Source organism: Phyllobacterium sp. NPDC097923, assembly GCF_044760925.1.
Taxonomy (GTDB): Bacteria; Pseudomonadota; Alphaproteobacteria; order Rhizobiales; family Rhizobiaceae; genus Phyllobacterium; species Phyllobacterium calauticae.
The window spans coordinates 958,150-1,177,654 of sequence record NZ_JBIWBL010000001.1; the positions used below are offsets into that span (position 1 = coordinate 958,150).

Annotated in this window: 229 protein-coding genes and 1 tRNA gene (1 of these 230 cut by a window edge); 119 read left to right on the plus strand and 111 right to left on the minus strand. The window is 60.3% G+C overall.

Annotation, left to right across the window (positions count from 1 at the left end; genetic code table 11):
* Nucleotides 1-1,614: autotransporter domain-containing protein (locus ACIQWS_RS04800; protein WP_403170913.1), on the plus strand; the 1,614-nt coding region annotated here is incomplete at its 5' end.
* A gap of 69 nt (nucleotides 1,615-1,683) precedes the next feature.
* Here ACIQWS_RS04800 and ACIQWS_RS04805 read toward each other — a convergent pair.
* Nucleotides 1,684-2,736, minus strand: a complete 1,053-nt coding sequence (locus tag ACIQWS_RS04805; RefSeq protein ID WP_403170917.1) for an ElyC/SanA/YdcF family protein — start codon at nucleotides 2,734-2,736, stop codon at nucleotides 1,684-1,686.
* A gap of 159 nt (nucleotides 2,737-2,895) precedes the next feature.
* Between ACIQWS_RS04805 and ACIQWS_RS04810 the strand changes: the two genes are divergently transcribed.
* Nucleotides 2,896-3,183, plus strand: a complete 288-nt coding sequence (locus tag ACIQWS_RS04810; RefSeq protein ID WP_346305132.1) for a YciI family protein — start codon at nucleotides 2,896-2,898, stop codon at nucleotides 3,181-3,183.
* 182 nt (nucleotides 3,184-3,365) lie between these two features.
* A complete protein-coding gene (locus tag ACIQWS_RS04815; protein ID WP_346305131.1) occupies nucleotides 3,366-4,295 on the plus strand; it encodes a TauD/TfdA family dioxygenase in 930 nt (309 codons plus the stop codon).
* Nucleotides 4,296-4,333: 38 nt separating this feature from the next.
* Here ACIQWS_RS04815 and ACIQWS_RS04820 read toward each other — a convergent pair whose 3' ends face one another.
* The 8 genes from ACIQWS_RS04820 to ACIQWS_RS04855 all read right to left on the minus strand — a co-directional run bounded on the left by ACIQWS_RS04820 (nucleotide 4,334) and on the right by ACIQWS_RS04855 (nucleotide 13,865).
* On the minus strand, nucleotides 4,334-4,879 hold the full coding sequence (locus ACIQWS_RS04820; RefSeq protein ID WP_346305130.1) for a DUF1254 domain-containing protein: 546 nt from the start codon (nucleotides 4,877-4,879) through the stop codon (nucleotides 4,334-4,336).
* Complete coding sequence (locus tag ACIQWS_RS04825; protein WP_403170926.1) at nucleotides 4,872-5,456, minus strand: DUF1214 domain-containing protein; 585 nt, start codon at nucleotides 5,454-5,456, stop codon at nucleotides 4,872-4,874. The genes ACIQWS_RS04820 and ACIQWS_RS04825 overlap by 8 nt, the downstream gene beginning before the upstream one ends.
* Nucleotides 5,457-5,527: 71 nt before the next feature.
* Nucleotides 5,528-6,577 (minus strand): spore coat U domain-containing protein, encoded by a 1,050-nt coding sequence (locus tag ACIQWS_RS04830; RefSeq protein ID WP_403170931.1) that lies wholly within the window; start codon nucleotides 6,575-6,577, stop codon nucleotides 5,528-5,530.
* A gap of 14 nt (nucleotides 6,578-6,591) precedes the next feature.
* On the minus strand, nucleotides 6,592-9,009 hold the full coding sequence (locus ACIQWS_RS04835; protein WP_403170934.1) for a fimbria/pilus outer membrane usher protein: 2,418 nt from the start codon (nucleotides 9,007-9,009) through the stop codon (nucleotides 6,592-6,594).
* Nucleotides 8,975-9,712: a molecular chaperone gene (locus ACIQWS_RS04840; RefSeq protein WP_403170936.1), complete on the minus strand. Its 738-nt coding sequence runs from the start codon at nucleotides 9,710-9,712 to the stop codon at nucleotides 8,975-8,977. The genes ACIQWS_RS04835 and ACIQWS_RS04840 overlap by 35 nt, the downstream gene beginning before the upstream one ends.
* Before the next feature lie 162 nt (nucleotides 9,713-9,874).
* Nucleotides 9,875-10,498, minus strand: a complete 624-nt coding sequence (locus ACIQWS_RS04845; protein WP_403170941.1) for a spore coat protein U domain-containing protein — start codon at nucleotides 10,496-10,498, stop codon at nucleotides 9,875-9,877.
* 93 nt (nucleotides 10,499-10,591) lie between these two features.
* On the minus strand, nucleotides 10,592-11,119 hold the full coding sequence (locus ACIQWS_RS04850) for a spore coat U domain-containing protein (RefSeq protein WP_403170943.1): 528 nt from the start codon (nucleotides 11,117-11,119) through the stop codon (nucleotides 10,592-10,594).
* 583 nt (nucleotides 11,120-11,702) lie between these two features.
* Entirely contained in the window at nucleotides 11,703-13,865 is a 2,163-nt protein-coding gene (locus ACIQWS_RS04855; RefSeq protein WP_403177486.1) for a transglycosylase domain-containing protein, read from the minus strand.
* Nucleotides 13,866-14,145: 280 nt separating this feature from the next.
* On the opposite strand from ACIQWS_RS04855, the gene ACIQWS_RS04860 reads away from it, so the two are divergent.
* The 28 genes from ACIQWS_RS04860 (at nucleotide 14,146) to ACIQWS_RS04995 (ending at nucleotide 37,167) form a co-directional block, all read left to right on the plus strand.
* Nucleotides 14,146-14,781, plus strand: coding sequence for a LysE family translocator (locus ACIQWS_RS04860; protein ID WP_403170946.1), 636 nt, complete (start codon nucleotides 14,146-14,148; stop codon nucleotides 14,779-14,781).
* 142 nt (nucleotides 14,782-14,923) lie between these two features.
* Entirely contained in the window at nucleotides 14,924-15,418 is a 495-nt protein-coding gene (locus ACIQWS_RS04865) for a hypothetical protein (protein ID WP_403170949.1), read from the plus strand.
* Entirely contained in the window at nucleotides 15,399-16,637 is a 1,239-nt protein-coding gene (locus ACIQWS_RS04870; protein WP_403177491.1) for a DNA-packaging protein, read from the plus strand. The genes ACIQWS_RS04865 and ACIQWS_RS04870 overlap by 20 nt, the downstream gene beginning before the upstream one ends.
* Before the next feature lie 806 nt (nucleotides 16,638-17,443).
* Nucleotides 17,444-18,622, plus strand: coding sequence for a phage portal protein (locus ACIQWS_RS04875; RefSeq protein WP_403170953.1), 1,179 nt, complete (start codon nucleotides 17,444-17,446; stop codon nucleotides 18,620-18,622).
* Between the two features lie 2 nt (nucleotides 18,623-18,624).
* On the plus strand, nucleotides 18,625-18,996 hold the full coding sequence (locus ACIQWS_RS04880) for a DUF6107 family protein (RefSeq protein ID WP_403170955.1): 372 nt from the start codon (nucleotides 18,625-18,627) through the stop codon (nucleotides 18,994-18,996).
* The gene (locus tag ACIQWS_RS04885; RefSeq protein WP_403170959.1) at nucleotides 18,983-19,522 is read left to right on the plus strand and encodes an HK97 family phage prohead protease; all 540 of its coding nucleotides are present in this window, start codon (nucleotides 18,983-18,985) and stop codon (nucleotides 19,520-19,522) included. The genes ACIQWS_RS04880 and ACIQWS_RS04885 overlap by 14 nt, the downstream gene beginning before the upstream one ends.
* A gap of 35 nt (nucleotides 19,523-19,557) precedes the next feature.
* Nucleotides 19,558-20,808, plus strand: coding sequence for a phage major capsid protein (locus ACIQWS_RS04890; RefSeq protein WP_403170963.1), 1,251 nt, complete (start codon nucleotides 19,558-19,560; stop codon nucleotides 20,806-20,808).
* Nucleotides 20,809-20,874: 66 nt separating this feature from the next.
* Entirely contained in the window at nucleotides 20,875-21,435 is a 561-nt protein-coding gene (locus ACIQWS_RS04895) for a hypothetical protein (RefSeq protein ID WP_403170966.1), read from the plus strand.
* Nucleotides 21,435-21,770 (plus strand): phage head closure protein, encoded by a 336-nt coding sequence (locus tag ACIQWS_RS04900; RefSeq protein WP_403170969.1) that lies wholly within the window; start codon nucleotides 21,435-21,437, stop codon nucleotides 21,768-21,770. Before ACIQWS_RS04895 ends, ACIQWS_RS04900 begins: the two co-directional genes overlap by 1 nt.
* Nucleotides 21,767-21,913: a hypothetical protein gene (locus ACIQWS_RS04905; protein ID WP_403170972.1), complete on the plus strand. Its 147-nt coding sequence runs from the start codon at nucleotides 21,767-21,769 to the stop codon at nucleotides 21,911-21,913. The genes ACIQWS_RS04900 and ACIQWS_RS04905 overlap by 4 nt, the downstream gene beginning before the upstream one ends.
* On the plus strand, nucleotides 21,910-22,320 hold the full coding sequence (locus ACIQWS_RS04910; protein ID WP_403170975.1) for a DUF3168 domain-containing protein: 411 nt from the start codon (nucleotides 21,910-21,912) through the stop codon (nucleotides 22,318-22,320). Before ACIQWS_RS04905 ends, ACIQWS_RS04910 begins: the two co-directional genes overlap by 4 nt.
* A 57-nt stretch (nucleotides 22,321-22,377) precedes the next feature.
* Nucleotides 22,378-22,791, plus strand: a complete 414-nt coding sequence (locus tag ACIQWS_RS04915; protein ID WP_403170978.1) for a phage major tail protein, TP901-1 family — start codon at nucleotides 22,378-22,380, stop codon at nucleotides 22,789-22,791.
* Nucleotides 22,791-23,129, plus strand: coding sequence for a gene transfer agent family protein (locus ACIQWS_RS04920; protein WP_288195043.1), 339 nt, complete (start codon nucleotides 22,791-22,793; stop codon nucleotides 23,127-23,129). Before ACIQWS_RS04915 ends, ACIQWS_RS04920 begins: the two co-directional genes overlap by 1 nt.
* Nucleotides 23,126-23,347 carry a rcc01693 family protein gene (locus tag ACIQWS_RS04925; RefSeq protein ID WP_403170982.1) on the plus strand — a complete coding sequence of 74 codons (222 nt, stop codon included), beginning with the start codon at nucleotides 23,126-23,128 and terminating at the stop codon, nucleotides 23,345-23,347. The genes ACIQWS_RS04920 and ACIQWS_RS04925 overlap by 4 nt, the downstream gene beginning before the upstream one ends.
* 2 nt (nucleotides 23,348-23,349) lie before the next feature.
* Nucleotides 23,350-23,880 carry a phage tail tape measure protein gene (locus tag ACIQWS_RS04930; protein ID WP_346307411.1) on the plus strand — a complete coding sequence of 177 codons (531 nt, stop codon included), beginning with the start codon at nucleotides 23,350-23,352 and terminating at the stop codon, nucleotides 23,878-23,880.
* A gap of 11 nt (nucleotides 23,881-23,891) precedes the next feature.
* Complete coding sequence (locus tag ACIQWS_RS04935) at nucleotides 23,892-24,521, plus strand: DUF2460 domain-containing protein (protein ID WP_346307412.1); 630 nt, start codon at nucleotides 23,892-23,894, stop codon at nucleotides 24,519-24,521.
* Complete coding sequence (locus ACIQWS_RS04940; RefSeq protein WP_346307413.1) at nucleotides 24,518-25,396, plus strand: DUF2163 domain-containing protein; 879 nt, start codon at nucleotides 24,518-24,520, stop codon at nucleotides 25,394-25,396. The genes ACIQWS_RS04935 and ACIQWS_RS04940 overlap by 4 nt, the downstream gene beginning before the upstream one ends.
* The gene (locus ACIQWS_RS04945; protein ID WP_403170991.1) at nucleotides 25,393-25,824 is read left to right on the plus strand and encodes an NlpC/P60 family protein; all 432 of its coding nucleotides are present in this window, start codon (nucleotides 25,393-25,395) and stop codon (nucleotides 25,822-25,824) included. The genes ACIQWS_RS04940 and ACIQWS_RS04945 overlap by 4 nt, the downstream gene beginning before the upstream one ends.
* A 12-nt stretch (nucleotides 25,825-25,836) precedes the next feature.
* Nucleotides 25,837-29,658, plus strand: a complete 3,822-nt coding sequence (locus tag ACIQWS_RS04950; protein WP_403170995.1) for a glycoside hydrolase/phage tail family protein — start codon at nucleotides 25,837-25,839, stop codon at nucleotides 29,656-29,658.
* Between the two features lie 28 nt (nucleotides 29,659-29,686).
* Nucleotides 29,687-29,905 carry a hypothetical protein gene (locus ACIQWS_RS04955; RefSeq protein ID WP_223611376.1) on the plus strand — a complete coding sequence of 73 codons (219 nt, stop codon included), beginning with the start codon at nucleotides 29,687-29,689 and terminating at the stop codon, nucleotides 29,903-29,905.
* A 99-nt stretch (nucleotides 29,906-30,004) separates the two neighbouring features.
* Entirely contained in the window at nucleotides 30,005-30,304 is a 300-nt protein-coding gene (locus ACIQWS_RS04960) for a hypothetical protein (RefSeq protein ID WP_374042749.1), read from the plus strand.
* 52 nt (nucleotides 30,305-30,356) lie between these two features.
* Nucleotides 30,357-31,028 (plus strand): response regulator transcription factor, encoded by a 672-nt coding sequence (locus ACIQWS_RS04965; RefSeq protein WP_403171002.1) that lies wholly within the window; start codon nucleotides 30,357-30,359, stop codon nucleotides 31,026-31,028.
* Nucleotides 31,029-31,107: 79 nt separating this feature from the next.
* Nucleotides 31,108-32,451 (plus strand): ATP-binding protein, encoded by a 1,344-nt coding sequence (locus tag ACIQWS_RS04970; protein ID WP_223612369.1) that lies wholly within the window; start codon nucleotides 31,108-31,110, stop codon nucleotides 32,449-32,451.
* A gap of 88 nt (nucleotides 32,452-32,539) precedes the next feature.
* Nucleotides 32,540-32,977 carry a hypothetical protein gene (locus ACIQWS_RS04975; RefSeq protein ID WP_288194122.1) on the plus strand — a complete coding sequence of 146 codons (438 nt, stop codon included), beginning with the start codon at nucleotides 32,540-32,542 and terminating at the stop codon, nucleotides 32,975-32,977.
* 98 nt (nucleotides 32,978-33,075) lie between these two features.
* Nucleotides 33,076-34,254 (plus strand): c-type cytochrome biogenesis protein CcmI, encoded by a 1,179-nt coding sequence (gene ccmI / locus ACIQWS_RS04980; RefSeq protein WP_403177498.1) that lies wholly within the window; start codon nucleotides 33,076-33,078, stop codon nucleotides 34,252-34,254.
* Nucleotides 34,254-34,700 carry a cytochrome c maturation protein CcmE gene (gene ccmE, locus ACIQWS_RS04985; protein ID WP_346307418.1) on the plus strand — a complete coding sequence of 149 codons (447 nt, stop codon included), beginning with the start codon at nucleotides 34,254-34,256 and terminating at the stop codon, nucleotides 34,698-34,700. The genes ccmI and ccmE overlap by 1 nt, the downstream gene beginning before the upstream one ends.
* The gene (locus ACIQWS_RS04990; RefSeq protein WP_403171010.1) at nucleotides 34,697-36,691 is read left to right on the plus strand and encodes a heme lyase CcmF/NrfE family subunit; all 1,995 of its coding nucleotides are present in this window, start codon (nucleotides 34,697-34,699) and stop codon (nucleotides 36,689-36,691) included. The genes ccmE and ACIQWS_RS04990 overlap by 4 nt, the downstream gene beginning before the upstream one ends.
* The gene (locus ACIQWS_RS04995; RefSeq protein WP_403171014.1) at nucleotides 36,688-37,167 is read left to right on the plus strand and encodes a cytochrome c-type biogenesis protein; all 480 of its coding nucleotides are present in this window, start codon (nucleotides 36,688-36,690) and stop codon (nucleotides 37,165-37,167) included. The genes ACIQWS_RS04990 and ACIQWS_RS04995 overlap by 4 nt, the downstream gene beginning before the upstream one ends.
* 10 nt (nucleotides 37,168-37,177) lie before the next feature.
* Here the strand turns inward: ACIQWS_RS04995 and ACIQWS_RS05000 are convergent, their stop codons facing one another.
* The gene (locus ACIQWS_RS05000; protein ID WP_403171019.1) at nucleotides 37,178-38,044 is read right to left on the minus strand and encodes an MBL fold metallo-hydrolase; all 867 of its coding nucleotides are present in this window, start codon (nucleotides 38,042-38,044) and stop codon (nucleotides 37,178-37,180) included.
* Nucleotides 38,045-38,229: 185 nt separating this feature from the next.
* On the opposite strand from ACIQWS_RS05000, the gene ACIQWS_RS05005 reads away from it, so the two are divergent.
* The 6 genes from ACIQWS_RS05005 to ACIQWS_RS05030 all read left to right on the plus strand — a co-directional run bounded on the left by ACIQWS_RS05005 (nucleotide 38,230) and on the right by ACIQWS_RS05030 (nucleotide 45,749).
* Nucleotides 38,230-39,765: a Do family serine endopeptidase gene (locus tag ACIQWS_RS05005; protein WP_403171021.1), complete on the plus strand. Its 1,536-nt coding sequence runs from the start codon at nucleotides 38,230-38,232 to the stop codon at nucleotides 39,763-39,765.
* A 158-nt stretch (nucleotides 39,766-39,923) separates the two neighbouring features.
* Complete coding sequence (locus ACIQWS_RS05010; protein ID WP_346307423.1) at nucleotides 39,924-40,610, plus strand: response regulator transcription factor; 687 nt, start codon at nucleotides 39,924-39,926, stop codon at nucleotides 40,608-40,610.
* Nucleotides 40,607-42,010, plus strand: coding sequence for a HAMP domain-containing sensor histidine kinase (locus tag ACIQWS_RS05015; protein WP_346307424.1), 1,404 nt, complete (start codon nucleotides 40,607-40,609; stop codon nucleotides 42,008-42,010). Before ACIQWS_RS05010 ends, ACIQWS_RS05015 begins: the two co-directional genes overlap by 4 nt.
* Nucleotides 42,007-44,979, plus strand: a complete 2,973-nt coding sequence (locus ACIQWS_RS05020) for a bifunctional [glutamine synthetase] adenylyltransferase/[glutamine synthetase]-adenylyl-L-tyrosine phosphorylase (RefSeq protein ID WP_403171030.1) — start codon at nucleotides 42,007-42,009, stop codon at nucleotides 44,977-44,979. The genes ACIQWS_RS05015 and ACIQWS_RS05020 overlap by 4 nt, the downstream gene beginning before the upstream one ends.
* Before the next feature lie 49 nt (nucleotides 44,980-45,028).
* Nucleotides 45,029-45,376: a type II toxin-antitoxin system RelE/ParE family toxin gene (locus tag ACIQWS_RS05025; protein ID WP_403171033.1), complete on the plus strand. Its 348-nt coding sequence runs from the start codon at nucleotides 45,029-45,031 to the stop codon at nucleotides 45,374-45,376.
* A gap of 4 nt (nucleotides 45,377-45,380) precedes the next feature.
* Nucleotides 45,381-45,749, plus strand: a complete 369-nt coding sequence (locus tag ACIQWS_RS05030) for a helix-turn-helix domain-containing protein (RefSeq protein ID WP_403171036.1) — start codon at nucleotides 45,381-45,383, stop codon at nucleotides 45,747-45,749.
* A 14-nt stretch (nucleotides 45,750-45,763) separates the two neighbouring features.
* Here ACIQWS_RS05030 and ACIQWS_RS05035 read toward each other — a convergent pair whose 3' ends face one another.
* Nucleotides 45,764-48,109 (minus strand): PAS domain-containing sensor histidine kinase, encoded by a 2,346-nt coding sequence (locus tag ACIQWS_RS05035; RefSeq protein ID WP_403171040.1) that lies wholly within the window; start codon nucleotides 48,107-48,109, stop codon nucleotides 45,764-45,766.
* 302 nt (nucleotides 48,110-48,411) lie between these two features.
* Nucleotides 48,412-51,057, minus strand: coding sequence for an aminopeptidase N (gene pepN / locus ACIQWS_RS05040; RefSeq protein ID WP_403171043.1), 2,646 nt, complete (start codon nucleotides 51,055-51,057; stop codon nucleotides 48,412-48,414).
* A 292-nt stretch (nucleotides 51,058-51,349) separates the two neighbouring features.
* On the opposite strand from pepN, the gene ACIQWS_RS05045 reads away from it, so the two are divergent.
* Nucleotides 51,350-52,264 (plus strand): DMT family transporter, encoded by a 915-nt coding sequence (locus tag ACIQWS_RS05045; RefSeq protein ID WP_403177502.1) that lies wholly within the window; start codon nucleotides 51,350-51,352, stop codon nucleotides 52,262-52,264.
* Nucleotides 52,265-52,279: 15 nt separating this feature from the next.
* Here the strand turns inward: ACIQWS_RS05045 and ACIQWS_RS05050 are convergent, their stop codons facing one another.
* The 3 genes from ACIQWS_RS05050 to ACIQWS_RS05060 form a co-directional block, all read right to left on the minus strand.
* Nucleotides 52,280-53,527 (minus strand): MFS transporter, encoded by a 1,248-nt coding sequence (locus tag ACIQWS_RS05050; protein ID WP_346305346.1) that lies wholly within the window; start codon nucleotides 53,525-53,527, stop codon nucleotides 52,280-52,282.
* 102 nt (nucleotides 53,528-53,629) lie between these two features.
* The gene (locus tag ACIQWS_RS05055) at nucleotides 53,630-54,460 is read right to left on the minus strand and encodes a uracil-DNA glycosylase family protein (protein WP_403171051.1); all 831 of its coding nucleotides are present in this window, start codon (nucleotides 54,458-54,460) and stop codon (nucleotides 53,630-53,632) included.
* A gap of 71 nt (nucleotides 54,461-54,531) precedes the next feature.
* The gene (locus ACIQWS_RS05060; RefSeq protein WP_403171054.1) at nucleotides 54,532-55,131 is read right to left on the minus strand and encodes a hypothetical protein; all 600 of its coding nucleotides are present in this window, start codon (nucleotides 55,129-55,131) and stop codon (nucleotides 54,532-54,534) included.
* Between the two features lie 533 nt (nucleotides 55,132-55,664).
* On the opposite strand from ACIQWS_RS05060, the gene ACIQWS_RS05065 reads away from it, so the two are divergent.
* Complete coding sequence (locus ACIQWS_RS05065) at nucleotides 55,665-57,332, plus strand: electron transfer flavoprotein-ubiquinone oxidoreductase (RefSeq protein ID WP_403171059.1); 1,668 nt, start codon at nucleotides 55,665-55,667, stop codon at nucleotides 57,330-57,332.
* Nucleotides 57,333-57,427: 95 nt separating this feature from the next.
* Nucleotides 57,428-57,733: an NIPSNAP family protein gene (locus tag ACIQWS_RS05070; RefSeq protein ID WP_403171063.1), complete on the plus strand. Its 306-nt coding sequence runs from the start codon at nucleotides 57,428-57,430 to the stop codon at nucleotides 57,731-57,733.
* On the opposite strand, the gene ACIQWS_RS05075 is transcribed toward ACIQWS_RS05070, so the two are convergent.
* Both ACIQWS_RS05075 and ACIQWS_RS05080 read right to left on the minus strand, forming a co-directional pair.
* Nucleotides 57,734-58,747 (minus strand): endonuclease/exonuclease/phosphatase family protein, encoded by a 1,014-nt coding sequence (locus ACIQWS_RS05075; protein WP_403171068.1) that lies wholly within the window; start codon nucleotides 58,745-58,747, stop codon nucleotides 57,734-57,736. It abuts the gene before it with no gap.
* An 879-nt stretch (nucleotides 58,748-59,626) separates the two neighbouring features.
* Nucleotides 59,627-61,135 (minus strand): AMP nucleosidase, encoded by a 1,509-nt coding sequence (locus ACIQWS_RS05080; protein WP_346305340.1) that lies wholly within the window; start codon nucleotides 61,133-61,135, stop codon nucleotides 59,627-59,629.
* A 170-nt stretch (nucleotides 61,136-61,305) separates the two neighbouring features.
* Between ACIQWS_RS05080 and ACIQWS_RS05085 the strand changes: the two genes are divergently transcribed.
* Complete coding sequence (locus ACIQWS_RS05085; protein WP_403171073.1) at nucleotides 61,306-62,007, plus strand: glutathione S-transferase N-terminal domain-containing protein; 702 nt, start codon at nucleotides 61,306-61,308, stop codon at nucleotides 62,005-62,007.
* A gap of 34 nt (nucleotides 62,008-62,041) precedes the next feature.
* Here the strand turns inward: ACIQWS_RS05085 and ACIQWS_RS05090 are convergent, their stop codons facing one another.
* The 4 genes from ACIQWS_RS05090 to ACIQWS_RS05105 all read right to left on the minus strand — a co-directional run bounded on the left by ACIQWS_RS05090 (nucleotide 62,042) and on the right by ACIQWS_RS05105 (nucleotide 64,657).
* Nucleotides 62,042-62,446 carry a GFA family protein gene (locus ACIQWS_RS05090; protein ID WP_403171078.1) on the minus strand — a complete coding sequence of 135 codons (405 nt, stop codon included), beginning with the start codon at nucleotides 62,444-62,446 and terminating at the stop codon, nucleotides 62,042-62,044.
* A gap of 28 nt (nucleotides 62,447-62,474) precedes the next feature.
* On the minus strand, nucleotides 62,475-63,263 hold the full coding sequence (locus ACIQWS_RS05095) for a DUF899 domain-containing protein (RefSeq protein ID WP_403171082.1): 789 nt from the start codon (nucleotides 63,261-63,263) through the stop codon (nucleotides 62,475-62,477).
* Nucleotides 63,264-63,323: 60 nt separating this feature from the next.
* The gene (locus tag ACIQWS_RS05100) at nucleotides 63,324-63,800 is read right to left on the minus strand and encodes an SRPBCC domain-containing protein (protein WP_346305336.1); all 477 of its coding nucleotides are present in this window, start codon (nucleotides 63,798-63,800) and stop codon (nucleotides 63,324-63,326) included.
* Nucleotides 63,801-64,309: 509 nt separating this feature from the next.
* Nucleotides 64,310-64,657, minus strand: a complete 348-nt coding sequence (locus tag ACIQWS_RS05105) for a DUF2147 domain-containing protein (RefSeq protein WP_223611351.1) — start codon at nucleotides 64,655-64,657, stop codon at nucleotides 64,310-64,312.
* Between the two features lie 471 nt (nucleotides 64,658-65,128).
* On the opposite strand from ACIQWS_RS05105, the gene ACIQWS_RS05110 reads away from it, so the two are divergent.
* The gene (locus ACIQWS_RS05110; protein WP_223611350.1) at nucleotides 65,129-65,395 is read left to right on the plus strand and encodes a sel1 repeat family protein; all 267 of its coding nucleotides are present in this window, start codon (nucleotides 65,129-65,131) and stop codon (nucleotides 65,393-65,395) included.
* 175 nt (nucleotides 65,396-65,570) lie between these two features.
* Here ACIQWS_RS05110 and ACIQWS_RS05115 read toward each other — a convergent pair whose 3' ends face one another.
* Nucleotides 65,571-66,431, minus strand: a complete 861-nt coding sequence (locus ACIQWS_RS05115) for a LysR family transcriptional regulator (protein ID WP_403171091.1) — start codon at nucleotides 66,429-66,431, stop codon at nucleotides 65,571-65,573.
* Between the two features lie 8 nt (nucleotides 66,432-66,439).
* On the opposite strand from ACIQWS_RS05115, the gene ACIQWS_RS05120 reads away from it, so the two are divergent.
* Entirely contained in the window at nucleotides 66,440-66,754 is a 315-nt protein-coding gene (locus ACIQWS_RS05120; protein ID WP_403171096.1) for a hypothetical protein, read from the plus strand.
* Between the two features lie 494 nt (nucleotides 66,755-67,248).
* Entirely contained in the window at nucleotides 67,249-67,494 is a 246-nt protein-coding gene (locus ACIQWS_RS05125) for a hypothetical protein (RefSeq protein WP_223611347.1), read from the plus strand.
* A gap of 80 nt (nucleotides 67,495-67,574) precedes the next feature.
* Here the strand turns inward: ACIQWS_RS05125 and ACIQWS_RS05130 are convergent, their stop codons facing one another.
* From ACIQWS_RS05130 to ACIQWS_RS05160, 7 genes are all read right to left on the minus strand, one after another.
* Entirely contained in the window at nucleotides 67,575-68,102 is a 528-nt protein-coding gene (locus ACIQWS_RS05130; RefSeq protein ID WP_346304939.1) for a DNA starvation/stationary phase protection protein, read from the minus strand.
* Between the two features lie 103 nt (nucleotides 68,103-68,205).
* A complete protein-coding gene (locus tag ACIQWS_RS05135; protein WP_403177507.1) occupies nucleotides 68,206-70,215 on the minus strand; it encodes an acetyl/propionyl/methylcrotonyl-CoA carboxylase subunit alpha in 2,010 nt (669 codons plus the stop codon).
* A gap of 20 nt (nucleotides 70,216-70,235) precedes the next feature.
* Nucleotides 70,236-71,843, minus strand: a complete 1,608-nt coding sequence (locus ACIQWS_RS05140) for a carboxyl transferase domain-containing protein (protein WP_403171100.1) — start codon at nucleotides 71,841-71,843, stop codon at nucleotides 70,236-70,238.
* Nucleotides 71,844-71,851: 8 nt separating this feature from the next.
* Nucleotides 71,852-72,235 (minus strand): type II toxin-antitoxin system VapC family toxin, encoded by a 384-nt coding sequence (locus tag ACIQWS_RS05145; protein ID WP_346304937.1) that lies wholly within the window; start codon nucleotides 72,233-72,235, stop codon nucleotides 71,852-71,854.
* Nucleotides 72,232-72,621, minus strand: coding sequence for an AbrB/MazE/SpoVT family DNA-binding domain-containing protein (locus ACIQWS_RS05150; RefSeq protein ID WP_403171105.1), 390 nt, complete (start codon nucleotides 72,619-72,621; stop codon nucleotides 72,232-72,234). Before ACIQWS_RS05150 ends, ACIQWS_RS05145 begins: the two co-directional genes overlap by 4 nt.
* Before the next feature lie 98 nt (nucleotides 72,622-72,719).
* Nucleotides 72,720-73,883, minus strand: a complete 1,164-nt coding sequence (locus tag ACIQWS_RS05155) for an isovaleryl-CoA dehydrogenase (protein WP_403171109.1) — start codon at nucleotides 73,881-73,883, stop codon at nucleotides 72,720-72,722.
* Between the two features lies 1 nt (nucleotide 73,884).
* Nucleotides 73,885-74,505 (minus strand): TetR/AcrR family transcriptional regulator, encoded by a 621-nt coding sequence (locus tag ACIQWS_RS05160; RefSeq protein ID WP_403171113.1) that lies wholly within the window; start codon nucleotides 74,503-74,505, stop codon nucleotides 73,885-73,887.
* Between the two features lie 212 nt (nucleotides 74,506-74,717).
* Here ACIQWS_RS05160 and ACIQWS_RS05165 point away from each other — a divergent pair, with 212 nt between their 5' ends.
* Nucleotides 74,718-75,173, plus strand: a complete 456-nt coding sequence (locus ACIQWS_RS05165; RefSeq protein ID WP_403171116.1) for a hypothetical protein — start codon at nucleotides 74,718-74,720, stop codon at nucleotides 75,171-75,173.
* A 51-nt stretch (nucleotides 75,174-75,224) separates the two neighbouring features.
* On the opposite strand, the gene ACIQWS_RS05170 is transcribed toward ACIQWS_RS05165, so the two are convergent.
* The 8 genes from ACIQWS_RS05170 to ACIQWS_RS05205 all read right to left on the minus strand — a co-directional run bounded on the left by ACIQWS_RS05170 (nucleotide 75,225) and on the right by ACIQWS_RS05205 (nucleotide 84,434).
* The gene (locus ACIQWS_RS05170) at nucleotides 75,225-75,641 is read right to left on the minus strand and encodes a DUF423 domain-containing protein (protein WP_403171119.1); all 417 of its coding nucleotides are present in this window, start codon (nucleotides 75,639-75,641) and stop codon (nucleotides 75,225-75,227) included.
* Nucleotides 75,642-75,701: 60 nt separating this feature from the next.
* Nucleotides 75,702-76,802, minus strand: a complete 1,101-nt coding sequence (locus ACIQWS_RS05175) for a pyridoxal phosphate-dependent aminotransferase (RefSeq protein WP_403171123.1) — start codon at nucleotides 76,800-76,802, stop codon at nucleotides 75,702-75,704.
* A 49-nt stretch (nucleotides 76,803-76,851) separates the two neighbouring features.
* Nucleotides 76,852-77,709 carry a sulfite oxidase heme-binding subunit YedZ gene (locus ACIQWS_RS05180; protein WP_403171126.1) on the minus strand — a complete coding sequence of 286 codons (858 nt, stop codon included), beginning with the start codon at nucleotides 77,707-77,709 and terminating at the stop codon, nucleotides 76,852-76,854.
* A 110-nt stretch (nucleotides 77,710-77,819) separates the two neighbouring features.
* Nucleotides 77,820-78,467, minus strand: a complete 648-nt coding sequence (locus ACIQWS_RS05185) for a VOC family protein (RefSeq protein ID WP_403171130.1) — start codon at nucleotides 78,465-78,467, stop codon at nucleotides 77,820-77,822.
* A gap of 181 nt (nucleotides 78,468-78,648) precedes the next feature.
* Nucleotides 78,649-78,948, minus strand: coding sequence for a hypothetical protein (locus tag ACIQWS_RS05190; RefSeq protein WP_346304928.1), 300 nt, complete (start codon nucleotides 78,946-78,948; stop codon nucleotides 78,649-78,651).
* A 112-nt stretch (nucleotides 78,949-79,060) separates the two neighbouring features.
* Nucleotides 79,061-79,318 (minus strand): hypothetical protein, encoded by a 258-nt coding sequence (locus ACIQWS_RS05195; RefSeq protein ID WP_223611335.1) that lies wholly within the window; start codon nucleotides 79,316-79,318, stop codon nucleotides 79,061-79,063.
* Nucleotides 79,319-79,953: 635 nt separating this feature from the next.
* Complete coding sequence (locus tag ACIQWS_RS05200; protein ID WP_403171136.1) at nucleotides 79,954-83,175, minus strand: efflux RND transporter permease subunit; 3,222 nt, start codon at nucleotides 83,173-83,175, stop codon at nucleotides 79,954-79,956.
* Nucleotides 83,176-83,213: 38 nt separating this feature from the next.
* Nucleotides 83,214-84,434, minus strand: coding sequence for an efflux RND transporter periplasmic adaptor subunit (locus tag ACIQWS_RS05205; RefSeq protein WP_403171140.1), 1,221 nt, complete (start codon nucleotides 84,432-84,434; stop codon nucleotides 83,214-83,216).
* Between the two features lie 168 nt (nucleotides 84,435-84,602).
* Here ACIQWS_RS05205 and ACIQWS_RS05210 point away from each other — a divergent pair, with 168 nt between their 5' ends.
* Nucleotides 84,603-85,184 carry a TetR/AcrR family transcriptional regulator gene (locus ACIQWS_RS05210; protein ID WP_403171143.1) on the plus strand — a complete coding sequence of 194 codons (582 nt, stop codon included), beginning with the start codon at nucleotides 84,603-84,605 and terminating at the stop codon, nucleotides 85,182-85,184.
* Between the two features lie 174 nt (nucleotides 85,185-85,358).
* On the opposite strand, the gene ACIQWS_RS05215 is transcribed toward ACIQWS_RS05210, so the two are convergent.
* Genes ACIQWS_RS05215 through ACIQWS_RS05230 form a run of 4 tightly spaced genes read right to left on the minus strand, consistent with a single transcriptional unit; the run spans nucleotide 85,359 to nucleotide 90,427 of the window.
* Entirely contained in the window at nucleotides 85,359-86,480 is a 1,122-nt protein-coding gene (locus ACIQWS_RS05215) for an ABC transporter permease (RefSeq protein ID WP_403171147.1), read from the minus strand.
* Nucleotides 86,481-86,487: 7 nt separating this feature from the next.
* Nucleotides 86,488-87,633 carry an ABC transporter permease gene (locus ACIQWS_RS05220; RefSeq protein ID WP_346306543.1) on the minus strand — a complete coding sequence of 382 codons (1,146 nt, stop codon included), beginning with the start codon at nucleotides 87,631-87,633 and terminating at the stop codon, nucleotides 86,488-86,490.
* Nucleotides 87,630-89,402, minus strand: coding sequence for an ATP-binding cassette domain-containing protein (locus tag ACIQWS_RS05225; protein ID WP_403171152.1), 1,773 nt, complete (start codon nucleotides 89,400-89,402; stop codon nucleotides 87,630-87,632). Before ACIQWS_RS05225 ends, ACIQWS_RS05220 begins: the two co-directional genes overlap by 4 nt.
* Nucleotides 89,399-90,427, minus strand: a complete 1,029-nt coding sequence (locus tag ACIQWS_RS05230) for an HlyD family efflux transporter periplasmic adaptor subunit (protein WP_403171156.1) — start codon at nucleotides 90,425-90,427, stop codon at nucleotides 89,399-89,401. The genes ACIQWS_RS05225 and ACIQWS_RS05230 overlap by 4 nt, the downstream gene beginning before the upstream one ends.
* 90 nt (nucleotides 90,428-90,517) lie before the next feature.
* Between ACIQWS_RS05230 and ACIQWS_RS05235 the strand changes: the two genes are divergently transcribed.
* Entirely contained in the window at nucleotides 90,518-91,225 is a 708-nt protein-coding gene (locus tag ACIQWS_RS05235) for a CerR family C-terminal domain-containing protein (RefSeq protein ID WP_403171160.1), read from the plus strand.
* A gap of 34 nt (nucleotides 91,226-91,259) precedes the next feature.
* Here the strand turns inward: ACIQWS_RS05235 and ACIQWS_RS05240 are convergent, their stop codons facing one another.
* Both ACIQWS_RS05240 and ACIQWS_RS05245 read right to left on the minus strand, forming a co-directional pair.
* Nucleotides 91,260-92,843, minus strand: a complete 1,584-nt coding sequence (locus tag ACIQWS_RS05240) for a DUF262 domain-containing protein (RefSeq protein WP_403171162.1) — start codon at nucleotides 92,841-92,843, stop codon at nucleotides 91,260-91,262.
* A gap of 191 nt (nucleotides 92,844-93,034) precedes the next feature.
* Nucleotides 93,035-93,268, minus strand: a complete 234-nt coding sequence (locus tag ACIQWS_RS05245; protein WP_403171165.1) for a multiprotein-bridging factor 1 family protein — start codon at nucleotides 93,266-93,268, stop codon at nucleotides 93,035-93,037.
* Between the two features lie 187 nt (nucleotides 93,269-93,455).
* Between ACIQWS_RS05245 and ACIQWS_RS05250 the strand changes: the two genes are divergently transcribed.
* Entirely contained in the window at nucleotides 93,456-93,656 is a 201-nt protein-coding gene (locus ACIQWS_RS05250; RefSeq protein ID WP_403171170.1) for a hypothetical protein, read from the plus strand.
* Between the two features lie 18 nt (nucleotides 93,657-93,674).
* Here the strand turns inward: ACIQWS_RS05250 and ACIQWS_RS05255 are convergent, their stop codons facing one another.
* Both ACIQWS_RS05255 and ACIQWS_RS05260 read right to left on the minus strand, forming a co-directional pair.
* Entirely contained in the window at nucleotides 93,675-94,085 is a 411-nt protein-coding gene (locus tag ACIQWS_RS05255) for a YbaY family lipoprotein (protein WP_403171172.1), read from the minus strand.
* 149 nt (nucleotides 94,086-94,234) lie between these two features.
* A complete protein-coding gene (locus ACIQWS_RS05260; protein ID WP_403171177.1) occupies nucleotides 94,235-94,570 on the minus strand; it encodes a zf-TFIIB domain-containing protein in 336 nt (111 codons plus the stop codon).
* Between the two features lie 208 nt (nucleotides 94,571-94,778).
* On the opposite strand from ACIQWS_RS05260, the gene ACIQWS_RS05265 reads away from it, so the two are divergent.
* Nucleotides 94,779-95,162, plus strand: coding sequence for a VOC family protein (locus ACIQWS_RS05265; protein ID WP_403171181.1), 384 nt, complete (start codon nucleotides 94,779-94,781; stop codon nucleotides 95,160-95,162).
* Between the two features lie 94 nt (nucleotides 95,163-95,256).
* Nucleotides 95,257-95,604 carry a hypothetical protein gene (locus tag ACIQWS_RS05270; RefSeq protein ID WP_346306536.1) on the plus strand — a complete coding sequence of 116 codons (348 nt, stop codon included), beginning with the start codon at nucleotides 95,257-95,259 and terminating at the stop codon, nucleotides 95,602-95,604.
* Nucleotides 95,605-95,658: 54 nt separating this feature from the next.
* Here ACIQWS_RS05270 and ACIQWS_RS05275 read toward each other — a convergent pair whose 3' ends face one another.
* Nucleotides 95,659-96,102, minus strand: a complete 444-nt coding sequence (locus ACIQWS_RS05275) for a MarR family winged helix-turn-helix transcriptional regulator (RefSeq protein WP_403171185.1) — start codon at nucleotides 96,100-96,102, stop codon at nucleotides 95,659-95,661.
* Between the two features lie 86 nt (nucleotides 96,103-96,188).
* Between ACIQWS_RS05275 and ACIQWS_RS05280 the strand changes: the two genes are divergently transcribed.
* Nucleotides 96,189-96,584 (plus strand): ester cyclase, encoded by a 396-nt coding sequence (locus ACIQWS_RS05280; RefSeq protein ID WP_403171189.1) that lies wholly within the window; start codon nucleotides 96,189-96,191, stop codon nucleotides 96,582-96,584.
* Between the two features lie 101 nt (nucleotides 96,585-96,685).
* On the opposite strand, the gene ACIQWS_RS05285 is transcribed toward ACIQWS_RS05280, so the two are convergent.
* A tRNA-Ser gene (locus ACIQWS_RS05285) sits at nucleotides 96,686-96,777 on the minus strand.
* Between the two features lie 107 nt (nucleotides 96,778-96,884).
* Here ACIQWS_RS05285 and ACIQWS_RS05290 point away from each other — a divergent pair.
* Nucleotides 96,885-97,466 (plus strand): hypothetical protein, encoded by a 582-nt coding sequence (locus ACIQWS_RS05290; RefSeq protein ID WP_403171192.1) that lies wholly within the window; start codon nucleotides 96,885-96,887, stop codon nucleotides 97,464-97,466.
* Nucleotides 97,467-97,670: 204 nt separating this feature from the next.
* Here the strand turns inward: ACIQWS_RS05290 and ACIQWS_RS05295 are convergent, their stop codons facing one another.
* Complete coding sequence (locus ACIQWS_RS05295; protein ID WP_403171198.1) at nucleotides 97,671-97,940, minus strand: hypothetical protein; 270 nt, start codon at nucleotides 97,938-97,940, stop codon at nucleotides 97,671-97,673.
* 75 nt (nucleotides 97,941-98,015) lie between these two features.
* Nucleotides 98,016-98,687: a class I SAM-dependent methyltransferase gene (locus tag ACIQWS_RS05300; protein WP_403171203.1), complete on the minus strand. Its 672-nt coding sequence runs from the start codon at nucleotides 98,685-98,687 to the stop codon at nucleotides 98,016-98,018.
* A gap of 803 nt (nucleotides 98,688-99,490) precedes the next feature.
* On the opposite strand from ACIQWS_RS05300, the gene ACIQWS_RS05305 reads away from it, so the two are divergent.
* Nucleotides 99,491-100,159, plus strand: coding sequence for a hypothetical protein (locus tag ACIQWS_RS05305; protein ID WP_346306530.1), 669 nt, complete (start codon nucleotides 99,491-99,493; stop codon nucleotides 100,157-100,159).
* Nucleotides 100,160-100,254: 95 nt separating this feature from the next.
* Here the strand turns inward: ACIQWS_RS05305 and ACIQWS_RS05310 are convergent, their stop codons facing one another.
* From ACIQWS_RS05310 to ACIQWS_RS05320, 3 genes are all read right to left on the minus strand, one after another.
* Nucleotides 100,255-101,181: a tyrosine-type recombinase/integrase gene (locus ACIQWS_RS05310; RefSeq protein WP_403171207.1), complete on the minus strand. Its 927-nt coding sequence runs from the start codon at nucleotides 101,179-101,181 to the stop codon at nucleotides 100,255-100,257.
* A gap of 338 nt (nucleotides 101,182-101,519) precedes the next feature.
* Entirely contained in the window at nucleotides 101,520-102,548 is a 1,029-nt protein-coding gene (locus ACIQWS_RS05315) for a porin (protein ID WP_403171210.1), read from the minus strand.
* Nucleotides 102,549-102,617: 69 nt separating this feature from the next.
* The gene (locus ACIQWS_RS05320; protein WP_346306528.1) at nucleotides 102,618-102,947 is read right to left on the minus strand and encodes a multidrug efflux SMR transporter; all 330 of its coding nucleotides are present in this window, start codon (nucleotides 102,945-102,947) and stop codon (nucleotides 102,618-102,620) included.
* 405 nt (nucleotides 102,948-103,352) lie between these two features.
* Between ACIQWS_RS05320 and ACIQWS_RS05325 the strand changes: the two genes are divergently transcribed.
* From ACIQWS_RS05325 to ACIQWS_RS05335, 3 genes are all read left to right on the plus strand, one after another.
* Nucleotides 103,353-104,471, plus strand: a complete 1,119-nt coding sequence (locus ACIQWS_RS05325) for a porin (RefSeq protein WP_403171216.1) — start codon at nucleotides 103,353-103,355, stop codon at nucleotides 104,469-104,471.
* Nucleotides 104,472-104,647: 176 nt separating this feature from the next.
* Nucleotides 104,648-105,313, plus strand: a complete 666-nt coding sequence (locus ACIQWS_RS05330; RefSeq protein ID WP_403171222.1) for a BON domain-containing protein — start codon at nucleotides 104,648-104,650, stop codon at nucleotides 105,311-105,313.
* A 174-nt stretch (nucleotides 105,314-105,487) separates the two neighbouring features.
* Nucleotides 105,488-106,153, plus strand: coding sequence for a hypothetical protein (locus ACIQWS_RS05335; RefSeq protein WP_346306460.1), 666 nt, complete (start codon nucleotides 105,488-105,490; stop codon nucleotides 106,151-106,153).
* On the opposite strand, the gene ACIQWS_RS05340 is transcribed toward ACIQWS_RS05335, so the two are convergent.
* On the minus strand, nucleotides 106,150-106,983 hold the full coding sequence (locus ACIQWS_RS05340; protein WP_346306479.1) for an alpha/beta hydrolase: 834 nt from the start codon (nucleotides 106,981-106,983) through the stop codon (nucleotides 106,150-106,152). The two genes, ACIQWS_RS05335 and ACIQWS_RS05340, sit on opposite strands and share 4 nt — an antisense overlap.
* A gap of 89 nt (nucleotides 106,984-107,072) precedes the next feature.
* A complete protein-coding gene (locus tag ACIQWS_RS05345) occupies nucleotides 107,073-109,169 on the minus strand; it encodes a lytic transglycosylase domain-containing protein (RefSeq protein ID WP_346306461.1) in 2,097 nt (698 codons plus the stop codon).
* 265 nt (nucleotides 109,170-109,434) lie between these two features.
* Here ACIQWS_RS05345 and dapA point away from each other — a divergent pair, with 265 nt between their 5' ends.
* On the plus strand, nucleotides 109,435-110,316 hold the full coding sequence (gene dapA, locus ACIQWS_RS05350) for a 4-hydroxy-tetrahydrodipicolinate synthase (protein ID WP_223611308.1): 882 nt from the start codon (nucleotides 109,435-109,437) through the stop codon (nucleotides 110,314-110,316).
* A gap of 207 nt (nucleotides 110,317-110,523) precedes the next feature.
* On the plus strand, nucleotides 110,524-111,012 hold the full coding sequence (gene smpB / locus ACIQWS_RS05355; protein WP_105735936.1) for an SsrA-binding protein SmpB: 489 nt from the start codon (nucleotides 110,524-110,526) through the stop codon (nucleotides 111,010-111,012).
* Nucleotides 111,013-111,033: 21 nt separating this feature from the next.
* Here the strand turns inward: smpB and ACIQWS_RS05360 are convergent, their stop codons facing one another.
* Both ACIQWS_RS05360 and ACIQWS_RS05365 read right to left on the minus strand, forming a co-directional pair.
* A complete protein-coding gene (locus tag ACIQWS_RS05360; protein WP_403171347.1) occupies nucleotides 111,034-111,684 on the minus strand; it encodes a uracil-DNA glycosylase in 651 nt (216 codons plus the stop codon).
* A gap of 79 nt (nucleotides 111,685-111,763) precedes the next feature.
* A complete protein-coding gene (locus ACIQWS_RS05365) occupies nucleotides 111,764-112,336 on the minus strand; it encodes an NYN domain-containing protein (protein WP_223611306.1) in 573 nt (190 codons plus the stop codon).
* A gap of 297 nt (nucleotides 112,337-112,633) precedes the next feature.
* On the opposite strand from ACIQWS_RS05365, the gene rpoZ reads away from it, so the two are divergent.
* From rpoZ to ACIQWS_RS05415, 10 genes are all read left to right on the plus strand, one after another.
* The gene (gene rpoZ, locus ACIQWS_RS05370) at nucleotides 112,634-113,038 is read left to right on the plus strand and encodes a DNA-directed RNA polymerase subunit omega (RefSeq protein WP_223611305.1); all 405 of its coding nucleotides are present in this window, start codon (nucleotides 112,634-112,636) and stop codon (nucleotides 113,036-113,038) included.
* Nucleotides 113,039-113,190: 152 nt separating this feature from the next.
* Complete coding sequence (locus tag ACIQWS_RS05375; protein ID WP_346306464.1) at nucleotides 113,191-115,413, plus strand: bifunctional (p)ppGpp synthetase/guanosine-3',5'-bis(diphosphate) 3'-pyrophosphohydrolase; 2,223 nt, start codon at nucleotides 113,191-113,193, stop codon at nucleotides 115,411-115,413.
* 10 nt (nucleotides 115,414-115,423) lie between these two features.
* On the plus strand, nucleotides 115,424-116,002 hold the full coding sequence (gene pyrE / locus ACIQWS_RS05380) for an orotate phosphoribosyltransferase (RefSeq protein ID WP_223611303.1): 579 nt from the start codon (nucleotides 115,424-115,426) through the stop codon (nucleotides 116,000-116,002).
* A 72-nt stretch (nucleotides 116,003-116,074) separates the two neighbouring features.
* Nucleotides 116,075-116,635, plus strand: coding sequence for a DUF2062 domain-containing protein (locus tag ACIQWS_RS05385; protein ID WP_346306465.1), 561 nt, complete (start codon nucleotides 116,075-116,077; stop codon nucleotides 116,633-116,635).
* The gene (acpS, locus tag ACIQWS_RS05390; protein ID WP_223611301.1) at nucleotides 116,632-117,036 is read left to right on the plus strand and encodes a holo-ACP synthase; all 405 of its coding nucleotides are present in this window, start codon (nucleotides 116,632-116,634) and stop codon (nucleotides 117,034-117,036) included. The genes ACIQWS_RS05385 and acpS overlap by 4 nt, the downstream gene beginning before the upstream one ends.
* An 89-nt stretch (nucleotides 117,037-117,125) precedes the next feature.
* The gene (gene lepB, locus ACIQWS_RS05395; protein WP_288194245.1) at nucleotides 117,126-117,908 is read left to right on the plus strand and encodes a signal peptidase I; all 783 of its coding nucleotides are present in this window, start codon (nucleotides 117,126-117,128) and stop codon (nucleotides 117,906-117,908) included.
* Nucleotides 117,909-117,915: 7 nt separating this feature from the next.
* Nucleotides 117,916-118,629, plus strand: coding sequence for a ribonuclease III (gene rnc, locus ACIQWS_RS05400; protein ID WP_346306466.1), 714 nt, complete (start codon nucleotides 117,916-117,918; stop codon nucleotides 118,627-118,629).
* A complete protein-coding gene (gene era / locus ACIQWS_RS05405) occupies nucleotides 118,626-119,564 on the plus strand; it encodes a GTPase Era (RefSeq protein ID WP_346306467.1) in 939 nt (312 codons plus the stop codon). Before rnc ends, era begins: the two co-directional genes overlap by 4 nt.
* A gap of 15 nt (nucleotides 119,565-119,579) precedes the next feature.
* Nucleotides 119,580-120,356, plus strand: a complete 777-nt coding sequence (gene recO / locus ACIQWS_RS05410) for a DNA repair protein RecO (RefSeq protein ID WP_403171449.1) — start codon at nucleotides 119,580-119,582, stop codon at nucleotides 120,354-120,356.
* The gene (locus ACIQWS_RS05415; protein ID WP_403171458.1) at nucleotides 120,353-120,871 is read left to right on the plus strand and encodes a PaaI family thioesterase; all 519 of its coding nucleotides are present in this window, start codon (nucleotides 120,353-120,355) and stop codon (nucleotides 120,869-120,871) included. Before recO ends, ACIQWS_RS05415 begins: the two co-directional genes overlap by 4 nt.
* Nucleotides 120,872-120,897: 26 nt before the next feature.
* Here the strand turns inward: ACIQWS_RS05415 and ACIQWS_RS05420 are convergent, their stop codons facing one another.
* Nucleotides 120,898-121,491, minus strand: a complete 594-nt coding sequence (locus tag ACIQWS_RS05420) for a TetR/AcrR family transcriptional regulator (RefSeq protein ID WP_403171465.1) — start codon at nucleotides 121,489-121,491, stop codon at nucleotides 120,898-120,900.
* Between the two features lie 76 nt (nucleotides 121,492-121,567).
* On the opposite strand from ACIQWS_RS05420, the gene ACIQWS_RS05425 reads away from it, so the two are divergent.
* The 5 genes from ACIQWS_RS05425 to ACIQWS_RS05445 all read left to right on the plus strand — a co-directional run bounded on the left by ACIQWS_RS05425 (nucleotide 121,568) and on the right by ACIQWS_RS05445 (nucleotide 125,837).
* On the plus strand, nucleotides 121,568-122,074 hold the full coding sequence (locus tag ACIQWS_RS05425; RefSeq protein ID WP_346306472.1) for a DUF6622 family protein: 507 nt from the start codon (nucleotides 121,568-121,570) through the stop codon (nucleotides 122,072-122,074).
* Between the two features lie 227 nt (nucleotides 122,075-122,301).
* Complete coding sequence (locus ACIQWS_RS05430; RefSeq protein ID WP_223611293.1) at nucleotides 122,302-123,705, plus strand: PTS galactitol transporter subunit IIC; 1,404 nt, start codon at nucleotides 122,302-122,304, stop codon at nucleotides 123,703-123,705.
* A gap of 24 nt (nucleotides 123,706-123,729) precedes the next feature.
* The gene (locus ACIQWS_RS05435; protein WP_403171486.1) at nucleotides 123,730-124,191 is read left to right on the plus strand and encodes a PTS sugar transporter subunit IIA; all 462 of its coding nucleotides are present in this window, start codon (nucleotides 123,730-123,732) and stop codon (nucleotides 124,189-124,191) included.
* Nucleotides 124,192-124,218: 27 nt separating this feature from the next.
* Nucleotides 124,219-124,506: a PTS sugar transporter subunit IIB gene (locus ACIQWS_RS05440; RefSeq protein ID WP_346306474.1), complete on the plus strand. Its 288-nt coding sequence runs from the start codon at nucleotides 124,219-124,221 to the stop codon at nucleotides 124,504-124,506.
* Nucleotides 124,507-124,658: 152 nt separating this feature from the next.
* Complete coding sequence (locus ACIQWS_RS05445) at nucleotides 124,659-125,837, plus strand: glycoside hydrolase family 5 protein (RefSeq protein WP_403171511.1); 1,179 nt, start codon at nucleotides 124,659-124,661, stop codon at nucleotides 125,835-125,837.
* A gap of 6 nt (nucleotides 125,838-125,843) precedes the next feature.
* Here ACIQWS_RS05445 and ACIQWS_RS05450 read toward each other — a convergent pair whose 3' ends face one another.
* On the minus strand, nucleotides 125,844-127,076 hold the full coding sequence (locus ACIQWS_RS05450) for an MFS transporter (RefSeq protein ID WP_346306476.1): 1,233 nt from the start codon (nucleotides 127,074-127,076) through the stop codon (nucleotides 125,844-125,846).
* Between the two features lie 139 nt (nucleotides 127,077-127,215).
* Between ACIQWS_RS05450 and ACIQWS_RS05455 the strand changes: the two genes are divergently transcribed.
* The 6 genes from ACIQWS_RS05455 (at nucleotide 127,216) to panB (ending at nucleotide 133,008) form a co-directional block, all read left to right on the plus strand.
* The gene (locus tag ACIQWS_RS05455; protein WP_163600290.1) at nucleotides 127,216-127,431 is read left to right on the plus strand and encodes a hypothetical protein; all 216 of its coding nucleotides are present in this window, start codon (nucleotides 127,216-127,218) and stop codon (nucleotides 127,429-127,431) included.
* Between the two features lie 285 nt (nucleotides 127,432-127,716).
* On the plus strand, nucleotides 127,717-128,790 hold the full coding sequence (gene nadA, locus ACIQWS_RS05460; protein WP_403171538.1) for a quinolinate synthase NadA: 1,074 nt from the start codon (nucleotides 127,717-127,719) through the stop codon (nucleotides 128,788-128,790).
* 43 nt (nucleotides 128,791-128,833) lie between these two features.
* Nucleotides 128,834-130,414, plus strand: a complete 1,581-nt coding sequence (locus ACIQWS_RS05465; RefSeq protein ID WP_403171545.1) for an L-aspartate oxidase — start codon at nucleotides 128,834-128,836, stop codon at nucleotides 130,412-130,414.
* Nucleotides 130,415-130,439: 25 nt separating this feature from the next.
* Nucleotides 130,440-131,324 carry a carboxylating nicotinate-nucleotide diphosphorylase gene (nadC, locus tag ACIQWS_RS05470; RefSeq protein WP_346306879.1) on the plus strand — a complete coding sequence of 295 codons (885 nt, stop codon included), beginning with the start codon at nucleotides 130,440-130,442 and terminating at the stop codon, nucleotides 131,322-131,324.
* On the plus strand, nucleotides 131,321-132,166 hold the full coding sequence (gene panC / locus ACIQWS_RS05475) for a pantoate--beta-alanine ligase (RefSeq protein WP_346306878.1): 846 nt from the start codon (nucleotides 131,321-131,323) through the stop codon (nucleotides 132,164-132,166). The genes nadC and panC overlap by 4 nt, the downstream gene beginning before the upstream one ends.
* 26 nt (nucleotides 132,167-132,192) lie before the next feature.
* Complete coding sequence (gene panB, locus ACIQWS_RS05480; RefSeq protein ID WP_403171591.1) at nucleotides 132,193-133,008, plus strand: 3-methyl-2-oxobutanoate hydroxymethyltransferase; 816 nt, start codon at nucleotides 132,193-132,195, stop codon at nucleotides 133,006-133,008.
* Nucleotides 133,009-133,011: 3 nt separating this feature from the next.
* On the opposite strand, the gene ACIQWS_RS05485 is transcribed toward panB, so the two are convergent.
* The 6 genes from ACIQWS_RS05485 to ACIQWS_RS05510 all read right to left on the minus strand — a co-directional run bounded on the left by ACIQWS_RS05485 (nucleotide 133,012) and on the right by ACIQWS_RS05510 (nucleotide 136,907).
* On the minus strand, nucleotides 133,012-133,302 hold the full coding sequence (locus ACIQWS_RS05485; protein WP_403171611.1) for a HigA family addiction module antitoxin: 291 nt from the start codon (nucleotides 133,300-133,302) through the stop codon (nucleotides 133,012-133,014).
* A 99-nt stretch (nucleotides 133,303-133,401) separates the two neighbouring features.
* Nucleotides 133,402-133,908 (minus strand): cupin domain-containing protein, encoded by a 507-nt coding sequence (locus ACIQWS_RS05490; protein ID WP_403171623.1) that lies wholly within the window; start codon nucleotides 133,906-133,908, stop codon nucleotides 133,402-133,404.
* 9 nt (nucleotides 133,909-133,917) lie between these two features.
* A complete protein-coding gene (locus ACIQWS_RS05495; RefSeq protein WP_223611280.1) occupies nucleotides 133,918-134,883 on the minus strand; it encodes an NrtR DNA-binding winged helix domain-containing protein in 966 nt (321 codons plus the stop codon).
* Nucleotides 134,880-135,401, minus strand: a complete 522-nt coding sequence (locus tag ACIQWS_RS05500; protein ID WP_403171649.1) for a tyrosine phosphatase family protein — start codon at nucleotides 135,399-135,401, stop codon at nucleotides 134,880-134,882. The genes ACIQWS_RS05495 and ACIQWS_RS05500 overlap by 4 nt, the downstream gene beginning before the upstream one ends.
* A gap of 9 nt (nucleotides 135,402-135,410) precedes the next feature.
* Entirely contained in the window at nucleotides 135,411-136,043 is a 633-nt protein-coding gene (locus tag ACIQWS_RS05505; protein WP_346306874.1) for an HD family hydrolase, read from the minus strand.
* Between the two features lie 12 nt (nucleotides 136,044-136,055).
* On the minus strand, nucleotides 136,056-136,907 hold the full coding sequence (locus ACIQWS_RS05510) for a YgfZ/GcvT domain-containing protein (protein WP_403177512.1): 852 nt from the start codon (nucleotides 136,905-136,907) through the stop codon (nucleotides 136,056-136,058).
* A gap of 76 nt (nucleotides 136,908-136,983) precedes the next feature.
* Between ACIQWS_RS05510 and ACIQWS_RS05515 the strand changes: the two genes are divergently transcribed.
* Entirely contained in the window at nucleotides 136,984-138,321 is a 1,338-nt protein-coding gene (locus ACIQWS_RS05515; RefSeq protein WP_403171659.1) for a dihydroorotase, read from the plus strand.
* Here ACIQWS_RS05515 and ACIQWS_RS05520 read toward each other — a convergent pair.
* Nucleotides 138,309-139,097, minus strand: coding sequence for a PhzF family phenazine biosynthesis protein (locus ACIQWS_RS05520; RefSeq protein ID WP_403171670.1), 789 nt, complete (start codon nucleotides 139,095-139,097; stop codon nucleotides 138,309-138,311). The genes ACIQWS_RS05515 and ACIQWS_RS05520 overlap by 13 nt on opposite strands.
* 186 nt (nucleotides 139,098-139,283) lie before the next feature.
* On the opposite strand from ACIQWS_RS05520, the gene ACIQWS_RS05525 reads away from it, so the two are divergent.
* Complete coding sequence (locus ACIQWS_RS05525) at nucleotides 139,284-139,625, plus strand: hypothetical protein (protein WP_346306871.1); 342 nt, start codon at nucleotides 139,284-139,286, stop codon at nucleotides 139,623-139,625.
* Between the two features lie 183 nt (nucleotides 139,626-139,808).
* Complete coding sequence (locus tag ACIQWS_RS05530; protein ID WP_403171694.1) at nucleotides 139,809-140,468, plus strand: DsbA family protein; 660 nt, start codon at nucleotides 139,809-139,811, stop codon at nucleotides 140,466-140,468.
* A gap of 33 nt (nucleotides 140,469-140,501) precedes the next feature.
* Here ACIQWS_RS05530 and ACIQWS_RS05535 read toward each other — a convergent pair whose 3' ends face one another.
* The 4 genes from ACIQWS_RS05535 to ACIQWS_RS05550 all read right to left on the minus strand — a co-directional run bounded on the left by ACIQWS_RS05535 (nucleotide 140,502) and on the right by ACIQWS_RS05550 (nucleotide 142,558).
* Nucleotides 140,502-141,299, minus strand: coding sequence for a sigma-70 family RNA polymerase sigma factor (locus tag ACIQWS_RS05535; protein ID WP_403177514.1), 798 nt, complete (start codon nucleotides 141,297-141,299; stop codon nucleotides 140,502-140,504).
* A gap of 55 nt (nucleotides 141,300-141,354) precedes the next feature.
* Entirely contained in the window at nucleotides 141,355-141,807 is a 453-nt protein-coding gene (locus ACIQWS_RS05540; RefSeq protein ID WP_403171708.1) for a carboxymuconolactone decarboxylase family protein, read from the minus strand.
* 94 nt (nucleotides 141,808-141,901) lie between these two features.
* The gene (locus ACIQWS_RS05545) at nucleotides 141,902-142,294 is read right to left on the minus strand and encodes a hypothetical protein (protein WP_346308178.1); all 393 of its coding nucleotides are present in this window, start codon (nucleotides 142,292-142,294) and stop codon (nucleotides 141,902-141,904) included.
* A 9-nt stretch (nucleotides 142,295-142,303) separates the two neighbouring features.
* Nucleotides 142,304-142,558, minus strand: coding sequence for a hypothetical protein (locus ACIQWS_RS05550; RefSeq protein ID WP_346308177.1), 255 nt, complete (start codon nucleotides 142,556-142,558; stop codon nucleotides 142,304-142,306).
* 96 nt (nucleotides 142,559-142,654) lie between these two features.
* On the opposite strand from ACIQWS_RS05550, the gene ACIQWS_RS05555 reads away from it, so the two are divergent.
* Nucleotides 142,655-143,434 carry an AraC family transcriptional regulator gene (locus ACIQWS_RS05555; RefSeq protein ID WP_403171736.1) on the plus strand — a complete coding sequence of 260 codons (780 nt, stop codon included), beginning with the start codon at nucleotides 142,655-142,657 and terminating at the stop codon, nucleotides 143,432-143,434.
* On the opposite strand, the gene ACIQWS_RS05560 is transcribed toward ACIQWS_RS05555, so the two are convergent.
* From ACIQWS_RS05560 to ACIQWS_RS05575, 4 genes are all read right to left on the minus strand, one after another.
* A complete protein-coding gene (locus tag ACIQWS_RS05560) occupies nucleotides 143,431-144,285 on the minus strand; it encodes a hypothetical protein (RefSeq protein ID WP_346308175.1) in 855 nt (284 codons plus the stop codon). The genes ACIQWS_RS05555 and ACIQWS_RS05560 overlap by 4 nt on opposite strands.
* Before the next feature lie 22 nt (nucleotides 144,286-144,307).
* On the minus strand, nucleotides 144,308-144,565 hold the full coding sequence (locus ACIQWS_RS05565) for a hypothetical protein (RefSeq protein WP_105736147.1): 258 nt from the start codon (nucleotides 144,563-144,565) through the stop codon (nucleotides 144,308-144,310).
* Between the two features lie 103 nt (nucleotides 144,566-144,668).
* A complete protein-coding gene (locus tag ACIQWS_RS05570) occupies nucleotides 144,669-145,037 on the minus strand; it encodes a TIGR02301 family protein (RefSeq protein ID WP_403171754.1) in 369 nt (122 codons plus the stop codon).
* Nucleotides 145,038-145,122: 85 nt separating this feature from the next.
* Nucleotides 145,123-145,554 carry an NUDIX hydrolase gene (locus ACIQWS_RS05575; protein WP_403171762.1) on the minus strand — a complete coding sequence of 144 codons (432 nt, stop codon included), beginning with the start codon at nucleotides 145,552-145,554 and terminating at the stop codon, nucleotides 145,123-145,125.
* A 125-nt stretch (nucleotides 145,555-145,679) separates the two neighbouring features.
* Here ACIQWS_RS05575 and ACIQWS_RS05580 point away from each other — a divergent pair, with 125 nt between their 5' ends.
* Entirely contained in the window at nucleotides 145,680-146,444 is a 765-nt protein-coding gene (locus ACIQWS_RS05580) for an SOS response-associated peptidase (RefSeq protein WP_403171776.1), read from the plus strand.
* 41 nt (nucleotides 146,445-146,485) lie between these two features.
* Nucleotides 146,486-147,100 carry a LysE/ArgO family amino acid transporter gene (locus ACIQWS_RS05585; RefSeq protein ID WP_403171791.1) on the plus strand — a complete coding sequence of 205 codons (615 nt, stop codon included), beginning with the start codon at nucleotides 146,486-146,488 and terminating at the stop codon, nucleotides 147,098-147,100.
* Here the strand turns inward: ACIQWS_RS05585 and ACIQWS_RS05590 are convergent.
* Nucleotides 147,077-147,241, minus strand: a complete 165-nt coding sequence (locus ACIQWS_RS05590) for a hypothetical protein (protein WP_158531317.1) — start codon at nucleotides 147,239-147,241, stop codon at nucleotides 147,077-147,079. The two genes, ACIQWS_RS05585 and ACIQWS_RS05590, sit on opposite strands and share 24 nt — an antisense overlap.
* Nucleotides 147,242-147,626: 385 nt before the next feature.
* Here ACIQWS_RS05590 and cysS point away from each other — a divergent pair, with 385 nt between their 5' ends.
* From cysS to rarD, 4 genes are all read left to right on the plus strand, one after another.
* Nucleotides 147,627-149,084: a cysteine--tRNA ligase gene (cysS, locus tag ACIQWS_RS05595; RefSeq protein WP_403171804.1), complete on the plus strand. Its 1,458-nt coding sequence runs from the start codon at nucleotides 147,627-147,629 to the stop codon at nucleotides 149,082-149,084.
* The gene (locus ACIQWS_RS05600) at nucleotides 149,081-149,575 is read left to right on the plus strand and encodes a GFA family protein (RefSeq protein ID WP_403171816.1); all 495 of its coding nucleotides are present in this window, start codon (nucleotides 149,081-149,083) and stop codon (nucleotides 149,573-149,575) included. Before cysS ends, ACIQWS_RS05600 begins: the two co-directional genes overlap by 4 nt.
* The gene (gene cimA / locus ACIQWS_RS05605) at nucleotides 149,548-151,185 is read left to right on the plus strand and encodes a citramalate synthase (protein ID WP_346307971.1); all 1,638 of its coding nucleotides are present in this window, start codon (nucleotides 149,548-149,550) and stop codon (nucleotides 151,183-151,185) included. Before ACIQWS_RS05600 ends, cimA begins: the two co-directional genes overlap by 28 nt.
* A 113-nt stretch (nucleotides 151,186-151,298) precedes the next feature.
* Nucleotides 151,299-152,252, plus strand: a complete 954-nt coding sequence (rarD, locus tag ACIQWS_RS05610) for an EamA family transporter RarD (RefSeq protein WP_403171853.1) — start codon at nucleotides 151,299-151,301, stop codon at nucleotides 152,250-152,252.
* On the opposite strand, the gene ACIQWS_RS05615 is transcribed toward rarD, so the two are convergent.
* Entirely contained in the window at nucleotides 152,249-153,259 is a 1,011-nt protein-coding gene (locus ACIQWS_RS05615) for a CorA family divalent cation transporter (protein WP_346307972.1), read from the minus strand. The genes rarD and ACIQWS_RS05615 overlap by 4 nt on opposite strands.
* Nucleotides 153,260-153,278: 19 nt before the next feature.
* Nucleotides 153,279-153,884: a TIGR00730 family Rossman fold protein gene (locus tag ACIQWS_RS05620; RefSeq protein ID WP_223611260.1), complete on the minus strand. Its 606-nt coding sequence runs from the start codon at nucleotides 153,882-153,884 to the stop codon at nucleotides 153,279-153,281.
* Nucleotides 153,885-154,058: 174 nt separating this feature from the next.
* On the opposite strand from ACIQWS_RS05620, the gene ACIQWS_RS05625 reads away from it, so the two are divergent.
* The 6 genes from ACIQWS_RS05625 (at nucleotide 154,059) to pssA (ending at nucleotide 159,853) form a co-directional block, all read left to right on the plus strand.
* The gene (locus tag ACIQWS_RS05625) at nucleotides 154,059-155,342 is read left to right on the plus strand and encodes a LysM peptidoglycan-binding domain-containing protein (protein WP_403171945.1); all 1,284 of its coding nucleotides are present in this window, start codon (nucleotides 154,059-154,061) and stop codon (nucleotides 155,340-155,342) included.
* Nucleotides 155,343-155,357: 15 nt separating this feature from the next.
* A complete protein-coding gene (locus ACIQWS_RS05630; protein WP_403171959.1) occupies nucleotides 155,358-155,768 on the plus strand; it encodes a hypothetical protein in 411 nt (136 codons plus the stop codon).
* A gap of 131 nt (nucleotides 155,769-155,899) precedes the next feature.
* Nucleotides 155,900-156,235: a helix-turn-helix transcriptional regulator gene (locus ACIQWS_RS05635; RefSeq protein WP_223611257.1), complete on the plus strand. Its 336-nt coding sequence runs from the start codon at nucleotides 155,900-155,902 to the stop codon at nucleotides 156,233-156,235.
* Nucleotides 156,236-156,237: 2 nt separating this feature from the next.
* On the plus strand, nucleotides 156,238-158,136 hold the full coding sequence (locus tag ACIQWS_RS05640; RefSeq protein WP_403171982.1) for an ABCB family ABC transporter ATP-binding protein/permease: 1,899 nt from the start codon (nucleotides 156,238-156,240) through the stop codon (nucleotides 158,134-158,136).
* Nucleotides 158,137-158,301: 165 nt separating this feature from the next.
* Nucleotides 158,302-159,000: a phosphatidylserine decarboxylase gene (locus tag ACIQWS_RS05645; RefSeq protein WP_403171991.1), complete on the plus strand. Its 699-nt coding sequence runs from the start codon at nucleotides 158,302-158,304 to the stop codon at nucleotides 158,998-159,000.
* 85 nt (nucleotides 159,001-159,085) lie between these two features.
* A complete protein-coding gene (pssA, locus tag ACIQWS_RS05650; RefSeq protein WP_403177519.1) occupies nucleotides 159,086-159,853 on the plus strand; it encodes a CDP-diacylglycerol--serine O-phosphatidyltransferase in 768 nt (255 codons plus the stop codon).
* Between the two features lie 162 nt (nucleotides 159,854-160,015).
* On the opposite strand, the gene ACIQWS_RS05655 is transcribed toward pssA, so the two are convergent.
* From ACIQWS_RS05655 to ACIQWS_RS05665, 3 genes are all read right to left on the minus strand, one after another.
* Complete coding sequence (locus ACIQWS_RS05655; protein ID WP_403171999.1) at nucleotides 160,016-161,062, minus strand: alpha/beta hydrolase family protein; 1,047 nt, start codon at nucleotides 161,060-161,062, stop codon at nucleotides 160,016-160,018.
* Nucleotides 161,063-161,127: 65 nt separating this feature from the next.
* A complete protein-coding gene (locus ACIQWS_RS05660) occupies nucleotides 161,128-162,114 on the minus strand; it encodes an alpha/beta hydrolase family protein (protein WP_403172006.1) in 987 nt (328 codons plus the stop codon).
* A 30-nt stretch (nucleotides 162,115-162,144) separates the two neighbouring features.
* Entirely contained in the window at nucleotides 162,145-162,849 is a 705-nt protein-coding gene (locus tag ACIQWS_RS05665; protein WP_403172012.1) for a hypothetical protein, read from the minus strand.
* A 139-nt stretch (nucleotides 162,850-162,988) separates the two neighbouring features.
* On the opposite strand from ACIQWS_RS05665, the gene ACIQWS_RS05670 reads away from it, so the two are divergent.
* Nucleotides 162,989-164,053 (plus strand): helix-turn-helix domain-containing protein, encoded by a 1,065-nt coding sequence (locus ACIQWS_RS05670; protein WP_403172026.1) that lies wholly within the window; start codon nucleotides 162,989-162,991, stop codon nucleotides 164,051-164,053.
* 7 nt (nucleotides 164,054-164,060) lie between these two features.
* Here ACIQWS_RS05670 and ACIQWS_RS05675 read toward each other — a convergent pair whose 3' ends face one another.
* The 11 genes from ACIQWS_RS05675 to rpsF all read right to left on the minus strand — a co-directional run bounded on the left by ACIQWS_RS05675 (nucleotide 164,061) and on the right by rpsF (nucleotide 175,345).
* On the minus strand, nucleotides 164,061-164,813 hold the full coding sequence (locus tag ACIQWS_RS05675; protein ID WP_223611252.1) for an SDR family NAD(P)-dependent oxidoreductase: 753 nt from the start codon (nucleotides 164,811-164,813) through the stop codon (nucleotides 164,061-164,063).
* Nucleotides 164,814-164,830: 17 nt separating this feature from the next.
* Nucleotides 164,831-166,324 (minus strand): amidophosphoribosyltransferase, encoded by a 1,494-nt coding sequence (gene purF, locus ACIQWS_RS05680; RefSeq protein ID WP_403172051.1) that lies wholly within the window; start codon nucleotides 166,322-166,324, stop codon nucleotides 164,831-164,833.
* 117 nt (nucleotides 166,325-166,441) lie between these two features.
* Nucleotides 166,442-167,032 carry a CvpA family protein gene (locus ACIQWS_RS05685; RefSeq protein WP_105735815.1) on the minus strand — a complete coding sequence of 197 codons (591 nt, stop codon included), beginning with the start codon at nucleotides 167,030-167,032 and terminating at the stop codon, nucleotides 166,442-166,444.
* A 59-nt stretch (nucleotides 167,033-167,091) separates the two neighbouring features.
* Nucleotides 167,092-168,492 (minus strand): DNA repair protein RadA, encoded by a 1,401-nt coding sequence (gene radA / locus ACIQWS_RS05690; RefSeq protein WP_403172060.1) that lies wholly within the window; start codon nucleotides 168,490-168,492, stop codon nucleotides 167,092-167,094.
* Nucleotides 168,492-169,658: an alanine racemase gene (gene alr / locus ACIQWS_RS05695; RefSeq protein ID WP_403172077.1), complete on the minus strand. Its 1,167-nt coding sequence runs from the start codon at nucleotides 169,656-169,658 to the stop codon at nucleotides 168,492-168,494. Before alr ends, radA begins: the two co-directional genes overlap by 1 nt.
* A gap of 4 nt (nucleotides 169,659-169,662) precedes the next feature.
* Nucleotides 169,663-171,162 carry a replicative DNA helicase gene (locus ACIQWS_RS05700; RefSeq protein WP_346304872.1) on the minus strand — a complete coding sequence of 500 codons (1,500 nt, stop codon included), beginning with the start codon at nucleotides 171,160-171,162 and terminating at the stop codon, nucleotides 169,663-169,665.
* A 314-nt stretch (nucleotides 171,163-171,476) separates the two neighbouring features.
* Nucleotides 171,477-172,757, minus strand: a complete 1,281-nt coding sequence (locus tag ACIQWS_RS05705; RefSeq protein ID WP_403172094.1) for a class I SAM-dependent methyltransferase — start codon at nucleotides 172,755-172,757, stop codon at nucleotides 171,477-171,479.
* A 191-nt stretch (nucleotides 172,758-172,948) separates the two neighbouring features.
* The gene (gene rplI, locus ACIQWS_RS05710; RefSeq protein ID WP_288194111.1) at nucleotides 172,949-173,518 is read right to left on the minus strand and encodes a 50S ribosomal protein L9; all 570 of its coding nucleotides are present in this window, start codon (nucleotides 173,516-173,518) and stop codon (nucleotides 172,949-172,951) included.
* 19 nt (nucleotides 173,519-173,537) lie between these two features.
* Nucleotides 173,538-174,512, minus strand: a complete 975-nt coding sequence (locus ACIQWS_RS05715; RefSeq protein ID WP_346307611.1) for a DUF2232 domain-containing protein — start codon at nucleotides 174,510-174,512, stop codon at nucleotides 173,538-173,540.
* 159 nt (nucleotides 174,513-174,671) lie between these two features.
* Complete coding sequence (rpsR, locus tag ACIQWS_RS05720; protein WP_027229803.1) at nucleotides 174,672-174,920, minus strand: 30S ribosomal protein S18; 249 nt, start codon at nucleotides 174,918-174,920, stop codon at nucleotides 174,672-174,674.
* A complete protein-coding gene (gene rpsF / locus ACIQWS_RS05725) occupies nucleotides 174,920-175,345 on the minus strand; it encodes a 30S ribosomal protein S6 (protein ID WP_105735802.1) in 426 nt (141 codons plus the stop codon). The genes rpsR and rpsF overlap by 1 nt, the downstream gene beginning before the upstream one ends.
* A 906-nt stretch (nucleotides 175,346-176,251) precedes the next feature.
* Between rpsF and fabD the strand changes: the two genes are divergently transcribed.
* The 8 genes from fabD to gmk all read left to right on the plus strand — a co-directional run bounded on the left by fabD (nucleotide 176,252) and on the right by gmk (nucleotide 185,395).
* On the plus strand, nucleotides 176,252-177,196 hold the full coding sequence (gene fabD / locus ACIQWS_RS05730; RefSeq protein WP_403172140.1) for an ACP S-malonyltransferase: 945 nt from the start codon (nucleotides 176,252-176,254) through the stop codon (nucleotides 177,194-177,196).
* Nucleotides 177,197-177,213: 17 nt separating this feature from the next.
* The gene (gene fabG, locus ACIQWS_RS05735) at nucleotides 177,214-177,951 is read left to right on the plus strand and encodes a 3-oxoacyl-[acyl-carrier-protein] reductase (protein ID WP_403172153.1); all 738 of its coding nucleotides are present in this window, start codon (nucleotides 177,214-177,216) and stop codon (nucleotides 177,949-177,951) included.
* A gap of 106 nt (nucleotides 177,952-178,057) precedes the next feature.
* Nucleotides 178,058-180,538: a beta-glucosidase gene (locus tag ACIQWS_RS05740; protein WP_403172160.1), complete on the plus strand. Its 2,481-nt coding sequence runs from the start codon at nucleotides 178,058-178,060 to the stop codon at nucleotides 180,536-180,538.
* A gap of 320 nt (nucleotides 180,539-180,858) precedes the next feature.
* Complete coding sequence (locus tag ACIQWS_RS05745) at nucleotides 180,859-181,095, plus strand: acyl carrier protein (protein WP_008128530.1); 237 nt, start codon at nucleotides 180,859-180,861, stop codon at nucleotides 181,093-181,095.
* 114 nt (nucleotides 181,096-181,209) lie between these two features.
* The gene (fabF, locus tag ACIQWS_RS05750) at nucleotides 181,210-182,472 is read left to right on the plus strand and encodes a beta-ketoacyl-ACP synthase II (protein ID WP_223611243.1); all 1,263 of its coding nucleotides are present in this window, start codon (nucleotides 181,210-181,212) and stop codon (nucleotides 182,470-182,472) included.
* 94 nt (nucleotides 182,473-182,566) lie between these two features.
* Entirely contained in the window at nucleotides 182,567-183,793 is a 1,227-nt protein-coding gene (gene mltG, locus ACIQWS_RS05755; protein ID WP_403172198.1) for an endolytic transglycosylase MltG, read from the plus strand.
* A gap of 55 nt (nucleotides 183,794-183,848) precedes the next feature.
* Nucleotides 183,849-184,736: a YicC/YloC family endoribonuclease gene (locus ACIQWS_RS05760; RefSeq protein ID WP_403172215.1), complete on the plus strand. Its 888-nt coding sequence runs from the start codon at nucleotides 183,849-183,851 to the stop codon at nucleotides 184,734-184,736.
* 2 nt (nucleotides 184,737-184,738) lie between these two features.
* A complete protein-coding gene (gmk, locus tag ACIQWS_RS05765) occupies nucleotides 184,739-185,395 on the plus strand; it encodes a guanylate kinase (protein WP_105735787.1) in 657 nt (218 codons plus the stop codon).
* Between the two features lie 200 nt (nucleotides 185,396-185,595).
* On the opposite strand, the gene rsmA is transcribed toward gmk, so the two are convergent.
* The 6 genes from rsmA to ACIQWS_RS05795 all read right to left on the minus strand — a co-directional run bounded on the left by rsmA (nucleotide 185,596) and on the right by ACIQWS_RS05795 (nucleotide 193,201).
* Nucleotides 185,596-186,417, minus strand: a complete 822-nt coding sequence (gene rsmA, locus ACIQWS_RS05770) for a 16S rRNA (adenine(1518)-N(6)/adenine(1519)-N(6))-dimethyltransferase RsmA (protein WP_403172238.1) — start codon at nucleotides 186,415-186,417, stop codon at nucleotides 185,596-185,598.
* Complete coding sequence (gene pdxA, locus ACIQWS_RS05775; protein ID WP_403172249.1) at nucleotides 186,414-187,439, minus strand: 4-hydroxythreonine-4-phosphate dehydrogenase PdxA; 1,026 nt, start codon at nucleotides 187,437-187,439, stop codon at nucleotides 186,414-186,416. Before pdxA ends, rsmA begins: the two co-directional genes overlap by 4 nt.
* 15 nt (nucleotides 187,440-187,454) lie before the next feature.
* A complete protein-coding gene (locus tag ACIQWS_RS05780) occupies nucleotides 187,455-188,402 on the minus strand; it encodes a peptidylprolyl isomerase (RefSeq protein ID WP_346305579.1) in 948 nt (315 codons plus the stop codon).
* 155 nt (nucleotides 188,403-188,557) lie between these two features.
* Nucleotides 188,558-190,903, minus strand: coding sequence for an LPS-assembly protein LptD (locus ACIQWS_RS05785; protein ID WP_403172262.1), 2,346 nt, complete (start codon nucleotides 190,901-190,903; stop codon nucleotides 188,558-188,560).
* A 1-nt stretch (nucleotide 190,904) separates the two neighbouring features.
* Nucleotides 190,905-191,993 (minus strand): LPS export ABC transporter permease LptG, encoded by a 1,089-nt coding sequence (lptG, locus tag ACIQWS_RS05790; RefSeq protein ID WP_346305547.1) that lies wholly within the window; start codon nucleotides 191,991-191,993, stop codon nucleotides 190,905-190,907.
* On the minus strand, nucleotides 191,990-193,201 hold the full coding sequence (locus ACIQWS_RS05795) for an LptF/LptG family permease (RefSeq protein WP_346305548.1): 1,212 nt from the start codon (nucleotides 193,199-193,201) through the stop codon (nucleotides 191,990-191,992). The genes lptG and ACIQWS_RS05795 overlap by 4 nt, the downstream gene beginning before the upstream one ends.
* Nucleotides 193,202-193,470: 269 nt before the next feature.
* On the opposite strand from ACIQWS_RS05795, the gene ACIQWS_RS05800 reads away from it, so the two are divergent.
* The 4 genes from ACIQWS_RS05800 (at nucleotide 193,471) to ACIQWS_RS05815 (ending at nucleotide 196,770) form a co-directional block, all read left to right on the plus strand.
* Nucleotides 193,471-194,967, plus strand: coding sequence for a leucyl aminopeptidase (locus ACIQWS_RS05800; RefSeq protein WP_403172293.1), 1,497 nt, complete (start codon nucleotides 193,471-193,473; stop codon nucleotides 194,965-194,967).
* 211 nt (nucleotides 194,968-195,178) lie between these two features.
* Nucleotides 195,179-195,628: a DNA polymerase III subunit chi gene (locus ACIQWS_RS05805; protein ID WP_403172299.1), complete on the plus strand. Its 450-nt coding sequence runs from the start codon at nucleotides 195,179-195,181 to the stop codon at nucleotides 195,626-195,628.
* Between the two features lie 3 nt (nucleotides 195,629-195,631).
* Nucleotides 195,632-196,222 carry a hypothetical protein gene (locus ACIQWS_RS05810; protein ID WP_403172304.1) on the plus strand — a complete coding sequence of 197 codons (591 nt, stop codon included), beginning with the start codon at nucleotides 195,632-195,634 and terminating at the stop codon, nucleotides 196,220-196,222.
* Nucleotides 196,223-196,224: 2 nt separating this feature from the next.
* On the plus strand, nucleotides 196,225-196,770 hold the full coding sequence (locus tag ACIQWS_RS05815; RefSeq protein ID WP_403172324.1) for a GNAT family N-acetyltransferase: 546 nt from the start codon (nucleotides 196,225-196,227) through the stop codon (nucleotides 196,768-196,770).
* Here the strand turns inward: ACIQWS_RS05815 and ACIQWS_RS05820 are convergent.
* A complete protein-coding gene (locus ACIQWS_RS05820) occupies nucleotides 196,749-197,384 on the minus strand; it encodes a helix-turn-helix transcriptional regulator (protein WP_403172371.1) in 636 nt (211 codons plus the stop codon). The two genes, ACIQWS_RS05815 and ACIQWS_RS05820, sit on opposite strands and share 22 nt — an antisense overlap.
* A gap of 118 nt (nucleotides 197,385-197,502) precedes the next feature.
* Between ACIQWS_RS05820 and ACIQWS_RS05825 the strand changes: the two genes are divergently transcribed.
* Complete coding sequence (locus ACIQWS_RS05825; protein ID WP_403172396.1) at nucleotides 197,503-198,930, plus strand: MFS transporter; 1,428 nt, start codon at nucleotides 197,503-197,505, stop codon at nucleotides 198,928-198,930.
* 266 nt (nucleotides 198,931-199,196) lie between these two features.
* Nucleotides 199,197-199,487 carry a GIY-YIG nuclease family protein gene (locus ACIQWS_RS05830; protein WP_346307792.1) on the plus strand — a complete coding sequence of 97 codons (291 nt, stop codon included), beginning with the start codon at nucleotides 199,197-199,199 and terminating at the stop codon, nucleotides 199,485-199,487.
* A 169-nt stretch (nucleotides 199,488-199,656) separates the two neighbouring features.
* Here ACIQWS_RS05830 and ACIQWS_RS05835 read toward each other — a convergent pair whose 3' ends face one another.
* Nucleotides 199,657-201,555, minus strand: coding sequence for an ABC-F family ATP-binding cassette domain-containing protein (locus ACIQWS_RS05835; protein ID WP_346307791.1), 1,899 nt, complete (start codon nucleotides 201,553-201,555; stop codon nucleotides 199,657-199,659).
* A gap of 216 nt (nucleotides 201,556-201,771) precedes the next feature.
* On the opposite strand from ACIQWS_RS05835, the gene ACIQWS_RS05840 reads away from it, so the two are divergent.
* Both ACIQWS_RS05840 and ndk read left to right on the plus strand, forming a co-directional pair.
* Nucleotides 201,772-202,464: a glutathione S-transferase family protein gene (locus tag ACIQWS_RS05840; protein ID WP_403172421.1), complete on the plus strand. Its 693-nt coding sequence runs from the start codon at nucleotides 201,772-201,774 to the stop codon at nucleotides 202,462-202,464.
* Between the two features lie 246 nt (nucleotides 202,465-202,710).
* The gene (ndk, locus tag ACIQWS_RS05845) at nucleotides 202,711-203,133 is read left to right on the plus strand and encodes a nucleoside-diphosphate kinase (RefSeq protein WP_077114036.1); all 423 of its coding nucleotides are present in this window, start codon (nucleotides 202,711-202,713) and stop codon (nucleotides 203,131-203,133) included.
* 66 nt (nucleotides 203,134-203,199) lie between these two features.
* Here ndk and ACIQWS_RS05850 read toward each other — a convergent pair whose 3' ends face one another.
* The 6 genes from ACIQWS_RS05850 to ACIQWS_RS05875 form a co-directional block, all read right to left on the minus strand.
* Nucleotides 203,200-203,631, minus strand: coding sequence for an META domain-containing protein (locus tag ACIQWS_RS05850; RefSeq protein ID WP_403172436.1), 432 nt, complete (start codon nucleotides 203,629-203,631; stop codon nucleotides 203,200-203,202).
* The gene (locus ACIQWS_RS05855; RefSeq protein WP_403172443.1) at nucleotides 203,628-204,107 is read right to left on the minus strand and encodes a molybdenum cofactor biosynthesis protein MoaE; all 480 of its coding nucleotides are present in this window, start codon (nucleotides 204,105-204,107) and stop codon (nucleotides 203,628-203,630) included. Before ACIQWS_RS05855 ends, ACIQWS_RS05850 begins: the two co-directional genes overlap by 4 nt.
* 4 nt (nucleotides 204,108-204,111) lie before the next feature.
* Nucleotides 204,112-204,369, minus strand: coding sequence for a molybdopterin converting factor subunit 1 (gene moaD, locus ACIQWS_RS05860; RefSeq protein ID WP_346306802.1), 258 nt, complete (start codon nucleotides 204,367-204,369; stop codon nucleotides 204,112-204,114).
* A gap of 4 nt (nucleotides 204,370-204,373) precedes the next feature.
* A complete protein-coding gene (gene pgsA / locus ACIQWS_RS05865; RefSeq protein WP_105735750.1) occupies nucleotides 204,374-204,958 on the minus strand; it encodes a CDP-diacylglycerol--glycerol-3-phosphate 3-phosphatidyltransferase in 585 nt (194 codons plus the stop codon).
* 111 nt (nucleotides 204,959-205,069) lie between these two features.
* Nucleotides 205,070-207,178 (minus strand): excinuclease ABC subunit UvrC, encoded by a 2,109-nt coding sequence (uvrC, locus tag ACIQWS_RS05870; protein WP_403172477.1) that lies wholly within the window; start codon nucleotides 207,176-207,178, stop codon nucleotides 205,070-205,072.
* Complete coding sequence (locus ACIQWS_RS05875; RefSeq protein WP_403177523.1) at nucleotides 207,175-207,939, minus strand: SDR family oxidoreductase; 765 nt, start codon at nucleotides 207,937-207,939, stop codon at nucleotides 207,175-207,177. Before ACIQWS_RS05875 ends, uvrC begins: the two co-directional genes overlap by 4 nt.
* 501 nt (nucleotides 207,940-208,440) lie before the next feature.
* On the opposite strand from ACIQWS_RS05875, the gene ACIQWS_RS05880 reads away from it, so the two are divergent.
* Complete coding sequence (locus ACIQWS_RS05880) at nucleotides 208,441-209,082, plus strand: outer membrane protein (RefSeq protein WP_223611223.1); 642 nt, start codon at nucleotides 208,441-208,443, stop codon at nucleotides 209,080-209,082.
* Between the two features lie 63 nt (nucleotides 209,083-209,145).
* Here ACIQWS_RS05880 and ACIQWS_RS05885 read toward each other — a convergent pair whose 3' ends face one another.
* The 4 genes from ACIQWS_RS05885 to ACIQWS_RS05900 all read right to left on the minus strand — a co-directional run bounded on the left by ACIQWS_RS05885 (nucleotide 209,146) and on the right by ACIQWS_RS05900 (nucleotide 212,105).
* On the minus strand, nucleotides 209,146-209,742 hold the full coding sequence (locus tag ACIQWS_RS05885; RefSeq protein ID WP_403172498.1) for a glutathione S-transferase N-terminal domain-containing protein: 597 nt from the start codon (nucleotides 209,740-209,742) through the stop codon (nucleotides 209,146-209,148).
* 229 nt (nucleotides 209,743-209,971) lie between these two features.
* Complete coding sequence (locus ACIQWS_RS05890) at nucleotides 209,972-210,721, minus strand: ribonuclease (RefSeq protein ID WP_403172502.1); 750 nt, start codon at nucleotides 210,719-210,721, stop codon at nucleotides 209,972-209,974.
* Between the two features lie 13 nt (nucleotides 210,722-210,734).
* Complete coding sequence (locus tag ACIQWS_RS05895) at nucleotides 210,735-211,184, minus strand: hypothetical protein (protein WP_346305702.1); 450 nt, start codon at nucleotides 211,182-211,184, stop codon at nucleotides 210,735-210,737.
* 60 nt (nucleotides 211,185-211,244) lie between these two features.
* Nucleotides 211,245-212,105 carry a 23S rRNA (adenine(2030)-N(6))-methyltransferase RlmJ gene (locus ACIQWS_RS05900; RefSeq protein WP_346305703.1) on the minus strand — a complete coding sequence of 287 codons (861 nt, stop codon included), beginning with the start codon at nucleotides 212,103-212,105 and terminating at the stop codon, nucleotides 211,245-211,247.
* Between the two features lie 82 nt (nucleotides 212,106-212,187).
* On the opposite strand from ACIQWS_RS05900, the gene ACIQWS_RS05905 reads away from it, so the two are divergent.
* Together ACIQWS_RS05905 and ACIQWS_RS05910 are read left to right on the plus strand one after the other, a co-directional pair.
* Nucleotides 212,188-212,718 (plus strand): NADPH-dependent FMN reductase, encoded by a 531-nt coding sequence (locus tag ACIQWS_RS05905; protein ID WP_403172528.1) that lies wholly within the window; start codon nucleotides 212,188-212,190, stop codon nucleotides 212,716-212,718.
* Nucleotides 212,719-212,820: 102 nt separating this feature from the next.
* Nucleotides 212,821-213,663, plus strand: a complete 843-nt coding sequence (locus ACIQWS_RS05910) for an EamA family transporter (RefSeq protein WP_403172538.1) — start codon at nucleotides 212,821-212,823, stop codon at nucleotides 213,661-213,663.
* Between the two features lie 3 nt (nucleotides 213,664-213,666).
* Here ACIQWS_RS05910 and ACIQWS_RS05915 read toward each other — a convergent pair whose 3' ends face one another.
* Nucleotides 213,667-214,314 (minus strand): glutathione S-transferase family protein, encoded by a 648-nt coding sequence (locus tag ACIQWS_RS05915; RefSeq protein WP_403172545.1) that lies wholly within the window; start codon nucleotides 214,312-214,314, stop codon nucleotides 213,667-213,669.
* Between the two features lie 158 nt (nucleotides 214,315-214,472).
* Here ACIQWS_RS05915 and ACIQWS_RS05920 point away from each other — a divergent pair, with 158 nt between their 5' ends.
* The 3 genes from ACIQWS_RS05920 to ACIQWS_RS05930 all read left to right on the plus strand — a co-directional run bounded on the left by ACIQWS_RS05920 (nucleotide 214,473) and on the right by ACIQWS_RS05930 (nucleotide 217,273).
* Entirely contained in the window at nucleotides 214,473-216,584 is a 2,112-nt protein-coding gene (locus ACIQWS_RS05920) for a molybdopterin oxidoreductase family protein (RefSeq protein WP_403172552.1), read from the plus strand.
* Between the two features lie 78 nt (nucleotides 216,585-216,662).
* Nucleotides 216,663-216,971 (plus strand): type II toxin-antitoxin system RelE/ParE family toxin, encoded by a 309-nt coding sequence (locus ACIQWS_RS05925; RefSeq protein WP_403172560.1) that lies wholly within the window; start codon nucleotides 216,663-216,665, stop codon nucleotides 216,969-216,971.
* The gene (locus ACIQWS_RS05930) at nucleotides 216,968-217,273 is read left to right on the plus strand and encodes an addiction module antidote protein (RefSeq protein WP_403172573.1); all 306 of its coding nucleotides are present in this window, start codon (nucleotides 216,968-216,970) and stop codon (nucleotides 217,271-217,273) included. The genes ACIQWS_RS05925 and ACIQWS_RS05930 overlap by 4 nt, the downstream gene beginning before the upstream one ends.
* A gap of 17 nt (nucleotides 217,274-217,290) precedes the next feature.
* Here the strand turns inward: ACIQWS_RS05930 and purN are convergent, their stop codons facing one another.
* Together purN and purM are read right to left on the minus strand one after the other, a co-directional pair.
* Complete coding sequence (gene purN, locus ACIQWS_RS05935) at nucleotides 217,291-217,914, minus strand: phosphoribosylglycinamide formyltransferase (RefSeq protein WP_403172582.1); 624 nt, start codon at nucleotides 217,912-217,914, stop codon at nucleotides 217,291-217,293.
* Nucleotides 217,911-218,972, minus strand: a complete 1,062-nt coding sequence (purM, locus tag ACIQWS_RS05940) for a phosphoribosylformylglycinamidine cyclo-ligase (RefSeq protein ID WP_403172589.1) — start codon at nucleotides 218,970-218,972, stop codon at nucleotides 217,911-217,913. Before purM ends, purN begins: the two co-directional genes overlap by 4 nt.
* 181 nt (nucleotides 218,973-219,153) lie before the next feature.
* Between purM and ACIQWS_RS05945 the strand changes: the two genes are divergently transcribed.
* Nucleotides 219,154-219,505: the 5' portion of a CDP-alcohol phosphatidyltransferase family protein gene (locus tag ACIQWS_RS05945; protein ID WP_288195117.1), read on the plus strand. It continues 227 nt past the right edge of the window; the window shows 352 of its 579 coding nt (coding positions 1-352); it begins with the start codon at nucleotides 219,154-219,156; its stop codon lies beyond the right edge, outside the window.

The following is a 219,505-nucleotide window of genomic DNA, read 5'->3' on the forward strand; positions in this document are numbered from 1 at the left end:
AGCGAGAAACAAGCAGAGGACAAGAAAGCCCTGGATGAAAAGAATGCACAGGCTCTAGCGAACGCGGCAGCCATGGAGCGGGACGAGGCCAGGGTGAGGGCTGAGTTTACTAGAAAGCAACAGGAGGAAAAAGACGCCGCACAAAAAGATGTCACGGAGCAAGCGGCACAGCACGAGGCCAAGCTAGCCGAAGATCGTTTGAAAGAGGCAAAGAAGCAGGCCGACGAGAAGGAGAAGCAGGACAAGGTCGCAAGAGACGCAATGGATCAGGCAAATGCCGAGCGGCTGAAGGCTGAACAGTTGAACCTTGAAGCTAAAGCCGCCGAAGAGAACCGGGTAGCTGAGGCCAAAGCCGCAGCGGAAAAGCTTGCAGCCGAACAGGCAGCGGCACTGGCTGAAGCGGAGCGCCTGAAAATCGTGGCTCTGGAAGAGCGGGTCAAGAACCTTGTTCTGGTCGATGCGGTCACACCCAACCAGAAGAGCACCGGCCATGCGGTGATGCAGCTTGGTCTCGGCAACCGGCTGCTGCAGACCGTGCTGTTCTCGCAAAAGGGCGAAGTGCTCGCCTATGACAGCCTGTCGGGCGAGGCGCATGCCTCACTGCGCGGCGCGCTGTTGCAGGATGCGGGACTGGTCAGCGGCGCAGCGTCTGAGCGGGTACGCGCCGCCTTTGACGGTATCGGTGCCAAGTCTGCACCGGTTGCAACGCCGCTCGCCTATGGCCCGGAGGCCAAGGACAAGCGGAGTGTCGGTGAGGCCTTTGCCGCCGCAACCCCCGCACCAGCCGTTTCAACAACGGCGCTGTGGGGACAGGCCTATGGCGGCTGGAGCCATGGTGCCAGCGATGGCAATGCCGCCGCCTATAGCAGAAGCACCGGCGGCATCGTCACCGGCATGGATGCACTGATTGCCGGGACATGGCGGCTGGGCCTGCTGGCGGGTTATGGCTCGACCTCGCTGCATGGGGCGGGTTCATCCGTCTCCGCCGACAGCTATCAGCTCGGCATCTATGGCGGCACCAGGATCGATGCGCTGACGTTGAGCCTCGGCACGGTGCTGGCGCATCACGTGATCGATAGCCGCCGCACGGTCTCGTTCGGCTCGCTGGAGGAGACGGACACCGCCGGCTACAGCGCCAACACGGTGCAGCTCTTCGGCGAGGCCGCCTACCGCATCGAGACGCCCTATGCGGCACTCGAACCCTTCGCCGCGGCAGCCCATACCCACCTGAAGACATCGGGCTTTACCGAAACCGGCGGCATTGCCGCCCTGTCGGCGCCGTCATCCAGCACGGACCTGACAACGACGACACTGGGGCTGAGAGCCTCGCGCGCCTTCACCCTCGGCAACGCCACGACGCTGACGGCACGCGGCATGGCCGGCTGGCGGCACGCCTATGGCGATGTCACGCCGCAGGCACAGTTCGCCTTTGCCAGCGGCGGCGAAAGTTTCGATGTCAGCGGCCTGCCCGTTGCCGCCGATGCAGCGCTGGTCGAAGCCGGTCTCGCCTTCGATATCGGCAGGGCCACCACGCTCGGCCTCACCTATACCGGACAGTTCTCCTCCGGCGTCAACGACAATGCCGTCAAAGCCGATCTGACGGTACGGTTCTGAGCCGCGGTTTGAAAAATGGCGGCAGGCTGCGCAAGTGGCCTGCCGCTGCCTGTTGGCCGGACGAGGCTGTTACTGCTGCAGGCCGGGATAGGCCCACAGGCCCGACACACGCATCAGGTCGCGATAGATCACCAGCCGCTCATCGGCTGAAACCTTGGCCGCTTCGTCGAGCGATGGCGCATCGAGCGCCACGACTGGCACGACATTAGCGCCGATGCCATACTGCTTCAGCGCATCTTCCAGCAGGGTCCGGGCGCGGCGCATATGGCTGGAACTGGTCACCAGAATGACGCTGTCGGCCGTGTGCCGCTTCAGGAGGTTGGCGACATTCAGCACATTGCCGACCGTGTCCTTGGATTTGTCCTCGATCAGGATCCGGTCGCGGTCGACGCCCTTTTCCACCAGCCACTTGGTCATCAGGTCGCCCTCGGTGACACCCGCCTGCGGCTGGCCGCCGGTGACCATGACGCGCGCCGCCGGGTTGGCCTGCGCCGCCTTCAGCGTCACATCCAGCCGGTCGATGAGCGGCTTTTCCATCGTGCCATCCTTGGCCAGCGCATAGCCGAGCGCCACGATCATCACCTTGCCAGTCAATACGGGCACATCGGCATTGGGCTTGTCCGCGATGATCTGTTCGGCGCGCACAAAACGCTGGCGGTAGGCTTCCGCCCTGTCGCGGTCGAGCCCGGCGAGCGCCTGATGCGCCAGCGCGGCGCCTGTTTCATCGTTGCCGACATGGGCCAGCGCCTCGATCCACGCCTGTGCCTCGAACGAGGTCTGGTCCTTGGCCAGGATGTCCTGATAGGTGGCGCGCGCCTCGCTCACCTTCTTCTGCAGGATCTGCGAGGAGGCGACGGCAAAGCGGAAATTCAGCTGCTCGGGTGCCAGCTTCGACGCCTCGGCGAAGGATTGCTCCACCACGTCGTAGCGGCCATGCAGGGTGATGCCCTTGAAAATCTCGGCTTCCGCCTTTTTGACGTCGCCGCCCGACCAGTAATACTGCATGCCGGTGTCGACGAGGGTTTTTATGCGCTCGGCATTCTGCGGATCGAAGGCGCGGGCGGGCAGTGCAACGGTGAGGGCGAGAAGGGCGGCGGTTGCGGCAAGGACGAGACGTTTCATGGGCGCTTTCTCCAGCGGGCTGTTGGGACGCGCAGGTTAACCGCGGCGCGCGGTTTTGCAATCGCCCGTGATCACCGCTTTTTGACGGCGCACCGGTTTTGTCCGAGGGCTCGCACGTCTATATGACAGGGGTACGATCATCCCCGCCGGAGTTCTCCCATGTACATCGTTTCGCTGAATTATGTCGCGCCGCTGGACGCGCTCGATGCAGCCGTTCCCGCGCACATCGCCTTTCTCGACCGCCATTATGCGGACGGCACCTTTCTCGCATCGGGCCGCAAGGTGCCGCGCACCGGCGGGGTGATTCTGGCGCGGAGCGAGAGCGAGGAGGCGCTACGCGCCATTCTGGCTGAAGACCCGTTCTGGCAGAAGAAACTTGCGACCTATGACATCCAGCAGTTCACAGCGACAAAGACGCAGAAGGGACTGGAAGGTCTGCTGGATTGACATCGCCGCGGTTTGAAACGGTTCCGCCTATCTCATGGGATTTGCGCGACGGTGTTTTTCATCGGGAGCGCCAGTTTTAAACGTTTGTGCCTGTGAATCGCGTTTCCGCCGGATTTGAATGATGGGGCGGGCAGTGGACGGCTCCCGCCGCGATCTTTCAACCGATTTATACGGGTGGTACGATGACCCATGCAAATTTTATCGATACCGGTGCTTTCAAATTCAATGTAGTGGAACTCAACGGCCGCATTGGTGCCGAAATCCAGAATATTCGGCTGGATGGCGACCTGCCTGATGCCGATATAGCAGCGATCAATGGTCTGCTGCTGCGCCACAAAGTGGTTTTCTTTCGCGATCAGGGGCATCTCGATGATGTGCAGCAGGAGCTTTTCGCCCGGCGTCTTGGCGACCTTGTTCCCCATCCCACGCAGGGCGCCGTGCAAGGTACAGCTTCCATTCTCAACCTGGACACTAGCCGGGGCGGTGGACGCGCGGACCAATGGCACACGGATGTGACGTTCGTTGATGCCTATCCAAAATTCTCGGTCCTGCGGGCGGTGGTTATCCCGGCAACGGGCGGGGACACGATCTGGGCCAACACGCACGCTGCCTATGAGAACCTTCCTGCACCGCTCAAGCTTCTGGCTGAACAATTATGGGCCGTTCACAGCAATCTTTATGATTATGCTGCGGCCCGGCCGCATGCGACCGAGGCGGAACGCCAGCACTATGAGGACGTCTTTACCTCAACAATCTATGAGACCGAGCATCCGGTGGTCAGGGTGCATCCGGAAACCGGCGAGCGCACCTTGCTGCTCGGCAATTTTGTCCAGCGTCTGTCCGGTCTTTCCAAAAGCGATTCTGCCAAACTCTATGCGCTTTTCCAATCCCACATTACCAGCCCGGAAAACACCATTCGCTGGCATTGGCGGGCGGGGGATGTGGCAATTTGGGACAATCGCGCAACCCAGCACTATGCGGTCAATGATTATGGCGACCAGCACCGTGTCGTACGCCGGGCCACGGTCGACGGGGATGTGCCGGTCAGTGTCGACGGAAGGCGCAGCTTTACCCGCCGCAAGACAGCCAAGGCTTCAGCGCAGGCGGCCTGATCATCCACGTGAGGATGCCGGCGCACCGCTGAACGCAATCACAGCAGCGGCGCGCAGTTGGCGCTTTTCAGAAAGGCATCGACCTGGGCTTTCCAGGACTGGTCGGGCACAAAGCCACGCACGACGACAAAGCCCTCGTTCATGTCCGCCTCGATCAGCACGGAATTGGCGGCCGATACCGGCTTGGTCTTGTTGAGTTCGATCATCTGCAGGGGCCGGGCGATGACGAGATCGAGCTGGTCGGCAATGGCGGTGCGGTCATTGATCGAATAGATGTTCTCGCCCTGCCGGTCATAGACGGAAATCGACCAGTAGGGCGCCGTGCCGACGCCGGTGATGCGGGCGGGTAGGTCGGTGATGTCGAAGCGGCAGGCCACGGCTTCGAACAGCGGATCGAGCGCCAGCGGCACGGTCTGCGCCGTCGCCTGCCGCACGACGGGGTGGAAGGCCCAGTCTTCGCCATAGTCTGATATGCGCGACCAGGCATTGCGGTCGGAATAGAGCGGCACAAGCAGCACCACGGCCACATGCACGATGCCGGCGCCGACCAGGCCGAAGAGCAGGGCGCGGATCAGTCTACCCATCGCAGCTCACCTTTTTCACCGCCGGGAAGGTCATGTCGACGAGGCCGGAATTGCCGCCGACCGGCGTATCGTAGAGCGTCATCACCAGCACCATGCGGCCGGACCCGGCCGTTGCCAGCCAGTTGCCGGCCTGGGCTTTGGGCGAGACGGCAACGATGAATGCGCCGTTGTCGCCGCGGAAAATCTGGCGCGAGTGCAGGGCCGGCGGCCGGTCCGCGCCGGGATCGAGCGGAATCAGCGCCAGATCCGCCGCATAAAGCGTCCAGAAGCGCGAATTGGGACTGTTGCCGGCCATGCGGTAGGTGCACTGGCGATTGAGCGTCTGCCCCTGGTCGTCGCGGTAGGCGTAGAAGGCCAGGCCCTCGGCGCTGCCGAGCGGAAACGCGCCCTCGCGCGCGGCGCGCGCCTTGGCATAGGGGTCGGACTGCGGCGTGCCCGCATCGGGATAACCGGTCCATTGCCCGATGGTCAGCGTGCCGAAACCGTCGAAGCGGTTCACGGCATACCATGCACTCAGCGTGCCGCCGCCGATGGCAATGACAAGAGCGATGAGGGCAAGAAGCACATTTCGAAGCATGAACGATGACTACACGCGAAATGTGCGGTGAGGCAAGGTGGTGCGGGACAATTACGATTGTACCCGATGTCCTAGAATGTCAGCGTCACGACAATCCTGTCTTCGTATGTGCCCTTAGCGGGAGCAACGGCGATGGGTGTGGTCAATCGGCCTTCGACCGTGTGTTTGTTGACCGTATTGACCGTGTTGCCAATCCCCGAAAGCTTGCTCCAGGGCGAGGATTCGCCCGACGCGGTCTTGTTGAACAGCTGATAGGCCAGGAAATTGTCACCGTTTTTCATGCGCCGCGTGCCATCTTTAAAATTTTCACCATCGCCGAGATCAAGCGTGTAGGGCGTTTCATAGGTGCAGCGCACATCGATATTGGTCGTTGCGCGGATCGCCCCGGCGCCGGCATCTGCTGCGGAAAGGGCGCCTCTTGTGCCGAAATCAATCGGATCGAACGTATCCTTTTCGCCCTTGTTCTCGAGCTGGCAGGTTGTCAGGACTTCGGCTTGCAACTGGAATGGTGTCGTAACGCGCCTCGAGTGGGCCTTAATCTTTGACAGGTCATAACAGTCTGGCTCCCCCGTATTGTCATTGTAGGTAACGCTGACGAGGCTATACGTCGACGTATATGTGCCTGCCCGTACTCTACTTTGGTTTGCACGGGGCAAGTAGGTGGCCGTCAAATGCATGCTGCCCTCGAGGATGCGTGATCCTTTCTTTAATTTCACTGCTCCTACGTTATCTTGATCGGAGTCGGGTGACTTGAATTTCCCCTCCCATGCGAGGCTGGAATCCTTCTCGGGTTGTCTTTGGTAAAACACATTGCGGTTGTTGTTGTTGCCTTCGATATAGGCGCAAATCACGCCCCCCATATCAACGACGTCCTGAGGGCATTCATAGATGATTTTGGCCGTGGTGGAGGCGGAAGTCGAGGCATTTGATACCAAATCTGCTATTTTTACGGTTCCAAGCGATTCCATACTTTTCACACTGCAGACCTGCGCCGATGCAGGTGATATCGACAGCAGGACAGTCAGGACCGACAGGGCGAGAAACCATCGGCGCAGGATTATGATCTTCAAGGCTCTCGCCAGAATCGCAGGCTTGCGGCGGGCAGGGCTTGGACCAGGCATTGCACTTCCTCTTTCTAGCGGCATGGGATCGGCCCGATTTCCGGCTGTGCGCCGGGTTTGGCCGCATAATCGAACGTGGCGCGGCAGGTGCCGGCGTTTTCGGGCAGGGTGACGGTGACGCTGTTGCGGCCGGAAAGTCCGGTGAGGTATGTGCGGCCGTCATAACCGGCAACGGTGGGCTGGCTGGAGCCGTCAAGCTGCACCGCGGCGCCGAGCGGCAAAGGCTTGCCGTCCGGCCCGGTCAGGTTGACGATGGCGGCATCGACTTTCTGCACACCGAAATCCACCACCGCACCGGAACGGTCGGCGGGTACGACAATGGCCTGCGTCTGTTCCGGCTGCAGATCGAAGGACAGATTGGCCGGATCGATGGAAATGCGGTTGTTGCGGTAGGACTCCAGCGAGGGAACGAGGGCGCGTCCGCGGGAATTCGTCTTGGCGACGCGGCGGCTGTTGACCGAGACATCGACATTCGGACCGCCCGCCTTGACCACGGCAAAGGCATCATCGACGCGATTGGCCAGGAACACGCCGCCGCCAGCGGCAACGACGGAGCCCTCGATGGTGCCGGTCACACGGCCCTGATCGCCGGATTGCTCGACGGAGCCCGAAAGCTGCGCCAGCCGCGTACGGTAATTGGCACTGACCGAGCGGGCGCTGTTGCCGCCGCCGCCCTCGCGATCCCGTATGGTCCAGCCGACAGCACCTTCCTCAAGCCCGGAGGATCGCGACAGGCTGGTATCGACGCCGATGTGATCGCCATTGCGCGACAGGCTGGCCGAGGCGGTCATGTCCTTGCCGATGGGCATGGACAGGCCGGCATAGACACCGAAATCCCCGCCGCGGCTGAGATCGCCATAACCGGTGACATAGAGCGAGACCTTGTCGAACACCGTGCGCGACCAGGATGCGCTGACCAGGCTGGAATCGCTGTCGCGCCCGGCGCCATGAATGCGGGAGAAGCCGAGGCTGAGCGAGGAGGGATCGAACCCGAGCGGGAAGGAGAGGCCGACGCGATCGACCTGACGGCTGCGGGCGGAAACCGGTGTCTCGTAATTGTTGCGCCGGTCCGCCACCAGGCCGACATCATTGTAATCGCCGACCATGCGGTCGCCGCCGATATAGAAGGAATAGCCGTTGCGGGAGACCTGATAGAAGGCCGAAACCTTGCCGCCGACATCGCCCTCATAACGGCTTGCCGCCACCGAGGCATTGACGGACCCGTAGGAGCCGAGGCTTGCGACAAAACCTGCGCCAGTATTGACCAGACTGCGGATGCCTTCCGCATGTCCTTCGAGGGTCAGCCAGTTGGCAAGCCCATAGCGGATGCTGGCGGATGCGGCGATATCGCTGACATAGTCGAACGAGGTATAGCCGTAGCCAAGGCGCGGAAAGCCGATTTCGGCGGAATAATCCACATAACCCTTGCGCAGCATGCCGGGGGCAAAGAAATAGGAGCGCTGGATCACGGATTCGCGGCCGAGCGCGTCCTTCATGACAATGCGCGCATCGCCGCCGCCGCCGAGGAAAGGCAGGCCGCTGAAGTCGAACGGCCCGGACGGCACATCGCCGGAATAGACCTTCATGTTGTTGAGATAGAGATCGAGCGTCGAGGGCACCGAGGCGCTGCCGCTGAGACTGGGGACCGGCGTGGTGACCAGATCCGGGCGGATACCGAAATTGCGCCTGATCTGCAGGCCGCCCAGCCGATACGACGAACTCCATGACAGCGCGCCGGAAACGGTATCGCCGATCTGGTAGGTCAGCATGCGCTTCGGATCGACATAGCGCCAGTTGCTGTCCAGCCGGGCGATGTCATAGCGTCCCGCATCGAAGGGGTTCATCCGGCCGAGGCCGCTTGTCGACAGCGTGCCGAAAGGCGTGAGCAGCCGTGACTCGGCACTGCCGCTCAGGCTGCCGTCAAGATTGTCGCCATGCCAGTTGGAGCCTGACGTGGCATAGAGGGTGTAATTCGTCACCAGCCCGAAATCCGAACGGACCGCGGAATAATCGATGGGCTCGCTCTCGCCGCCGAGATCGACAGTCGTCGGCTCGCGCGCCTGATCCGGCGCGGTGAAGGCGATCATCTGGTCCACATCATTATATTCCCAGGCCACACCGGGCAGGCTGTCGAGCGGGATGAAACCATCCTTGCCGGCGACACCGCGCTCCGGCCTGAAACCGGCCTTGCGCAGTTCATCCGGTGTCGCCGCCAGTTTGCCATCGGGCAGATGGCGGAAGCGGGCGAGCACGCGCGACCCATTGTCATTGACCTTGACGCCAAGCAGAAGCTCCTGCCCGGACACGGGCAGTTCCGGCGTGATCGGCGGTGCCTCCTGCGCCGGAACGGGGGATAGGGTTCCGGCCAGACACAGTCCGATGCAGGCAAGGCGCAGATCAAGGCGTGACGACAACTGTCTGATTGACCGCATAGTCATCCCCCTTGGCCGTAACATTGACGCTGGCGCCGGGCTGGATGCGCTGCGCACCCGCACTGACGATCCAGCGCCGGGTCGAGCCGGGCAGGACATAGCCGTTGAGCCCCTCACCGAAGGAAACCGTGCCGGCCTTGGAGGCGACCGCGAGACCGGCGATCTTGGCATGGCGGTTGCCCACATTGGTGGCCTCGGCAATCAGGGTCTTGCCGGAGCGGCTGATATTCCATTTGAGCTCGGCACCGGCGGCCCTTTCGGCGAAAAAGACCGGGATGGAATAGCGCAGCACCATATCCACCGAAGCGGCCGGGCGGCGAAGATTGACCTCGGGAAGCTGGTCGACGAGCAGCCGGTAGGTTTCCTCCCCCGATTTCAGCGGCGGGGCGATGCGGGCAATGCGGATCGTATAGGTGGTGCCCGGTTGCAGCGTCGCGGCGGGCGGGCTGGCAACCACATCCCGGCTTGGCGTGAGCTGATCTTCGCCGTTCACCTGGCTCCAGGAAAACACCCGGACCTGGACATTGACGGGACGGTCACCATCATTGCGCAGATTGACGGTGGACGTCTGGCCCGGGGCGGTGAGATCGACGGAAACAGGCGAGACCTGCAGCGGCGCTGCGAGGGCGGGCAGATTGAACATCAGAATTGAGGCAAAGGAGGCTATTGCGAAGAGCAGCTTCGCGGAGCGGGGAAAAATCATAAAAAATCCAGTCCAATTGTCAAAAAAGCGAATCAATGCAAAAAAATCATTTAAAATAGCAGACCGATCCAAATTCAGCCCGAGTGCCGATCTGCCATCACAGCTGCCAAACCGACTATGAACTGGTTTCGCCGACGCATTGAGGACGGCATAGACACCAAATCAGAAACTAACTGTCACCGACAGCGTGTCACTGTATGTACCGGTAGGAAGATCACGGAATCCGCCTTTCGGCTTAAGGATGCGGCCAAAAACCTTACACTCCTCAATGTCACCGTATGAAAATCCGCCGTAGATGCCAGGTAAATCGGCCAATACCATTGCTGGGCCCTCCCTTCTTAGTATTTTCTCCATCGCTTCATAGGCCGCGTTCTTAAATCTTGGCATACCTTTAGTTCCCACAATGGTTTTACGGTATACATCCGAATATACTTGATAGTTAATGAAAGCACCTTTGTCGTTGCTCATCTTACGGGCAGACGACAGGCTTAAAGATTCTGCGGAAGGATACTTACCGTTATTAATGTAAATGACATAATCGACACCGCTTGAGCACTGGACTTTGATAGTAGCCTCGGCATCAATTTGTTCTATTTCAGCCAAATTAGCCAAAGTTAAATGCCTTCCGAAATCGAGAAGAAGGCCCTCGGCACCGGGATCGACCTTGCATTCTCTTTTAAATTCGATCTTGATCCCCAGACTATCCGTCACGGGCTCGACAGACCATCCAACGCCAGTGCTTGCAATCAGGGCAGACATGGCCAAAATGGGGATGACAATTTTCATTGCTGCTCCTAAATGAATATTCCAAAATTGCTGATTGAGAGCGTGCATGGGGTGCACGCTGCTCGGGGTACTGATCCTAAAGATCAGGAAATGTCAGAACGTTACCGTCACCGCCACCGTATCTTCGTATGTGCCTGTCTTAGGATTTTTTGGCTGCTTGGGAATAAGGCCGAAAACCTGAAAGGAATCCAGCCCTCCAGTTGCTTCCGATGCTAACGGACTTCCTGACTTGGAACCGCTCCCCCAAAGCGTTTTATTGGTGGAGTCCGAATATAGTTCATAGGGGATCGTTTCGCCCGTGCCATTCTTCATGTTGCGGACGATAGTGCCATTCGGATCGGGATTTTTACCGTCGCCAAGGGCAATACTAAACTTGGTGCCCTTGCTGCACTGAACCTGGATGGAGCCTTTACCATCTTTCGTAGTGTTAGCAGTAGTGGCAGCACCAGTTACATCGCCACGCGATCCGAAGTGCAATTCGGCACTCCCACCGGGATTAACCTTACATGCTTCGCCTATTACGATCCTGACCTGCAGGTCACCACTAACAACCTCAGACCAGCCGGAAACGGTGGAGGCAAGGAGGGCGGATACGGCGATAATGGGGACGAAAACTTTCATCATTTCTCCTAAAGGGATGGTTCAAAATCAATGTCTAAAAATGAATATTCGATACAACGCTACTCGCGTAACAGTATATTTATCTGTTTAACGATAACCAGAAGGCGCAGGATTTCAACCCGTAAATTTCAATTTATTAGTGATACTTTCGTATAGTATATCGTGTATTTAACCTACTATAGATTGTATTAAATGCTTGAATTCAACCTTAGATTCAACCTTGAATATGTTACCGTGCGGCGGCAGGCGATCGCTGCAAGCACAACCTGGCCCGCATTTCCGCTGCGCGCGGGGCATGGCGAATCAGTGTTATGCGCGGTTGTTCGTGCGTGGTTCACCCTTTGAAAAGCTCGGGAAGCTCACACCGTGGTGCGTGGTTCGACAAGCTCACCATGAGGGAAGTGGTTTGGTGCGAGGTTAATCACAACCGTTGCAAAAACTAACTCCCTGCAATCCCCCACGTTCCTCATGGTGAGCGAGTTTCAAGCCAGCCGTCGACCTTGCAGATTTTATATCCCTGCAATCAACCGTCCTCCCTCATGGTGAGCTTGTCGAACCACGCACGGCATCGCGGCAAACGGCGTCAGCGGGCGGAGATTTTCGTCGGCACATCGGGCAGTTTCAGTGCCGGTGCCTCCTTCAGCGCCTGACCGATTTCACGTAGCGAGGTGACGGTGGCATTGGAGAGCACGCGCGGGCGCTCGGCTGCCTTCAGCGCTTCCTCGTCCGCCGTGGCCGGTTTGGCGGCCGCCACCTTGTCCTGCTTCGGCATCGCCGGATCGATGCCGGGAATGGGCTTCAGATCGATGTTCTGGTGGGCGTAGTTCATGAAACGCTGCCAGGTCATCGCCGGCAGGATGCCGCCGGTCAGTTCCTTGGTCGGGGTAAAGTTGTCGTTGCCGAACCAGACGGCCGCGGTGTAATTGCCGGTGAAGCCGACAAACCAGGCATCGCGGTAACTCTGGGTCGTGCCTGTCTTGCCCGCCACGCGCGTCATCGGCAGGGCGGCGCGCCGTCCCGTGCCCCATTCCGGCACCTGGCTGAGCATGATGTTCATGTTGAACGCCGCCTTTTCGGTGAGCGCCCGGTGCGGCTTGCTCCCGTCGGTCTTCCAGTCCCACAGCAGCTTGCCGTTCTGGTCGCTCACCTGGGTGAAGGCATGGCGCACGCCGGCAAGGCCGCCGGTGGCGAAGGTGTTGTAGCCCGTCGCCTGATCCATGACCGTCATGCCCGAGGTGCCGAGCACCATGGTCTTGTGCGAACTGATCACCGATTCCACGCCCATGGCTTTCGCCAGCGCCACAATGGGCGCCGTCGTCAGATAATCCTTGGCGAGGCGCACCGGCACCGTGTTGATGGATTTGACGAGGGCCGTCGTCAGGTCGATCTGGCCGAGATATTGCCGCGAATAGTTCTGCGGCGACCAGTTGCCCCAGGACACGGCGCCGCCCGAAATCATGGTTTTTGGCGTCATGCCCTTTTCCATGGCGGCGGCATAGACATAGGGCTTGAACGAGGAACCGGCCTGGCGCAGCGCCGCCGTGGCGCGGTTGAACTGGCTTTCGCCATAGTCGCGCCCGCCGACGATGGCGCGCACCGCGCCGTTGGTTTCCAGGACGACGATGGCCGCCTGCGTCACATGGTATTCCTTGCCGAACTGGCGCAGGTGATATTCCGCCGATTCCTCCGCCGCCTTCTGGATGCCGGTATCGAGCGTGGTGCGCACAACGAGGGTGTGCGAGGGCAGTTTCTGGCCGACGCGGCGGATCTCGTCAAAGGCCCAGTCCAGGAAGTAATCCGGGCTTTCCGAGCGGGCACGATCGACGACCGTCGCCGGATTGCGCCGGGCACCCACCACCTGGCCTTCGGTCATCAGCCCGCCCTGCACGAGATTGCTCAAAACCACATTGGCGCGGGCGCGAGCGGCAGGCAGGTTGACATGCGGCGCATATTTGGCCGGGGCCTTGAACAGGCCGGCGAGCATGGCCGCTTCGGCGAGGTTCACATCCTTGACGCTCTTGCCGAAATAGAATTCCGAGGCCGCGGCGATGCCGAACGTGCCCCCGCCCATATAGGCGCGGTCGAGATAGGTCTGCAGGATTTCCTTTTTCGACAGGTTGGATTCCAGCCACAGTGCCAGGAACGCTTCCTTGATCTTGCGGTCGAGGCTGCGCTCATTGGTCAGGAACAGGTTTTTTGCCAGCTGCTGGGTGATGGTGGAGCCGCCCTGGACCACGGAATTGGCGCGCAGGTTTTCTGTCATGGCGCGGGAAAGGCCAAGGAAATCAATGCCGAAATGGTCGAAGAAGCGGCGGTCTTCCGTGGCCAGAACCGCCTTGATCACATGATCGGGCAATTCGTCGATGGGCACGGCGCTGCGGTGCAGGATGCCGCGTTGGCCGATCTCGTTGCCGTAGCGGTCGAGGAAGGTGACGGCGAAATCGTCGCGCGTGCGCCAGTTCTTTTCCGTGTCGTGGAAGGCTGGGATGGCGAGCGTCAGCATGACCACGGAACCGGCGGTGCCCCAGGTGAAGCCTTCGCTGAGGAGTTCGACGACGCCGCGCCGCCAGCCCGATACATGGAAGCGGCGGAAGAAGATAGTGGTGTCTTCCCAGAATTCGGCGAGGCGGAAACGCAGCTCGTACAGCGACGAATCGATCCAGGCATCAAGTCCAAGCAGAGGCGAGACCTTGAATCGCTTGCGTTTCTTCTTGGCCAGAGTGTTTTTGGCCCGAGGCTCGTTCATCATGCCAATCTCTTGTCTGCCTGTCGTCAGCCACATCGCGCGCGAAGATATGATGTAGCCGATTACGCTTAACAGCTTCTTATGATGGCCGTTATAAGACCGCGGCAGTCCGTTTCGTCCCTTTCTATCTCAAGGAAAAATTTAACTCTTTTTCTGATCGGGCGACAAGGGGCGCAGCCGCCAACACCGAGATTTGATGGAGCCCGGGGCGGTTAAAATTCCACTTGCAATTGTGTTCCGGTGATGGATTGCTGTGGTTTTTTGGCGGGAGAGAAAGAGCATGTCCATCGAACACTGGCTGGCATTTGTTGCGGCATCGGCAATCCTTCTGGCCATTCCCGGTCCGACCATCCTGCTGGTCATTTCCTATGCGCTTGGCCATGGCCGCCGCTTTGCCGCTGCAACCGTTGCGGGTGTGGCGCTGGGCGATTTCACTGCCATGACGGCATCGATGCTGGGGCTCGGCGCCTTGCTTGCCGCCTCCGCCGCGATCTTCACCGTGCTCAAATGGATTGGCGCAGCCTATCTGATCTATCTCGGCATCAAGCTGTGGCGCGCCCCGGTGGCGGACAATGCCGCCGCAGGCGAAGCGCAGGAGAGCGATGGAAGCGCGCTGCGCATCTTCCTGCACACCTATGTGGTGACGGCGCTGAACCCCAAGAGCATCATCTTTTTCGTGGCGTTCCTGCCGCAGTTTCTCGATACGGCACGGCCCGTCTTCACCCAGATGCTGATCTTCGAGACGACATTCCTTGTGCTGGCAACGCTCAACGCCGGGTCCTATGCGCTGATGGCCTCCATGGCGCGCCAGACCATCCGCAAGCCGAGGGTGCAGCGCGCGGTCAACCGCACCGGCGGTTCGCTGATGATCGGGGCAGGGCTGCTGGCGCTCGGCTGGAGGAAGGCATCCGCCTGACGGCGGGGTATTGAAAGAAAATAATCATATTTAGGAAAATAGTCCTTGACTGCGTGACGGAACTTCTGTAGGGTCTGGTTATCGTCAGAAATGTGCCCGGATCATTCCGGTGGCGGGCGATCTGATCTTCCGGGAATTGGCCATGACAATGATGGAGCGCGGCGAGAGCGCGCTGTGCCGCCGGCACGCCTATGATCTCTGCCGGCACTACGGGATTTCCGCCGACGCAATGGCGCCGGTGTTCGGCATCGGCCGGACGGAGTTCGAACAGCGCGTCCTCGATGACGGGCTGACGCTTGCATATCTGGAATGCCAGAACACGGAAATTACGCTCATTCACGATCTCATGGCGCTTTTGCGTGGGGAGTTGGAGCAACTGCAACTGGGAGACGAGACGGCGACGGCGAAGACACGGCTGGACGCCCTCGCGCAGCTTGCCCGCACCATGGATCGCCTCAGCGACACGCAGGAGAAGCGCGTTGGACAGCAGCGGTCCGTGCTCATGCTCAGCCCGGAAGCGTTGCGCGAAGCGATGATGCGCATCGACGGAAGAATCCATGAACTTGCCCTCTGCCGCGCCGACGAACTGGTGCAGCGACAATCTCAGCCCGGTGCAGATGCAGGCACTGATCAATGAATGGGTGTTCCAGGGGCGGGCGAACCAGCAACCGCCGCATAGGGATTGGCGGACATGGCTGATCCTTGGCGGGCGCGGTTCCGGCAAGACCCGCGCCGGGGCCGAGTGGGTGAACAGTATCGTGCAGGGCTTTCCACCCTTCCGGCCGCGGCCATCCCTCAGCATCGCGCTGGTGGGCGAAACGCTTGCCGATGTGCGCGAGGTCATGGTCGACGGCCCGTCCGGGATCATGGCGGTATCGCGGGCCGAGCGGCCGCGTTTCGAGGTGACGCGCCGGCGGCTCGTCTGGGCCAATGGCGCGACGGCGGCAATGTTCTCCTCGGAGGATCCCGACAGCCTGCGCGGGCCGCAATTCGATGCAGCCTGGAGCGACGAACTGGCAAAGTGGAAACACGCGCAGGAAACCTGGGACATGCTGCAATTCGGTCTGCGCCTCGGGGAAAATCCCAAGCAGGTGGTGACAACCACGCCGAAACCCATCGCGCTGCTCAAGACATTGATGAATGATAATGCTGTTCTGGTGAACCGCATGCGAACGGCGGAGAACGAAGCCAATCTTGCCCAAAGCTTTCTGACACATGTGAACAGGCTTTACGGCGGAACCCGGCTTGGCCGGCAGGAGCTTGACGGCGAGCTGATCGAGGAGCGGCGCGATGCCCTGTGGTCCCGGTCGATGCTGGATGAGATTTACAGCAATGATGTGCCCGAGATGCAAAGGATTGTCGTTGCCATTGATCCCCCGGCCAGCGCGACGCGGAAATCCGATGCCTGTGGCATTGTTGCGGCCGGACGTGATGCGGCGGGGACGGGCTGGGTGCTCGCGGATGAGAGTTTTGCACCGGCCAAGCCCATCCAATGGGCACGGCGCGCGGTTGCGCTGTTTCACCGGCTGGAGGCTGACCTGATCATCGCGGAAATCAATCAGGGCGGCGATATGGTGGCTGCGGTGATTGCCGCGCAGGACGATAGGGTGCCGGTACGCAGCGTGCGGGCCAATCGCGGCAAGGCACTGCGTGCCGAGCCCATTGCCGCCCTGTACGAACAGGGCAGGGTCCGGCATGCGGGCCGGTTTGCCGCACTGGAGGACGAGATGTGCGATTTCACCCATGCGGGCTTGTCGAACGGCCGCTCGCCGGATCGCGTCGATGCGCTGGTCTGGGCCCTGAGCGAGCTGATGCTGAAACGAGAGGTCATCCCGCGTGTTCGCGTGGTTGGCTAAACCCCGGGTTGCTTGGAAAGGCGGCGGAGTTATTGTATTGTCTTGGAGTGGGACGCGAGCTTTCGCCCGCGCCCCTTTCCTAGTGAGTGAAATGGACCCGGACGCAGAGTGACCAGCATGTCCGGGTCTTTTTCATTTCCAGGGTGATGCTAAGTGGCAGATACCACATCGTTCACCTCCAAGTTTGAGAGCAAGGCCAATGCTGTGGTCGGGAGGCCCATCTTCCCGATACACCGGCTGGCTCGGTGCGTTCTGCTTCGCTCTCAAAACCTGTTCCGCTTCAATACATTGCCGGGTTTTGCAGAAGCTTCAACGAATGCAGGGTTGAATCGTCGCTGCGATATGCGGCGTGCGGTTGTTATCGGAGCGAGGGGCCATCCCGCGTGTTCGCGTGGTTGGCTAAACCCCGGGTTGCTTGGAAAGGCGGCGGAGTTATTGTATTGTCTTGGAGTGGGACGCGAGCTTTCGCCCGCGCCCCTTTTCTTAGAAAATGAATTGGATCCGGATCGTTAGTTGCAAGCACGTCCGGGTCCTTTTCATTTCCAAGGTGATGCTAAGTGGTAGGTACCACACATCCACCTCCAAGTTTGAGAGCAAGGCCAATGCTGTGGTCGGGAGGCCCATCTTCCCGATACACCGGCTGGCTCGGTGCGTTCTGCTTCGCTCTCAAAACCTGTTCCGCTTCAACACATTGCCGGATTTTGCAGAAGCTTCAACGAATGCAGGGTTGAATCGCCGATGCGATATACCGCGTGCGGTTGTCCCGACGACCTGATCCATTTCACCTAACAAAGAGAACATGTCCCATGGCACGTCATTGGCCGTGGCGCCGTCGCGCCGCGAACGAAAACCCGTCTCTGCAGACCAAGGCAGCGCAAGGGTTTGTCGCCCTGCAGTTCGACCGTGAAGCGCGCTGGTCGCAGGGCGGTTACACTGGACTGTCCCGGCAGGGATTCATGCGCAATCCCGTTGTCTACCGCTGTGTGCGTCTGCTGGCGGAAGCCGCTGCCGCCACGCCCTGGCTGCTCTACGAGGGGCGGACCGAACACACGCTGCATCCGCTGCTTGACCTCTTGTCAAGTCCGCATCGCGGCGCCGACGGGGCCAGCCTGTTCGAAACGCTCTACGGTCATCTCCTTTTGTCCGGTAACGCCTATGTGGAAAGGGTCAGCAGCGGCAACGGTGCCAGCGAACTGCACCTTCTGCGCCCGGACCGGATACGCGTGGTCACGGGTGACAACGGATGGCCGCTGGCGCTCTGCTATGGCGTTGGCGCGAGCAAGCGCACCATCCCGCTCGATGACGGACAGGCGCTTCATCTCAAACTGTTTCATCCGCTGGATGACCACTACGGATTTGCACCGCTCGAAGCGGCTTTGATGGCCCTCGACATTCACAATGCGTCCGGCGTCTGGAACAAGGCGCTGCTCGATAATTCGGCACGGCCATCCGGCGCGCTCGTCTATGCGCCTGCCGATACGGCACGGCTGACCGAAGCGCAGTTCGAGCGGCTGAAGACCGAACTGGAAGAGGGATACACCGGCGCGGCCAAGGCAGGGCGGCCGCTGCTGCTGGAAGGCGGGCTCGACTGGAAATCCATGGGCCTGTCGCCGCGCGACATGGATTTCATCGCCGCCAAGAATGCCGCCAGCCGCGATATCGCCCTGGCCTTCGGCGTTCCGCCCATGCTGCTCGGTATCCCCGGCGACAACACCTATGCCAATTATGCCGAAGCCAATCGCGCATTCTATCGCCTGACGGTGATCCCGCTGATCACACGCACCGCCAAGGCCATCGGCAACTGGCTGGGTCCGGTTTATGGCGCCGGGTTGCGGCTGGAGCCGGATTTCGATCGTATCGACGGATTGTCGATGGAACGGGACGCGCTGTGGCAGCGCGTATCGGCAGCGCCATTCCTCAGTGATGACGAGAAGAGAGAGGCCGTGGGATATGCCCGCAGGCCGCACGAATTTTCCGGAGAATGATCATGACAAACTGGTCCGATGCCGCCTGGATTCTGGCGGCAAAGGCAGCCGGTGCCGTTGCAGGCTCCGCTGTCTCGCTTGCCTACATGCTGCCGAGGGACAAGAGCGAGGCAGCCATCCGCTTTATCGTCGGCATCGTCTGCGGCTTGGCCTTTGGCGGGCTGGCCGGTGTGAAGATTGCATCCGAACTCGACATTCGCGGCCAGCTCGGCGATGGCGAACTGATGCTGATGGGCGCTGCCGCTGCCAGTCTTGCGGCCTGGACCGCCCTTGGCATTTTTTCCCGTCTGACGGCGCGCATCGGTGAATCAAAACCTGCGCAGGATCATCCAAGTCCTTCCGGCAAAAGGGATATCGCCAATGCTGAGAAATAAGAGAATTGAGAAAAAGTTCGCTGGAGTGGCCATCGAACGGGTTGAGCTCGACGGCAGTTTTTCCGGCTATGCCAGCCTGTTCGGCGAGGTCGACCTTGGCAAGGATGTCATCGCGCCCGGGGCTTTTGCCGCGTCCATTCGCAAGCGGAGCGCTGCAGGCATTCGCATGCTCTGGCAGCACGATCCCAATGAGCCCATCGGCGTCTGGACCCGGATCGCCGAGGACAGGCGCGGGCTCTATGTCGAGGGCCGTTTGACGACCGGTGTTACCCGCGGGCGCGACGTGCTGGAACTCATGCGCTCCGGGGCAATCGATGGGTTGTCCATTGGTTTTCGCACCGTCAAGGCCAAGACGGATGGCCTCGGCAATCGGCGTATCCTCGAGGCGGACCTCTGGGAAATTTCCGTGGTGACGTTTCCGATGCTGCCCTCGGCTCGGGTCGGGCAGGTCAAGGCGCAGCCGGCAGACGTTCATGCGGCGCTGGCTGCAACCCTGCGGGCGGCGGCCCGGCGGCTCCGCGCTTGAATCATTCTCTCCATTTCACACACAAAGGATTTGAAATGACCGAACAATTTTCCGCACCGGCACCCGAAGCCAAGAATGCGGGCACACAGAATGTAGCCGAAGCGTTCAATGATTTCATGCAGGCTTTCGATGAGTTCCGCCAGAACAATGACGACCGGATCAGGCAAATTGAAAAACGTGCCAGCGCTGATGTTCTGACCGATGAAAAGGTCGAACGCATCAATCACGCGCTGGATGAACAGAAGCGCATGATCGACCATATGCTGCTGAAGAAGGCGCGGCCCGCCCTGGAAACGGGGATGAGCCCGTTGCTGTCGCTGGAGCACAAGACCGCCTTCGACAGTTATATCCGGCGCGGCGACGAGCACGGCGTGCGCACCATCGAAGCAAAGGCTCTGTCCATTGGCTCCGCGCCCGATGGCGGCTATCTCGTGCCGCCGGAACTTGAGCGCGATATCGGCATGCGGCTGGCCGCGCTCTCGCCCATCCGTGCCCTCGCAACGGTGCGCCAGGTATCCGGCTCCGTGCTGAAAAAGCCGTTTGCAGTGAAGGGACCCGCCGTGGGCTGGGTCGGGGAAACCGACGCCCGCCCGCAGACGGAAGCCTCCAAACTGGCGGAACTGCAATTTCCCACCATGGAACTTTACGCCATGCCGGCGGCATCCTCGTCGCTGCTGGATGACGCGGCCGTCGATGTGGAACAGTGGATATCCTCCGAGGTCGAGACCGCTTTCGCCGAACAGGAGGGGCAGGCCTTCATCAACGGCAACGGCACCAGTCAGCCCAAGGGTTTCCTGACCTATGACAGCATTGCCGATGCGATCTGGAGCTGGGGCAAGCTGGGCAGCGTCTCGACCGGCATTGCCGGTGGGTTTGCAGCCTCGAACGCCTCGGACATTCTGTTTGATACGGTTTATACACTGAAGGCCGGATACCGGCAGAATGCCAGCTGGGTGATGAACCGCAAGACGCAGGCAGCCGTGCGCAAGCTCAAGGACAATGACGGCAACTATCTCTGGACGCCGCCCGCAGCACCTGGCCAGCAGGCCTCGCTGCTGGGCTTCCGGCTGACCGAAGCAGAGGCGATGCCACCGATGACAACCGGCGGCGCTGCCATTGCCTTCGGCGATTTCGCCCGCGGCTACCTGGTGGTGGATCGCACCGGGGTGCGGGTCCTGCGTGATCCCTATTCCGCCAAACCCTACGTGCTGTTCTACACGACCAAGCGCGTGGGCGGCGGCGTGCAGGACTTCGATGCGATCAAGCTGCTGAAATTCGCGGCGTAGTCAAACAGGGATTGGCTGCACGACCCTCATGCAGCCGAACGCCTCTCAACCAATGCAGGAATGTCCATGACCATCACTGTAGTAAGGCCGCCGGCTGTGGAGCCGGTGGCTCTGGCGGATCTGCGTCAGTTCCTGCGGCTGAGCGGAACCGGCGAGGATGCACTGCTTTCCGGGCTGCTGAAGGCGGCACGCGAAACACTGGAGACCCTGACCGGACTGGTGCTGATCAAACAGCAGCTGCGGTTTTACATCGACCGCTGGCCGAATGATGGCCTGATAAGAATTGATCGCTATCCCGTGCAGTCCGTCGCTGCCGTGACGGCCTACGAGCCTGACGGGGTGCCGGTCGTTCTCCCGACCGTGGCGATGCATCTGGAGGCCGCAAGCCGTCCTGCACGGCTGCACCTGCAATCTCCGGCCCATGGGCTGGGCGGATTGGAGATCGATGTCATAGCCGGTTTCGGCGAAACGGGGGTGGATGTGCCGGATGCGCTCAAACACGCACTGATGACCCTGGTTGCCCACTGGTATGAGTTTCGCGGGACCTATAGCCCGGCCGACCATCCCGCCTCCCTGACGCCGGCATTCGAGCGTGTTGTCAATCTCTGGCGAAGGGTCTCGCTCTGATGCCGACGCTGTTCATTGATCCCGGCAAACTGGCGCATGAACTGCAGCTGGAACGGGCGGTTCTTGCCGATGATGCCGTGAACGGCAGCGTCGAACAATGGCAGGAAATAGCCACCGTCTGGGCGCATATCGAGCCGGCGGGTGCAGGCATGGTGTTTTACGGCGGGCAGAGCCTGGCCGAAATCACACATCGCATCACGCTGCGGGGACGGGGCGATCTGAAAAGCGGCATGCGCTTGCGCAAGGGAGCCCGCATTTTCCGGCTGGTGACAATTCACGATCCCGATGAGACCGGGCGATATCTCGTCTGCCGGGCACGGGTGGAGGGGCTATGAAACTGAGCCTGCAAATAACGGTAGCGGACCTCATCCGGACACTGCGCTGGCGCGCGATTGAGCTGCGCGAAGAGATGACGGACGCATCAAGGCCGGCCGGGCACGAACAGGAAGCGCCGGACAAACGAAAGCCCGTGCGATGACCAGCGCCGGGCTTCAACTGCAAAAGGCACTGTTGCAGGTACTCAAGGCGGATGCGGGTCTCAATGAATGGGTGAACCGGCGGGTTTTCGATCATGTGCCGCAGCAGTCCGACTTTCCCTACATCACCTTCGGGACGGCCAGCACCTATGACTGGAGCACGTCTACCGAACGCGGCGGCGAGCATTTGCTGACGCTGCATGTGTGGACACATCAGGCCAGCCGAAAAACGGTTTTCGACATTATGGATCGGATCGAGCGGCTCCTGCTGTCAGTGCCGCTACCTGTGGAAGGGCACAAACTTGTCAGCATCCGCCTCGAATACGCGCAGACGGCGCTGGCCGACAGCCGCGGTAGCTTCGCCGGTGTCATGCGGTACCGGGCGGTGACGGAAGAGTTCCAGCCGTAGACTTCAAACGAGCAAGGGCACCGGCCGGGTGCCCTTTTGCATGGAGGACTTCAAACAATGGGCGCCCAGAGAGGCAAGGATATCCTGCTCAAACTGCAGGATGCGGGCGGCAAGTTCGTCACCTGCGCGGGGCTGCGGTCCAACCGGATCGCCTTCAACACCGAAACCATCGATGTGACCGACGCCGATGCGGCGGGGCGGTGGCGTGAACTCCTGGGCGGCAGCGGCGTGCAGCGCGCGTCGATCAGCGGTTCAGGTCTGTTCAAGGATGCGCAATCGGACGCGCTGATCCGGCGGGCATTTTTTGCAGGCGATATCCTTTCATGGCAGATCATCCTGCCGGATTTCGGTTCCCTGCAGGGACCTTTCCAGATCACGGCGCTCGAATATGGCGGCAAGCACGATGCCGAGGTGACCTTTGACATCGCCCTGGAATCCGCCGGCCTCATCCGTTTCACTGAGGCGGCCTGATGGCAAACCGGCATCGCGGTGAAATCAGCGCCGTCCTGGACGGGCGCGAATGGACGCTGTGCCTGACGCTGGGCGCATTGGCCGAATTGGAGGACGCCTTCATGGCGGCCGACATGGGAATGCTGTTGCAGCGCTTTTCCGGCGGTACGCTTTCCGCCCGTGACGCGGCAAAGATCATTGCTGCCGGGCTGAAGGGCGGCGGCAACAGCATAACGCCGGAGGAAGCAGCGCAGATGCGGGCGGAGGGCGGGGCAACGGGCTTTGCCCGCATCGTCAGTGAACTGCTGGCGGCGACCTTCGGTGAATCAAAAACGGAGCAATCCAGCGCAAACCCTTGAATGCCGCAGCAGATTCCGGCCTCGTCTTTCCGTGGGCGGTCCTCATGGGCGCAGGCTTTGGTCTGCTGCGGCTTTCCACATATGACTTCTGGGCAATGACGCCACGGGAAATCTGCGCGGCTTTCGCGGAGCCGCCGGGACAGGCAGCCTGCTCCCGGCCGCGGTTCGAACAATTGATGCAGGCGTTTCCCGATGCACCGGCCTTGAGCGAGGAATAGCCATGAACGACAAAATGACGGTGGCGATCGACGCCGATACATCGGGTTTCGAGAAGGCATTGTCTGACCTGAAGGCGCAGTCCGAGCAATTCGGCCGTGTCCTGACCGGGTCGTTGAAAAGCGCCGTGATGAGCGGCAACGACCTCGGTGACGTGCTGCGGCAGTTGGGGCGGGACATGGCTGGCATGGCGCTGACCACCGGTATGAAATCGCTCGAAGATTGGAGCGCGTCGATGTTTTCAAGCTTGCTGGGCGCGGCAAAACCGCATGCGAAGGGTGGCGTGGTTTCCAGCCCGACTTACTTTGGTGCGGGCGGATCGCTCGGGCTGATGGGCGAAGCGGGTGCGGAGGCCATCATGCCTCTGGCCCGCGGAGCGGATGGCAGGCTGGGTATTGCTGCGCATGGAGGCGGTTCGCCGGTGCAGGTGGTCCTGCACGTGAATACGCCCGATGCAGCCTCATTCCGCAAATCGGAAGCCCAGTTGACGGGGATGCTGGCGCGCGCCGTGCACCGCGGCACGCGCACCCTATAGGAAACAACGCGATGCAGCCTTTCCATGATGTCCGGTTTCCGCTCGGCATATCCTTTGGCGCAACGGGCGGCCCGGAATGGAAGAACGAAATTGTGGCGCTGACCTCGGGACACGAACAGCGCAATGCGCGCTGGGCGTCATCACGCCATCACTACGACGCAGGAACCGGCGTACGGTCACTGGCCGATCTGGAAGAGGTCCTGAGCTTCTTCGAGGCGCGGTGCGGTTCGCTGCTTGCGTTCCGGTTCCGCGATCCTTTCGACCATCAGTCCTGCGCGGCGGGCAAGCCGATTGCCGCGACGGATCAGGTGTTGGGACAAGGTGACGGAAAGCAGGCGGCGTTCCAGCTGCAGAAACGCTATGGCGATTATCGGCGCATCATCTCCAAGCCGGTACAAGGCTCCGTGCGGGTTGCGGTGGGCGGCATTGAAAAGCAGGAGCCGGCTGATTTTACGGTCGATGTGCTGACGGGCCAAATCGTGTTCAAACCAGACCGCATACCACCCGCAGGAACGTCTGTGACCGCCGGCTTTGCCTTTGACGTTCCCGTCCGCTTCGATACGGACCGGCTGACCATCAGCGTCAAATCGTTCAACGCGGGTGAAATCCCGACCATTCCGATCATCGAGGTGAAGGCATGAACCCCCTTTCTCCCGAGCTTGAATCACATCTTGCAGGTGATGTGACAACCCATTGCTTTTGCTGGATCATCCGTCGAAAGGATGGCGTCCTCCTCGGTTTCACCGACCATGACCGGCTATTGAGCATCGAGGACGTGCGCTGTGAACCGCAGACGGGTCTGACGGCCAGCGAGGCGACAAGTGCGCTGGGGCTCGCTGTTGATGGCGCGGAAGTCGAGGGTGCCCTGTCATCCCTCGGCATTACCGATAGCGGCGTGGAATCCGGTGCATTCGACGACGCCCTTGTCGAGACATTTATCGTCAATTGGGCGGCACCGCAGCAGCGGGTCCTTTTGCGGCGGGCAAGGATAGGCACCGTTACCCGCAGCGGCAACCGTTTCGTGGCGGAGCTGAAAAGCAGCGCCGTCGACCTCGACAAGGTGAAGGGACGGCGGATCACGCGGCTGTGCGATGCGGAGCTCGGTGATGCGCGCTGCGGCTATCGCAGCGATGACGAGAAGGGCAGCGTTTCCGGCGTGATATCCGACCGCGCCTTTCTGGCGAGCGGCCTGCACGCCGCCGCCGCGAACTGGTTCCGCAATGGCGTGCTCACCTGGACTTCCGGCGGCAAAGCCGGCCGCACCAACGTGGTGACCGGGCAGGAGATGGCGGGGAATGACATCCGGCTCGATCTGCGCGATGCGCCGGTGCCGGACATGCAGGCGGGCGATACATTTTCGCTGCTGCCAGGCTGCGACAAGAGCTTTGGCACCTGCAAGACAAAGTTCAGCAATACAGCCAATTTTCGCGGATTTCCGCATCTGCCTGGCAATGACGCCGCCTATAATTATGCCGACGGATCGGGCAATTTCGACGGCGGCGTGCTGGTGCCATGACCATCGCAATCGACGTTGTCGCCGAAGCACGTCGCTGGATTGGTACGCCATACCGGCATGGCGGCTCCACGCTCCACGTCGGCTGCGATTGCCTTGGGCTGGTGCGTGGCATCTGGCGCACGCTTTACGGATGCGAACCGGAAGAGATTCCCGTCTATTCCGCTGACTGGGCGGAAGCAGGACACGGCGATCCGCTCGTCCAGGCAGCGAGACGTCACATGGCCGAGAAGGCCGTGCAGGATGTGGACGCGGGCGATCTCATCCTCTTCCGCTGGCGGGACGGCATGGCAGCCAAGCATCTCGGCATTTTGACGGGCGAGGAACACTTCATTCACGCCTATGAGGGGCACAGGATCATGGAATCGGCGCTGGTGCCGCAATGGCGAAAACGCATCGCGGCGGTCTTCGCCTTTCCCCTCCGCAGATAGGAACCACCCGGCATGGCCACGCTTATTCTTCAAGGAGTCGGAGCCTATATCGGCAGTGCCGTAACTTCGCTGGGCGCCTATCTGATTGATCGGGCTTTCTCCGGCACAAAGCCAATCGAGGGTCCCCGGCTGGCTGCCATGAAGCCGATGACCGCCGAGGAAGGGGCCGCCTTGCCGAAAGTCTACGGCTCGGTGCGGTTGACCGGCACCCTGATCTGGGCGACCCGCTTCGAGGAGGTGAAGTCCAGGCGCCGGACCGGTGCCAAGGGCGGACCGAAGGTGACGGAGTATTCCTATGTCGGCAATTTTGCCATTGCCCTGGCGGAGGGCGAAATCAGCCTTGTCAGGCGGATCTGGGCCGACGGCAGGGAAGTGGACCAGAATGCATTGACCCTGCGCGTTCACAAGGGCGGTGCGTCACAATTGTCCGACCCGCTGATCGAGGCGAAACAGGGAACCGGCAACGCGCCGGCCTATCGCAACACCGCCTATGTGGTGTTCGAACGGTTTCCGCTTGAGATGTATGGCAACCGCATACCGCAATTCCAGTTCGAGGTGGTGCGCGCCATCGGTACGCTTGCCCGCGATCTCAAGGCGGTCGCGCTCATTCCCGGGGCCACCGAATTCGGCCTGTCACCGACGCCGGTCACCTGCGAGCCCGCAGCCGGCGAAACGCGCGGCCTGAACCGCAATTGCCTGCGCGGCGCAACCGACTGGCAGGCTTCGCTCGACGAACTGCAGGCGCTTTGTCCGAGCCTGGAAAACGTTGCCATTGTCGTGCCGTGGTTCGGCACGGATCTGCGCGCTGGCCATTGCCGCATCCGGCCGGGCGTGATGGACCGCGAGGGCTATGACGAAAGCGAGGCATGGCGTGCCGGCGATGTCGCCCGCGACGAGGCCCATCTGATGTCGCGCAGCGGCGATTGTGCTGCCTATGGCGGTACGCCGTCGGATCGCAGCGTGACCGAGGCGATCCGCGCGGCGAAGGCGCGGGGCCTGAAAGTGACGCTTTATCCGTTCCTGATGCTTGATATCGCCGCCGATAACACATTGCCCGATCCCCATGGCGGCGCCCGGCAGGCGGCCTATCCGTGGCGCGGCCGCATCAGTTGTCACCCCGCGCCCTATCGGCCGGGCAGCAGCAACGGCACGGCTGCGGCGGCCGCCGAGGTCGCCGCTTTCCTGGGGGCCGCCGAAATCCGCTCGTTCGGAACCGATGACGGATCGGTGATCTATCACGGTGAGGGCGATGACTGGGGGTATCGGCGTTTCATCCTGCATCTGGCGCATCTTGCCGTTTGCGCCGGCGGTGTGGATGCGTTTCTTCTCGGCTCGGAGCTGTGCGGTCTGACGGGTATCAGGGGAACGGGTGACAGTTTTCCCTTTGTCTCCGGCCTGTGCACGCTGGCGGACGATGTCCGCACCGTGCTCGGCAGTGGCTGTATTTTGACCTACGGCGCGGACTGGACCGAATATTTCGGTCATCACCCGCAGGACGGATCGAACGACGCCTTTTTCCATCTTGATCCGCTCTGGGCGCATCCGGCCATCGGTGCGGTCGGGATCGACAATTACATGCCGCTCAGCGACTGGCGCGACGAGGACTACAGCGCCTCGGGCGCCAACGGTTTTTCCGGCCCCTATGACCTAGCGGCGCTGCAAAGCCAGATTGCCGCCGGCGAGGGCTTTGACTGGTACTATGCAACAGATGCGGATCGAACCGCGCGGCGGCGCACGCCGATCACCGACGGCTCGGGCAAGCCTTGGGTCTACCGCTACAAGGACATCGAGGCCTGGTGGAAAAACCCGCATTACAACCGCAAGGGCGGCGTCGAGAGCGCCAATGCCACGGCGTGGCAGCCAATGGGTAAGCCGGTCTGGCAGACGGAACTGGGCTGTCCGGCGGTCGACAAGGGCCCCAATCAGCCCAATGTCTTTCCCGATGCCAAATCCTCCGAGGGGGCGTTTCCGTATTTTTCCGATCACGGCCGCAGCGACCTCGCGCAGAACCGTTTTCTGCGTGCCCATCTAGACCATTGGCGCAGCCATGGCGGCGCCATGCTGAACACGAGCCGCGTCTATGTCTGGGCCTGGGATACGAGGCCGTTTCCTGAATTTCCCCTCAACCGCAAGCTCTGGTCCGATGGCGACAACTGGACCTCGGGGCATTGGCTGAACGGCAGGCTTTCCGGGGTTGCGCTCGATGAGCTGATTGGCGCTGTTCTCGCCGATTTCGGTCTTGCCGGGGTGGATGCGAGTGCGGCCGATGGCTTTGTCAGCGGTTTGATCGTCGAAGAGCCCGCACATGCCCGGTCGGTCCTTGAGCCGCTGCTGGAGGTGTTTGGTATCAACGCCTTCGAAGACGGTGCGACGCTGGTGTTTCAAAGCGCGGCGCGTGTTCCCGCGCAAACCGCGCTGATCGATGAATGCGTCGAGCCCGATGACAGGGGGCCGGTGCAGCGGAAACTGCACGAAATCATGGAGCAGCCCGCCCGGGTCGAAATCGCCTATCGCGATCCGATGCTCGACTATCAGGTGGCGATGGCATCCGCCGGCAGGCCGGACGGCAAGGGAAACGAAAATCTCGCCGTTGCGGCCATGCTTGAGGCCGGTCAGGTCAAATGCTTGGCGGAGGACTGGCTGCAGGCACGCCGTGCCGCCCGGCGGACCATATCGTTCGAATTGCCATGGAAACATGCCGCATTGAAGGTGGGCAGCCGCATACGGCTGGATGGCTCCATGCCAGTCAAGGATTATCTCGTCACCTCCATTGAAGACGGGGCAACCCGCCGGGTCGAGGCAAAAGGCCTGCCCCGGCATGTGCGGCATGCGGACAGGGCGGGATTGCCCGCTTCAACGGAGGGGGCAACGACGGTGTTCGGCCGTCCGCGTTTTCATCTGTGCGATCTGCCGATGTGGCCGGGTGCTGAAAATCCGCTTGATCAATTGCGGGTTGCCGCCTTTGCCAGGCCATGGGCGGGCGCATCCGTTCACGCCTCGCCGGAAGACACCGGTTTTGAGGCGCGGGCCGCGCTGCCGGAGCGGGCGGTGATGGGCAGGCTGGCGCAAACGCTGCCGGGCGGTGTCAGCGGCCGCCTGCTCGGCAATGCCGGTCTGGAGGTCGATCTTGACTTTGGCGAGCTGCGTTCCACCACGCTGCCACAGCTCTTCAACGGGGCGAATTCGGCGCTTCTGGCATCCCCCGACGGTCAATGGGAAATCCTGCAATTCCTCCACGCCGAGGAGGTTGCTGCCGACCGGTGGCGTCTGTCCGGCCTGCTGCGCGGGCAATGCGGAACCGAACGGGAGGCGCTGCAGCCACGGGAAAAGGGTACGCCCTTCATCCTTCTGGACGGTGCGGTGATGCCGGCGGGATTGAAAGCTCGGGAAACGGGCTTGGCCCTGCGCTGGCGCATTGGTGCGGCGGGCCAGGATTTTTCCGACCGCTATTTCAGCACGGTGACAATGACCGGAGGCACCCGGGCGCTCGAGCCGCTCGAACCTGTCCACCTCAGCGGCAGGGCAGATGAGCAGGGCAATCTGCATATTGCCTGGATACGGCGCGGGCGCATCGATGCGGACAGCTGGCTGGCTGCGGAAATTCCGTTGGGTGAGGAGCGCGAGGCCTATCGGATCGAAATACGGAGCAGCGGCAAATTGATCCGGTCAGCCGAGGTTGCGCGACCGGAATGGCTTTATCCGGCGGCGCTGCGCCTGGCGGATTTCGGCAGTCTTGCAAGCGCAGTCGATTTCAGCGTTGCCATGATTTCCAGTGCTGCCGGTGCGGGCAGATACGCCCGAGCCATTTTTGATACGCAGACAAAAACCCTTTAAAATCAAACTGTTTCAAAAGGAATTGATTATGACCAATGAAAAACAATGGTACCTGTCAAAGACCATCTGGGCAGCAATCGCAACGATCGTCCTGTCCTGTTCAAGCTTCTTCAACGTGTCGCTGGATCATGACCTCGAGGCCCGGCTTGCCGATACCATCATGCAGTTTCTGACGGCGCTCAGCGGCATCGCCGCGCTTTTTGGCCGGTTGAGTGCAACGGCGCTCATTTCACGTAAAGAAATATGATGTTAAAAGACGTGACCTGTGGCAAACCTGTTATCAAAGGCTCACGCCACGTCCAACTGTTCATGCATCGTTCAGACTGCGATTGATAATAATAGCGCCATGATGAAACACACACTTTTCTCCTTGCCCCTAGCGGCCCTGATTTCAGCATCCGGCGTGCTTCATGCCGGGGCTGTTCCGATTGCACCCGATGCATCGCAGAACGGTGCGTTGCTTCAGCTGGCTGCAGCCGACTGCTCGCAGGTCGGCCAGCAGGTGGCCCAGTCCCAGGGAGGCACCCTGGCGCGCGCCACCTCGCAGACGCAGAACGGCCGCGAGGTTTGCGTGGTCGTGGTGCTCATTCCCGGCAAGGATGGTGAACGTCCGCGCCGCGTCGAGGTTGCGGTTCCAGCGAACTGAACCGGATGCCGTTTGATCTGTTGTTCAGCCTGTCCGGCGGGGAAAGTTGTGCATGAGAATACTCATCGTTGAAGATGACCGTGATCTGAATCGCCAGCTGGTCGAGGCTACGACCGAAGCCGGCTATGTGGTGGATCACGCCTTCGACGGCGAAGAGGGGCATTTTCTCGGCGATACGGAACCCTACGACGCGGTGATCCTCGATATCGGCCTGCCGCAGATGGACGGGCTGACGGTGCTCGAGAAGTGGCGGCGCGACGGGCGCATTATGCCCGTGCTGTTGCTGACGGCACGCGACCGCTGGAGCGACAAGGTGGCCGGTATCGATGCCGGGGCCGATGACTACGTCGCCAAGCCGTTTCACATCGAGGAAGTGCTGGCGCGCCTGCGCGCGCTGATTCGCCGGGCGGCGGGGCATGCCTCGTCGGAAATCACCTGCGGTTCGCTACGCCTTGATACCAAGACGTCGAAGGCGGCGGTTAACGGCACAACGCTGAAGCTGACCTCGCACGAATTCCGCCTGTTGTCCTATCTCATGCACCACATGGACGAGGTCGTTTCGCGCACCGAACTGGTGGAGCACCTCTACGATCAGGATTTCGACCGCGATTCGAACACGATTGAAGTGTTTGTCGGGCGTCTGCGCAAGAAAATGGGTATCGATCTGATCGAAACCATCCGCGGCATGGGCTATCGTATCAAATCCCAGGACAACAAGGCCTGACGGGCAGGAGCAGGGCACACGCGTGATCATACGGCTGACCCGCTACCTCCCCAATGTCCGGTCACTTTCCCTGCGCGTCATCCTCTTCTCGACGCTGTGGACCATCGTATCCTTCGTTGCCATCGCCACCATCATTTCGGCGCTCTATGGCGAAGCGCGCCAGCACAGCTTCCAGCAGCTGCTTTCGGCGCATCTGTTCAGCGTCATCGCTTCCGTCAGCGTGAATGACGGCACGCTGGTCGGACGGCCGGACCCCGGCGAAGTGCGCTATTCCAGCCCGTTTTCCGGCTGGTACTGGTCTGTCGATCCGGTAGCGGACAATCTCAAGGGGTCGCTGCGGTCGATCTCGCTGGGCGGAAAGAGTATTGATTCCCCGTCAACCCTGATGGTTCCCTTCGACACCTCGTTCCAGCGCTCCTATACGGAACCCGGCCTGAAGGGCGAACAACTCTCCATCGTCGAGACGGAAGTGGTGCTGGATGCGGAAAACCGCGTCGCCCGGTTTCGTGTGATGGGCAATCTGAGCGAGCTGGAAGGCGAAATCGCCGATTTCCGCAACACGCTCTATTTCTATCTCGGCGTTTTCGGCATTGCCGGAACGCTGATCAATGCGGCGGTCATCCTGTTCGGCTTGCGCCCGCTTGACCGCGTGCGCCGTTCGCTCGCCGATATCCGCGAGGGCAAGGTTTCGCGGCTTGACGAGGACCTGCCCATCGAGATTGCGCCGCTGGCGCGTGAAATGAATGCGCTGATCGAAAACAACCGGCGCATCATGGAGCGCTCGCGCACGCAGGTGGGCAATCTCGCCCATTCCCTGAAAACACCCCTGTCGGTTCTGGCCAATGAAAGCCGGACGATTGGCGGTGTAAAGGGCAAGATCGTTGCCGAACAAAGCGCGGCCATGCAGGTGCAGATTCAGCACTATCTGCAGCGGGCCCGCGTGGCGGCGCAGCGCGACAGCGTGGTCTTTCGCGCGTCCGTCACCCCGATCCTGACGCGTCTGGTGCGTGTCACCGCCAAGCTCAATCCGGGCATGGACATGCGCTTCGACAACAGAATGCCCGATGCCGTGTTTGCAGGCGAGCAGGAAGACCTTGAGGAAATAGTCGGCAATCTTCTGGAAAATGCCGGGAAATGGGGACGCAGCGCTATCCGGCTTACAGTGTCGGCCGCCAATCGGGAAACCATGGACAATGCATTCGATATCAGCGTCGAGGATGACGGTCCGGGTCTCGCGCCCGGCCAGATCAAGGATGCACTGACGCGCGGAAAACGCCTGGATGAGAGCAAGCCGGGAACCGGCCTCGGGCTGTCCATCGTCCATGACACCGTGCGCGAATACGGCGGAACGCTGCGCCTGGAACGCAGCGAGGACCTCGGCGGTTTGCGCGCGCGGATCACGCTTCCGGTGGCCGGCGACTGAATGGCGCTTGCAACGGCACACCCAATCGGGTCATAAGTAATTGCCAGCTATTGCCTTTGTTGCGAGGCCCCGTAAAAACGGACCCATGATGAAATCCCAGATTGCTCTTTCGCTTATTGCCGTTCTTCTTCTCTCCGCGTGCTCGACCACGTCCGGCGCCAAGGGTGGAGGCACCTTTGCCCGCCTGACCGGCAAATCGTCCCAGCCGGCGACATCGGGCGTGCTTGCGCCGCTCGGCAATGGCCTGCTCGGCAGCCGTCTGGCGGCTTCGCTCGATCCGGCTGACCGCAAGAGCGCGCTTCAGGCCGAATATCAGGCGCTGGAATATTCGCCTGCCGGCAAGGCTGTCGACTGGAAGAACAGTTCGGGCAGCCGCAGCGGTGAAGTGGTGGCGGCGCAGCCATACCAGGTCGGCTCGCAGAACTGCCGCCAGTATACCCACACCATCCGCATCGACGGAACGCCGCAGACGTCACGCGGGACGGCCTGCCGCAACGAAGACGGCAGCTGGACGCCGCTGATCTGACGCTTCCATAGCCCGATCATTTGCCCGCTTTGCGGCGAATTGCCCTAGCCGTGAAATCCATTTGGATTTTACGGCGCTTGCAGACTATGTCTCAACGCATGGTTTTCTGGATTTCTGCCGCACTGTTGACCGTTATCGCAACGCTCGTGGTGCTATTGCCGCTGACACGCCGCGTCAAAACAAGCGTGTCGGACAACACATATGATGTCGAGGTTTACCGTGACCAGTTGCGGGAGCTGGAGGCTGATGAGAAGCGCGGCATCATCGATGCTGCCAGCAGCGAACAGGCGCGCGCTGAAATCAGCCGGCGTCTGCTGAAGTCGGCTGCCGCCGCCGAAGCCGACAAAACGGTCTATCGCCCGCAGAAGAGCGCCACCCGCGAATGGCTGACGCTGGTGACCGTGCTGGCCATCCCGCTGCTTTCATGGAGCATTTATGCCAAGACCGGCTCGCCGGATCTGCCTGCGCAGCCTCTGGCCGAGCGCCTGTCCCGTCCGGCGGATCAGGCGACACCCGCCGAGCTGATTGCCCGTGCCGAAGCGCATCTCACCCTCAATCCCGATGACGGGCAGGGATGGGAAGTGCTGGCGCCGATATACCTGCGCACGGGACGCCCCGCCGATGCGGTGACCGCCTACCGCAATGCCATCCGCCTGAACGGCGACAGCGGTCCGCGCCAAATGGGTCTGGGCGAAGCGTTGAGCGCCGTAGCGGGCGGCACGATGACGCTCGAGGCAGAAGCCAGTTTCAACCGGGCGCTCACGCTCAATCCCGGCGATATGCGCCCGCAGTTCTTCATCATCAACGGCTGGATGCAGCAGGGCAAGCTGGTTGAATCGCGCGACCTGATCCGCAAGCTGCTGGTCGATGCACCCAGCGACGTGCCGTGGCGCGACGAGGCGCAGGCGGCTTTGACACGGCTCGACAAGGAGATCGCCGGCGATGCGCCCGATGTCAGCGACATCGACAGGGCGACAGGTCCCGATGCGTCGCAGGTCGAGGCGGCGGCCGGGATGAATGTGCAGGATCGCGCCGCCATGATCGAGGGCATGGTCTCCAGCCTTGCCGAAAAACTCAAGCAATCGCCCGACGATGTCGAGGGCTGGGAAAAGCTGGTCCGGTCCTATGTGGTTCTCAACCGCCCCAACGATGCGCTGGAAGCGCTGGCAAATGCTCGCAAAGTGTTGAGCGCCGACAAGGTTGCGCGTCTCGACGCAGTCGCCGATGATCTGGGCCTGGTGGAACAGCCCGGCGACACGCCGCGGGAGAAGAAATAATGACGCGCAAGCAGAAACGGCTTTCGGTGATCGGCGGCGCCCTGGTGGTGCTGGCCTGCGCGGCCGGCCTGGTGCTGTTTGCGCTGCAGCAGCGGATCGCATTTTTCCGCATGCCGTCGGATATCGCCGCTGCGGACCTGCAGTCGGAATCGCGGTTCCGGCTGGGCGGCCTGGTTGAAAAGGGCAGCGTGGTGCGCGGCACGGGCACACGGATCACCTTTGCCGTCACCGATCACATCAAGAGCGTTCCCGTGACCTATGACGGTATCCTTCCCGATCTCTTCCGTGAGGATCAGGGCGTGGTGATCGAGGGCACGTTTGCGCCGGGCGGTGCGTTTCAGGCGGACAGCGTGCTTGCCAAGCATGATGAAAACTATATGCCCAAGGAAGTTGCCGACAGTCTGAAGGCCAAGGGCGTCTGGCAGGGGGAGAACAAGCAGCCATGACCGTTGAGCTCGGACATTTCGCACTGGTTCTGGCGCTCGCCTTGTCCATCGTGCAGGCTGTGGTGCCCGTGTGGGGTGCGCGGCGTAATGATGACCGCATGATGGCCGTTGCCGTTCCCGCTGCCTTCACGGTCTTTGCCCTGATCGCACTTGCCTTTGTCGCACTGACATCCGCCTACGTCGTGTCGGATTTCTCCCTGCAGAATGTCTGGGAGAACTCGCATTCGCAAAAGCCGATGCTGTACAAGATCACCGGCGTCTGGGGCAATCATGAAGGCTCCATGCTGCTGTGGGTACTCATCCTGACGTTCTTCAGCGCGCTGGTTGCCTTTTTCGGCAACAATCTGCCGCCTTCGCTCAAAGCCAATGTGCTGGGTGTGCAGGCCTGGATCGGCTCGGCCTTCCTGCTGTTCATCGTTGCCACATCCAATCCGTTCACACGTACCAGTCCTGCACCGATCGAAGGGCAGGACCTCAACCCGATCCTGCAGGACATTGGTCTCGCCATCCATCCGCCACTGCTTTACCTCGGCTATGTCGGCTTTTCCGTCTGCTTCTCCTTTGCCGTGGCAGCGCTCATCGACGGGCGTATCGACGCCGCCTGGGCGCGCTGGGTGCGGCCATGGACGCTGACGGCCTGGATGTTCCTGACCGGCGGCATCGCCATGGGTTCCTACTGGGCCTATTACGAGCTTGGCTGGGGCGGCTGGTGGTTCTGGGACCCGGTTGAAAACGCCTCGTTCATGCCTTGGCTGGCGGGAACGGCGCTGCTGCACTCGGCCCTGGTGATGGAAAAGCGCTCGGCCCTGAAAATCTGGACGGTGCTGCTCGCCATCCTGACCTTCTCCCTGTCGCTGCTCGGCACCTTCCTCGTCCGCTCGGGTGTCCTCACTTCGGTGCATACCTTCGCCACCGATCCGGGCCGCGGCCTGTTCATTCTTGCCATTCTCGTGCTTTTCATCGGCGGATCGCTGGCGCTGTTCGCGCGCCGTGCCCAGACGCTCGCGCCGGGCGGGCTGTTCCAGCCGATTTCGCGGGAAGGGGCGCTGGTGTTCAACAACCTCTTCCTGACGACGGCGACCGCAACGGTACTGATCGGCACGCTCTATCCGCTGCTCCTGGAAACATTGACCGGCGAAAAGATTTCCGTCGGGCCGCCGTTTTTCAACATGACCTTTGGTCCGCTGATGATCCCGCTGCTCGCCGCCGTGCCGTTCGGGCCGCTGCTGGCATGGAAGCGCGGTGATATCCTTGGCGTCGCCCAGCGGCTGATGATGGCATTCTTCCTCGCCCTGCTGGTGGTGGCCGTGGTTCTCTACAAGACCTCGGGCGCGGCGGTCTTCTCGGCGTTCGGCATCGGCCTGGCGTTCTGGCTGATGCTGGGCGCACTTACCGATCTTTCCCTGAAAGCCGGTTTTGGCAAGGTGCCCGTCAGCGTCATGCTGCGGCGGCTGGCCGGCTTGCCGAAATCGGTGTTCGGCACCGCCTTCGCGCATTTCGGCCTTGGCGTCACCCTCCTGGGCATCGTTGTCGTCTCGACGTTTGCCACGGAAGATGTGACGGTGATGAAGCCGGGCCAGACCGTCCGGGTGGCCGATTACACGCTGCGCTTTGACCGCATCGATCCGGTCAAGGATTCGAATTTCACCGAGGATCAGGGCAAGTTCACCATCCTCGACAGCGCGGCGCGGGAGGTGGACACGATGATGTCGTCCAAGCGCTTCTACCCCGTGCGCAAGATGCAGACCACCGAGGCGGGCATCAAGACATTCCTCTTCAGCCAGCTCTATGTCTCGCTGGGCGACGCCACGCCGGATGGCGGCATGGTCGTGCGCGTCTGGTGGAAACCCTATGTCACGCTGATCTGGCTCGGCGCGCTGGTGATGATGGCGGGCGGTGCCATGTCCCTGGCCGACCGGCGCCTGCGGGTCGGCGCACCCGGCAAGGCAAAAGCTGCCAAGCCGCAGCGGGCGAGGGGAGCCGTGGCATGAGACGCGTGCTCGCCGCGGTTTTGCTGTTGCTGACGGCCCTGAGCTTCACAGCGACCGGCGCACGCGCCGTCTCGCCCGACGAGATGCTGGCCAACCCGGCACTGGAGACGCGGGCGCGCACCCTCTCCACCGAGCTGCGCTGCATGGTGTGCCAGAACCAGTCGATCGATGATTCCAACGCGGACCTGGCCAGGGATTTGCGCGTGCTGGTGCGTGAACGGCTGACGGCAGGCGATACGGACGAGCAGGTGCTCGATTTCATCGTCGCCCGCTACGGCGAATTCGTCCTGTTGAAGCCGCGCCTGATGCTGAGCACGATCCTGCTGTGGGGCTTTCCCGTCGTGGCGCTGGTTGCCGGTGCAATCGCCATCGTGGTTTCGATTCGCCGCCGGCGCCGTTCTCCTCTGGAAACGCCGCCGCTGTCCGACAGCGAAAAGAAGCAGATCAAGAAACTCCTGGCTGCTTCCAACGATTGATCCGCAACCGCTATGTGCGATGCGCGCCGATGACCGATTCCACATTCTGCCTGTGGACCGGCTCGTAGGGTGCGTAATAGGTCAGCACGCCCGAACGGAAATCGTCCGCGGTAAACGCCTGCAGGTCATCGCCAGCCAGTTCCGGCTCGTTGCGCAGGCGCATCAGCTTGCTGACATAGCGCCCCGTGGCGGCAATCAGTTCCGGCCCGTAGCCGCCGGCCACGATCACATTCTCCGCGCCGTGATTGGGCAGGATTTTTTCGATATCCCAGGTTGAAATCCGTTCCAGATCGAGCAGGTGGTTTTCCAGCCGGTTCGGTTCCGCCACATAGGTGATCGGCTCCTCAAGCGCGTCGCCGGCAAACAGCAGCTTCAGATGCGGCAGGATCATCACTGTGCCGTCGTGGCTGTGAATATCCACGTGGCGCAGCTGCACCGCGATGTCGCCGATCTTCAGGTCGCGCTCGCCCGTGAAGATGCTGTTGGGCATGACCAGCGGCCGGATGGGCGGCGTGCCGTTCTCCAGCCGTTCCCTGTTGTCGGTGAGCGCCTTGGCCGTCAGGTCATTGGCGATGATCTCGCAATCGGCAAACACCGCATTGCCCGCCACATGATCCACATGCCAGTGGCTGAGCACCACGCGGATGTGCCGCACGCCTGCCTCCTGCAGCGTGTTGCGGATCAGCGCCGCATGCTGGTTTGAAATACTGGTGTCATAAACCAGAGCTTCCTCGCCGGAAACGATGGCGTAGGAACACAGGCCAAGCGTATAGGCTCCGTCATCCAGCCAGTTCGGATCGGCGGAATAGGCGCGCGCGCCGTCTATCCTGCCATCGTAAAATGCATAAACGCCCGGATAGGGCTGGTGCGTACGCATTGTGGATCCGAGCGGCGGCATTGATGGCATATGGGCTATCCTCCAGTGGCTGACGAATCGCAGCGCCAGAAAATTATCTTACAAATTTGTCATGTTGCGGAAATGGCGGCGTAACGTTCTTATCTGTATCACTGTTGGTTATTAAACGGTCGGATTTCCGATCGGGCGTCCAAGGAGAAAGTTTTATGTCTAACAATCGTACGTCCTCCACATACCGCAAGGGCATTGCTGCCGCGCTGCTCGCCTCGGCGCTCGCCGGGGGACTGCTGGCCACAGGCCCGCTCGCTGCCGTTGTGCCTGCGCAGGCTGAAGCCGTGCGTGTAGACGGCGCGCAGCAGCCCGGCTTTGCCGATGTTGTTGAAAAGGTGAGCCCCGCTGTTGTCAGTGTCCGGGTGAAGAGCTCCGTCCAGCAGACCGCCGATGACGGTTCGGGCATTCCCGGCTTCGACCAGCTTCCCGACAATCATCCGCTCAAGCGCTTCTTCTATGAATTCGGCGGCCCGAACGGCCAGCGCGGCATGCAGCCGCGCAAAGGTCAGCGCGATCACCAGAACCGTCCGGACCGCATGCGTCCCACCGCGCAGGGCTCCGGCTTCTTCATTTCGGAGGATGGCTATCTCGTCACCAATGACCATGTGGTCGAAGACGGCAGTACCTATACGGTTGTTCTCAATGACGGCACCGAACTCGATGCAAAGCTGATCGGCAAGGACAAGCGGACCGATCTCGCCGTTCTCAAGGTCGACGACAAGCGCAAGTTCACCTACGTGTCCTTCGGCGATGACAACAAGATGCGTGTCGGCCAGTGGGTCGTTGCGGTCGGCAATCCCTTCGGTCTCGGCGGCACGGTGACGGCCGGTATCATTTCGGCCCGCGGCCGCGATATCGGCGCCGGTCCTTATGATGACTTCCTGCAGATCGATGCGGCCGTCAACAAGGGCAATTCCGGCGGTCCGGCTTTCAACCTGAACGGTGAAGTCGTCGGCATCAACACCGCGATCTACTCGCCGTCGGGCGGCAGCGTCGGCATCGCCTTCGCCATCCCGTCGACGACGGCCAAGATGGTCGTCGACCAGTTGATCAAGACCGGCACCGTGTCCCGTGGCTGGATCGGTGTGCAGATACAGCCGGTCAGCAAGGAAATCGCCGAATCGCTTGGCCTTTCCGAAGAGAAGGGTGCGCTGGTTGCCGAACCGCAGTCCGATGGGCCCGCTGCCAAGGCCGGTATCCAGTCGGGCGACGTGATCACCGCCGTCAATGGCGATACGGTCTCCGATCCGCGCGATCTGGCCAAGAAGATTGCCGCGATCAATCCGGGCAAGGATGCCGAGCTGACCGTCTGGCGCAAGGGCGAGGCCAAGTCGCTCAATGTGTCGATCAAGTCGATGCCCGGCGATGACAAGCAGGCCTCGAACAAGGACAGCGGCGGCAAGCATCAGGATCCGGCTTCGGTGTTGGATGACTACGGCCTGACGGTTGTTCCTTCCGACGATGGCAAGGGTGTCGTGGTGACCGATGTGGATCGCTCCGGCGATGCCGCCGACAAGGGCATCACCACCGGCGACATCATCGTCTCGGTCAACAACAAGCCGGTCAAGAGCGGCTCCGACATCGATGCGGCGATTGCCGAAGCGACGAAGAGCGGACGCAAGGCCGTTCTCCTGCAGGTGCAGACCAACGACCAGTCGCGGTTCGTGGCCCTGCCCATCAACCAGGGCTAAGCGGTCCGGATAGGATTGCAGCGGCGCTGCACCTGTCCCCCCGTTAGCGCCAAAGCAAAGGGCAGCAGATTGTCGACAGATCTGCTGCCCGCTTGCCATAAAGGGTGCCATTGCTATGGTGCTTACCTCTGTCTCAAAACCGGCTTAGAATGAACGTCATGAAGATTCTCGTTATTGAAGATGACCGTGAAGCGGCCCGTTATCTGGAAAAGGCCTTTGCCGAGGCCGGGCACTCCGCCGATCTGGCAGGCGATGGCGAGACCGGCTATACGCTGGCGGAGCAGGGCAGCTATGATGCGCTGATCGTTGACCGCATGCTGCCGCGCCGTGACGGCCTGTCCGTTGTCGCCGCCCTGCGCGCCCAGGGCATCGACACGCCGGCGCTTATTCTTTCCGCGCTGGGGCAGGTGGATGACCGGGTAACCGGCCTGCGCGCCGGCGGCGATGATTATCTCACCAAACCCTATGCATTCTCGGAATTGCTGGCGCGCATCGAAGTGCTGCAGCGCCGTTCCAGCCCGAAAGAGGCGGAAACCATGTACCGGGTCGGCGATCTGGAACTCGACCGCCTGTCCCACACGGCCAAGCGCGCCGGGCAGGCCATTGTCCTGCAGCCGCGTGAATTCCGCCTGCTGGAGTATCTGATGCGTCACTCCGGTCAGGTGGTGACCCGCACCATGCTGCTTGAGCATGTCTGGGATTATCATTTCGACCCGCAGACCAATGTGATCGACGTGCATGTCTCGCGCCTGCGCGGCAAGATCGAGAAGGGTTTCGACACGCCCCTGCTGCACACGGTGCGCGGCGCCGGCTATATGCTCAAGGCTGGCGGACTCGATGCATGAGCCGATTTTTTGCCATGATGAAAATGACAGCCGTCCGGCTGTCAGCGCTGTATCTTCTGCTTTTTACCGTATGCGCCATCGTGCTGGTCTTCTACATGACCAGTCTTTCCGTCAACCTTCTCACATCCCAGACTGAAGCCGCTGTCAACGAGGAGGTCGAAAGCGTCGGCCAGTCCTATCAGCGCGCCGGCATTGCCGGTCTTGTGCGTTCGGTTGACCGGCGCAGCCGTCAGCCCGGCGCCTATCTCTATCTCGTCGCCGATCCCGCCGGGCGCATCGTCGCCGGCAATGTGCAGAGCATCGAGGCGGGCGTTCTGCAGACCGACGGCTGGATCGAGCGGCCGATTGCCTATGAACGCTACGGCGAAACCAGCAGCGATCCGCAGGTGCATACCGCCATCGCGCGGGTGATCGTCATGCCCAATGGCATCCGCGTCATGGTCGGCCGCGATCTGGGCGAGCCGGAAAAGATCAGGCTCGTGGTCCGGCGTTCGCTCGGCGCGGCGCTGGGCATCATGGGCATCGGTGCGTTTCTGATCTGGTTTTTCGTCGGGCGGCGCGCATTGCACCGGATCGATGAGGTTTCCGCCGCGTCGCAGCGCATCATGGGCGGCGATCTCGCCGGACGCCTGCCGGTCAGCGGGTCAGGCGATGAGTTCGACCGTCTGGCCGCCAATCTCAACGGCATGCTGGCGCGCATCCAGGAATTGAACGAAGGGGTGCGCCACGTCTCCGACAATATCGCGCATGACCTCAAGACACCGCTGACCCGCATGCACAACCGGGCGGAATCCGCCCTTGCCAATGCCACGACCACCAAGGCCTATCGGGCGGCGCTGGACGGAATGATTGCCGATTCCGACCAGCTGATCCGCACCTTCAATGCCATTTTGATGATTTCGCGGCTGGAATCCGGTTATTCCTCCGAGACGATGGAGCTGTTGCCACTGTCGACGGTCGTGCAGGACGTCTATGAGCTGTACGAGCCCACGGCCGAAGAGGCGGGCATCCGTTTCGTGCTCGGCGCGGAGGATGCAACGCCGGTCCGCATCAACCGCGAACTGGTCGGGCAGACCATCTCCAATCTGGTCGACAATGCCATCAAATATGCCGGCGGCGGTGAAAAGCCGGTGGAAATATCCCTCGCTGTGGAAAAGCAGGATCACACGATCCGGGTGATTGTCACGGACAATGGCCCGGGCATCCCGCCCGATCAGGTGGATCGGGCCACGGAGCGTTTCGTGCGCCTGGAGGAAAGCCGTTCGCAACCGGGGTCAGGACTGGGTCTCAGTCTTGCCAAGGCGGTGATGAAATTGCACGGTGGCACTCTGGAATTGCAGGACAATGCTCCGGGGCTGCGCGCTGTGCTCGCTTTCCCGGTGGGGGAGGAGACCAAATGAATGTCAGGACCAGGGCATCCGGCCTTGATGATGCAGCGTTTTTCGTCCGTGATCTGCGCCCGCTGACACCGCTGGACAAGAAGGCGGGCGCCGCCTTTCTGGCCGAGCTTGCCGACAGCGCCGCCGGGAAGGAATGCCCTGCCACCGCTGGCGTGAAGGGCAATGCAAAAGCGGCAGCCTTCCTCGCGGCTGTCCTCGACCTCTCGCCCTATCTGCGCACGGTCTTCATCCGCCGCCCTGCCATCCTGGAACCGCTGTTCGCCATGCCGCTGGCACAGCGTCTGGACGCGCTCATGCAGAGCGTGGCGGCAAGCTCGGAAGCCGAGAATATTACCGAAACCGGCATCATGGCTGTCCTGCGCCAGCTGAAGCTGGAGGGGCATGTGCTGATCGCGCTGGGCGATCTTTCCGGCGTGTTCGATACGGCAGAAACAACCCGCTGGCTGTCGCGGCTGGCGGAAGAAAGCGTGCGGGCGGCCGTGCGGTTCCTGCTGCGCGATGCGCACGAGTCCGGCAAACTCACGCTTCCGGACCCGGAACACCCGGAAAAGCAGTGCGGCTGGATCATCCTTGCCATGGGCAAGTTCGGCGCGTTCGAACTGAACTATTCCTCCGATATCGACCTGATCGTCTTCATCGACGAGCACAGCCCGGCCATTCCCGACCCCTATGAATGCATCGAGACTTTCTCGCGGCTGACACGGCGCCTCGTGCGCATCCTGCAGGACCGCACCGCCGACGGCTATGTCTTCCGCACCGATCTGCGCCTGCGCCCGGATCCCGGATCAACCCCGCTGGCAATTCCCGTCGGCGCTGCGCTCAATTATTATGAAGGGCGCGGCCAGAACTGGGAACGTGCCGCCATGATCAAGGCGCGGCCCGTCGCCGGCGATATCGCTGCGGGCAGGCAGGTGCTGGCGGAGCTTGCGCCCTATGTCTGGCGCAAATATCTCGACTATGCCGCCATTGCCGACGTGCATTCGATCAAGCGGCAAATCCATGCCCATAAGGGTCATGGCGAAATTGCCGTGCGTGGGCACAACGTCAAGCTTGGCCGGGGCGGCATTCGCGAAATCGAGTTCTTCGTGCAGACCCAGCAACTGATTGCCGGTGGCCGTTTTCCGCAGCTGCGCGGCTCGCGCACGGTGGACATGCTGGCGGCGCTCAACGGCCTTGGCTGGATCAGTGCGGAGACACGCGACACGCTGGTGGAGAAATACGGTTTTCTGCGCGATGTGGAGCACCGCATCCAGATGATCGCCGACGAGCAGACCCATATGCTGCCGGAAGACGATGAGAATTTCCTGCGGGTGGCCCACATGATGGGCTATCGCGACGGTGACGCCTTTGCCGCCGATTTCCGCCAGTCGCTGAAAACCGTCGAAACGCACTATGCGGCGCTGTTCGAACAGGCGCAGGAACTGGCGGGCGAAGCCGGCAATCTGGTGTTCACCGGCGATGTCGACGATCCCGATACATTGGAAACCCTGGCAAAATTCGGCTTCGAACGCCCGAGCGATATCTGCCGCGTCATCCGCACCTGGCATTTCGGCCGTTACCGCGCCACCCAATCGGCGGAATCGCGCGAGCGCCTGACTGAACTCACGCCCGTGCTGCTCAAGGCCTTCGGCGCGACAAGCCGCGCCGACGAAGCGCTGATGCGTTTCGATGAGATGATCAAAGGCCTGCCAGCCGGCATCCAGCTGTTCAGCCTTTTGCAGTCCAACCCGCGGCTGCTTGATCTGCTCGTCCTGATCATGGGCGCGGCGCCGCGCCTTGCCGATATCATCACCCGCAAGCCGCATGTCTTCGACGGCATGCTCGATCCGGCGATCTTCGCCGATATTCCGACCCGCGCCTATCTGGCCGAGCGGCTGGAAAACTTTCTCGGGCCGGCCCAGGTCTATGAGGATATTCTCGACCGCCTGAGGATTTTTGCAGCCGAGCATCGCTTTCTCATCGGTATCCGGCTTCTGACCGGCGCCATTGACGGTATTCGGGCAGGCAAGGCCTTTTCCGATCTCGCCGATCTGGTCATCGACCGGGCGTTGCAGGCGGTGATCGACGAATTCGCCAGCAAGCACGGCACCGTGTCCGGCGGGCGCATCGCCATTCTCGGCATGGGCAAGCTCGGCAGCCGCGAGCTGACCGCAGGCTCCGACATCGATCTCATCCTGCTCTATGACCATGATGCGGATGCCGAGGAATCCGATGGCGAAAAGCAGCTGGCGCCATCGCAATACTATATGCGGCTGACCCAGCGTCTGATCGCGGCGCTTTCCGCCCCTACGGCGGAGGGCGTTCTCTACGAGGTGGATTTCCGCCTGCGCCCCTCCGGCAACAAGGGGCCGGTGGCGACGCATATCGATTCCTTCCGTAAGTATCAACGCACGGAAGCCTGGACCTGGGAACACATGGCGTTGAGCCGGGCGCGGCCCGTGGCGGGCGATACCGCGCTGTTCGGCGAGATCGAGACGGATATCAGCGAGATTCTCAGCCTGCCGCGTGACCCGGCAAAGATCGCCAAGGACGTGGCCGACATGCGGACACTGCTGGAAACGGAGAAGCCGCCGCGCGATGCCTGGGACATGAAGCTGGTTCCCGGCGGCATCATCGATCTGGAATTCATCGCCCAGTTTGCCGTGCTCACCGGCAATGTCGAAGGTCCGATCATTGCCCATTCGACAGCCGAAGTGCTGACAAAACTCAAGGCCGGTTTTGCCGAACCTGTCGTGACGGATCAGCTGGTGGGCGCGGCCAATCTCTATACGGAGCTGACGCAGATCATCCGGCTTTGCCTGAACAGCGACACGCGGCGCGAGGACTTTCCGCCCGGTCTCGGCGATCTCCTGTGCCGCGCCTGCGATCTGCCCGATCTCGGGCGGGTGGAAACCCATCTGGAAGACACGGCCAAAGCGGTCCGCAAGACATTCAATGCGGTGCTGCGCGACGCCCAACGGAAAAACTGATCGGAAAATATCTGCTTGAACTGATATAAGCTGCGGCCTATATTCAGTCATGAGTTGGACAGTTCTTGAACATCCGGATTTTTCCAAAGAGCAAAAATTGCTCGATCCGGATGTCGCAGACAAGCTGGATGAAGTGCTCATCGCTCTTGCGAAGATAGGACCGCACTTGGGGCGGCCGCTGGTCGATACGCTTTATGGTTCGAAACACCAGAACATGAAGGAAATCCGCTTCTCGATCAAAGGCATATGGCGCTTTGCTTTTGCCTTCGATGCCGAACGGCAGGCGGTGGTTCTGATCGGTGGCAACAAGGAGGGTGTGAGCCAGAAGAGATTTTACAAGCTCCTCATCAAGGAAGCGGACAAGCGTTTTGATGAGTGGCTGGAAGCCGAGGAATGAGGCAATGACAAAATTCAGGAAATCGGAATTTCAGTCCGCAACGGATCGGATCAAGTCCCTGCCGGAGGCACGTCAGGACAAAATTCACGCCGGGGCGAACGCCATCATCGAAGCCATGCACCTTGCCGAAGTCCGCAAGGCGCTCGATGTGACGCAGGTTGCGCTCGCGGAGGCAAGCGGCTTGCAACAGGGCGAAATCTCCCGGATCGAAAATCATATGGAAAATGTGCAACTGAAGACGCTTGAAAAATACGTGCTGGGGCTTGGTGGTACGTTCAAGATTGTTGCCGATTTTCCCGACGGCACCCATGCGGAAATTCCGCTGCGTTCGGGCAAGCCGGTCAAATCACGCATCAAGATGGAAACGCATTGATTCGATAGAGCGTTCTAAACCCGCCATTCCTCCCGCACCGGGCCGATGGTCCGGGTGGGGATGCGCACGGAGACGATGGTGCCGACGCCCTCGGTCGAGCGGATTTTCAGCGCGCCGCCATGCAGCTCGGTCAGCGAGCGGGAAATGGCAAGCCCGAGGCCCGAACCCGTATGGGTCTTGGTGAACTGGTTTTCCACCTGTTCGAACGGCTGGCCGATCTTCTTCAGCGCCGATTTCGGAATGCCGCAGCCCGTATCCTCGATGGTGAACACCAGCGCGCCCGACACCTTGCGCGCCCGCACCGAGATGCGTCCGCCCGTATCGGTGAATTTCACGGCGTTCGACAGAAGGTTGATCAGGATCTGCTTGATCGCCCGCCGGTCGGCATTGAGCGTGACGCTGTCGGCGATTTTTGTTTCCACCTTCACGTCCTTGTTCAGCGCCTGCAGCGAGACGACGCGCACCGTCTCGTTGATCAGCGGGCAAAGGTCGATCTCTTCACGGTCGAGCGAGAAGTGACCGGCCTCGATCTTCGACATGTCGAGAATGTCATTGATCACGTTGAGCAGGTAATTGCCGCTGGTGTGGATGTCGTGCACATATTCCTCGTAGCGGTCGGAACCGAGCGGGCCGAACGTGCCGGAATGCATGATTTCGGAAAAGCCGATGATGGCGTTGAGCGGCGTGCGCAGTTCGTGTGACATGTTGGCGAGGAATTCGGATTTCGCCCGGTTGGCGGCCTCGGCGCGTTCCTTCTCCACCGCATATTTGCTGTTGAGTTCGGTGAGTTCGAGCGTGCGCTCGACTTCGGATTTGCGCGCAAGGCTGAGATCGTGAATGGTCGCCATCAAGCGGCGCTCGCTGTCGACCAGCCGCTCTTCGTGCACCTTCAATTGGGTAATGTCCGTGCCCACCGAAACGAGCCCGCCATCCTGCGTGCGCCGTTCATTGACCTGCAGCCAGCGACCGTCGGCCAGCTGCCGTTCAAAGGTCAGCGCGCCGGCACGGCCATGTTCATTGGCCATGCGCTTTTCGAACGCAACGGCACGGATGCGCGGCTCCAGTTCATCCCTGCCGATGCCGGGAAGCAGGCATTCATTGGCGAGGCCGGAATATTCGTTGAACTTGCTGTTGGACATGACGAGGCGATTGTCCGCATCCCAGAGAACGAAGGTTTCGGAAATGCTCTCGATGGCTTCGCGGATGCGCTGGTCGGCCTGTGCGGTCTGCTGGGCAAAGCGGTGCTGCTCGCTGACGTCGACGGCAACGCCGACGAGATGCGTGTCGCCGACGGTGGCATCGGCAACCTGCGCGCGTACCCGCATCCAGACCCAGTGACCCTCGGCGTGGCGCATGCGGAACACCCGGTCGATCTGGCTGATCTCGCCCGCCGCCACCTGCGCGGCCAGACCGTAAAGCTTGTCATCATCCTCGTGGATGATGGACGAGATATCGCCGAGCGACAGGATCGCGTCATAGGCTTCATAGCCGAGCATTTCATACATGGACCGCGACCAGTAGACCCGGCCGCGCGCCATGTCCCAATCCCACAGGCCGCAGCGTCCGCGTGCCAGCGCCGTATCCACCCGCGCCTGCGTGTGCTGGTAGAGCGCATCGGCATCCTGCGCCCGCGCCGACTGGCTGAAATAGGCGTAGAGGACCACCAGCATGATCGCGGCGGTTCCGGCGAACAGCGTGACATTGACGGATATCATCCGCCGCCACTCGGCAAAGATCGCGTCGACTGGATGCATGACGAAGACGGAATAGCCGCCGCTGCCGGTCCGGCTGAACGCGGCAAGGCCCGTCGTGCCGTTCATGCGCACTTCCATCACCCCGGCGCGCTCGCCGAACAGGAACAGCGGCTGACCGTCGGTCACAAAACTTTCCAGATTCTTGTCACGCCAGCGGTCGCCGCCATCCGACGAGGCGACAATCTTCGATTCACCCGAGGCAATGGCGATCCACATGCCGTGCGGGATGAGGTCGTTGGAGCGCATCTCGGCGATGATGTTCTGCAGCTCGCCGCTGTCGAGTTTCTGGCCGGCCTTCATCCGGTTGTCGATGATGCTCGTCATGTGGTTCGCGGCCAGCGCCAGCGTGGCGCGGGCCGTCCGCTCCGTATCGTCGCGCCAGGACAGGAGCGACATCGCGCGGGCTGTTGCGAGGATGATGAGGAAAATAATGATCAGCGGCGGAATGGCACGACGCAGGTAAGGCTCGGCAGCCAGCAGCTTGCCGTAGGCAGGGTCAGCGAGAAGTTTGATATGACCGGAAAGACGGGTGCGCCCCCGCGCAGTCTCCCGCTTTCCGGCATAATCCTTCCCCGTCGGCGCGCGATACGCGTCCGCATTTGCCATCGAATGGCCCCCTCAATTGCCTGTATAATCAGTGATTTGCTTCGCCACGCCGCACATCCGAAGCACCTGTAGTGAATCAAAACTGATTCGGTGTGTCCAGTCCTTTTGTTAAATATTTAGCAATCATTGTGGCAGCCATGAATCAGTTTTGCAGCCGATTCGACTAAGCCTTTGAAAAGACTCCACGTCCGGAAAAGGCCGGCGAGGGGTAAAACTATGCCCCGGCCGGTGGATAACCGGCCGGGGCATCAAAACGGGGAAGAGACAGCCGAATCTTCAGGCAAAACCGGTGCGACGCAGGCTCAGGCAAGCGTCCTTTGAACGATGTCGCTGACGTCGGCGGAGAGGTCCTTGACCACGGCGATGGAGGCCAGGGCCTCGCGCGCATGCTCGCGCCGCACCGCCTCGAACGAGCGCCAGGAACGCATGGCTGTCAGGAGCCGCGCCGCAAGCTGCGGGTTCTTCTTGTCGACGGTCAGGATGGTCTCGGCGAAGAACCTGTAACCCTCGCCATCGGCACGGTTGAACCCGGTCTGGTTGCCGCTGGAGAAGGCGCCGATCAGGCCGCGCGTCCGGTTGGGGTTGTCGAGCGAGAACAGCTTGTGAGTCATCAGATAGCGCACCCTGGCCAGAGCGCCTTCGCCCGGCTGGGTCGCCTGGACGATGAACCATTTGTCCATGACGAGGGCATCATTGCCGAAGCGGTCTTCGAACGCCTTGAGCGCATTCTTCGTCTGGCTGCTGTCGCCGAACCGCTGCACGAGCACCGCCAGTGCCGCGACGCGGTCCGTCATGTTGTCCGCATGGCTGAATTGGGCCGTCGCGCGTTTCGGGCTGCCGTCGGCAGCGCTGAGATAATCGAGCAGCACATTGCGCAAGGCGCGCCGTCCGGCGCCTGTCGCATCGGGCTTGAACGGGCCGCTGTGGTCGAGATCGTCATACAGCTGATCGAATTTGGCGACATGCGCTTCGGCAACGGCAAGAATGAACGCCTCGCGGCTGCCCAGAATCGCATCGGGGTCGATATTGCTGCCGAGTTCCCGGGCGATATCGCTTTCCGACGGCAGGCCGAGGCACAGCGCCCGGAAGGCTTCGTCCAGATTGCTGTTGAAGGCGATTTCTCCGAGAAGCTTGATCGACGAGCTTTCAATGGTGGCGGATTTGCCGCCGCGCACGCGCTTGGCATTGCTGGTCAGTTTCGCCGTCAGCAGCTGCGTCAGTGCCTGCCAGCGGTTGACGGCATCGCCGTCGTGACGGGCAAGGAACGTCAGATCGGAGCGGGTGAGTTCGCTGGTCATGGTGACCGGAGCGGAGAAACCGCGCAAGAGGGAGGGCACCGGCCGTTCGGTGATGCCGGAAAAGCTCAGCCGTTCCTTGCGCTTGAACAGGTGGATGACATCGCCCTTGACCGTTCCGCCCTTGACGGATTTCGGCCTCAGCTCACGCCCCTTGGCGCCCAGCAGGGCAAACTGCACGGGAATGTGCATGGGCTTCTTCGACGATTGTCCGGGGGTGGCCTTCAGCGACTGTTCGATCTCGATTTCAAAGGTCTGCGTCGCCTGATCGTAATCATAGGTGACGGCAAGGTTGGGCGTGCCCGCCTGATCATACCACAGGGCAAACTGGCTCAAATCCTCACCGGACGCCTCCTCGAACACCTTGATGAAGTCCTCGATTGTCGCCGCATCGCCGTCATGACGCTCGAAATACAGATCCATCCCCTTGCGGAAGAGGTCGGCGCCGAGAATGGTGCGGATCATGCGCACGACTTCCGAGCCCTTTTCATAGACGGTTGCCGTGTAGAAATTGTTGATCTCGCGGAACTGGCGCGGGCGCACGGGATGGGCGAGGGGGCCGGCATCTTCCGGGAACTGGTGGGCTTTGAGACCCTTGACCTCGGCAATGCGCTTGACGGCGCGCGAGCGCATGTCGGCGGAAAACTCGTGATCGCGGAAAACCGTCAGGCCTTCCTTCAGGCACAGCTGGAACCAGTCGCGGCAGGTGATGCGGTTGCCCGTCCAGTTGTGGAAATATTCGTGGGCGATCACCGCCTCGATGCCGGCATAGTCGATATCGGTCGCGGTCTCGTGGTCGGCAAGCACATATTTGTCGTTGAAGACGTTGAGCCCCTTGTTCTCCATCGCGCCCATGTTGAAATCGGAGACAGCAACGACGTTGAAGACGTCGAGATCATATTCGCGGCCGAAAACATCCTCGTCCCATTTCATCGAACGCTTCAGCGCATCCATGGCATAGAGCGCGCGGGGCTCCTTGCCGTGCTCGACATAGATGCCGAGATCGACGGGGCGGCCCGAGGCGGTGGTGAAACTGTCGGCGATGACCCCGAGATCGCCCGCCACGAGCGCAAAGAGGTAGGCAGGCTTGGGATGGGGATCGTGCCAGACGGCAAAATGTCTTCCATCGGCCAGGACACCCTTTTCGCCCGGATTGCCGTTGGCCAGAAGCAGCGGCGCTTCCACGGCATCGGCTTCGACGCGGACCGTATAGACAGACAGAAGGTCAGGGCGGTCGTAGAAATAGGTGATGCGGCGAAAACCTTCCGCTTCGCACTGGGTGCAGTAGACGCCACTGGACCGGTAGAGGCCGGTCAACTGGCGGTTGGTGGTCGGATTGACTTCCGTGGTGATCTGCAGCTTGAACGTGCCGCTGTCGGGCAGGGCGCTGATTTCAAGGCGATCGGGCGTTGCGACATAGGCATTGTCGCCCAATGCGACGCCGTCGATGCTGATGTCGATGAGTGTGAGTTCGTCGCCGTCAAGGACAAGCGGTGCATCGGCGGCAACGCCCGGCCGGCGTTCGATATGCAGTGTCGACTTGACGATGGTGCGCTCGGGATGGAGCGAGAATTCAAGGTGGGTTTCAGGAATAAGAAAATCGGTTGGCTTGTAATCTTCAAGATGAAAGATCTGGCCGGTATCGGTACGCATTGGGAAACTGTCCTTTTTGTGGTGCCGGACCGTAGCCGTGTTTGCCCCGGCATACAACAAAGCAGCCGGTTTTTTCCGCGTATGCCGTTGCTTTTGTTCACTTCCGTATGTGCTTGGAACATGCAACGTGATCGCATTGGTATCTGGAAGGATTCGTCAAAGTAACCTATACAGATATATCAATTCTGTTTCTCTCCGTTCGCTCCCTCAAGGAATACCAGTCGTGACAACTATCGTTCACCAGAAAGACGGTGGACCGCCCCTCACGGATAAGGTGCGCAGCACCAATGTCATGCTCGGAATTGGCCTCAAGGTCGCTTCGGTCTGCGTCTTCGTCTGCATGTCCAGCCTGCTGAAAGCATCGGATGGCATCCCCGCAGGACAGCTGGTGTTCTTCCGCTCCTTCTTCGCCATCTTTCCGGTTATCGTGTTCATCGCGTGGCAGGGCCAGCTGAATGTCGCGTTCAAGACCAACGAGCCTTTCAGCCACTTCTGGCGCGGTTTTGTCGGCGTCAGCGCCATGAGTGCCAGTTTCTACGGCCTTACCAAGCTGCCATTGCCGGAAGCGATTGCCCTCAGCTATGCCACGCCCTTGCTGACCGTGTTGTGCAGCGCGGTGTTCCTGCGCGAGACCGTGCGGCTTTACCGCTGGAGCGCTGTGTTTGTCGGGCTCATCGGCGTGCTGATCATTCTCTGGCCGCGCATGACGTTCTTCACCGGTCAAAGCGAATTCGGCGGTGAAGAGGCAATCGGTGCACTCGCCACTCTTTGCGGGGCGGGGCTTGCGGCCATCGCCATGCTGCTGGTGCGGCGTCTGGTCCAGACCGAGCGCACCCCGACCATCGTCGTTTACTTCTCGATTGCCTCGAGCGTCATCGCGCTGGTCAGCCTGCCTTTCGGCTGGGTCTGGCCCACGCCGATGCAGGCGACATTGCTGGTCATGGCCGGTATTGCCGGCGGCGTGGCGCAAATCCTTCTGACCGAGAGCTACCGGCACGCTGACATGTCGACCATCGCGCCGTTTGAATATACGTCGATGCTGCTCGGCCTGGTCATCGGCTACATGCTGTTCGGCGATATTCCGTCCAGCGAAATGATGACGGGTGCAGTCATCGTCATCAGCGCCGGCATCTTCATCATCTATCGCGAGCGCCAGCTCGGGCTTGCCCGGGCGAGGGCGCGCAAGGCCTCGACGCCACAGGGCTGACTAAGGGTCCTGACCCTAGTCGTCCTTGGCCGCGCTGATGGCCGGATTGAGCTGCAGCGTTTCCGGTGTCTGCGGCCTGTCCGGCGCGCGGTAGACGAAGTCCGGCCGTTCCGACGGCACCTGCCGGGCCCGGCGCAGGCTGCGCCAGAAGGCGTAGGAACCGTAGGCCGCGTAGCAGCCCGCCATGGTCATGAAGAATCCGGCGGGACCGGTGACATCCATCAGCCGCCCGGCAATCTGCGGGCCGATCATGCTGCCGATGCCGTAGACGATCAGCAGCCCGCTCGAGACTTTGACGAATTCGCTCGGCTCGGCAAAATCATTGGCATGGGCGACGTTGAGCGAATAGATCGGAAACAGCACCGTGCCGAAGGCGAACATCAGGGAATAGATGACCCAGGGGGTAACAGGCTGCACGATGATCATCGTCACGGACAGCAGGACGCCGACAATACCGGCCACCACCATCACATAGCGCCGGTCGACAAAGTCGGAGATGCGCCCGATGGGATACTGGAAGATGGCGCCGCCGATCATGGCGCTGGCAATCATCGTGGCGATGTCGAAGGTGGAAAGGCCGATTTCGCGGCCATAGATCGCCGAGAGGAAATTCCACGCGCCCGCTATGATACCGGCAATCAGCGAGCCGATCATGGCAGCGGGCGATTTGCGGTAGAGGCCGGGCAGGTCGAGCGAAACCTCGGTCAGCGGGCGCGGCGACTGGGCATTGGAAAGCCCGGTTGGCACGAGGGCTGCGGCATAGATCAGCGCGCCGATCATGAACAGCGCCTGTGTCGCCGGATTGCCGAACGGCAGGATGTATTGCCCGACCAGCAGGCCGATCATCGATACGATCATGTAGATTGAAAACACCATGCCGCGCGTGGCGTTGGTCACGCGCTCGTTCAGCCAGCTTTCAATCACCATGTAGCTGCCGGCCAGCGAGAAACCGGCAAGCGCCCGGAACAGGGTCCAGGCCCACGGGTCGATGATGAGCCCGTGCAGCAGCATCGACATGCTGAGCAGGGTCAGGAGAACGGCAAAGACGCGGACATGGCCGACGCGGCGCACCAGACGCGGAACGACAATGCAGCCACCGGTGAAGGCGAGGGCATAGCCCGTGCCAAGCCAGCCGACCGTGGTCGGCGACCAGCCTTCTATTCCCGCGCGCAACGGCAGCAGAATGCCTGCCAAACCGCCGGCGGTCAGCATCAGGAAGGTGCTGGTCAACAGTGCCGCAATCGGCAAGAGCTGGCGAAACATATGGGGACCCTGCGTTTCTGCACCGGAAAGTACAGGTTTCACCGGGCTTCAGAGCCGGAAATTACGACACTGTCATTCCAGTTTTGCGCCATGGCATATGAATTATTGCGTGAGGGCGCGCAACTGTATTTTGGCGGCAATGAAATCACGCCAGGCAAAGCGCTTCTGGGCTGAATTGCGCAGGAGATAGGCCGGATGCAGCGTCGGCATGACCGGGATGTCGATCCCTGCCGCGGTGCGGTGGGTTTTCCAATTGCCGCGCAGCCGTAAAATGCCTTCCGGTGCATGCGTCAACGCCTTGGCAGCGGGGCCGCCGAGGGCAACCAGCAGTTTGGGGCCGGCAAGTTCGATCTGCCGTTCGAAGAAGGGGCGGCAGATCTCGGTTTCCAGCGGCGTCGGCGTGCGGTTGCCCGGCGGGCGCCAGGGAATGGTGTTGGCGATGTAGACGCCGGTACGGTCAAGGCCGATGGCGCTGAGCATCCGGTCGAGCAACTGCCCGGAACGGCCGATGAACGGCACGCCTTCCAGATCCTCTTCGCGTCCCGGTGCCTCGCCGACGAACATGATGGGGGCGTGCGGATTGCCGTCGGCAAAGACCAGGTTCTTGGCAGTGAATTTCAGATTGCAGCCATCGAAGGATGCAAGCTGCTCGCGCAACTGTTCAAGCGTGGTGGCGCTCGAGGCGAGCTGCCGCGCCAACGCAATCTTGGTGTCGTCGGGGACGGAGGTCTTGTTCAAGGCCGGCGCTGCCACCGGTTGCGGCTCCGGTCGCGGCCGCTCGACCTGCGGTACTGCCTGGCGCGTTGCTGCGGGCGGCTGAACAGGCTTGCGTGCGGGCTCCACTGCGGTAAAGCGGTCGACCGGCGCGTCCTCAAGCGGTGTGTCGGCACCGGCTTCGGCATAAAAGTGCAAGAGTTCACGCAGGTCGGGCAATGGCTGATCCTTGAACCCGGATTGGAGCGGGTCTCTCCTTCAAGTCGCAAATTGCGCGCGTGATTGCAAGGTCAGGTGGAGGGAATGCGCGGCTCCTGCACCAGATAAAAGATGCGCTTGGGCGTAAAATCGCCGATCGGGAAATCCATGCTCACATTTGCCTTTGGATCTACCTTGCCATCATGAAACAGCATGCGGTCATAGGGCTCGAAATCGTCGTCGTAGGCGGCAAACAGATTGGAATGGATCATCCCGGTCACATCGCAGGGCTGGCAGAAGGACAGCCCGTCACTATAGTCGCTCGGTTCCCCGAGCAATGACTGCAATTCGAAGAAAAACTCCTGCCACGGACGGCCGCTGCCATTGATGGCCCGGATCTGCAGATGGAACAGCAGGCCAAAACCCTGGGGCACGAATCCTGGCTTCCCCACGCCGGCGTTGCGAATGACGAGCGTGACCGGAACGATATCATTCAGCTCTTCGGTAATGACGATCGGATCTTCGGTTGTGCCGGTCCCGCTGACCGAGCGGATACTGAACCCGCCCATTTCATCGGAAAAACTATAGGGCCCAACGGTCCATTTTTTCTGCTCCTGCGCCGCAGAATGGGTAAAAATCATGGTGACAGCCAGAACACTGCCCATTGTCCAGATCATCCAGAGTGATCTCATCCCGTCCCCGCTTGTTGGTTATCCCCGATCCACCAGCAGTTTTTTTATGCGAGACATGTCAATGGAGGCGAGTATGAACGAAATGCGCAAAGGCGCAACTGGGTTGACCTGCCAGCGGATGGCATGGTGCGCGGTGCGTGGTTCGACACGCTCACCATGAGGAAGGTGGTTTGATTGCAGGGCTCATCTGCGATGTTGCAGAATGTGGCTCCCTGCAACTGTCACTCTCCGTCATGGTGAGCGTGTCGAACCACGCACAATGGCCGTGCAACCTCGCCCGAGAAACACCGCCAAACGCCCTTGATGTCACAGTCGTCATCCTGTTCCCGCGCTTTGGAAATTCCGCGACACACAGGGCCAAATTATTGACGTTTACGTTAAGGTAAATTATAAATTGTGGAAATGGTCGTAAGATGAGGGCAATTGGCCGCATCTTGAATGGATGCTAGCCTCTGTCATACGGCTATTGTTGCGTTACAAATGGGAAAAACACAGGCGAAGTGTTTGCGGGGCATAGCATTCAGGAGGACTTCATGAGCGAGACAAACGAACTTCCAGAGCGGGAGAGCATGGAGTTTGATGTCGTGATTGTCGGCGGCGGCCCATCGGGCCTGTCAGCGGCGATCAGGCTCAAGCAGATCAATCCTGAACTGTCGGTCGTCGTGCTGGAAAAGGGCGGCGAGGTCGGTGCCCATATTCTTTCCGGCGCGGTGGTCGATCCCATCGGCGTCGACAAGCTCTTGCCCGGCTGGCGGGACGAGGAGGGACACCCCTTCAAGACACCGGTGACAGCGGATCACTTTCTGGTTCTGGGGCCGGCAGGCTCCGTCCGCCTGCCGAATTTCGCCATGCCGCCGCTGATGAACAATCACGGCAATTTCATTGTTTCGCTGGGGAATGTCTGCCGCTGGCTCGGCACCAAGGCGGATGAGCTGGGCGTCGAGATTTATCCTGGATTTGCCGGTTCCGAAGTTCTCTATGACGATAGCGGTGCGGTCATCGGTGTGGCTACCGGCGACATGGGCATCGAAAAGGATGGTTCGCACGGTCCGGCCTATACGCGCGGCATGGCGCTGCTCGGCAAATATACACTCATTGCCGAAGGCGCGCGCGGCTCGCTCGCCAAGCAGCTTATCGGCAAGTTCAAGCTTGATGAAGGCAAGGAACCGGCCAAATTCGGTATCGGCCTGAAAGAGCTCTGGCAGATCGATCCGGCCAAGCACAAGCTGGGCCTGGTGCAACATTCCTTCGGCTGGCCGCTCGACCTGAAGACGGGCGGCGGGTCGTTCCTCTATCACCTCGAGGACAATACGGTGGCGGTCGGCTTCGTCATGCACCTCAACTACAAGAATCCCTATCTGTCGCCGTTCGAGGAATTCCAGCGCTTCAAGACGCATCCGGCCATTCGCGGCACGTTCGAGGGCGGCAAGCGCCTTGGCTATGGTGCGCGCGCCATTACCGAAGGCGGCTGGCAGTCGGTGCCGAAACTGTCTTTCCCCGGCGGCGTGCTGATCGGGTGTTCGGCGGGCTTTGTCAACGTGCCGCGCATCAAGGGATCGCACAATGCCATGCTCTCGGGCATGCTGGCGGCCGAACATGCCGCGGCGGCACTGGCTGCGGGACGCGCCAATGACGAACTCATCTCCTACGAAAACGCCTGGCGCACCAGCGAGATCGGCAAGGACCTGAAGCGGGTGCGCAACGTCAAACCGATGTGGTCGAAACTCGGCACCGTCGGCGGCGTGGTGCTTGGCGGCATCGACATGTGGCTGAACACGATTTTCGGCGGCTGGTCGCCCTTCGGCACGTGGAAGCATGGCAAGTCCGACGCGGCATCGCTGGAACCGGCGGCCAAGCACAAGCCGATCGCCTATCCCAAGCCCGATGGCGTCTTGACCTTCGACCGCCTGTCCTCGGTGTTCCTGTCGAACACCAACCACGAGGAAAACGAACCGGTCCACCTCATCGTCAAGGATCCGGCACTGCAGAAATCGTCGGAACACGATGTCTTTGCGGGGCCATCGACACGCTATTGCCCGGCGGGCGTTTATGAATGGGTCGAGGAAAGCACCGGACCGAAATTCGTGATCAATGCCCAGAACTGCGTTCACTGCAAGACCTGCGATATCAAGGACCCGAACCAGAACATCAACTGGGTGCCGCCGCAGGGCGGCGAGGGGCCTGTCTATACCAGCATGTGATGAAAAGCCCGGTTGATCCGGGCTTTTTTCCGATTGAAGCCCGGGTGAAAGCTCGCGTCTTTTGTCGATCAACCGACCTGTACCGGAGTTTGCCCGTGATCACCTGCTATCTCAAATATGTCATCGATCCTTACAAGCTTGCCGAATTCGAGGACTATGGCCGCCGTTGGATCGCGCTCGTCAATCGGCTGGGCGGAAACCATCACGGCTATTTCCTGCCGAGCGAAGGGGCAAGCAACATCGCCTATGCGATGTTCAGCTTTCCCAGTCTTGCTGACTATGAAACATACCGGCAGCGCATGGCGAAAGACCCCGAATGCCAGACGGTGTTTGAAATGGAAAAACACAATCGCAGCATCGTCAGCTACGAGCGCAGTTTCCTGAGGCCGGTATTCGAATAATCACTGCGTCAGCATCACGGTCTGCAGATCCGGACCGTCATCGGCTGCCGCATCGATTGCAAACCGCAGGAGCAGCGGCAGGTGATCCGAGCCGACGGGCCCGAGCGTTTCGACGCTTGCGCCCGATATGCGGCTTGAGACGAGAATATGATCAAGCGGCAGGCCGATCCATCTGGCCGCTTTTGCCAGCGTGCCGTTGATCAGCCAGCTCGGGCGCAATCCATCCACCGGCATGGTTTTGCTTGCCGCCGCGATCTGGCGAACGGTTTGGCTCCATGGCGCGGCATTGAAGTCACCGGCGACAATCATCGGCCCCTGCAGCCGTTCGAAATAGGCACGCATTTCCTCAACATTGTCAGGTTGCGCAAACGGCCAGGGCCAGTCCAGGTGCAGGGCGGCAACCAATGCGGTGCGGCCACCGAAATCAATCCGGGCGAGGCCGGCAAGAGCGTTGCCGATGCATTGCGGCGTCGTGCCCAGCGCAAACGGGCGGCGGGAGAGGATCGCCACGCCGCCGATGCGTTTGCTGCTGGGGCAGTAGAGATTGTAGGGATACCGCGCTTCGATCGCCGCGAGCTTCGCCCGCCAGCTGTCCGAAACCTCCTGCAGGGTGATGACGTCGGGGCTCTGCTGCGCAATCAGTCGGATAACCTCCGTCTGGTCGGCATTGTCAAAGCGGAGGTTCAACTGCAGCAGTGTGTATTGCGGCTGGCCGGATGGCGCGGCGGCTAGCGGCGTTCCGGCTGATGCGGGCGCGGGAGCAGGGGCCAGCACTGTCGACAGGGCCATGACCGCCAGAATGATGGTCATCAGGCTTTCCCGCCACAACCCCATGAAAAGGGCTGGCAGTGCCGTGAGGATCATGAGCGCGGCGAGGTGCATGCGGAAGTGCGCGAATGCATCGAAAGCCGGATGCACGGAACCGAAAAATCCGAGCACAAGCGGTACCGACAGCAGGACCGGTACAAGCACGGCCGCGAGCTTCACCCAGGATGATTTTGTCGTTGTTGTCATGGTCACGCATTAAACGGTCAATTGCGACGCAATCAAGATGCGGAATGTCAGATCGCGTTCTCCGCTCATTCAGCGATGAGCCATCGCCGCAACCTCGAAATGCAGACCGTCTTCAACATTCAACTCTGCATTCGTTGCTGTTTTCGCGGGATTTGCAAAGGTGTCCATCACTCAGGCATTTGAGAGCGAAGCAGTATGCATCGAGCCAGCCGGTGCATCGGGACGATGGGCCTCCCGACCATGGCAATGGCCTTGCTCTCAAAACTGGAGGTGACGCGATGTGGTATCTGCCACTGAGCATCACACTGGAAGTGAAAAGAACCCGGACTGGCTGGCAAGTCACGCTCCGGGTTCAATTCACTATCTAGAAAAAGGAGGTGGGCGAAAGCCCGTCTCCACTCCAGAAGAATACGGCATTCTGTCCCAATTTCCAAGCCGATTTTCCCCGGGCGGACTGCGGATTGGCTCAAATCGTCGGATGAAACAACCGTGAAATGCAGAGCTTCTCAGCATTCAACTCTGCATTCGTTGCTGTTTTCGCGGGATTTGCAAAGGTGTCCATCACTCAGGCATTTGAGAGCAAAGCAGCATGCACCGAGCCAGCCGGTGCATCGGGATGATGGGCCTCCCGACCATGGCAATGGCCTTGCTCTCAAAACTGGAGGTGAAGCAATGTGGTATAGACCGCTTGTTATCACTCTGGAAATGAAAAGAACCCGGAGCAGTTGGACACTGACCCTCCGGGTTCGATTCATTATCTAGAAAACGGGGGTGGGCGAAAGCCCATCTCCACTCCAGAAGAATACGGCATTTTGTCCTTGTTTCCAAGCACGATTTGCTGACTTTGGGCGCCAGTTTGCCGATATAAAGCCCTTAATTCTACTGGAAGGCCATTTCGAAGAAGCTGCGCAACTTGCGCGAGTGCAGTTTTTCCGGCGGCATTTCCGCCAGTTTCTCCAACGCACGGATGCCGATCTGCAGATGCTGGGCGACCTGACGCTTGTAGAACTCCGTTGCCATGCCCGGCAGCTTCAATTCGCCATGCAGCGGCTTGTCGGAGACGCACAGCAGCGTTCCATAGGGCACGCGGAAGCGGAAGCCGTTGGCGGCAATGGTCGCCGACTCCATGTCGAGCGCAATGGCGCGCGATTGCGACAGGCGCTTCACCGGTCCGCGCTGGTCGCGCAGTTCCCAGTTGCGGTTGTCGATGGTGGCAACTGTGCCCGTGCGCATGATGCGCTTCAGGTCATAGCCCTCAAGTCCCGTGACTTCGGCGACCGCCTGTTCGAGCGCCACCTGCACTTCGGCCAGCGCCGGGATCGGCACCCAGACCGGCAGGTCGTCATCAAGCACGTGATCCTCGCGCACATAGGCATGGGCCAGCACATAGTCGCCGAGCGCCTGCGTGTTGCGCAGACCAGCGCAGTGGCCGAGCATCAGCCACGCATGCGGGCGCAGAACCGCGATGTGGTCCGTGATGGTCTTGGCGTTGGAGGGGCCGACGCCGATATTGACCATGGTGATGCCGGCATTGTCTTTCTTCGCCAGATGATAGGCGGGCATCTGCGGCAGCCGTCCAATCGGCACGCCCGAAGTCGGCGCGTCGTCACCGGCTTCGGTGATCAGGTTACCCGGTTCGATGAACCGCTCGTAGCCGCCGCCACCCTCGGCCATCAGCCGCCGCGCCAGCGCGCAGAACTCATCGATGTAGAACTGATAGTTGGTGAAGAGAACATAGTTCTGGAAATGCACGGGACGGGTCGCGGTATAGTGCGACAGGCGGTGCAGGGAATAATCCACGCGTTGCGCCGTGAATGGCGACAGCGGCATGATCCCGTCAATATCGTCGGTCTCATATTCGCCATTGACGATCCGGTCATCCGTGGCGTTGAGATCGGGAACATCGAAGAGATCGCGCAGCGGGCGCTGGAACGCATCGGCAACCGAGGATTCCACATAGGTGCCTTCAAGGAAGGCAAAGTGGATGGGGATCGGTGTCGTCGATTCCTGCACCGTAACCGGGCCGCCATGATTGCGGATCAGCAGCCTGATCTGTTCTTCCAGGTAGCTTTCGAAAAGATCGGGCCGGGTGATGTTGGCCGAATACTGGCCGGGCGCCGACACATGGCCGAAGGCGAGGCGGGAGTCGATCTGCGCATAGCTTGATGTGGACAGACGCACTTCCGGATAGAAGGCTCGGAAATGCGTGTTGTTTTCCACTTTGCCCTTGGCGACCTTGTCGAAGCCATCGCGCAGAAACTGCGTGTTCCGCTCGTACAAGGCGATCAGCGCCTGCACGGCGGCTTTCGCGTCGGTGAATTCTTCGGGTTCAACATGGGGCGGCATGCTGATGGCGACGGGTTTCTTTGTTCCGATTCGATTGTTCATGCTCTTAATATAGTGAAATCGGATGTCAGTTGGGAGATGGCAAAAAGCCCGAAATTTCAATTCGGTTCAGGCCGCCTGCCAAAGCCGGCCGGAAATCGGTCGCCGGCTATTGCGATCGGGCATCGGGCACTTATGTTTGACCGGATAGAGTAAGCTCCCAGGAGATCGATATGACGACGCAGACCAAGCCGATTGAACTTTACTACTGGCCGACACCCAACGGCTGGAAAATTTCCATCATGCTGGAAGAGCTTGGGGTTCCCTACGATCTCAAGCTGGTCAATATCGGCAAGGGCGAACAATTCGAACCGTCATTCCTCAGGATCGCGCCCAACAACCGCATGCCCGCGATCATCGATCCGGAAGGGCCCGGCGGCGAACCGATCTCCGTGTTCGAATCCGGTGCCATCCTGCAATATCTCGGCCGCAAGTTCGGCAAGTTCTATCCGCAGGACGAGCGCAAGCGCGTCGCCGTGGAGGAGTGGCTGTTCTGGCAGGTGGGTGGCCTCGGGCCCATGGCCGGGCAGGCGCATCATTTCCGGCAATACGCACCGGAAAAGATTGAGTACGGCATCAACCGCTACACCAACGAGGTCAACCGTCTTTACGGTGTGATGAACCGGCGTCTGGAAGGCCGGGACTATCTTGCCGAAGCCTATTCCATCGCCGATATGGCGTCGTTCGGCTGGATTGTCTCCCACGCCAATCAGGGGCAGGATCTCAATGATTTTCCCAATCTCAAGCGCTGGTTTGAAGCCATAAGCGCCCGCCCTGCCGTTCAGCGAGGCAGGGATCTGGGCAAGGAAGCGCGCCGCAATCTTGCCGACGACAAGGAAGCGCAGAAAATCCTGTTCGGCCAACGGGCGCGCTGACAGGCGAGCCATCGCCGGGAGCAGGATCAGCCCTCTACAGGTGCCGCGTCTCCGGCGGCGCCTCTCCCCAGTTGTCGTGCAAGCCATCCTGATATTGCACAGGGGCCGCCAGCAGTTCTTCCAGTGAAAGGTCATCGAGAACAGACAGGTTGACGGCATAGAAGGGCCCGCCCATCACCTCCAGATTGCCCTGTCCGAACGGCTTGACGCCGCAGGTCCTGCAGAAGGAATGCGTGATGGTCTTGCTGCCGAACTGGTATTGCGTGAGATTGTCAGCGCCTGCGAGGATCTGCAGCGCATCACCGCCGGTAAAGGCTTTCCAGAACCGCAGCTTGGCACAGAACGAGCAATTACATTTGCTCGTACCGGCATCGAGATCGATCGTGCATTCGAAACGCACGGCCTGGCAATGACAGCTGCCATGATAGGTTTTTTTCATCGGATATCTCCGCGGGGAATGATCGAAATCAGTGACAGCAGCTATCGTCGGCGGATTTGGCGGTGCCGGCATATTCGTCATGGCGCTTGACCCAGTTCTTGCCGAGACCGCCAAGGTCGGGCGTGCCGTCCCAGCCCTCCTGCCGGCCGAGCGGCGTCAGGTCGAGATAGTTGTAGGTGCCAAGCTGCAGGTCGCCGCCGCGTCCATAGCTTGAATAGGTGTGGTAGACCGTATCGCCGTCGCGCAGGAAGACACTGGTTCCCGGCTGTTCGCCCCGCATGAACCAGGGCATGCCCTTGCGCTCATATTCCTCGGCCGTGGTGTAATTGTAGACGGGCGGCATGACGGCCTCGTCCAATGTCACGTGAAAATCATAGTTGAAATCGCCGTCATGCGACGACACCCACGGGAAGGTCCAGCCCATGCGTCTTCTGTAAGCTTCGATTTCGGCGAGCGGCGCGCGCGAGACGGCGACCAGCGTGGTGTCGCGGGCGTGCAGATGCGCCAGATTGCCGATACTGTCGGCAAGGAAGGAGCAGCCGGGGCAGCCTTCGCCTTCGCCCGGTCCCAGCATGAAATGATAGACGATCAACTGGCGGCGCCCCTCGAACAAATCGGACAGGCCGAGCTTGCCCTTCGGCTCCTCGAACACATAATCCTTGTCGATCCGGACCATCGGAAGCGCACGGCGCTCACGGTTCAGGGCATCGCGCTGTTTGGTGAAGGCCTTTTCCTTCAGCAGAAAGGCTTTTCTGGCCTCGTCCCACTCGGCGCGGGAAACAACCTTGCGGTCGTCAGGGTGTGCATGGGTGTTCATCGTTTCCTCCTTGATATTGGCTCAAGCGATAATCAGTCCATAAGCGAGGGCATGCGCTCCTCAGTGAAGGCGGCCCAGCGGCTCGACATAGGCCTCCAGCCGTTCCATGCATTCGGTCCAGCCATTCTCATGCGAATCCCGGTCGCCGGCGGAATCAAACGGTGCCTGATGAAAGACGAGCCGCGTGCGCTGTCCCTGCGCGCTCATGGTGACGGTTACCAATGTCTGCGGCCCGCGCAGGCCATCGCTATCCTCCCAGGCAAAGGTGAAGACGATCCGCTCCGGCTCGACGATCCGCGTGTAGCGGCCGACCATCCAGGCGTCCTCGCCATCGGGAGAGCGGATGGACGAGCGATAGGCACCGCCCTCCCTGAAATCGATCTGGCAGTTCGGGCAGGTGAAATTCTTCGGCCCCCACCAGCGCACGACATGCTCCGGCTGTGACCAGACCTTGAAAACGAGCGCCACCGGCGCATCGACGATCCGGACGATTGTCAGTTCGCGATCATTGTCCCTGCGGGCCAGCGCTGCGGTCATGGTTCCTCTTCCTTCCCATTCCGAACGGATATTACCTAACTCATAGGTTAAATAACCTTTTGGTTTAATACACTCTGATTTTGCCAACGTCAACATTGCCGGGGCATACTTTTTTGCGTCACACATTTTCCTTGGAAAGCGCCACATCCGGCATCAGTTTCCGCTCCGGCAAGGACCGCCTTGCGATTCACGATGCCGGAGACGCAGATGAGACATGTCAGGTCATATTACACGCCGCGCTGCACGTGTTGGGTCCATGCCGGTTGTTCCGGCCCTGTCGCTGTCGATCAGACCGGCGGGCGCAGCGAAGGAGCGGGATATCGAAGCCGCGTTCAAAGACCTGGAGAGGGCAAGCGGTGCACGCCTTGGGGTTTCGGCGCACGGTACGGGCAGCGGTAAGCGCATCGCAAGAAGGCGCAACCCGGACGGGCCGGCCATATCTGGCGCAAGCAAACAAAAACCCCGCGAGAGCTCTACGCCTTCGCGGGGTTTGGCATGCCGTCTGAAAATTACTGGCGTGTCAGGCTTTCGCTCTTGCAGATGAGCCCGCCCAGCACGCAACCGGACAGGGACAGGGTGTTGCCGCTGACGCTGGCCTTACCATTATAAGTCTTGCCCTCGTCAAGCTTGTTGACCTGTCCCTTGTAGGACCCGCCCTTGCCGGACATCTCGCCGATGGATTTGCCCTTGTATTCGCCGGTCAAGACCGTGCCGCAATACTTGTCGGCGCCGCAGGACGAGTACTGGATGAGCGTACCTGTCGGCCGCTTCCACGTGCCGACGATCGGTTCTTCGGCCAGTGCCGGACCTGCCATCAATACGACGCCGGCGCATGCCAATAAGAGTTTGCGATTCATATGTTCCTCCCGATAAGGGTTGTGCGGCAAATGGGGTCTCTCCGCGTCCATTTGCATGTCCCTTACGTAAACGTAATTCAAAAAAACCCTGAAAGGAAGCCTTATGCGTGCTCGCAGCCGGGGTTTTTTGCAGGCAGGCGTTGCGGAACGGAGAGGAGATTTCTGTGTGAATGGCTCCAAGCCCGGCAAAAAGAAGCTGTGCCTTGGTTAGCAAAGGCTTGAAATCGGATAATGGCATTTTAAGCGAATTTGATCCAAATGCCTGCAATTGCTGGGGCGATATATTTAATGAATTCCGAAGTTTACCAGTTGTTTTTGTTTTGTTTGGCTCCAGTTAATCATGCCCTTTAACAGCAATTTGAGGGCTGTGTGGCATTCTCGAAAACATCGAAAGAGCACGCCAAAACAAACAAATCAGGCGGTTCTCAGAAGTCTAACAGGGCTTATCGGTTTAAACAGGGACTCGGTAAAATGGCACGCTTTGATCTTCAGAATATCGATGCCGGACATGTCGGCGGCACCGCAGAAACGGACATCCTCTTTGAAATGGGCATCATGTATGCCACGGGCCGTGACTGTGCCGTTGATCATGTCGCCGCGCATAAATGGTTCAACATTGCGGCCATCAAAGGCAGCGACCGGGCTGCGGAACTGCGCGCCGAACTGGTGAAAACCATGTCCAAGGCCGATCTGGCAACGGCCATGCGCGAAGCCCGCGAATGGATGACCACACACTGAACTGCAGATGCCTGGTGCGTGGTTCGACAAGCTCACCATGAGGGAAGTGGGTTGGTGCAAGGTTAATCACAAACGTAGCAGAACCTAACTCCCTGCAATCCTCACTCTCCCTCATGGTGAGCTTGTCGAACCACGCATGAGCGCTCAAGCCACAGCGGCACGAGACGACAATGGCTCAGCCCATCGGCTGGAACGCATCGCGGATCACCTTGGCCATGCCGTCAATCGCAGGGCTCATCATCCGCGGATTGCGCCGCAGCACGACATTCGATGAATCAATGACCGGAAAGCCCTCCGCCTCGGTCAGTTCGCGGCAGCCCGACGGGATATTGCTGCGCGCGAGCGGGGCGATGGCAAGGCCAGAAACCGCGGCTATTTTCAAGCCTCCGCCCGTATCGCAGCTATAGGCCACGCGATAATCGATCCTGTTGCGTTCCAGCGATCCCATGGCGAATTTCCTGCACCAGTCCGAGCGCTCGTAGATCGCGATGGGAACGGGCGTGATTTCATGCACGCAATGCACCTCCGAGGTGACCCAGACGGTCGGGTCGATAAACAGAACCTCGCCGGTTGCCGGCGGCTCCCAGTTGAATATGACGGCAAGATCAAGCTCGTCCGCATCGAGTGCGGCCAGCTGCTGCGCCGAATATCCGCATTTGACCGTTACCTCCACCTGCGGATGCTGGCTGGCAAAGGCGGCGAGGGCGCGCGGCAGGATCGTGTAGCCATATTCTTCGGGAAGGCCGATCCGCACGGGGCCGCCAAGCGGCTTGGCCCGGATCGTCGCCATGGTTTCATCGAGCAGCGCGACGATGCGCTGCGCGTTGACGAGCAGTGCTTCGCCCTGGTCAGTCAGCGCAACGCCGCGCGAGCCGCGGGCAAAAACGCTTTCTCCCAGAACCTCCTCAAGCCGCTTGATCTGCACGCTCACGGCCGATTGCGTGCGCCCGATCCTTTCCGCCGCGCGGGTGACATTGCCGGCCGTTGCCACGGCCAGGAACGTGCGGAGCAGATCGCTGTCGAGCGGCGGGTTCATGGTATTCCTTGCAATTAAAATTTCGAATGACAGGCATAATTTCTATTCGTTTGATGTATGTCAATACCTGCGGCAAGCATGGCGATTATTCGCCATTCGAGATCATCTCCATGTCTGTTTTCTGCTTGTTTTCAAAACTTTGGAAGGATTTGCAGATCGCTGATCGCGAGGCTCGCCAACTCGCGGTGTTGTCGCGCAAGCCGGGTGAACATTTGCTGCGCGATGCCGGTATCACGCGCCAGGACGCAGCCGGGATCGCCTGCTGCTATCGCCTGAAGCGGCTGCGGGCACTTCTGCTGCACGGGAACCAGCCCCGCCATTGACATGGCCACCGGTTCGAAGCTGAACACTCTTCTTCGGCAATTCCACATTATTGACGCAATCAGGACGAGATTATTGTTGCGATTGCAACCTAGCCGTTAGACGGCATCATGCTAAGGGGCCATTGTTCTCGTGGGAGCGCCGCTGCGATCCGGCAGGTCTGAGTTACCGGCCTGATTTCAAGGGGGGGCTGCACATTCGGGAGAATCTGGAGCAAGATGCTTTGGATTATCACAGTAATGCAAATATTTTCTTCTAAACGACGTGTAGTATAAAGTTTTAAATCAGATATATCTTTATCGGTTTAGAATTGCATTGATAATAATGGTCATTTTCTATGTTGTTTTGTCTTTGTGTTATGAATTTTTGTGAGAGGCTATGATTAAACCTATCATTAGAATTATGATAGTTAATTCGATTTAATGTGGTTTTTTAGTGAGACTTTCGCAACTCTTAGGGGTTGCGAACACCGGGATATCAGCTAAGTAAACGGTTTATGGAATTTTTGATTCTTAAAGAAGACGGGGAAGTTATGCAGGACGAGCTTGGGGCATTATTATCAAGGTTGAGCCATGCTCAAAAAGAGTTGATAATTTTGACTGCAAAGACCAATGCTTTTCCTGACAATAACACCTTGAAACGGATAGCCACACTGGCGTTGAACATTTCCGCCGTGGAAGCCCTGATTGCCGATACGCAGAACCGCGACAAACGCGCGAAAATGACCAAGGCGAACGATTAAAAGGATTGAACGGCATGAACACCCGTTGCCGATAGAGGCGCTGTTCATGCCGTTCTGTCGATGAAACCGTTGTCAGCACATCAGACGCTGGCAGGACCGGTGCGGGTTGCTTCGAACAGGAACCAGTGGCGGCGCTCGGATTCATCGATGTAATTCTCGATGATGCTCGTGGTGGCACTGTCATGGTATTCGCTGCAAAGCTCATGCACCTGCCGCAGATAGCCGATAAAGCTCTTCGTGTCATCGCGCAGTTCGGCCAGCATATCCTCCGGCGTCACGAAATTGGCGTCGTTGTCGAGCAGGCGCTGCTGGGCGGAAATCTGCCCGATGGAGCGCAATGTTGTGCCGCCGATCTTGCGCACGCGCTCCGCCAGAACGTCGGTCATGTCAAAAATCTGGGCGCCCTGTTCGTCCAGCATCAGGTGATAATCGCGAAAATGCGGCCCGCTCATATGCCAATGGAAGTTTTTCGTTTTCATGTAGAGCGCGAAGGTATCGGCAAGCAGCGCATTGACGGCGGCTGCGATGTCGCGGGTCGCGTCCGCGCCGAGATCGGTGGGCGTTGCGGTGGGCGCGCGTTTGATCGTCTGCAATGATTTGGTAGCCATGGGTCGATCTCCTCTGCTGTGAATGGGAAATTCTTACGACTTGAGTAGGCAAGTGGTGCTCGTCACAGATATACGACTAGCACGACTGTTTGTCATTTCTGCTTCAAATCTTGGTCAACGCGGCGACTTCCGCCTCTTCGAAGCGCACAAGGGCCGTCTTCTCCTTGACTTGAGCCCCTTCGTTGACGATCTCGGCAATTTTTCCGTCATGCGGAGCGGTGATGGAATGTTCCATCTTCATCGCCTCCAGCACCAGGAGAACCTGCCCCTTCCTGACGAGATCGCCGGCAGAGACCCGGACGGATTTCACCAGACCCGGCATCGGCGCGGTCAGCCGGTCGCCCGCACCCCCGGCCTCGTCGGCCTGCTGCAGGGGATCCGGCACGGCAAAAATTGCCACCACGCCTCTGGCGATGACCGCAATGCCTTGCGGTATTGCCGCGGTCTTCGCCCGCAGGTTAATGCCTTTGCCGGTGATGTGCCAACCGCTGCCATCGCGCCGCACCCGCAGGTCAAGGGTGGCGTCGGCTGCGGCGACCTCGAAACGATCATCATCCAGAACCGTAATGCCATAGCGGAGCGTATGGCCGGGCTCGCCCAGCGTGACCGGGTATTGCGACGGCGCCAGATGGCTGTAGCCGCGCAGTGCCGTCCAGGGATCGTCGGAGGTGACCTTTGTCAGAAGGCCGCTGGCATAGAGCACGGCCAGCTCCTTTGCGCCCGCCGGCATGGCCACGGGAACGACCAGGCTGTGAAGATCCCGGTCGATCAGGCCGGTATCGACATCACCGGCGGCAAAACCCGGATGCCGCGCCAATGCGGCGAGGAATGCTGCATTGGTGACCGTTCCGGCAATCTCCGTGTGCAGAAGGGCGTCTTCCATGGCTTGCAGCGCGGTCGCGCGGTCTTTGGCGTGAACGACGATCTTGGCAATCATCGGATCGTAATAGGGGGAAATGGTGTCGCCCGGGCGCACGCCGGTCTCAATCCGCACCGTGCCTTCCCTGACGGCAGCGGGAAAGGCGAGGTGATGCAACGTGCCGATGGCTGGCAGAAAGCCCTTGGCCGGGTCTTCCGCATAAAGCCGCGCTTCCACGGCATGGCCATTCAGCGGGATTTGTGCCTGCGTCAGCGGCAGGGGTTCGCCCGCCGCCACGCGCAATTGCCATTCCACCAGGTCAAGCCCGGTGATCATTTCGGTCACGGGATGCTCGACCTGCAGCCGCGTGTTCATTTCCATGAACCAGAAGCCGTCCGGCCGCAGGCCCTGGCTGGCATCGACGATGAATTCGATCGTGCCCGCGCCGGAATAGTTGATGGCCTTGGCCGCCTTCACGGCGGCGTCGGTCATCGCCGCGCGCATCTCCGGCGTGATGTCGGGAGCGGGGGCTTCCTCGATCACCTTCTGGTGGCGGCGCTGCAGCGAACAGTCGCGCTCATAGAGATGCACGGCGTTGCCGTGATTGTCGCCGAACACCTGCACCTCGATATGGCGCGGCTTGGAGACGTATTTTTCCACCAGCACCCGGTCATCGCCGAAGGCGCTCTTGGCTTCGCGCCGCGCGCTGCCCAGCGCTTCGGCGAAATCATCGGGGCTGTCGACCTTGCGCATGCCCTTGCCGCCACCGCCGGCGCGCGCCTTGATCAGCACGGGATAGCCGATCTCGCGCGCCTTGGAGGCGAGCACGACCAGTTCCTGTGCTTCACCGTGATAGCCGGGAACGACAGGCACGCCCGCCTTTTCCATCAGCCGCTTGGCGGCGTCCTTCAGGCCCATGGCGCGGATGGAATCCGCCGAGGGGCCGATGAACACCAGTCCGGCCTTGACCACGGCATCGACAAAGCCGGGGTTTTCCGACAGGAACCCGTAGCCGGGATGAATGGCTTCGGCGCCCGTATCGATGGCCGCCTGAATGATGCGGTCGGCGCGCAGATAGCTTTCCGATACGGAGGAGCCGCCGATATGTACGGCCTCGTCGGCCATTGCCACATGCAGCGCATCGGCATCGGCGTCGGAATAGACGGCAACGGTGCCGATACCCATCTTCTGCGCGGTGCGGATGACCCGGCAGGCAATTTCACCGCGATTGGCAATGAGGATTCTGGAGAACATTGTTGTCATGGTTTTTCTCCTTACATCCTGAAGATACCGAATGTGGTATCCTCCACGGGTGCATTCAGGGCTGCGGAAAGTGAAAGGGCGAGAACCTCGCGGGTTTTGGCCGGGTCGATGATGCCGTCGTCCCACAGGCGCGCCGAAGAATAGAGCGGGTGGCCCTCGCGCTCGTATTTTTCCAGGATCGGCGCGCGGAAGGCTGCCTCGTCGGCAGCGGGCCAGTCACCGCCCTTGCGTTCGATCCCCTCGCGCTTGACCAGCGCCAGCACCGTTGCCGCCTGTTCGCCGCCCATGACGGAAATGCGGGCATTGGGCCACATCCACAGGAAGCGCGGCGAGAAGGCGCGGCCGCACATACCGTAATTGCCTGCCCCGAAGGATCCGCCGATGATCATCGTCACCTTGGGCACGCGCGCCGTGGCAACCGCCGTCACCAGCTTGGCGCCATCCTTGGCGATGCCGCCCGCTTCATAGGAACGGCCGACCATGAAGCCGGTGATGTTCTGCAGGAAGACGAGCGGAATGCCGCGCTGGGTGCACAGCTCGATGAAGTGCGTGCCCTTCAGCGCGCTTTCGGAAAACAGCACGCCATTGTTGGCGATGATGCCGACCGGCATGCCGTAGAGATGGGCAAAGCCGGTGACGAGGCTGGTGCCGTAATTCTGCTTGAACTCGTCGAATTCGGAACCGTCGACCACGCGGGCGATGACTTCGCGCACGTCGTAGGGCTGGCGCAGGTCCGTGGGCACGATGCCGTAGAGTTCATGCGGATCGTAAAGAGGCGGACTCACTTTGCGAAGGTCGAGCCCTATCACCTTCTTTCGATTCAGGTTTCCGACGATGCGCCGGGCGATGGCAAGGGCATGGGCATCGTCCATGGCATAGTGATCGGCAACGCCGGACTCGCGCGTGTGCACTTCGGCGCCGCCAAGGTCCTCCGCTGTCACATCCTCGCCGGTCGCAGCCTTCACCAGCGGCGGGCCGGCAAGAAAGATGGTCGCCTGGCCTTTGACCATGATGGTTTCTTCCGACATGGCCGGCACATAGGCACCGCCCGCCGTGCACGATCCCATGACCACGGCAATCTGCGGAATCCCCGCCGCTGACATGTTCGCCTGGTTGTAGAAGATGCGGCCAAAATGTTCGCGGTCCGGGAAAACCTCGTCCTGGTTCGGCAGGTTCGCGCCGCCGGAATCGACGAGATAGATGCAGGGGAGATTGTTCTGCAGCGCGATTTCCTGCGCGCGCAGATGCTTCTTCACGGTCAGCGGATAATAGGTGCCGCCCTTGACGGTGGCGTCGTTGACGACAATCATCACCTCCTTGCCGGACACGCGCCCGATACCGGCGATCAGCCCCGCCGATGCGATAGTGTCGCCATACATGTCCCAGGCGGCAAACTGGCCGATTTCCAGAAAGGGCGAACCGGGATCAAGCAACTGTACCAGCCGGTCGCGCGGCAGCAGCTTGTTGCGCGCGGTGTGGCGCTTGCGTGCTTCGTCGGTCCCGCCCTTGCTCACCAGCGCAGCCTTGGCCTTGATGTCATCGACAAGGGCGCGCATGCGCTCCGTATTGGCGGCAAAGGTTTCGGATGTGGTGGTGATCTGGGACTGAAGTATGCTCATGTATTCTCCTATCGGATCACTTCGATGTGGCAGCCGACGTCAAGGTCGGCCCAGGCGCGGTCGGTGGTAATGGCAGTGGCGCCTTCCCTTATGGCAAGAGCAAGGCAGGCGCGGTCGCCGAGAGAAAGACCTTTGTGGCGGGTTGCCGGACGCAGCAAGGCGGCGGTCAGTGCGAGATCCTTGTCGAAATCAACATACCGGACACTGTATCCGGTCATCAGTGCATCGGGAACGGCAAGGGAAAGGCCCTTGTCGGCGCAGGCGGCCATGATCTCGGCCAGGTTGACGGTCGTGCAGAGCGCGCCGGAAAGGCAGGCCTGCGCACGGTCTGCCCCAGGCTCCTGCAGAAGAACCGCCAGCACCGCCGAGGCATCAAGGACCACCGTGGTCATTTCTTCGGTGCCTTGGCGATTTCCGCTGCTTCGCGCGCCAGCCGGTCAAACCGCGCATCGGAAGCGCGTTGTTCAGCCAGTCTGTCCGCAATGAATTCATCCACCAGACTAACACCCGGCCTTTTGAGCTTTTCGGCGCTCTCCCAGATCTTTTTCAGCGTCGCGCTCTGGGAGGCAACCTGAAGATAGCCGTCGACCATGCGCAGGGCGACGGTGTCGCCCGGCTTCACGTTCATGAGCTTGCGCATCTCGGCCGGAATAACCAAGCGGCCGCCGTCACCTATCGTAGCAGTCACAGCCCAGGAAAACGGCGCCGACGAGGTGTCTGCATCGTGCTCAAACGCTTGCGGTTCCTCACGGAAACCTTCATTCTTCTTGCGTGCCATTGTTAAAGACCTCTTTGAGAACAATGGAAGAAATCTGCCATCATTCATAAAACATGGCAATTCTACCAAAGAATGACATAAAATAGAATTCATGCCATTCAGGCGCTCTCCCCGAACATTTCGCGCCCGATCAGCATGCGGCGGATTTCGCTGGTGCCTGCGCCGATCTCGTACAGCTTGGCGTCGCGCAGCAGGCGTCCCGTCGGGTAATCATTGATGTAACCATTGCCGCCCAGCGCCTGGATGGCCTCCAGAGCGCACCAGGTGGCCTTTTCCGCCGCATAGAGAATGCAGCCGGCGGCATCCTTGCGCGTGGTCTCGCCGCGGTCGCAGGCGGCGGCCACCGCGTAGACATAGGCACGCGAGGCGTTCATCGTCGTGTACATATCGGCAAGCTTGCCCTGCATCAGCTGGAATTCGCCGATCGGCTGGCCGAACTGCTTGCGCTCATGCACATAGGGCACCACCACGTCGAGGCAGGCAGCCATGATGCCGAGCGGGCCGCCGGCGAGCACGACCCGTTCATAGTCGAGGCCGGACATGAGGATGCGCACGCCCTTGCCCTCTTCGCCGAGCACGTTCTCGAACGGGATCTCGCAATCCTCGAACACCAGTTCGCAGGTGTTGGAGCCGCGCATGCCGAGCTTGTCCAGCTTTTGCGCCGTGCTGAAGCCTTTGACGCCTTTCTCGACCAGAAACGCCGTCACGCCGCGCGACCCGGCGGCGGGGTCGGTCTTGGCGTAGACCACCAGCATATCGGCATCGGGACCATTGGTGATCCACATCTTGTTGCCGTTCAGCACATAGCGGTCATTCTTCTTGTCGGCGCGCAGCTTCATCGACACGACGTCGGAGCCGGCACCGGGCTCGGACATGGCGAGTGAGCCCACATGCTCGCCCGAACACAGCTTCGGCAGATATTTCGCCTTCTGCGCGTCCGTGCCCCAGCGGTTGATCTGGTTGACGCAAAGGTTGGAGTGCGCGCCGTAGGACAGGCCGACGGACGCCGATGCCCGGGAAATCTCCTCCACGGCAATGGCATGGGCGAGATAGCCGAGGCCCGAGCCGCCGAAATCCGGGTTTGCCGTCATGCCGAGCAGACCGAGCGCGCCCATTTCCTGCCAGAGATGCATGGGGAACTGGTTGGACCGGTCCGTTTCGGCGGCAAGCGGTGCGATGCGTTCCTGCGCGAACCGGTGCACCGTCTCGCGCAGCGCTTCGAGATCATCTGAAAGTCCAAATCGCAGACCTGACTGATACATGCTACTCTCCCATGTCCTTTGTCGTGACATTCTTGGCGCCCACAAGGCGCAATCCCATAGTGACGTATTTTTCCGCAATCTGCGTGACAGTAAGCCTGTCGTCCGGGCGAAACCAGACATTCACGCCGGTGGTCATCGCAATGATGGCCCGGGTCGTCAGCGGAATGTCATCGATATCGAATTGACCGGATGCGCTGCCCGCCTCGAGGATCAGCCGCAGCTCGTTCTCGTAGACCGCCCGCAATTCCACCAGAATGGCCAGCTTGTCGCCCTGGAGGCTGCGCAGTTCCATATTGGCAATGTGCACATCGTCCCGGCGCTCCACGTGATAGCGGATGTGAAAGCGAATGAAGGCGGCAAGCCGTTCGAACGGCGTGGTCAGGGTCTGGCTCTCGGTCCGCCAGGCCGCCAGCAGCCGGTCCATGTGGTCGCGCATCACCGCGAACAGCAGCTCCTGCTTCGTCGGATGATAGCGGTAGAGGGCCGCCGCCTGCACGCCGACCTTTTCCGCCAGCTGGCGCATCGACATGGCCTCATAGCCTACCTTGGCGATCAGCCGCCGTGCCGCGACATGAATCGCTGCCTGGGTCTTCTCGCCGTCTGAGCCAATTGTTCGAGCCATGCGCGTTAATAAAACGAACGTTCAATTCATTCAAGAGGCAAATTCAACTCTCGATACTGGTTTGCACAACTGCGGGACGAAGGCTCTCAGACGAAGTGATAAGAGGCGTCCGATGGTGCCACGGCGCAAAATCGGGTAGATTCAGTTCATTGCCAGTCTTCAATATGCCTTTGATTGAATAGCGTTTTTCATAAGACTGAGAGTTGAACAGCATGGTTGGTCGAGAATTCAAACATCTGTTGCCTGCGCTGGGCGCTGCAATTGTTCTGCTGGCAGGGGGTGTGCCGGCGCAGGCCGTTTCAATGAAGGAGTGCAGTGCCAAGTACAAAGCTGCGCAAGCGGCAGGCAGCACAACGGGCTGGAACGAATTCCGCAAGCAGGAATGCGCGAAAGCGGCGTCTGCGGCGGCGGAAACTGGGTCACCAGAGACAAAACCGGAGATTGCGCCAAAGGCCGCCCCGACGGCCGGGGTGCCGAAATCACTCGTGTTTCCGAGCGCCGTTTCCAGCAAATTTGCAGCGGAAAAACCGGCCAAGGCGCGCATGCACACCTGTCTGGAGCACTATCACATCAACAAGGACAACAATACGCTGGGCGGCATGCGCTGGATCGAGAAAGGCGGTGGTTACTACAAGCTGTGCAACAACAAGCTGAAGGGAATAAGCTGATCTCACCGGTCGTCAGACGACAGGGCGTCATATCTCTCTGCATCGTGGCAGCTATTTCCTGAAATCGAATGTGCGGAAGGCTGTGGCGGCAACAAGCAGCCAGCCAAGGATGAGCAGTGTACCGCCTGCAGGTGCGGCGCCGGCGAACAGGCGGTCGCCGGTGATATCGCGGGAAGCGAGATCGCCGATGAACAGGAGGAGGCCGAGCAACAGCGCGAGGCCGCCGCCATAGGCCGCGCGGCTGATTTTCGCCAGCACCGCAAGCGCGAGGAAAGCCGGGGCGTGGATGAACAGGATGGGCGCAATCGTTGCCATATGCGGACTGGCGCTGTGCGCCGCGGCGGCATAGGCGGCGATGCCAGCGGCGCCGATCAGGCCGCCGAGGCCGGCGAATGTCCGGTTGAGGTCGCGCCGGTGCGGGCTGCCGCTGTTGGTATCACCAAGGTGGGTGTCGCCATTCAATGCCATGTTCGGTTCCAGTCCATGTCGGTGCGGCTCTGATCTGCTCTCGCAGTCTGCTATCCAGATTTACTTGAGTGCAGCCAGTGTCTCGGCGAGCTTTTCCTCAAACAGGTCCAGTTCCTCGTCCAGTCCGACACTGACACGAATACAGCGGTCAAGCACGGGGGCCATGGGCTTGCGGACGAAAATGTCGCGCTCGATGAGTCCGCTCAGCACGCTGGCGGCGTAGGTCCCATCGCGCCCGCAGTCGATGGTGACGAAATTGGTGGCCGATGGGATGGCGGCAAGGCCGTTTCTGGCGGCGATGGCTGCGATACGGTCGCGCCCGGCAATGATCCGCGCCACCACCGTATTGAGATAGGGTTGGTCGGCAAGGGCGGCCAGCGCGGCGATCTGCACCATGCGGTTCATGCCGAAATGGTTGCGGATCTTGTCGAAGGCGGTGATCTGGCTTTCCGCGCCAATGGCATAGCCGCAGCGCATGCCGGCCAGGCCATAGGCCTTGGAAAAAGTGCGCATACGCAGCACGTTGGGCCGCGAGACGTCGATGGCAGGCAGGGCGGAGGCCGGGGCGGTCTCGCCATAGGCTTCGTCGAGGATCAGCAGGGTGGTTTCGGGCAGGGCGGCGACGAAGGCTTCGATCGCCGCTGCCTCGTGCCATGTCCCCATGGGGTTGTCGGGATTGGAGAAATAGACCAGTGGCGCCTTTTCGCGAATGACGGCGTCCAGCAGGGCATCAAGGTCTTCCCGGTCATCCCGATAGGGAACAGTGACAAGCCGCCCGCCGAACCCGGCCACGTGAAAGTTGAAGGTGGGATAGGCGCCGAGCGAGGTGACAACCGGCGTTCCCTCGCGCACATATTGGCGAACCGTCAGCCCCAGCAGGGTATCAACGCCTTCGCCGACCACGACATTGCGCGGCGTGACGGCGAGATGCGCGGCGAGCGCCGCCTTCAGGTCGAAATTCTCCGGGTCGCAATATTTCCACACCTCTGGCGCGGCGGCGCGCATGGCTGCGATCACCGATGGTGCCGGTCCAAACCCGTTTTCGTTGGCGCCAAGCCGGGCGCGAAATGGCCGGTTGCGTTGGCGTTCCAGTGTTTCCGGTCCGACGAAGGGCACGGTGGAGGGGAGCGATTCAATCAGGGGGGTAAGCTGCGGTTCCATGGCCACAGCGATAGCATTTTTTCCGGCGGTGAAAAGCAAAACCTGTCTCTTATTTCGGTGTAACAGGATTGAGTTTGCGGCGTTGCCGGTTGACCGCCGGCTTTATGCCAACCCACAGGGCCGGAAGCAGCGCCGCCGCCAGCACCCACCACATCGGGCGGATCGAATAGGCGAAGGAGAGGTTGGCCAGCAGCACCCGCATCGGCGGAATTCGGGTGGCGAGCGCGAACCAGGCATATTCGGCAAGGGCGGTTCCCAGCGCCGCCAGCACGGCAATGGCAAGCGGCGTCCACGGCGAAGACAGGGAAAACCCTCGTGCGTGGGCAAGCCGGTAGAGCAGCAGCGCGATGAGAAAACCCGCCATCAGCGTCGCCTGCGTGACATCGGCCTTCGACTGCATGAAAAAGTGCAGGACGCCGAGCGCGGCCAGCGGATAGGCCAGCATGTGCAGCCGGTTCCAGTTCCTGCCCATGCGGCGGATCATGCCATCGGTGGAGGTCACGCCGAGCGCAACCAGGCCAAGCAATGCGGTGAAGCCGATCAGCAGATAGATGCGTAGCCAGATTTCGCTGGCCACCCGCAGCAGGTTGCCGTTCTGGTCAACGATGTAGAGCGAGAAGTGCAGGGCGGCATAGGCGAGGGCGGTGAGGCCGAGAATGCGCCGGATCAGGATAAGCCTGTTCCAGCGGGTGATATGGCGCAGCGGCGTTACAGCAAGCGAGATCAGGAAGAAGCGGATCGCCCAGTCACCGGTCTGGTGAATGGCTTCCGTGATCGGACGCGGCCCGAGAATATTGACCTTATAGCCCGTGGCGATGAACACCAGAGGGACAAAGGCAGCAATGAGGGCTGCGATTTTGATGGCCGATGGCTTTCCTGCCCGGTCATTCCATGGAAACTTGATCACGCCACTGCTTTTCCCTCATCATATGGCTCCTTACATCCACAGGAATCCGGCAGTGACAAGACAACAAGCCGTGAAAATGCCGGGATGTGTGGTGCGCGCAATCCGGCCGCTCAGTCAGCCGGGCCGGCAAACAGAATGAGATTGCCGTCCGGATCGAGCACGATGAAGTTTCGCGCGCCCCAAGGCTCCTTCTTCAGCGTCTGGTGAAAGGACACGCCCGCCGCCTGGAAATCGAGGAAAAGCTGCTTGATCTCCGCCGCGCTGTCGACGGCGATTGAAGCGGAAAGCAGATGCTCCCGGCTGCGGATATCGCCGGCAAAGACAGGCTCGCAGACCAGCCGCAAGGCAAGCTTGGCCCGGTCGCGGATGAGTTGTCCGTAGAACGGCGGCTCTCCATAGAGGAAATCAACGGTAAAGCCGAGTTTGCCGGTGTAGAAGTCGCATGATCGCTGGATATCGGCGACGAAAAGCTGGGCAGCAATGGAACTGAGGACGGCGCGCGGCGCGGGTTGATGGATGGGGGTGCTCATGGTGTAGGCTCCTGATAGGAGCGCCTGCCACCCTTCGAAACCGCGCTGGCGTGCCACAAGTTCCTGCGCATCGCTGAGCCTGAACGGCGCATCCAGCACGTCCTTGTCATCGAGATGCCGGAACCGCGGCAGGGCGGCCCGGATTTCGGCGGCAACGGGATGGTACCGTTCACGATGCCAGCGCAGATACTGCTTGGCTTGCTTTCTGAGGTTTTCGAGGTTCGGCATTGGCGCATCTGTTGTCATTTGACGCAGGCGGGCATTGCCCTTTCGACCGCACGTCGATGCGCCCTACGCAGCCCGGCAATAATCGTGCGAACCAGCGGTCTTTGTCAAGACGGGCCCGCAACAGCAAAAAATCCGCCGACGGGTCACCGGCAGATGTACGGAAGGCAATGGCAGGGATAGGTCAGGGGCGCTGGGTCGCCAGCCAGCGGTCGGCGCTGGCCCGGCCGAAAACCCGGGCGCGGCGATTATATTCCGCGGTCAGCTGCCGCCGGCTTTCTTCGCGCGCATAGGTCCGTTTGGCCGGCCGGTTCTTCCGGATGCGTGCGGACATGGCATCCTGTTCAGGGCGAACGCGTGTGGCTTGCGCATTGGCACCGGGAGCATTGACACTGGGGGCAGCGGCATTGGGCATACCTTGCGCCTGGCTTTCAGCAGCAAAAAGTCCCGCAGCCACCGCTACGGCAAAAAACAGGCTTCGCATCAATATTATCCTTCTTGATTCGTCTGTGTTTTGACGGGTGCCAAAAGAGTTCACGACCTTTTCGTGAAGTTTCAAAACCCGTCAAGGGACATCGCTGTCCCCTGTTTATAACTTACCAGCGGTAATGGCGGCCCCCATAGATAATCAGGGGCGGCGAATTGAATCGCATGTCATCGAATTGAGCCCGGCTTGTGGCACGGCGGTCCAGTTCAAGGTCGAGCAGGCAGCGGGCAAAGGCGTCGGTGCCCCGCTTGAAACCATAGGACGAACAGGTCCGGCCATCGATGGCGCGCCGTTCTTCCGGGGTGATGGTCTGGCATCCGGCAACGAACAGAATGAGTAGCAACACCGAACAGGTTGCACGTTTCATTGGGCTCTCCATGCCGCCGTTCTCCTGCACGAGACGGCGGCCAAATCAGTTCAACAGGCCGAGATTATCACAGAGCATCCGCTCGTGTTATCCCAATTGATTGATTGGATGGAGGAATTGCCGGAGAGGCAAAAATGTCCTGGAAAATAAAGTCCGGTCAGACGATGAGGACGCCGGCAAGCATCACGATAATGATCATTCCTGCCAGCAGGGGCAGGATCGACATGCTGGCTTCCGCCTGTTTGGGTTTCAATACCAATTTGGCAAAGTCAGCAGCACGGTTGCCGCGATTTCTGTGACCACAAGGAACAAGACCAGAGGGAAGAATCCGTCGCTGATCTTTCTGTTGTCATTGGCTGGTGCAACGCTTGTCAAAGTCTGCTCCTGATTTAAACGACCTCCGCGGAACGCGAAACCCGGTCATGCTCGTCAGTGCCGATAGTCGGCTTGGTCACGCAACTGTAACAGTTTGAAACTTTTTGTCACCCCAAAAAGCACGTTCAGGCCCCAAACGTCTTTGTGAACGGCCCGTCCGGCGGGCCTTTTGCCTGTCAATGCCGAAGAAAACAATGTGGTTTCAGTGACTTGATTCGCGCGGTGCACAGGCGGAAAAACCTGCGCACCGCGCGTGTTTTTTACTCGGCCGGAGCCGGGGCGGGATGAACCATGGCCGAATTGTGGCTTGATTCGCCGTCGAAGTGGCTTCCCTGACTCGCATGCTTGAGCGGCCGGTTGCCGGTCATGGCGCGAACGAGCACGTAGAAGACCGGTGTCATGAACAGGCCGAACAGCGTCACGCCGATCATGCCGGAGAACACGGCCACGCCCATGGCGCTGCGCATTTCCGAACCGGCGCCCGTCGACGTGACGAGCGGAACCACGCCCATGATGAAGGCAAGCGAGGTCATCAGGATCGGGCGCAGCCGCAGGCGGCTGGCTTCGATCACCGCCTTGAACGGCGTTGATCCCGCAAACTCCAGTTCCCGCGCGAACTCCACGATCAGGATGGCATTCTTGGCGGAGAGGCCGACCAGCACGATCAGCCCGATCTGCGTGAAGACGTTGTTGTCACCGGCGGTCAGCCAGACGCCGAAGAGGGCGGCGAGCAAACCGAGCGGGACGATCATGATGATCGACAGCGGCAGGGACAGGCTTTCGTACTGGGCCGACAGCACCAGGAACACCAGCAGGATCGACAGCGGGAAGATCAGGTAGGCGGAATTGCCGGCAATGATCTCCTGATAGGTAAGCTCCGTCCATTCATAGCCGATGCCGGCCGGGAAGGTCTCGGCGGCGATGCGTTCGACGGCAGCACGCGCCTGTCCGGAAGAGAAGCCCGGCGCCGCGTTGCCGTTCACATCGGCTGCGAGGAAGCCGTTGTAACGCATGGCGCGGTCGGGTCCGGCACTCGACTGCACCTTGAGCAGGGCCGACAGCGGGATCATTTCACCCGAACCCGAGCGGACCTTCAGGTCGCCAATGTCTTCCGCCTTCGCCCGGAAGCCGGAATCGGCCTGCATGCGGACCGAATAAGTGCGCCCGAACTTGTTGAAGTCGTTGACATAGACGGAGCCGAGATAGATCTGCAGCGTGTTGAAGATTTCCGGCAGCGAGACATTGAGCTGGCGTGCCTTGGCACGGTCCACATCGGCGTAAAGCTGGGGAACGTTGATCTGATAGCTGGAGAACAGGCCGATGAGTTCCGGAGCGGCGGCAGCCTTGGCAAGGAACGCCTTGGTGGCGTCGTCCAGTGCCTGATAGCCCAGGCCGTTGCGGTCCTCGATCTGGAACTTGAAGCCGCCGATGGCGCCCAAACCCTGAACAGGGGGAGGCGGGAACACGGCGCTGAACGATTCCTTGATGCCGAACAACTGCATGTTCAGCGCCTTGGCAATCGCTCCGGCACTTAAGTCAGGCGTCTTGCGCTCCTCGAATGGCTTGAGCGAGACGAAGACGATACCGGCATTGGAGCTGTTGGTGAAACCGTTGATCGACAGGCCGGGGAACGCAATGGTGCTCTGCACGCCCGGGATCTTCAGGGCGATGTCACCGATGCGGCGAACGACGGCCTCCGTGCGGTCAAGCGTTGCACCATCCGGCAGCTGGGTGAAGCCGACGAGATACTGCTTGTCCTGCGGCGGCACGAACCCGCCGGGAACACTCTTGAACATGAAGGCCGTCGCCCCGATCAGCAGGATATAGATGCCCATCATCACGGTCTTGCGCGAGATGACGGCGGTGACGCCGCGGCTGTAGCCGTTGGCGCCGCGTGTGAACACGGCATTGAACCCGCGGAACAGCCAGCCAAGGGTCTTGTCCATGAAGCGCGTCAGCGCATCCTTCGGCTCGTCATGGCCCTTGAGGAGAAGGGCGGCGAGGGCCGGCGACAGGGTCAGCGAGTTGAAGGCGGAGATGACGGTCGAGATGGCGATCGTCAGCGCGAACTGGCGGTAGAACTGCCCGGTCAGGCCGCTGATGAAGGCAAGCGGCACGAAAACTGCAACCAGCACCAGCGCAATGGCGATGATCGGACCCGACACTTCGCGCATCGCCTGAACGGTTGCCGCGCGTGGCGCCAGACCGTTTTCGATGTTGCGTTCGACGTTTTCCACCACCACGATTGCGTCATCCACCACGATGCCGATGGCGAGCACGAGGCCGAACAGGCTCAGCGCATTCACCGAGAAGCCGAAGAGGTGCATGACGGCGAACGTACCGATGATCGAGATTGGAACCGCAATCAGCGGGATGATCGAGGCGCGCCATGTCTGCAGGAACAGAATGACCACGAGAACGACGAGCACAACGGCTTCCAGCAGCGTGTGAACAACGGCTTCGATGGAGGCGCGGACGAACTGCGTCGTATCATAAACGATCTCGTAGCTGACGCCTTCCGGCATGGTCAGCTTCATCTCGTCCATGACGGCACGCACCTGATCGGCGATCTGGATGGCGTTGGAGCCCGGTGCCTGGAAGACGGGAATGGCGACGGCCGGCTTGTTGTCGAGCAGGGAGCGCAGCGAATACTGGGCAGCGCCAAGCTCTATACGGGCGATATCGCGCAGGTGCGTGATCGCGCCATTGGCGGCGGTCTTGACGATGATCTGGCCGAATTCTTCCTCGGTCTGCAACCGGCCCTGCGCGTTCACCGACAATTGCAGGTCAACGCCGTTGGGACTGGGCGAGGCGCCGATGACGCCCGCTGCGGCCTGGACGTTCTGCGCGCGGATTTCATTGAGAACATCCGTTGCCGACAGGCCAAGCTCCGCCGTCTTCTGCGGATCGAGCCATACGCGCATGGAATAATCGCCCGAGCCGAACAGCTGCACGTCGCCGACACCATTGATGCGGGCGAGCCGGTCCTTGATGTTGATCAGCGCGTAGTTGCGCAAATAGGTGATGTCATAGCGGTTGTTGGGCGAAATGAGGTTGACCACCAGCATCAGGTCCGGGGAGCTCTTCACCGTGGTGATGCCGAGGCTGCGCACCTCCTGCGGCAGGCGGGGTTCGGCCTGCGATACACGGTTCTGCACCAGCTGCTGCGCCTTGTCGGGGTCGGTGCCGATGGCGAAAGTCACGGTCAGGGTCATCTGGCCGTCGGTGGTTGCCTGGCTGCCCATGTAGAGCATGCCTTCAACGCCGTTGATCTGTTCCTCGATCGGCGTTGCCACGGTTTCGGCAATGACCTTCGGGTTGGCACCCGGATACTGCGCGCGCACCACGATGGATGGCGGCACGACATCCGGATATTCCGAAACGGGCATGGCCGTCAGGGCAATCAGGCCGCCGAGGAAAATCACGAAAGACAGAACGCCCGCGAAGACCGGGCGGTCGATGAAGAAATTGGAGATATTCATGTCACTATCCGCCTGCCCGTTGCGGGGCTTTGATGCGATTACTGTTGTGTCTTGGCTGGATCGGTGGCCAAGGCCTGCAAATTGTGCGCTGCAGCGCCCATGGCGACCATTTCAGGAGCGACGAGCGAGCCGGGACGAATGCGCTGCAGGCCGTTGACGACGATCTTTTCGTCCGGCTGCAGGCCGCTGGTGACGATACGCAGGCCTTCCGCCGGTGCCCCGAGCGAAATCTCGCGGTATTCGACGATGTTCTTGTCGTTGACCACCATGACGAACTTCTTGCTCTGGTCGGTGCCGACAGCCTTTTCATCGACCAGCAGTTCCTGCTTTTCGTTGGCCGTGCCCATGCGCAGCTTGGCAAACTGGCCCGGCATGAGCTTGCCGTCCGCATTGTCAAACACCGCCCGTACCTTGACCGTGCCGCTGGCGACATCGACGCTGTTGTTGATCAGCTGCAGCTTGCCCTTCACGTCGCTCTGGCCGTAAACGTCCATCACGACGGGGATGCGGTCGGAGAAATCGCGGCTGTTGAGACCCTGCGGCAGGTCGGCGAGGGCCTGTGCCACGGTGTTCTCATTGGCCTCGAAGCTGGCATAGATCGGGCTGATCGAGACGATGGTGGTCAGCAGCGGCGAGCTGGGACCGGAGGCGATCAGATTGCCGGCGGTGATTTCGATGCGGCCGACGCGGCCGCTGATGGGCGCACGGATTTCCGTGTAATCGAGATTGAGCATGGCGGTCTTGAGCCCGGCCTGTGCCGCTTCGAGATCGGCCTGTGCGCCGCTCTGGACGTTGATGCGCTGGTCATAGTCGCTCTGGGACACCGTGCGCGAATCGATCAGGCGCTTGCCGCGTTCCAGTTCGTTCTTGGCGAGGGACAGTTTCGATTCGGCGGCGCTGACGGCGGCCTTTGCCCGCGCGACCTCGGCTTCATAGGGAGCCGGATCGATCTTGACGAGGAGGTCGCCCTGCTTGACCAGCGCACCTTCCTTGAAGGCGACGGACTGGATGGCCCCGGCGACGCGCGAACGAAGGTCGACGTGGTCGATGGCTTCGAGGCGACCGGAGAACTCGCTCCACCGGGTGATGAGTTTTGGCTGGACGACAGCGACGGAAACGGGCGTCGCCACGGGCGCGGCCTGCTTGCTGGTTTCGGCATGGCTCTTGCCAAGATCGAACAGTTGGGTCGAACCCACGGCTGCCAGCGCCACAATAAAGCCGCCGACATAGAGTGATCTTTTGTAAGTGCTGATTGACATCGTGGTCATCCTGCTTTGAAAGTTGTATCGCCATTGGGAGTGGCTAAACGAAATTGGATCGTTGACGATCGATACCGATCGGTATAAAACGAGATATAAGGCTGCGGTACGGTGGCTGTCAATTGGATTTTATACCGAGCGGTATATTTCTTCTAGGGAGTCTTGTCCATGGGACGGCCGAGGGAATTTGATGCCGATGAGGCACTGCAGACTGCGCTCGAACTTTTTTGGCGCAAGGGCTACGAGGGCACATCCATCACTGACCTGACGGACGGCATGGGTATCACCAAGCCAAGCCTTTACGGCGCCTTCGGCAACAAGGAAGAACTGTTCCGCATGGCGCTGGAGCGCTATGAGCAGAACTACATGGCGTTTTTCTGGAAAGCGCTGGAGCAGCCGGACGCACGCACCGTCGCCATGGATATTCTGCACGGCTTTGCCGATGCGCAGACCTGCGACTGCAATCCTTCGGGGTGTATGGGAATCAATGCGGCCATGGGCTGCAGCGATGCCGCCGCCGCCATCCAGAAAACCATCATCGAAAAGCGCAATATGGGCCAGAAGGCGCTGGCGCGGCGTTTCGCCCGGGCGAAACGCGAGGGTGACCTGAAAACCGAGTGCGATGCGGAAGATATCGCCCGGTTTATCATGACCATATCCCAGGGTACCGCGGTACAGGCATCGAGCGGAACCGCGCGGGAAGAGCTTTACAGGCTGATCGATATCGCCATGCGCTGCTGGCCGGGCTGATCACGGACGACTGGCATTCCCTTCAGTGCGTGGTTCGACAAGCTCACCATGAGGGAGGGAGTAGATTGCAAGGAGCCATATTCTGCGACATATCCGATTGGCTTTGTCATCAACAACATCCCTCATGGTGAGCTTGTCGAACCACGCACCACGCAATCAGGTCGTCCAGGATTTTCACACCAGCCGGTGACGGAACAGCCAGGATGAAACCGGCAGTGTCACCACGGAAATACCGATGAGCGCCAGCATTTCCGGCAGGAGCTGGCGAATGCCCGCGCCTTCCAGATAGACCTGGTGCGTGATGCTGATGGCATAGCGCAGCGGATTGATCAGCGTGAAATATTGCAGGATATCCGGCATGTTGCCGATGGGCGCTGTCAGGCCCGACAGCAGCATGAACGGCATCAAGAGCACGAAGGAGAAGATCATCGCCTGCTGCATGTTCGCGGCCAGCGACGACAGGAAAAGCCCGATGCCGACCGCTGCCGCCAGAAACAGGATCAATCCCATATAAAGAATGAGGTAGGACCCGGCGAAGGGGATCTGGAACCACAGCTGCGCGACGAGCAGGATGAGCGTTGCCTGCGTGGTGCCCACCATCATCGACGGCAGGGCCTTGCCCACCATGATTTCGGAGGGACGGAAGGGCGTGACCAGCAGCTGGTCGAGCGTTCCCGCCTCCCGCTCGCGCGCCACGGACATGGCCGTCAGCATCATCGTCATCATCATGGTGATGGTGCCGATCAGTGAGGGGATCATGTTCCAGCGCGTCTCCAGGCTCGGATTGTACCAGGCGCGTGTCGTCACCGTGATTCCGGTATTGGCGGCCTGGCCGTTCTCGGCACGCCAGCGATGGGTGAAATCCGTCACGATGGCGCTGACATAGCCCTGTGCCGTGCCCGCCGTATTGGAATTGCGCCCGTCGGCGATAACCTGCAATTGGGCGGGCTTTCCGGCCATCAGGTTCTTTTCAAAGTCTTGGTCGATAACCAGCACCAGCAGAACACGTCTGTTGTTGATATAACCGGCGATATCGCTCGTCCGCTGCAGAGTGGCGATACGGGTGAACGTCGCGGAACCGTCAAACCGTGCGGCCAGCGCCATCGAGGCGGCGCTGTGATCGTGATCGAGAAGGGCGTAGGGCACGTTGTTGAGGTCGTAGCTCGCGGCATAGCCGAAGACCAGGCACTGCATGATCGGCGGCACCACCAGCACGATGCGGCTCTTGGGGTCCTTCAGCATGGCCAGCAGTTCCTTGCGGATAAGGGCGATGATGCGGAAGAGCGACTGGATCATGACGGCCTCACCCGAGTTTCTTGCGCGTTGCCCGCACGGAAGCGGCCATCAGCACCGTTGCCATCACCGCGAGCACTGCGGCATTGGGCAGGATCACCCCCCAGATATCGCCGGCGAGAAACAGGGTCTGCAGCACGCTGACGAAATAGCGGCCGGGGAAAATATAGGTGATGAACTGGATGACGAGCGGCATGCTGCGGATGTCGAACATGAAGCCGGACAGCATCATTGCGGGCAGGAAGGTGACGACGAGGGTGACCTGACTGGCAACGAACTGGCTCTTGGTGACCGATGAAATCAGCAGGCCGATGCCGAGCGCCACGATCAGATAGAGCATCGAGACGATGACGAGTATCCACAGCGAGCCACGCAGCGGCACATGGAACAGGATCTGGCTGCCGACCACGGACAATGCCAGCCCGAGCATGCCGAGAACGAAATAGGGAATGATCTTGCCGAGCAGGATTTCAACCGGCCGCACCGGCGTGACGAACAGCGCCTCGAATGTGCCGCGCTCCCATTCCCGCGCCATGACGAGCGCGGTCAGGAGCGCGCCGATCAGCGTCATGACCAGCACGATCAGCCCCGGCACGAGGAAATAGCTGCTCTCATTGGCCTCGTTGAACCAGAGCCGCGTCTGTATTTCCACGGAAGCGCCATTGCTTGTGATCCTGCCTTCGGCCGCCTGCCGCGCCAGCCACGTGGCAACGGCGCCTTGCGCATAGGCCAGCGAAATGCGCGCCGTATTGGCATCGGTGCCGTTGACGACGATCTGGATATCGCCATTGCCCAGCGCAACGTTTCGGGCAAATTGCGGCGGAATGCGCACGATGCCGCTGACGGTCTTGTCCTTGAGCAGCCGCTCGGCCTCCGCCATGGTCTTGACCGGATGGGTCTGGAAATAGTCCGAAAGCTCGAAACCCGACACCGCGCCGCGCGCTTCGGCGGAATTCTCTTCCATCACGAGGGCGACCGGCAGGTTCTTCAGATCGAACGACAGGCCGTAGCCGAACAGGATCAGCAGCATCATCGGCATGACGATGCCGACGGCGATGCTGCTGGGATCGCGGATCACCTGCCAGGATTCCTTGCGCACCAGCGCCAGTATGCGCCGCAGGCTGCCATGATGCTGGATCGGGACGGGTGTGCTCATGCGGCCTTGCCCCTTGTTTCGGCGGCGCTGCGCGATTCCTCGACAATGGCGATGAACGCATCCTCCATGTTCGGCTCGCGCCCGTCCTGCGGCTTGGCATGGCCACGGATGTCGGCGGGCGTTCCCTCGGCGAGATTGCGCCCGGCATCCATGATCATGATCCGGTCGCAATATTCCGCTTCCTCCATGAAATGCGTGGTGACGATGACCGTTACGCCCTGTTCCGACAGTGCGGTGATGCGCCCCCAGAATTCGCGCCGGGCGAGGGGATCGGCGCCGCTCGTCGCCTCGTCGAGGAACAGGATATCCGGTTCGTGCAACAGCGCGGCGGCCATGGCCAGGCGCTGCTTGAACCCGCCGGGCAACTGGCCGCTTGGCAGCGTTGCCAGTTCACCGAGTTCAAACTGCTGCTTCGACCAGTCGATGCGTTCGCGCTTTTTCGCGCCGCGCAGGCCATAGGCGCTGGCGAAGAAATCCAGGTTTTCGTCCACCGAGAGGTCGCCATAGAGCGAGAATTTCTGCGCGACATAGCCCAGATTCTGCCGCGCCTCCGCGCGCGCCGTGCGCAAATCCGCACCAGCAACCCGCAATGTTCCGCTGGTTGCGGGAATCAGCCCGCACAGCATGCGGAATGTGGTGCTCTTGCCCGCGCCGTTCGGGCCGAGCAGCCCATAAATCTCGCCGCGCTTCACCTGGAAACTGACATGGTTCACCGCGGCGAAATCCCCGAACATGCGCACGAGGTCATGCACCTCCACGGAAATCTCATCCTTGCGTGCCGCGTCTGCCGCGCGCTGCAGCTCCAGGCTGCTGGAATGGCCTTCGCCCGCCACGGCGCTGAACAGCACCATGAAGCCGTCCTCGAAACGCGGCGGCGTTGCGGTGAGCGCCACCGGCCGGCCGTCGACGCTGAGTTTGCCGTTGAAACCCGGTTGCCGGACGATGCGCACCTTGCCTGCTTCGGGCACCGCATCCACCACGCCGTCATGACGGAACAGCCGCGCCTGCAGCGAGCGGGCATTCATGCCGTCCTGCGGCGCGGCGATGAACACATTGCCTTTCGCGCGGGCGGTGATTTCGTCGGGCTTGCCTTGCGCCAGCACCTTGCCCAGATGCATGACGACCGCATGGTCGCAGAACTCGGCCTCGTCGAGATAGGAGGTGCTGACGACGACCGTCAGGCCGTCTTCGCGCACAAGTTTCAGCACGATCTGCCACAATTCCCGCCGCGACAGCGGATCGACGCCGACGGTCGGCTCATCGAGCAGCAGCAATTCCGGCGAGCGCACCAGCGTGCAGGCAAGACCGAGCTTCTGCTTCATGCCGCCGGACAGTTTTCCCGCCAGCCGTTCGGTGAAGCGGCCAAGATTGGTCATGTCCATCAGCCGCGGATAAATCTCGCGACGCTGGTCCGGGGTGATGCCATGCAGGTCCGCATAAAGATCGAGATTTTGCTGGACGCTCAGATCCTCATAAAGACCGAATTTCTGCGGCATGTAGCCGATGCGGTTCTGCACCGCCTGCGGATCGGCCGCGACATCGATGCCGAGCACCTTGAGTTCGCCGCTCTCAGCCGCCATCAGCCCGGCTATCAGCCGCAGGATCGTCGTCTTGCCGGCGCCGTCGGGCCCGACAAGGGCGGTCACCGTCCCGTGGCGCGCCTCAAACGAGACATCGTCGAGCGCCTTGACCGTTTCGCCGGTATCGCGGTGGAACGTCTTGTGGATGGACCGCGCCGTGACGGGGGAGGCTGGCGCGGCGGCGGTCATGGTTTTGTGTCCGCCATTGGCGCAATCGCGTGCGGCGCGGCATCCGGCTGCAACGTGACGGTTGCCGGCATGCCGAGCCGCAGCACATCCTTCTGGTCCTCGACAAAGACACGCACCTCATAGACGAGGCTGGTGCGCAGGTCCGTCGTCTCCACGGTTTTCGGGGTGAACTCCGCTACCGGCGAGATAAAGCCGACCCAGCCGTCCAGCGGCTGATCGGGAAAACTGTCCGTGGTGATCCTGGCCCGCATGCCGGGGCGCAGATGGCCGAGATTGGTTTCGGAGACATAGGCGCGCACCCATTTCGTGCCGCGCGTTGCCAGCGAAAACACCGGCTTGCTGGGCGCTGCAATTTCGCCCGGTTCCATCAGCCGTGAGCGCACGACGCCATCAAACGGCGCAAAAAGCTGTGCATCGGCAAGCTGCTGGCGCATGAGCGCCAGTTGCGCCTCGCTGCCGCGCAACTGCGCTTCGCTCTGGCTGATTTCCTCAACACGCGGCCCGGCGATGGCAAGCGCCAGCGCACTTTGCGCCACGTCCACCTTGGCATCGGCAACCGCTGCCGCCGCGCGCGCCGTATCAAGGTCCTGCTTGCTGGAGGTGGCATTGGCGGTCAGCACGCTTTGGCGCTCGAATTGCGCCTTGGCGTTCAGCGCGTCGGCCTGTGCCGACACCAGATTGGCGCGCGCCTGGGCGATTTCCTCAGGCCGGCTGCCGTTTTTCAGCTGGAGCAGGGCGGCCTGCTGGGCGGCGACGGTTGCCTCCGCCTGCTGCACCTGCGGGGCGAGGCGGCTGGTATCGAGCCGCGCCAGCACCTGGCCCTTGCCCACCACATCGCCTTCTTCCGCCAGCACCTCGGCAATCCGCTCCGACCCGTTGAAGGCAAGCGATGCCTGCCGCAGATCGACATTGCCATACAGCGTCAGCGCATCGTTCGCCGATGACGGGCGATAGTACCACCAGGCTCCGCCGGCAAGGGCGGCGATGAGGATCAGCGGAATGAGAATGCGAAGAATTTTGCTCATGCGCCATCATACAGGCCGTATGCGCATTATGTCAAATTTGAATTTCAATTTGAACTTTTAATCCTTTCAAATCTGGGTTACTGTACGGGCATGATACGCAAAACACCTCGAAAACTTCCCGGACGGCGCGAGGACGGCGCTTCGACCAAGGCCCAGATTCTGGAAGCGGCAGGCGAAATCTTTGCCGAGAAGGGCTTTGACCGCGCCACGGGCAAGGAGATCGCCGAGCGGGCCGGGAGCAATTCGGCCGCGGTGAATTATTATTATGGCGGTATTGAAGGGCTCTATGCCGCGGTGCTGGTCGAGGCGCACCGGCGGCTGCTGACCTATGACCGGCTGGTGGCGCTGGCGCAGGGACCGGGGGCTTCCATCGACAAGCTGAAAATCCTCATCGGACTGATTGCCGCGGCAATCATCGCCCCGGCTTCATCCACATGGGTGCTGCGGGTATTGAGCCGCGAGATTCTCGCGCCATCCCAGGCCTTTCCTGTGCTGTTGAATCAGGAGGTGCTGCCGAAGAAACAGGTGGTAACCGGGCTCGTTGCCGATATTCTGGGGGTGCCCGCCGACCATCCGGCGGTGGGGCGGTGTTTGCTCAATATGGTCTCGCCCTTTGCCATGCTGCTGCTCGGCAACCGCCAATTGCTGTCGCAGGTTCTGCCCGATCTCTTCGCACCGGCGCCCGGTGCGCAGGAAGCCATTATCGCCCATTTCCAGCGCTTTGCCCTGGCGGGATTGGAGGCGACAGCGGCGGAGTTGAAGCGGGAAGCCGGGGGCGGGATTACCGCTGCAATTTAGTGTTTCGATTGCACTTTGGATATCTTGCTGGGGGTCAGTTTGCCATCGTGCTGTTGCAGAACGGATGCTGCATCATTGCGTTTGCGAGTTCTCCTGTGCCTCCATCCCGGCGAGCATTTTTATGGCCTATTTGCATGCCGTTCCGATGCATAGCTCCTCCACAGCTTGGACAACGGGGTGCCGAAGGCAAGGCATCCCGAAGATATGCAGCCCCTTTTACATCTCTTGAGAAGGCACTTTCAATGCTACTGAAGAGATCTGTAACAGTTTGATGGGCAACGAAGAAATCAAAGTCTGAGTCTTTGGATAACTCTTCAGCAATTTCCTTCTGAGATTTATCTTCATTGAGATATTCGATAATTTTTCGATATAAAGACGTGACCCTTGGTCTGCTTCTTGCGCCACTCCCTAGCTTACTTATTGCTTCGGTAACGCCCTTGTTATTCAAGATGAATTCTTCAAATCGAGATCTTACTTTCGAAAATTTTCTAAAATCATCGGTTGTCCAGTCGAGAAACAATGCTACGTAACTGAGAAGTGACGCAGATTGAAACGTGCCGCCTTTTGTATAAAAATACAAACCGGGATGGATTCCAAGAGACGACGGGTCAGTGGAGCAAATGCGAAGCAGCATTGATTTAACAGTTAGTAGATATTTGATAGTTTGGGAGCCATCTTCGTCTATTCCAAGATTGTCACCCGTCTCTAATTTCTTGTAACTGGAGTCTTTAACCTGAACTTTATTAATTATGTTTACCAAATCAAAGACAAATGGCAATGTACGCGGCCCGTAGCCGTGGCCGGCGAGGGGGACATCCAAAGTCTTGATGGGGAGCTGAATAACTGGTTTGAACAACAGATCATAGATTTCACCACCAAGTGCCTCAATATTCTTGGCGGTTTCTGCGCTAAATTTTTTCCAGTAATTGTGCCCGGTGCCAGCCCTAAGAATTGAACGAGCAGCGAATGCCGTAGCGGAATGTCGCGCCGCAAGAATCCGACGCTCCGTCGAATCAATCTTTGTTCCACCTTGATTTATTCGAAAGAACGCTTTTTCTGCCTTGTCGTGATCCGCATTTCTAATCCATTGCGCTGGTATTTCTTGCCAAGCAATTCTGGCCGCTCTTTCCGCAACGTCTTTGCGGGCATTAAGTGGATGGTCTATGGCGATCTTGTGATCTTGAAATGACCCAATCGCCATGTTTACTAGTTCTCGCGTTCTGAACGCGGCGCGCTTTTGATCGTCGGGTATTAGATTCTGGAAATGCCGCTGTGATATTTCTCGGTCGCCGTAGTCATCATGAACCCAGGCAACCAGAGCACTTAACCGATGTGCTCCATCGATGACAAAAACGTCTTGTCCCGCTCTCCAAAGAATAACCGCGGGTATCAAATCTCTTCGAGCGAAGGTAATAATCAGGTCGGCTACCTGTTCGGGCGTCCAATTTGCCGTTTCTCTTTGAAAGTCAGGCTTTCGTAGAGCGGGAAACAACATACCTTTGGGTTCAAGTCCTAATACCGAGAGCGACGAAATATCTTCGCCTTGTTCACCAGGTGCAGCCAGATCGGCTCGCTTTATTAAAGCATCAAGATTTACAATGTTAGTCGTCGCAGACATGTTTCTGATTCCTCCAAAGGCATAACTATTCTTAACTGAAAGCTTTCCTTCGGCAAATCATTGTTGATCAAGGTATTTTCAAAAAGAAATCCACAATTCAAGCGGTTTGATACTGGTTTCAGAGTGCTCGTGCTTAGATGTATCTGGCTGAATTGGGCCGAAATAAAATTTATGTATTTTCGAGACATCAGCTATTTGAATCTAATGCCGGGACCGCCATCAACGTTTTGTCCATCGCTGACAAAAACAATTGATTTTTTCTCGAGCGCTAATTGGATGGCACGCAATGTTGAGGCCTTGGGATCGGCTAAGCCCCGCTCAATATTATTGAGGCCAGTCGTAGAAAGGCCGGCTAACTTTGCAAGCTCTGCTTGTGTTAGCCCCAACATTGCTCGCGCCCCGCGTATCTGTGCTGGTGTAATCATAATTTTTTATAATCTTTAGGTGTTTTTATATCAATTAGACTTGACTGGGTTGCAATTGATAATTATTCTATCGTAGTTGATATGCTTACATTTAAAAGAGATTGATCATTATAAAACATTATTGATTTTGCCGTGTGAAACATATGCACGGCTAGCAAGGAATCGCCAATCCCGTCGAGGCCCTATCATGAGCCATGAATCAAGCGAAATCATTGATGCTCAAAATTGTTTGACTGAAGTGAAGTATCTGATCGAAGTGCTGTTCATGGCCGCCGCCGATATCGGCAATGAGCGGCAGCAATCGGCAATTCAATACGTCTGCGACATCGCCGACGAGCGCATCGCAACAATCAATGCGCTGCTGGCCACGGCCTGCAAACAGCCGTGACCGGTGCAACGCGCGATTTTACCGGCTGACGGCGATCAGCTTGACAGGGGTGCGCTTGCCCTTGTGAACGCGGGTCTGGGTATCGTTGAGAAAAGCCAGCTTGCCGCGCTGGTCGATACGGGCGGAAAGCGAAGGCCAGACCGGACAATTCTTGTCGCTGCGCACGCTGACCGGTACCCGAAGCGGGAAACGCTGGCCGGAAACGCGTTTTTCAACCGTGGCGACGGCAGTCATCGACATCGGGGCGTCGGCAAGATTGCCGTCGTAAATCGTCAGGCTAAGCTGCGATCCCGCCGGCAGGCGCGCCTTGGACGGCCCCTCGACAATGACGGTGGTGTTGAAGCGGCAGGCCGACCATGCGGGCGTGGCTGCTGCAACGCTCAGAACAGCCAAAGCGGCGACCGCAAATTTTGATGTGACGGGTGTCAATGAACATTCCTTTCATGAAAAAGCGTTTGGCCCTGGAGCGGCAGCCGGGTGCTTGAAGCCATCCTCAAGACTTAACCCAAGCTGCCCGGATAACCAAATCCCATGGCCGTCATATCCGCGGGAAAGCGGCACGCCCGCAGAACGCTGCGTCAGTCGAAGAGGCGGCCGAGCAGGGAGCCGTGCTTGCCGCGGCGTCCGCCATGCGAACCGTGGCCGCCGTCGCGATAGCCGTGCGACGCATCGGAATCCGGGCATGGCGCCGGTTGTGCCGGCGGAATAACCTGCTGGGTGCCGCGCGGTTCGTAGCGCGCATTGCGCTCAATGATGTCGTCCAGCTTGCCGCGTTCGAGCCAGACACCCCGGCACTGCGGGCAGAAATCGACTGCAACACCCTGGCGGTCGCCCATCAGCAGGCTGATCCCGCAGGCGGGGCAGACAAGCCCCTGGGCTTTCACCGGGCTACCAATGTTCGGAACATTTGCCATTCTGGTCTCCATTGTTGTGCATTGGGACAGTGCTTACTGTGGCAACCGGTGTAGTATCTCTAGTCACTAGAGGAGCAAGCGGGAATGTCTCACATTGTCGTGAGGTCTTTTGGGGGGCTACAACGCTGAAGCGGCAGTGTCCGGCATTGCCAGTATAGCTGTCCTCGGCTATTTCCCGCATGCAAATCACACGGAAGATCCGTCATCCATGCAAACCGTCTCAAGCCCCATTGCCGCGGTTCTGGTTCATGTCGGCGACGTCGAAGCGGGGCTCGCATGGTATCAGCGCGCTTTTCCTGAGGCTGTCCGCACGCGGCTCGACGAATTTGATTTCGAGTTTTTGCAGCTCGGCTGCGTCTGCCTTGAAATCGTGCCTGCGGACGCGCAAGTGGGCTCCGGGCCCTTCGGCTCCGTCGTCTATTGGGCCGTGGACGATTTTGACGCGGCTCTGGCGCATGTGGAAAAACTGGGCGCCACGCTCTATCGCGGGCCGCTGGCGATACAGGATGGTCTTGCCATGTGTCAGGTGCGCGATCCCTGGGGCAACTGCATCGGTTTGCGGGGTCCCCGGCCTGCGGCGATATCCGGATAAGGCGCGCTGCGGGCGAGGCGAACGCAATACCGTTCATACTCTGTTCATCCTTGAAGGCGCACCTATCCCCGGTATGAATCGATAGGAGTGACTAATGAAAAATCTTGTTTCGCTGTTTACCGCCGGCTTGCTGGCGGTTCTCGTTGGATTGACCTCGGTCGTTTCTTCGAATGCGGCACCGGTATCGGCCCAGAAGGCGCCGGTCGTATCCAATGTCGAGCAGGTGCAGTACGTTGAGCGGCGCCGCCACGACAATCGCCGTTGGGATCGCCGCGATGACCGTCGCTGGGATCGCCGTGACGATCGACGCCGCCCGCACTACAACAACCGCGATTATCGTCCGGGATACTGGAAGAATCATCGCGGCTACCGTGAACATCGCCGCGGCTATCGCCGTCACAGCGATGGCTACTGGTATCCGCTGGGTGTTTTCCGTCTCTGATTCCCATCAGAACGCTTGAAGGCAGAAAGGGCGGCTCGCGAGAGCCGCCTTTTTCTATGACCGGCTGCTCTCCAGTGCCGCACCGAGAGTGGCCAGCAGATCCCTCGACGCGGCGATATCCTCAAGCCGCATCCCGGCGGACAGCGCATTCACCCATTCGGCCTGGCGCTGCATCAGCGCCGCATAGGACGCAGCCCCCTCAGACGTCGGGCTGAGCAGGCTGGCGCGGCGGTGCCGCGGGTTCGAGCCGTAGGCCGCAAGCCCGTCATGCACCAGCTCATCGGCCAGCCGCTGCACGCTCTGGCGTGTCTGGGCGAGGTGGCGGGCGACATCCGCCACGGTTGCGGCCTCCTGAACAATCGCGCCCATGACCTGCCAGCGAGCGGCGGTCAATCCGAACGGCGCGCTCAGCCGGTTGCCGGCCTCGGTCAGGCGGCCGGCGGTTTGCAGGATGTCCCAGACGAGCCGGCTCAATTCTTCGCCCTGAGGGGTGCGCATGCTGATCTCCCGAATTTCCAGCGACATATTGACAGCATGTTGTCAAAATGCAAAATTGACAGCACATTGTCAACTTGAGGTATAGCATGACCCCGCCTGAACTTGTCAAAGGCCTGTATGAGGATTGTCTCAATCCGCGCCTGCTCGAGCGGCTTCCGGAGTATCTGTCGGAGGGTTTCGTCGGCGCCGGCGGCGAGCAGGGGCCGCAAGGCTTCCGGCAGACCGTCGAACGGATGATCACGGCGTTTCCCGGCCTGCGGTTTGAGCTGGAAGACCTGTTTGCGGCGGGAGACAGGGTCTGCGTGCGCTGGCGCTTCGAGGCGGCGCATCTGGGACCGCTGTCGGGTATCGCGCCCACCGGCAAGACTGCGGTTCAGCAGGGAATCGCCATCTATCAGGCGCAGGATGGCAAGCTGATCCGGGCATGGCTGCAGGTCGACCGCCTGGGTGTCCTGCAGCAGATCGGGGCGGTAACGCTCTGACGGAAAGGGGCGTGCCAGACAGACCAAGACGTGCACGGTAACCGGCGGTGTCCGAGCATCTGCACTGCGGGATAATGGTCTTGGAGGGCAAGGGTGGAAAATGGCGGAGAGGAAGGGATTCGAACCCTCGAGACCGTTTAACGGGCCTACTCCCTTAGCAGGGGAGCGCCTTCGACCACTCGGCCACCTCTCCAAGGACGCTGACTAAAGAGGAAACCCTTTGTTGGCAAGGCCTTTGTGTAAGTTTTCTGATTTTTCTATTTTGCAGTTCCGAGCCGTGGAAAACGGAACGAAGCGGTCATGGTCAGACACAAACGGCACAAAATTGGCGCAAGCAAATCACCGTTTGTTCTTGCGGGTTTTGCCCGAAACCACCCGGTTTGCCACCTCCCGGTCGGCATCGCCGTGGATATAGGTGTCGAGCAGCAGCCCCCGGCTTTTGGAGCCGCCCGAATTGGTGGCTGGTCAGTTTTGGCGGCCCGAATCCTTGATGGCTTTGTTAAGCGGCTTCGCAATCGAATGCCTGCTGGCATACCCAAACACGAGACGCGGATGTCGATCACTGATGCTGGCAAGATCGGCCGTCTAAAGCGGCTCAGCGATCTCGTAACCAGACAGGACCGCGACCTACTTGCTGTATTTCTCGCAGATATTCTTCCTATGAGGATCTCCGTATTCCTCGCAATTATAGCCGCACTGATAATCGCCGCGGCCATTGACCTGGATTTCGTTCATCTTCTCTTTCGCAGAATCCAGGCAGTACGACACGGACGTGAAATGCGGCGTTACGACGAATTTTGTTCGGTCGGTTCGATCCGGGTAAACAATGGCAGACCACCCGGCAGGGCGGTCATCACAACCAGCCAGCAAGAGAAGAGTTAGGAAGAGTAGAATTCTCAATATAGCGTTTCCAGTTCCTGTTGATCTTCATTGAGAATTTAACCGTCACTCATTTATGTTCTGGGTCCGGGACGCCGTCAAAGTTTTTCTCATACACTCAAACATTCCTTCCATGCGGATGGGACCTTAGAAGACACGCGGCGAGCTTTCGCGAGCAGGGGGGCGGCAAGAGGGTCTGGAAGGTTTTTACAGAAAACCAAACTGCCGGCACTTGCTGAGAAAGCTTTTCACCGGCTCGGCGTTCATTGCCGGGTCACGTGCAAAATTCTCGCAGACGGTGCGAACCTTCTCGGTTTCTCCCACTTTTGCTCCGGCGGCGTCATAAAATGCGTTCTCGGCATCCCGCATTGGCTGCGTTTGTTCTTTCTGCTCCCTGTGTGCGGCATTGTATGTTGCCGCATAAAAGGCACCTCCCGCGACAAGCACGATACACGCAGCAATAATCAGGTACTTCATCTGGTTGCCCTTTGTTCTCCCGCATCCCGGTACAGCCTATCCGATCCGGGAATGGCACGCCATGCGCGATACGCATCATGCATAGGCGACCCAGCCCCGAAAGCTGAAAGCCGCATAAAACAGCTCGACGCGCGCAAAACCCGCCTCGATCAGGATTGCTTCGTCCTGCTCGGGCGCAAGAATGTGGGTTTTTGTGTCGACAGCCTGCTGCATGCTCGCTGCCTTTTCAGGATCAAGCCCGGCCGCGACCGCAAAGGCGGCGTAGCGCGATAGCCATGTTGCACGCGCGCCGTCGCCTTGCGGGAAACTGAGATGGGCGGTGACGAACGGCGCGCCGGGCTTGAGGCGGCGCCTGACTTCGGTTGCCGTACGCTGCCGCTCATCCATATCCATGAAATGCTGGGTCAGCAGGCACGTCGCCGCATCGTAGGGGCCGTCAGGCGCATCGCCGATATAGCCCTGCTGCAGCCGCGCCCGTGCGGCCAGCGGCCCCAGCGTCCGTTCGGCCAGATGGAGCATCTCGGCGGACGGATCGATGCCGTCGAAGATCCAGCCCGGATGGGCCTGCGCAAACATCTTCAATTCCAGCCCGCCGCCAGCGCCAAGAACCAGCACCCGGGCATCGTCAGGGGCACGTTCGGCCAGCAGAAGCGTGGTCATGCGCTGCATGGCATCAAAGCCGGGCACGAAACGGGTCGGTCCGTCGGCATAGCGCGCCACGGCCTGCGGATCGGAAAATGGAGTCATTGCGCTTGCGCCTCCCGCGGGTATGGCATCGGTTTGAACATCCGCCGGACAGGGACTGCGCCCGACAACCGGTTTGCAGATTTCATGGCACTTTATATGTTACGTGATATGGCGAAATCAAGACCTGGAGCCATTCTGCCAGCGGGCCGGCACCGTCGCTCCGTTGATGCGCCGGCGGAAACCGCTTTGTCCGTTGACAGCCAGCCACTGGCTGCATCAGTGCCTGCGCATCGTTCCGATGCCTGAGGGGTAAAGTGCGGCGCAGCACAGCCCATGTATTATCGGACGCGTGGAATAATTTTTTCTTGGCAGTTTTACTGACACAGGAACGCAATTCTTGCCTGTATCTTGTTTTGCCCTCTTGTCTTGTGATTTTTTTTGAGAGACGTAATATATGCGCTGATTCACGGTGATTTTGAACATGTCGAGGTTGGGTATACTTGACCGACGCTGTTGCAAAGCCGGAAATGAGGCCCGGCAGGGGGGGATCATCGGGGGATGAATTGCCGAGCCTCACGTTGCCCGAAGGTGACAACGTGCGCTTGATACCATCAGAAGCTGAGGGGGAGATTATCCCAACCTGAAGCGAAACTGAGGGAATCACAGTGATGAGTCAAAAGGCCTGGACCCGGCGCCGTGCGCGGGGTCCAGGCTTTTTCCGGGGTGGCAGACACTGCCAAACCATTCAAGCCCCACGCATTTTCAAGAACAAAATGCCTATGTTTAATTTTGTGTTTCTTCTTCCCGCGTTTTTTGTATCGTGTGCGCCAGACTCGTCTTATTCAGGAACCATGAGGGCAGAGATGAAATCTTGGCGTTCGGTTGGTGTTGGAGCGCTGGTCAGCGCGGCAGTTCTCGGGTTTTCTTCCGGTCAGGCAATGGCCGCCAGCAAGGCCCATCCCTTCATATATTTTGCCACCACGGATCCTTTCCTGCAGCCCGGAGAGGCGCCGACGCGCAATGATGTCACGCTGCTGGGCGGACCATTCGCACGCGATACCGCGGGCAGCGCCATCCATCTTTTCAATGTGGACTACACCAAGAACTATCTGGTCGGTGTCACCTATGGGCGCGATGTCTACAATCTCGGATCAGGATTTCAACTTGGCGGCGTCGTCGGTGTCGCGTTGCGGTTCGGTGAGGACGACGACACGTCGGGCGAGATCTGGACCGGCGTCCGGCTGCGCCACCAGGGCCTCGTTATCGGCAATGTCGTGATCTCCCCGGCATTCACGGCCGGCTTCAGCGCGGTGACCGGCGAGACCCAGATCGAGAAGGAACGCGAACTGCGCTATAATGGCGATGCTTCCTTCCTTGGCTTTCTCGGGCCGGAACTTTCATTTCGCTGGGGCGGCGCGCCTAACCTTGAAGTGACGTGGCAATTGCATCACCGCTCAGGTGCCGGCGAAACCTTCGGCAATATGGGGGAAGGTTCAAACGCCAATACGATCGGTATCCGTTATCGCTTCTGAGGCCGTTTGCCGATCGGGCGCGGTGCAGGCTGCGAACGCGCCGGCCTCTGATCGCATGGGGCAGCCGCGAATATCCGGCTTTTCCGTGCCGGTCGTCAATTCTGCTCCAGCACGACAACGCAGGGATCGAGATCATGCGTTGCCAGATGCGCGTACCGCATGGTCATCTGCAACGTCTGGTGGCCGAGCCAGATCTGCACGCGCCTGATATCGATGCCGCCGCGCACCAGCCGCGATGCGCAGGTATGGCGCAAAATATGCGGCACGACCTGATCGTCTGTCCCCAATCCGACCTCGGCCTTGGCTTCATTCCAGATGGCACGGAAGCGCGGCTGATCGTGCATGGCAAACGGACCCTTCAAGCGCCCGCGTGGAATCTGGGTGACGTCATGGGCGCGCCGGGTCAAAGGCACCGTCCGGCTGCGCCCGGATTTTGTCAGCCAGAAGGTCGAGCGGTTTTCCTGCAGATCGTTCCAGTTCAACCCGATCGCCTCGCCGAGCCGGCACCCCGTATCGACGAGAAAGATGCTCAGGCGGTAGCTGTCTTCGCATTTGGCGCGAATGGCCGAGAACAGGCGGGCCTCTTCCTCCAGTTCGAGAAAGCGAATCCGGCCCTGTCTTTCCTTTTGCCGCCGAAACTCGGGCAGGCTGTAAATATCGCCCATCTTGTAAGCTTTCCGAAGCAATTTGCTCAAAGCAGCCATTTTGCGGTTGATGGTTGCATTGCTGTTGCCGCGCTCGCGGAGCGTGCCGATCACCGAATCGAGCATGTCCTGGGTGAAGACACTGAACCGGTTGCCGGCCAGAATCTCACTGGTCTCGCCCAGGAAGGATTTGACATTGCCCTTGTGCGAGCCATCGTCCCAGAGAATCCCGATATAGCGCGCTGTCAGCTCGTCCAGTGAATGGTCCCTGACCACGCGATTGCCGGTACGGTCCGCCGCTGCGTAGGTGACGTTGTACTGAAATCGAACCGGGAAGTCCGTGTCTGCCTGTTTGGCACCCATCGAAGAAATTGTCATAGGGATCACGCTCTAAATCAGAAAAATATGCATAAGTAAAATATGCAACGAGTTGTAATCGTCTTTCTGAAAAGCACAATCGGGTGGGGAATAGCACTTTAGGATAATACCATCCCGTTCGAGGAAGCCTTGCACAGCATCCCCAACAGCCCGTTCCCAGCGATATTGCCTCGACATTTCCAAATCTCCTCGGTCCGCGACCGCTTTGCTTTCCTTTCCTGCTAAATGTCTGTGCGCCGTGCTGACGGACGCTGAAAATGGATTGATGAAAATGAATTTGGGAAAATCCAGCGCCGGTCAATTCCGGCGCTGGGTCGTGATCTCAACTTGACGATTGCTTAGAAATTACGCTGGAAACGCAGGATACCCTGAAACGCATCGCTCTTTTTGGCGTCCTTATAGTCTTCCGTGAAATGCGTGTAGTTGACTTCAGGTGTAATCTTGAAGCCCGGCACCAGCTCATAGCCAACATTCAAAGCAGCCGCATATTTGCCGCCGTCTTCGTAGGCGATTTGGACGTTGAGCTTTGCTTTGTCCGAAGCTTGGTAAGCGGCGCCACCCCAAATGGCATAGTCGCCGGTCCACGTGCCGAAATAACCCGGCTTTGTGCCGTCAGACTTGTAGCCACCCATCACCCATGCAGAAAGGGTGCCGGTGAACTTTACATCCAGGCGAGCCTTTGCTGCCCATTCTTCGGTGACCGAATCATATCCGCCGACGACAGAAACAGTGCCCCAGCCCTGGGTGATCTTCGCACCCGCAACGATATGCGGTGTGTAGTCGTTGATCAGGAAAGCGTCAGAGCCCTGTTCAATGCCGAGAGTGGCCGAGAAGCCGGTGCCCCCAGTAAAGGTGTAGCTGATCTGGTTGGTGCCGTACGAACCTTCGGCCACCACGTCGTCGCTTATGATGTCTCCGAGATAATCAGTCCACGACGTGAACTGTGAATCCGCTATCCCGATGAGAAAACCGCCGAGCGATATTGTGGCTTCGCTCAGATCAACTGTCTTGGCATCTGCGCCATTTTTGTAGTTGAAGCGATATTCCGCATAGGACTTCAGGGTTCCGAGTTCTGTGTCCGAACGGGCGTCGAAACGCAAATCCCCACGGCTGCTGTCGTCCCATTTGCCGCGCTTCACGCCTTTGTAGACGTCATCACCGCCCTGCAGCGTGTTGCGGACGTAGCCGCTGACTTTCAGGCATGTCTCGGTTCCGGGGATGTAGAAGAAGCCCTTGCCGTATGCGTCGCAAACGCGAACATATTCGACAGCTTCCGGTTCGGCGACGACAACTGCATCGGCAGCGCGTGCGCCAGTGACTGCAACGAGAGCTGCAGCGGAGCCGAGTAGAAGGCTCTTGATGTTCATTTCTGACCTCCAGTCAAAGTTTGACGGAAGGCCAGGCGATTCAACGGATTTTTACCGGCGGGAAAGGCTTTAGTGCCCCACGGTTCCCGAGAACAAGTTGACGATGAGAACACCGGCGATAATCAGCGAAAGGCCGATGATTGCCGGCGTGTCGAGCGGCTGCTTGAACCAGAACCAGCCAATGGCGGCGATGAGCACGATCCCGGCGCCGGACCAGATGGCATAAACGATCCCGACGGGCATCGTCTTGACCAGTATGGACAGGAAATAGAAAGCCGCCGCATAACCGGCCAAACAGATCAGCGACGGCCAAAGCTTTGTAAAACCATCCGCTTGCTTGAGCGCCGACGTGGCCGCCACCTCGAAAATTATGGCTACAAAGAGATAGAAATAAGTCATGGCAAACCACCTGTCAGAATCAGTCCGTGCCGCATTTGATTCGATGCATACACTGTAAATATGCCGGTGATGCATGCCCGATTTCGAGTCAAAACACCGTTCCGTTTCCGCCATCGATGCAGAGAAATTGATGAAAATCCGGTTACCTATATTAATGAGTGGTAAAGATTTCGCCGGCGTCGCGACGTTTTCGTGTCATTTGTGCAACAGGGATAAGGCATAGAGGGGCCGCGGGGTGTGGATGCCGACATTCATGGTTGAAACCCCGGAGAGGGCGAGTATGTTCGGTCGCAGAGGAACGGCGTTGATCGCATTTCTTCTAGGACTTAGGGGATGGGGACAAGGTTGTCCTTCAGCCAAATTGGAATGCCCAGACCCATTTTTAACTTTGACTGGAGGTCAGAAATGAACATCAAGAGCCTTCTACTCGGCTCCGCTGCAGCCCTCGTTGCAGTAACTGGCGCACGCGCTGCCGATGCAGTTGTCGTCGCTGAGCCAGAAGCTGTCGAATATGTTCGCGTTTGCGATGCATACGGCAAGGGCTTCTTCTACATTCCTGGTACTGAGACCTGCCTGAAGATCGGCGGCTATCTGCGTTACGACGCCAAGGGCGGCGACAGCGTATACACCGGCGGCCACGTCAACCAGGGCAGCGATCCTAACGGCGACGGCACATACGACAAGCTGACACGTGCAACGATCCGCTTTGACGCCCGTTCGGAAACCGAACTCGGCACACTGCGTTCGTACATTGAAACACGTTTCAACTATAAGAACGGTTCCAACAACAGCTCCATTCCTCAGGCATTCATCGAACTCGGTGGTTTCCGCGTTGGTGTTGCTGACGAACTGTTCGGTTCGTTCACCGGTTATGCCGGCGACGTCATCAACGACGACGTGATCAACTATCAGTCAGGCACTTCCAACCAGATCAGCTACACATTCACAGCTGGTAACGGTTTCTCGGCGATCATCGCTGCTGAACAGGGTGAAGTTGAGTCGGACAACGATGGCGTTTCGCACGACTACCGCATCAACGACTACATGCCACACGTACTTGGTGGTGTGAAGTATGAGCAGGGTTGGGGCGGCATCTCGGCTGTTGCTGGTTATGACTCGGTTATCGAAGAATGGGCCGGTAAGGTTCGTTTGGACGTCAAGATCACCGACGCTGTTAAGGCATTCGTCATGGGTGGCTATCAGTCCAACTTCGACGACAACTACACGACCGGTCACGTCCGCAGCCTGAACTGGTTCGGCCGCTGGGAAGGCGACTGGGCTGTTTGGGGTGGTCTGTCCGCCAAGGTTTCGGATAAGGCAACTGTCAATGCACAGGTTGCATACGAATCCGAAGGCACCGTTGCTGGTACTTTGAACCTGGCATACGAGCTCGTTCCTGGCTTCACGATCACGCCAGAAATCAGCTACACCAAGTTCGACGGTCATCGTAAGGATGTATCGATTGCCAACGGCGGCAACGACGATGCATTCGGCGGCATGATCCGCTTCCAGCGCAACTTCTAATCCTTAACAGGATTGAGTTCATAAGACCCGGCAGCGCAAGCTGCCGGGTTTTTCTTTGTGGCGCGCGGCCAGTTTTCCGGCGTTCGCAGTTTGCCGCGGGGCGCCGTGTTGATATTCCCACCGACATCGGGCAAGACAGCATTCTGTTCGATTGCCGTAAGGGGAAAATGCCATCCATGTACATTGTTAAAAGCTGGTTCTGGCCTGGTCTGATTACCGTTGCGTGTTTGACAACGCTTGCCGGCTGGTTCCTTGCCGAGCCGATTGACCGCCAACTGACGGAGACCGTCGCTGCCGCATTGGAAGCGGATAACAGCTGGGCCAGCATCGAGGTGGACGGGCGCGATCTGACCCTCAAGGGGGTGGCGCCATCGGCCGAAGCCCTCGCATCGGCACTGAAAATCGCTGAAACGACCGATGGCATTCGCGTGGTCGAGAACGCAGCGACGCTTTTACCCCTGGTTGATCCCTTCAGTTTCGTGGTGACCAAGTCGGATCAGGGCATCCTTTTGTCGGGCAATGTCCCCTATGGCGATACACGCGCCAAGCTTCTGGCTGCGGCTGAAAATGCCATGCCGGGCATTGAAATCCTGGACGAAATGGCCGTCGCGCGCGGCGCGCCGCAGGGATTTGTCGAGCTTGCCAATTTCGCGCTGAAACAGGCATCGCAGCTGATCAGCGGTGAGGTCCGGCTTGCCGGGGAGACCTACAGCATCACCGGAACAGCCGCAAATGCCGCGGATTATGAGTCCGTCACCAACGCATTGAAGACACAACTTCCGGGTAATGGTAGGGTGGGCGAGGTGAAGCTGGCGCCGCCGCCGGCCGGCAATGCCGGGTGATTTCCCGGCGGGAATGCTGATCCAGTGCAATCAACGGGAGCGCGGACAATCATGTATCTCATCACGAAGCTATGGCTCTTTCTGTTGGTGGCCGCTCTTGTCGGTTTCTATGTCGGCTGGTCGACCCAGGGCGGCAAGCGCAACTGATCTGTGTTGAAACTGGGGTAACGAGCTGTGGTCATTTTTCTTCTTCAGGCGCTTTTGCTCATTTCAGCCGCGTTCATTGTCGGCGCCATTTTGGGTCATCTTTTCAAAAAGTTCTCTCCGAAAACCGATTCAGTTTCTCAAGAGTCGACGCGCGCCGCTGACGCCCGTCTCGCCGCCGCAACGCATGTACCGGTCACGCCTGCCAATGACGATGTGAGCAAGCCGCTGTCCGGTCCGGCAATGGTGCCGCCGGCCGAGCCTGTCCCGGCGATGGCATCCCCCGTCGCCGCGCGATCAAAGACGAAAGCTCCGGCCCAAAAGACCGTGGCAAAGACTGCAGGCAGCCGGGCGGTCAGAGTGTCTCAAGACGACACGCACCGCCCCGCTTTGTTGAAAAACGCGCGGCGGGGCAAGCCGGATCGCCTGTCGGACATCGAGGGGATCGGCACCGTGATCCAGTCGGAGCTCCATACGCTCGGCGTGTTTCACTTCGACCAGATTGCGGGTTGGGATGTCGATCAGGCTGCGTGGGTGAGCCGTGCGATTGGCTTTCCCGGCCGCGCCCATCGCGAAGGCTGGATGAAGCAGGCTGCCGATATGATCAGGCAGGCAGGGGACGTCCCCGCCAAGGCAAAGACTGCGGCCAAGGCCAAGCCCAAGGCAGCACCCAAGAAGCCTGCAAAGAGCGGCTAGTCCGCGCGCAAATCAACGCCTGCGCAAAACGCGGCGATCAGCTCGGGCATGCGGCCTGTCTCCAGCAGCGGCGCATGGCCCTGACCCGCAACATTGAACACCTGCAGCGCGCTATGCCGCCGCGCCATCTCGTCAACGGTTTCCTGCGCCAGCAAAGTGGTGTTTTCGCCCCGGATCAGCAGCAGCGGCAGGTCTTTCATCAGTTCGAACTGGGCCCACAAATCCGGCAGTTTTTGCGAATAGTCGATGTTCTCCATCGTCTTGCGGAGATTGGGATCGTAATCCGGGCGGATCACACCGTTGTCTTCGCGGTAGATCATCCGGGCAAAACGCTGCCAGTCGTCCTGGGTCAGGGCAGGGAAGGCTGCTCCGTGCACCGACCGTTGCAACTCTACCGCGTCATTCCAGTCGCCGGGCTGGCGCGTGCCATTGAGATAGGCGCTGATCTGCTGCAGGCCCTCGACCGCTATCTCCGGCCCGATATCATTGAGAATGACGCCGGCGAGAAGCTGTGGCGCGATGGCTGCCAGAATATGCGTGATCAGCCCGCCGCGGGATGTGCCGAGAAAAATCGCCCGGTTGATCTGCAGATGGGCAAGACCGGCAATGACATCGCCCGCTTCCATCCCGATATTGTAGTGCGACCAGTCCGGATCATAGGCTGACAATCCGCGTCCGCGGTAATCGACGCTGATCACCGGGCGTGGCGTCTGCGGGTGCTGCGACAATGACAATGCGAGGTCGTGAAAGTCGCGGCTGTTGCGGGTCAGCCCGGGCAGGCAGACGACCGGCAGGTTGTCGCTTTTGTGCTCGGGCTGGTAAAGCCTCATATGGAGATGCAGGCCATCGGGGGCGTCGAAATGAATGTCGCGCAATAAATCGGCCAATCCGCAATCCTGTTGTTGAGTGTAGAGCCCGGCTAACGCTGCAGCCGTCCGGCGGTCAGATCGCTCTCGATCTGGGCCTTGCCATAGAGCCGCGATTTGTAGACCTCGTAGTTCTCCATGACGCGCTGCACGTAATTGCGGGTTTCCGTGTAGGGAATGCGCTCGATCCAGTCGACGACCTCGTCGACGGATTTGCCGCGCGGATCGCCATAGCGCGAAACCCACTCATTGGCGCGGTTGGGCCCGGCATTGTATCCGGCAAAGGTCAGGACGTAGGAACCGTCGAATTTGGCGATCTGTTCGCCGAGGAAGCGTGCACCCAGGGTGGCGTTATAGGCGGCATCGCCGGTAAGCCGGTCCTTGGAATAGGAAATTCCGGCGCGCTTGGCGACGTCCTTGGCTGTGCCGGGCAGCAACTGCAACAGGCCGCGCGCGCCCGCGCTGGAAACGGCGCTGGCGTTGAACTCGCTCTCCTGCCGGGCGATGGCATAGGCAAGGGCAGCACCGGAACCAGAAATATTGGCATTGCCGGGGATGGCGCCGATGGGATGCGACAGGGCGCCGACGTCGATGCCGCGCTGCGCCGCAATCTTGCCGACGCGCAGGGCGACGAAGTGATTGCTCGTGCGTTCCGCCATGACCGCCAGCAATGCCAGTTCGCCGGGACTGTCGAGTTCCTGGCTCAGGCTGGCGTACAGAATGGCGGCGCGCTGCGCATAGCCGGTGTCTTCCAGGCGCTGGATGGCGCGCACGGCTTCGCGCTGGGCAAAACGGGCGCGATCCGCATCGCTCGGGCGCGGATAGGGCAGTTGCAGGCTCGCCTGTCCGAGCTTGGCGGCGGCCAGCTGGCCATAGAATGTCGTGCCGAAACGCGCCGCACGGCTGTAATAGTCACGCGCATTGCCGCCCGCGCCCGCTTCGGCGGAACGGCCCAGCCAGTAATAGGCGCGCGAGGCGGACATGGGCCGCGACGAAATCTCGGCGATGCGGGCGAAATGGCGCTGCGCCGTCTGCGGGTCCTTGAGCGCCCGCAGGGCATACCAGCCCGCATGGAATTCCGCCTCGGCGGCGACGGACGGGGTTTCGGCGCTGTGCATGGCCGCGATCTTGTAGGCGCGCGTGGCATCGCCGATATCCAGCAGCTCACGCGACAGCACGCGCCGTTCCACCCACCAGGCGTCCGGGTCAATCAGCGATGCCGCATCGCGCGGTGCGGTGGCCAGCACATCGGCCGCTTCCTTGAAGCGTTCCTGGCGGCGCAGATACTGCGCCTTGGCAAAGATGTAGGCCGGGTTCGATTGCCAGGAGCCGGTGACAGCCGCCAGTTTCTGCGCCGCATCCGGCGATTTCTGCAGAACCGCGGCAAAGGCCTGATAGAGCACGTCGGCATTGGCAAGCTTGGCGACGCGGCCGGCGGATTTTGCCTTGCCTTCGTAAAGCATGGTCAGCATGCGCACCAGATGGTCTTCGCGCGGAATGACCTGCGCAAATTCCTTCAGGATCGCCGTTTCCTGCGCATCGTCCAGCTTCTTCGTCCGCCAGAAGGGGCCGAGAACCTGGCGGGCACGGGTGGTGTTGCCGGTGGCGACAAAGGCGCGGGCCAGGATGATGGTGCCTTCGGCCGTCTGCGGCGGGGTGCCGCCAAAGGCATTGATCACCGTAGCCGCCGGCGGATTCTCCTTGAACAGCGCCCGTTCCGAATTGTTGCGGAAGGTCGCCATGCCGGGCCAGCCCGGCAGTTCCGCTGCCGCATGGGCGATTTCCGAGCTGGGAACACCCGGCGCATTCGACAGGCCGATAGCCCAGGTCAGGATATGACGGTCCAGCGCGTCGGCCGGCAGTCCGTTGCGGATACCGAGAGCCTGCTGCACGTCGCCGCCCGACAGGGCATCGAGGCCGCTTTTGAGGCTGCCTGCAATGGCCGACGGTTTCGACGGCTGAGCGATTCCCGCCGTGGTCACCGGATCGGGCTTGGCCATGATCTGTGCTGCGGGGCTGGTCCGTGTCTGGGTGGGGGCAAACGGTTTGAGCGTTGGAATGGGCGGCGTTGAATTTTGCGCAAACGAAGCCGTCGTCACCAGCAGCGATGACGCGAGAAGAACATGACGCAAAACAGAAGTTCTCAGCATTCAGGCAACCAATTTAATCGAAAGGATCACGCGCAGCCCCGGATCCAGAACTGTTGGATCAGATAATAGTGGCGGACGTGTGAAGGCAATCTTAACGAAAGGTTAGCATGGTCCGTTGGTTCTACGCAAAACATCAATTGTATTGCTGTTTTTCATCACGGAAATCATCTTGCCCGGCGAAGGTTGCACGACTATGGTGCGCCACCTCCTGGTTGGCGCCATGCTGGCCCGGCCTTGATCTAACGTTGTTTTCTTGGAGTTCACCATGCTGAAAGGCTCAATCACCGCTCTCGTCACGCCATTCGACCAAAACGGGTCGTTTGACGAGAAAGCCTTTCGCGCATTCCTGGCCTGGCAGCTCGCCGAGGGCACCAATGGTTTCGTGCCTGTCGGAACGACGGGCGAATCGCCGACGCTGTCCCATGCCGAGCACAAGCGCGTGGTCGAAGTCTGCATTGAGGAAGCCAAGGGCAAGGTGCCGGTGATTGCCGGTGCGGGCTCCAACAACACACGCGAAGCCATCGAGCTGGCGCAGCATGCGGAAAAGGCCGGAGCGGACGCGATTCTCGTCGTCACGCCCTATTACAACAAGCCGAACCAGCGCGGCCTCTATGCCCATTACAAGGCCGTGGCCGAATCCGTCTCGCTGCCGATCATCATCTACAACATTCCCGGCCGTTCGATCATCGACATGACCCCGGAGACGATGGGCCAGCTGGCGCATGACTTCAAGAACATTGCCGGCGTGAAGGATGCGACAGGCAAGATCGAGCGCGTTTCGGAACAGCGCATCACCTGCGGTCTGGATTTCATCCAGCTGTCGGGCGAGGACGCGACGGCGCTCGGCTTCAACGCCCACGGCGGTGTCGGTTGCATCTCTGTCACCTCGAACGTCGCGCCGCGCCTGTGTGCCGAATTCCAGGCCGCGACCCTGCGGGGCGACTTCACCGCGGCACTCGCCATTCAGGACCGCCTGATGCCGCTGCACAAGGCGCTGTTTATCGAACCAAACCCGACAGGTCCGAAATATGCCCTGGCCAAGCTCGGCAAGATGAACAATTCGGTGCGTTCCCCGCTCGTCCCGATTGAAGCGGCAACCGCCGAACGTATCGATCAGGCGATGAAACATGCGGGTTTGATCAACTGACAATTGAGGTCGTACACTCATAAATCTGGTCGAAATGGACCATATCCTGCGGACGCCGAAACGGCTGCAAGCTGCAGTGTCGAGCCGCTCGGCCGGGGGAAAGACCCCGCCCTTCGCGCCTCTCCTCGCATCTTCTTGCCGTTTCAGGCGCCATTTCGACCAGATTTGTGAGTGTACGACCTACTTGCAAAGCATTATATAGGCCTCATGAACAAGCCCAAAGCTGCCAAAAAACCCATTACGGTTCGCAAGGTCATTGCCGAGAACCGCAGAGCGCGTTTCAATTTCGAGATTCTCGACACGATGGAGGCTGGCATCGTGCTGCAGGGCACGGAAGTCAAATCCCTGCGCAACAACCAGTCCAACATTGCCGAAAGCTATGCCAGTCTCGAAAACGGCGAGTTCTGGCTGATCAATTCCTATATTCCGGAATATCTGCAGGCCAACCGCTTCAACCACGCGCCGCGCCGCCATCGTAAGCTGCTGGTCAGCAAGCGTGAAATGGCACGCCTGGCGCAATCGGTGGACCGCGAAGGCATGACCGTCGTGCCGCTGAAACTCTATTTCAACGATCAGGGCAGGGCGAAGCTCGAACTTGCCGTTGCCCGTGGCAAGAAACTGCACGACAAGCGCGAGACGGAAAAGCAGCGCGACTGGAACCGTGAGAAGTCACGGCTGCTGCGCGACCGGGGCTGATTGCGTGGGTGCTTTGTACCCTTAAACCGAAGCATCCAGATGGGCGCGCACGGCGGCGAAGACGCTCTTGAACATGGGTTCGGTCAGGCGTCCGGTGTTCGTGTTGTAGCGCGAACAATGATAGCTGGAAAAAATGCGGATATCGCCGATATCGGACTGTCCGCCATGGCTGAATGGAAGTTTCGCCACCGGCTGCTTTAGCGACCGTATCGTCGATTGGTGCGCGATGGTGCCAAGGGTCACGATGGCGCGCAGGTTGCGGAACTGCTGGATGGTCGGCGTCAGAAACCGCCGGCAATTGTTGATCTCGCCGCCAACCGGCTTGTTTTCCGGCGGAACACAGCGAACGGCGTTGACGATCGCCGCATCGAGCAGTTCCAGGCCGTCATCCGGCCGGGCGGCGAATGTGCCGCGGGAAAAGCCGAATTCTGCCAGCGTGCCGTAAAGCAAATCCCCCGCATAGTCGCCGGTGAACGGACGGCCCGTCCTGTTGGCGCCGCGCAGGCCGGGCGCGAGCCCGATAATGAGCAGCTGAACCGACTCAATCCCACCCGCAGGCAGGAAGGCGGGGACCGGCGCATTGTGCCACGCCGGTTCTTTCACGCGCCATCCGGCGATGAAGTCATGCAGTCGCGGGCAGATCGGGCAATCGGGGGAAGGTTCGACACTCATAGGGCGCTAAAAAGCACAATGCCGCATGGTTTTCCATGCGGCATTTCCGAATCTTTCGACAAATATCAATAAGCGATTATTAGTAATCGACCTGTTCTTCTTCGACACGGCGCGGCGCGCGCTCCGATGCCTCGCGGCCGATTTCGGTGCGCAGCGATGTCAGGTCGATGAAATGATCCGCCTGACGGCGCAGTTCGTCCGATATCATTGGCGGCTGGGTCGAAAGTGTCGAGACGACGCTGACCTTGCGGCCCTTGCGCTGCAAGGCTTCCACCAGGGAGCGGAAATCGCCATCGCCGGAGAAGATAACAAAATGGTCCACCGTGTCCGTCAATTGCATGGCATCGACAGCAAGTTCAATGTCCATATTGCCCTTGATCTTACGGCGGCCAGCAGAATCGGTAAATTCTTTTGCAGGTTTCGTAACAACCTTATATCCGTTGTAATCAAGCCAATCGATCAATGGGCGTATCGATGAGTATTCCTGATCTTCTACAAGCGCTGTATAGTAATACGCGCGAAGCAAATAGCCTCTTTTCTGGAAAGCTGTAAGAAGTTTGCGATAGTCAATATCAAATCCCAGTACCTTTGAGGCTGCGTAGAGATTTGCACCATCGATAAACAAAACGATCTTTTCACGTGGATCAAACATAATAAGGTTCCATTTCAAAAAGGTGAGCTTCAATTTCAAATCAGCTAGAAGGTAATAAAGCTCGATCTGATCTTATACGAAAGTAGCATATTTACTACGTCGGGTTCGGTGAAAAGCCAATAGCTGGGCGGAAAATTTGTCCGAATTTTGGATAGAACCGCTCAATCTATGGTGATTGTTTTTTACTGTTAAACAGCCCGTGTCGAACCTGTTGACGGCTTTTGCTTGTTTTTTCCGTGTAACCGCGTTATGTCCCGCTTAATCCGCTAATTCAGTTAAAAATGAAAGGGGCAGCTCATGGCCCGCGTCACTGTTGAAGATTGCGTTGACAAGGTCGAAAACCGGTTTGAACTGGTTTTGCTCGCCAGTCACCGCGCGCGCCTGATTTCACAGGGTGCAGCGATCACCATCGATCGCGACAATGATAAGAATCCGGTTGTTGCCCTGCGCGAAATCGCAGAGGAAACGCTTTCGCCGGGCGACCTCAAGGAAGATCTGATCCATTCGCTGCAGAAGCATGTGGAAGTCGATGAGCCGGAAGCGGTTGCTGTGGTACCGCAGGTCACCTCCGGCGACAGCGAAGGCAATGAGATTGCCGAGATCGAAGCCGACGACAATGTTTCCTTCGACAGCATGTCGGAAGAGGAATTGCTGGCCGGTATCGAAGGTCTGGTAGCTCCGGAAAAAAGCGACGACTATTAATCAAATGTCGCGCTTTCAGCGCGACTGATTGCCGGTTCAGGCTATCGTGATGCGTCGCAGTCTTTCTGCGGCGCATTATTTTTGCGTCTTGGTAACGCAATTACCATATATCGCTCGATAATTTAGAGTTTTGGGTTTGGAGGCTTCCGTCCATGATGCGTCAGTATGAGCTTGTCGAGCGTGTTCAGCGTTACAAGCCTGACGTCAATGAGGCGCTTCTCAACAAAGCCTATGTCTATGCCATGCAGAAGCATGGTCACCAGAAACGCGCATCGGGCGATCCGTATTTTTCCCATCCGCTCGAAGTGGCCGCGATCCTCACCGACATGCATCTGGACGAGGCGACGATCGCCATTGCCCTGTTGCATGACACCATCGAGGATACCTCGGCGACGCGTCAGGAAATCGACACGCTGTTCGGGCCCGACATCGGCAAGCTCGTCGAGGGCCTGACCAAGCTGAAAAAACTGGACCTCGTCTCGAAAAAGGCCGTGCAGGCGGAAAACCTGCGCAAGCTGCTTCTCGCCATTTCCGACGATGTGCGGGTCCTGCTGGTCAAGCTCGCCGACCGCCTGCACAATATGCGCACGCTGCATCACGTGCCGCCGGACAAGCGTTTGCGCATTTCCGAGGAAACCATGGATATCTATGCGCCGCTCGCCGGGCGCATGGGCATGCAGGATATGCGCGAGGAACTGGAAGGGCTGGCCTTCCGCTACATCAATCCCGAAGCGTTCAATGCCGTGACCAACCGGCTCGCAGAGCTGATGGAAAAGAACCGCAGCACGCTGACGCAGATCGAAACCGATCTTTCCAGCCTGTTCGAAAAGCGCGGCATCAAGGCCAGTGTCAAAAGCCGGCAGAAGAAGGCCTGGTCGGTGTTCCGCAAGATGGAAAGCAAGGGGCTCTCCTTCGAACAGCTCTCCGATATCTTCGGCTTCCGCGTCGTCGTCGATACCGTCGCCGATTGCTACAACGCGCTTGGCATCATCCATACCACGTGGTCGATGGTGCCGGGCCGCTTCAAGGATTATATCTCGACGCCCAAGCAGAACGACTACCGTTCGATCCACACCACCATCGTCGGTCCGTCGCGCCAGCGTGTCGAACTGCAGATCCGCACCCGCGAAATGAACGACATTGCCGAATACGGCGTGGCAGCCCACTCGATCTACAAGGATCGCGGCAGCGCGCAGAACCCGCATGTCATTTCGACGGAAACCAACGCCTACGCGTGGCTGCGGCAAACCATCGAAGCCCTGGCGGAAGGCGACAATCCGGAAGAGTTTCTCGAACACACCAAGCTGGAGCTGTTTCAGGACCAGGTTTTCTGCTTCACGCCGAAGGGCCGGCTCATCGCCCTGCCGCGCGGGGCAACGCCGATCGATTTCGCCTATGCGGTGCACACCAATATCGGCGACAGCTGCGTCGGCGCCAAGGTCAATGGCCGCATCATGCCGCTGATGACCGAATTGCATAATGGCGATGAGGTCGAGATCATCCGCTCCAAGGCGCAGACACCGCCGGCCGCCTGGGAATCGGTGGTTGTCACCGGCAAGGCGCGCGCAGCCATCCGCCGTGCCACGCGCATTGCGGTGCGCAAGCAGTATTCCGGCCTCGGCACGCAGATTCTCGAGCGGGCTTTCGAGCGGGCGGGGAAAGTCTATTCGCGCGATGAACTCAAGAAGGGCCTGCCGCGCCTGGCACGCAAGGAGATCGACGATGTTCTGGCCGCCGTCGGGCGGGGTGAATTGCCGTCCTCCGATGTCATGAAGGCGGTCTATCCGGAATATCAGGACTCCAAGCCCAAGCCGACGCCGAGCGAACGCGAGGAAGGCTGGGTCAATTTCCGCAACACGTCGGGCATGATCTTCAAGATGCCGGAAGGCAGCGACGGCGCGGCGGGATGGGAGCCGGGCGGCCCGCATGCCCTGCCGATCCGCGGGGCAAGCCCCGACATGCCCGTGCACTTCTCGCCGGAAGGCGCGGTGCCGGGAGATCGCATCGTCGGCATTCTCCAGCCCGGTGCGGGCATGACCATCTATCCGATCCAGTCATCGGCGCTGATGGCCTATGACGATCAGCCGGAGCGCTGGATCGACGTGCGCTGGGATATCGACGAAAGCAGGCGCGACCGCTTCCCGGCCCGCATCAACATTTCGGCGATCAATGCACCGGGTTCATTGGCAGAAATCGCCGAGATCATCGCCGCCAACGAAACCAATATTCACAATCTCTCCATGGTCCGCACGGCGCCTGATTTTACGCAGATGATCGTCGACCTGGAGGTCTGGGATCTGAAACATCTCAACCGGATCCTGTCGAAACTCAAGGAAAGCAAGTGCGTCAGCGACGCACAGCGCGTGAACGGATAGAGGGGCACACATGAATACGGATGAAGTTCTGCAGGTATTTCGCGAAGCAGGGGCAGTGCTGGAAGGGCACTTTATCCTGACATCGGGCTTGCGCAGCCCGACATTCCTGCAAAAGGCCCGCGTGTTCATGCACGCCGACAAGACCGAGCGCGTGTGCCGTGCGCTGGCCGACAAGATCAGGAATGCCGGTCTTGGCCCGATCGACTACGTGGTCGGACCAGCCATCGGCGGCATCATCCCGGCCTATGAAACATCGCGCCATCTCGGCGTCCCGGCCATCTGGGTCGAACGCGAGAACGGTGTGTTCCGCCTGCGCCGCTTTGAAATTGCCAAGGGTGCGCGCGTCGTCATCGTCGAAGATATCGTGTCGACGGGCTTGTCGATCCGCGAGACGGTCACCACCTTGCAGGAACTGGGCGCCGAGGTTCTGGCCGCCGCCTGCATTATCGATCGCTCCGCCGGCAAGACAGATGTCGGCGTGCCGCTGATTGCACTGGCGGAATATGAAGTCCCGGCCTATCCTGCTGACCAATTACCGCCTGAGCTTGCCGCAATTCCGCCCGTTAAGCCTGGTAGTCGTAATATTTGATTAACCAAAAGACGTGAGCGCTTGAGCCAGTTGCGCACTCGCTGGCTCCGGCGTCGAGGGACTTGAATACCAATGCTCTTCAAACGGCGTATCAAACCGGGCTTCCGTGAACGGATGCGTACTGCAGTGTGGCCGCGCCGCTCGGTCGGCCGGTCGCTGCGCTATTTCGGCAAGCGCGTGCTGCGGCTGCGGGCGACCCCGCACGCTATTGCTGCGGGACTTGCCGCCGGCATTTTTTCCTCGTTCATTCCCATCCTCGGCGTGCATATCGCCGTGGCGCTGGCGATTGCCTGGATCATCGGCGGCAACATCGCCGCCGCCATCCTTGGCACGACGCTCGGCAATCCGCTGTTCCTGCCGTTCATCTGGGGCGCGACGCTGGAGGCCGGACGGTTCATCCTGAGCGGCGGTCCCAGCGACGAGCCTTTCCCGCACCACCTCGGCCATATGCTGCGGCATCTGGATTTCGCCGAATTGTGGGGCCCGATCGTCAAGCCGATGCTGATCGGTGCGATCCCCCTCGGTTTCATCGCCGCCCTTGTGGTCTATTTCCCGACCCGCTGGATCGTCGCCAGCTTCCAGAACCGCCGCAAGGCCGGTTATGCGCTGGAAAAGGTGGCCGAACCCTCATGATCATCGGGATCGGCAGTGACCTGATTGATATAAGACGCATTGAAAAGACATTGGAGCGGCATGGCCAGCGCTTCATCGATCGTGTCTACACGCCGGTAGAGCAGGCCCGCTCCGAACGGCGCAAGCTGCGCGCCGCCTCCTATGCCAAACGTTTTGCCGCCAAGGAGGCCTGCGCCAAGGCGCTCGGGACGGGGTTGTCCGAAGGTGTTTTCTGGCGCGACATGGGGGTGATCAACCTTCCGAGCGGCGCGCCGACGATGCGGCTGACCAACGGTGCCGCCCGTCGGCTTGAGGCGATTCTGCCCGCCGGACATACCGCGCACATCCATGTGACGATCACCGACGATTTTCCGCTTGCGCAAGCATTCGTGATTATCGAAGCGCTGAAAATCGTGGAATAGCCGCAATCAAACGCCATTGAGCAGAGCTATGTAGCATTGCTCCCTGCAGATTCAGCGGTTAAGAGGGTGCAGCTTAGAAATTTGGAGATATGACGAGCGTGAGCGACAAATCTGTTGTGAAAAAATCTGGCGGTCTTGGCGAGACGATCAGCGTTGTCGTGCAGGCCCTGCTGCTCGCTCTGGTGATCCGGACCGTGCTGTTCCAGCCGTTCAACATTCCGTCCGGCTCGATGCGTCCGACCCTGCTTGAGGGCGATTATCTCTTCGTTTCGAAATTCTCCTACGGCTTCTCGAAATACTCCATTCCCTTTGCGCCGAACCTGTTTTCCGGGCGCATCTGGGCCAGCGAGCCGCAGCGCGGCGACATTGCCGTGTTCCGCAAGCCCAACGATACATCGCTGGATTTCATCAAGCGCGTCGTCGGCCTTCCCGGTGACCGTGTGCAGATGCGTGGCGGCGTGCTTTACCTCAACGACGTCGCCGTGCCGCGCGTCAAGGTCGGCCAGATCAACAATCCCGATGTCACCGAAGTCAACCGCCCCGTGGATGTCTACCGCGAAACGCTGCCGAACGGCGTGACCTATGACACGCTCGATTTGACCCCCAACGGCCTCGGCGACGACACGCGTGAATTCGTTGTGCCTGCCGGCCATTATTTCATGATGGGTGACAATCGCGACAATTCCGCCGACAGCCGCTTTGACGTGGGCTACGTGCCCTTCGAAAATTTCATCGGCCGTGCCAACATCATCTTCTTCTCCATTGCCGGCAAGGCGAGCCCGCTGGAACTGTGGCGCTGGCCGTCGGAGCTGCGCTTTGACCGTCTGCTTCACAGCGTGAACGGAACCTCCTTCACCCCGAAGAGCCAATGAGCCGCCCATGACCCTGTCCGCTGACGCCGTTCGCAGACTGGAGGAGCAGACGAGCCACACATTTCGCGACCTCGCCCGCCTGGAGCGCGCGCTGACCCATGCCAGTGCCCGCCAGTCGGTCGGATCGGATTATGAACGGCTCGAATTCCTCGGCGATCGCGTTCTCGGGCTGGTCATTGCCGAAATGCTCTTTCGCGCCTATCCGACCGCGAGCGAAGGGGAATTGTCGCTGCGCCTGAACTCGCTGGTCAATGCCGATACATGCGCTGCGGTGGCCGATGAAATCGGCCTGCATGAATTCATCCGCACCGGTTCCGATGTGAAGGGACTGGCGGACAAGCGGCTGAAAAGCCTGCGTGCCGACGTGGTGGAATCGCTGATCGCAACGATTTATCTGGACGGCGGGCTGGAAGCGGCGCAACCTTTCATCCAGCGGTATTGGGATGCCCGCTCGCGCGAGATCAACTCGGCGCAGCGCGATCCCAAGACGGAATTGCAGGAATGGGCACACCAGCAGGATGGTGCCCAGCCCATATACAGCGTGGTCGAACGCACCGGCCCGGACCACGATCCACAATTTACGGTGAAGGTAGAGGTGAAGGGTTTTGCGCCAGCCACCGGCATGGGGCGCTCCAAGCGCATTGCCGAGCAGGAAGCGGCCGTTGCCCTGCTTTACCGGGAAGGCGTCCGTCAGAAGACGCAGGAAGAAGGACAGATATGACCGACCAGGACGTAACGCCGGAAACGGCCCAGCCCGAAGGCCCGACGCGTTCGGGCTTCATCGCCTTGATCGGCGCGCCGAATGCCGGCAAGTCGACGCTGGTCAACCAGCTGGTCGGCAGCAAGGTTTCGATCGTCACCCACAAGGTCCAGACCACGCGCGCGCTGGTGCGCGGCATCGTCATTCACGACCGCACGCAGATGGTGCTGGTCGATACCCCCGGTATTTTCAAGCCCAAGCGCCGGCTCGACCGCGCCATGGTGACGACAGCCTGGGGCGGCGCCAAGGATGCGGACCTCATTCTGGTGCTGATCGACGTGGAAGAGGGCATCAACGAAGAGGCGGAAGCCATTCTGGGCAGCCTGCACGAGAAGAAACGCAAGGTCATTCTCGTCCTTAACAAGGTCGACCGCATCGAAGCGCCGAAACTCCTGGAACTGGCGCAGCGCGCCAACGAGAAGGTGAATTTCGACAAGACGTTCATGATTTCGGCCCTGAAGGGCTATGGCTGCAAGGATCTGTTGAAGTACCTCGCGGACAACCTGCCGGAAGGTCCGTGGTATTATCCGGAAGACCAGATTTCCGATATGCCGATGCGCATGCTGGCGGCGGAAATCACCCGCGAAAAGCTTTACCTGCGCCTGCACAATGAGTTGCCGTACTCGTCGACCATCGAGACCGAAAGCTGGGAGGAGAAGCCGGATGGTTCCGTCCGCATCCAGCAGGTGATCTATGTCGAGCGCGACAGCCAGAAGAAGATCGTGCTCGGCCACGAGGGGCAGGCGATCAAGGCCATCGGCCAGTCCGCCCGCAAGGAGCTGATGGAAATCCTCGAACAGAAGGTCCATCTGTTCCTGTTCGTCAAGGTGCGCGACAATTGGGGCAATGATCCCGAGCGTTACCGCGAAATGGGCCTTGAATTCCCGCACGGATAGCGCGAGTCTCGCCTCATGGAATGGCGGGATGAAGGAATCATACTCGGAACGAGGCGGCACGGGGAAACCAGTGCGATCCTCGAACTGATGACGCGCGCGCATGGCCGCCATATGGGGCTGGTGCGCGGCGGCCGCTCCCGCCGCATGCAGCCGCTGCTGCAGCCGGGCAACCGGGTGGATGTGATCTGGCGCGCGCGCATTGACGAGCATCTTGGCATGATGCAGGTCGAGCCGGTATCCTTTGCCGCCGCCCGGCTGATCGAACAGCCCGTCGGCCTCTATGCGCTGCAGCTGGCTGCAGCGCATCTGCGCCTCCTGCCGGAGCGTGATCCGCACCAGGGGCTTTTCGAGACACTCGCCATCATCCTCGAACATTGCGACGACCCGCTGATCTCGGGTGAATTGCTGTTGCGCTTCGAGGTGATGATGCTGGAGGAGCTGGGTTTCGGGCTCGACCTGAAACGCTGCGCGGCGACGGGCAGCGGCGACAACCTTGCCTATGTCTCGCCGAAATCCGGCCGGGCTGTATCGCGCGATGCGGGTGCGCCCTGGGCCGACAAGCTGCTGGTGATGCCGCCATTCATGATCAGTTCGAAGGTGCGGGCGGCGTCGCTCGCCGAACTGACGGATGCTTTCCGTCTGACCAGTTTCTTCTTCACCCGTCACGTCTGGGAACCGCGGGCGCTGAAGGCGCCGGAGTCGCGCGACGGATTTTTGACGGCGGTATCGCGATCGATATCAAGGACGGCAGGGCAGGGCCAGGCCGCACAGGAAAGGTCAGCACAATCATGAGTTCAGATACCATGCCTGCCATCGCGTTTCCCGGTGGCATCGGTACGCTGCCGCTTGCCGATCTGGCAAAGCGAAGCGGTCTCGATGTCCTGCAGGCAATGCTGCGCGGGGAGTATCCCGCTCCGCCCATGGCCAAAACCCTGTCCTTCACCCTGCATGAGGTCGAGCCGAACCGGGTTGTCTTCACGGGCGTCCCGGCGCAGGAACATCTCAATCCGCTGGGCGGCATCCACGGCGGCTGGGTGGCGACACTGATGGATTCTGCGCTGGCCTGCTGCGTGATGACGACCCTGAAGCCGGGCGAAGCCTACACCACGGTGGAATTCAAGGTGAATCTGGTGCGGCCGCTGTCGCCCGATACCGGCCCTGTCTTCTGCGAGGGCAAGCTGGTGCATCGCGGCCGCACGCTGGCGACCTCGGAAGCCTTCCTGCGCGATGCCAACGGCAAGCTGCTGGCCCACGGCACCGAGACGTGCGCGATTTTCCCGCTCGAAAGTTTCATGCGCGGCGGCTGAGGCTTTTGACAGCAAATCAGATCTTGCTACCCGGCGCTCGGCAAGCCGGTTCCCGACAGTCTCAGAACCTGGCGGATCAATGCGTCGGCATCAGCCCCGGCGTCCACTTGCCCGTCGATCATCAGCAATGCCAGCCCGTGGGTCAGCGACCATAGAAACAGGGCGGCTGCGGGCACCTCTTCTGCCGGCAGTCTTTTGTACAGGCCGGCTTTGACCTTTTCATAGGCGCGCTGGCGCAGCGCACGCACGGCCTCGCTTTCCCTCGAGGCACCGCGCAATCCTTCACCGAACATCAGGCGGTAAAGCGCCGGATTGGCGCGGGCAAAGGCGATATAGGCCTCGCCGGTCGGCGCCAGCATGCCCTTGGCATTGGTTGGGGCTGCTTCCAGCTGCTCGGCGAATTCCGTGAATCCCTGCTCGGCCAGCGACACGGCAATGGCATCGAGGCTGGCGAAGTGATGATAGGCCGAAGGCGCGGATACGCCGACCCGGCGGGCGATCTCACGCAAACTCAAGGCGCCGGGGCCGCGTTCCTCCAGCAGCCCGCGGGCGGCGGCAAGCAGTGCCCGGCGCAGATTGCCATGATGATAACCGGCGGGGTTTTGATCGTGTTCGTCCATGCGTATCCAGACTATCTTTACACTGTTAGGATTGTAGTTTATTTGAGATGAACTGACAATGAGAACGGATTTTGCCATGTCACATATCCCGGTCTACGTCTATTTTATCTTCATTGCATTGATGTGGGTCGGGGTTACGCGCTGCTTCCGACGCACGATCCGCATCCGGCGGCTTCTCATCATGCCCCTGTTGTTTGCGGCTCTCGGTTTTCGCGGGTTCTTCGGCCTGTTTCCGCATCCGGTGGATCGGGACATTCTCGCCGCGCTGCTGGGGCTCGTCATCGGGCTGGCGCTCGGCTGGCATCACGCCCGCCGCTGGACCATCGCAATCGACCGGCAGGCCGGACAGATCACCGTGCCGGGTGACATCATGATGTTCGCGATTATCCTTGGCAGCTTCGCCTTCGAATTCACCCTGCATTACGGCATCGAATCCCATGCTTCATGGGTTGCCGCTTGGCCGGTCCAGCCGATTGCCGCGGGTGTCTGGGCGTGGTTTCTCGGCATGACCGCAGGACGCAATGTCAATCTTGCGCTGCGGTATCGCGACCAGCAGGCAGTGCCGGTTCCAGAGGCATCTTGAACGCGCATTTTCGGGGTTTGCCGGCCTGAATGACCAAGCTTTTACCCTGTCTGTGAAAATCTGCCCAGGAACTGGGAAATTGCAGCGAAATCGCCGCGCACAAGTGTGAATTTCGGTCGAATTTTCGGAAAATCCGCTAGTTTTTCCCGCATATCCTGTCAAACATTGGCGCGACGCAAAAACAGCGTTTGGGGTATCGCAGCCGCAGGGTTGCTGGGGAGGTTTAAATGGACAGTTTCTTGGCGGGCCTGAAGGCTGCCGTCGACACGATGGGGCCGACGGTCCTCTTGCCGATCGTTATTTTCATCATTGCCGTGGTTCTTGGCGCCAAGGTGGGGCGCGCGTTCCGTGCAGCCGTCACCATCGGCGTTGCCTTTATCGGTATCAATCTGGTGCTCGGGCTGATGCTCACATCGATTGGCGATGTCGCCAAGGCGATCGTCACCAATACCGGCATTCAGCGTGATATCGTCGATGTGGGCTGGCCGTCGGCCGCTGCCATCGCCTTCGGATCGTCCGTCGGCCTGTGGGTGATCCCCATCGGTATCGCGGTCAATATCGTGCTGCTTTTGACGCGCATGACCCGCACGCTGAACGTCGACGTGTGGAATTTCTGGCACTTTGCCTTCATCGGCTCGCTCGCCGTCGCCGCCACCGACAGCCTGGCCTACGGCCTGATCGTCGCGGCGCTGATGGTCGCGCTCTGCCTGCTGTTTGCCGACTGGTCGGCCAAGGCCGTGCAGCAGTTCTATGGCATTCCCGGCATTTCCGTGCCGCATCTGGCCTCAGCACAAATCCTGCCGATTGCCATCGTCTTGAACTGGATCATCGACCGGATTCCCGGCATCAACAAGATCGAGATCAACACCGAAACCTTCGAAAAGCGCTTCGGCGTCTTCGGCGAGCCGGTCATTCTCGGCTTGATCATCGGTCTCGTGCTCGGCGTGATCGCTTACTACAACGCCGGCGATTTCGGCGTGGTTCTCAGCAAGGTGCTGCAGACCGGCATGACCTTGGCTGCCGTGATGCTGCTGCTGCCGCGCATGGTCAAGATATTGATGGAAGGGCTTCTGCCGGTTTCCGATGCGGCGCAGGCTTTCGTCAAGAAGCGGACGGGCGACCGGGAATTGCTGGTCGGGCTTGATTCGGCAATTCTGATCGGCCATCCCGCGGCGATCTCTTCGTCACTGATCCTGGTGCCGATTGCCATCATCCTCTCGGTGATCCTGCCGGGCAACCGCGTCATTCTTTTTGCCGATCTGGCGGTCATTCCGTTCATCGTCGCCATGACAGCGCCGCTGTTGAAGGGGAATGTCTTCCGCATGGTCATTGTCGGCACCTTCACGCTGGCTGTCGGCTTCTACGTCGCCAACGCGCTGGCGCCGCTGTTCACCAGTGCCGCCCAGTCGTCCGGCTTCAAGATGCCGGCCAATGCGGTGCAGATCACCAGCGTCGTCGACGGGTTCCTGTGGGTGTCCTATGCGGTGATCGCTGCGATCCGCGGTCTCGGCGCGGCGGGTCTTGGTGTCATTGCCATCGTCATCGCGGGTGCCTTCTGGGCCTATCACCGCAACACCGCTGCATGGGAACGTGCCGCCGGTGCCGATGAGAACGCCGACAAGACTGCATGACAAGACGTATACTGGAGTAAGTGAATGGCGAAAGCCCTGATGAGCTATCTCGATCCCGGGGCGATTGTCCTTGGGGTCGAGGCCGGGAATGATCAGGACGTGATCCGGATTCTTTCCGATCGTTTGCACAGCCTGGGTTATGTGAAGCCGAGCTTTGCCGCAGCGGTGCTTGCCCGCGAGGCGGCGCTGCCCACCGGCTTGCCGCTAGGGTTGGACAACAATGTTGCCATTCCCCATACGGACCCGGAACATGTGCTGAAACCGGGCCTCGCCATGGCGACGCTGTGCAGGCCGGTGGCCTTTTGCAATATGGAGGACCCGGAGGAAAAACTGCAGGTCAGCGTGGTTTTTCTGATGGCCCTCAACGACAAGGACCAGCAGATCGAAATGCTGCAGGAAATCGCCTTGACCATTCAGTCGGCGGACACGATCTCCGCCCTGATGCGATCCACCACTGTTGACGATGTGACCCGGCTTTTGGCCTGACGCGCCATCCGGGATGAAGAGGGACCAATGACCAAACAAAAGACTGTACTTTTCGCCTGCGGAACCGGTATCGCGACGTCGACCGTCGTCGCTCACGCGGTGGAGGACGCGCTGAAGGAACGCGGCATTACGTTCAATTCGCGCCAGTGCAAGGCGACCGAGGTAGCCAGCCAGATCGATGATGTCGACCTTGTCGTCTCCACCACCCAGTTGCCGAAGGATCTCGGCAAGCCGGTGATCACGACGCTCGCCTTTCTCACCGGCATCGGCAAGGCCGAGGCACTCGACAAGATCGAGGCGGCATTGCGCGATTAACACTCCGCTTACCATATCGGTGCAAATCGCCGCCGTCTGACCCGTCAGGCGGCGGTTTCTGTTTATAACCATCATGCCGGGCAAAACCCGGCCCATTGCCGCCGCAGTGCCCCGTCAGTTGTCCCTCTGACAATTGATCCGAAGGAGTGCCCATGCGTATCGCGACGACCCTGTTTCTCTCCCTCGCCATGAGCTGCGCCGCCAATGCCGCCGATCTCATCACTTTCTGGGATACGCCGCAGCATGGCGGCAACAGTTTCAATCGCTTGCCGCCGGACCAGGCCTATTTCGATGCCTTGAAAAAATATGGCGCGAGCTGGGTGCGGCTCTCCTACGACAAGTGGAAGCCGGCCAAGCGGGATTTCCTCATCGGCGATGCCGACCACTATGAAGGCATTCCCGCAGCCGATCTTGCCACGCTGAAGGCAACGCTCGACCGCGCTGATAAGGCCGGCCTCAAGGTCGTCATCACGCCGCTGTCCCTGCCATCCATGCGCTGGTCGCAGAACAACAACGGCAAGTTCGATGACCGGCTCTGGCAGGACAAGGCAAAATGGCAGGAAGCCGCGCTGTTCTGGCGGGATCTGGCGACCGCCTTGAAGGATCATCCCGCCATTGCGGCCTACAACATCATCAACGAGCCCGCGCCGGAAAAGATGGGCGGTATTGCCGAACACGCCGGTGTTGCGGACATGCAGGCCTGGTACGGCAAGCAGAAGGGCGGCTCGCGCGACCTGATCGCCTTCTACAACACGGTGATCGCCGAAATCCGCAAGGTCGATCCCGCAACGCCTGTCATGGCGGATGCCGGGTGGTATGCGGCTGCCGATGCCTTTAGCTACTGGCCGAAGCCGCTCGATGACACGAAGGTCGTTTACAGCTTCCACATGTACGAGCCCTACGAAGCAACAAGCGCGCCGAATATCAAGCGGAAGAAGCCCTATGCCTATCCCGGCGAGGTTCCCTATGCCGGATCAACGGTGACATGGAATGCGCGCGCGGTGGCTGATTACCTCGCCAAGCCGGTCGACTGGGCAAAAGCGCATCATATCCCGCTCAACCGGCTGGTCGCAGGCGAGTATGGCTGCATGCGCATGCTTGCGGGTTGCAAGGCCTATCTCGAGGATGTCTTGACCGTGTTCGACAAAGACAGGCTGCACTGGGCCTTCTACAGCTTCCGCGAGGACAGCTGGGACGGCATGGACTACGAGCTCGGATCGGAAAAAGTGAACTGGAAGTACTGGGAAGCCATCGATGCGAACGAGCCGGATCCGGTCAAGCGCAAGGCCACGCCGGAATTCGAACCCATCCGCAAGCGCCTTCAGCCGTAACGCAGCCTATTCGGCCGGTTGCAGGGCGGGGCGGTCCGCCTGGCGCTCTTCAATCGGCCAATGCACGATGGCGGCGAAAATCCCGAGGACGACACTCAGCCACCACACGGGGTTGTAGCTGCCGAAGTGATCGTAGAGATAACCGCCCAGCCAGACACCGAGGAAGGAGCCGACCTGGTGCGAAAAGAAGACGATGCCGCCGAGCATGCCGAGATAGCGCGTGCCGAACATGATGGCGACCAGCGCATTGGTCGGCGGTACGGTTGAAAGCCACATCAGCCCCATCACGATGGCAAACACCACCACGGATGCGCCGGTCTGCGGCAGCAGCAGGAATGCCGCCACCAGCACCGAGCGGCCGATATAGAGATAGGCGAGGAATTTCGGCTTGGAATAGCGCTGGCTGATGACGCCGGATGCCAGCGAACCGATCACGTTGAAAAAGCCGATCAGGGCCAGCGCCAGCACCGCATATTTGGCATCGATGCCGATATCGCTGATATAGGCGGGAAAGTGCGCGGTGATGAACGCCAGCTGGAAGCCGCAGACAAAAAAGCCTGTCGTCAGCAGCACATAGCTCCTGTGGGCGAGCGCTTCGCGCAGGGCTTCGCCCATGGATTGTTTGTACTGTGCCTCGCTGACGCGGCCGCTGGTGGAATTGCCGCGCAGCGGGATGGCGAGAAGCGGCACGATCAGCATGGCGATGCCGAGATAAACAAGCGCATCGGACCAGCCGAAACGCTCGATCAGCGCGAGACTGAGCGGCGAAAACACGAACATGCCGGCGGAACCCGCTGCGGTGCCGAGGCCGAAGACGAAGGTGCGTTTTTCGGCCGAAACATTGCGGGCAAATGCGGAAAGGATCGTTCCAAAGGAACCGGAGGCGATGCCGAGGCCGACAAGAAGGCCGCCGCCGATATAGAGCATGCCGGGTGAGGAAGCCCATGCCATCAGGATCAGCCCGGCGCTGTAGAGGATCGCCGACATCAGCAGGACCCGCCATGTGCCGAACTTGTCGGCGATGGCGCCGAAGAAGGGCTGGCCGATACCCCAGAACAGATTCTGCAAGGCGATGGCCATGCCGAATGTGGTGCGGTCCCAGCCCTTGTCATGCAGCAGCGGCAACTGGAAAAGACCCATGGCCGAGCGTGGGCCGAATGTCATGACCGCGATGAGACAACCGGCGGTGATGATCAGCCACGGTAAGCCCGCAGGCTTTGCTGTGCGCGATTGAATCATGGTCTCTCCCCTTAAATCCAGGAGAGAATTATCCTATTTGTACTCTCAATCAATTGAATAGATGTGAATTGGCACATCAACGCAATTGATACGTTATGGGTCCGTTCATTCCCCGCACATACAGACAAAGGCTTTCCCGATGCGATTTCTTCTGCCACTTCTGGCTTTGACCACCATTACCCTGGCCGGTTGCGCCAATTCGGGCCGGGTGAGCCCGCTGGTCTTTTGCGACCGGCCAACGGATATCAACGCGAAAATATTCACCGACTGCTCGCCGCGTCTGGGTGGCGACAGCCCGGCCAAACGCGACCGGCAGGACCGCAACTATTACCGCCACCGGGGAACCACGTACTAACCCTCTGAAATAAATCGGGGAAATGCCCTCAAGCCGGGCGTTTCCATCGGCTCGCACGTCATGCGTGACACAGGGAATACTCGCGCCGGATTGTCTTCGGCGCGTTCATTCCTCCCGCAATCTTTAGCCGATTGTTGAAAATCTGCCCCTTGAAGCGGCGGAAATATTGGCCTATGTATTCAGCGACGGCCTTGCCGTTTTTCTTTTGATCACAAATATGCTCATATTGAGTATAAATGATCGGCAGCAGGCAATCTGAGGAGGTTGCCCTTGGAGGAAAAGACGATGACCAGCACTGCGCGCACCGTAAACGGCCCTGTCTCCGGCCCATCCGCAGCGGAGCGTTTCGGCGTTCTCACCATGCCGGACCTGTCTTTCACCCCGGAAGTGGCGGCGGAAACCGAACACCTCTACCAGCGGGTTGCGCATCATATTCCCCGCATCGAATGGCCTGTCTACGCGCCCTATGTGGCGGCGATCAACCGGGTGAAGAAGCAGCGCAACGCCGTCATTCTCGCGCATAATTACCAGACGCCGGAAATTTTCCATTGCGTTGCCGACATTGTCGGCGACTCCCTGCAACTGGCCCGCGAGGCCACGCGTGTCGATGCCGAAATCATCGTCCAGTGCGGCGTGCATTTCATGGCCGAGACCTCGAAACTGCTGAACCCGCAGAAGACCGTTCTTATTCCGGATATGCGAGCCGGCTGTTCGCTGGCTGAATCCATCACCGGCGCCGATGTCCGTCTGCTGCGGGAAACCTATCCCGGCGTGCCGATCGTCACCTATGTCAACACCTCGGCCGAGGTGAAGGCGGAAAGCGATATCTGCTGCACCTCGGCCAATGCCGTAGAGGTGGTTGAAAGCTTTGGCGTTGACCGGGTTCTGTGCATTCCCGACGAATTCCTGGCGCAGAACGTCGCCGCCCAGACGGATGTCAAGATCCTCACCTGGAAGGGGCATTGCGAAGTGCATGAGCGCTTCACCGCCGATGAGCTTCTGGCTTACAGGATTGCCGATCCGGATATCCAGATCATTGCCCATCCGGAATGCCCGCCGGAAGTCGTGGCTATCGCCGATTATACCGGCTCCACCAGCGGCATGATCAATTACGTGAAGGACCGGAAGCCCGCAAAGGTGCTTCTCGTCACGGAATGCTCGATGGCGTCGAACATCGAGTCGGAGGTGCCCGGCGTGAAGTTCATCAAGCCGTGCAACCTGTGCCCGCACATGAAGCGCATCACGCTGCCGAACATTCTGGAAAGCCTCGTCTACATGCGTGAGGAAATTCACGTCGATCCGCTGGTTGCCGAACGTGCCCGTCTTGCCGTCGAGCGCATGGTGAACCTCAAGAACTGACCTTCAACCCAACGGCCCGGCTGGGCAACAGGGGGTAATTCCGATGAGCGTACCATTCTCCAAGGCCCCGGCGCCGGTTGAGCCGGTGATCATTATCGGTGGCGGTCTGGCTGGCCTGTTTTGCGCGCTGAAGCTTGCGCCGCGTCCCGTCACCATTCTCGCGGCGGCACCCATCGGCCGCGGTGCCTCCTCCGCCTGGGCGCAGGCGGGCATTGCCGCCGCCGTCTCCGAGGGCGATACGACGGACAAGCACGTCGCCGACACGATGGCCGCCGGTGATGGCATTGTGGACGAAAGCATTGCACGTTTGATGGCAACGGAAGCCGCTGCCCGCGTGCATGACCTGCTTGGCTATGGCGTGCCGTTCGACCGCGATCTCGAAGGCAAGCTGCAGGTGTCGCGTGAGGCGGCGCATTCGGAAAGCCGCATCGTCCGCGTGCGGGGCGACATGGCGGGCCGTGCCATCATGCAGGCGCTGGTGCACACCGTCGAGAACACCCCCTCCATCCGCGTGATGGAAGGCTATGTGGTGGAAGACATCACCACGGAAAAAGGCGCCGTGACCGGGGTGATTGCCCGCGCCGATGCGGGCCGGGGCGAGAAGATACGCCTTGCATCCCGTTCGGTCGTCATTGCCACGGGTGGCATCGGGCATCTCTATGCGGTCACCACCAATCCGTCCGAGGCGCGCGGCGAGGGCATCGGCATGGCGGCGCGCGCGGGTGCCATGATGGCCGATATGGAGTTCGTGCAGTTTCATCCGACGGCGCTTGACGTGCACAAGGACCCGGCGCCGCTGGCAACCGAAGCGCTGCGCGGCCATGGCGCGACACTGATCAACCGCGATGGCGAGCGCTTCATGCTGAAAATCGACAGCGATGGCGAACTTGCCCCGCGCGATGTGGTGGCGCGCGGCATCTATGCCGAAGTCATGGCGGGGCGGGGCGCCTGGCTCGACTGCACCACGGCGGTCGGCGCGGCGTTCCCCGACGAATTTCCGACGGTGTACCGCTATTGCCGCGACGCCGGCATTGATCCCGTGACCCAGCCCATCCCCGTTATTCCCGCCGCCCATTATTTCATGGGCGGTATCCTCACCGATGCCGACGGGCGCACCTCGATTGACGGCCTCTGGGCCTGCGGCGAATGCACCTCCACGGGTGCCCATGGCGCCAACCGCCTCGCATCCAATTCGCTGTTGGAGGCAGTCGTGTTCTCTGCCCGCATCGCTGCCAAAATCGGCAGGGACGGCGCAAAACCGGTCGATAACTGGTCGGCCGGATCGGTCGACCGCGATGACTTGCAGAGCGAAGGCGACAGTTCCGCCATGGCGACGCTGCGCAAGACCATGAGCGCCAGCTTCGGGGTGATCCGCAACGGCGAGGACATGCGCGCCGGGCTGAAGGCCATTCTCGCGCTTGAACAGACCAACCGCGATCCGGCATTCCGCAATGTGCTGGCCACCGCCAAGCTGGTGGCGGTCAGTGCCTTGCGTCGCGAGGAAAGCCGCGGCGGCCATTTCCGCACCGATTTTCCCGAAAAACGCCGGGAATGGCAGCACCGGACATTCCTGACACTGGACGATGCGCAGGCCTATGTCGGCGACATGATGGAACGCGCTTAGGCGCAGGCGGAGAGAGCAGATGAATATGTCTCAAAAAGCAACTGTAGCGCAAAAGGCGTTTCCCCCCTCATTGCCGGGACTGCTGATCGACGACGCCGTGCGCGCCGCCCTGCTTGAAGATCTCGGGCGCGCCGGTGATCTGACCACCAATGCCACGCTTCCCGAGGACGCGACCGCCAAGGCGGTTCTGTCCAGCCGCGAGGCCGGCGTGATCTGCGGCATGGAATTTGCCCGCAAGGCCTTCATCCTGATCAATCCCGACGTGACATTCACCGCCCTGGTCAAGGACGGCGTGCGGGTGAAACCCGGCGACATCATCGCCATTATCGAAGGCAATGCCCGCGCCATCCTGTCGGCCGAGCGCGTGGCGCTCAATTTCCTGATGCATCTGAGCGGCATCGCCAGCTATACCGCCCGCTTTGCCGACCTGATCGCCCATACCCATGCCAGGGTGTGTGACACGCGCAAGACCATTCCCGGAATGCGGACTTTCGCCAAATATGCGGTGAAGTGCGGCGGCGGTTCCAACCACCGTTTCGGTCTCGATGACGCGATCCTCATCAAGGACAACCACATTGCGGTTGCGGGCGGTGTCGCCAAGGCCATTCTGGCGGCGCGGGCCTATGCCGGACATCTCGTCAAGATCGAGGTGGAGGTGGATGGCCTCGACCAGTTCGATGAGGCATTGTCCGTCAATGCCGATGTGATTCTTCTTGATAATATGGGGCCGGAACTGCTTGAAAAGGCGGTGAAAATCAATGCAGGCCGCGCCAGGCTTGAAGCATCGGGCAATATTGCGTTTGATACGATCAAGGCCATCGCGGAAACCGGTGTTGACTACATCTCGACCTCGAAAATCACCATGGCAGCCCCAACGCTGGATATCGGACTGGACATAGAACTGAAATGAAAGTCATTGCCACCATCGCCGAGCTGCGCGCCGCCCTCAAGGCGGAACGATTGAAGGGCAAAAGCATCGGTCTTGTGCCGACCATGGGCTATCTGCACATCGGCCACATGACGCTGGTGCGCCAAGCGCGCGCCGCCTGCGATGTGACTGCCGTGTCGATCTTCGTTAATCCGACCCAGTTCGGTCCCAACGAGGACCTGTCGACCTATCCCCGGGACATGGCCGGCGATCTCGCCAAGCTGAAAGCCGAAGGCGTCGATTATGTCTTCACGCCGGAGGTGGCCGAAATCTACCGGGCCGGCGCCCACACCATCGTCGAAAACCCGGTTCTCTCGCGTATCCTCATCGGCAAGATCAGGCCCGGCCATTTCCGCGGCGTCAGCACGGTGGTGACGAAACTGTTCAACATCGTGCAGCCGGACCATGCCTTCTTCGGCGAGAAGGATTATCAGCAACTGACGATCATCCGCCGCATGGTCGCCGATCTGGACATGCCCATCGTCATCACCGGCGTGGCAACGGTGCGCGAAGCGGACGGCGTCGCATGCTCCTCGCGCAATGCCATGCTGACGCCGGAACATCGCAAGGCGGCGGCCATCCTGCCGCGCTCGCTCGATCTTGCCGATGCGATGGTGGCACAAGGGCAGCGTTCGGTGGCGGCCATCCGCAACGCGGTGCGCACGATGCTGGAAACGGAAAAACAGGGTGACGTCGAAGCTGTCGATATCCGCGACGCTCAGACGCTCGATCCTGTCTCGGGTAAATTCAAACAGCCCGTGGTCATCCTGCTCACGGTGCGCTTCGGCAAGGTGCGGCTGATCGACCAGCGCGTGATCGGCTGACAACAACGCGAGGGGAGCGCATCGAGATGAGCCAGGAAATCGTCATTCGCCGGGTCACGGCACCGGAAATCCGTGCACGCAAGGGCGGCGAACCCATCGTGGCGCTGACCTCCTATCACGCCAACACGGCCCGCATTGTCGACAATCACGCGGATATCCTGCTCGTCGGCGACAGTCTCGGCATGGTGCTCTACGCCATGGACTCCACGCTTGGCGTTTCGCTCGACATGATGATCATGCACGGCAAGGCTGTCGTGCGTGGCTCAAAACGCGGCATGGTTGTCGTCGACATGCCCTTCGGCAGTTACGAGGAAAGCCCCGCCGCGGCGTTCCGCAACGCGGCACGGGTGATGCAGGAAACCGGCTGCGGCGCCATCAAGATCGAAGGCGGCGTGCGCATGGCCGAGACCATCCGCTTTCTCACCGAACGCGGCATTCCCGTGATGGCGCATATCGGCCTGACGCCGCAGTCGATCAACACGCTCGGCGGCTTCAAGACGCAAGGGCGCGACACGGCGCTGTGGCCGCTGATCAAGGCGGATGCCAAGGCTGTCAGCGATGCCGGCGCGTTTTCGGTGGTGCTCGAAGGCATCGTCGAGCCGCTTGCGGCCGAGATTTCCCGGGAAATCCCCATTCCGACCATCGGCATCGGCGGGTCGAAAGAATGCGACGGGCAGATTCTCGTGCTGGAAGACATGCTGGGTTACAACCCCAAGCCGCCCAAATTCGTCAAAGTCTACGGTACAGTCGGCGCCGGTATCGATGCGGCGGTCAAGGCCTATGCGGATGATGTCCGCGCACGGGCATTTCCGGGTGACGAGAACGTATATCTCCTGAAGTAAGATTCATGCGGCGCGGATCGTCGGAATTTTGCTGACGTCAACTTCGCGCTCCGCATGCCAGGCGTCATATGCGGCCTGCATCCGCAGCCATACCGCTGCGCCATCGCCGAAAGCCTTGCCAAGGCGTGCCGCCACGGCTGGGGACACCGGCTTGCGCTCGCCGATAATGTCATAGAAATGTTGGCGCGATATTCCCAGAAGTTGAGCTATTTCCGCCTTGGTCTTTCCAGTCGCCGGAATGATATCATAAAGCAACGCGCCGGGATGAGACGGGCAACGATCTGAATGAGGCACGACGTCGATCAAGGCTCCTTAGGCATCTTTAACCTTTGCAAGTCTGTCTGGATCGAGCCAATCAGTCAATTCTGCGTTGGTAGGATATGACGCTGGCGCTTACCCCTTCCGTTCCATATCGGCGCCCTGCCAATATTCCATGGTCGCCGACTTGTCATAGCCTTCGCCGGTCAGGCGGACGCTGACCCGGCCGGTTTCCGGATAGACGATCACGTCATGCGGGTTCTTCTCGCCGATGATGAGGAAGCGGCAGGGCTCGTTGCTGTGGTTGTAGAAGGAATGTCCGGCCTTCTGGCCGGCGGGAAAACAGACGTAATCGCCGGTTTTGACCGGATAGGTCTTGTCGCCGAGCTTCAGGGTCATTTCGCCCGCCACGATCAGCGCCTGCTCCTCCTCCAGCATGTGATAATGGTTGAGGCTGGACTCCATGCCCGGCGCCAGCTCCTCCATCGCAACGCCGACATGGCTGGCACCGCCGAAGGCAGAGAGATAGCGGAAGCGCGAGCCGTACCGACTGCCTTCCGACCAGTCCTGCCACGGCACGCTTTCCACGGCGAACGGTTCCGAAATGCCTTCGGCGTTCACGGCACTGGGTTTGTCGGTCATATCCCCTCCCTATCCGCGCCCGCCGACCCGCAGGCCCGCGACGCTGCGTTCCTCCAGCACATTGTGCCGGAACCGGTAAAGCGCAGCGGGCCGGCCGCGCGCCTGTGTCTGTTCGGCCCCGGTCGGCTCGACCAGTTCCGTGCCTTCCACCAGACGGCGGAAATTCTGCTTGTGCAGGTGGCGGCCGGAGATGGCTTCCACGGTTTCCTGCAGGGCGGTAAGCGTGAAGGTCGGCGGCATCAGTTCGAACACCACGGGCCGGTATTTCAGCTTGGCGCGCAGGCGTGAAATCGCCGTCGCCAGAATGCGGCGATGATCGAAACTCATGGGCAGGCCGAGATTGCCTGTGAGGGCAGGCGGATCGGCGCGCCCGTCGCGCACGGCCTCGGTGACGAGCCCCGCCTCGTACAGCAGTTCATAACGTTCCAGCACGCGTTCCTCGTCCCAGGCGATGCCCTCGTCGCCAAAGGCCAGCCGGAACCGGCTCAGGCGCGCATGCGAGTTGCCCTGTTCGGCCCATTGGCACAGCGCCGGGCGAATGGTGTCATCGATCATGGCGGGCTTGCCGCCGCGCCAGTCTTCCCACGGCAGAAATGAATACCAGCTGCGCCAGCGTGCGCCGGATTTGCGCAAGGCTTCCCGGTTGTCATCGGTGATCCGGGTCAGTGCGAGATAACCGACGGAGACGATGTGCAGGTCACGGTCCTCGGCCGTCTTGTGCCGCCCGCGGTCGCCGAATGTGTAGAGCTGCTCGACATAGCCGAGGCGCAGCGGCGTCTGCTCCGCTACCCATTCGCGCAGGCCCGTCTCGAAGGTGCGGTGCGCCAGCGGATTGAACGGCCCGAACGGCAGTTCATCGCGCTGCGCATCGTCGCTGGCCGGTGTCGTCAGGATCAGCGGATCATTGTCGGCAACCGCGGCAATGGCGGCGCTCAGGTTGATTTCGACGGCGTTGGGCGCACCGGTGGTTGTCATGGCTGGACCGCGAGCGGCAGGATGAAAGGGGTGCCTTCAAACGCTTCCTCGCCGCGGCCGATCGCCTTGATCGCGTCGACCATACGCCCCTTGCGGCCAAGGATGTCGTCGCCGAGGGCAACCAGCCTGCTATTGGGCGTGGCGGAAGGCGCGTTCCGGCGCAGGGTCTGGGCGAGCCAGACCTCGTCAAGCGCGGGGTTGAGCGCCAGCGCGGTGATATAGGCCCCAGCGGTGGAGCGCGAGATACCGGCATAGCAGTGCACGAGCAGCGGCGCCTGCCGGTCCCAGTTGCGGCCGAAGGCGATCAGGCTATGCACGTGCTCGGCTCCCGGCGGGGTCATGCCGTCTGCCGGTTCGATGATATCGTTGAAGCCGAGAAACAGGTGGCGTGCTTCGGCGATTTCGGCGGGCCGTTCAACCGGCGTGCCCATGTTGATCAGGGTCACCATGTCCCGTGCGCCGGACCGTGTTGCCGTTTCGGCAAGCCGGGAAAGGGGAGTGACGATGATATGCGGCATGGCTGGCCCTTATGTCTGGTGGCGTCGTGATTCCAATACAGCAAAACGCTGCAAAAAGGCATTCTGCGCATTCTGGGTGGCCATGGCCGTCAAGTCGAGACATTGCGGGTCGATTCCGCGCGGCCGCCCGAAGAAAAGCACGGCCTCCTTCTCGGCAAAACCGGCAAGCCGCGTCGCCTCGAAATAGGCGGCGACGGCATCGGCGCGTTTGATCAGGCCGCGCAGACTTTGCGATACGCTTGGTGGCAGGGAAAAGCGCAGGTGGATGGCCTGCTGCAGACGCAGCTCGACGCTCTTGTAATCGCCGCCCACCACCGCCTTGAACGGTGAAATCATGTCGCCGATCACATATTCCGGCGCATCGTGCAAAAGTGCTGCCAGCCGGTGCTCGGTGCTGGCGTCGGGAACGATCAGGCCGAAGATGTGCTCGACCAAGAGGGAATGCTGCGCCACCGAATAGGCGTGGTCGCCGACGGTCTGGCCGTTCCAGCGCGCCACGCGTGACAGGCCCTGCGCGATGTCCTCGATTTCGATGTCGAGCGGCGAGGGGTCAAGCAGGTCGAGCCTGCGGCCCGACAACATGCGCTGCCATGCCCGCGTTTCGTTGGTCTGCTTGGTTTTGGCTGCTGCCGGTTTCGGCATGGATTCTCCCGCTCAGGCCCCTTCGGTCGTCACGGGAAATGTAAAGCGGTGTTCGGGCGGAATGGCAAGGGTAAGAACCGCATCTCCTGACAGGATCGGCGTGCCCGCATCCATGGCGTCCTTGACACGGTCGATGCGCACCAGCGCCAGCCCGGCATTGCCGACGACGCTGCCAAGCGTGCCGATCTCTCGCCCGTTCGCAGTGATGGCCGTACCCGTTTCAGGCAGGGCGGCATTGCCCGAGGCAATGAGAATGCGCCGGCGCGCCGTGCCGCGGTGCTGCATGCGCGAGACCACCTCCTGGCCGATGAAACAGCCTTTCTTGAAGGACACACCCGATATCTGGTCGAGATTGACATCATGCGGGAACGCATCGCCAAGCGCATAGTCGAGCGGCGCTTCCGCCACGCCATGGGCAATGCGCAGCGCCGTCCATTGCAGTTCATCCGCCGTCGGCGCGGTTTCCCCGCCATAACGGCGGCGGACATGCAAGCCATCGGGAAAGCGGCGGTCGTGCAAACCTGAATCATTGTCTGAAGCGCCTGATTCATTGCGCCATGAAACCCGGATAACCGATTCAGGCCGCAGGGTAATTTGCACCTTGGCACGCAGCTTGTAGAGCGTCAGCCTTTTCTGGAGATCGGCGACCGAGGTTTGCAGCGTGTCGAGCACGAGACCTTCCGCTGACCGCGAAACAAGGAACTCGAACAGGATTTTGCCCTGCGGGCTCAACAGCGCGCCGGGTTTGAGGTCGCCTTCGCTGAGGGTGTCGAGATCTGTGGTGATCAGGTTCTGCAGGAACTTTTCCGCATCGTCTCCGGTTATGTCGAGAATCGCTCTGCCGCTTAAGTTTGCCGATGGCATCATATCACCCTTGCCTTTGCTGTCCCCGTTACGTAAGCCGCAAGGGAAGGGTTCGCAAGGCAGGAATGGAAAGCAGATGGCACAGACGTTCGATACGATTTTCAGAAGCGGAATGGTTGTCAATCAGGATGGTGTCGGATTGCGCGACATCGGCATCACCAATGGCCGCATTGCCGCCATCGGCAATCTCGGCGGTGCTTCCGCCGGCGAGATCATCGATGCGACCGGCCTGCACATTCTGCCCGGCGTTGTCGACAGCCAGGTGCATTTCCGCGAGCCCGGCCTCGAGCACAAGGAAGATCTGGAAAGCGGTTCGCGCTCGGCCGTCCTCGGCGGCGTCACCGCCGTCTTCGAAATGCCCAATACCAAGCCTCTGACCACATCGGCGGAAACGCTGGAAGACAAGATAAGGCGCGGCAATCACCGCATGCATTGCGATTTCGCTTTCTGGGTTGGCGGCACGCGCGACAATGCGAAAGACGTGGCCGAACTGGAACGTCTGCCCGGCGCTGCAGGCATCAAGGTGTTCATGGGCTCGTCCACCGGCGATCTCCTGGTCGAGGATGACGAAGGCGTGGCTTCCATTCTGCGCAACACCCGCCGCCGCGCCGCCTTCCACTCCGAGGACGAGTTCCGCCTGCGCGAGCGCGAAAGCTACCGCATTGCCGGCGATCCCGCATCGCACCCGGTCTGGCGCGATGAAATCGCCGCGCTCCAGTGCACCGAGCGGCTTGTGCGCATTGCGCGCCAAACCGGCGCACGCATCCATGTGCTGCATATTTCCACGGCGGAAGAAATCGATTTCCTCGCCGGGCACAAGGATGTGGCCAGCTGTGAGGCCACCCCGCACCATCTGACGCTGGATGCCAGCCAGTATGCCACGCTGGGAACGCTCATCCAGATGAACCCGCCGGTGCGCGATGCGCGCCACCGCGATGGCGTCTGGAAGGGTATCGGGCAGGGCATTGTCGACGTGCTCGGCTCCGACCATGCGCCGCACACGCTGGAAGAAAAGGCAAAACCCTATCCGGCATCACCATCGGGCATGACCGGCGTGCAGACGCTGGTGCCGATCATGCTCGATCATGTCAATGCCGGGCGCCTGTCAATCGAGCGGTTTGTCGACCTCAGCTCACACGGCCCCAACCGCCTGTTCGGCATGGCGCGCAAGGGCCGCATTGCCGTCGGTTATGACGCGGATCTGACCATCGTCGACATGAAGCGGCGCGAAACCATCACCAATGCGCAGGTTGGCTCCAAGGCGGGCTGGACGCCCTATGACGGCAAGATCGTCACCGGCTGGCCTGTCGGCACCATCGTGCGTGGCATCAAGGTCATGTGGGACGGCGAAATCGTCACGCCGTCGCAGGGCGAGCCGGTGCTGTTTGGCGAAGCGCTCGGTCAGGGCAGGTAAATCTGCGCCTTCATGAAGGTGACCGCCGATCCTGAAATGAGAACGCGGTCGCCTTTCAGTTCGCACAGAAGATGCCCGCCGCGGCTGGAGCGCTGGAAGGCGGAAAGGTTCGGCTTGCCCAGCTTCTGCGCCCAGTAGGGCACCAGCGTCGCGTGAATGGAGCCGGTGACCGGATCTTCCGGGATGCCGGCGAGCGGCGCAAAGTAACGCGAGACGAAATCGTGCTCGTTGCCCTTTGCCGTGATCACCAGGCTTAAGGGATCGAGTTTCAGGATTGCGGGCAGATCGGGCACGAAGTTGAGAACCGCCTGTTCATCGGCAAGCTCGACGAACATGTTCTCGAAATTGCGGAACGCCTTGACCTCGCCTTTGCCGAAAATGGCCCGCAAAGGCGCTGGAATCTCGCTCAGGATCTCAGGCGGAAAACTCGGAAAATCAAGCTGATATCCGCCATTGCTGCGATCGACGCGCAAGGTGCCGACCTGCGTTTCAAACACCAGCTGACCGTCAATGCCCAGCTCATGCGCGAGCACGTGCGATGTCGCCAGTGTGGCATGGCCGCAGAACGGCGCCTCGTGCACCGGGGTAAACCAGCGCAGGTCCCATCCGCTGCCGTTGGGCCGCACGAATGCCGTCTCCGCCAGATTGTTCTCGGCGGCAATGTTCTGCATGGTTGCCTCGGGCAGCCAGTCGTCCAGCACCAGAACGGCGGCGGGATTGCCACGGAAAAGCGCGCTGGTGAAGGCATCGACCTGGTACATCGTGAATTCTGGCATGGGATGATTCCGTGGGGTGAGAGGTGCACCTATCGTGAGCGCGATGTTTCGGCAGGTCAATTCGGGCGTTGAAAAACAACGCCTTGCACAACGAAAACCTCTCCGAAAGTAGCATAGACACAGGTTGCTGCTCGTGTTTCCTTTGAAAACGGATTGATTTTGTCGATTTTCAACGGGGAAATAATCATGCGTGAATTGACTGCGGAAGAAATTGAATTTGTGTCAGGTGGCGGCGGCAATCTTGACAGCGATCATGGCATCTCCAAGGGGCAGTTATCGGGTGGATCCAAGAAATCGGGAGGCAGCAGCAAGAGCAGTTCGTCGCATAGTTCCGTTTCAAAGACGACGGCCAAATCAAGCGGATATTCCGGTACGCTGGTGGGGGTCACACGCGGCGTTGACGGCGTCAAGCTCGGAACGGATTGCCATTACAGCACGCCGGTGGGGAGTTTTACCGTATCAAGCAGTGGCTGGAACGACTGCGACAAGACGCATCCGGCTCCGCGCAGCGGGGGATTTGGCAGATAAGTGAAATGCGGCCTTTCTGACCTTTTGGGCATGATATCGTTTCACGCGGTTCAATTACGGGAATCGAAGCGGTGGTTTCCCGCGCCAGCTGATTGCGCGTGAGCGCGCGATTGATTATGTCTCCCGGACCAGTCGTCGCGTGCCGGCATCTGGGCTGGTTATGAGATTGTGTAGGGAGGCAAGATGCCAAACCGTCGTGATACGCTCCTGATGTCCGCTGCCGCCGCCCTTTCCATGGCCATCCCGGCGATGGCTGCCGGCGAGGCTGTTCCTGCGCCTGTCGGCAGTGTTGATGTGGCCAAACTCATGCAGCAGGGGCCGCTTGAGGACATGGTCCTTGGCAATGCCGATGCGCCCGTGACCATCGTTGAATACGCGTCCATGGCCTGCTCGCATTGCGCGGATTTCACCGCACAGACGCTGCCCGTCATCAAACAGCAATACATCAGCACCGGCAAGGCGAAGCTCATCTTTCGCGAATTGCCGCTGGAGCCGCGCTCCACGGGCATTTTCATGCTGGCGCGCTGCGTGACCAAGGAGCGCTATTACCCCTTCATCGAAACGCTGTTCGGGCATCAGCGGCAGTGGATCGAGACCAAGGATATCATGGGCTATCTGCAGCAGACGTCCAGGCTGGCGGGGCTGTCGGAGCAGGAATTCAAATCCTGCCTGGCCGACCAGGCGCTCCTCAACAAGGTGAACGCCGTCCGGGAACGCGCACTGAAGGAGTTCGGCGTCACCGGCACGCCGACATTTTTCGTCAATGGCAGGAAATATGTCGGCGCGCTTTCGGTGGCCCAGATGTCGGCGATCATCGATAGCGCGTTGCAAGCCGCGCGGTAGGGCGCGCGGGGGATCGCCTCTGCTGACACAAGATCAATTGGCGACGGCGATACGGCCCAGCTTCTCCGGGTTGCGCACGATGTAGATCGCCTTGATCTTTCCGTCCTCGATTTCGAGGGCGGTGGTCTGGAGCAGACCGTCGGCTTCGCGGGTGATATAGCCGGGAAGGCCGTCGATCAGTCCCTGACGCAACAGTGGCGGTTTGTGGTATTCCGCCCGGCGCGCAATACCGGCAAAGAAACGCGACACCTTGTCCTGTGTATAGACGGGATTGATCGCCGAAGGACGAATACCGCCGCCGTCGGTGTAGAGCGTGACATCGTCGGCGAGCAGCGCCTGCAGGGCCTGCATGTCGCCGCTGCGCGAGGCATTGAAGAAGGCCGTTGCAATATCCTTGCCATGGGCATCGGACACGGGAAAACGCGGTTTTGCCTGCTGCACATGGGCGCGGGCGCGGCTGGCAAGCTGGCGGCAGGTTGCCGGATCGCGGCCGATGGCTTCCGATACCTGATTGAAATCCTGGCCGAACACATCATGCAGCAGGAAGGCCGCGCGTTCGAGCGGCGACAGCCGTTCCAGCGCCATCATCAGGGTGAGGGTGATATCGCTGTCGGTTTCCTCCTCGCTGGGGTCGAAGATCGGCTCGGGCAGCCAGCTTCCCACATAGGTCTCCCGCCGCACGCGCGCCGATTTCAGGTGATCGAGGCAAAGCCGCGATATGGTGCGCACCAGGAAGGCTTCCGCGCTGCGCACCTGCGACCGGTCGGCCTCGTGCCAGCGGATGAAACCTTCCTGCACGACGTCTTCCGCCTCCGCGACTGAACCGAGCATGCGATAGGCAATGCGGATCAGCCGGGGCCGGAGGCGGTTGAATGTTTCCGTCGCGTCAGGCTGCACGGGCTTTGTCTACCGGATGGACGGAGCGGAAGCCGATGGAAATCCGGTTCCAGGCGTTGATGGTCACGATCAGCATGGTCAGTTTGACGATCTCCTCTTCGGTGAACTGCGTCTTGAGGGGCTCAAAGTCGCGGTCGTCCGCATGGGTTTGCGCAACCAGTGTCAGTGCCTCGGTCCAACCGAGCGCGGCGCGCTCACGGTCGCTATAAAGCGGCGATTCCCGCCAGGCATCAAGCAGCACCAGGCGCTGCACCGTCTCGCCATGCTTGATCGCATCCTTCGAATGCATGTCGAGGCAGTAGGCGCAGCCATTGATCTGCGAGGCGCGCATCTTGACCAGTTCGATCAGGCTGTGTTCGAGGCCGCTTTTGACAACGGCGTCCTCCATGTCAAGCATTGGCTTCATGATGGCGTAGCTATAGGGAATCAATCGGGCTTTCATCAGTCATCTCCTTGTGCGGCATTGCGTTGCCTGCACACAAGACGAGATGGAAAGGCCGGATGTGACATGTCCCGTAAATTTTTCGGATTATTTTTCAGCCGAGCGGAAAAGCCTGCGGCACAAGGATGCGGTGGGCGGTTTCCCGTGCGGCGGCATCGTCTTTGACAAAGGCAAAGGGAACGCCGAACGCATGGCCGAACGCCTGGGAGGCGAGCTTGATCGGCTTTGCCACCGGCCCCTTGTTCTCGATGACGATGGCGCCGGCACACCAGCGTGCCAGCTGGTCGCGAAAGCGTTTGAGCACCTGCGAGCGTTGCTTGCGCTGCTCGTGCGGCTCCTCCTGATGATCGTCGGGCGAATGATCGGCGATCATGACGAAGCGTTCGCCGCGGGCAAACAGCGCCCTGATCTGCGCTTCCGGGCTTTCGCTGCTGTCCTGGTCGGCACGCAAATAGACAAGCGGAAATTCCTTGAGATCAATGAGCATCGTTGTCTCCTACAGGTGCATGGCGACGAATTCCCTGAGTTTGGGATCGCGGATAGATAAGAAGTCAAACAGACCCAATGCAACCAGTGCGGGCAGCGCATCTAGAATGTCCTGTTCGGTCAGCTCACGCTCCTCGGCGGTTGCGCCGGGTTTCAGCCAGAGCCGTGCGTTGATGAGGAAGGCGCCGACCGTCCCCTTGCGCACGGCGACGTCGTTGACCTCCACCTGGTTGATATTGTCGGGCAAAATGTCCTGGGCACGCATCGTCGTCTCCTTGGCAAAAATCATGCGAGCAAACTAGCCACGACACGTTGGCGCTGCTATCGTATCTATGCCAATGAATACGGTGTTGAGGCCAAAATGAGCTATTTCATCACCCCGGAACAAGCCATGTCGTCCGAAGGCCCGATCATCATTGCGGGCAAGCAGGAGAGGAGTGCTCCACGGTGCGTTGCCGTCCACGCCCATGCGCGCGGCCAGCTGCTGGGGGCGAGCACCGGCCTGTTGACGATTGGAACGGAAGCGGGGCAATGGGTCGTTCCCGCCATCCACGCGGTGTGGATACCGCCGCATCACAAGCATTCGCTGCAGTCGCATGGGGCCTATTTCGGCTGGAGCGTCTACGTGGCGGAGCCGGAATGCGCGATGCTCCCCGTCATTCCCTGCACCCTGCGCAGTTCCGGACTGCTGCGCGAGGCGGTCAGTCGGGCGGCTGGCTGGAAGGGCGAGGTGCTTGATCAGGGACAGGAGCGGATTGCGCGCGTCATTCTCGATGAGATCGCCAGCCTGCCGCATGAGGATCTCGGGCTGCCGATGCCGGCGGATGCGCGGCTGGTGCGCATCGCCCATGCCTTTACCGGCAATCTGCTCGACGAGCGAAAGGCCGAGGATTGGGCCGACTGGGCGGGTATTCCCGCCCGGACGATGACGCGCAAATTCGTGGTTGAAACGGGTTTCACCTTTACCGAATGGCGCCAGCGCGCCCGGCTGATGCGGGCACTGGAATTGCTGGCAGCGGGGCAGGCGGTCACCACAGTCGCGCTTGATGTCGGTTACAACAATATCAGCGCATTCATTGCCATGTTCCGGCGCGTGTTCGGGGTCACGCCCACGCGCTATTTCGCCAATGGTCCGGTTTAGTCGCCGTTGACGAAGAAGCGCCAGCGGCCCTTCGGCGTAATGCCGAGGCGGTAGAACACATAGGTGCCGAACTGCTTCATCTCGTCATAGTCCCCGGCGGTGACGATCTGGAACAGTTCCACGCGCTGCTTGGCATCGAGCTTGTCGAGCGGGTAGGCGAAGAAATACGGCCAGACGTAGAGCTCATCAGGGGTTCCGGCATCCAGATGGACATAGCCTGAATTGAGGATATCGATGGCGATGGCGAGGATTTCCTGTCCATCCGTGTCGCCGGCAAGGCTCTTCAGATAGGCAATCGGGTCGCCGTCCGTATCGGCGAGCGACAGCATCGTCATGTCGTCGCCCGAGCCGATCAGCGGCCGCAGGGATTCCAGCGAACCGGTCTTGGCGGCGGCAATGATAAGCTCACGCATCTTCTGCACCGGGAAGGGCAGCTTGGTGACATCATATTCCACGTGCGGCGGCGGGGAGCCTTCCGGCACGTTCGGCAGGGCCGGATTGCTGCGCGGCGTACCAGCCGCATCGTTTTCCTTGGCAGCGGGTGCCTCGGGCGCCTTCTTTTCCTGCGCTGCGGCAGGGGCGGCGGGCTTTTCCGGTGTTGTCGTGGCGGGTTTGGTTTCGGAAGCGGCTGGAGGGGCCGTCGGGGCAGTGCCCGCCGGTGCCTTCTCCTCGGGCTTTGCCGGAGCCGTTTCAGTGGCCTTCGGCAGCTCTTCCTTCTTGATCTCGCTGAGCGCCAGCTGCACGGGCTTGTCCAGTCCGGCGGCATAGGCAGGAACAGCGCAGGCGCAAAGGACTGCCGCTAGAAAACCTGTTCTGGCGATCACGGAAGCGGAAGCGAGCTTGTCGAGCATGCAGGATCACCCGGTCGTTGAATTATTGCAGGACGCGATTCGAAGAGAATTCACCCGCAGAAATACGTTCGCGCAGCACTTCGAGCAAGGCCAGCGCGGACACTTCGCCGTTATCCCGGATCAATTCGGTCAGCGCGGTCGCAAATGCAGCTTCGGCCATGATCTCGGGCTCGATACCTTCAAGAGTGCCATCTGCCCAGACTTCATTCTGATATTCGATCGCAACCAGCTTTTTTTCTTCTGCAACCAACTTATCAAGGTCCGCCGATGTCATGTTCATGATTATACCATCCTTGGCCGAAGCCAATTCTTAAACTGCCGCTAAACAATACCATACGTTTTGCTTAAAATGCGGTCCTTTGGCTTCAACAGTTAAAGCCTGGTTAATTTCCATAGCCCGATATGATCTCCGAAGAAAGCCTTTCTCCTTCGGTCTGGTAGCGGTCAATCGCCGCAATCGCCTGGCTCGTGCACGCCGTATAGGTCTCGGTAAACGTCCGGTAGCCGCGGTTGAAACTGGCCACCAGCCGTGCCCGGCGGGCAGGGTCCGGATTCTCCGCCGCCAGCAGCGAATCCATCCGGTCGCGCCACTGGCTGCTTTTTTCGCCGCAGATGTTGCGCAGCGAATGAATGGAGCCGAGAATTTCCGCCAGCCGGATCAGCTTTGTTTCATACAATGGGTCCACCGCGTGGGCGGGACCCGCGCTGACGATCGCCAACAGAAATGCTGATATCAATGCTCTGCGGCGCACGTACGAACCCTATGGCGGTGGAATCCCCTGTAGACGGTTGTGGCTGGAAAGCAAGGCGTCTTCAAGGCGCAATGCGGCAATACCCTCAACTTTTGAAGCCTTGCGCCAGGGCGTGGGCCATGTCGAGCACGCTGGCGGTGACATCAAAGCTGGCCATTTCCTCGACTTTCAGCCAGTGGACCGCCGCCGCGTCGTCGGCGGCAATGGCCTCGCCCTCAGGATCGTGCGCCAGGAAAACCGCGAGGCGATAGGGCCGGGGGGCGGGAAATTCCGGGGTCGAATAATCGAAGACAACCGTGTCGAGATAGGACACCTCCGTCGCGCGGATGCCGGTTTCTTCGAACAGTTCGCGGATGGCGGCGCTATCAGGCGCTTCTCCGTCTTCACGCCGCCCGCCGGGGAAGGCCAGCCAGCCCTTGGCGGGTTCGCGCCCGCGCTCCACCAGGAGGAAAGCCTCGTTGCGGATACAGACGGCTGAAACGCCGTCAACATCGGGGGAAAGCGGAATCTGTGCCATATGTCAGGGGTATGTCGCGGTGGGAGCTTTGACAAGAGCGTGGTTCGACATCTTGCAAACTCCACCTTGACCCGGCATCGAAAAACCGGATGATCGCCGTTCCAATTCAAATAGGCTCTCATTGCATGTGCGGACGTTTTGCCCTCCTCGGAACCCCGGAAGAGATTGAAGCCCTGATGGGGCTGATGGATGTCGAGGCCTTTCCGGCCCGCTATAACATCGCGCCGACACAGCCGGTGCTGATGATCGTCTCGGGCGAAACGCCGCCGCCCGGCAGCAACCGCCCCGACCGGCGGGCTTTGCTGGTCCGCTGGGGGTTCATTCCCGGCTGGGTCAAGGACACCGCCAATTATCCGCTGATGATCAATGCCCGCTCGGAAACCGCCATCGACAAGGCATCCTTCAAGACCGCCATGCGGCATCGCCGCGCGCTCATCCCCGCGTCGGGCTTTTACGAATGGCGCCGCGACGGCAAGAACAAGTCGCAGGCGTTCTGGATTCGTCCCAAGCATGGCGGCGTCATCGCCTTTGCCGGCCTTTATGAGCCATGGGCCAATGCGGAAGGCTCGGAAATGGACACGGGCGCCATCCTGACCACCAGCGCCAATGAAACGCTGCGCCCCATCCATGACCGCATGCCCGTCGTCATCGAACCCAAGGATTTCAGCCGCTGGCTCGACTGCAAGACCCAGGAGCCGCGCCATGTCGCCGATCTGCTGAAACCGGCCCAGCCGGACTTTTTCGAGGCGATACCGGTATCCGACAAGGTCAACAAGGTTGCCAATATGGGCCCGGACATTCAGGAGCGGGTGGCCGAAGGGGCTTTTGAGGTCAAAAAACCGCTCCGGCAGAAGCCGCCGGAGTCCGACGATCAGATGAAGCTGTTCTGACAGTCCATCCAAGCCTCTCCTTCAGATTTCAGGATTTTCCCATGTTTTCCGCCGCTCTGTCCGGTTTCCTTCTCGGTGCCTCGTTGATCATCGCCATCGGCGCGCAGAATGCCTTCATTCTGCGCCAGGGGCTTTTGCAGAAGCATGTTTTCATCCTGTCCCTGATCTGCGCCCTGTCCGATGCGCTGCTGATCACCGCCGGTGTTGCCGGTCTCGGCACGCTGATTGCCCAGTCCCCCAAGCTGATCTCGATGGTCACGCTTGGCGGTGCGGCGTTCCTGTTCTGGTATGCATCGGTGGCGTTTCGCCGGGCGCTCAAGCCGGAGGCCATGCAGGCGGCGCGCTCGGGCGGGGGCTCGCTGAAGGCGGCCATTGCCACGGTTCTGGCGCTGACCTTCCTCAATCCGCATGTCTATCTGGATACGGTGGTTCTGCTGGGCGGCCTGTCGGCGCGTTTTGAAGGCGCCAACCGCGCGGCCTATGGCGCCGGAGCTGCGGTCGCCTCGTTCGTCTGGTTCTTCGGTCTCGGCTATGGCGCGAGACTGCTGCAGCCGGTTTTTGCCAAGCCGGCCGCATGGCGTGTCCTGGACGTCCTGATCGGCCTTGTCATGGCCGGGATCGCCCTCAGTCTGTTAGTCCGTTTCCTGCACGGTTGAAACGGTCAGCAGCGGCCGCTGGCGCGGCTTGGTCAAAACGGCGGCCTGAACGGCGGCCGGGCCAATCGCACGGTATTGTGCGGCCAGATGATCGGCGAAAACGGTGTCGCGGGCTTTGGCCGCTACGGAAGTGTTGGTCATGTGTCCGGTCCTGTGTCGCGGGGACAATTCCCCTCTGTTCTGGGGTGCAGGAATCCCGGTCAATTCCGCCGGAAAAAAGGCACATTCCGGGAGGATTTTGGGCTTTCCGGTTAATTTCGATTAACCAGTTCAAACCCGATAAATTTGCCACACCCGGCGGCTGGCAAGTTGCGCTTGACCTTGCGCCCCGGCTCAATCATAAATGCAATCATGAAAACGTCGTCCGTAACGATTATTACCTGTCGGATTATCATCAGCTAGCGCTTCGCTGGCCCCGGCCGTTTTCGTCTCAAAATTCGCTCCAAAGATGTGAAACGCACCGGTCGCCAGACCAGCGCCGTGATATGCGTTTTTACCGTTGCAACCCGAATTTGAGATCAAAGACATGCCGCAGACCCTGAGCCTCTACAACACGCTCACCCGCACGAAGGAAGACTTTGTGCCGATCGATCCGAAAAACGTGCGCATGTATGTCTGCGGTCCGACCGTCTACGACTATGCCCATATCGGCAACGCCCGCCCGGTGATCGTCTTCGACGTCCTGTTCCGGCTGCTGCGTCATCTCCATGGCGAGGCGCAGGTGACCTATGTGCGCAACATCACCGACGTGGATGACAAGATCAACGCCCGTGCGGCGCGCGACTATACCGGCTTGCCGCTTAACGAGGCGATCCGGATCGTCACCGACAAGACCAATGCGCAGTTTCAGGCGGATGTGACGGCGCTCGGCAATCTCGAGCCGTCGGACCAGCCGCGCGCCACAGATTACATCAAGGAAATGGTGGCGATGATCGACCGGCTGGTCGAGCAGGGCGTCGCCTATGTCGCCGACGGCCATGTGCTGTTTTCCCCTTCGGCGATGAATGCCCGCAAGGGCCCGCGCTATGGCCTGCTCGCCCGCCGTTCCGCCGATGACATGCTCGCCGGTGCCCGCGTTGACGTGGCGTCCTACAAGCGCGACGAGATGGATTTTGTCCTGTGGAAGCCGTCCAAGACGGATGAACCCGGCTGGCCGTCGCCCGCGGGCATCGAAAGGCTTGGCCGTCCCGGCTGGCACATCGAGTGCTCCGCCATGGCGATGGCCAAGCTGCTCGAGCCCTTCGGCGGCGGTCTTACCTGCGACGATCCGATGAAGAACATTTTCGATATCCATGCCGGCGGCATCGATCTGGTGTTCCCGCACCATGAGAACGAGATCGCCCAGTCGTGCTGCGCGCTGGGGACCGAGCGCATGGCCAATATCTGGATGCACAACGGTTTTCTGCAGGTCGAAGGCCAGAAGATGGCCAAGAGCGCCGGCAACTTCTTCACCATCAACGAGCTGTTGCAGACGACAACCTTCGGCGATCGCAAATGGCCGGGCGCAGTGCTGCGCCTCGCCATGCTGATGACCAACTACCGCGAGCCGATCGACTTCACCGTCAGCCGGCTCGAGGAAGCGGAGAACATCCTGGTCAAGGCGCGCGAATATGTCGGCGATGCGCCTGTTGGCACGATCCCGGACGATGCGATCACCATCCTGTCGGACGATCTGGCGACACCGAGCCTGATCAACTGGCTGGCATCGATCCGCAAATCCGGTTCGGTCAGCCCGGCGGATTACCACGCGGCATTTGCCCTGCTGGGCGTGGATGTGGCGGGTCAAACCGCCGCCAGCCTGTCCGACGCCTTCAAGGCGGAACTCGATGCCAAAATCAGCGAGCGGTTGTCGCTACTTGCCGCAAAAAGCTTCGCTGAGGCAGACCGCATCCGCAATGAGCTTCTGGAGCAGGGCATCCAGCTGAAGGACGGCAAGGACCCGCAGACCGGTGAGCGCGTGACAACCTGGGAGGTGAAACGGTGAGTCTTGATAACAGGCCTGTCTATAGCGGCGGCTGTCAGTGCGGCGCGGTGCGGTTCCGCGTTGAAGGTGCGCTGACCGATACCTCCATCTGTCATTGCCGCATGTGCCAGAAGGCTTTCGGCAATTTTTATGCGCCGCTGGTTTCCACCAGGACGGCGCACCTGGAGTGGACGCGCGGCGCGCCAAAGCGCTTCCGCTCGTCCAATCACGTCCAGCGCGGCTTCTGCGCCGCTTGCGGCACGCCCCTGACCTACGAGGCGCCCGACGGCGTCGCGCTGGCCATCGGCGCCTTCGATCATCCGGAGGAACTGGCGCCGCTCGTGCAATGGGGCATCGAAGACAAGCTGCCCTATGTCGATGAACTCAGTCGGTTGCCTGGCCACAGGTCCGATGGCGATCCTGAATCAATCGAGTTTTTAAAGACAATGGTTTCCAACCAGCATCCCGATCATGATACGGATGCATGGCCGTTGGGAGTGGCGGGCAAGTGACAAAAGAACGCGTTTATCTCTTCGACACGACGTTGCGCGACGGGCAGCAGACGCCGGGCATCGATTTTTCGGTCGAAGACAAGAAAGTCATTGCCGATATGCTCGATGAGTTCGGCCTCGACTATGTCGAGGGCGGCTATCCCGGCGCCAATCCGACCGACACGGCCTTTTTTGCGGAAAAGCGCACCAAACGGGCAAAGTTTGCCGCTTTCGGCATGACCAAGCGCGCCGGTGTCTCCGTGTCCAATGATCCGGGGCTGGCGGCGCTGATCGGCTCTTCGGCCGATGTCGTCTGTTTTGTCGGCAAGAGCTGGGACTACCATGTCCGTGTCGCGCTCGGCTGTACCAACGAGGAGAACCTCGAATCCATCGATGCCTCCGTCCGGGCGGCGGTCGAGGCGGGCAAGGAAGCCATCGTCGATTGCGAGCATTTCTTCGACGGCTACAAGGCCAATCCGGACTATGCCATGGCCTGCGCCAGGACCGCCTATGAGGCCGGGGCACGCTGGGTGGTGCTGTGCGACACCAATGGCGGCACGCAGCCCGGTGAAGTCAGCGCGATCGTCCGCGCCGTCACCAAAGCCATCCCCGGCGATCACCTCGGCATCCATGCCCACAACGACACGGAGCAGGCGGTTGCCAATTCGCTCGCGGCCGTCGATGCGGGCGTGCGTCATATCCAGGGCACGCTCAACGGCATCGGCGAGCGCTGCGGCAATGCCAATCTGATCACCATCATCCCGACACTGGCGCTCAAGCCCGCCTGGTCGGACCGCTTCGAAACCGGCATCAGCGCCGAAAAGCTCAAGGGCCTGTCGCGCCTGTCGCGCAGTTTCGATGAGCTGCTTAACCGTGCGCCCAATGCGCAAGGCGCCTTTGTCGGCGCGTCGGCCTTTGCCACCAAGGCGGGCATTCACGCCTCGGCACTGATCAAGGAACCGGCGACCTACGAACACATACCGCCGGAGACTGTCGGTAACCGCCGCAAGGTCATGGTGTCCGATCAGGGCGGAAAATCCAACTTTATCAATGAGCTGGAGCGGCGCGGCATTCCCGTTGCAAAAAACGATCCGCGCCTCGATACGCTGATCGCACTGGTCAAGGAGCATGAGGCTGAGGGTTATGCCTATGAGGGCGCCGATGCCAGTTTCGAGCTGCTTGCCCGCCGCACGCTCGGTACGGTGCCGGAATTCTTCAAGGTCGAATCCTTCCGCTGCATGGTCGAACGCCGCTTCGATGCCAATGGCAATATCAAGACCGTTTCCGAAGCCGTGGTCCGCGTCGAGGTTGATGGCGAGCAGCGCATGTCCGTGGCGGAAGGGCATGGCCCGGTCAATGCGCTCGATCTGGCCTTGCGCAAGGACATGGGGCGCTACCAGCACGAGATCGACGACCTGGTGCTGGCGGATTTCAAGGTGCGTATCCTCAATGGCGGCACGGAAGCCATCACCCGGGTTCTGGTCGAATCGACAGATTCCAGCAATGTGCGCTGGTGGACGGTGGGCGTTTCCGACAATATCATCGATGCCTCGTTTCAGGCGCTGATGGACTCAATCGTCTACAAATTGATGAAAAATCGCGATCTCGCTGGCAAAATCGCTGCCGAGTGAGCCGATTTTCTCGATTTTTGGATGAAATTGATCCCAAATCATCAAGGGCGTTGATGGGATGATCAGCCGAATTCGATAGACGTTTCCGGCCTGTAGTCGTAGAGCATCGCCGCATGAGTGAACAGATCAATCAAAGCGGCCTTGGGGCTGGGACAATCGCAGCAGAAGCAGGGCCGGGAATGTCCGACGGCAGGAAAGGCTTTATCTTTGCGCTTTCCGCCTATCTGCTGTGGGGCATCCTGCCGTTCTATCTGAAAGCCGTGGCTTACATGCCGGCGCTGGAGGTGGTGGCACACCGCATCGTCTGGTCGGTTCCCATTGCCGGTGCCGTGCTGTGGTGGCTGGGCCGTTTCGACGATCTGAGAACCGCGCTGACAACGCCGCGCATGCTGGCCATGGCCACCTTGACGGCGACGCTGATCACCATCAACTGGGGCACCTATGTCTGGGCCATCGGTGCCGGGCACGCCATCGACACGGCGCTCGGCTATTACATCAATCCGCTGGTGAACGTGGTGCTCGGCAGTATTTTCCTGTCGGAAAAGCTGACGCGCCCGCAGATGGTGGCGGTCGGCCTTGCGGCCTGCGCGGTCGTGCTCCTGACCATTTCATCCGGCGGCCTGCCGTGGATATCGCTGGTTCTCGCCTTCAGCTTCGGTTTCTACGGCTTCTTCCGCAAGACTTTGCCCATCGGCCCGACGCAAGGCTTCATGCTGGAAGTGCTGATCCTGTCCATTCCCTCGCTTGGCTTCATTGCCTGGACCGTGGCGCAGGGCACGAGCCATTTCGTCAATGGCGGCAGCCATGATATCGGCCTTCTCCTGTTTGCCGGTCCGGCCACGGCCATTCCGCTCATTCTCTACGCTTTTGGCGCAAAACTCCTGCGTTATACCACCATCGGCCTGATGCAGTATCTCGCGCCGACCATCGTGTTCCTGTGCGCCATCTTCGTGTTCAAGGAGCCGTTCTCCAACAGCCAGTTCATTGCCTTCGCGCTGATCTGGGCGGCGCTGGCGATCTACACCTGGTCGATGCTGCATGAATCGCGCAAGGCGAAGCTTTCCTAACGCCCTGATCCGCCGATCCTGCGGACGATCAGGTAGACCATGGCTGAAATGATCACGGCGAGCAGCGCCACCACCCAGAAGCCATGCGCGCTGTTGGCGAAGGGCAGGCCCGGCGTGTTCATGCCGAACAGCCCGGTAATGACGTTGCTCGGCAACAGCACGGCGGTCATGACGGAGAGCACGTAGAGAAAACGGTTGGACTGATCGGTCATCTTGGCCAGCAGTTCATCCTGCAGCAGCCTTGCGCGCTGCTGCAGCTGTTCGCCTTCCGCATGCAGCGTTGCCGCGCGGATCGACAGGCCTTCGATCAGATCGTCCAGATCTTCCGGCAGGGCGCGGCGGTCCGCATGGTCGATATGGCGGAACAGGCTGGTCGCAGCCGTGAGATAGCGGTGAAACACCACGATCTGGCGGCGCACCGGCACCAGCCGCTCGCGCTCGCCCTGCCATTTTTCGCTGACGATGTGGTCCTCGATGGAATCGAGCGTTTCCGAAAGCCGGTTGATCTCGGCCTTGAGCAGGTCGAGAAAGCGCCGGAAAATCGCGTTGAACAGCGCTATCGGAGAGGCGGGCTTGGTCTTGCCGCGGATGATCGACTGACGCACGTCATCCACCGATTGCAGCGGGTGCCTGCGGCCACTGATGAACAGGTTCCTGTCGAAGGCAAAGCGGAAATAGCCGAGCTCGCGCGGGTCGCCGTAGTGCTCGTGCTGCAGATCCGGCAGTTCACCGAACAGCCAGCCGTCTTCGAAGCTGATCTGGCATTGATCGCCGGAGGAGAGAAAGGCCTCGCGCACGCTGTCCGGCAGGCTCTTGTCCGCTTCGAGGCTGCGCCGGGCACGCGCATCGGCCAGCGCATAACTCTTCCAGGTCCATGCCTTGTCCGTTGCGGCGGCGGGTTCGGACAGCAAGGCGCCGTCGCTGCCGAAGCGGTAGGATATGACGAAGTCGTCCTGGGGGAGAAGCTTGGCGTCGGGGGCGGGATCTAAGCTCAGCGTTTGAACCATGAAATCCCGCTCCTTCCGGCTACAGCCGTTCGATGATCGCTTCGTCGCCGTCCCGGTCGCCTCTTGCGGCTGCTTTGAGGATCGCCGGAACGATATCTTCCGGGCGTTCTACCACAAGCGGATTGACCAAATGTGACGTATGCACGAAGCCTTCCGCCTTCATGTGATCGATGAGGGCAAGCATCGGATTCCAGAACCCGTTGATGTTGGCAAACACCATCGGCTTGCGGTGGCGCCCGAGCTGCGCCCAGGTCATGATCTCGACGATCTCCTCTACCGTGCCGATGCCGCCGGGCAGGGTGACGAAGGCGTCGGAGCGCTCGAACATCTTGTGCTTGCGCTCGTGCATGTCCTCGGTGACAACCAGTTCCGACAGCTGGCCGAGCGCATGCTCGGTGGCTTCCTTGTTCATCAGGAACTTTGGAATGATGCCGGTGACTTTGCCGCCCGCCGACATGACACCGTCGGCCACGGCGCCCATGATGCCCTTCGTGCCGCCGCCATACACCAGCTCAAGCCCGTTTTCGGCAATGGATTTGCCCAGCATCCTGCCGCTCTGTTTGTAAATCGGATCGCGGCCCGGAGACGAGCCGCAGTAAACGCAGATGGATTGAATCTTGCTCATTTGAAAAGTGGTGCCTTCTGTGCGGTGAAACGTCAAGCCGCTGCGGATGCGACAAAAGCCTCGAATTGCGAATCTGGTAGAATAATCACAAAGAATGAGGCTGAATCTAAACGGTTTTCTTGTGGCGAGCCGGAAAAGGCGCTAGAGCAAAAAGAACAAAAGGGTTGGGGATCGATGGTCAAGAACAAGTTTGCACTATTGGGGTTTGGCGTTGTTGTCGCCGTGGGGCTGGCTGCTGCCTATCTGGGGTTCGTTCCGGGTAAGCCGACTTCCAATGCGCCGGCCGTAACGGCGAGCGGAAACGCACCTGCGCCAGCCGCGCAAACGCCCGCTGCAAAACCGGCCGAACAGCCGCAAGCTGCAGCTCCGGCTGCGCCTTCCGCCGACACCACGGCACCGGCTGCCGCGCCAGCCGCAGGCACGGTGACGCCGCAGGTTGAAGCAGCCGAGGGCAAGCCGGGTGCTCCAACCTTCGATGTGCTGCGCGTGGACCCCAAGGGAACGATCGTTCTGGCGGGTAAGGCTGCCAACAATGCCAAGGTGGACCTTCTGGCGCGCGGCGATATTCTTGGAACCACCAAGGCGTCGCCCAATGGCGACTTCGTCATCGTCCTCGATGATCCCCTGAAGCCCGGCGATTACCAGCTGGTCCTGCGCTCGACGGCACCCGATGGCAGCGCCATGACATCGCTGGAAACCGCCATCGTCTCCATCCCAGAAACCAAATCGGGGCAGGTCCTGGCGCTTGTCGAACAATCCGGCCAGCCGAGCCGGCTGATCACCGTGCCGGAAGCTCCGGCAGGTCAGGCGGCTTCCAACCAGCCGGCGGCAGCAGCGGCTCCCACCGGCGACAAGCCTGCCAAGCAGCCCGCCGCCAAGGCCCGCATCGTTGTCGAAGCAGTGGAGATCGAAGGCAGCAAACTGTTCATCGCCGGCATTGCCGATGCCGGCTACACGGTCAAGGTCTATGCCAATGACAATCTCATCGGCTCGACCAAGACGGGCGCCGATGGCCACTTTCTCGTGCAGACAACCCGCGACCTGCCCGTGGGCGACTACATCATCCGTGCGGACATGGTGGAAAAAGACGGCGTGACCGTCATTGCCCGCGCCGCCGTGCCGTTCAAGCGCGAGGCGGGCCAGCGCGTGTCGGCCGTCGCGCCATCCGCAACGCCCGCACCGGCGGCAACGCCGCAGGCTTCGACCGAAGCAGCCCCGGCTGCCGGCAGTGAACAGGCGTCGGGCACCGATACGGCCAAGCCGCTTCGCAATGTCGATGGTTCGGTCATCATCCGGCGCGGCGACAATCTGTGGACGATTTCGCGCCGGACCTACGGTGCGGGTATGCGCTATACGACGATCTATCTGGCCAACAAGGAGCAGATCCAGAACCCGAACAGGATTTTCCCCGGACAGGTCTTTTCATTGCCGGAAAAGGACAAGCCGGCGCCGCAATAGCGTAAGGACGGACGGGTGGCATTCGCGATCAAAGCCGAGATTCGCGATCCGCAGGCGGAAATGTTCGCATTCACCGCGCAGAAGACCATGTATGGCGGCAAGCATATCGCAGCCGGTGACACGGTCTTTCTCTTCGCCAGCGAGAACGGGGGCGGGCAGGGACTTGTCGCGCGCGGTGTCGTCATCTCAGCCGAAGCCGTCGCCAGGACGAGCGGCGTCATCAGGCAAACGCCGCGTGTCAGCGTTGTGATCCGGCGCAATGCCCTTGCCGTGCGGCCGCTGGGCAGGCGGGACCTCAAGCATCTGACCGACTGGAAAGATGGTGAGCCCGGTACGGAACTCAACTTCAAGTTCTACCGCCAGGCAACCGACAAGATCGTTGGAATTTCGGATCGCACGGCGGCATTTCTCGACGGCTTTTTCTGATGCTTGAGCGTCGTATATGCTCCAAAACCGCACCCGCATGGCATGGATGACCTGCTTTAACCCTTGCATTGGAAAATTATATCGTCTATCGCCGATGAACGATGAAATGCAGCAACCGATTTCAACAGGCGATGTCAGATGCGGAAACGGCGCGGATTCTCACTGCGCTTGCCCATCCCGCGCGCCTGCGCATAGTCCGGCAGCTGGCCGGGCTGAACGCCTCCTGCTGCAAGGATATTGTCGCAACGCTTGATCTGGCGCAGTCGACCGTATCGCAGCATCTGAAAATACTGGTCGATGCCGGTCTGGTGAATTACCGCCAGTCCGGCCAGAGTTCCCATTACAGCATCAATCCGGACGCCTTTGCCGATGTCGCCGCCCTTGTCGGCGATATGGCCAATCTCTGCTGTCCGCCCGATACCATTGTGCCGGCAGCGCGGGTAGCCGCTGCGGCCATCAAGGAATAGCCGTGGCTGAAAAAACTGTCTCCGCCGAGTCTGGCAAAACGCTGCAGACCATCCGCAATCTTTGGACCTATATGTGGCCGGATGAACGTCCCGACCTGAAGATGCGGGTCGTCTGGGCCTCGTTCTACCTGCTGATTTCCAAGGTCATCCTCATTCTGGTGCCCTATTTCTTCAAATGGGCAACCAATGCCTTGAACGGCAAGTTCGTGCCGTCCGATCTCTTGCCGCTCATTCTCGTCGGCCCGTTGATGCTGGTGGCCGCCTACAATGCCGCGCGCATCATTCAGGCGGGGTTGAACCAGCTGCGCGATGCGCTGTTTGCCAGTGTCGGGCAATATGCCGTGCGCAAGCTTGCCTACCGGACATTCGTGCACATGCACAACCTGTCTCTGCGCTTCCATGTCGAGCGGCGCACCGGCGGCCTGTCGCGCATCATCGAGCGCGGCACCAAGGGCATTGAAACCATCGTCCGCTTCACCATCCTCAACACCGCGCCGACGATCATCGAATTCCTGCTGACCGCCGTGATTTTCGCGTTTGCCTATGGTCTGTCCTATCTCGCCGTGGTCGTGGCGACGGTCTGGCTCTACACCTGGTTCACCATCCGTGCCAGCGACTGGCGGATCAGCATCCGCCGCGACATGAACGATTCCGACACGGACGCCAACACCAAGGCCATCGACTCGCTCCTGAACTTCGAGACGGTCAAATATTTCGGCAACGAACAGATGGAGGCCAGCCGCTTCGATGCGGCCATGGCGCGCTACGAGATTTCCGCGACCCGCATCTGGACGTCGCTCGGCTGGCTGAATTTCGGCCAGTCGGTGATTTTCGGCATCGGCATGGCTGTCATGATGATCATGTCGGGCAGGGAGGTGCTGGCCGGCACGCAGACCCTCGGCGATTTCGTCTTCATCAATGCCATGCTCATGCAGCTTTCCATTCCGCTCAATTTCATCGGCTTCATCTACCGCGAAGTGCGGCAGGGCCTGACCGATATCGAACAGATGTTCGATCTTCTCGATGTCGAGCAGGAGGTGACCGACAAGCCCGGTGCCAAGCCGTTGGTGATCGAGCGCGGCGCCGTGCGCTTTGACAATGTGAAGTTCGCCTACGATCCCCAGCGCCCGATCCTCAAGGGGGTCAGCTTCGACGTTCCCGCCGGCAAGACCGTCGCCATTGTCGGCCCGTCCGGCGCCGGCAAATCCACCCTGTCGCGCCTGCTTTACCGCTTCTACGATATCCAGGGCGGTTCGATCAGCATTGACGGCCAGGATATCCGCGATGTCACGCAGGAAAGCCTGCGCGCGGTGATCGGCATGGTGCCGCAGGATACGGTGCTGTTCAACGATACCATCGCCTACAACGTTCGCTATGGCCGCATCACGGCGACGGAAGAGGAAGTGCGCAACGCGGCGGAACTCGCCCAGATCGGCAGTTTCATCCAGAGCCTGCCGGAAGGCTACAACGCCATGGTCGGCGAGCGCGGCCTGAAACTCTCCGGCGGCGAAAAGCAGCGCGTTGCCATTGCCCGCACCATTTTGAAGGCGCCGCCGATCCTGATCCTCGACGAGGCCACTTCGGCGCTCGACAGCGCGACCGAACATGAAATCCAGGCATCGCTCGATCTGGTCAGCCGCGACCGCACCACGCTGGTGATCGCCCACCGCCTGTCGACGATCATCGGGGCCGACGAGATCATCGTGCTCAAGGATGGCGTGATTGCCGAACGCGGCAGGCACGCGGCGCTTTTGGCCGAAAACGGCCTCTATGCCTCCATGTGGAACCGCCAGCGCGAGGCAACCGAGGCCGAAGAACGCCTGCGCAAGGTGCGCGAGGAAGACGATCTGGGTGTCGTCGTTCGCGGCAAGCCGGCGCTCGATGTCGCCGTCGAGCCGTGAAAAGTCGCAGCCGGAAAAAATTGAATGCGGAAGAATTCTGCTGATGACCGGTGCAAGCCGGGTTGAAAGGTTTGCCCCCGCTGCCAATCTCCGATAAGTAACGCGAAATTCCGGCGCGGCGTGTATGCTGCCCGGCGAACATCCGGCGCTGTCAGGAACAAAGCAATGAGCCTTGTCGATTCCATCCGCAACACTCTGGTCCCCATCCATCGGGAAGGCTATCCGTTCATCGCCGGTTTTGCCGGCGTGACCGTGGTTCTCGGTTATTTCTGGGAACCGCTGTTCTGGATCGGCCTCATCCTCACCGCCTGGTGCATCTATTTCTATCGCGATCCGCAGCGCGTCACCCCGACCGATGACCGGCTGGTGATCAGCCCGGCCGATGGCATCGTATCGGCCGTCGGACCTGCCGTGCCGCCGCGCGAACTCAACCTCGGCGACCGCGAGATGACCCGCATTTCCGTGTTCATGAACGTGTTTTCCTGCCATATCAACCGCGCCCCGGTGCGCGGCCGCATCACCACCATCGTCCACAAGCCCGGCAAGTTCCTCAATGCGGAACTCGACAAGGCAAGCGCCGAGAACGAGCGCAACGGCCTGGTGATCGACAGCCCCAATGGCCGGGTTGCCGTGGTGCAGATTGCCGGTCTCGTGGCCCGCCGCATTGTCTGCTGGGTGGATGAAAACAATTCCATTTCCATTGGCGAACGCTTTGGCCTGATCCGCTTCGGCTCGCGCCTCGATGTCTACCTGCCGGAAGGTTTTGCACCGCGCGTTGCCGTCGGCCAGACGGCCGTTGGCGGCGAGAGCGTGCTGGCGGAATTCGGCGGCGAGCCCAGCGCCCCGCTGGTCCGTATCAGCTGAGGCGCGCGGCATGAACGAACCCGAGACCGATCCGCTGTTCGATGAAAAGCCGCAGGTGCAGGAACCCACCGGTTCGCGCATCCCCATGCGCTACCTCGTGCCGAATGTCATTACGGTTCTGGCCATCTGCGCCGGTTTGACCGGTATCCGGCTGGCCTTCGAGAACCGCTTCGAACTGGCGGTATCGATGGTGCTTCTCGCCGCGTTCCTCGACGGCATTGACGGGCGCATCGCCCGCATGATGAAGGGGTCGACAAAATTCGGCGCGCAGATGGATTCGCTTGCCGATATCGTCAATTTCGGCGTGGCGCCCGCGCTGGTGCTCTATGCCTACATGCTGGATCAGGCCCGCTCCTTCGGCTGGATCGCCGCGCTGCTCTATTGCATTGCCTGCTGTCTGCGCCTCGCCCGCTTCAACGTGATGCTTGATGTGATCGGCAAACCGGCGTGGCAGGGCAATTTTTTCACCGGCGTTCCCGCCCCGGCGGGGGCGATGCTGGTGATGCTGCCGGTCTATCTCGGTTTTCTCGGCCTCGCGCCGACAAGGCCACTGGCCTTTGCCGGCGCCGCCTATACCGTCTGCGTGGCGATCCTGATGATCAGCCGCCTGCCGGTGTTCAGCGGCAAGGCGGCCGGAACAAAACTCCGCTCCGACTGGGTGATGCCGAGCTTCCTGTTCATCGTGGTCTATGTGGCATTCCTGATGAGCTACACGTGGCAGACGCTGACGCTGACCACCATCGGCTTTTTCCTGAGCCTGCCGTTCAGCGCCCGCGCGTGGAAGCGGCACGAAGCGGCAGATGCTGCCGCTGCTGCTGAATCTGTCGCCGGTTCAGAGACACCCGCGTCCTGAAGGGATTGCAGGCGCCATCATGCGTGGTTCGACAAGCTCACCATGAGGGAAAGTGAGGATTGCAGAGAGCTATGTTCTGCAACGTTGCCAAATTGGCCTTGCGCCAAACCAACTCCCTCATGGTGAGCTTGTCGAACCACGCACAACGACTTTGCAGCGCATCTATTGCGCTTTGAGCGTCCGGTTGAACGCGTCTGTGATCATATCGATCAGCTGTTCATGAATGGCGCTGCGGGATCGCCCGCCGCCATCGTCGCACAGCGGTTCTGTTACGCCCTCAGCCTTCAGTTTGTCCGATGCACCGGCCTTGCACGCGGCAAACATGCTGAAATGGTTGGCATCCTCGATGCTTGCATGGCGCGCGCCCGGAATGATGTCAGCCATCCACGACGCCTGCAGCGTGCGGGGAATGTCACCTTTTGGGCCAAGGTTCACGAGGTCGACGGGGATTGCGATGCCTGCAACACTTTCGGTTGTGAGCGTGTCCGACATGGCCGGGTCGATTGCAACTGCCGAGCGAATACGGTTGTCCCTATAGTCCAAGCCTGCCGGCTGCACATCCATCCTGTGCAGATCAACGCCGCTCTGTGCGAGCCATTCGCACAGGGAGTGGTTGCGCAGATCGGTATCGCAATAGGCCGCGAGGCGTTGCCGGTCCATGCGGGCGCCTGCCACCGCAAGGGCGGTGTAGCCACCCATGGAAAGGCCAAGCGCGCCGACGTTTTTCCAGTCGATCCGGTCGCGGAAAACCGTTCCGGTTTTCAACGCATCCAGGGTCGCGGTAAAATCCGCTGGCCGCAGCCAAAGCTTCATCGTCTCGCTTGCCGATGTGTTTCCGCTCTGATTTCCCGGGTGGTTTGGCGCGGCGACAATATATCCCTGCCGCGCCAAGGGGGCGGCAATCCAGCCCGTGGCTTGCGCATTGCCGGCAATGCCGGTGCCGTGGGAGAGCAGGATGAGAGGAAATTTTCTCTCAACGGGAGGTGCATCGCGCATGCTGGCGGTCCCTTTGAAAAGTGGGGTATCGCCAAGCAGGACTTCTTCGCCGCCGGTCCGTGCCGGATACCAGACCGTCACATCGAGATCGGTGCCGCGTTCTTTCGAGGGAACGGTGATTTGCCGAACGCCAGCCGGTGTGTCGGCCTTGACCATATCAACGCTGAACAGACCTGAAAGTGCCGCGGTACAAAGCATGATATGCAGTTTCATGTTCTATCTCCATGCTGGAAATTGGGATACAGGGGAGCTCATGCAGCAGGCAGTATCTGCCCGACCTACATCAGATACTTCCGGAAGAATGCGAGCACATCCGCGTTGAACTGTTTGTGGAAGGCGACGCGGTCGAAGCCCTCGGCATCGCTGCACAGTTCCGTATCTCCTGAGTCAGCCACGAGCTTGGCGAATTCGGCGCTGCATGGCGGCAGGAACGAGAAGTGGCCGGACTTCGGCACCAGGCGGTATTCAGGTTTGCTTGCCAGATATCTGGCAACGGAGGCCGCATCGGCAGGCGATAGGCCGTCACCGCCATATTCCGAACCCCAGATCTGAACGGGAACAGTCACGCGTCCCAAACTCTCCGGGGTGAACAGGTTGCCGCCGGCGGGGTCGGCAATAACAGCCGCGATGATGCGCGGATCGGCGGTGAGCGGCGGAATATCACCTGCCCGGATTTGCGCGCAGAAGCGATTGCCGGGATAGACAGGGCAATTATCGAGCAGCTTTTTCCAGTCGGGATTGCCGCCGATCATACCAAGACCGGTGAACCCGCCCCGGGAGAATCCGAAGAAGCCGATGCGGGTGGCATCGATGCGCGACCCGTCGGACCACGAGGTGAGGATGAAGTCCAGCAGCCTTGTCATGTCCTGCGGACGCTGGGTCATGGACGCAATATCGCCCGGATCGCGCGTTCTGGATCGTCCGCCATCCCTCGGATGGTTGATGGCCGCGACGACAAAACCCGCATCGGCCATTTGTTCGGCAAGCGTATGGAAATTGCCGTACCAGCCGCCGACACCGTGCGAAATCACGATGAGCGGCAGCTTTTGGCCCATCAGCGGGCAATCCTTCACCGCTGTTGAATGATCGAAGCCAATGTCGACCTGCGTCGGATTGCCGGCGCAGGGGTACCAGACGGCGCTCTCCAATGACGGGCCATGATTGTCCTGCGGCACGTCAATGAATGTCAGTCCGGCGGCCGGTGCCGTCTGCACGGAGCTTAAGGCGAGGAAGGCAGACAATACTATGAATCTGGGAATGTTCATGGGTGATTTCCTTGTTTCAAGTGATGGGAATTAGCGGATCGTCACGCGCGCATAGTCGCTTCTGATGCTGATCGCGGGTTTGGCGCCGGGTGTGCTGTCACGCTTGCTGTCGACGAGGGATGCCTTGGCATCCACGGTGTAGCTGATGGGAACGTCCTTGCCGAAGCTGAAGGAGGCGTCGAGCGCGCGGGAATCGAGCCGGATGGTCTCGCTGTTGCTGACGCGGGCAAAGCGCAGGTCGCTGCGCACGGCGTCACCCGAAATATCGAGGCTCGCCGCGTGCCCATCCAGCGCAAAATCCGCCGCATGGCCCTTGATGCGTACGGCACCGTAGTCACCGGTCAGCCGGGCCTGCAGCGCCGCCTGTTCGATGCTGACATCGCTGCCGGCAGGCAGGCTGGCGCGGATCAGCACTTCGCAGTCGGAAAGGCTCAGAAGCGGTGCGTTGACCACGTGGATGCGCAGCGTGCGTTCCCTAACCTCCATGGTGGTGCGGGTGGCGCATTGATCGGCGAACCAGCTCGAATACCAGCCGGAGAACCAGCCGGACCGGGTGCTGGTGACGCGGGCCTGATAGGGCGCGCCATCGCCTGCCGTGAACACGATGTGGCTGGCTTCCCCCGTAATCGTGACGCTGTTGACCGCAGCGATATCGAGCGGCGGCTGGAGCTCGCCGGCGGCGCTGGGGGTTACGGTTCCGAAGAGAAGCAGAATGGCGGTGATAAGGCTCAGCATGATGGGCTCCTGTGGGTTGGCATGACAACCAGAGGAGGGCGCTATCGGCTGAAATTCGACCTTGATCACAATTCAGGTCGTCCGCGATCGCGTTTCAGGACATAGTGGGCTTCGTCCACTCGTCCCGGTCGCAGGTTCCATGCTGTTTGTTCCATTGCCTTTTGTCGTCGCCGTCCTGCTTGTCGTCCTTCTCGTCCAGATGATCCGGCGAAGCGATGGCAATGACAGGAATGCGTTCTTTCTCGCCCTGGTGTCGGTCTATGCCCTGCAATCGGTGGTGATCGGGGTGCGCTGGGGCTACGGTGTGCTGGAGGTCCTGCCGGTCCAGGCCGTGCTCGCCGTTGTCATCGCCACGCTGGCATGGCTGAGTTTTGAAGGCCTGCGCAGCGAGCGGCCGCCGGCAGAGCGTCCGTGGCTCCTGCTACACCTGTTGCCGGTGCTTGTGGTCACCGGTCTCATTGCATTCTGGCCCGCACCGATATCGCTGGTTATCATTCTGGTGTTCGCGGGCTATGGCATTGCCCTTTGCCGTCTCGCCTTTGCAGGGCCCGACGCATTGGGTTCATCCCGATTGGACGGTGTCATCAGCGCCTACCGGGCATTGCAGGTGACGGCCTTTGCCGTGTCCAGTTCCGCTGTCATCGACATCGTCATCAGTTGGGATTTTGCCCAGTCGGGCGGCAGCCATTCCGCCCGCATCGTTGCCATCGGCAATGTCCTGGCCCTGCTCGTCCTCGGGAGCGCGGCCACGGTCGCCGGGACCAGCCGCCCGGAGGAACGGGACGAAGCAATCGCGGAAGAGGGCGCTTCTCCGGTGCTACCCAGCGCCGAAGACACGGACATCGCCGCCGCGCTCGATCGGCTGATGCAGGCGCGGGAACTCTACCGGGATGTCGATCTCAACCTCAACCGCCTGGCGCGCAAGATGGGCCTGCCGGCCCGGCAGGTGTCGATAGCCGTCAACCGGGTCAAGGCGATGAGCGTCTCGCAGTATGTGAATGATTACAGGGTGAAGAAAGCGTGCCGTCTGCTGGCGGATACGGATCGTGCGGTCACCGGCATCATGTTCGATGCCGGGTTTCAGACAAAATCCAACTTCAACCGCGAGTTCCTGCGTGTCACCGGCATGAGCCCGAAAGCCTGGCGCGCCAATGTGCTCTCCGCAGGCAAAACCGGCGCTGCGGTTATCCGCCTCGCCGGATGATCAGCTTTCAGCTCGGGTCGTTGTAGCCCAGCAGCTTGCCGGCGCGCACGTCGTAGAGCTTGCCCGTTGCGTCGATCCTCGGATCGAGAATGAGCGCGATCTTGGCGGCCACCTCCGCCGCAGTCGGCAATGTGTCGGGGTCTTCGCCCGGTACGGCCTGCGCCCGCATGGCGGTGCGTGTCGCGCCGGGATTGACCGAATTGATGCGCAGTTTTGTCTGGCGCGCTTCCTCGGCCCAGCTGCGGCCCATCACCTCGACAGCGGCCTTGGATGCCGCATAGGGGCCCCAATAGGCACGGGCGGAGTGGGCAACGCCGGAGGATAGCAGCACCGCACGGCCTGCCTCGGAAAGCTTCAGCAGCGGGTCGGTGCTGCGGATCAGCCGCCAGACGCTGGTCACATTGATGTTCATCAGCTTGTCGAAGACTTTTGCCTCGACATGGCCGATCGGCGAGATCGTGCCAAGGATACCGGCATTGGCGACGAGAATGTCGAGCCTGCCCCAGCGCTCATGGATGGAACCGCCGAGCCGGTCGATGGCTGGCATGTCGGTCAGGTCGAGCGGCACCAGCGTCGCTGTGCCGCCCGCTGCCTTGATTTCATCGTCCAGCTCTTCCAGACCGCCCACCGTGCGGGCGACGGCAATCACATGCGCACCGCGCGCTGCCAGGTCTTTGGCAAGGAAATAGCCGATGCCGCGGGATGCGCCGGTGACAAGCGCAAGCTTGCCGTCCAGCCGGAAACTGCCGTCAGAAATCATGAATGGGAACTCAACCGTTAGCCGTTGTTTGCGAGAAGCGAGAACTGGCGCACATTGCTGATGCCGTCCCGGTCAACCAGCCGGGTCGGGTAATCGCCAGTGAAGTAGTGGTCGGTGAACAGCGGCGCCTGTGCGTCGCGCGGTGCCCCGCTGACCGCCCTGTACAGCCCGTCGATCGACAGAAATTCCAGCGAATCCGCGCCGATATATTTGCACATGGAGGCAAGGGTCGCATGCTGGTTGGCCAGCAGCTTGTCCGCATCCGGCGTGTCGATGCCGTAGAAATCCGGATGATAGATCATCGGGCTGGCGACACGGATATGCACTTCGCGCGCCCCGGCATCGCGGATCATCTGCACGATCTTGACCGACGTGGTGCCGCGCACGATGGAATCGTCGACCAGAACCACACGCTTGCCTTCGATAACGGCCCGGTTGGCCGAATGCTTCAGCTTGACGCCGAAGGCGCGGATCGACTGGGTCGGCTCGATGAAGGTACGGCCGACATAATGGTTGCGGATGATGCCGAGCTCGAACGGAATGCCGCTCGCCTGGGCAAAGCCGATGGCCGCAGGCGTGCCGCCGTCGGGAACCGGGACGACGACGTCGGCGTCCAGCGGTGCTTCCTTGGCCAGGTTGATACCCATGTTCTTGCGGGCGGTATAGACGTTACGGCCGCCGACAACGGAATCCGGACGGGCAAAGTAGACATATTCGAACAGGCAGATGCGTTCCGGCTTCGGTGACTGCGGCTTGAAGGCTTCGATGCTGATCGTGCCGTCGCTCTGGATCTCGCAGACCACGACTTCGCCGTTCTCGATGTCACGCACGAACTTCGCGCCGATGATGTCGAGCGCGCAGCTTTCGGAGGCAAAGATCGGCTTGCCGTCGAGATCACCCATGACGAGCGGCCGGATGCCGATCGGATCGCGCGCGGCGATCAGCTTGGTGCGGGTGAGGGCGAGCATGGCATAGCCGCCTTCCATCTGGCGGATCGCGTCGACGAAACGGTCGCTCGACGATGTGCTGCGCGAACGGGCGATGAGATGCAGCACCACTTCCGTATCGGAATTGGACTGACAGATCGCGCCGTCGGCGATCAGCTTGCGGCGCATGGTCAGGCCGTTGGTGAAATTGCCGTTATGGGCGATGGCGATGCCGCCGATTTCCAGTTCGGCGAACAGCGGCTGCACATTGCGCAGCGCAGGATCGCCTGTCGTGGAATAGCGCACATGGCCGATGGCACGGTCGCCGGGCAGCTGCGCCAGCGTGGCGGGGTTGGTGTAATGGTCGCCGACAAGACCCATGCGGCGCTCCGAGCAGAACTGCTTGCCGTCATAGGAGACGATACCCGCCGCTTCCTGCCCGCGATGCTGCAGGGCATGCAGACCCAGCGCCGTCAGCGTGGCGGCATCGGGGTGCCCCAAAATGCCAAACACACCGCACTCTTCATGCAGTGTGTCGTCGTCAAGGGACATGAGAGGGGTCTCATCACGAAAAATGTCGGTCATTACCGCAAGCCTTTCGCCGCAGATTCAACTGTAAGATCTGTCATTCCATTATGCCACACTATGTGGGGTATTACCACGCAAACGCCAAGTTAACCGTTTGTCGCACCCGGCAGCCCGTCAGGGCTTCGGTGTCGTGCCTTCCGGCGGGATGTCTTCCTTGGGTTCAGGTGCCGTCGTTGCGTCCGGAGTATGGCTCGAGCCGGGCTTCAAACGCTTCAGAATGGTTGATTCCGGGTCTTCCGGCAAAAGGCTGATCAGCTTTGCGCCGAGTGAGTCGATCATCGGCTTGGACTTGGCCTGCGCCACCCAGGCGGGCTGGTTGTCCGTGACGAGCCAGTTGAAGAACAGCATCGCGACAACCACGAGAAGGACACCGCGCGCCGCGCCGAAGAGGAAGCCGAGCGTGCGGTCGAGCGCGCCGATACGGCTGTCGATGATGAAATCGGCAATCTTCATGGTGATGACGGAAACGATGATCAGCGTGACGATGAAGACGATACCGGCTGCCGCGATCTGGGCGATGGTCTCATTGCTGATATAGGGGGCAAGGAAGGGGACCACAGGCTTGTAGAAGAGATAGGCGGCCGCGGCCGCCGCTGCCCATGACACGACGGACAGCACTTCGCGCGAAAAGCCGCGCACCATGGCGAGGACCGCCGAAACGAGGGTGATGCCCAAAAGAATTCCGTCTAGCAACGTAATAGGCATTTACATGTATCCCCAATCCAATTCCGACCTGCACACCCTCTCGGGAGGACTGTGCCGCGTCAGTCGTCGCGTTTCGTTTTACCGGGTCCCGACGCCGCAATCCGGGCCACAAGGTCCGGCAGCGAAGCGGTCTCGGTCAGATGGGCATTGCGTCCCTTCGGCACGTCGTTGCTTCCCTTGGGAAGAACAGCCTGCTTGAACCCAAGCTTCTCTGCTTCCTTCAGCCGCTGCACCGCATGCGCCACCGGGCGAACGGCGCCAGACAAGCTGACTTCGCCGAAATAGACGCAATCGGCCGGAAGGGCAATACCGGCAATGGAGGAAACCAGTGCAGATGCAACCGCAAGATCGGCTGCAGGCTCGGAAATCCGGTATCCGCCCGCCACATTCAGGTAAACATCGTGCTGCCCGAACCGCACGCCGCAATGGGCTTCAAGCACCGCCAGAATCATCGAAAGACGGCCGCCGTCCCAGCCGACGACGGCGCGGCGCGGTGTGCCGAGCGTCGAGGGCGCCACCAGCGCCTGAATTTCCACAAGCACCGGCCGGGTGCCTTCCATCCCGGCAAAAACCGCGGCGCCCGGCGATTTGTCATTGCGTTCGCCGAGAAAAAGTTCCGACGGATTGGCCACTTCGCGCAATCCGCGGTCGGACATTTCAAACACGCCGATCTCGTCGGTCGGGCCGAAACGGTTCTTCACCGTGCGCAGGATGCGGTAGTGGTGGCCGCCTTCGCCTTCGAAATACAGTACCGCATCCACCATGTGCTCGACGACGCGCGGCCCGGCGATCTGGCCGTCCTTGGTGACATGACCGACCAGGACCACGGCAGCGCCGGTCTGCTTGGCAAAGCGGATCATCGCCTGGGCCCCGGCGCGCACCTGCGTGACCGTGCCGGGGGCCGAATCGGCGGCATCCGTCCACAGGGTCTGGATCGAATCGATGATGATGAGATCGGGCCGCTTGGAATCGGAAATGGTGGCGAGGATGTCCTCGACATTGGTTTCGGCGGCCAGAAGCACATCGGTGTCGGCGGCATGCAGGCGCTGCGCCCGCAGGCGGATCTGCGCCACCGCTTCTTCGCCCGAGACATAGATGACCTTGTGGCCCTGCCGCGCCAGTGCCGCCGCCGCCTGGGTCAGCAGGGTGGATTTGCCGATGCCGGGATCGCCGCCCACCAGAATGGCCGAACCGCGCACGAAACCGCCGCCGGTGACCCGGTCAAGCTCGCCGATGCCGGAGTGGATGCGCGGCGCATCCTCGATCTCGCCGGACAGCGAGGTGAGGGCGACGGCGCGCCCCTTGCGGCCCGACAGCTTGCCGGGACCGCTGCCGATGCCGCCCGCCGTGCCTTCCTCGACCAGCGTGTTCCACTCGCCGCAGGAATCGCACTTGCCGGCCCAGCGCGTATGCACGCCACCGCAGTTCTGGCAGATGAATTGAATTCTTGCCTTGGCCATCAGGCGCCTTTTCCGGAATAGAGGTAGCGGCGGTGATAGCGGTTGCCCAGGCTGGTCAAAAGTTCGAAGCCGATGGAGCCGGCGGCGCGCGCCGCGTCATCCAGGGCGATATTGCCACCGAACAGCTCGACGTGATCGCCGGGTTTGACGGCGTCCTCGGGAAGATCGGTGATGTCGAACGATGTCAGGTCCATGGTCACCCGGCCGATCACCGGCACCTTGCGTCCGGCAACAAAGCCTTCGCCGCCCTTGGGTACGACGTTGCGCAGGGGCGTGCCGCTGCCCGACAGCGAGCGCAGATAGCCATCGGCGTAGCCGGTCGAGCAGATGGCAATCCGGGTGTCGCGTTCCAAGAGCGCGGTGGCGCCGTAACCGGTCGTCTCACCCTTGGAGCTGGTGCGGATCTGCACGACGCGCGCTTCGAGCGTCACCACGGGGCGCATGGGATTGGCGACGCCGGCCAGCGCCTCGCCGCCATACATGGCAATGCCCGGACGGCTCAGGTCACCGCCATTGCTGATCGTGTGAAAAATGCCGGAGGAGTTGGACGCGCTTGATTCGATGCCTGCAAAAGCGGTGCGAAGCGTTTGAAATGACTCGATCTGCTGCCGGGTGAGGCGATGGCCGGGTTCATCGCCGGTCGCCAGATGCGTCATCACCAGCACCGGCATTTCGCGGCCAGCGGCAGCAAAATCGAGTGCTTCGGCCATGGTCAGTCCCAGCCGGTTCATGCCGGTATCCACATGCAGGGCATAGGGCAGCGTCAATCCGCTCGCGGCATTGGCGCGGCTCCACAGGCCGATTTCGTGCAGCGAGCCGAGGACGGGGATCAGCCCCGACGCTTCGAACACCGGGCGCGCGTCGGCAAACAGGCCGTTCAGAACGAAAACCCGTGCATCCGGCGCGGCGGCCTTGACCCGCAGGCCCTCCTCGACCAGTGCCACGAAGAAGGTCCGGCAGCCGGCGTCGCGCAGGACAGGCACGACATGGCCGATGCCGAGCCCGTAGGCGTCGGCCTTGACGACAGCGCTCGCCTGCGCCGGTTTCGATTTTTCCGCAAGGAATGTCCAGTTGGCCACGAGCGCATCGAGATCGATGGTAAGCCGCCCGCCCGCGAGACGAGGATCGGCGCCTGCGGTGGTGACGTGAGGTTTTGTGCTGTTCAATTGATTACTCGAAGCGTTCTGGCAGGTGTGAATCTTCCGCAAGGTCGGTGAACCGGGTGAATTCCGCCTGGAAGGCCAGCTTCACCGTGCCCGTCGGGCCGTGACGCTGCTTGGCGATGATGACTTCCGCCTTGCCCATGGCCTCCTTGAGGTCGGCCTGCCACTTGAAATGCTCCTCGGTGCCTTCCTTCGGCTCCTTGTTCTTGATGTAGTATTCGTCGCGATAAACGAAGATCACCACGTCGGCGTCCTGCTCGATCGACCCGGATTCGCGCAGGTCGGAGAGCTGCGGGCGCTTGTCTTCGCGGCTTTCCACCTGACGGGAGAGCTGTGACAGCGCGATGATCGGCGTGTTGAGTTCCTTGCCGAGCGCTTTCAGGCCCGTGGTGATTTCGGTGATTTCCTGCACGCGGTTTTCCGAGGCCTTTTTGGACGAGCCCTGCATCAGCTGGATATAGTCGATGACCAGAACGTCGAGGCCGCGCTGGCGCTTCAAACGCCGGGCACGGGCGGCCAGCTGCGCAATGGAAATACCACCGGTCTGGTCGATATAGAGCGGCACCTTCTGCATGTGCTGCGAGCAGGCGACGAGCTTTTCAAATTCGGCCTCGTTGATTTCACCGCGGCGGATTTTCGATGAACTGATCTCCGACTGCTCGGAAATGATACGCGTCGCCAGCTGTTCCGACGACATTTCGAGCGAGAAGAAGCCGACAACGCCGCCATTCTTGGCCTTGATCGTCCCGTCCGCCAATTGCTCGGACTCGTAAGCCGCGGCGATGTTGAAGGCGATGTTGGTGGCAAGCGAGGTCTTGCCCATGCCGGGTCGTCCTGCAAGCACGATCAGATCCGACGGCTGCAGGCCGCCCATGCGGTTGTCGAGAGAATGGATGCCGGTGGAAACGCCGGACAGGTGCCCGTCGCGCATGAAGGCGGCGTTGGCCATGTCGACGGCGGTTTTCACCGCATCGGTGAAGGTCTGGAAGCCGCCATCGTAGCGGCCGGTTTCCGCCAGTTCGAACAGGCGGCGCTCGGCATCCTCGATCTGGCCCTGCGGCGCCACGTCCACCGGCGCGTCATAGGCGATATTGACCATGTCCTCGCCGATGGTGATCAGCGCGCGGCGCGTGGCAAGATCATAGATGGCGCGGCCATAGTCCTCGGCATTGATGATGGTCACAGCTTCGGCGGCAAGGCGCGCCAGATACTGCATCACCGTCATCTCGCCGACTTTTTCCTCCACGGGCAGGAACGTCTTCAGCGTGACGGGATTGGCCATCTTGCCCATGCGGATCATGTCCGACGACACGTCGAAAATCTTGCGGTGCAGTGGCTCGTAGAAATGCACTGGCTTGAGGAAGTCGGAGACCCGGTAAAACGCATCATTGTTGATGAGAATGGCCCCGAGCAGCGCCTGTTCGGCTTCGATATTGTTCGGTGCTTCACGGTAAAGCTTGTCCGCGTTGTCCCGTACCTCGATGAATTTGCGTGCTGCCTCAGCCATGGTATTTTTTCCCGTTCGAATTAACTATGGCCTTCGGCGTGAATCCTAAGCAATGGAGCATTGCCAAAGCACAGGCTTAACCCCGCTATCCACAGCAGCGGAAAAGATTGGCTTTATTTCTTACCTGATTCGCGCCTCGATGATTCTAAGCCATCTGGCAGCCCGTGGGGAGGCTTAAGCGCGTTCTCCTGCCAATGTCCACCGCGCACTTGCCAGAATGCGCGATCACGATACAAAAACCGGGCGCGATTCATGCATTGGCCCGCCGCGATCAGCACAATCGCGACGGGCCAATGGGTTTGCTGCGGCGGGCGTCAGCGCCCGGCAGCCGATTCCCGGTTGTCGACCTGGGTATTGGCGCAGCTGCGCTCGCTTTCCAGCCGCTTCAGGCGCTTTTCTTCCTTCTCGATGTAGTTGCGCGTCAGCGGCACCGATTCCTGCCGGTGCGCCAGCTGGATCTGGAACACCATCAGGTTCTGCCAGCGGAAGGCTGATTCCGATGCGGCGAGATAGAATTCCCACATGCGGCAGAAGCGCTCGTCATAGATCGCCTTGGCCTTGTCGCGGTTCGCCATGAACCGCTCACGCCAGATGCGCAGTGTGTCAGCATAGTGCAACCGCAGGATTTCGATGTCGGTGATGACCAGCCCCGCCTTTTCGATCTGCGGAAGCACCTCAGAGAGCGCGGGAATGTAGCCGCCCGGAAAGATGTACTTCTGGATGAAGGCATTGGTATAGGACGGCCCGTCCGACCGGCCGATCGAATGCAGGAGGAAAACCCCGTCCTTCTTCAACAGCCGCGCCGTATGCTGGAAATACTCGGCGAAATGCCCGACGCCGACATGCTCGAACATGCCGACGGAGACAATCCGGTCAAAGCTGTCGTCGATGGTCCGGTAGTCGCGCAGGTCGAAGCGAGCCTGTGTCGACAGGCCCTCGTCGATGGCCCGCTTGTTGGCGATGCCATGCTGTTCGTGCGAGAGGGTGACACCCAGCACATTGGCATCGAGATGACGGGCGAGGTAAAGCCCGAGACCGCCCCAGCCGCAGCCGATATCGAGGGTCCTGTGGCCTTTTTCGACCAGAAGCTTGGCCGCGATATGCCGCTTCTTCGCCAGTTGCGCCTCTTCGAGGGTCGCATCTGGATGCTCGAAATAGGCGCAGGAATACTGCATGTCCGGGTCGAGAAACAGGCGGTAGAGCTCTTCCGACAGGTCGTAGTGCCGCTGCACATTGCTGGATGAACGGGTGAGATTGTTCATCTGGTGCAGGCGGCGGGTGGCACGGCGAATGCCCTCCAGCGCCAGCATCCATGGCTCGCGTGCCGCGGTGGCGCCGGTGTTTTCAAAGATGATCTTTAGGACGTCGTAGATATCGCCGTCGAGAACATCGAGTTCGCCGTTCATATAGGCTTCGGCGAAATGCAGGGACGGGTCGAAGGCAATCCGCCGTTCGGCCGCAGCCGTGTTGATGCGGAAGTGGATCGGTTCTCCGGTCCCGTCACCAAAGGTGCGCTTCTGGCCGGATGAGTCAGTAATCGAAAGTGTACCAGTGTGGATGAGCCGCGAAAGCGCAGCCCTAAGAATGGCATTCATGAACAATCTCCATCATTGACGATAGAGCTCGGCCATTATGAGGCTCGGGATTGAGCCAAGGTCGGGCGTGGGTAGGATAAACAAATTTACCCGTTTTTTTGATTCTGCAAAGCAAAAAAACACCCGGCATCTCTGCCGGGTGTTTTATGGTAAAGCAAACACCACTCCTGCGAGCGGTTTTTGCTTTGAAATCAGGCGTTTTCTTCGCCTTCTTCGTCTTCGTCGAAGAATTCGTCGGAAAGCGGTGCTTCTTCAATGCCATAGATCGCTTCGGCGGAGGTGAGGTCTTCACCCTTTACCTGACGCTCGGCTTCATCGGCCGTACGGGCAATGTTGATCGTAACCGTTGCTTCAACTTCCGGATGCAGAACCAGAACGATCTTGTGCAGGCCGATCGTCTTGATTGGCGTGTTCAGTTCAACCTGGTTGCGGTTGATCGAGAAACCTTCCGCCGTGATCAGGTCGGCAATGTCGCGGGTCGTTACTGAACCGTAGAGCTGACCGGTTTCACCGGCGGAGCGAACGGCGACGAATGTCTTGCCGTCGAGCTTGTCGGCGATTGCCTGAGCTTCGGTCTTGCGCTCGAGGTTGCGGGCTTCGAGCTGGGCGCGCTGGCCTTCGAACTTCTTCTTGTTGGCTTCGTTGGCACGAAGCGCCTTGCCCTGCGGCAGAAGGAAGTTACGGGCAAAGCCGTCCTTTACCTTGACTGTTTCACCCATCTGGCCGAGGCGGCTGATGCGTTCGAGAAGAATGACTTCCATGTGAGTTTTCCTTTCAAGTTCAATTGTCGTTATTGGGTGGGGTATCGGTATTCACAGCCTTCGAAACCGGCGCGTTGCGCGATGTGTCAAACAGACCGGCGAGAAGGAAGACGAGAAGCGCAAAAATAAAGAGAAACACGGCGAGATAGGCGAACCACAGCGCAAACGGCCGCCAGGTGGCGCCGCGCGTGCGGGCATGCAGCATGCCGAAGCCGGCCAGGACGAACCCGGCGCCGAGGGCACCGGCAACCGCCGTTGCCGCGTAGCCGGGACCGCCCGGCAGAAACGCAGCGGCGCAGGCGACGGCAAAAACGACAAGCGCCGGGCGCGGCATGCGCAGGGCACGCGGCCAGTCGTCCCGCGGGCGGCGCAGTTTGCCCGAGGCAGCGGTCAGGCGCAGGGCGATGTACAGATTGGCGATGATGACGCACAGCCACGCGGCGGGCTGCAGGGCCGGCAGGACGCGCACGACGAATTGCGCCATGCTCTGCGTCAGGTCGGCATTGGCCGCCAGTTCCGGATTGCTCACGGCCAGCTGCTGGGTCAGCGCCTGCGCCAGCTGGCGGGCAAAGTCTTCGCTGAAGCCGATCATGACGCCGATGACGATGAAGGCGGCGGCGACAACAAGCGCCAGCCGCAGCAATGTATCGGCGAGGGGATACCAGACATAGACGTCCTTGGGTCCACCAATCTCGGCGGCCGGACGGGCAAGGCCGGTGAAATAGGCGCCGACGGCGGCGGGCAGGGCGGTGATGAGCACGACGACGACGGCGGCCGTCGGGGCGGCGATGACGGACACCGCAACAGCCACGGTCAGCGCGGCGATGAAGCCGCAGGCCGTGCCCCAGCCCAGCGCCGCGACAAAGATCGGCAGCGGCGAAAACAGCAGCAATATCATGGCAAGGCTGGAATTCACGATAACACCGGTCGTCAGCAGCGCAGCCGCAAGGCCCGCCAGCACACCAATGCCGATATCTGTTCCAGTCAGTTTCATGTCGCTCGCTGTCCTGCTTGTTGAAGCAGTTAGAGGTGGTTTTTCAACCGATCCCTCAACTTGGGTTTTCTGGTGTGCCTGACCGCGCCCATCGCGGAAGGCTGTGTTGCCCCGGAGGGCAGAAGGCGGCGGGATGAAATCCTGCCGCCTTCGATAGTCTTACTTTACCACGTATGGCAGCAGGCCGAGGAAACGGGCGCGCTTGATCGCCTGGGCGAGTTCGCGCTGCTTCTTCTGGCTGACAGCCGTAATACGGGAAGGAACGATCTTGCCACGCTCGGAAATGTAGCGCGACAGGAGCTTGATGTCCTTGTAGTCGATCTTCGGCGCATTGGCACCCGAGAACGGGCAGGTCTTGCGGCGGCGATGGAACGGACGACGGGTCGGGATCTGATTGATATCAACCATTATTCTGCTCCTTCACCGGCTTCGTTGTCACGCGGGCGGCGTGGGCGGCGCGGACGATCGTCATCACGGCCACCGAACTTGTCGTCGCGTTCGCGGCGATCGTCACGGCGTGCAAGCATGGCCGACTGGCCTTCTTCGTGCTCTTCAACGCGGATCGTCATGAAGCGCAGAACGTCTTCATTGATGCGCTGCTGGCGCTCAACTTCGGCAACGGCAGCTGCCGGAGCATCGATGTTGAGAAGCGAGTAATACGCCTTGCGGTTCTTGTTGATGCGGTATGTCAGGGCGCGGAGGCCCCAGCTTTCAATACGCCCGACTTTGCCGCCATTGGCCTCGATGATACCCTTGTACTGTTCTACAAGCGCATCGACCTGCTGCTGCGAAATGTCCTGTCGAGCAAGGAACACATGTTCATAAAGAGCCATTGTCTTTGCCTTTCTTCGTTAATATTGCCCGGAATCAACGGTAAACCTCTGCGAATCTCTCTGCCGGGTGACCGGGGAAGAAAGGACGCTGATGGAGACGATCGAGAGCGGAGACACGGGAGGCTGAAGCTTTTACGCTTCCACGGATCGAAATCCGGCCCTCCGTTCAGCCCCCAGCTGACGCCGAGCAATGAACGGGCGGCTTATACGGGCAAATGGCAAAAGACGCAACCCGCCACGGACGTTTTATATTGCAACGCGACATGCCGGGCGGGTCATGGGGATTTGCAATGCGTGGTGCGTGGTTCGACAAGCTCACCATGAGGGAGATGGAAGACTGCATGCTAATCGTCAGCGGTGCAGTTTGAACAATCTTGCAAATCTTGACTCCCTGCAATCCTCACTCTCCCTCATGGTGAGCTTGTCGAACCACGCACCACAGTTTTGCCACCCCAAATGAAAATCACACCAACTTATCCAACACGTTCCGTCCTCGCTTATTCTTCTCGTGTCCTTTCCGGCGGGAATGCTTCCGGAAACCTTCGCAAGTCGGGAAAGGATCGGCGCTTCGGCTTCACAGGGAGGAAAACCTGTGCGGCCGGGGAGGTTTGGCTCAATGGATGCGCATTGGGCAAAGCTCTCAAAAACGCCGGGGCGGGTGGTCCCCAGGATCGCAAGCATAGCATACCAGAACACCCAAGACCCGCGTTCCAGGGACCGCCCGTCTTTCCCACCTTTCAACGGCCAGACGCAATTGCGGGCGTGGCGCTGAAAACCCGTTATTCCGCCTGTTATAATGTGCATGTGCGGCCGGTACGGCGCATGAAAGCTTGACTTCGGGCTTGCCGATAGGCACATCGCGCGGCAGATTGACGACGATAAAGCAGAAATCCGGAGGCACGCCCCATGTCCATAGCATTCACCTTCCCCGGTCAGGGCAGTCAGGCCGTCGGCATGGGCAAGGCATTGGCCGACAATTTTGCCGAAGCCAAAGCGGTGTTCGACGAGGTCGACGATGCGCTTGGTGAAAAGCTCTCCGCCATCATCTGGGACGGCCCGGAAGAAACCCTCACACTGACCGCCAATGCGCAGCCGGCCCTGATGGCGGTGTCCATCGCCGTCATCCGCGTGCTGGAAGCGCGCGGCATATCGATCAAGGACAAGGTCGCCTATGTCGCCGGCCATTCGCTCGGCGAATATTCGGCGCTGTGCGCCGCCGGTACATTCTCGCTCGCCGATACGGCGCGGCTCCTGCGCATCCGCGGCAATGCTATGCAGCAGGCGGTTCCCGCCGGTGCTGGTGCCATGGCCGCCATCATCGGGCTTGAGCACGAGGTTGTCGCCGCTGTCTGCGCCGATGCCGCGCTCGAAGGCCCGGTGCAGATCGCCAATGACAATGGCGGCGGCCAGATCGTCATTTCCGGGTCGAAGGCACCGGTCGAGGCGGCTGCCGCGCTGGCGACGGAACGGGGCGCCAAGCGCGCCATCATGCTGCCGGTCTCCGCACCTTTCCATTCCGCGCTGATGGCACCGGCCGCCGATGCCATGCGGGAGGCGCTGGCCAATGTGGCCAAGCACGATCCGGTGGTGCCGCTGATCGCCAATGTGCGCGCGGCCCCGGTGACGTCGGCCGATGAAATCGCGGCGTTGCTGGTCGAGCAGGTGACGGGCCAGGTCCGCTGGCGCGAGACGGTCGAGTGGTTCGGCGCCAATGGCGTAACGACACTCTACGAGATTGGTGCAGGCAAGGTTTTGACCGGCCTGGCACGCCGCATCAACAAGGACATTTCCGGTGTCGCCGTCGGCACGCCGGAAGATATCGAAGCAGCTGTTGCTGCACTGAACGTTTGAACGGAAGGGATTGAGCAATGTTTGACCTGACAGGCCGCAAGGCTCTCATAACCGGCGCCAGCGGCGGTATCGGCGAATCCATTGCCCGCGCGCTGCATGCGCAGGGCGCCATTGTCGGCCTGCATGGCACACGCGTCGAAAAACTCGAGGCGCTGGCAAACGAGCTTGGCGAACGGGTCAAGATTTTCCCGGCCAACCTGTCGAACCGCGACGAAGTGAAGGCGCTGGGCGAAAAGGCCGAAGCCGAGCTCGAAGGCGTCGAAATCCTCGTCAACAATGCGGGCATCACCAAGGACGGCCTGTTCGTGCGCATGAGCGACGCCGATTGGGACAATGTGCTGGAGGTCAACCTGACCGCCGTGTTCCGCCTGACCCGCGAACTGACCCATCCGATGATGCGCCGCCGCTATGGCCGCATCATCAACATAACCTCCGTTGTCGGCGTGACCGGCAATCCGGGCCAGACCAACTATGTCGCGTCCAAGGCCGGCCTTATCGGTTTTTCCAAGGCGCTCGCGGCTGAGATCGCCAGCCGCAACGTCACGGTCAATTGCGTTGCACCCGGTTTCATCGAATCGGCCATGACGGACAAGCTGAACGACAAGCAGAAGGAAGGCATCATGTCCGCCATCCCAATGCGCCGCATGGGTACAGGCGAAGAGGTGGCATCCTCCGTGGTCTATCTCGCCAGCAACGAGGCTTCCTACGTCACCGGCCAGACGATCCACGTCAACGGCGGCATGGCGATGATCTGAGCCAGGTCAGGTTAGCCAGTGTTTGAAAGCCCCGGGCGGAAACGTCCGGGGCTTTGTTTTTCACGGTACGAATGAGCCTGACCCTAGACCTTTGTAGAATTGATTTTTGCCTGAATTATTTCGACCATCAAAACAATTATACCAAGAACATTTCGAGGAGGAAATTGTTTTGAAAAAATCCATATGGAACGCGCTCGTTTTATCTCTCATTCCGATTTTCACGGCCGCTTGCAACAACGACGAAAAATCAGCAAGCGATGGTACGGGAACCTATTCGGCCGGCGCGACGGCTGAAATCAGCCAAAACACCGCTGTTCCGGCGATTGTGCAACCTCCCGCAGGGGGCGATGAGCTTAAGCCGAACAAAGCGGATGCCCGCAAAGCAGATACAGGCAGCGACGAAAAGCCTGCAGTTGACCCTGCCGATGTTCGTGCCGCCAATCTCGTTGCGCAAATGTCGCTCGATGAGAAGCTGCAATTTATCCGCTCGGATCACAAGACTATGGGTGATACCGGCGGGGGCGGGGCTGGGCACATTCCGGGGCTGCCACGACTCAATATTCCGGAGTTGACGATAGCCGACTCATCGACGGGCTCGGGCGCGTTGAGGCTCGCCAGCACGACTTTCCCGGCAACGCTTGCTGTTGCGGCAAGTTGGGATGAAAAACTTTCTTATGATTACGGTGTTGAAATCGCTAAACAACTGCGCGCGCAGGGATATGGCATGGGGTTGGGCGGCGGCGCCAACATGGTTCGCGATCCACGTTCGGGTCGCATGTTTGAATATTTGGGAGAGGATCCAGTCCTTGCAGGCAAGCTTTTGGCATGGCGTACAAAAGGCACCCAGAGCCAACAGGTAATTGCAACAATCAAACATATGGTGGGTAATGAACAGGAGGCTTATCGCACGACAGGCAGCAGCGCGATCGATGAACGCACGCTGCGGGAGATTTACATGCTGCCCTTCGAGATTGCCGTTCGGGAGGCCGAGCCGGGCAACGTCATGTGCTCATACAACAAGCTCACACTCGATAAATATCCCGCTGATATATTTGCTTGCCAGCACTATCACACGTTGACAGAAATTCTCAAGAATGAGTGGGGGTTCAAGGGGCAGGTTCAGACTGATTGGAAAGCCATACATTCTACCGCTGGCGCGATCAATGCTGGTGTCGACGAGGAAGAGGACTACGAGGCGGCTACCTTTTTTCTTGCCGATAAAGTGAAGCCGCTTCTGAAAGACGAAACCGTCCTCATATCGCGTCTGGACGATATGGTACGGCGCAAGCTGCGAACGATGATTAAGGTCGGTGTCATGGACAATCCGCCAGTCGATAACAAAGTCGCAGACTTCAAACCACAAACCGATTTCGAAAGCGGGGCAGCCGTCGCGCAAAGAGTGGCTGAAGAATCGATCGTTCTGCTTAAAAATCAGCAAGCACGAGCGCCGCTCAGTGCCGCACCCAATGCACGCCTCCTGCCATTGATCGCAGTGAAACTGCGAAAGATCGCGGTTATTGGCGCCCATGCCAATGACGCAGTCTTGTCCGGGGGTGGTTCTGGAAGTACCAGACACCCGGTCTGGGGCAATTACGACACGTGCGGGGATGTGAAACTACATCAAAATGGCTGCGGCTGGTGGGCTGTTCCGTGGGCGCTGGTACGAACGTCGATCGTTCGGGCAATCAAGGATGCCGCACCGAATGCCGAAGTAAGTTATGGCGGAAACAGCGACCGTGCTCAGCCATTTCGTCCCTACACGGCACAAGAAATAGATGCTGCCGTCGAGCTGGCGAAAACATCAGACGTGGCAATTGTCGTTGTCGCTCAGCCCTCAGGCGAGGACGTGACGTCGCTCTCGCTCAGTTTGAGCGTTGTTCGCGATGGCAAAGGCAATCCCAGCAATCAAGACGAATTGGTAACGAAGGTAGCTGCTGTCAATAAAAACACGATCGTCATCATCGAAAGTGGAAATCCTATCCTGATGCCTTGGATCGATAATGTGTCAGCTGTTCTGGAAACCTGGTATCCTGGTGAAAATGGCGGATCGGCTATTGCGAATATCTTGTTCGGCAAGATCAATCCTTCAGGAAAACTGCCGATTACCTTTCCGAAAAAGGAAACTGACACCCCGACAGGTGGTGGCGCCTGGTCTGAAAATCCGGTTTATTCCGAAAAACTCAATGTCGGGTATCGCTGGTACGATGCGAAAAGCGTGGAGCCGTTGTTTGAATTCGGCTTTGGTCTGTCTTACACCAGTTTTGCATATTCGGATTTACGGATGGATACGGACGGAACGGACGGCACGAAAACAGTATCCTTTTCCGTTGAAAATACCGGTACGGTTTCCGGAAAAGAGGTGCCGCAAGTCTATATCCAGTTTCCTTCAGCAGCGGGGGAGCCACCTAAACGGCTCGTCGGTTGGGAGAAAGTTGATCTGAAGCCTGGCGAAAAGAAAAAAGTGGCTGTTAAAGTTCCACCTCGAATGCAGAGCATCTGGGATACTGATAAGAATACATGGAAACTGGTGCCGCCCAGCAAAATTATGGTGGGTGCCTCATCCCGCCAGATCAAACTGGAGCTTTGAACTGCGATAACGACTGATTGCATCAAGCAGTTCACTCGTTCCTTTGGTCATGCGTATTCCGCCCGGCTGCACCTTTGCGCCGGGCGTTTACGTCGCAATCACATTTATGCGATTGAGACCGTGAATAAAGCGTGATAAGTCGCGCACCAAGTCAGGGTGTCAAATCGATTTGATGCCTTTTCCATTCCGCGAGGAAGAAGTGGCTGGGATGAGGGGTTTTAGCTGTTAAACAAGGCTGACCTGCCATCTTATTGCTTGATTAGAGTCATCCGTGCCGCTAACCAAGGCATGGAGAAAAACAAACAGGTTGAGGTTTCCACATGAGTGATACTGCAGAACGCGTCAAGAAAATCGTTATTGAACATCTGGGCGTTGATGCCGAGAAAGTCACCGATGGTGCGAGCTTCATCGACGATCTGGGCGCAGACAGCCTTGATACTGTCGAGCTCGTGATGGCTTTCGAAGAAGAATTCGGCGTTGAAATTCCTGATGATGCTGCCGAGACAATTCTGACAGTCGGCGATGCCGTCAAGTTCATCGATAAAGCACAAGCCTGATTTTCATTCGGCCCGGCAGCGCAGGCATTTTGACAGGCGGCAGATTGCCTTTGTCGGAACCTGCGCAGGGCCCTTGGAAAATATCATGCTGAATATGACATTGAAGGATCGGCCATGAGGCGCGTTGTCATAACCGGCCTTGGGCTGGTTTCTCCTCTTGCATCCGGTGTTGAGCACACATGGTCCCGCCTCCTGGCTGGCCAGAGCGGTGCCCGGCGGGTCACAGAGTTTGAAGTTGAAGATCTGCCTTGCAAGATTGCCTGCCGCATTCCAGTCGGCGATGGCTCCGATGGCACATTCAATCCGGATGATTGGATGGAACCGAAGGAACAGCGCAAGGTTGATCCCTTTATCATTTATGCCATGGCTGCCGCTGATCAGGCGCTTGCCGATGCCAAATGGGCACCGGAAAGCGACGAGGATCAGATCGCTACGGGCGTTCTCATCGGTTCGGGTATCGGCGGTCTCGAGGGCATTGTCGAAGCCGGCTATACGCTGCGCGACAAGGGTCCACGCCGCATTTCGCCGTTCTTCATTCCCGGACGTCTGATCAATCTGGCTTCCGGCCAGGTCTCCATCAAGCATAAGCTGCGCGGCCCGAACCATTCGGTTGTCACCGCCTGCTCGACCGGCGCGCATGCGATCGGTGATGCGTCGCGTCTCATCGCCTTCGGTGATGCCGATGTGATGGTTGCCGGCGGAACGGAATCGCCCGTCAGCCGCATCTCGCTGGCCGGCTTTGCCGCCTGCAAGGCCCTGTCCACAGCCCGCAACGATGATCCGACAGCGGCCTCGCGTCCCTACGACGATGACCGCGATGGTTTCGTCATGGGCGAGGGTGCCGGTATCGTCGTGCTGGAAGAGCTGGAACATGCGCTGGCCCGCGGGGCGAAAATTTACGCCGAGGTCATCGGCTACGGCCTGTCCGGCGATGCCTACCACATCACCGCTCCGTCCGAGAGCGGCGAGGGAGCGCAGCGCTCCATGGAAATGGCGCTGAAGCGCGCAGGCATTACCCCGGATCAGGTCGACTACATCAATTCGCACGGCACATCGACGATGGCCGATACGATTGAGCTGGCGGCCGTTGAACGCGTTCTGGGCGATGCCGCTCCGAAAGTGTCGATGTCGTCGACAAAGTCTTCCATCGGTCATCTTCTGGGTGCAGCCGGTTCGACCGAAGCCATCTTCTGTGCGCTGGCCATTCGCGACAATGTCGCTCCGGCCACGCTCAATCTGCACAAGCCATCGGTCGAGACAAAGATCGATCTGGTCCCGCACAAGCCGCGGCATCGCACCGTCGATGTTGCTCTCTCCAATTCCTTTGGTTTTGGCGGTACCAACGCTTCGCTGGTTTTGCGGCGTTATCAACAGTGATTGAAGCAATGGCGGAAGCGTTTTCGCGCTTTCGCCATATTCGCAATCAAAATAATACCGGTTCCAACCGGAAAAACATGCTCGAGGTGCCCGTGTGAGCTCAGATCAGCAGTCTGAAGAGACGAACGGTTCAGCCGCCGCCAGCGCGCCGGAGCGCAATCCGATTGTCCCGCAGTCGGCATCCGAGGCCTTGCGCCCCGAACCGGGCACGCCGCCGCCCGCACCCCGGCGCCGCTCGCGCCGTGCGCGCAGCCAGATCGTTGTTTTCGCCAATTTCATGCTGTCGCTCGTGGTGCTTCTGGTGATTGCCGCCGCTGCCGCGGTCTATTTCGGCAAGGTCGCCTTCAACGAACCCGGCCCGACGGAAGTCACCACCAATTATGTCGTCAAGAACGGCAGCGGCATCGTCGAAATCGCCGATGGCCTCGAACGCCGCGGCATCATCACCGACGGCCGCGTGTTCAAATATGGCGTTCAGGCCTATGGCTTTCAGCGTGACATGAAGGCCGGCGAGTACGAGATCAAGGCGCACGCCTCGATGCGTGACATCATGGACCTGCTGCGCAGCGGCAAGTCTGTCCTGCATTCGCTGACCGTTCCCGAAGGCCTGACCGTCGACCAGATTCTGCAGCGTGTCAGCGAGGATGATGCGCTGGTGGGGGCATTGCCGGCTGTCGTTCCGGCGGAAGGCACGCTGTTCGCCAACACGCAGCGCTTCTCCCGCGGCATGACGCGCGAGGAAATCATCAAGAAGATGCAGGCCGACCAGAAGAAACTGGTCGAGGATATCTGGGCGCGCCGCGACCAGAACATCCCGCTCAAGACCATCGAGGAATTCGTCACGCTGGCGTCCATCGTCGAGAAGGAGACCGGCAAGGCCGATGAGCGTCCGCGCGTCGCCGCCGTGTTCATCAACCGCCTGAACAAGCGGATGCGCCTGCAGTCCGATCCGACGATCATCTATGGCCTGTTCGGCGGCAAGGGCAAACCGGCCGACCGCCCGATCCTGAAATCGGATCTGGAGAAGCCGACGCCCTACAACACCTATACGATCAATGGGCTGCCGCCCGGCCCGATCGCCAATCCGGGTCGCGATGCGCTGGAAGCGGTTGCGCATCCCTCGCAGACCAAGGACCTCTACTTCGTGGCCGATGGAACCGGCGGGCATGTCTTCGCCGAAACGCTGGATGACCACAACGACAATGTGAAGCGCTGGCGCACCGTCGAGAAGAACCGTGTCGACGAGGCTGCCAAGGCCGCCACCGGCGACAAGAATGCCAAGCCGTCTGCGGCAGACGACAGCGCGCCGACACAGGAATAATGTCTGAAGGCCTGGTTTCGATCAGGCCTTTGTCCTTTCGGACTTTGGGGGAAAAATGTCATTGCAAAGCATGACGGGTTTTGCCCGTCACCTCCGGAACAGCGCCGGGGCGCAGATTTCATGGGAAATCAAATCGGTGAACGGCAAGGGGCTCGATGTGCGGTTCCGGCTGCCCGCGGGGTTCGAAGCCGTGGAGCAGAAGGCGCGCGCGCTGTTCAGCCAGCATTTCAAGCGCGGCAATTTCCAGGCGGCCCTGACCGTTGACCGCAGCGCCGGCGATGCCAGGGCGCTCATCAACGAACCGCTGCTGAGGGAACTGGCAGGGGTCGCCGCCCAGTTGCGTGCGGACTTCGGTCTGGCACCGTCCACCCCGGAAGGCCTGATGGCGCTGCGCGGGGTTCTGGAAGCGCCGCAGGACGTGCTGACGGATGAAGACCAGGCCGAGATCGAAGCGGCCGTGCTGGCGGTCCTCGACGAGACGCTGGTGCAGCTTGCGCGCAATCGCGAGACCGAGGGCAAGGCGCTCGGCGATATACTGAGCACCCAGATCGATGCGGTGGAACGGCTGACCGGGGAGGCGCGGCGCGATCCGAGCCGGACACTCGACGCCGTCCGGTCGAGACTGGCGGCACAGGTTGCGCTGCTGCTCGATGCATCTCCGGCTCTTGATGAAGCGCGCCTGCACATGGAGGCGGCGTTTCTCGCCACCAAGGCCGATATCCAGGAAGAGCTGGACCGTCTGGAGATGCACGTGGCCGCCGCGCGCACGCTGCTGCGCGATGGCAACGGTGTCGGGCGCAAGCTGGATTTTCTGACACAGGAATTTAACCGCGAGGCGAATACACTCTGCTCCAAGTCCAATGCGGCCTCCATCACGTCGATTGGACTTGACCTCAAGGCGGTTGTGGATCAATTGCGCGAGCAAATACAGAATCTGGAGTAAACATGCTCAACGCCTCAAACAGCATCAAGCGCCGCGGTCTCATGCTGGTGCTGTCGTCGCCATCGGGTGCCGGCAAGTCGACCATTGCCCGTCTGCTGCTCAACGACAAGGAAAAGCTGGAACTGTCGCTGTCGATCAGCGTCACCACCCGTCCGCGCCGCGCGAGCGAGATCGACGGCGTGCATTATCATTTTATTTCGGTGCGCGAATTCGAGCGCCTGCGCGACAGCGATGAACTGATCGAATGGGCGGAGGTGCATGGCAATTTCTATGGCACGCCGCGTGAGGCGGCGGAAAACGCCCTGGCCGACGGGCAGGACATGCTGTTCGACATCGACTGGCAGGGCGCGCTGCAGTTGCAGGACAAGATGAAAGGCGACGTCGTCAGCATCTTCATCCTGCCGCCGTCGATGGCCGACCTGAAGCTGCGGCTGCATCGCCGCGCCGAAGACACCGAAGAAGTCATCGACATGCGCCTGCGCAATGCGCGCAACGAGATCGAACGCTGGCGTTCCTATGATTACGTCATCGTCAACAAGGATCTGGAACGCGCCTATCATGAGGTCCAGTCCATCGTGACGGCCGAACGCCTGCGCCGGGACCGTTGCCCCGGCCTGTTCGATTTCGTCAGCGGCCTTCTGGATGAGAAGATCGATTAACGGCGCAGGTTATCTGATATCTGCGGGAACATTGTGCGTGGTTCGACAAGCTCACCATGAGGAAGAGTGAGGATTGCAGGGAGCTTTATTCTGCAATGTTTCCGGCTAGCCCTGCAGCCCACCCATCTCCCTCATGGTGAGCTTGTCGAACCACGCACAGTGGTTATGCAAGATTTACCAATGGTTTCCCTAATCCACACCTAAACCGCGTTGGCCAGCGCTACAAACTCTTCGATGGACAATGTTTCGGCGCGGCGTGTGGGATCAATCCCGACTTTGGCCAAAAGCGCTTCACCGCCGAGCGGCTTGATGCTCTGGCGCAGCATCTTGCGGCGCTGGCCGAAGGCGGCCTGCGTGACACGGCCGAGCATGCTCGCATCGCAGGCCAGCGGGCTTGCGCGCGGAATGAGGTGAACCACCGAGGACGTCACCTTCGGCGGCGGGGTAAAGGCCTGCGGCGGCACGTCAAAGGTTATTTTGGCTTCCGTGCGCCAGCCCGCCAGCACGCCGAGGCGGCCATAGGCATCAGAGCCAGGCTTTGCCACGATGCGCTCGGCCACTTCGCGCTGGAACATCAGCGTCAGCGAGGCATAGAAGGGCGGCCACGGCTCGCTCAACAGCCAGCCGATCAACAGCTGCGTGCCGACATTGTAAGGCAGGTTGGCGACGATCTTGACCGTGCCGTTCCCCGCCAGTGCCTTGAAATCCGTCTCCAGCGCATCGCCTGATATGACCTGCAGGCGGCCGGGATAATGATCGGAAATTTCCTGCAGCGCCGCCAGGCAGCGCTCGTCGCGTTCAATGGCAATCACTTGGGCACCCTGCGCCAGCAGGGCGCGGGTCAGGCCGCCGGGGCCAGGGCCAACCTCGATGACGGTCTGTCCCTGCAGGTCGCCGGCTTGCCGCGCGATCTTGGCGGTCAGGTTGAGATCGAGCAGGAAGTTCTGGCCGAGGGATTTCTTGGCCATCAGTTCGTGCCGGTCGATCACATCGCGCAGAGGGGGGAGGCTGTCGATGCTCATGCGTCGTTGTTTTCCGGGCTGGAGCGATGGGAGGCGAGTTCACCCGCCAGGCGCAATGCGGCGATGAAGCTGTCCGGCTTGGCCTTGCCCGATCCGGCGATGTCGAATGCGGTGCCGTGGTCGGGCGAGGTGCGCACGAAGGGCAGGCCGAGCGTCACGTTCACGCTGTCGTCGAAGCCCAGCGTCTTGGCCGGGATGAGCGCCTGGTCGTGATACATGCAGATCGCCGCGTCATAACCGGCACGCGCCGCCGCATGGAACATGGTGTCTGCCGGCAGCGGCCCGCGTGCATCGATGCCTTCCTTGCGCAGGATCTCAACCGCCGGGCGGACGATCTCTTCGTCTTCCAGGCCCATGGCGCCGCCTTCGCCCGCATGCGGATTGAGCCCGGCAATGGCAAGGCGCGGATTGGCGATGCCGAACTGGCTTTTCAGCGCCTGCGCCGTGATGCGTGAAATGGTGACGATCCGGGCGGTATCCAGCACTTCGGGAACACGGGCAAGCGCAATGTGGATGGTCACGGGAACAGCGCGCAGCAGGGGCCCTGCCAGCATCATGACGGGTGTGACCTCGCGGCCGAACCGCTCACTGGCCAGATGCGCCAGGAATTCCGTATGGCCGGGAAAGCGGAACCCCGCCTCATAGAGCGGCTTCTTGGCGATGGGGCAGGTGACGACGGCACTGGCACGGCCGGAAAGCGTGTATTCGACGGCGCGCTCGATCGCCTCGATCGTTCCGGCGGCATTGTCGGCGAGCGGAATGCCGGGACGATCGATTTGCCGGTTTTGCAGGGGAACAATCGGCAAGGCCCGCCCGAAAACCCTGTCAGCGTCTTCCGGCGTGGTGATTTCGATGGGGCAATCCATGCCGAGCCGTGCCGCACGTGCGGCGATGAGTTTTTCGTCGCCAAGCAGAAAAAACGCCGGGAGGCGCGCCGAAGCGCGCAATGCCCATGCGGCAAGCGCTATGTCAGGTCCGATTCCGGAGGGATCACCGGAGCTTACGGCGAGGATGCTGCTCATGGGAAGGCAATACCATCATCGATTGACGATGGATGCCTTTTTCCGCAGATCATCGAGATATTGCTTGTTGACCGCTTCCGCCGTGGCATCGGGCTTCTGGTTGGCCGCTGCCGCTTCCTGCGAGAAAACAAGGCGGGCGACGCGGTCATCGGAAAGCTGGCGTGTTGCGCAGACACCGAGGAATTCGACGCCCTTGTCGGTGTCGAGTGTGGTCGTCGCGTGCCCGGCGGAGGTGGCGGTGACCTGTTTCGACCATTCCGGCGGCAGTTCCTGTTCGACGAAACGGCCGAGATCGCGGACGGTCACGTCCAGTATGCCCTTCGCCATATCGCGCGTTGAGTCACAGCCGTTGAACTTGGCGCGCAGCGCATTGGCCTCGTTGCGGCGCTTGGCGATGTTGCCACGATCGGCGGCCGGAACAACGAAAATGACCTGCTGCAATGTGAATTCGGTCGAGACAGGCTTCTTGCCGCCGTCCTTCAGCATGCGCTGCACGGCATCCTGCTCGGACACGCGGCTGCCGCCCTGCGACCGGTTGCGGGTGCCAAGCGCGCGGCCCCAGCCCATCTGCAGGCGGATATATTCCTTGAAATGGTCGGCAGTCACACCGGCCTTGTCGAGGACACCGGTGAGCTGGGCGAGGGTCATCTTGTTGTTGGTGGCAAAGCGCTCGAAGGCCTGATTCACTTCGGTATCGGAAACGACGATGTTCAGCCGCCGCATCTCCTGGCGTTTCAGCATGTCGTCGGTGAGTTCCTCACGCGCCATCTGCGGCAGGTTGCCCTTCTTGTGCTGCAGCTTCAAGAAAGCTGCGCGCCGGGCAATGTCATAATCGGTAATCGGCATTCCATTGACGATTACCTTGACGTCGCTCGCTTGCGCAGGCAGCGAAATGCCGGCCGCCAGGCCCGAGCCCAAAGCGGTAACAATCGCCGCCGCAAGAATGTGCTTCCTCACCATCATGTTCCACATTATCCGATCATTATGGATCTCTTTTGACCATTTTGACAAAAATGACCGGTAAAATCCATTCCTGTGAGATTCATTTCCGTCTTATTGCCGTTTTACTAAGGCAAAAGCATGACTGGCCGCAAGGGCGGCCAGTTGAAAAGAAATAATCAAATGCCGCCAATATCGACAGGCTTGCCGAATTCCCACAGCGTACGGAAGGAAATCTGGAAGCCGTACGTTGTTGTCGTATCGCCGGCGGTGCCAGTGCTGGTGATGGGCCGTTGCTGCGTATAGTACATCTGGTAGGTGAAGCACTCATCGTCATAGGCAATGGCTGCCGTGCGCTTCACCAGTGTGTCATGCACGATATCGTAGGTGCCCGAGCCGAGAAGACGCCAGTTCGGTGTCAGCTTGGCCGTGCCGCCGAGGGTGACTTCCTGCCTGTCCTCGGTGAAGCCATAGGTGGGCTGAGCGCCGATGAATGCGTATTTCCCGAAAACCGAGCCGTATTTGCCGGCGCCCGTCGCCGCAACTTCGGCACGATGAACCTCAAATGTGTCCTTGTCGAAGCGGCCGCCCGTCGTCAGCGTATAGGCACCGTAGTTGGCGCCGATCATCGCAACATAGTCGGAACGAGCCGTTTCCAGTCCCGATTCTGCGCCCGCATTGACAAAATCCTGCGAGGCAAAGGAATTCACGCCGCCAAGCTGGAACGATTGACCGGCAATACCGTTGAGCGACAGGCCGTTGTTGAACGTACCGGAATAGCGAATACCCAGATTGGCGCGTGTGCCGCCCTCGACCCGGTCGTAGCCGGAGAACTTGTCCCGTTCGAACAGGCTTGAGGCATCGAAGACGAAGCTTTGTGCATCTTCGTTCGGCATCTGGCCGGCATAGGGCTCGTTGTTGCGGACAAAGAGCTGTGCCGTCGGTTCAAGCACATGGGTTGAATTGGCCGCCGTGAACAGGATCGGGTATTTCGCTTCGAGCCCTGCGGTTGCCATGCCGCGGAAGGCCTGGTCGCGGGTGACGCCAACGGAATTCGAGTCGACATACATGCCATCGCCGCGCAGCGCGAGAATGGGTGTCAGGACAAGGCCGCTATCGGTAATGAATGTACGCTTCCACTCAACCTCACCGGTGATACGGCCGTCATTGCCCTTGATGCCCGAGAGATAGCCAGAGCGTGTCAGACCTGTCGATGCTGTGCCATCTTCCTTGTCGCGATACAGCGCCTGTACGTTCAAGTTGAAGTTCAACTCGCCGCCGGCAAGAGGCTGGGTGGGGATATAGGCATAGTCGAGACTTGGCAGGACCCAGGGCTGCTTGTTCTCAGACGAAGCCGAGTTTGAATCCGAGTAACCTTCCTGAACGTGAAACTTGTAGAGCCGCAGGTCAAAATAGTTCCGGTCATGCAGGCCGGTCAGGTAGATCTGGTCGGTCTTGTTGTAGTCCGCATAACCTTCGAGGCCATAGCGGTAGGCAAAGGCCTTGTCCGACTGCACCATCGCATCCCAGCCGAGGGTCCAGCGCGGGTTGATGTGAATCGCACCCTTCGAACCGATCATTCCGCGGCCGGTATTATCGTGGTCTTCCTGATCGTTGGTCGCGTCGAACTCGCCGGGCTTCTGCTGGCTGATGCCCGCGACACGGATGCTGTACTCGCCGTTTTCCAGGCGATGGCGCCATTCCGCGTCGGCCAGGAAACCCTGCTTCGTATAGCCGGTGCCGGTCAGCGTCAGGTCATAATTGGGGGCGAGCGCCCAGAAGTAGGGAACGCTGACGCCATAGCCGAGATTCGTCTCGTATCTGTAACTCGGCATCAGGAAGCCACTTTTGCGCTTCACGGTCGGATCGGCGATTTCAAACGCCGGCAGGAAGGCCAGGGGCATGCCGAACAGCTCGAAGCGTCCGCGCTCGAACCGGATGGTCTTGTTCTTGCCGTTCCAGACGATCTTCTGGGCGCGCACCTGCCAGAGCGGAGCCTTGCCCGGCTTGTCGCGGCAGGGCTCGCAGGCGGTATAAATACCGTTGTTGAACTTGGTGATTTCACCGCCGATGCGTTCGGCGCTTTCCGCCGCGAAGCGTGTGTTATCCGCAGCCTCGACGCGCAGCGTGTTGACGAAACCTTCCTTGAAATCATCGGTGACATCGAGATTTTCCGCATAGATGCGGTTGCCGTCCTTTTCGACGATCTCGACCTTGCCGACGGCCTTCAGGCGGCCGGTCTTCTGATCATAGGTGACCTGACGGGCAACGAGGCGGTTGCCGTCATATTCGATCTTCACGCCGCCGACGGCTGAAATCGTCTTGGCGTTGATATCATAGACGAGTTCATCCGATTCCAGCAGCATCTGCGCATTCGGATTCGTCTTGAAATTACCTGCGAGGGCATCATTTGTCTGGGCCAAGGCCGGGAACGAAATCCCGCCTGCAAGGCATAGCACGGCCGTCCCGCACATAAGCCGTGCGAGCCACGTCGGCAACACCGAGCGCGTTACATTCAATCCCACTCTAACCATCCTCCTTGTGCAGCAGAAAGGAGACCCCAAAAAAAGTTGCGATCAGGACCGGAGTCCAAGCGGCAACGAAAGGCGGAACGAATCCCGCATTTCCGAAAGCCTTGACCACAACTGTGACGACATAAAGCACGAAGCCCGCGAGGACGCCACCCAGAATCATCGTTCCAGATTGGCCAAAGCGAACAAATTTCAGCGAAACCGTCGCGGCGATTAGGGTCATCGCCATTAAAAGGGCAGGCAAAGCCAGCAAAGACTGGAAATGCATGTCAAAAGCATTGGCTGGATAGCCAAAAGAGCGAGCTGCGGCAATTTTGTTACGCAGCTCAAAAAAAGGAATTGTCTCTGGCCGGGCCAGACTTTCTTCAACGAATTCAGGCCGAAGATGCGTTGCGATGCGGACGTCGCCCGGTGAAACAGGTGTCTCGCCCAGCACGAATTTCGTCACGTCCGTCAACTGCCAGTAGCCGTCTTCCAGGTCAGCGGTTTTGGCGTCGAGACGCTCGATAATGTCCTTGTTCTTGTCCAGCCGGATGAAGGAAGCATCGACCAAACGCAACCCGCGGTTGACGATATTCTTGGCACCGATGATGGTCTCGCCTTCATCGGTTTTCTGGCGCAGCCACGGTACACGATCGTCGGTTGTATCGTTGGTTTTTCCGCTGCGCCAGGCCGCCTGAACGGCCTCGCTTTTCTCAAAGCCATAGGCGGCGAGGGGATTGACGATCAGGACGGCGAGAAGGCCGAACAAAAACGCACCGGTGCAGGCGGGCAGGAGAAACTGCCAGGCCGAGACACCGACGGAGCGTGCCACGACAAGCTCGTATTTCCGGTTCAGCGAGATCAGCGTGGTCATCGCCGAAAACAGCGCGATGAACGGAAACACCTGCTGCATGATGTAGGGAATGCGCATCACGGACAGGCCGAATGCCTGCATGGAGGAATATTCCGGCAGGGCGGCCAGCTTGCTCGACAGCTCGGTGAAATCGAGGATGAGGGCGAGCGCAAAACTTCCCATGAGGAAATAGCAGGTGATCGTCACGTAGCGGAGAAAGAAGTAACGTCCGAGTGTCCAGCCTATCATTCGTCACGCGCTCCACGTCCGGAGCGGGGATTTAGCAGCTTTGTCCTGACACCTGCAAGGGCCGCCTGTGGTGACGAAAACCCGTTCTTGAAGAAGTCGGCCAGCTTTGCCGGCATGCCGATCTGACGATTCGTCGCCAATGCATAGATGGCCGACAGGGTAACAAGGATCGGGAAAACAAAGAGGAAGGGAATGACGTTTTCATTCTTTTCCGAGGCCTGCCCGCTGGAATAGCTGATCCAGAAGACGATCAGGCTCAACGTGATCGCCGTGAAGGAGGCTGAAATGCGCGCCTCGCGGTGCGAACGCGAATCCGCGGCGGCGGCCAGCGAAATGAAGGCGAAAACGATGGGATACATCCAGTCGGTCAGCCGTTTGGCCAGCTCCGAGGTGTAGCGCAGCGGTTTCTGCTGATAGACCGTATCGTTCGGGTCCGGGTTCATCAGATAGTTCAGCGGACGATCCTTCGGGAAGATGGTGACGTCCTTATCGTCCGATGGTAAAAATTCAGCAAGATCAAGAGCATAGGTGTTGAACTTGATGATCGACACATCGCCGGTCTTCACGTCGCGGCGGTCGATTTCGCCGTCCTTCATGACCAGAAGGCTCTGGTTGCCCTTGTCGACGACGAGGCCGTCCTTCGAATAGTAGAGGAGGTCGGTCACCGGATCGCGCGAATCGGACACGAACAGGCCCTTGATGGCGCCGTTGGCATCGCGGCTTTCAATCTGCAGATAGAGATCCTTGTCCAGCCGCTGGAACGAGCCCTGCTGGACGACGAGATTGATCACGTCGGAGCGGGCGTCGGCCAGCATCTGCCGCATGCTCATCTGCGAATACGGGGCGATGAAATTGGCGATGACGAATGAAAGACCGGCAACGAGGACGGCAAAGAGCAGGACGGGCCGGATGACCGTGGAGCGCGGCGCGCCCGAGGCATTGATGACGACGAGTTCCGAATCCTGGTTCATCGTCGACAGTGTCTGCGTCACGGCAATGACCAGCGCGAACGGCATGACGACGGGAAAAGCGGCGGGAAGCAGGTTGGAGCTGAACTTCAGGATGTAGAAGAAGCTCTGGCCGCTGGTGGTCAGGAAGTTGATGCGGCCGAGGACCTGGACGATCCACGTAATGCCGACCGCTGACAGGAGGACTGCCAGAAACATGACGACGATGCGTCGCAAGATGTAATACTCAATCAGGCGCATGTCATGTTTCGCAAAAGAGTTCCGCCACCTTGTTTGTCGACTTGCCGCTCACGGATGAACGACCATTTCATGTATGCCATGCAATCCATGGCATTATTTTGCCGCACTATGGGACGAACCCGTTATATGTTCAATCTAGTCAGGCTTGGCTAAAAATAGGCGAAGAAAGCTGGTTAACAAGGTGTTAGCGCCCGATACCTATCGTTACCCACTTCATTCATCAACTTTGATGAATTAGGAAGTCACAATTTGTTCAATCTGGAGATATCATGTCCAAACGACCATCCATCAGTTTTGCAAAGTTTGCTGCCGTCGAAAACGGAACCGCAATTTTGCTTCTGGCAGCCGAAGGCAAGGCCGCGCAGGAAGCCGAATCTGTCGTCGGGCAGGCGTTGCTGTCGCGTATCATCGATGTCTCGGATTTCAAGGGAAAACTTGCAGCAAGCCTGAGCACGCTTGCGCCTGGCGGCACCGAGCTTGACCGCCTGGTCCTGGTCGGCGCCGGCGATCCGGCCAAGCTGAAAGCCGATGACTGGCTGAAACTGGGCGGTTCGGCCTTCCCGAAGATCGGCAAGGCCAAGCATGTTTCCGTGGTTCTGGCGTTGCCGGATACGGACGTGTCGGGTGAAAATGCTGCGGATTTCGCGCTGGGCATCCTGCTGCGCGCCTATACGTTCGACAAGTACAAGACGAAGAAGGGCAGGAATGACGAGAGCCGGGACGACAAGTCCTCGGCCAAGATCACCCTTCTCGTGGCCGATCCGCAGGCGGCAAAGAAGGCCTTTGCCAATGCCGAAGCCGTGGCGGAAGGCGTTATCCTGGCGCGCGATCTCGTCAATGAACCCGCCAATATTCTCGGACCGGTTGAATTTGCCGAACGTATCGAGGAGTTGAAGAAGCTCGATGTGAAGGTCGAGATTCTCGACCCCAAGGACATGAAGAAGCTGGGCATGGGCTCACTGCTCGGTGTCGCACAAGGGTCGGTGCGCCCGGCACGGCTTGCGATCATGGAATGGCAGGGCGGCAAGGGCAAGGAAGCGCCCATCGCCTTCGTCGGCAAGGGGGTGGTGTTCGATTCCGGCGGTGTCTCGATCAAGCCGGCCGCCGGCATGGACGAGATGAAGGGCGACATGGGCGGCGCCGCCGCCGTCACCGGCCTCCTGCATACGCTGGCAAGCCGCAAGGCCAAGGTCAATGTGGTCGGCATCGTCGGCCTCGTTGAAAACATGGTCGACGGCAATGCCCAGCGTCCCGGTGATATCGTCACCTCCATGTCGGGCCAGACCATCGAGGTGCTCAACACCGACGCGGAAGGCCGGCTGGTGCTGGCGGATGCGCTTTACTATTGCAACGAGCGTTTCCAGCCGAAATTCATGGTTAACCTCGCCACGCTGACCGGTGCGATCATGGTTGCGCTCGGCCAGTCGCATGCGGGGCTGTTCTCCAATGACGACACGCTGGCGGCGCAGCTGTTCGATGCGGGGCAGTCGACCGGCGAGAAAGTGTGGCGCATGCCGCTCGGCGCGGAATATGACAAGCTGATCGATACCAAGAACGCCGACATGAAGAACATCGGTACCCGCTTTGGCGGCGCCATCATCGCAGCGCAGTTTTTGAAGCGGTTTGTCGGGGATACCGCCTGGGCGCATCTGGATATCGCCGGTACCGCCATGGGCACGCCGGCCAGCGAGTACAATCAGTCGTGGGCGTCCGGTTTCGGCGTCCGCCTGCTTGACCGGCTGATCCAGGACAATTTCGAAGGCTGACGAAACTGTGGTGCGTGGTTCGACAAGCTCACCATGAGGGACGGAGTGGATTGCAGGGAGCCTTACTCCGCGACGTTCGCGATTGGCATTGCAACCAAACCACATTCCTCATGGTGAGCTTGTCGAACCACGCACCACCCAATCTTTGACGAATCGGTCCAGGACTGCTTCAACGAAGTGACACTGGCGCATTTTTGAGCCAAGAGAGACAATGACCGAAATCCTCTTCTACCACCTGACTGAATCGACACTGGAAAACGCGCTTCCGGGTCTGGTCGAGCGCTCGCTGAGCCGCCAGTGGAAGGTGGTCATCCAGACCGGATCGCAGGAGCGGCGCGACAGTCTCGACAATCATCTGTGGACCTGGTCGGATGCGTCGTTTCTGGCCCATGCCACGGATCAGGAGCCGCACCCGGAGGAGCAGCCGGTGATACTGACCACGGGCGAGGGCAATCCGAACGGGGCCACGGTGCGCTTTCTAGTGGATGGCGCGGTTCCCGCGCATGTCGAAGCCTATGAACGGCTGGTGCTGATGTTCGACGGGCATGACCAGATGCAGCTCGAACAGGCGCGAGAGCAGTGGAAGCAGTTGAAGGCCGCGGGGCACACGCTGACTTATTGGCAGCAGAATTCCGAGGGCCGCTGGGAAAAGAAGGCCTGAGAGATGCGCAAGCTGCTGCTGTTGCTCCTGCTCGCCGGCGTGGCGCTTGGCATTGGCTATCCCTGGTACGCCTATAATTTTTCCGGCAGCGAGCTGGGGTCATGGCGGGTGTTTGACCGGCCCGGCCCGTACAAGCCCGTGACGGTTTCGTTGAAGGCCAGCGATGGCCCGGTGCGGATCTTTGCCGACATGCAGCCGCTGCGCAGTTTCATTCCGGCCGAAGGGCGCACCGCGCTCACCTCAGTCGTATCGCGGGACGGCCGGGATGTGCTGGTCAAGACGCTTTCCTATGTCAATGCGCAGGCCGCCAACCGGGGATCGCCGCAGGGGCCGCGCTTCTATCGCGACCGGATCGGCGATATCGATCCCGTGGTATCGGGTGATTATACCATCAGGATCGGACCCGGCGATGCCGATGGCCTCGACGTGGCGCAGGTGGATATCGTCCTGCGCAAAGGGGCGGCGAGCATCGACAAGCGCTTCGTTCCGGCTGGCCTGACCATGATCGCCGTCAGCATTTTCGGCCTGATCCGCCTGGGACGCCGCAAGGCCAACCCCAACAGCACGCCGCCAGCGCCCAAATGGGGACGCTGATCGTGTCGCCGAGCACTGCCTGTCCGACTCTGCTGACGCCGCGCCTGCGCCTGCGTCCGTTCGAAAGCCGCGATGAAGCCGGGCTGCACGCCTGCCTCGCGAACGAAACGCTGACGCGGTATTGGGGCTTTACCGCCTGCACGACCATGGAAGAAACGCGGCGTTGCCTGCGCATCCTGGCAAAGACCACGTCGCCCTATGATTCGATGGCCTGGGCGGTGGCCGACAGGACCACGGACGAGTGCATCGGCATGGTGAACTACCATCACCGCGAGGTCAGCAATCACCGGCTTGAAATCGGCTACATCCTGCGCCGCGAGTGGCACGGGCAGGGGCTGATGAGCGAGGCGGTCAAGACGCTGATGGATTACTGCGTGGCCCATCTGAAGGCGCATCGCATCACGGCGATCATCCATCCCGACAACACCGCTTCAATCCGGCTGGCCCTGCGGCTGGGTTTTCGCTGCGAGGGTGGGCCGATGCGCGATTATTGGCGCGTTGGCAGAGGCTATATGAGCCCGATGCTCTACAGCTTCATTGCCAGCTGAGGGCTGTCCCCCGGCCTTTCCGTGATCCGGTAGGCGCAGCGCCGGGCGCCCTTCAATATATGCTCGAAGCGCCTGATCTCGACATCGGGACCGAGCGCCGCCTGAAACACATCGAGCTCCGACCGGCACAGTTTCTGGCATGCCCTGGCGGCCACGCAGATCGGGCAGTGGTTTTCCACCAGAACCAGCGCACCCGCCGCATCCCGGGTGGTTTCCGCCATATACCCTTCGGCGGAGCGTATGTCCGCCAGACGCTGCACCCGTTGCTCGAGGGAGCCCGCGTCGGCGAGTTCCGTGCGATAGTGGTCGAGCGTGGTGGCCTCGCGGTGCGCGATCAGCTTGTCAAGCCCCGCATCGCCGAACACGGCTGATATGGACGCCAGGATATCGGCTGTCAGCGCCGCGTGATTGTCGGGAAACTGCCCGTTGCCACTGTCGGTCAGGTGCCAGAAGCGTTTCGGGCGGCCGACGGTCTCGCGGCTGTCTTCAAAGGCGACGAGGCCATCCTCATGCAGCCGCCCAAGCATCTGCCGCACCGCAACGGAGGTAATGCCGAGACGATCCGCCAGGGACGCGGCGGTCTGCGCGCCGGCGACTTTCAGGGAATAGAGCATGCGATTTGTCGTTCGATCCTGCATACCGGCAATGTAACAAAAATCTTTTTAAAAAGCGATTGCTTATTTTATTAAGCGGAATATAAAAACATAAAACTTATTTAATTGAGGTGACGCCATGCATGACCCCGACGATACAGCCAGCGATGCCCGCTGGTCCGAGCTGCTGACCCCGCAGTTTTCCGCCGCAACCACGACGCTTTGCCTCGGCGTGGCGCTGTTTGCCTTCAACGGGTTTCTCGTTTCCACCTCCCTGCCGACGGCGGTGCGCGAGATCGGCGGGCTAAAACTGATTTCCTGGGCCTTCACGCTCTATCTCGTCCTGTCCATCGTCGGCGGTGCCAGCGGCGCCTTGCTGAAGGGCAGGCTCGGCCCGCGCCGGGCATTGGTCGGTGCTGCCATCGTCTTTCTCGCGGGCACGCTGATTGCCGCCTTTGCTTCGTCGATGACGGAAGTGCTGATCGGCCGCGCCCTGCAGGGGCTGGGCGAGGGCGTGATCGCCGCCATCTGCTATGCGCTCATTCCCGACCTGTTCCCGTCGCGCCTGGTGGCAAAAGTGTTTGGCGCCGAAGCCGTCGTCTGGGCCATCGCGGCCTTCGGCGGTCCGCTGGTTGCCGGGCTTTTGACGGAAACCGTATCCTGGCGCGCCGCTTTCCTCGTCAATGTTCCCATGGCGCTGATCTTCATCGCGCTGGTGTTCCGCATCGTACCGCGTTCGGCGGCCGAAGCGGCAGCGCTGTCCGTGCCTTTCCTGCGGCTGGGGGCGATTGGCGGCGGCATCATGCTGGTGGCGCTTGCCGGCATCATGCAGACGCTGACGCTGGAAGTCCTGTGTGTCGCCGGCGCCGCGGCCGTTCTCATTGCCGTCGTTGCGGTTGACCGCCGCAGCCGCACGCCGCTGTTCCCGTCCGATGCCTTTGCCCTGACGTCGACGGTCGGCATCGGCCTGTGGATCGTGCTGCTGATGCCCGTCGCCCAGGCGTCCACCTCGGTCTATCTCGTCATGACCTTGCAGAATCTCTGGGGTTATGGCCCAACCATGGCCGGTGCGTTCAGCGCCAGCTTTGCCGTCGCCTGGAGCAGCATTGCCATTCTGGTGGCCAATGTGCAGGACCCGCGCCGCCGCTCGCGGATGATCCGGCTCGGACCGGTATTGCTGGTGACGGGACTTGCGGTTCTCGTGCTCGGTTTCTCCGCCGATCTGCCGGGTGTGGTTCTGGTCGGCCAGATGAGCATCGGCGCCGGGTTCGGGGTCAGCTGGGGCTTTTTGAGCCAGAGCGTGATGGAATCGGCGCGCGACGGCGAGCGCGACCGGGCTTCCGCCCTCCTGCCGACGCTGCAATCCGCCGGTTATGCCATCGGGGCTGCGGTGGCCGGTCTGGTCGCCAATGCCGCCAGCTATCCGCAGGCAACAAGCCCCGAAGCCTTGCGCGACGCGACGATGATCATCTTTGCGGTCTCGACGATGATCGGCCTTGCCGCCATGATCGCCGGTTTCGCCCTGCCGTTGCGCAGGAAGACGGTGTTCGCGGCCGATCTGCCGTAGCGGCACGAAAAAGCCCGCCCTGACGAGGGGCGGGCGACAGTTCCGGACGATCCGGAAAATCCAGGAGAGGGGAGGATTTCGACCTGCAAATCCCCTCTCTTGCGATTTTTGCTGTTGGTGAGAATGAGTGACGGTGCGTGGTGCAATCCTCCACCTCCCTCATGGTGAGCTTGTCGAACCACGCACTGTGCATATTGCAACTTTTGTCGAATTGCCTGTCGTGATCCGTTTTCCTAGCATTCAGCGCCGCATATGGAGAGCCAGGCATGGAGGTCACAGTCTATATTCTGCTGTGCTCGGATGGATCATATTATACGGGGCTGACGAAACAGGACGTTGACGCCCGCGTTTGGGAACATAATGCAGGAATTTGCGATGGATACACAAAACGCCGCCGCCCTGTCCAACTTGTCTTCACCGAGACTTACGACCGTATCCTTGATGCCATAGCACGGGAACGCCAGATCAAGGGGTGGTCACGCGTGAAAAAGCAGGCGCTGATCGCATTGGATTATGAACGCCTGTCTCAACTCTCAAAAAACCGCAGCAAAATTTGAACAGTTAAACCGGCTGCATATGGCTGGTGCGTGGTTCGACAAGCTCACCATGAGGGAAGTGAGTTGACTGCAAAGCTGATCTTAGACGTTGCAGAATAGAGTTCCCTGCAATCCCCCACCTCCCTCATGGTGAGCTTGTCGAACCACGCACTGCGGGGTAACGTTCCCGTTACAGATCGGCCATCGCCTCTTCATATTCGGTCGACAGCGTCAGCCATTCCTCTTCCGCCCGGGCGAGCGAGGATTTGGCATAGCCGATTTCCTTGCCGATCTGTGTCGCCTTGGCGGGCTCGCGGCTGTAGATGACCGGATCGGCCAGCTGGTCCTGCAGGGTCTCGATCTTCTTCTGGAAGCGCTGCACCATGGCATCGGCTTCCTGGATTTTTTTCTGCAAGGGCTTCAGCGCTTCGCGCTTCTGCGCCGACAGCTTGCGCTGCTCGGCCTTGGTCAGCTTCTGTCCGTCATCGGCGTTGATCTTGCTGTTGCCGGAGCGCTCGGCCTTGGCATCGGCCAGAACCAGCGAACGGTAGGCGTCGAGATCGCCGTCATAGGGCGCAACCGCGCCGTCACGCACCAGCCAGAGCCGGTCCATCGTGGCTTCGATCAGGTGCCTGTCGTGCGCAATCAGGATGACGGCGCCGTCGAAATCGTTGAGCGCATGCATCAGCGCTTCGCGGCTGTCGATATCCAGATGGTTGGTCGGCTCGTCCAGGATGAGCAGGTTCGGACCCTGGAAGGTCGCAAGCCCCATCAAAAGACGGGCCTTTTCACCGCCGGAAAGGTCCTTTGCCGCCGTGTTCATCTTCACCGTGGCCAGGCCCATCTGCGAGACGCGGGCGCGCACCTTGGATTCCGGCGCATCGGGCATCAGCTTGCGCACATGCTCGATGGCATTGTCCTCGGGCACCAGATCGTCGAGCTGATGCTGGGCAAAGAAGGAAATCTTCAGGTTCGGCGCCACCGTCATCCGGCCGCTCTGCAGCGCGAGACGTCCGCTGATCAGCTTGGCCAGTGTCGACTTGCCGTTACCGTTCGAACCCAGCAGCGCGATACGGTCATCCGCATCGATACGCAGGTTGAGATGCTTGAGCACCGGCTTGCCCGGCGTGTAGCCGACTTCACCGCTTTCAACGGCGATGATCGGCGATGCCACCACCTTTTCCGGCTCGGGAAAATGGAACGGCGCCACATGGTCTTCGATGACGGACGAAATCGGCTTCAGCTTCTGCAGCGCCTTCAGGCGGGACTGCGCCTGCTTGGCCTTGGATGCCTTGGCGCGGAAACGCTCGACGAATGCTTCCATGTGCTTGCGGTGCGCTTCCTGCTTGGTGCGCTGCTTCTGCTGCAGCTCCAGCGCTTCGCTGCGCAGCCGTTCGAACTGGTCGTAATTGCCCTGCCACAGCGTCAGCTTGGTCTGGTCGAGATGAATGATCGAATTGACGGCCGAGTTGAGAAGGTCGCGGTCATGGCTGATCAGGATGACCGTGTGAGGATAGCGGCGGACATAATCCTCCAGCCACAGCGTGCCTTCCAGATCGAGATAGTTGGTCGGCTCGTCCAGCAGCAAGAGGTCCGGCTCGGCGAAGAGCACGGCCGCCAGCGCCACACGCATGCGCCAGCCGCCGGAGAAGGACGAGGCCGGACGCTTCTGCGCTTCGGAATCGAAGCCGAGGCCGGAGAGGATCGCACCGGCGCGCGCTTCGGCCGAATGCGCGTCGATATCGACCAGACGGATGTGGATTTCGGCGATGCGGTGCGGGTCCGTGGCGGTTTCGGCTTCCGCGAGAAGGGCGGTGCGCTCCTGGTCGGCGGCCAGCACGATCTCGAGCAGGGAATCTTCCGTTCCCGGCGCTTCCTGCGCCACCTGGCCGATGCGGATGTTCTTGGGCAGGAAGAAATCGCCGGTTTCCGCCGGCATCTCGCCGGTGATCACCTTGAACAGGGTGGATTTGCCCGCGCCATTGCGCCCGACCAGTCCCGCCTTCGTGCCCGACGGCAGGTTGAGGTTGGCGTGATCGATCAGCAGGCGTCCGGCCATACGCACGGATATGTCGTTGAGAATAAGCATGGCCGCGCTTTTGCACGGGAAATGCGCTTTTCGCAAGCCGTGCATGCTGCAGATATCGCCCGATTGCGCGGGAAAGTCGGGTTAGGTGATATCTGTGTCCGATTGGGCACGTTCGCACAGAGCGGCGCGCATGCGAAAATGCAGTTGCAGCAAATTGACTTTCCGCCGAAATGCGTCAGTCTTGCTGCCATAATATCCAAACAGAGGCGCCTTTCCATGGGAATCATTCTGCACGAACTCGTCGGTACGGATCTGAACAGGCCATTCAGCCCGCATTGCTGGAAAACCGTGATGTCGCTGGCCCATAAGGGCCTGCCATTCAACCGCAATCGCGTGTCGTTCAAGGGTATTCCGGAGCTCGAAGGCGCGTTCTCGCCAAAGGTGCCCATCATCCGCGATGGCGACAAGCGGGTGGCGGATTCCTTCGAGATCGCCCTGTATCTGGAAGACACCTATCCCGACCGGCCGTCGCTGTTCAAGGGCGAGGGCGGCCGGGCCATGGCCCGCTTTGTCGAGGGCTGGTCGCAGATGACGCTGCATCCCTATCTGAATCTCGTCATACTCATGCCGGTGCACGATATTCTCGATGCGCCGAACCGGGCCTATTTCCGCGAGAGCCGCGAGAAAATCTTCGGCCGTCCGCTGGAGGCGGTGGCTGCCGAACGTGACGCCAGGCACGACGCCTTCACCAAGAGCCTCGAACCCCTGCGCAAGATGCTGCTGTCGCAGCCGTTCATCGGCGGCGAGGGCCCGCTGTTCAGCGATTACATCGTGTTCGGGGCGTTCCAGTGGGTGCGGGTGCTGACGCCGTTCAAACTTGTGGACGAGAAGGATCCGGTGCATGCGTGGTTCGAGCGCTGCCTCGATCTGCATGGCGGCATTGCCCGCGAGATCAGCGCTGCTGCATAGGTTTGCAATTTGGGCAGCAGGGTTGTGCGTGGTTCGACAGGCTCACCATGAGGAAGATTGAGGATTGCAGGGGGTATATTCTGCAACATCTGAGATGAGCCTTGCAATCAAACCACCGCCCTCATGGTGAGCCTGTCGAACCACGCACCATGCCATTGCCTGTTTCTCGGCACAGCCCCTTGGCAAAGGGGCTGCCTGACGCTATAGAGCCGCCATCCAATTCCCCTAACGACAAGGTTTTATTCCATGGCGATTGAACGCACTTTCTCGATGATCAAGCCCGACGCGACGCGCCGCAACCTGACCGGTGCCATCACACAGAAGCTGGAAGAGGCTGGTCTTCGTGTTGTTGCTTCCAAGCGCGTCTGGATGAGCCGCCGCGAAGCCGAAGGCTTCTACGCCGTTCACAAGGAACGTCCTTTCTTCGGCGAACTCGTTGAATTCATGTCCTCCGCACCGACCATCGTCCAGGTTCTGGAAGGCGAAAACGCCATTGCCCGCAACCGCGAAGTCATGGGCGCCACCAACCCGGCCAATGCCGATGAAGGCACCATCCGCAAGACATTCGCCCTGTCGATCGGCGAAAACTCGGTTCACGGTTCCGATGCGCCTGAGACAGCCGCTGAAGAAATCGCCTACTGGTTCTCCGGTACGGAAGTCGTCGGCTGATTGTTTCAGATCAGACAGCAAGAAGCCGGGATTTTCCCGGCTTTTTTGTTTTAAAGGGCTGTGAATTCAGTCCTGCCGCGCCAGCTGCGCAATGGTTTTGCCCGATGCATCGCGCAAAGTGAGTTTGCCGCCGACGACCGAAAAGGAACGGGTGCGTTCCAGCGCCGTAAAGAACTTGTGTTCCTGATCCATCAGGGCAGGCGGGCAGAGTTTGCGCGTTGCCGCCGCCGGCTTGAATGTGAGCTTGCGGCCTTTGACCACGGCCTTGCTCATGAAACGGTTGCAGCCGCCGGAACCGCTCACCGCACCGTCACGGCCGATCGTGAGGGTTGTCTGGGCAAAATCGATGACGCCGCCGCCATTGATGTCTTCCGCCAGCCAGGACACACCGGTGATATCAGGCACGCGGCTTTCGCTGTGTGCCTTGAACGACAGGCCGAACAGCGCAATCACGCCGGCAAAGCCGATGAAGAGTGACAGAATGGCAAGCCGTCTCATTTCTCAATCTCCTGCCAGCGCGTAAGCGCCGCCGCATCGGTCGATTTGGCCTCGACCCAGCCGCTTGCCGCACCGCTGACAAGGTGTTCCTTCTTCCAGAAGGGTGCGGCATTCTTCAGATAATCCATCAGGAAGGCGGCAGCGTCAAAGGCGGCGCGGCGATGGGCGGAGGCAGCCACGACCAGCACGATGTTCTCGCCCGGCCGGATCATGCCATAGCGGTGGATGACCGTGAGCCCCGTCAGCGGCCAGCGGCCGAGCGCTTCGCCGGCAATGCGGGTGATTTCGCGGGCGGCCATTTCGGGATAATGCTCGATTTCCAGCGCCTGCAGCGTCCCGGCTTCATCCCGGCACAGGCCGCTGAAGGTAACGACGGCGCCAATGTCATGGCGTCCCGATGTCAGGCGGGCAATTTCAGCGGCCGTATCGAAATCGTCGCTCTGGATGGCGACACGCGGTCGGATCGCGCCGGACATGGCTTCAGCCGCCGGTCATGGGCGGGAACAGGGCAATCTCATGCGCGCCGCCAATCGGCGTCTTGTGGTCAACATGTTCCTGGTTGATGGCCACGCGGATGACGTCCTGATACTCCAGCGCCGCCTCATATTCCTCGCCGCGGGTTTTGAGGTGGCTCAGGAGATCGCCGACGGTCACGATGGAGGGCGCGAGATCGATGATCTCCTCGCCCTTGCCGATGCGTTCGCGCACCCACGCGAAATATACAAGTTTCACTGCCATGGCTCTAATCTACCACATGTTTGAGGCCGGCACGGAAATAGTCCCAGCCGGTATAGAGTGTCACGAGGGCCGCCACCCACAGCAGGGCGATGCCGAACTGCGTCGTATGCGGCACGATCTTGTCACCGGCGGGTCCCGCCAAAAGGATGGCCACGGCAAACATCTGGATCGTCGTCTTCCATTTCGCCAGCTGGCTCACCGGCACGCTGACCTTCAGTTCCGCCAGATATTCGCGCAGGCCCGAAACGAGAATTTCGCGGCACAGGATGATGATCGCCGCCCACAGCGTCCAGCCGGCAATGGTTCCGTCCGCCGCCAGCAGCAAAAGGCAGGCCGATACCAGCAGTTTGTCGGCTATCGGATCGAGCATGCGGCCGATGGTCGAGGTCTGTTTCCAGATGCGTGCGAGATAGCCGTCGAAGAAGTCGGTGATGCTGGCAATGGCGAAGATGACCAGCGCGCCCCAGCGCGCCGCATCGCTGGATTGCAGGCTGCCTTCAAGGAAAAAGCACAGCACGACCAGCGGCACCGCGAGAATGCGCCCATAGGTCAACAGGTTCGGCAAGGAGTAGGCGTTGTTCTTGGGCATATTTCCAACCAATCAAATCAGTGCCGATCAAACGGGCTTGTCCGCCAAACGTCAAGCTCATCATTCCGGAGTCGGGCGCAATTGTGTCCCGATTTCAATAAGTAAACCAAACTAGGTGCGAAAATGATCGCGAATGGTGATGGCCATTGCTTCCGATATCCCGTCCACCTTCATCAGATCCTCCACAGCGGCCTGTGATACAGCTTTAGCCGTGCCAAACTGATGAAGCAGTGCACGTTTGCGTGAAGGGCCGATCCCGGCGATCTCATCCAGCGGATTCTTGACCATTTCCTTCTTGCGCTTGGCGCGGTGCGTGCCGATGGCAAAGCGGTGCGCCTCGTCGCGCAGCCGCTGCAGGAAATACAGGACGGGATCGCGCGGCGGCAGGGTGAAGGACTGCTTGCCCTCCATGAAAAACCGCTCGCGCCCGGCATCGCGGTCCACGCCCTTGGCAACGCCGATGGCCGTCACCTTGTCGGCAATCCCCATCTCCTGCAGAATGCCGCGCACCGCGCTCATCTGGCCCTGACCGCCGTCGATCAGGATGATGTCAGGCCATGCGGGGAAGGCATCGGACTCCTCGTCGAATTCATCGATCTCCTCATCCGCCGGTGCATCCGGCATGTCCTTGTTCTCCGGCGTGCCGTGTTCCTTGACGAGGCGGCTGAACCGGCGCTCGATCACTTCGCGCATCATGCCGAAATCGTCGCCCGGCGTGATCTCGGTCGAGCGGATGTTGAACTTGCGGTACTGGTTTTTGACAAACCCCTCCGGCCCCGCGACGATCATGCCGCCGATGGCATTGGTGCCCATGATGTGGGAGTTGTCGTAGACCTCGATGCGGCGCGGTGTCTTTTCCAGACCGAAGGTTTCGGCGACCCCCTTGAGCAGGCGCGACTGCGACGAGGTCTCGGCCAGCTGGCGGCCAAGCGCCTCGCGGGCATTGCTGAGCGCGTGTTCGACAAGATCCTTCTTCTCGCCGCGCTGCGGCACGGTGATCGTCACCTTGCGGTCGGATTTCGCCGTCAGGGCGACGCCGAGCAGTTCCTGATCCTCCACCGTTTCCGACAGCATAATCAGCGAGGGGCAGGGCTTGTCGTCGTAGAACTGCGCCAGAAAGGCCCCGAGCACCTCGGCGCTCGACAGCGACGAATCGGCCTTGGGATAATAGGCGCGGTTGCCCCAGTTCTGGCCCGTGCGGAAGAAGAACACCTGAATGCAGGTGGTGCCGCCATCCTGATAGATGGCAAAGACATCGGCCTCTTCAACCGATTGCGGGTTGATGCCCGAATGCGACTGGACGTGGGAGAGAGCAGACAGGCGGTCGCGATAGACCGCCGCGCGCTCGAAATCGAGTTCGGCGGAGGCTTCGCGCATGGCATCGGACAGATGGGTTTTCACCGCCTGGCTCTTGCCGGACAGAAACGCCTTGGTCTCGGTGACCAGCTCGTCATAATCCGCTTCGCTGATTTCACCGGTGCAGGGACCGGAGCAGCGCTTGATCTGGTAGAGCAGGCACGGACGCGTGCGATTTTCGTAGAACGAATCGGTGCAGGTGCGCAGCAGGAAGGCGCGTTGCAGCGCGTTGATCGTGCGCCCGACAGCACCCGCCGAGGCAAAGGGGCCGAAATAGTCGCCCTTCGAGGAGCGGGCACCGCGATGCTTGAAAATGCCCGGTGCCAGTCGCCGGTCGGTCTGCTTGGGCGCCGTCAGCAGGATATAGGGAAACGACTTGTCGTCCCGCATCAGAACATTAAAGCGCGGGCGCAAGCGCTTGATGAGATTCGCTTCCAGCAGCAGCGCTTCGGTCTCGGTGCGGGTGACGACGAATTCCATTTTCATGGTTTCGCGGATCATGCGGGCGATGCGGTTGTTGTGGCCCTGACCGCGTGCATAGTTGGAAACGCGCTTCTTCAGGTTGCGGGCCTTGCCCACATAGAGCACATCGCCGTCCCCGTTGAACATGCGGTAGACGCCGGGCTTGTTGGGCAGGCGCTTGACCAGTTCGCCGATGACATCGGCACCGCTCGTCCCATCGCTTTCGACGCTGGAATCCCATTCGATCGCATTGATCAGCGCGGCGACATCGCGGATCGGCTCGCTGTTTTCCTCGGCGAGCGGACCGTCATCATCCAGCATCACATCGCTATCCTCCGCGTTCCCGTCGGGGGAAAGCGGCGGGGCCGGATCGATTGCCGGATGATTGCGTGCGTTGGTCATTCTGCCATTCCCGTGACATCCGGCGTCTCCCACGCCAGATGCTGCCCGCCATCCAGGGCAATCATTTGCCCGGTGATGGAGCGCGTCTGCCAGAGATAGCGGATCGTGTTGCCGAATTCTGCCAGATCGGGCCCGTGTTTCAACAGCAGGCCGTCAACTTGTTGTTCAAAATCGATTCTCTCCTGACGTTCGCCCTGCATGGTCGGGCCCGGACCGATGGCATTGACCCGGATATGCGGGGCCAGCGCCTGCGCCATGGTCTGGGTCGCGGCCCACAATGCGGCCTTCGACAGGGTGTAGGAGGTGAATTTCGGCGTGAGTCTCCACACGCGCTGGTCGATAATATTGACAATGAGGCCGTTCTCCCCGTCGGGAAGCGCCGATTTCATCGCATCCGCCAGGAGGACCGGGGCCTTCACGTGCACGGCAAAATGCCTGTCCCAGACGCTGTTGTCGAAATTGCCGAACCCGTCGTCATGAAAGATCGACGCATTGTTGACAAGAATTTCCACCGGACCGAGCGCATCCTCGGCGCTGCCGATCAGGCCGCGAACCGCGTCGCCGTCGGTCAGATCCGCCTGGACCACCGCCGCGGTGCCTCCGGCCGCCTCTACTGCACGCAGCAGAGCTTGACCCTCTTCGAGCGAATGATTGCAATGAATAGCCACAGCAAAACCGTTGGCGGCAAGATTCTCTACAATCGCCTTACCAACGCGCCTTGCGCCGCCTGTGACAAGGGCAACGGTCTTATCTCTGTGCAAATGGCTCTCCCAATCCTGCGATTCATGCTCGAATATAGGGAGGATATCGGCAAAGCGCGAGGGTTTGGCGGCATCTGCACTGACAAATGAGAAATACCAGTTGTTCATCTCATTCATGGCATTTTCGCCAGATGAAGGTGCGTATAGCCACGAAAATTGGCCGGGAAATGCAAGCATAAGGCAGAGTTTAAGTATCGGTTAAGTATACTATATTGAAACCGGCGGATTGCGGACTTTTCAATAAAATTTTCTCAAATATTTCGCAAAATCTATTTTGTCGTACTATTTTTACATCGTTGAAATCATTGGCTAATTCAAAATGTTGCATAATGAACACATCGCATTTCTGCCATTTTCTCGACAGTTTCTTTTCACAGTCTGGCGCGAGTGCCGCCACAATGAGAAGCGAATGTTCCTCTCGTTCAGCGGACGCAACTTTTGGTTCATCCCCCCGACCAAGTGCCCGCTCCGTGTAGAAGAGTTTAAAAAAAGGAGATTGCCATGCGCACTCTTAAGACAATGATCCTCGCTTCGGCGGCTGTGCTGACGCTCTCCGCCCCCGTTCTCGCTGCTGACGTCATCACCGAACAGGCTCCTGCGCCTGAAGCTGCATACCAGGCGCCCCAGGCCGATTGGTCTGGTGCATATCTCGGTGTTTACGGCGGTTATGGCTGGAACAAGAACAAGACCAGTGTTGGCAAGCTCGATGCCGACGGCCTGAAGGGTGGCGCTTACGGCGGCTACAACCTGCAGAACGGCCAGTTCGTATACGGTGCTGAAGGCGACATCGGCTACTCCGGTGCCAAGGAAAACAACTTCGGCTACAAGGCCAAGCAGGGCGTAGAAGGTTCTATCCGTGCCCGTGCCGGTATCGCTCTTGATCCGGTCCTGCTCTACGGTACAGGCGGTGTTGCCATTACCGACAGCAAGCTGTCCGGTCCTCTGGGCAGCGAAAGCAAGACCCACGTCGGCTGGACAGCCGGTGCCGGTGCAGAAGCCAAGATCACCCAGAACATCGTTGGCCGCGTTGAATATCGCTACACCGACTTTGGCAAGAAGGACTATGATCTGGGCGGCATCGACAGCGTATCGAACAAGATCACCACGAACGAAGTTCGCGTTGGTGTTGGCTACAAGTTCTAATCTGGACTTGACCTCCAGAAAAAGCCGGGCAGGAAACTGCCCGGCTTTTTTGTTGTTCCGGATTTACTTCGGCAGCAGTGCCGCAAGCTCGGGATGCAGTTCTTCGAACCGCTTCTGCCAGCGCTTGAGTTTTGAACGGCCCTTTTCCCATTTGCCTTCGAACCGCAGGGTCGCATAGGCGAGCGCGGCGGCCAGCGCGATATGGCCGCCATGCAGCTTCTTGCCGAGGCGCGGCGGCGCCGCATTGAGATAGTCGAGCACGCGGATCGCCTTGGCCCACTGCCAGTCGAGCCACGGCTGATGGATTTTTTCTTCCGGATGGAAGCGCCGCTCATAGACATGGGCAAGCAGGACATCGCACAGGCCGTCCGCAACGGATTCCAGCTGTTCCGCCTCCAGCCGCTTTTCGGCATTGCGCGGGAAAATCTTGTTGCCCGACACGCGGTTGAAATACTGGGTGATGACGCGGCTGTCGTAGAGCGCCTTGCCATCGTCGAGAATGAGTGTCGGAATCTTGCCGAGCGGATTGGCGTTGATCAGTTCGGCCGGGGCCGTATTGGTGTCCACGAGGACACTTTCAATCGGAATGCCGGCATAATGGGCGACCATGCGCACCTTGGTGCTGTAGGGCGAGGCGGGGGAATACAGAACTTTCGTCACGATGACGCTCCTCGGTTGACGATTCGATGGCAAACGGTAAACGCCCGGCGGGTTTTCGCAAAGCGTTCAAAATTGTGCGTGGTTCGACAAGCTCACCATGAGGGAGGTGGTTTGGCTGCAGGGCTCATCACAAACGTTGCAGAATAGTGCTCCCTGCAATCCCCGGTTTCCCCTCATGGTGAGCTTGTCGAACCACGCACGATAGTCATGCAGTGCAGGAATGGATGTTCTACCGCGTTCCCGGCATGTCGACGGAGCGTCGGCGGCAAGAGGAGCGGTCCACCTCCGGGCAACTGCGGAACTGCAGGTCCTTGGTCAGGCAGACGCGCACCTCGCGCAGGTATGTGCTGTCGCAGGTGACGGAGACCGCATCCCGCGTCATTCCCGGATTGGCCGCGACAAAGGCCTGTTCGACAAGTTGCGGATTGACGGGCGCCCGCTGGGTGGGCTGGCTATAGGCGGACGGGATGGCGACGCGCGATACCGCCTGCCGCATCACGGAAAAATAGTCTTTCTGCGTCAATCCGGTGCAGGTGCCGTGCTTGCGCCATTCGTAGGTGACGAGCCCGGCGGACGGCATGATGTCGAAAATCTGCCTGGCCTGGCTGAACGGTACGTCGCGCGGCTCGTCGGTGGTGCAGTCCTGCGGATAGCCCTGTTCATATTGCGGCCAGAGCCCGTGCACGACGAAGCCATAGGGGCGTCCTGTCGAGCATTGCTGCCGGTTGGCATTCGAGCCCTCGGCGGCGCAATAGCTGGGCGACCAGGACAATGCGAGAACGTAGAAATCAAAACCGCTGCCCGCCGGCACGGATGCGGCGGGCGCGCCGGTTGTCTGGCGTTCGCCCGCGGCAATCACCCCGGGCGTCTGCGAGGGAACAAGACTTTCGCGCGGCTGCTGCTCACGCAGATAGGTCAGTACCGACACGCCGAGAAGCGCTGCAAACAGGGCATAGCGCGCCAGGCTGCCGAGCTGCATCAGCGGTCACGGATCATTTCAGGCTGCGGCAGCTGCCATTGTAAACGTTCCAGCGGTCGAACCCGGCCACGCAGAACTCGACATTGTTGCCGATGGAAGCGTAACCCAAGCCTTCTTCGACCACATACCAGACTGGACGCTGCCTGCCATCGGAGAGATGAGCGGTCGCCTGGCAATAATAGCGCGGGACGGCCGACATTTCCGGATTGCGGCTCGGCTCATAGCGCTGCTGATGAACGTCGCTGAAATCCTGGATTGCCACCTGCTGCAGGCCCGGCACGTGATGCACCTGATAGGAGAACCGGTTGACGATGCGATTGAGGACACCGGATTTGCCGCAGGTGTCGTCATAGGTCTGGCTGGGCGCGCGTTGCAGGAAATCGGCGGAAAACGCCGGAACGGCGGACGAAATTGCCAATGCAGCGCCAAGGGTCGTGGCGAGAAGGGTGGAAACGCGTGCCATAGGGGTCACTCTCCATGAGGTATCGATTTGCGACCAATGTCGGACAGCCGATGCGCGCGGTCAAGCACCAACTTGCTCGCCGCGGATCCAATCGACGGTGAAACCGGCATTCTGCCCGTCACTGAGGACTTTTGACAACGCCGGGAAAACGCTGCGCAGCTCGCCCTCCAGCGTGAAAGGCGGATTGACGATGATCATGCCGGTGCCATCGAGCCGCGGTTCCGGCGAGGGCGTTCGAATCATCAGCTCCGCGCGCAGGATTTTGGGAATGCCGGTATCGTGCAGGAGGGAGGCGAAACGCTTGACCTCCTGGCGGTCCTTGACCGGATACCAGAAGGCATAGGTGCCGCCGGCAAAACGCCGGTGCGCCTTGACCAGGCCTTCCGCCAGGCGGTCGAATTCCCCGCCGATTTCGAACGGCGGGTCGACGAGGATGAGGCCGCGCTTTTCCTTGGGCGGCAGGTGGGCGCCCAGCGCCAGCCAGCCGTCCAGCTGTGTCACGCGCACCTGCACGTCGCCTTCGAACACCTCGGCAAGGAGCCGGGCATCGTCCGGATGCAGTTCAAGTGCCGACAGCCGGTCCTGCTTGCGCAGCAAGTGCCGCACGATCAGCGGCGAACCGGGATAGTGGCGGATGGCGCCATCGGGATTTTCGGCGCGCACAATGTCCAGATAGGGCTGGATGAGGCCGGCGACATCCGTATCCAGTTTGGCCTCGAGCAGGCGGCCGATGCCGCTCTGCCATTCGCCTGTCTTGCCCGCTTCCGTTCCCTTGAGATCATAGCGGCCGATACCCGCATGGGTATCGATGACGCGAAAGCCATGGTCCTTGCGCTGCATATAGAGCACAATCCGCGTCAGGATAATGTGTTTGACGACATCGGCGAAATTGCCGGCGTGATAGGCGTGACGGTAGTTCATGGCCCTGCTTGTTTCACGATGTTGGTGCTATCGCAAGCATCTCGCTATGCTGATTGTCAAATTGATTCCCGAAGGTCTTCCAATGACAAAACTTCTCGCCATGTCCGGCAGCCTGCGCGCCGTTTCCATGAACAAGTCGGTGCTGGAAGCCTGCAGTCAATTGGTACCCGCCGGTGTCGGCGTGGCGCTTTATGCGGGGCTCGCGGGGTTGCCGCCCTTCAATCCCGATCTCGACGGCGACAACCCGCCCAAGAAGATTGTGGCGTTGCGCAAGCAGGTCGGTGCGGCGGATGGTCTGATCATTTCCTGCCCGGAATATGCCCACGGCATTCCCGGCAGCTTCAAGAACATGCTGGACTGGCTCGTGTCGTGCATTGAATTCCCGGGAAAGCCGGTGCTTCTGATCAATACCTCGCCGCACTCGGAACGCATCACGCCGCTTCTCATGGAAGTCCTGATGACGATGTCGGCGCATGTGGTCACGAGTGCGTCGCTCACCCTGCCGCTCAAGGGCAAGAAGCTGGACGCGGACGGCATCGCCAAAAGCGCGGAATTCGGCGCGCCGCTGCGCGCGGGTCTTGCCAGTTTTGTCGACGGTATCAATGCCGTTTAGAACTTCTCATTTTAAAGATGAGATTATCGAATTTGCCTTATGACCCAAATGTGTCATTGAGCGCGGAGAGCACGCGCATTTCGGGCGTGCCGGGGTCTGATCATGTCCGGAACGGTTGTTCTCATTGTCCTATTTGCCGCATTCCTGCATGCAAGCTGGAATGCTGTCGTCAAATCCGAGGGCGATAAATTCCTCAACACCGTCGTGGTCGTGACTTCGGCGGGGGTGATCGCCATGGTCTGCCTGCCGTTCCTGCCGGTACCGGCGCGCGAAAGCTGGCCGTTTCTGGCGGCATCGGGCGTGGTCCAGCTCATCTATCTCGCGCTTGTCGCGGCGGCCTACCGCAGCGGCGACATGAGCCAGGCCTATCCCATCATGCGCGGCACGGCGCCGCTCTTCGTCGCCATTGCCAGCGGTCCGCTGGTCGGCGAATTCCTGTCGGCGCAGAAATGGTCGGGCATTGCACTGATCTGCTGCGGCGTGCTGGTGCTGGCGCTGGAGGCGCGGCGGCGGGCAGGGGCCAACCGCGCCACGACGGTCTTTGCTTTGATCAATGCTTTGGTCATCGCCACCTATACCCTGATCGACGGCATCGGCGTCCGGCATTCCGGCGCACCGGCGGCCTATACGATGTGGGTTTTCACCCTCAACGCCATTCCTCTGTTTCTCTGGACCGTCGTGACCCGCAAGGGCGAGCTCTGGCCGCATTTCCTCAAGCGGACACGGCTGGCTACGGTCGGCGGCGTCGGCACGCTCGGCTCCTACGGTCTTGCCCTGTGGGCGATGACCATGGCCCCGGTTGCAGCCGTGGCCGCCTTGCGCGAAACGTCGATCCTGTTTGCGGTCGCCATCTCCGCCCTGGTTCTCAAGGAGAATGTCGGCGCCAAGCGCCTGATCGCCGTGGCGCTGATCGCCGCGGGCGCCGCCGTGATGCGCCTTGCCTGACGCCTATTTCGGCACCATGTCGAAATAGGGCTTTGCCTCTTCCAGCGCGCGGGCAAAGGACGGCCGCTTCATCAGGCGATCGCGATAAGCGGTCAGCACGGGATATCCCTCGCCGATCGGCACGGCCATGTCGCCATAGAACAGCGCGGGGGAAGCGGCGCAGTCCGCCATCGTATAGGCGTCGCCTGCCGCCCAGGTCCGGCCTTTGAGACGGTCCTCGAGCACATCATAGGCGGTTCGCAGCTTCTGTCTGGCATGGTCAACGCCCAGCGCATCGTTCTGGCCCGCGGGACGCAGCCTGTCGGTGACGACCTTCTGCATCGGCACATGCACGTGCAGATCGAAGAAGCGGTCGTAGAAGCGTGTTTCCAGTGCCGGCTCCCGCTCGGAGGGCAAAAGCGGTGTTTTGCCGGGAAAATGCTGGGCGAGATATTCGATGATGATGCTGGATTCAGGAACGGTCTGGCCCCGGGCTTCGTCGCGCAAGACCGGAAACTGCCGGATCGGCCACATCTTGCGGAATTCAGCGCTTGCCTCTTCGTTCATGAAATCGACCATGCAGGGCTCGAAGGGCGTGTCGTTCTCGTACAGCGCGGTCAGCACTTTCATGCAGAACGACGATAGCGGGTGAAAATACAGTTTCAGTGACATTTCGGACCTCCCTGCAAAGCTTGACCAGTATTCAATACTAAAGTGATTACTTAAGTATCAAGTCCGCTCGCCAGCGTCAAGCATGGTCGCGACATTTTGCGTCTGCAGCCGCTATCCAGCCCATTCCGGCGGCGCGAAAACTGCGCTATGGATAGGCCATGAACAAAGCTGTCATTCTCCGCACGGGCCATTCGGCTTGTCCTCACGATTGCCCTTCGACCTGCGCGCTCGATGTCGAGGTGCTCGATTCCGGCCAGATCGGCCGTGTGCGCGGCGCCAAGGACAACAGCTATACGGCCGGTGTCATCTGCGCCAAAGTTGCCCGCTATGCCGAGCGCATCCATCATCCCGACCGGCTGCTGAAGCCGCTTGTCCGCGGCGGTTCCAAAGGCGAGGGCGTGTGGAAAGAGGCAAGCTGGGATGCAGCGCTTGATCTGGTCGCTGAACGCTTCCTCAAGGCCGAAGCGGAATACGGCTCGCAAAGCATCTGGCCCTATATCTATGCCGGTACGATGGGGCTGGTGCAGCGCGATTCCATGCACCGCCTGCGGCACGCCAAGAAATATTCCAACCAGTTCGACAGTTTTTGCACCAACATGGCCTGGACCGGGTTTTTCGCCGGGACCGGCAAGCTTGGCGGCGTCGATCCGCGCGAAATGGCCAAGTCCGATTGCGTGGTGATCTGGGGTACCAATGCGGCGGCCACACAGGTCAATGTGATGACCCACGCGGTACGCGCCCGCAAGGAGCGCGGCGCCAAGATCGTTGTCATCGACATCTATGAAAACGCCACCGTGCGGCAGGCGGATCTCGGCCTCGTGCTGAAGCCGGGCACCGACGGGGCGCTGGCTTGCGCGGTGATGCACGTGCTGTTCCGCGACGGCCTTGCCGATTGGGATTATCTCAATGCCTATACGGACGATCCGAAGGGGCTGGAGGCGCATCTTGCCGGCCGGACGCCGGAGTGGGCGGCGGCGCTGACCGGCCTGACGGTCGCGGAGATCGAAGCGTTCGCCCGGCTGGTCGGTACGACAAAGAAGACGTTCTTCCGGCTTGGCTACGGTTTCACCCGCCAGCGCAACGGCGCGGTGAACATGCATGCGGCGCTGTCTATTGCGGCCGTGACCGGCGCCTGGAAGCATGAGGGCGGCGGGGCATTTCACTCCAACTCCGGCATTTTCCGCATGGACAAGCGGGAAATCGAAGGGCAGGCCTTCAAGGATTCCTCCGTTCGCCATATCGACCAATCCAAAATCGGTCTGGCGCTGAACGGCGACAAGGAGACGCTTTATGGCGGGCCGCCCGTCATGGCGATGCTGATCCAGAACACCAATCCGGCCAATGTCGCGCCGCAGCAGCGCCTGATCAAGCAGGGCATGCTGCGCGAGGACCTGTTCATGGTCGTGCATGAACAGTTCATGACCGACACGGCAAAGCTGGCCGATGTGGTGCTGCCGGCCACCATGTTCATGGAACATGACGATATCTATCGTGGCGGCGGCCAGCAGCATATCGTCCTCGGCCCCAAGCTGATCGACGGTCCGGGCGAAACGCGGCCCAATCTCTACGTCATCAACGAACTGGCAAAACGCCTCGGCGTCGGCGATCTGCCGGGCTTCGATCTCGATGCCCGGACGCTGATCGACCATATGATGGCAGCGAGCAATCTGCCGGGCTATGACGTGCTGAAGGAAATCCGCTGGCTCGATGTACAGCCGGATTACGAAACCGCGCATTACAAGAAGGGTTTCAACTGGCCCGACGGCAAATTCCGCTTCAAGCCGGATTGGACCGGCAGCCCGTCGCCGAACCGTCCGCCGCAGTCCATGGGCACGCAGGGACCGTTCGCGACACTGCCGCAATGGCCCGATTATTGGGAAGCCATCGAAGTCGCGGATGCAAAACATCCGTTCCGGCTGGGCACGTCACCGGCGCATAATTTCCTCAACTCGACCTTTGCCGAAACGCCGACCTCGATGCTGAAAGAGGGCCGCCCGGAGCTGCTGATCCATCCGGACGATGCGAGCGGTCTCGGCATCGAGGAGGGCATGCGTGTCGAAATCGGCAATGAGCGCGGCGAGGTGGTGGTGCATGCCCGCCTGAACGCTGGTCTCAAGCGCGGCGTCGTGATCTCGGAAGGCCTGTTCCGCAATTCGGCATTCGAGCGCGGCGAGGGCATCAACGTCCTGACGGGCTCGGACGCGTCGGCACCCTATGGCGGCGCAGCCTTCCACGACAGCAAGGTTTGGGTTCGCCCGGCAATGAATTGATTTTATTGATGTTTTTGAGTGTTTTTTGAATCTGCAATTTTGAGTATCTATACATTTTGACAACTATGGTTTACATTTATGAAGCGGTTGATTGAAAAGACCGACACGTTTTTAGACTGGTTTGATGGTCTGCGAGATCAGCACGCTAGAGCGAGAATTGCCAAACGGCTTGATCGATTGATTGAAGGCAATCCCGGTGATGTCAAAGCTGTCGGCGAGGGCGTCAGTGAACTTCGTCTTGATTATGGTCCGGGGTACCGCGTCTATTACATTGAGCGAAAGAGCGTCTTGATTATCCTGTTGTGCGGCGGTGACAAGAGTACGCAGGACCGCGATATCAAGAGAGCACAGACAATGGCCATCACCTTGAGGAAAGCCAGATCATGATAAAGTTAAGTCCTTATGACACTGCGCATCATCTGGATTCTGAAGAGATGATCAAAGAATATCTGGCGGCGATGTGTGAAGATGGAACGCCTGCGGAAATAGCGCGCGCCTTGGGTACTATCGCCCGCGCGCGCGGGATTACCGAGCTTTCCCAGAAAACCGGCCTCCCGCGTCAGACAATATACAAAGCCTTGAGCGGCGAGGGTAATCCGGAACTGGCAACCATCACGAAAGTCGCCGACGCGCTTGGACTGCAACTGAAAATTGTGTCTGCGACAAAGAACAAGAAAGATGCTGCGTAAGCAGCGGCGTCACACGATCAATCGCTGAAAACCGTGCGTCCGTCCTGCATGACGGCCTTGCCGGATGCCAACTGCGCCAGGGCGCGGGCATAAGTCTCGTGCTCCACGGACAGCACCCGCAATGCAAGACTGTCTGCCGTATCGCCATTGAGCACCGGCACGGCGGTCTGGGCAATGATCGGACCTTCATCCATGCCCGCCGTGACGAAGTGCACGGTGCAGCCATGCACACGGACACCGGCTTCAAGCGCCTGTTCATGCGTGTGCAGGCCCTTGAACAGCGGCAAGAGCGACGGATGGATATTGATCATCCGGCCCTCCCAGGCCTGAACGAACTCCGCCGACATCAGCCGCATGTAACCGGCGAGACAGACGATTTCCGCTCCCGCTGCATGCAGCGCAGCGGAGACGGCCGCCTCATGCGCCTGCTTTGTCGGATAATCACGATGGGCAATGGCATGGGCGGCAATGCCATGCGCCTTTGCCGTTTCCAGTCCGCCGGCATCAAGCTTGTTGGCAATCACGGCGACGATCTCGGCGGGATAGTCAGCCGCCTTGGCTGCTTCAATCAGAGCGGTCATGTTGGAGCCGCGGCCCGAAATCAGGACCGCGACGCGCTTTTTGCGGGCTGCGCTGCTCACAGCGCCAGGTTGCCCTGATAGACAACACCGCTGTCGGCGCGGGCAACCATGGTGCCAAGACGCACGGCATCCTCGCCCTGCGCTTTCAGCGCAGCGAGCACAGCATCGGCATTTTCGGGGGCGACAACGGCGATCATGCCGATGCCGCAATTGAACGTGCGCAGCATTTCATCGCGCGCGACGCCGCCTACCTTGGCCAGCCAGGAGAAGACCGGCGGCACCGAAATGGCGGAAAGATCGATGCTGGCCGTCAGCTCTTTCGGCAGAACCCGGGGAATATTGTCGGGGAAACCGCCGCCGGTGATGTGGGCAAGCGCCTTGATCGCATTGGTTTCGCGGATCGCCGCCAGCAGCGGCTTCACATAGATGCGGGTCGGCGTCAGCAGCGCCTGTCCGAGCGATGTGCCCGGCTTGAAGGGTGCATCGGCATCCCAGCCAAGGCCTGACAGTTCGACGATGCGCCGGACCAGCGAAAAGCCGTTGGAATGAACGCCCGAGGAGGAAAGGCCGAGAATGACATCGCCTTCGGCAACATCGCCCGACGGCAGCAGCTGATTGCGTTCGGCGGCGCCAACGGCAAAGCCGGCAAGATCGTAATCGCCGTCACGGTACATGCCCGGCATTTCAGCGGTTTCACCGCCGATCAGCGCGCATCCGGCCTGCAGGCAGCCCTCGGCGATGCCGCTGACAATGGCTGCGCCCTGATCCGGGTCGAGCTTGCCGGTGGCAAAATAGTCGAGGAAGAACAGCGGTTCGGCACCCTGAACCACCAGATCGTTGACGCACATGGCGACGAGATCGATGCCGACCGTGTCATGCACGCCCGCATCGATGGCGATCTTCAGCTTGGTGCCGACGCCATCATTGGCGGCAACGAGGACCGGATCGGTAAAACCGGCGGCTTTCAGGTCGAACAGGCCGCCAAAACCACCGATCTCGCCATCGGCACCGGGACGGCGCGTCGAGCGCACGATCGGCTTGATCTTTTCGACAAGCAGATTGCCGGCATCGATATCGACGCCTGCCTGCGCATAGGTGAGGCCATTTTTGATCGTCATTGTCAGCTCCGGATTGTTGCTGGCGAAATGGCACGACTCCGCCGTCGCTGCAAGCTCTGAGTGCCCCAAGCCGGGTGAAAACACCAGATATCGACAGTTTGGCCGCCGGAAAGGGGTTGAGCAATACCGCTGCCGCGTCCATCTAGAGCGTAACAATAGAAAATGCGAGGAAGCCGGCCGAGTGACAATTCCCAACTACATCACCATCTTCCGCTTTATCCTCGTGCCGTTCATCGTCATGGCGCTGCTGTCCGGTTCCGTCGGTGCGGCGCTTGTCGGTTTCGTCATCGCCGGCGTTTCCGATGGTGTCGATGGCTACATCGCCCGGCGCTACGACCAGCGTTCGGAGCTGGGCGCCTATCTCGATCCCATGGCCGACAAGCTGCTGCTGGTCACCCTGTTCGTCGTTCTCGGGTTCTTGAGCGAGCTGCCGGTCTGGCTGGTTGTCATCGTTGTTTCGCGTGACATCCTCATTATCAGTGCGGTGCTGCTGTCGACGGTGATGGCCAATCCGGTGGAAATGCGCCCGCTGT

What these genes read in the sequence shown, in the direction of transcription:
- ACIQWS_RS05320 (WP_346306528.1), bottom strand. Translation starts at nt 102,947, where the DNA reads ATGACTTATTTCTATCTCTTTGTAGCCATAATTTTCGAGGTGGCGGCC.
- ACIQWS_RS05780 (WP_346305579.1), bottom strand. Translation starts at nt 188,402, where the DNA reads ATGATGGTGAGGAAGCACATTCTTGCGGCGGCGATTGTTACCGCTTTG.
- ACIQWS_RS05025 (WP_403171033.1), top strand. Translation starts at nt 45,029, where the DNA reads ATGAGTTGGACAGTTCTTGAACATCCGGATTTTTCCAAAGAGCAAAAA.
- ACIQWS_RS05510 (WP_403177512.1), bottom strand. Translation starts at nt 136,907, where the DNA reads ATGCCATCGGCAAACTTAAGCGGCAGAGCGATTCTCGACATAACCGGA.
- ACIQWS_RS05540 (WP_403171708.1), bottom strand. Translation starts at nt 141,807, where the DNA reads ATGAAAGCCCGATTGATTCCCTATAGCTACGCCATCATGAAGCCAATG.
- ACIQWS_RS05585 (WP_403171791.1), top strand. Translation starts at nt 146,486, where the DNA reads ATGTTTTCCGCCGCTCTGTCCGGTTTCCTTCTCGGTGCCTCGTTGATC.
- cimA (WP_346307971.1), top strand. Translation starts at nt 149,548, where the DNA reads ATGGCCGTTGGGAGTGGCGGGCAAGTGACAAAAGAACGCGTTTATCTC.
- acpS (WP_223611301.1), top strand. Translation starts at nt 116,632, where the DNA reads ATGATCATCGGGATCGGCAGTGACCTGATTGATATAAGACGCATTGAA.
- cysS (WP_403171804.1), top strand. Translation starts at nt 147,627, where the DNA reads ATGCCGCAGACCCTGAGCCTCTACAACACGCTCACCCGCACGAAGGAA.
- panB (WP_403171591.1), top strand. Translation starts at nt 132,193, where the DNA reads ATGAGCCAGGAAATCGTCATTCGCCGGGTCACGGCACCGGAAATCCGT.
- ACIQWS_RS05145 (WP_346304937.1), bottom strand. Translation starts at nt 72,235, where the DNA reads ATGACCACGGTGGTCCTTGATGCCTCGGCGGTGCTGGCGGTTCTTCTG.
- ACIQWS_RS04835 (WP_403170934.1), bottom strand. Translation starts at nt 9,009, where the DNA reads ATGCGGTCAATCAGACAGTTGTCGTCACGCCTTGATCTGCGCCTTGCC.
- ACIQWS_RS05045 (WP_403177502.1), top strand. Translation starts at nt 51,350, where the DNA reads ATGCTCGGAATTGGCCTCAAGGTCGCTTCGGTCTGCGTCTTCGTCTGC.
- ACIQWS_RS05375 (WP_346306464.1), top strand. Translation starts at nt 113,191, where the DNA reads ATGATGCGTCAGTATGAGCTTGTCGAGCGTGTTCAGCGTTACAAGCCT.
- ACIQWS_RS05890 (WP_403172502.1), bottom strand. Translation starts at nt 210,721, where the DNA reads ATGCAGCTCGGCAGCCTGGCGCGCTATGCCCTGTTTGCAGCGCTTCTC.
- ACIQWS_RS05225 (WP_403171152.1), bottom strand. Translation starts at nt 89,402, where the DNA reads ATGACCGCCGCCGCGCCAGCCTCCCCCGTCACGGCGCGGTCCATCCAC.
- ACIQWS_RS04830 (WP_403170931.1), bottom strand. Translation starts at nt 6,577, where the DNA reads ATGCCTGGTCCAAGCCCTGCCCGCCGCAAGCCTGCGATTCTGGCGAGA.
- purF (WP_403172051.1), bottom strand. Translation starts at nt 166,324, where the DNA reads ATGACCGACATTTTTCGTGATGAGACCCCTCTCATGTCCCTTGACGAC.
- ACIQWS_RS05115 (WP_403171091.1), bottom strand. Translation starts at nt 66,431, where the DNA reads ATGAACCCGCCGCTCGACAGCGATCTGCTCCGCACGTTCCTGGCCGTG.
- ACIQWS_RS05850 (WP_403172436.1), bottom strand. Translation starts at nt 203,631, where the DNA reads ATGAGACGGCTTGCCATTCTGTCACTCTTCATCGGCTTTGCCGGCGTG.
- ACIQWS_RS04825 (WP_403170926.1), bottom strand. Translation starts at nt 5,456, where the DNA reads ATGCTTCGAAATGTGCTTCTTGCCCTCATCGCTCTTGTCATTGCCATC.
- ACIQWS_RS05420 (WP_403171465.1), bottom strand. Translation starts at nt 121,491, where the DNA reads ATGGACGAACACGATCAAAACCCCGCCGGTTATCATCATGGCAATCTG.
- ACIQWS_RS05700 (WP_346304872.1), bottom strand. Translation starts at nt 171,162, where the DNA reads ATGGCTGAGGCAGCACGCAAATTCATCGAGGTACGGGACAACGCGGAC.
- purM (WP_403172589.1), bottom strand. Translation starts at nt 218,972, where the DNA reads ATGACGATCAAAAATGGCCTCACCTATGCGCAGGCAGGCGTCGATATC.
- ACIQWS_RS05430 (WP_223611293.1), top strand. Translation starts at nt 122,302, where the DNA reads ATGGACAGTTTCTTGGCGGGCCTGAAGGCTGCCGTCGACACGATGGGG.
- ACIQWS_RS05435 (WP_403171486.1), top strand. Translation starts at nt 123,730, where the DNA reads ATGGCGAAAGCCCTGATGAGCTATCTCGATCCCGGGGCGATTGTCCTT.
- ACIQWS_RS05505 (WP_346306874.1), bottom strand. Translation starts at nt 136,043, where the DNA reads ATGCCGAAACCGGCAGCAGCCAAAACCAAGCAGACCAACGAAACGCGG.
- ACIQWS_RS05670 (WP_403172026.1), top strand. Translation starts at nt 162,989, where the DNA reads ATGCTGTTTGTTCCATTGCCTTTTGTCGTCGCCGTCCTGCTTGTCGTC.
- ACIQWS_RS05825 (WP_403172396.1), top strand. Translation starts at nt 197,503, where the DNA reads ATGCATGACCCCGACGATACAGCCAGCGATGCCCGCTGGTCCGAGCTG.
- ACIQWS_RS05925 (WP_403172560.1), top strand. Translation starts at nt 216,663, where the DNA reads ATGAAGCGGTTGATTGAAAAGACCGACACGTTTTTAGACTGGTTTGAT.
- ACIQWS_RS04805 (WP_403170917.1), bottom strand. Translation starts at nt 2,736, where the DNA reads ATGAAACGTCTCGTCCTTGCCGCAACCGCCGCCCTTCTCGCCCTCACC.
- pyrE (WP_223611303.1), top strand. Translation starts at nt 115,424, where the DNA reads ATGAATACGGATGAAGTTCTGCAGGTATTTCGCGAAGCAGGGGCAGTG.
- ACIQWS_RS05210 (WP_403171143.1), top strand. Translation starts at nt 84,603, where the DNA reads ATGGGACGGCCGAGGGAATTTGATGCCGATGAGGCACTGCAGACTGCG.
- ACIQWS_RS05235 (WP_403171160.1), top strand. Translation starts at nt 90,518, where the DNA reads ATGATACGCAAAACACCTCGAAAACTTCCCGGACGGCGCGAGGACGGC.
- ACIQWS_RS04905 (WP_403170972.1), top strand. Translation starts at nt 21,767, where the DNA reads ATGAAACTGAGCCTGCAAATAACGGTAGCGGACCTCATCCGGACACTG.
- ACIQWS_RS05135 (WP_403177507.1), bottom strand. Translation starts at nt 70,215, where the DNA reads ATGTTCTCCAGAATCCTCATTGCCAATCGCGGTGAAATTGCCTGCCGG.
- ACIQWS_RS05325 (WP_403171216.1), top strand. Translation starts at nt 103,353, where the DNA reads ATGAACATCAAGAGCCTTCTACTCGGCTCCGCTGCAGCCCTCGTTGCA.
- ACIQWS_RS05065 (WP_403171059.1), top strand. Translation starts at nt 55,665, where the DNA reads ATGAGCGAGACAAACGAACTTCCAGAGCGGGAGAGCATGGAGTTTGAT.
- rarD (WP_403171853.1), top strand. Translation starts at nt 151,299, where the DNA reads ATGAGTGAACAGATCAATCAAAGCGGCCTTGGGGCTGGGACAATCGCA.
- ACIQWS_RS05620 (WP_223611260.1), bottom strand. Translation starts at nt 153,884, where the DNA reads ATGAGCAAGATTCAATCCATCTGCGTTTACTGCGGCTCGTCTCCGGGC.
- ACIQWS_RS04855 (WP_403177486.1), bottom strand. Translation starts at nt 13,865, where the DNA reads ATGAACGAGCCTCGGGCCAAAAACACTCTGGCCAAGAAGAAACGCAAG.
- ACIQWS_RS05100 (WP_346305336.1), bottom strand. Translation starts at nt 63,800, where the DNA reads ATGACCGCAGCGCTGGCCCGCAGGGACAATGATCGCGAACTGACAATC.
- ACIQWS_RS05830 (WP_346307792.1), top strand. Translation starts at nt 199,197, where the DNA reads ATGGAGGTCACAGTCTATATTCTGCTGTGCTCGGATGGATCATATTAT.
- ACIQWS_RS04840 (WP_403170936.1), bottom strand. Translation starts at nt 9,712, where the DNA reads ATGATTTTTCCCCGCTCCGCGAAGCTGCTCTTCGCAATAGCCTCCTTT.
- ACIQWS_RS05160 (WP_403171113.1), bottom strand. Translation starts at nt 74,505, where the DNA reads ATGGCTCGAACAATTGGCTCAGACGGCGAGAAGACCCAGGCAGCGATT.
- nadC (WP_346306879.1), top strand. Translation starts at nt 130,440, where the DNA reads ATGTCTCAAAAAGCAACTGTAGCGCAAAAGGCGTTTCCCCCCTCATTG.
- ACIQWS_RS05110 (WP_223611350.1), top strand. Translation starts at nt 65,129, where the DNA reads ATGGCACGCTTTGATCTTCAGAATATCGATGCCGGACATGTCGGCGGC.
- ACIQWS_RS05525 (WP_346306871.1), top strand. Translation starts at nt 139,284, where the DNA reads ATGCGTGAATTGACTGCGGAAGAAATTGAATTTGTGTCAGGTGGCGGC.
- ACIQWS_RS05330 (WP_403171222.1), top strand. Translation starts at nt 104,648, where the DNA reads ATGTACATTGTTAAAAGCTGGTTCTGGCCTGGTCTGATTACCGTTGCG.
- ACIQWS_RS04820 (WP_346305130.1), bottom strand. Translation starts at nt 4,879, where the DNA reads ATGGGTAGACTGATCCGCGCCCTGCTCTTCGGCCTGGTCGGCGCCGGC.
- ACIQWS_RS05005 (WP_403171021.1), top strand. Translation starts at nt 38,230, where the DNA reads ATGTCTAACAATCGTACGTCCTCCACATACCGCAAGGGCATTGCTGCC.
- ACIQWS_RS05365 (WP_223611306.1), bottom strand. Translation starts at nt 112,336, where the DNA reads ATGTTTGATCCACGTGAAAAGATCGTTTTGTTTATCGATGGTGCAAAT.
- ACIQWS_RS04910 (WP_403170975.1), top strand. Translation starts at nt 21,910, where the DNA reads ATGACCAGCGCCGGGCTTCAACTGCAAAAGGCACTGTTGCAGGTACTC.
- fabG (WP_403172153.1), top strand. Translation starts at nt 177,214, where the DNA reads ATGTTTGACCTGACAGGCCGCAAGGCTCTCATAACCGGCGCCAGCGGC.
- ACIQWS_RS05465 (WP_403171545.1), top strand. Translation starts at nt 128,834, where the DNA reads ATGAGCGTACCATTCTCCAAGGCCCCGGCGCCGGTTGAGCCGGTGATC.
- ACIQWS_RS04915 (WP_403170978.1), top strand. Translation starts at nt 22,378, where the DNA reads ATGGGCGCCCAGAGAGGCAAGGATATCCTGCTCAAACTGCAGGATGCG.
- ACIQWS_RS04815 (WP_346305131.1), top strand. Translation starts at nt 3,366, where the DNA reads ATGACCCATGCAAATTTTATCGATACCGGTGCTTTCAAATTCAATGTA.
- ACIQWS_RS05220 (WP_346306543.1), bottom strand. Translation starts at nt 87,633, where the DNA reads ATGAGCACACCCGTCCCGATCCAGCATCATGGCAGCCTGCGGCGCATA.
- ccmE (WP_346307418.1), top strand. Translation starts at nt 34,254, where the DNA reads ATGACGCGCAAGCAGAAACGGCTTTCGGTGATCGGCGGCGCCCTGGTG.
- ACIQWS_RS04965 (WP_403171002.1), top strand. Translation starts at nt 30,357, where the DNA reads ATGAGAATACTCATCGTTGAAGATGACCGTGATCTGAATCGCCAGCTG.
- ACIQWS_RS05240 (WP_403171162.1), bottom strand. Translation starts at nt 92,843, where the DNA reads ATGTCTGCGACGACTAACATTGTAAATCTTGATGCTTTAATAAAGCGA.
- ACIQWS_RS05535 (WP_403177514.1), bottom strand. Translation starts at nt 141,299, where the DNA reads ATGCTCGGTTCAGTCGCGGAGGCGGAAGACGTCGTGCAGGAAGGTTTC.
- ACIQWS_RS05015 (WP_346307424.1), top strand. Translation starts at nt 40,607, where the DNA reads ATGAGCCGATTTTTTGCCATGATGAAAATGACAGCCGTCCGGCTGTCA.
- ACIQWS_RS05060 (WP_403171054.1), bottom strand. Translation starts at nt 55,131, where the DNA reads ATGAGATCACTCTGGATGATCTGGACAATGGGCAGTGTTCTGGCTGTC.
- ACIQWS_RS05895 (WP_346305702.1), bottom strand. Translation starts at nt 211,184, where the DNA reads ATGGCACGCGTTTCCACCCTTCTCGCCACGACCCTTGGCGCTGCATTG.
- ACIQWS_RS04890 (WP_403170963.1), top strand. Translation starts at nt 19,558, where the DNA reads ATGACCGAACAATTTTCCGCACCGGCACCCGAAGCCAAGAATGCGGGC.
- ACIQWS_RS05555 (WP_403171736.1), top strand. Translation starts at nt 142,655, where the DNA reads ATGAGCTATTTCATCACCCCGGAACAAGCCATGTCGTCCGAAGGCCCG.
- ACIQWS_RS05515 (WP_403171659.1), top strand. Translation starts at nt 136,984, where the DNA reads ATGGCACAGACGTTCGATACGATTTTCAGAAGCGGAATGGTTGTCAAT.
- ACIQWS_RS05560 (WP_346308175.1), bottom strand. Translation starts at nt 144,285, where the DNA reads ATGCTCGACAAGCTCGCTTCCGCTTCCGTGATCGCCAGAACAGGTTTT.
- ACIQWS_RS05490 (WP_403171623.1), bottom strand. Translation starts at nt 133,908, where the DNA reads ATGACCGACAAACCCAGTGCCGTGAACGCCGAAGGCATTTCGGAACCG.
- ACIQWS_RS05745 (WP_008128530.1), top strand. Translation starts at nt 180,859, where the DNA reads ATGAGTGATACTGCAGAACGCGTCAAGAAAATCGTTATTGAACATCTG.
- pepN (WP_403171043.1), bottom strand. Translation starts at nt 51,057, where the DNA reads ATGCGTACCGATACCGGCCAGATCTTTCATCTTGAAGATTACAAGCCA.
- ACIQWS_RS05315 (WP_403171210.1), bottom strand. Translation starts at nt 102,548, where the DNA reads ATGAACATCAAGAGCCTTCTACTCGGCTCCGCTGCAGCTCTCGTTGCA.
- ACIQWS_RS04960 (WP_374042749.1), top strand. Translation starts at nt 30,005, where the DNA reads ATGATGAAACACACACTTTTCTCCTTGCCCCTAGCGGCCCTGATTTCA.
- rpoZ (WP_223611305.1), top strand. Translation starts at nt 112,634, where the DNA reads ATGGCCCGCGTCACTGTTGAAGATTGCGTTGACAAGGTCGAAAACCGG.
- ACIQWS_RS05270 (WP_346306536.1), top strand. Translation starts at nt 95,257, where the DNA reads ATGAAAAATCTTGTTTCGCTGTTTACCGCCGGCTTGCTGGCGGTTCTC.
- rplI (WP_288194111.1), bottom strand. Translation starts at nt 173,518, where the DNA reads ATGGAAGTCATTCTTCTCGAACGCATCAGCCGCCTCGGCCAGATGGGT.
- ACIQWS_RS04845 (WP_403170941.1), bottom strand. Translation starts at nt 10,498, where the DNA reads ATGAAAATTGTCATCCCCATTTTGGCCATGTCTGCCCTGATTGCAAGC.
- pgsA (WP_105735750.1), bottom strand. Translation starts at nt 204,958, where the DNA reads ATGCCCAAGAACAACGCCTACTCCTTGCCGAACCTGTTGACCTATGGG.
- ACIQWS_RS05665 (WP_403172012.1), bottom strand. Translation starts at nt 162,849, where the DNA reads ATGCTGAGCCTTATCACCGCCATTCTGCTTCTCTTCGGAACCGTAACC.
- ACIQWS_RS05930 (WP_403172573.1), top strand. Translation starts at nt 216,968, where the DNA reads ATGATAAAGTTAAGTCCTTATGACACTGCGCATCATCTGGATTCTGAA.
- rpsF (WP_105735802.1), bottom strand. Translation starts at nt 175,345, where the DNA reads ATGGCTCTTTATGAACATGTGTTCCTTGCTCGACAGGACATTTCGCAG.
- ACIQWS_RS05645 (WP_403171991.1), top strand. Translation starts at nt 158,302, where the DNA reads ATGAGCCTTGTCGATTCCATCCGCAACACTCTGGTCCCCATCCATCGG.
- ACIQWS_RS05175 (WP_403171123.1), bottom strand. Translation starts at nt 76,802, where the DNA reads ATGGAACCGCAGCTTACCCCCCTGATTGAATCGCTCCCCTCCACCGTG.
- ACIQWS_RS05795 (WP_346305548.1), bottom strand. Translation starts at nt 193,201, where the DNA reads ATGCGCCTGATTGAGTATTACATCTTGCGACGCATCGTCGTCATGTTT.
- gmk (WP_105735787.1), top strand. Translation starts at nt 184,739, where the DNA reads ATGCTCAACGCCTCAAACAGCATCAAGCGCCGCGGTCTCATGCTGGTG.
- ACIQWS_RS05495 (WP_223611280.1), bottom strand. Translation starts at nt 134,883, where the DNA reads ATGACAACCACCGGTGCGCCCAACGCCGTCGAAATCAACCTGAGCGCC.
- ACIQWS_RS05590 (WP_158531317.1), bottom strand. Translation starts at nt 147,241, where the DNA reads ATGACCAACACTTCCGTAGCGGCCAAAGCCCGCGACACCGTTTTCGCC.
- ACIQWS_RS05450 (WP_346306476.1), bottom strand. Translation starts at nt 127,076, where the DNA reads ATGATTCAATCGCGCACAGCAAAGCCTGCGGGCTTACCGTGGCTGATC.
- ACIQWS_RS05425 (WP_346306472.1), top strand. Translation starts at nt 121,568, where the DNA reads ATGTCACATATCCCGGTCTACGTCTATTTTATCTTCATTGCATTGATG.
- fabD (WP_403172140.1), top strand. Translation starts at nt 176,252, where the DNA reads ATGTCCATAGCATTCACCTTCCCCGGTCAGGGCAGTCAGGCCGTCGGC.
- ACIQWS_RS04975 (WP_288194122.1), top strand. Translation starts at nt 32,540, where the DNA reads ATGAAATCCCAGATTGCTCTTTCGCTTATTGCCGTTCTTCTTCTCTCC.
- recO (WP_403171449.1), top strand. Translation starts at nt 119,580, where the DNA reads ATGGAATGGCGGGATGAAGGAATCATACTCGGAACGAGGCGGCACGGG.
- ACIQWS_RS05760 (WP_403172215.1), top strand. Translation starts at nt 183,849, where the DNA reads ATGTCATTGCAAAGCATGACGGGTTTTGCCCGTCACCTCCGGAACAGC.
- ACIQWS_RS05920 (WP_403172552.1), top strand. Translation starts at nt 214,473, where the DNA reads ATGAACAAAGCTGTCATTCTCCGCACGGGCCATTCGGCTTGTCCTCAC.
- ACIQWS_RS04900 (WP_403170969.1), top strand. Translation starts at nt 21,435, where the DNA reads ATGCCGACGCTGTTCATTGATCCCGGCAAACTGGCGCATGAACTGCAG.
- ACIQWS_RS05190 (WP_346304928.1), bottom strand. Translation starts at nt 78,948, where the DNA reads ATGCGAAGCCTGTTTTTTGCCGTAGCGGTGGCTGCGGGACTTTTTGCT.
- ACIQWS_RS05245 (WP_403171165.1), bottom strand. Translation starts at nt 93,268, where the DNA reads ATGATTACACCAGCACAGATACGCGGGGCGCGAGCAATGTTGGGGCTA.
- ACIQWS_RS05905 (WP_403172528.1), top strand. Translation starts at nt 212,188, where the DNA reads ATGACAAAACTTCTCGCCATGTCCGGCAGCCTGCGCGCCGTTTCCATG.
- ACIQWS_RS05275 (WP_403171185.1), bottom strand. Translation starts at nt 96,102, where the DNA reads ATGCGCACCCCTCAGGGCGAAGAATTGAGCCGGCTCGTCTGGGACATC.
- ACIQWS_RS04870 (WP_403177491.1), top strand. Translation starts at nt 15,399, where the DNA reads ATGCAGGCACTGATCAATGAATGGGTGTTCCAGGGGCGGGCGAACCAG.
- ACIQWS_RS05260 (WP_403171177.1), bottom strand. Translation starts at nt 94,570, where the DNA reads ATGGCAAATGTTCCGAACATTGGTAGCCCGGTGAAAGCCCAGGGGCTT.
- ACIQWS_RS05675 (WP_223611252.1), bottom strand. Translation starts at nt 164,813, where the DNA reads ATGATTTCTGACGGCAGTTTCCGGCTGGACGGCAAGCTTGCGCTTGTC.
- rnc (WP_346306466.1), top strand. Translation starts at nt 117,916, where the DNA reads ATGACCCTGTCCGCTGACGCCGTTCGCAGACTGGAGGAGCAGACGAGC.
- lptG (WP_346305547.1), bottom strand. Translation starts at nt 191,993, where the DNA reads ATGATAGGCTGGACACTCGGACGTTACTTCTTTCTCCGCTACGTGACG.
- ACIQWS_RS05010 (WP_346307423.1), top strand. Translation starts at nt 39,924, where the DNA reads ATGAAGATTCTCGTTATTGAAGATGACCGTGAAGCGGCCCGTTATCTG.
- smpB (WP_105735936.1), top strand. Translation starts at nt 110,524, where the DNA reads ATGAACAAGCCCAAAGCTGCCAAAAAACCCATTACGGTTCGCAAGGTC.
- ACIQWS_RS04950 (WP_403170995.1), top strand. Translation starts at nt 25,837, where the DNA reads ATGGCCACGCTTATTCTTCAAGGAGTCGGAGCCTATATCGGCAGTGCC.
- ACIQWS_RS05455 (WP_163600290.1), top strand. Translation starts at nt 127,216, where the DNA reads ATGCGATTTCTTCTGCCACTTCTGGCTTTGACCACCATTACCCTGGCC.
- nadA (WP_403171538.1), top strand. Translation starts at nt 127,717, where the DNA reads ATGACCAGCACTGCGCGCACCGTAAACGGCCCTGTCTCCGGCCCATCC.
- ACIQWS_RS05150 (WP_403171105.1), bottom strand. Translation starts at nt 72,621, where the DNA reads ATGGCACGCAAGAAGAATGAAGGTTTCCGTGAGGAACCGCAAGCGTTT.
- ACIQWS_RS05300 (WP_403171203.1), bottom strand. Translation starts at nt 98,687, where the DNA reads ATGACTCCATTTTCCGATCCGCAGGCCGTGGCGCGCTATGCCGACGGA.
- ACIQWS_RS05030 (WP_403171036.1), top strand. Translation starts at nt 45,381, where the DNA reads ATGACAAAATTCAGGAAATCGGAATTTCAGTCCGCAACGGATCGGATC.
- ACIQWS_RS04850 (WP_403170943.1), bottom strand. Translation starts at nt 11,119, where the DNA reads ATGAAAGTTTTCGTCCCCATTATCGCCGTATCCGCCCTCCTTGCCTCC.
- ACIQWS_RS05805 (WP_403172299.1), top strand. Translation starts at nt 195,179, where the DNA reads ATGACCGAAATCCTCTTCTACCACCTGACTGAATCGACACTGGAAAAC.
- ACIQWS_RS05520 (WP_403171670.1), bottom strand. Translation starts at nt 139,097, where the DNA reads ATGCCAGAATTCACGATGTACCAGGTCGATGCCTTCACCAGCGCGCTT.
- ACIQWS_RS05910 (WP_403172538.1), top strand. Translation starts at nt 212,821, where the DNA reads ATGTCCGGAACGGTTGTTCTCATTGTCCTATTTGCCGCATTCCTGCAT.
- ACIQWS_RS04940 (WP_346307413.1), top strand. Translation starts at nt 24,518, where the DNA reads ATGAACCCCCTTTCTCCCGAGCTTGAATCACATCTTGCAGGTGATGTG.
- ACIQWS_RS05580 (WP_403171776.1), top strand. Translation starts at nt 145,680, where the DNA reads ATGTGCGGACGTTTTGCCCTCCTCGGAACCCCGGAAGAGATTGAAGCC.
- ACIQWS_RS05140 (WP_403171100.1), bottom strand. Translation starts at nt 71,843, where the DNA reads ATGAGCATACTTCAGTCCCAGATCACCACCACATCCGAAACCTTTGCC.
- ACIQWS_RS05205 (WP_403171140.1), bottom strand. Translation starts at nt 84,434, where the DNA reads ATGTCAATCAGCACTTACAAAAGATCACTCTATGTCGGCGGCTTTATT.
- ACIQWS_RS05085 (WP_403171073.1), top strand. Translation starts at nt 61,306, where the DNA reads ATGACGACGCAGACCAAGCCGATTGAACTTTACTACTGGCCGACACCC.
- ACIQWS_RS05020 (WP_403171030.1), top strand. Translation starts at nt 42,007, where the DNA reads ATGAATGTCAGGACCAGGGCATCCGGCCTTGATGATGCAGCGTTTTTC.
- ACIQWS_RS05530 (WP_403171694.1), top strand. Translation starts at nt 139,809, where the DNA reads ATGCCAAACCGTCGTGATACGCTCCTGATGTCCGCTGCCGCCGCCCTT.
- ACIQWS_RS05820 (WP_403172371.1), bottom strand. Translation starts at nt 197,384, where the DNA reads ATGCTCTATTCCCTGAAAGTCGCCGGCGCGCAGACCGCCGCGTCCCTG.
- era (WP_346306467.1), top strand. Translation starts at nt 118,626, where the DNA reads ATGACCGACCAGGACGTAACGCCGGAAACGGCCCAGCCCGAAGGCCCG.
- ACIQWS_RS05840 (WP_403172421.1), top strand. Translation starts at nt 201,772, where the DNA reads ATGGGAATCATTCTGCACGAACTCGTCGGTACGGATCTGAACAGGCCA.
- ACIQWS_RS05635 (WP_223611257.1), top strand. Translation starts at nt 155,900, where the DNA reads ATGTCAGATGCGGAAACGGCGCGGATTCTCACTGCGCTTGCCCATCCC.
- pssA (WP_403177519.1), top strand. Translation starts at nt 159,086, where the DNA reads ATGCGCTACCTCGTGCCGAATGTCATTACGGTTCTGGCCATCTGCGCC.
- uvrC (WP_403172477.1), bottom strand. Translation starts at nt 207,178, where the DNA reads ATGACCAACGCACGCAATCATCCGGCAATCGATCCGGCCCCGCCGCTT.
- ACIQWS_RS04955 (WP_223611376.1), top strand. Translation starts at nt 29,687, where the DNA reads ATGACCAATGAAAAACAATGGTACCTGTCAAAGACCATCTGGGCAGCA.
- ACIQWS_RS05810 (WP_403172304.1), top strand. Translation starts at nt 195,632, where the DNA reads ATGCGCAAGCTGCTGCTGTTGCTCCTGCTCGCCGGCGTGGCGCTTGGC.
- ACIQWS_RS05280 (WP_403171189.1), top strand. Translation starts at nt 96,189, where the DNA reads ATGACCCCGCCTGAACTTGTCAAAGGCCTGTATGAGGATTGTCTCAAT.
- ACIQWS_RS04920 (WP_288195043.1), top strand. Translation starts at nt 22,791, where the DNA reads ATGGCAAACCGGCATCGCGGTGAAATCAGCGCCGTCCTGGACGGGCGC.
- pdxA (WP_403172249.1), bottom strand. Translation starts at nt 187,439, where the DNA reads ATGAGCAGCATCCTCGCCGTAAGCTCCGGTGATCCCTCCGGAATCGGA.
- ACIQWS_RS04885 (WP_403170959.1), top strand. Translation starts at nt 18,983, where the DNA reads ATGCTGAGAAATAAGAGAATTGAGAAAAAGTTCGCTGGAGTGGCCATC.
- rsmA (WP_403172238.1), bottom strand. Translation starts at nt 186,417, where the DNA reads ATGAGCATCGACAGCCTCCCCCCTCTGCGCGATGTGATCGACCGGCAC.
- radA (WP_403172060.1), bottom strand. Translation starts at nt 168,492, where the DNA reads ATGGCCAAGGCAAGAATTCAATTCATCTGCCAGAACTGCGGTGGCGTG.
- ccmI (WP_403177498.1), top strand. Translation starts at nt 33,076, where the DNA reads ATGGTTTTCTGGATTTCTGCCGCACTGTTGACCGTTATCGCAACGCTC.
- ACIQWS_RS04995 (WP_403171014.1), top strand. Translation starts at nt 36,688, where the DNA reads ATGAGACGCGTGCTCGCCGCGGTTTTGCTGTTGCTGACGGCCCTGAGC.
- ACIQWS_RS05440 (WP_346306474.1), top strand. Translation starts at nt 124,219, where the DNA reads ATGACCAAACAAAAGACTGTACTTTTCGCCTGCGGAACCGGTATCGCG.
- panC (WP_346306878.1), top strand. Translation starts at nt 131,321, where the DNA reads ATGAAAGTCATTGCCACCATCGCCGAGCTGCGCGCCGCCCTCAAGGCG.
- ACIQWS_RS05095 (WP_403171082.1), bottom strand. Translation starts at nt 63,263, where the DNA reads ATGAACACCCATGCACACCCTGACGACCGCAAGGTTGTTTCCCGCGCC.
- ACIQWS_RS05340 (WP_346306479.1), bottom strand. Translation starts at nt 106,983, where the DNA reads ATGAGGCTTTACCAGCCCGAGCACAAAAGCGACAACCTGCCGGTCGTC.
- ACIQWS_RS04990 (WP_403171010.1), top strand. Translation starts at nt 34,697, where the DNA reads ATGACCGTTGAGCTCGGACATTTCGCACTGGTTCTGGCGCTCGCCTTG.
- ACIQWS_RS05105 (WP_223611351.1), bottom strand. Translation starts at nt 64,657, where the DNA reads ATGAATCGCAAACTCTTATTGGCATGCGCCGGCGTCGTATTGATGGCA.
- ACIQWS_RS05385 (WP_346306465.1), top strand. Translation starts at nt 116,075, where the DNA reads ATGCTCTTCAAACGGCGTATCAAACCGGGCTTCCGTGAACGGATGCGT.
- lepB (WP_288194245.1), top strand. Translation starts at nt 117,126, where the DNA reads ATGACGAGCGTGAGCGACAAATCTGTTGTGAAAAAATCTGGCGGTCTT.
- ACIQWS_RS05165 (WP_403171116.1), top strand. Translation starts at nt 74,718, where the DNA reads ATGGTTGGTCGAGAATTCAAACATCTGTTGCCTGCGCTGGGCGCTGCA.
- ACIQWS_RS04860 (WP_403170946.1), top strand. Translation starts at nt 14,146, where the DNA reads ATGTCCATCGAACACTGGCTGGCATTTGTTGCGGCATCGGCAATCCTT.
- ACIQWS_RS05305 (WP_346306530.1), top strand. Translation starts at nt 99,491, where the DNA reads ATGAAATCTTGGCGTTCGGTTGGTGTTGGAGCGCTGGTCAGCGCGGCA.
- ndk (WP_077114036.1), top strand. Translation starts at nt 202,711, where the DNA reads ATGGCGATTGAACGCACTTTCTCGATGATCAAGCCCGACGCGACGCGC.
- ACIQWS_RS05445 (WP_403171511.1), top strand. Translation starts at nt 124,659, where the DNA reads ATGCGTATCGCGACGACCCTGTTTCTCTCCCTCGCCATGAGCTGCGCC.
- ACIQWS_RS05170 (WP_403171119.1), bottom strand. Translation starts at nt 75,641, where the DNA reads ATGGCATTGAATGGCGACACCCACCTTGGTGATACCAACAGCGGCAGC.
- ACIQWS_RS04880 (WP_403170955.1), top strand. Translation starts at nt 18,625, where the DNA reads ATGACAAACTGGTCCGATGCCGCCTGGATTCTGGCGGCAAAGGCAGCC.
- ACIQWS_RS04930 (WP_346307411.1), top strand. Translation starts at nt 23,350, where the DNA reads ATGAACGACAAAATGACGGTGGCGATCGACGCCGATACATCGGGTTTC.
- ACIQWS_RS04875 (WP_403170953.1), top strand. Translation starts at nt 17,444, where the DNA reads ATGGCACGTCATTGGCCGTGGCGCCGTCGCGCCGCGAACGAAAACCCG.
- ACIQWS_RS05125 (WP_223611347.1), top strand. Translation starts at nt 67,249, where the DNA reads ATGGAATTTTTGATTCTTAAAGAAGACGGGGAAGTTATGCAGGACGAG.
- ACIQWS_RS05705 (WP_403172094.1), bottom strand. Translation starts at nt 172,757, where the DNA reads ATGAATGCCATTCTTAGGGCTGCGCTTTCGCGGCTCATCCACACTGGT.
- ACIQWS_RS05625 (WP_403171945.1), top strand. Translation starts at nt 154,059, where the DNA reads ATGGTCAAGAACAAGTTTGCACTATTGGGGTTTGGCGTTGTTGTCGCC.
- ACIQWS_RS05155 (WP_403171109.1), bottom strand. Translation starts at nt 73,883, where the DNA reads ATGTATCAGTCAGGTCTGCGATTTGGACTTTCAGATGATCTCGAAGCG.
- ACIQWS_RS04895 (WP_403170966.1), top strand. Translation starts at nt 20,875, where the DNA reads ATGACCATCACTGTAGTAAGGCCGCCGGCTGTGGAGCCGGTGGCTCTG.
- ACIQWS_RS05565 (WP_105736147.1), bottom strand. Translation starts at nt 144,565, where the DNA reads ATGAACATGACATCGGCGGACCTTGATAAGTTGGTTGCAGAAGAAAAA.
- ACIQWS_RS05265 (WP_403171181.1), top strand. Translation starts at nt 94,779, where the DNA reads ATGCAAACCGTCTCAAGCCCCATTGCCGCGGTTCTGGTTCATGTCGGC.
- ACIQWS_RS05290 (WP_403171192.1), top strand. Translation starts at nt 96,885, where the DNA reads ATGGTCAGACACAAACGGCACAAAATTGGCGCAAGCAAATCACCGTTT.
- ACIQWS_RS05185 (WP_403171130.1), bottom strand. Translation starts at nt 78,467, where the DNA reads ATGCCGAACCTCGAAAACCTCAGAAAGCAAGCCAAGCAGTATCTGCGC.
- ACIQWS_RS05250 (WP_403171170.1), top strand. Translation starts at nt 93,456, where the DNA reads ATGAGCCATGAATCAAGCGAAATCATTGATGCTCAAAATTGTTTGACT.
- ACIQWS_RS05075 (WP_403171068.1), bottom strand. Translation starts at nt 58,747, where the DNA reads ATGACAACAACGACAAAATCATCCTGGGTGAAGCTCGCGGCCGTGCTT.
- ACIQWS_RS05915 (WP_403172545.1), bottom strand. Translation starts at nt 214,314, where the DNA reads ATGTCACTGAAACTGTATTTTCACCCGCTATCGTCGTTCTGCATGAAA.
- ACIQWS_RS05195 (WP_223611335.1), bottom strand. Translation starts at nt 79,318, where the DNA reads ATGAAACGTGCAACCTGTTCGGTGTTGCTACTCATTCTGTTCGTTGCC.
- ACIQWS_RS04945 (WP_403170991.1), top strand. Translation starts at nt 25,393, where the DNA reads ATGACCATCGCAATCGACGTTGTCGCCGAAGCACGTCGCTGGATTGGT.
- ACIQWS_RS05000 (WP_403171019.1), bottom strand. Translation starts at nt 38,044, where the DNA reads ATGCGTACGCACCAGCCCTATCCGGGCGTTTATGCATTTTACGATGGC.
- ACIQWS_RS05090 (WP_403171078.1), bottom strand. Translation starts at nt 62,446, where the DNA reads ATGAAAAAAACCTATCATGGCAGCTGTCATTGCCAGGCCGTGCGTTTC.
- ACIQWS_RS05715 (WP_346307611.1), bottom strand. Translation starts at nt 174,512, where the DNA reads ATGAAACTGACTGGAACAGATATCGGCATTGGTGTGCTGGCGGGCCTT.
- ACIQWS_RS05835 (WP_346307791.1), bottom strand. Translation starts at nt 201,555, where the DNA reads ATGCTTATTCTCAACGACATATCCGTGCGTATGGCCGGACGCCTGCTG.
- dapA (WP_223611308.1), top strand. Translation starts at nt 109,435, where the DNA reads ATGCTGAAAGGCTCAATCACCGCTCTCGTCACGCCATTCGACCAAAAC.
- ACIQWS_RS04865 (WP_403170949.1), top strand. Translation starts at nt 14,924, where the DNA reads ATGACAATGATGGAGCGCGGCGAGAGCGCGCTGTGCCGCCGGCACGCC.
- ACIQWS_RS05545 (WP_346308178.1), bottom strand. Translation starts at nt 142,294, where the DNA reads ATGCTCATTGATCTCAAGGAATTTCCGCTTGTCTATTTGCGTGCCGAC.
- moaD (WP_346306802.1), bottom strand. Translation starts at nt 204,369, where the DNA reads ATGGCAGTGAAACTTGTATATTTCGCGTGGGTGCGCGAACGCATCGGC.
- ACIQWS_RS05215 (WP_403171147.1), bottom strand. Translation starts at nt 86,480, where the DNA reads ATGATCCAGTCGCTCTTCCGCATCATCGCCCTTATCCGCAAGGAACTG.
- ACIQWS_RS05415 (WP_403171458.1), top strand. Translation starts at nt 120,353, where the DNA reads ATGAGTTCAGATACCATGCCTGCCATCGCGTTTCCCGGTGGCATCGGT.
- ACIQWS_RS05855 (WP_403172443.1), bottom strand. Translation starts at nt 204,107, where the DNA reads ATGTCCGGCGCGATCCGACCGCGTGTCGCCATCCAGAGCGACGATTTC.
- ACIQWS_RS05200 (WP_403171136.1), bottom strand. Translation starts at nt 83,175, where the DNA reads ATGAATATCTCCAATTTCTTCATCGACCGCCCGGTCTTCGCGGGCGTT.
- ACIQWS_RS05615 (WP_346307972.1), bottom strand. Translation starts at nt 153,259, where the DNA reads ATGGTTCAAACGCTGAGCTTAGATCCCGCCCCCGACGCCAAGCTTCTC.
- fabF (WP_223611243.1), top strand. Translation starts at nt 181,210, where the DNA reads ATGAGGCGCGTTGTCATAACCGGCCTTGGGCTGGTTTCTCCTCTTGCA.
- ACIQWS_RS05880 (WP_223611223.1), top strand. Translation starts at nt 208,441, where the DNA reads ATGCGCACTCTTAAGACAATGATCCTCGCTTCGGCGGCTGTGCTGACG.
- ACIQWS_RS05345 (WP_346306461.1), bottom strand. Translation starts at nt 109,169, where the DNA reads ATGCTGAGAACTTCTGTTTTGCGTCATGTTCTTCTCGCGTCATCGCTG.
- ACIQWS_RS05360 (WP_403171347.1), bottom strand. Translation starts at nt 111,684, where the DNA reads ATGAGTGTCGAACCTTCCCCCGATTGCCCGATCTGCCCGCGACTGCAT.
- ACIQWS_RS05800 (WP_403172293.1), top strand. Translation starts at nt 193,471, where the DNA reads ATGTCCAAACGACCATCCATCAGTTTTGCAAAGTTTGCTGCCGTCGAA.
- ACIQWS_RS05295 (WP_403171198.1), bottom strand. Translation starts at nt 97,940, where the DNA reads ATGAAGTACCTGATTATTGCTGCGTGTATCGTGCTTGTCGCGGGAGGT.
- ACIQWS_RS04935 (WP_346307412.1), top strand. Translation starts at nt 23,892, where the DNA reads ATGCAGCCTTTCCATGATGTCCGGTTTCCGCTCGGCATATCCTTTGGC.
- ACIQWS_RS05230 (WP_403171156.1), bottom strand. Translation starts at nt 90,427, where the DNA reads ATGAGCAAAATTCTTCGCATTCTCATTCCGCTGATCCTCATCGCCGCC.
- ACIQWS_RS05050 (WP_346305346.1), bottom strand. Translation starts at nt 53,527, where the DNA reads ATGTTTCGCCAGCTCTTGCCGATTGCGGCACTGTTGACCAGCACCTTC.
- ACIQWS_RS05080 (WP_346305340.1), bottom strand. Translation starts at nt 61,135, where the DNA reads ATGAACAATCGAATCGGAACAAAGAAACCCGTCGCCATCAGCATGCCG.
- ACIQWS_RS05575 (WP_403171762.1), bottom strand. Translation starts at nt 145,554, where the DNA reads ATGGCACAGATTCCGCTTTCCCCCGATGTTGACGGCGTTTCAGCCGTC.
- ACIQWS_RS05900 (WP_346305703.1), bottom strand. Translation starts at nt 212,105, where the DNA reads ATGAACTACCGTCACGCCTATCACGCCGGCAATTTCGCCGATGTCGTC.
- ACIQWS_RS05310 (WP_403171207.1), bottom strand. Translation starts at nt 101,181, where the DNA reads ATGACAATTTCTTCGATGGGTGCCAAACAGGCAGACACGGACTTCCCG.
- ACIQWS_RS04810 (WP_346305132.1), top strand. Translation starts at nt 2,896, where the DNA reads ATGTACATCGTTTCGCTGAATTATGTCGCGCCGCTGGACGCGCTCGAT.
- ACIQWS_RS05655 (WP_403171999.1), bottom strand. Translation starts at nt 161,062, where the DNA reads ATGAAACTGCATATCATGCTTTGTACCGCGGCACTTTCAGGTCTGTTC.
- ACIQWS_RS05130 (WP_346304939.1), bottom strand. Translation starts at nt 68,102, where the DNA reads ATGGCTACCAAATCATTGCAGACGATCAAACGCGCGCCCACCGCAACG.
- ACIQWS_RS05035 (WP_403171040.1), bottom strand. Translation starts at nt 48,109, where the DNA reads ATGGCAAATGCGGACGCGTATCGCGCGCCGACGGGGAAGGATTATGCC.
- ACIQWS_RS05685 (WP_105735815.1), bottom strand. Translation starts at nt 167,032, where the DNA reads ATGCCTATTACGTTGCTAGACGGAATTCTTTTGGGCATCACCCTCGTT.
- ACIQWS_RS05500 (WP_403171649.1), bottom strand. Translation starts at nt 135,401, where the DNA reads ATGCCGCATATCATCGTCACTCCCCTTTCCCGGCTTGCCGAAACGGCA.
- rpsR (WP_027229803.1), bottom strand. Translation starts at nt 174,920, where the DNA reads ATGGTTGATATCAATCAGATCCCGACCCGTCGTCCGTTCCATCGCCGC.
- ACIQWS_RS05550 (WP_346308177.1), bottom strand. Translation starts at nt 142,558, where the DNA reads ATGCGTGCCCAGGACATTTTGCCCGACAATATCAACCAGGTGGAGGTC.
- ACIQWS_RS05660 (WP_403172006.1), bottom strand. Translation starts at nt 162,114, where the DNA reads ATGAACATTCCCAGATTCATAGTATTGTCTGCCTTCCTCGCCTTAAGC.